Origin of the sequence: Roseobacter insulae, from assembly GCF_019375555.1 — a bacterium.
Taxonomy (GTDB): Bacteria; Pseudomonadota; Alphaproteobacteria; order Rhodobacterales; family Rhodobacteraceae; genus Roseobacter; species Roseobacter insulae.
On record NZ_JAHXDN010000001.1, the window covers coordinates 857,883 to 1,088,568 of the forward strand.

The window sequence follows — 230,686 nt, forward strand, 5'->3', positions numbered from 1 at the left end:
CGCAATCAAATCGTGTCCCTTCGGTTTCAGACCGCAGGCCTGATCATCACCACGGAAGGCAGGTCGCTGGAACGTGGCGGTGTCGGAGACCGGGTTCGGATCATGAATCTGACATCCCGCGCCACTCTGTTTGGCCACATACAGCCCGATGGATCCGTGCAAGTTCAAAGGTAGGAATCTCTTATGAAAATCCGTAATTGCGCCATTGGTGCCGGTCTTGTGGTTGTAGCAGCCTGCGGTCGGATGGACCATCTTGGCAAGCCGCCGTCCTTTACGTCGCCAACAACGACCACTGAACACAACGCGATGATGGCACCGGGATTGCCGTTGCGTGCAGATGCGAAGGGGCCGACGGAACGGGCCTCCCTGTGGTCGGGCGCTCGTCAGTCGCTGTTGGGCGATCGCCGTGCCATTCAACAGGGCGATATTCTGACCGTGGTCATCGAAATTGATGAGGAGGCGGAGATATCGAACGCGACGGATCGGTCCCGATCCGGGTCTGAAAGTCTGGGTATCCCGGGATTGTTCGGTTTGCCGCAGCGCATTGATGAACGTCTTCCCGAGGGGGCGTCGACGTCTGAGGCCGTCTCCATCAATTCCAGCAGCAGTTCGTCAGGCGATGGATCTGTCAAACGCAACGAAAAGCTGACACTGCGGATCGCGGCGACAATCGTCGATGTTCTGCCCAATGGGGTTTTGTCCATTGCTGGCAGTCAGGAGTTGAGGGTCAACTTTGAAATGCGGGAATTGCTCGTGACAGGTTATGTGCGCCCCGAGGATATCTCGCGCCAAAACGAAATCACGTATGACAAGATTGCAACCGCCCGGGTTTCCTATGGCGGCAGGGGTCAGATTTCGGATGTCCAGCAGCCGAGAATTGGTCAGCAAGTCCTCGACAGCGTTCTGCCATTCTAGGAGCAAAATCACATGAAAAAGCTTCTCCCGATTATTATGCTCCTGGTTGGCTCAGGTGCCGGTGTTGGTGCGGGCATCTTCCTGCGACCGCCGCCAGTTGAACAAGAAGTCAGCCATGAAGAGCCGGCCGAAGCTGATCACAAGGAAGCAAAAGACGCGACCAAAAAGAATGATAAAGCGCATGGTGATGAGCATGCGGGCGATGAACCGGCAGACGGAATGGAATATATCCGTCTGCCCAACCAATTTGTCGTTCCGCTGGTTGCACAAGAGCGCGTGTCCGCCCTGGTCGTGATGTCCCTCAGCGTCGAGGTGGTGCAGGGGTACGGGGAAGATGTTCTGGACAAGGAGCCGAAGCTGAGAGATGAGATTCTGCGCGTGCTGTTCGATCATGCCAGTGTCGGCGGCTTTAATGGCGAATTTACCAACACCAGCAACCTCGATGCGGTGCGGCGCAATCTCCGCAAAGTCGCCCAGAACGTGATGGGTGAGGATATCGTAAACGATGTGCTCATATTCGAGATTGCACGCCAGGACTACTAACAGCCCTGGCACAACCGGTGGAAAAACCGGTTGGTCATTGACCCTTGGCGATCAGGCTGGATGAGCGTGATGAAGCCGCTGGTCAAGCACCGGTAGGTTGGCGTCGAAGAAGCATCCCCCGCTTCATACAAGGTTGCATGGTTGGGGGTGCCTAGCGGATTACCGACAGGGCGATGGCTTGCGCCAACTGAGCAGTTTGCCTTTGTCGGCGTTGCTCCTTGTCAGATTTTGCCATGAGCTCTTCCGTTGCCAGGACTTTGCCATAGGCTTGCTGAACCTGTCGTACGTGCTGTTCTTTCTCGGCCAGCACAAGCGCCAGCTGCATGTTGAGTGATGTCCTCGCTTTTCCCAGCCATGCCTTCCAAATGACATCCCCTCCAATCGCGCGCATATCCGAGGCTGTTTCACTCTCTGACGCACGTCCTTGAGCTTCCAGTTTTTGTAAATCGTTCCGAAGCGCAGCTTCTCTGGAGAGCAAGGATTGAAAGGCTTGTTGCCGGACCTGGTACTTCGCTTCAACCAACCCATGCAAGAGTTTCAGGTCATCGTGTTTCAAAATGGTCGCGCCTTTGCTTTCCTGCGCATCGCTTCCGCAAACCTGATCGCGGCTGCAACTGCGCGGTAATGATCCGGGGCAATCTGGTCTCCGATCTCGGTTGTGGCATGAAGGGCGCGCGCTGTTGGTGGATCGCTGTGAATTGGAACTGCGTTCTCCGTCGCGATCTCCCTTATCCGCATTGCGATCTCATCGACGCCCTTGGCGACACATATGGGAGCTTGCCCGGGTTTTCTTTCCCATTTCAGTGCAACCGCATAATGCGTCGGGTTTACAATAATCACATCCGCTGTTGGTACATCGGCCATCATTTGAGCACCTGCAATGGCATGGGCACGCTGACGCCGCTCCTGCTTCATGTGCGGATCGCCTTCACTGTTCTTGGTTTCGTCCATGATTTCTTTGCGGGTCATCATGTTTTTACGAAGATGCTCGAAGTGCTGCCAGATTGCATCGATAACCCCGATAATGCCGGATACGATGACAACCACCAACAGAAACGAAAGGCAGATTTCAGCAAGAAGAACGACGACGATCCGAGGGTTGGTCTGCAACACGGCAACCATCTCTTCCAGGCGCGCATTGATAAAAAGAGCAAGACAGGCTGAGTAGATGAGCAACTTGGCGAAACTGATCGAGAACTGGAAAAGCCCGGTTCGTCCGAACTTGTTTTTGGCGTTTGCGATGATGGAGATTTTCGAAAGTTTCGGAGCGACTTTGGTCGGCGCAAAAACAATTCCCTTGAGTGCGATAAGGCAAAGCAGAACCGCAAGCGCGGGCAGAACAAAGATCGGGAACAGGGATGTTACCACGCTGCGCAGCAAACCCTGTGTTGGCGCACTGGCAGACCCGTTGAAAAAGAGGGGAGCGAGTTGGGCAGACTGATCGATCAACACCATCATCGACGTGCCCACCCCGATCAGCCCACCGCTGCCGGCGGCAACAAATGCCAGCAGCAAACCGGCATAGGCCGCAGCTGTCAGAACCTCTGTCGAGCGCGCGATCTCACCTTTTTTGCGCGCCTCGAGGAGTTTTTGAGGCGTGGCATCATATGTCTTGTCACTTTGATCTGATGTGTCGCTCATCGGGTGGGCCCAAACGGATTTTGCAAAAACCCATCCATCGCATCCAGCCAAACGGACAGAATCAAGGGGGATGCCATGAGGAGCAGGAACAATCCACCGGCTGTGATCACGGGTGCACCCACAAATGCGACCATCAACTGCGGCATGGCTTTATTTATTGCACCCAGCGCCACATTGTAGAGAACTGACAAAATGACAAATGGCGCTGCCAATGTGAATGCAAGCGTGAATGCCCGTCCGACCTGTGCCACGCCCCATTCGGACAGAACTGACCCGTCGGTGAACCGGCCAATGGGCAAAAATTCGTAGGACAAGATAATCATTTCTGCGGCTTTGACGTGTAACCCTGTCATGACCGCCAGGGCCAGACCGCCGACGATCAGAACGTAGCCCATCGCGGGCATGGGATCGACCCCGGCGCCTCCGAAAACCTGCGAGAGCGATGTCGAGTGTGCGGCAATCGTGCCCGCGGTCTGAAGGGCAAGGACGAACAGGCGGATCCCGATCCCCAATGCAAGCCCCGCAAGAATTTCGGTGAGAGACAGCAGTACGAGATCACCAAGATCCTCAGGCGCTTGGACTGTTGCCACGGCGGGTGCCACGGCGACTGTAAACGCCATGGCTACCACCAGTTTTATCCGGGCGGGCACGGATTGCTCGCCAAATGCAGGTAGCAGGGAGGCCAATGCCGCGACGCGCAAGAACACCGCGAAACCGTGCCAGATCGCTTCGTTCAAAAAAGGCAACAGTTGCGCGATGGCTGTCATGCCGCGACAACCCCTACAAGCGCAGGCCGCGCATCCAGCCCGATCTCCTCAAAAGACAAAACAGGGTTGGAAATACCCTTGGCGCGCATGACCGTACGCAAGAACCGACGTCGGCGGGTGTTCGTCACGATTGCGGCGTTGATCCCGTTTTGGCTGGCGGATTGCAGCTTTTCGGAGACGTTTTCTGCCAGTTGATTGAACAGGTCGGGTGGTAGCGCGATGTCGAGGCCACGATCCGCCTCGATCTGATAGGTGTTGAAAGTGTCCTCCCATTCCGGGGCCAATTGAACCAGCGGCAGCGTGCCGTCTTCGCGCTTCAATTCTGCAATGAGTTGGAACCCCAATCGTTGCCGAACATGTTCGCAGATTGCTTCAGGCTGTGCATTTTGCACACGCGCTTCGGCCGTGGCTTCCAGAATTAGTGGCAAGTTCCTGATGGAAACCTGCTCGTCCAACAACAATCGCAAGACAGCGTGCAACACATCAATTGGCACCTTGTCGGGTATCATCTCGTCCAGCAGTTTTCTATTCGCCTCGGCGCGTGTTGGATCGGAGATATTTGTCATTTCCGAGAGCAATCGACGCAGCGATTTCAGCGACAGCAACCTGCTGAAGTTGCGCTTCACCGTTTCCAACAGATGGGTTGCGAGGATTTCGGCTGGCGTGACGAGCGTCAACCCATCCAACGCAGCTTTTTCGTGATCGCGATTGTTGATCCACCGGGCGGGAGCCCCGTACACCGGTTCGGTCGTGTCTGTCCCGTTCGGAGCCGATGTTGACCCCTCCGGAATCAGCGCGAGAATTTGATCCGGGTTCAGCTGCGCGCGCGCTTGTTCAACACCCTGAATGCGCAAGACATAGGTTCCGACTTCAAGGGCAGGGTTATCCGTCAGGCGGATTTCCGGAAGGATCAGGCCGAATACGGAAGCAACATGCGTGCGCATGTTGGAAATCCGCGCATCCAGCCCTGTGCCCGGATCCAGTACCATATTCACCAAATCCGGAGCGAATTCGACATGGATGTCGTCGAGTTCGAGGATATCCCCCAGGGGTTTGTCTTTGGGCAGTTGTTCCTCCGCTGTGTCAGCGTCCGGTGTCTGCTGTGTCGATCGGGCCTGACGGTGCAGCCAATATGCAGCGGTACCCAGGCATGCACCTCCGAAGATAAAGGGCGCAAAAGGCAGGCCGGGGAACAGTGCGAACAGAACCATCAAAACTGCAACCGTTGCGATTGCCGACGGGTGTTTGCCAAGCTGGCTGAAAACCGCCAGATCGGTGGCCCCTTGTGCTCCGCCACGTGCGAGCAGCAGGGCCGAGGCAATTGAAATCACAACGGCCGGAATTTGCGATACCAAGCCGTCTCCAACCGTCAAAATAGCATATGTTTCAAAGGCCTGGCCTATGGGCATTCCATGAACGGCAATACCCATGACCAAACCGGCCACAAGATTCAACAGAGTGATGAGCAGACCCGCAACCGCATCGCCTTTCACGAATTTCGAGGCACCGTCAAGCGATCCGAAAAAAGTTGTTTCCTGCTGTTCTCGCTCACGTCTCTCGCGCGCTTCGGCATGGGTTATCGCACCGGCGGACATGTCGCTGTCAATTGCAAGCTGTTTGCCTGGCATTCCATCCAACGCGAACCGCGCGCCAACTTCCGCCATCCGGGTCGCGCCTTTCGTGATCACCATGAAGTTCACGATCAGGAGAACGCAAAATACAACGAGGCCGAGGAAGACACTTCCGCCCATCACAAACTGAGCAAACCCTTCAATGACATCGCCTGCAGCATCCGTGCCGGTATGACCCTGTCCGATAATCAACTTGGTGGACGACACGTTCAGTGAGAGCCGCAACATCAGTGAGGCCAGCAAAATTGTCGGAAACGCAGAGAAGTCCAAAGGCCTTTCAATGAATAACGTGACCGTGAATATAAGGATTGCCAGTGCGAAAGATGCAGCCAGGCCGACATCCAAGACCCAGGCTGGCATAGGCAAAATCATCATGACGATCACCGCCATCAATGCGACGGCGAGCAGTATCGTAGGGTTAAAGAGAGCCTTGGCGGAAAGATTTTGCACGTTCAGTTTTTCCCTGTGTTTTGTATCAGGCTGGCGACACCCGAATTGGCGCTCAGAGGAACTAACGATCCTGGAAGCGGTCGCGCGCCGGAGTTCTGCAAAAGCGGAAACCGATTTTGCTTCCGGCGTGACCAGTTGATTGCGCGCCGCTGCAGATCGGGAACTGACATACTCGCGAAGATTTCATTAAACCGTTTTTGATAACGCGTCGCATGCTCCGGAGTTCTCGAGTGGAAGGCACCGACGGCAGCGGTCCAATTGCCTTTTTCCTTATACAAGTCTGAAAGAAATTGAGCCGCGTATTGTGCGTTGTTAAACGGGTCGAACATCTCGGCAACCGAACCAAATGCATTGCCATGCCAGCGGTAGTTCAACTGAAAACAGCCGACATCGATGTTGTTTTTGCCTGTGGACAGATGATCACGAACATATCTTTCCGCATCCTGCCTCGTGTCCGGCCAAAGCCCTTTTCCCGCAACATTAATTGCCCATGGCCAAGGGCTTAGGCGCCCTCGCTGCGATCGCCCGGTTTCTGTTCGGGTCACCGCTTTCAGTACTGCGAGCGGAACACCTGTTTCCTGAGCCGCTGAATATGCCGCCCTGTCACACAAGTTGCTGGTTGCTGCGTAGCCGTGACTCGCCAACGCCAACAAGAACGTCAGTAGGAGGTGCAGCCGAAACCGTACCGTTATTTGCGGTCTAATTGTGAGCATTCTGCATCCTTGACGACTGCTTTTTGCAGCTGCCTCAAGGTACGCAACCAAGGTTTATTTTTGGTAACTTCTGGCAGTACCCAAAGCGGGAAAGAGATCACTGTTCCGCGAGAGAAACCGGGAGGCTCTGCAAAAGGTTTGTCAGAACACCTCTTGCCGCAGCGCTTTGCTCCAACGCAGATTCAGAGCGAGATAGCATGCCGGCCTCAGTGGGTATTTGAGAGACTTCGGAAGAAGCCAACGAACTGACATCCTGCAACTGCGGTGCAAACCTGCGCGTCAGCTCTACCCAATCGTCAGACAGCCACGCGGACTGTGCGGCCATCTGGGGAAGATTCGCAGACTGGAACAACAGCGATGCGGCCTGGTTTTGACCAAGAGCCAAAAGTGCTGCTGCACGGGTCTTGTCCGCCGTTTCACCTTCAACGCCATTAAGGGTTGTGATCGCCTCATCAGGGCGCATCAGGTCCATCTGAATTTGTGAAAGAAGTATCTTGAATGCGTCGCCCCGATACGTCCTCGGCGTTGCTTTGAGAGTGGTTTCAGCATTGTCGGCAAAACCGAGATTTCGTAACCTCGCCGCCGTGGCGAGGAGCGTTTCTGGTTCCAAACTTTGTGCCTCGGCTGGAAACTCCGAAAAGAACAATTCCAAAAACTGAATCTCATCTGCTGATTTAACCAGCTCATAAAAAACACGCGAATAGAGCTCTGAAAGCCGATCAGGATCACCTTGCAGATCGGACTTGTCGATTGCGGTAAACGCCTTGACGAACTGCTTTGACTTCGCGGATGCAATGATATGAGCACGAGCTAATTCTCGCCCCAACTCGCCATCACGGTTCTCAAATGCAAAGGACTCGATCAAAAGCGCAATGTCGGCCGAAATGTCGGTATCGTCTTCCAGTGCATTCTCAACCAACTCGATGAGAGCACCGGGCGTTTCCCTTGTATTTCCCTGAATGACTTCATCAAGCAGCTCGTCGGCGGCGGAGCTATTGCCACGTTCATTTTCAATTTTTGCCCTCGCAAGGCCGGTACTTCCCCTTGGTTCGTAGCCGCCTAATTCTATGGTCCGCAACGCCATGGTGGCCGCTTCCAAATTCCCACTTTCGATAAGCCGGTCACTCACGATCGGAGCCAAGAATTCGCGAAGATGCATCGGCAGTGCCGCAAGCGCACGCAGAGCAGCTTTTTCATTGACCTGTTGTTCTTCCGGTAACTGATTCGCTGCCAGTATTCCCCAGAGCGCCAGATCCGAGTCGCAATCAGAGTACCGGTGAACAAAACGCGGGTTCCTCGCATGTTCATATTCCATGATGTCCGCTAAATCCATTAGCCCTGGATTTTCCTGCATCAGGACATCCGACAATCGCAAAATCTGCTTCGCTTCAACGCCAAATCCGAAAAAAAGATATAGTTGCGCAAGATCCTTTGCCTCGCGCGGTTCCAAACGCCCAAGTTCATCATACAAGGCAGCTCTCTTCTTCGCAATTTGGTGAACGAATGGTTCCTCAGTGCCCCACTCCATGACGTCAAATTCACTTGGGTCAGCACAGAGTGCGCCTGATGTCATAAGGTCAATCGGGTCGGCCGAATTAGGTGTATCGCGGCTATTGGTAACCCTTATGTTGCCGGAATTGGGCATCAACGCCTCTGTCGCTTCCGTTGATGAATCGAACACATCGGCCAGTTGTGCAGGTACATTGATGTCGGCAACTTCACCGATACTTGGCGTCGCCGCTTGTAGAATTCCACGCGAGGCGGCATCACTTATCCCTCGCAAAAGCCTGTCTCGTGTTTCCTCCACAAGTGCCGCTTGTTGTTCGGAAATCGCTTGATCATCTGCCGTGTCGGCAATTTCGATGTCCGTTTTTGCCTGGTCGTCGGATTCAGTCTGTTGAGGCGTCGCGACGGGCGGGGACCAAAGCAAGTCGCCGTAGTTAAAGCGTGATCGTGGCGCATCCTGCAGGACTATCGGCTTTTCCGTAAGCGCCTGCGGCGGCAGCGGGGGGCCGTCCTGGATATCGACAACCAGATACTCTCCCTGCTCCAAAAAGGTTTTGACCGCGCAATCACAAGTCAGTTCGAGATCAATGCGGGACGCAGATGACAAAATGTCACTTAAATATGTATCTGAAATAATGGAGAATGTTTGACTGGTATCAAATCCGTCAGAGTGACCGGAAAAAATGATTGACTGTCGTCCGACATCGCTTTCGGCGCGCCACTCCACGTCGGGAGGCAATTGCATGACCAACCTGGTGAAACCATCGTGATCACCCGACCTCACAACAATTGGCTCGGCCCATGCTATTGATGCAGTGCTCAGCCAGGCGCACACCAGTAATTTTTTCATGCAGCACCTTGCTTGACGGACTTCAGAGCTTCCTCCAACTCAGAGAAACTTGGCCGACAGTGCGACGGGGTGTTCTGGCGCCCGACTTCGATGCAGATATTGGTGGCATGGGCATGGAGGTTTGCCACGAGCACCTCTCGGATCAACTGGTAGAAGTGACCGTCTTCTTCGGTCACCATTTTCACCTTTGCCGCGAAGGGGCCAACCAGCCCATATGCCAGAAAGACGCCCAGAAAGGTTCCTACCAAGGCACCACCAATCAATTTGCCCAGAACTTCCGGAGGCTGATCTATTGAAGCCATTGTTTTGATGATGCCCAAGACCGCGGCAACAATGCCAAGCGCCGGCAGACCATCGGCAACTGTTTGAAGGGCGTGGCTGGAGTGCATGGCGTGATGCATATTGGCTTCCATCCGCTTCTCAAGCACTTCTTCAACCTGATGGGGATCGTCGTAATTCATTGAAGCTGACCGCATCGTGTCACAAATCAACGCGATGGCCTCGCTGTCCTTCAGAATCTTGGGATACTTGGAAAAAATCGCCGATTCCTCAGGAGCTTCAATGTGCTCTTCGATCGCAACCGGGTTTTGACGCGCAAGCCGGATCAGTTCGAAGAGCAGGCAAAGCAAGTCTCGGTAGTCGGAATGGGCCCACTTCGGACCTTTAAACACCCGTCCCATGTCCCGGGCAGTTTGCTTGATGGCGGACATATCGTTGCTGATGAGAAAAGCACCAATCGCGGCGCCGCCGATCATTGTCAGTTCGAACGGCAGTGCTTTGAAAATGATCCCCATCTTGCCCCCGGCGGCCAGGTAGCCGCCGAATACCATGACAAAAATGGTAATAATGCCAATGATTCCGATCATGTCGTTCCCCGATCCAGATTACAAATGCACCATTGCAAAAGGAGGTTAAGAAAGCCTCATCGGCGGCTACCCTTTTGGAACATCGGCGTTGCGACCGGCGAGAATCACGCTGATCGAGTAGGCGACCTGGGGCGATAATCCCGCCATGATGCCTGCAGCGGCATTAGGTCTCATCCGGCCCAGAAAACCCGCAGCAAATGCCGGCTCCATTTCCTCGAAAAGAGGAGCCGCATCTTTCGGCTTCATGTTTTCATAAACGGAGGTCAGGCGCGTCAGATCGTCTTCCGCAGCTGTATTGGCCAAGGCCAGCATGCTTCTCAGGGATTCCTCAGCATCCTGCAAGACCGTCAGGCGGCGCTCGATTTGTTCGTCGGCGACCGACAGGGCTTTCATTCTCATGTCGATCTGTTGCTCACGTTCTTTCAGGCGTTTCTCGCGCTCCTGAAAGGCAACCAGCATCTGTGACATTTCCGCCTTGTCCACTTCGGGCGCTGTCTTTGTCTCTGTCGTGGTCTCCGGCGTTTCCTGTGCAGCCGCCAACGGGTTTTCGGTGGCAAAGGCCTGCCCCGTGCCGGACCCGACGCGCACCGCTGCAGATGCCATTAAGAGACCGGCTATCAACAGGATGGACCCTCTGCCATGTCGACCGTTGAACAAGGATCCAATCATCACTGGTGTGCCTCCGCGCCGCGGTGCCGAACGAACATCGGCTCACTGGGAGCCTGGGCGGCCTGCGGCTCGGAGCGGACAGCCTGCCTGTTGCTTTGGGGGACTTCGGGAATGTCATGCAGAGATGCCATTTGCAGCTCTAGCTTGCGCGACATTTCTTCGGCGCGCTGCGTAAGCTCTGTGAGCGTCTGCGCCGAATTCGCGGCGGTTGCCTGAGCGGATGACAGCGTTTTTGTCAAATCATCCACCTGCGCGGACAAGACTGCGACGGCACCTCCAACGCCCTTTTCGAGGTCATTGAAGCGGTTGAGACGCCGGCCCAGAACGAAGCAGTAAACTCCCGCGCCCACGGCGCCAGCTGTGAGCAATATGTCGGCAATAAGGTCCATTTCACCCTCCTTAATTCAGCACAAATTCCATGATGAGAAGATCGTTGACGCGGTCCGGTCCGGCGACGGCCTGTACACGGCGCAGCATCTGCGCGCGTAGACGGGTCAGGGATGACGGGTTCTCGATATCGCTTAGTTCGAGAGCGCGCAGGTAGCTGTTCAGAACATCGACCACGCGCGGCATTATCAACTCGACATCGTCAACATATTTCTTGGTGACTTCGAGCTCCGCGCGAAACCGGAGATGCTTCTGAACACTCCTGCTCGGCAGGGAAATTGTGATCGGTTCAATGGAGACGAACGCCACTTTCGGCAGCGCTTCCGGCGTCTCTTCCTCAACCGGCTCCGCGGCCGATTCGTTGTTTAAAATCAGGCCGGACCAGGTCGCATAGAATCCCCCTCCGCCGCCTGCCAGAAGCAGAACGAGCCCAATAATCAAAGGCATTTTCGATGATTTTTTGTCAGTTGACGGTTCAACGGTCGCTGCGTCTGCCATGTTATTCCCGCTTCCAGTTACGAAAAACGTTATAGACGCGATTGCACTAACCGATTGTTAAGCCAGATCGTTCATTGCTGTTGTCACCGCCGAACAGAACGTTTGGCTTGACGGAGGCGATTGTGCAGCAAGTACTGAATGCTTGGACGGGGATGAATATACGCCGTCAGATTATTGTTGTCGTAGCGACCGGCGCGATGTTCTTCGCGATTTTGGCGATGTCCAGAATGGCGTCTGCTCCCACAATGACACTCCTTTATGCGGGCTTGGAAAATGGCGCCGCAGGAGATGTCGTTCGGGCGCTGGAACAACGTGGTGCCGTATTCGAGGTGCGCGGTGGCTCCATATTCGTCGACGCCAAACAGCGTGATCAACTTCGAATGACCTTAGCCAGTGAAGGATTGCCGGCCAATTCGAATAGCGGCTACGAATTGTTGGATACGCTGTCAGGTTTTGGCACCACGTCGCAGATGTTTGATGCCGCGTATTGGCGCGCCAAGGAAGGCGAGCTTGCGCGCACCGTAGTCTCAAGCCCGCATATCGCGATGGCACGCGTGCACATCGCCAGCACGGGGTCCAATCCTTTTCAACGAGGCGTGACCCCCAAGGCATCAGTCGCCGTAACTCCAACCGGCGCCGCGATAACGCCCCAGCAGGCTAAAGCGATCCGCTTCCTGGTTTCTTCGGCGGTGGCGGGGCTGGCCGCTGAGGATGTCGCGGTGATTGACGCCAACGGAACGCTGATCGGCGCGACCGATGAAGCCGTGCCTGCCAATGGTGGAGACGACAAGGCGCAACTGTTGCGCGACAAAGTACAGCGGCTTCTGGAGGCGCGCGTCGGGTTCGGCAACGCCATCGTCGAGGTCAGCGTTGATACCGTGACAGAAAGTGAAGCGATCCGTGAAAGGATTTTTGACCCTGAGAGCCGTGTCGCGATCAGCACCGACACGGAGGAGCGTAACAACACGTCGAATGAGGCTGGTGGCGGCAACGTAACGGTCGCGTCCAACCTGCCGGATGAAGAAGGTGCCGGCGGTGAGAATTCGTCTTCCCAAAACAGCGAATCGCGTGAACGTGTGAACTACGAAGTATCTGAAACTGAACGTGAAATCGTGCGCAATCCGGGTGCCATCAAGCGGTTGACGGTCGCGGTTCTGGTGAACGAAGCAACAACCACGGCGGAAGATGGCGCGCAGACATTTGCGCCGCGTGATGAGGCTGAACTGAATGCGCTGAAGGATCTGGTTGCATCTGCCGTTGGCTTTGACGAAACCCGCGGCGACATCATTACGATCAAATCTATGGCGCTGCAGAACGTGCCCCCTGTTGGGACTGCGGCCGGGACCTCGCTTATCGATGGTCTCAATGTCGATCTGATGTCGGCGATTCAAATGGCGGTACTGGCGATGGTGACGCTTATTTTGGGTCTGTTTGTCGTACGGCCTCTTTTGATGAAACCAGCAGAGCTGCCAAATAACGATGTTCCCGCGCTCCCCGTAGGTGCCGACCCGCAAATGGAGGAGGCCGGTCTGACGGGCGAAGTGACTTCCGACGACTTCGATTTGCCAGAGCTCCCTATCATTTCGGGCTTTGGCGGCGGCGAGGGTGGGGAACTTCCCGACTTGCCGATGGCTGGCGGCGTTTCGGAAGATCCGGTTGATCGCCTGCGCAACATGATTGGCGAACGACAAGAAGAAACTGTCGAAATCCTGCGCAGTTGGCTGGAAGATAAAGAGGAGAGCGTCTGATGTCCCTGTCGCACAGATACCGAAATTTTGGCGGTGCCAAAGCCGACCCCGACGTACCCGGAGACGTCAGCGCAGATGGTTTGGAAGATGAAAAACTTGCAGCATTTGAAAAAGGCTACCAGGCCGGGTGGGATGACGCCGTCAAGGCGCAGGCGGATACAACAGCTAAAATCAGCGCTGATCTGGGACAAAACCTTCAGGACATGGCGTTTACCTACCATGAAGCGTTGTCAAAACTGACTGTCTCCATCGAGCCGATAATGGCCGAGATCGTCGAAAAGCTGCTGCCGGAGTTCGTCAAGAAGGCTCTGGGCGCTCATATCGTTGAACAAATCTGTCAGATGATCAAAGACAACGCGGAACAGCCTGTTGAAATCGTTGTCGCACCCGCAAACGTCGAAACAGTTCAAGAGCTCGCACAGGGAAAGATTTCATCGCCCTTCGAGATCGTTGCGGAGGCTTCGTTAGGGGATGGCCAGGCATTTGTCCGGATCGGTTCCGCAGAGCGGAGTGTTGATATTGATACAGTCATTGCCGGAATTTCCGAGGCGATGACCGCATTTTTCCACGAGGCCGATCAGGAGAATGAAAATGGATGAAACGAACGCTTCGAGAAGCCCGGCAATGGATCCTGCCAATCCCTTCACATCTGTTCCAATCGAAGTCAGTGTCTGTGTCGGCAAGGCGCGCCCCCTGATCAGAGAGTTGGTTTCGCTGGGAGAAAATGCTGTCCTTGCGCTCGACAAATCGGTGGACGATCCCGTGGAGCTTTATGTTGGTGACCGGTTGATCGCGCGCGGTATGCTCGAAGAACAAGAGGGCGAGCAACACGGCCAACTGGTTGTCAGGTTGACCGAAGTTGTCGATCTGCAGGCCGGCTTGTAATTAATTGTTTCCTTTTCGCATTCCTATTGGGGTCGCTCTGGCGCTCTTCGTACTTTTGCCGATGGGGGCAAATGCGCAGGAGTTATCGATTTCTCTTGGTGACGATGGATCGATAAGTGCGCGTACGATCCAACTGTTCGCTCTGATAACAGTGCTGAGCCTTGCGCCCGGTCTCGCGATCATGGTGACCTGCTTCCCGTTTATTGTGACCGTTCTCTCTATTCTCAGGCAGGCGATTGGGCTTCAGCAATCTCCTCCAAACATGTTGATTGTGAGCCTCGCACTTTTCCTGACATACTTCGTGATGGAGCCCGTTTTCACTGCGGCCTGGACCAACGGGATCGTTCCTCTGAACAATGAGGAAATCGACATAGAAGCAGCGTTTGTGCGTGTCCTTGAGCCGTTCAGAGTGTTCATGGCAGGCCGCTTGGACCCGGAAACCTTCTTTGCAATGGCCGAGCTTCGGCCCGATACGGTCAACGCGTCCCCAACACCAGATGCGCCTCTTTCCGTGCTGGTACCAAGTTTCCTCCTGTCGGAGATATCGAGAGCGTTCCAGATCGGATTCCTGATATTTCTGCCGTTCCTGATCATAGATCTGGTCGTCGCCGCGGTGCTCATGTCGATGGGCATGATGATGGTACCTCCGGTCATCGTGTCTCTGCCGTTTAAATTGGCATTTTTCGTAATCGCCGATGGCTGGAGCCTGATCGCAGGAAGCTTGGTGCGTAGCTATTTTTGAGGAGAAATGCGATACAGTTAAAGACAGTATTTGCTCCTTAACCAACTCACTGGAAAGAAACCACGCTTCCTTTGCAGACCAGCGTTGCGTGCTTGTGAACGAGCTTAAACAGCCGACAATGATGTAGGAGACTGCCAAGATCGCAGGAGCAGGATTGAACGCAGTCACACTTTGGGGGTCTTATCATGTTTGGAAAACAGCTTGAGGCTGCTCTGATTTGCCTCGCTGAACAAGGCTGCAAAGTGCCACATGGGGCAGTCGCAATCATCGAGCTACGCTAAATATCCGGTTTGACGTGTTTGATCCCTGCCGCGTAGAAGTCTGATTATTCGATTGAAGACAGACTACCTTATGGCCATTTCCCCCTTCTCGAATTTGTCTTGTCGCAACTCTTTCATATGCACTGGCTCTTGCAATCGTCTCGCTTCGTACTTTTCTGATCACACTTGATCTGACGCACATTGGGGGCGGCCGTATAGTCGGCAATGTGTCGAAGTTTGGCCTGCTTCCCGTTGCGGGACTTGACTGGAAGGCCGTTGGCAAGACGCCCTTTGGGTGCGGTTTTTCAACGTTCCGGTGTTATCGTGTCCAAGAGGAATGACGCCGTGGTCTGCACAACTTTGAACCCTGGAATGACTTAATTCTTGTGGGTTTTCTAAATGATGACAGTAGTGATCATTGCAGCGCGCTGATGGAGAAGGAGTGTTGCACAGTTAATGGAGCCTTGCGCCGGTCATGTTGTGATTATCTTCGTAGTCATTGCGTCGTTATCGCCCGATCCCGGTAGTTACAATTTGACATCGCTTGGACCGGCTACAACTTGGGTCAGGTTCTTCCGATCGCGAAAAGTGCAATATCCGGCGCCGGCACGGTCAAATCGAAGCATCCAACCGTCATAAGGTCCGAATTGCAAACGACTGCCTATTCTATGTTCACGTTGTTGCGGACATTGTTGGTGACCTTGAGGATCAACTTGGTGGTTGGACAACTACAGCAAACGGTGAAGGTCGAATCCGGAGCCTTGACAACGATTTCAAAGGTTCAACTATTGAAGTTATCAAGTGGCAAGATTTGGTCAATGACGCGTGGATGCGTAATGAAGCAACTCTTCGTGCAGCGGGCTTATCGCGGACGAAACCGCTGCGAAGAGGAAGAAAATGACAAAACCCGACTCTTTCGAATTGGGGAAGTGCATTTTTTGCAAGAAAACTGCTGGGCCGCTTCGCAGTGTTGAGCACATCGGTCCTGAGTCCATGGGCAACATTTCTGGTCGGCGCGTCCTCCCCAAGGGCGCTGTTTGTGATCCCTGTAACAACTACTTTGCAACCAAAGTCGAAGGAGCTGAATTAATTCACAATTCCTTCCAAAATCTTCGTGCGAAATACATGGTGCCGACTAGTGTCAGGATACATTGATTTTCGCTTCGCTGCGTGATTCACGGCTCCCAAAACGGAGCAGTGACATGAGCGACCTTTATTGGCTAACCGACGAGCAGATGGCGAAGCTCGCCCCCTTCTTCCCGAAGTCGCACGGCAAGCCTCGGGTTGATGACAAACGGGTGTTGAGCGGGATTATCTTCATCAATCGCAATGGGTTGTGCTGGCGAGATGCCCCTACGGAATACGGGCCACACAAGACGCTCTACAGCCGGTGGAAGCGTTGGAGCGAGAAAGGTGTCTTCGCTCGGATATTGGCTGGCCTGGCTGCCGAGCACGGCGAACGGAAGACGGTCATGATTGACGCGACCTATCTCAAGGCACACCGCACCGCGACCAGTATGGCCGCGAAAAAGGGGGCGTGGCCGCCTGATCGGTAGAACTAAGGGCGGCATGAATACCAAGTTGCCTGCTATCTGTGATAGCCAAGGTCGCCTGCTCAACCTGTTCGTTACCGCCGGGCAGGTTAGCGACTACATCGGAGCTCGGGCTCTGCTCAGCAGCATACCAAATGTGGGCTGGCTGCTAGGTGATCGCGGTTATGACGCTGACTGGTTCCGAGATGCGTTGAAAGACAAAGGGATACCCGCCTGCATCCCCGGCCGAATGCAGCGCAAGACACCGGTCAAGTACGACAAGCGCAGATCAAAAGGCGCAACAGGATCGAGATCATGTTCGGTCGGCTCAAGGATTAGAGGCGCGTGGCAACACGCTATGATCGCTGCCCCAAGGTCTTCCTGTCCGCAATCGCCCTCGCAGCAACCGTCATACACTGGTTATGAATCCTGACCCTAGCGGACAATGAACTCGGCGTGTAGCGCACCAGCTGCTTTGATGCTTTTCAAGATGTCGATCATGTCGCGCGGTGAGACTCCCAAAGCGTTGAGCCCGGCAATGACCTCCGACAACGATGTTCCGCTAGGAATTTCAGCCAGTCCGATGCCCGGTTCTTCTTCGATCTCCGCATTCGTTCTCGGGACAACGACCGTTTCTCCGTCAGCAAAGGGATTGGGTTGCACCGCGATGGGGGCTTCCTGAATTCTGAGTGTCAGATTGCCCTGGGATACCGCGACACGAGAAATGCGAACGTCTTCGCCCATGACGATGGTCCCGGATCTTTGGTCGACCACTACGCGCGCCTTACGCTCCGGTTGCACAGCGATATTTTCGATTCTACCCAAGGCATGTGCAACAGACGCCATTCGTGTCTGAGGAATATCCAAGCTTACAGTGCCCGAATCGAGCATAAAGGCAACCTGGCGTCCAAAATCAGCGTTTATTGCCTGCTCAATGCGTGCCGCGGTTGTGAAATCCGCGTCTCGCAGGGCCAATCTCAAATTTGTCAGTGTTGACAGATCGAATTCGATCTCTCTTTCGACCCGCGCGCCAGAAGGGATCACACCCGCTGTTGGTACGCCCTGGGTTACGTTCGCACCATCGCCTTCGGCCACCGCCCCGCCAGCAATAATCGTGCCTTGTGCGACTGCATAAATCTGGCCATCAGCTGCGTTGAGCGGCGTCATAATCAACGTCCCGCCCAAAAGACTGTTTGCATCGCCAATCGCCGACACCGTAACGTCAATTTGCCCCCCTCCACGCGCAAACGGTGGCAACGCTGCGGTTACAAGGACGGCGGCGACGTTTTTGGGCCTGAACTGTTCTCCGGCCACATTCACGCCGAGGCGCTCCAAAATGTTTGACATGATCTCTTCGGTGAAAGGTGCGTTTCTCAGGCCATCGCCGGTGCCGTTTAGTCCAACGACGAGTCCATAACCGACCAAATCGTTACCGCGGACCCCATCAAATTCCACCAGATCCTTGATCCGAACGGGGCCGGCAAAGCTGGACGATGCAATCGAAATAATCGCCAGGAATACTGTCAGAAGGATTTTCATAGGAAATTCACCAAGGATAATTGCGAGCTGCGAACGGTTACGGAGTAGAGGCTTTGCAAATGAAATTGCACACTTTCCAACTCGGTCGCTGTTTCGAAGGGATCCGTTGCCAGCAAGGCGTTTCTCGCAAATTCAAGGCTCGTCTCCTCGGCCTGATTTCGCGCTGAAATCATTTCAATCCGCTCTTCCGTGAAGCCGATGTTCGCGCGCAGGCTCGTCAGTTGATCCTGGTTCGACTGAAGCCCTATGCCCGTCAGCCCGAAAAGCTCGGACTGTTGGGTGACAGACAAACCCAGCGAAGGATCATCCGCCAGGGCGGCGACGGTAGTATGCAACAGTGTTTCCTTGAGGGCGGCGTCATTTGCACGCACGTCCAATGTCACCCGTTCCGTTTCTGACAGAGCAAATGGCGCGAGCGCTGTCGCAGAGCCTGAATACGTCAGCGTATCAAATCCGGCGGGGTCCGCGAACCAAGTTTCGGCTGCAGTCATGATGTCCTCGGGTGTCGTTTGCCCGGCGACCACAGCCAAGACCTGCGCGATAAGCACATCGGCATCAGGAAGAGGGACGTCGTCCGTAGCGGTTCCTGCAAAGAGGCTGCGGCCGGCAATGTCACCATTGAGCGAGCTGATCATGCCCTGAAGTTGAGTGCGGGCGTTGTCGGAAGGGTTCCCGGCGACCACGCCGATTGGCCCCCCACTCGCAAGCAGAAGATCAAGACCCAAAGCGCCCCCAAATTCCTGCACCCGTTCGAGCGCTTTCTGCATCGCACCTGTATAGTAGGCAGCCTCGGAGTTGGCGACGGAGTATCCATCCAGAACTTCCAGAGATCTTTCCAGATCGGTCAGGTAATTGTGGTTGCCATCGAGAACTTGTCGAACATCCGACACCTTCCCGCTGGAAAGTTCATCTGTCAGTCGTGACAAATCCTGTCGCAGGGCCACGCTGCGGCGTTGAAGCATGAAGGATTGTGCCAGATCGCCCAGTGAAATCGAAGTCATACCTTAAAGCCTCAAAATAGTTTGCATCATTTCGTCAGCAGCTTGGATCATTCTGGCGTTTGCTGCATATGTCTGTTCGACAAGCAACAGCCGCTGCAGTTCCTGGTCCGTGTCGACCCCTTCGGCGAGCACCAGCTGCGTCAGTTCATTGAATTGTGTCGAGGTGAAGCTCAGGCTCTGGTCGGCCTGAGCTCTGTCTGCCCCGAGCTGAGATGTGAGCGTTGCAGCAAGGTTGATGGCTGAGAATGCGCCGGCCCCGAAATTGCCGGAGGCTGGAACTCTCTTGGTCGTCAGCGTTGCTGACAGAGCCTGGATCAAGCGCGAGTCGCCAACATCACCCTGAACCACAGCATTGACACCATCCCTGATGCGCCACGCTTCGCCCCCCTGCCGTTCATCGACCGCGGCGTTTATGGACAGCCTTGCGGAAATGCCGACCTCGTTCAGCGGATCGAATGCTGCACCGGCGTCGGTGAAAATCCCGGCATCACCCACGGCCAGTGTTGTATCCACCGCAGGGTCCTGAAACCGTTCGATCAAATCGCGTGTGAGCGCGTCAAGCTGTGTCTGCGCGTCTGTGCCCAGCTCGTCGCGAATTTCGAATTGCGCCCCCAGTGACCCCCCGCCCAACGCGCCGCGTGCGCTGTCCGTCCTGACGCTGAAGCCGTTGACGGTCAGCCCAGACAGCTGACCGCCCGCGAGGCTCATGTAGGGTGTGACTTGGTTGACCGGCGTGAACTCGATTTCGGCAATACCGCCATCGAGTAGAATGACTCCGCCCGTGGAGTAGAGCGCAATTTGGCCATTGTCGCGCGGCACTTGCCGCACCGGAACGATAGCGCTGATATCATCGACAAGCGCTTGGCGGTTGTCCTGCAAGGCAGAAGTGTCGCCTCCCAACGCCAGGGTTTTGGTGATCTGCTGGTTCAGTTCTTTGACGCCACCAAGTGCCGATGTCAGACGATCGACCTGAATGCCAATGTTTCGATCGGCTTCGCTGCGCGCCTGTTGAACACCATCAGAAGCGGACGCGATCAGAGTTGCGAGATCGCGGGCTGCGTTGACAACGCTTTCCAACCTTTCCGGAGCATCCGGTCGGCTGGTTGCGGTCACCAGACTGCTTTCGAAATCGGCCAGGCGCGCCGAAAGAGAGTTCGCATCATCCGGCGTGCCGAGCATGTCTTCATACCTGGTCAAAAAACCTGCCCGGTCTGTCGCGTTGGTAAAAGCAGCCTCAGCGAGCCCGCGATCAACCAGCAGCGCAGGGTCTACATTTCGCACAATGCCATCGATGCTTACGCCGCCGATCTGGGAGGATGAAAGCGCCACGGATCGCACCCCATATCCGGGCGTCATCGCATTTGCGATGTTCGCGGAAATCGTTTCCGAACTGCGCCCCGCTGCGCGCAGTCCGGTCATGGCGTTGGATAATGCCCCGGAAATTGTCATGTCAGGCCCTCGTTACTTGCGATTGAAACTTACCGTTTGATGTTGGTGGTTTCCTGCAGCATCTCATCAACGGTCTGAATGACTTTCGCATTTGATGAATACGCGCGCTGGGTTTTGATCATGTCGGTCAACTCACCGGCCACGTCTGTCTTGGATTCCTCGCGGGCAAATGAAACGATGTCACCGGTCGGGCCGTCGCCGGCATCCCAGAGGAAAAACGCACCACTGTCACGAGACGGTAAATATGTTTGACTGTCAAAGGTTTGCAATCCGTTTGGATTAGCGACGTTGACCAGTGGAATCTGGTACACGGTACGAATTTCCCCTGTGTCGAACGTGGCGCGCACGAAACCGTTTGCGTCAACGTCCAAACCCACAAAGTTGCCAATCGCGGAGCCATCCTTGGTCACCGAGATCGGTGCGAAATTATAGGACAGCTGCGACAGGCCTTCGGTATCGCCGATGGTGCCGATGTCGACGGCAATCGGGCCCGCGGCCACGGTCACGTTAATGATACCGGTTGCAGGATCGTATGCCGGGCTGGCGCCGACCGGCGCCGTTGTCGCGATGGGCGTTACGGTTGCCAGCGTTCCGCCTGCGGTGCGCGCGTCTGTAAACGTCACGGTGTAACGTCCGATCTGATCCCCGCCTTGCGCCGAATCCGTCATCGTCATCGTCCATTCATTTGTCGCCGGGTCACCCGCCGTCGCGGGTGCCGTGGGCTCGAACGTGATGCTGATGTTTTGTGAAGTGCCAAGGTTATCAAAGTATTCGACAGACAATTGTTCTGTCAGAGCGGCGGCACCGAATTCGGTCTCTGTTGCCGGCAGGTTCACGCCAAGGCTCATCGACAATGTCGGGTTACCCGCCAGCTGGCTGGTATTGATCCGAACCGGTTCCAGCCCGTCGGCCGTGTCTCGCGGATAGTTTGGAATCGTGCCATCTGCCGCAGCAGGCCACCCCATGAGCACGAGACCGGACTGGGAGGTCAGATACCCTTCGTCATCTGTCCGGAAAGATCCCGTTGTGGACAGGAACATCGGTGCATCGGTGCCAGCTGTCTGTACCTGGGCTGCTTGCGCCACGGGAAGCATTCCGGCGCCGCGCACAGCAAGGTCGGTCGGATTCGATGTCCCAAGCAGCGTGCCGCGTTCGTCAATCAATCGTTGTGTATTCGCTCTCACGCCGCCCGCGGCATAGGAACCGCCGCCAGACGACAGAACCATGGATTCGAAATCCGTTACCACGCGCTTGTAGCCGAAGGTCGAAGAGTTGGCGATGTTATCCGAGATGGACGCCAGTCGCTGAGCATTTGATTGCAATCCTGCGACGCCGGCATTGAGCGAAGATGAAATTGACATGGGCACGCCTTTCTGAAGTGATAATCCATTCACCATCCAGATAGACACCCGGGCTTAACACCGCGCTAACAGATAAAATGCGCCCTATTTATGCCGCAATTCACCTAAGCAAGACAATTTCCACTCTGTTGTTGCGGGTCGCCATCGGATTGCGATGCACCAGTTCACGATCAGCGTGGCCGGTCACGCGCTTCATTCGCCCCGTATCGAGGCCGCCGTTCTGCAGCATCAGGCGCGTTCGCGTCGCGCGTTCGGCGGACAGATCCCACACCAGGTTACGGGCCAAGACCACCGGATTTGCGCGTACATGGCCGCCAATGGCGACATCGTTGGTGACTGTTTTGCTCACATCAGCGACCAGATCGACCAGCGACTCCATCAAGGGCGTCGGCGTATCTGTGTCTTCTTCGAAGAGAGGCAGACCATCGAGCGCGAAGAGTTCGATCACCAGTCCTTCATCTGTAATGCGCGTGACGATATGTTTGAGAAGGTTCTTCATCGCGGTCGTTTCACCACCACGCCCCAGAAGATCATCAATCGCTTCCTTCAGCTCTTCTGCGGTTTGATCCAATTCGCCGCTATCAGACGCAGTGCCGGATTCGCCGCGCGACTGTTCCTTGCGAGCGGCATGTTTGGTTGTCGCGCCCAGCCCGTTCTGCGGCAATGTTTCTTCCGAGAAGATACTGTCACCGCCAAAGGATCCGTCACCGCCGCCAGAGACCCGGTTGATCGGTATGGTCGGCGAAAAGTAATCGGCCAACCCCTTTCGTTGTTGCTCGGTCGTTGCATTCAACAGCCACATCATCATGAAAAAGGCCATCATCGCCGTCACGAAGTCCGCATATGCGACCTTCCAGGCACCACCATGGTGCCCGCTGACAATGACCTTTTTCCTTTTGATGATGACTGGTGCCAGATTGCTCTGCGCGCCCATATCTCCACCACTCTCATATTCACCCGGAGCCAGTGATATCCCGAAAGGTCTTTCCACGAGCTTAACGCAGGGCGGGATTGTTCGCTTGCAGGAGAGCGAAAGATGCGCGCAGATGCGTAGACACAAACACAAGAGCGCCCGGATGCCGGTTACAGACAGCACATATTCATGGATCAGGCTGGTTCTGACGCTGGCAATCGCGATGATCGCGAATGTCGGTATGTGGGCGATCATTGTCATCATGCCAGCCGTGGAAGCCGAGTTCGGCGCTGGCCGGGCAGAGGCATCCATGCCCTACACCCTGACGATGATTGGCTTTGCCTTGGGTAACTTCGTCATTGGCAAGGCGGTGGACCGTTTCGGCGTGACCGTATCGCTTGTCGCGGCGGCCACCGGTATCGCGCTCGGCTTCGGGCTGGCCACGCTGAGCCAGTCCATCGCCATGCTCTCCGTTGCGCAGCTTCTTGTCGGTTTCTCATCAGCCGTGGGATTTGGCCCGCTGATTGCCGATATTTCACATTGGTTTTTGCGACGCAGGGGCATTGCCGTGGCGCTGGTCGCCAGCGGCAACTACCTGTCGGGTGCGATCTGGCCAATGGTGCTGGCGGATATGCTGGAAGCGACCGGCTGGCGCAGCGTCTACCTGTTCATGGCGGGGGTCACGCTTGTCGGTGTCATCCCCCTATCCATGGCGCTGCGCCGACGCATACCGGCCGAAGCACAGATCGCGGCCCAGTCTCAATCGCTGCAGAATGCGCGTTCGTCCGGATTATCGCCGCGTGCGCTGCAATATCTGCTTGGTCTCGCAGGAATTGGATGTTGTGTGGCGATGTCAATGCCACAGGTGCATATCGTGTCCTATTGCGTGGATCTTGGCTACGGGCCTGCGGTCGGCGCGGAGATGCTGGCGCTGATGTTGCTGGGCGGCGTAGGATCGCGCATCGTGTCCGGTCTGGTGGCCGACAAGCTTGGCGGGGTCAAAACACTCCTGATCGGGTCGGCGCTGCAATGTCTGGCGCTGTTTCTCTACCTGCCATCGGGCGGTCTGGTTTCCCTTTATATTGTCAGTCTGATCTTTGGTCTCAGCCAGGGTGGCATTGTGCCCAGCTACGCGTTGATCGTGCGGGAGTATATGCCTGCGAAGGAAGCAGGTGCACGGGTGGGTTTCGTCATGATGGCTACGATCCTAGGCATGGCGCTGGGAGGGTGGATGTCCGGATGGATCTACGATGTCAGCGGGTCGTATCAACTGGCCTTCATCAACGGGATTCTGTGGAACGGGTTGAACATCGCGATCATGCTGTGGCTGCTGTCACGCAGCAGGCCCCGTTCCCCCGTAACGGTGCCGGCCTGATCTCAGGAAGCGCCGCGCGCCCTGGCCAGTGTGATCTGCTTCTGCCGTTCCCGGAACCTGTTCTTGTCAGCCTCGGTTGTCTCATGCACGCAGCGATGGCAACTGACACCCGCCTCGTATTCCGGTCGTTTGACATCTTCCGGCAGAATTGGCCGCCTGCATCCGTGGCACAGCGAATGCGGGCCTTCACGCAGCCCGTGCTCGACACTGACGCGATTGTCAAAGACAAAACACGCCCCGTTCCACCTGGTCTCCTCTTCGGGCACCTCTTCGAGATACTTCAGAATACCACCCTTAAGGTGATAAACGTCCTCAACGCCCTGTCCCAGAAGATAATTTGTGGACTTTTCGCAGCGGATTCCACCGGTGCAGAACATCGCGATCCGCTTGTTGTGAAAACGTTCCTTATTCGATTCCCACCAAGCGGGGAACTCGCCGAAGCTTTCGGTTTGCGGGTCGATCGCCCCGTCAAAGGTGCCAATGGCCACTTCGTAGTCATTGCGGGTGTCGATCACCGCTACGTCCGGTGCTGAGATCAGCTCATTCCAGTCCTGCGGTTCAATGTAGTGGCCGACGCGCGCCCGCGGATCGACATCCGGCTGCCCCATTGTCACGATCTCGCGCTTGATCCGAACCTTCATCTTGCCAAACGGCGGATGGTCACTGGTCGCTTCCTTCCACTCCAGATCCGCACAGCCGGGCAGGGCGCGCAAATGGGCGATCACTGCGTCAATGCCGCTCCGGGAACCGGCGATTGTCCCGTTTATGCCCTCGAATGCGAGCAGCAAGGTGCCCTGAACCCCTGTCTCTGCGCACAGCGCCTTCAGAGCGGGCCTCAGCGCTTCGGGATCATCGAAGCGTGTAAAGTGATAGAGTGCTGCGATTATATACATGGGCGCTCAGATAAGACGCCCGGACGGGACAGGCAAGAGCAGAGGCAAGCTGCGCAGAAACCGGCGCGCATGATCCGGCCATTGACGCTGCGGACGCGGCCCCTTACCCAAATGAGGAACAAAGGAGTGGACGCCATGACCCAGGCCCTGATCGTGATTGATGTGCAAAAGGATTTTTGCCCTGGCGGAGCACTTGCCGTGCCGGAGGGCGATGCCGTGGTGGGGTCGATCAACGCGTTGATGGCCGAGGCGGATGCCGTGGTTCTGACGCAGGACTGGCACCCCGCGGGTCATTCGTCATTTGCCTCCTCGCATGACGAAAAATCTCCCTATGACCTGATCGACATGCCCTATGGTCCGCAGGTCCTGTGGCCGGACCATTGTATTCAGGGCAGTCTTGGCGCGCAGTTTCACCCGGACCTGCATGCCGACCGGGCAGATCTGATCATCCGCAAAGGCTATAACCCAGCGATAGACAGCTATTCCGCCTTTTTTGAGAATGATCATACCACGCCGACCGGGCTCGAAGGATACCTGCGCACCCGCGATATTGACACATTGCTCATGGTCGGGCTGGCGCTTGATTTCTGTGTGCACTTCTCGGCCGTGGATGCCGCCAGGCTCGGGTTCAACGTCACCGTGCCGGAGAATATGTGCCGGGCGATTGATCTTGATGGATCGCTTGCGTCAGCGCGCGCGGCCATGCAGGCCGCTGGCGTGGTGCTGGAGGCGTCTCATGGTTGATATCGCCACCCGCGTCTGGAACCACAAGTGGAAGATTGACCCGATTGTCAGGTCGTTGATCGACACTGATTTCTACAAGCTGCTGATGTGTCAGTCGGTGTTTCGGAACAAGCGCGGAACGCGGGTGACCTTCAGCCTGATCAACCGGTCCAAACATGTGCCGCTGGCCAAGCTGATCGACGAGGGCGAATTGCGCGAGCAACTGGACCACATCCGATCTTTGTCGTTGTCCCGGGGCGAAAGCACATGGCTGCGCGGGAACACCTTTTACGGAAAACGCCAGATGTTCCGCCCCGATTTCATGGAGTGGTTCGAAAACTTGCGGTTGCCGCCTTACCATCTGGAACGCAAAGGCGATCAATACGAGCTGACCTTCGAGGGGAACTGGCCCGAGGTAATGTTGTGGGAAATTCCTGCGCTGGCTGTTCTGATGGAATTGCGTGGCCGTTCTGTACTGAACCGTATGGGAAAGTTCGAACTGCAAGTGCTTTATGCGCGCGCGATGACCCGCGTCTGGGAAAAGATTGAGAACATGCGGGATATCCCGAATCTGTCGATTGCCGACTTCGGGACCCGCCGCCGTCACAGTTACCTGTGGCAGGACTGGTGCGTTCAGGCCATGCGGGAGGGGCTGGGCGGTGCTTTCACGGGGACGTCGAATTGCAAGATCGCCATGACGCGTGAGCTCGAAGCGATCGGCACCAACGCGCATGAGTTGCCCATGGTTTATGCCGCCCTTGCCAAAACGGATGCTGAACTTGCGCAGGCGCCCTACGATGTCCTTTCCGACTGGCACGAAGAACACGAGGGCAATCTGCGCATCATTCTGCCCGACACATTCGGGACCAAGGGGTTCCTGGACAATGCGCCGGATTGGCTTGCGGGGTGGACAGGCATCCGGGTGGACAGCGGCGACCCCGTGATTGCCGCAGAGACGGCAATTGACTGGTGGAAAGCCCGCGGCGAAGACCCAAGCACCAAGCGCATCATTTTCAGCGATGGTTTGGACGTTGAAAAAATTCGCGCGCTGCACAGTCGGTTTGCCAGCCAGGTGAATGTGTCTTTTGGCTGGGGGACATTGCTGACCAATGACTTCAGAAAGCTTGTACCGGATGACAAGCTCGCCCCGTTTTCACTCGTCTGCAAGGCCGTCAAAGCCAACGGGGTGCCAACTGTGAAACTATCGGACAACCCCAATAAGGCGATGGGGCCGGCGGATGAAATCGCACGTTACAAACGCGTTTTTGGCGTTGGCGAGCAAGTCGCGCAGGAAGTGATCGTCTGATCACAGCGCAATTATTCCATTGCTTTCATCAGGATAAGAGATGCCACACGACAGCCACACCACCCACGATGCTGCGGAAGACACGCGCAACAAAGACATCAAAATTTACATCAACGGTGACCTCGTGCACCGCGATGATGCGAAGGTATCTGTCTATGACAGCGGCTTCCTGCTGGGTGACGGTATGTGGGAAGGGATGCGCCTCTATAACGGCACATGGGCATTTTTTGATGAACATATGGACCGTTTTTTCGCCTCCTGCAAAACGGTCTCTCTGGATGTGGGGCTGGACCGGGCGGGTGTGCTCGATGCGCTGACGCGGACCGCCAAGGCCAACGGAATGACACATGATGTGCACTGCCGGCTGATGCTCACCCGGGGCGTTAAGGTCAAACCGTTTCAACATCCCTCGCTCAGCCGGTCTGGTCCGACGCTGGTGATCATCATGGAGCATTCCAAACCGGTGAACAGTCTGCAGTCCGAAGGCATTCGTCTGGCATGCGTGCCGCAGGTCCGTGGGTTGCCGACATCGCAGGATCCGAAGCTGAACAGCCACTCCAAGCTGAATTGTGTTATCGCCTGTCTGCAGGCGGAACAGGCCGGTGCCGACGAAGCCCTCATGCTGGACCCGCATGGTTTCGTGAACACGACAAATGCGTGCAACTTCTTTGTCGTTCGCAAGGGCGAGGTTTGGACATCGACGGGCGACTATTGCATGAATGGCGTCACCCGCCAGAAGGTTATCGACGTCTGCCGTCAAGACGGCATTCCTGTGTTTGAACAAAACTTTTCGCTCTACGAGGCTTACGGCGCGGATGAGGCGTTTTTAACCGGTACATTCGGGGCGCAAACACCTGTTGCCAGTATCGATGGTAAAGCAATCGGGAGCGGCGCGCGCCCGGTTACGGCGCGTATTCAGCAGCTCTACAAAGCGCTTGTGGCGGCGAATACAGACCGGAAGTGATTTCAATACGCAAACGTATGGGTCAGTAGCCGCGTTCAGGGTCAACAACGTTCCTGAGGTCTTCCCCCATTTTCCACCGTGTCACATTCTCACAAAACAAGGCCATTGACGCGGCATCCCAGGCGTCAAAGACACTGGAGCAATGCGGTGAAACAAGGGTGTTTGGCAGATCCCAATAGGGGCTGTCGGCGGGCAGCGGCTCGGTCTCGAAAACATCCAGCGCGGCACCCTTCAGTATGCCATCATTCATGGCTGCGCAGATAGCCGCAGCATTCACCACACCACCACGAGAGACGTCGACCAACACCGCTCCGGGTTTTATCGCGTCAAAAACGGCCCTGCCGAACAGATTGCGCGTACTGTCCAGCAACGGGGCGCTGACAACGATGAAATCAGCCTGTCCGCACAGCGCAACCAGATCGCCTGCCCCATGCACGGCGTCCACGTCCGTCATGGGGGCTGGGCGCGCCCGTGTGCCTATGACCGTCATGCCGAAGGCTTTCGCTCTTTTTGCGACGGCCCGGCCTGTGTGCCCAAGACCCGCAATCAGAACGGTCTTCCCAAACAGTGGCGTCATGCGCCTTGCAGACCAGACCCGGCGCATTTTGTCTTCCTGAAGTCCGGGGATACCCAACGAAAAGTGCAGGAAAGATCCAAAGACGTATTCCGCCATCATTTCAGCTGCAACACCAGCCGCATTGGTAACGGTTGTTTGCGCAGTATCCCACTTTCCAAGGTGATCGACGCCGGAGCCGCCCACGGCAATCCACGCCGGGCCGTGCGGTCCGAGCAGGGCTTTCGCTGGAAACGTTGCCGTGCCGTCGAAACGAATACTGTAGACAGCGTCGGGTTGTGCGACTTCCAGCAGGGCAGGCAGGTCGGTATACGTAGAACAGGCCGTCACATCGATGTCCGGGTGTGCCTTTGAAAGCTGTTCAATCAGGGCCTCCGGGTTTTGCGCATGGACGATGATTTTCACGGGCATTCCTTCCGGTTGGCAACAGAGTCTTCAAGGGCGGCGCTCAGGTCGGAGCCGAAGAGCCGCCCCAAAGCTGCATGCGCAGTCGGAAGTTTAAGATAACGCAAGGCTTGAAACAGCATTGCCTGATTGGAGGTGATAACGGGTTTGCCGGTGTCGGCCTCCAGAGCGCTGATGACTTCAACCGCCCGCATGTCAGTGCAGGACAAAACAATCGCGTCAGCCGCGGCGCTGTCGGCCTGTTTGCCCAGATCGAATACCTGCCGGGGCGTCATACTGCCCTGTCCCACGTTGTCGAGCGTCTCGCCGACATCCGCACGAGAGACCGTCTCGATGCCGAAGCAGTGAAGGAAGGCAATCGCCTGATCATTCAATACGCTTACGTATGGTGATGCAAATGCGATACGCGTCGCGCCCATATGAGTGAGGGCATGCACCAATGCTCCGGCGGCGGTCACCGTGTAGGCGCCCCCGTGCTGCCAGATCCGGGTGGCGAGATCGCGGTCGAACTCCGGCCCATGGGCGAGTGTCGCCGAAGTGCAGCCATAGATCATCACATCGGGTTGAACCCCTGCCAGCAGACGAATGGGCTCTTCCATGTCTGCTGCGCCCAAGGCGGCCATTTGATGCGCATCTGGTATTTCATGGGCATCGTATCCGCCCAATCGGGCAAAATGGACAGACACCCTCGGGGGACACATCATGGCCATATCCGGTTCCAGATTGGTGTTGGTGAAAGGCACGAAGACCCCAATGCGCGCTTGTGTTCTGGCATCTGAGTTCATCATGGGAGCCCTTGATTGCTTTGGGATGCCAGGACCCGGATAACGGATTTCATGTGAGTCTCCTGCGAAATTGTCAGGCGAAGACAGTTTGGCAGACCGTAGCCGCCCATGCCGCGCGCCACAAACCCGTGTCGGCGCAGCGCGGCATCCGCAGCCGTCGCATCAGCTTCCGACTTGAATGGGATCAGAACGAAATTCGTGTCGCTGGCGGGTGGCTCAAGGCCGAGATCTTTCAGAGACAGGCTGAAGGCGAGACGGATTTCTTTTGTCAGGCGCGTCGTGTGACGCATATAGGTGTGATCCGCTACTGCGGCGGTGGCAGCGGCCTGGCTGACAGAGCTCACGTTGTTTGGGGTCAGTATCTTTCGAAGCTGTGTGGCGACGTCAGGCGGAAAGTAGCCCCACCCGACCCGCATGCTGGCCAGTCCATAGGCTTTCGAGAGTGTCCGCAGAACGACCGTATCGCCGCGGTCGACCAGATTAAATGCTGACTGGTCTGTCCCGTCGGCGAATTCGCCATAGGCTTCATCGATGATCAGAAGGGTGCCATCGGCAAGGTCATTACGCAGGGCAATGAGATCGCTTGTAGGTATGCGTGTACCGGTGGGATTGCCCGGGTTGGCAATGAAAACAAGGCGGGTCTGTGCGGTCGACGTCGCCAGCAAACTGTCGATACTGACTTTGAAGCCATTTTCCTTGGCGGCAACAAGCCGCGACCCGACTCGCTCTGACGCCGTTCGGAAAAACGCATAACTGTACTCCGAAGCGAGCGCGATGTTTCGGTCATCCAAATAACATTGCGCCAAGGCCGCGATCAGCTCCATAGACCCGGCGCCGCACAATATGTTTTCCGCCTTAAGGCCATGGCGCCCGGCCAGCTCTGTCCTCAGATCAGACCAGTCCGGGTCAGGATACAACTGACCATACGCAAGCGCATTTTTTGCTGCTGCAATAGCCTGCGGCGACGGCGGACGGAGGCTTTCATTCTGAGCCAGGGAGATCATGTCTTGATCACTTGCGGCCGGCAGGCTGGCCAATGCATAAGGTGCCATTCCGGTGATATGTTGCAATGGGGGGATCATTCGGGTGGCTCCTCCGGGTCATGCTTGTGCAGCCGCGCCCTTGCGGCAGTAATGACACCATCCTCAAGATCTCTCATGACATGCTGGCGCAGCCGCCTTGCCGGTTCTCCGAAACCGCCGCCACCCGGTGTTTGGAAGATGAGCGTTTCACCGGCCGGAATCAGCACCTCCCCTTTTCCAGGAAGCGCCTTTCCGGATGTCTTGAAGGAAACCCGCCCGGTCGCCCCGTTGCCACCGCCCGCGCGCCCTTTCGCCGCGTGCACAAGACGTTCGACGGACAGGAAAAGCATCATGTCCTCATCATGCGCCGCGCGCAGTTCGATGTGTTGGCCCAACCCGCCCCGGAACATTCCAGACCCGCCGCTGTCGGGACGGAGCATGCGCCTGCCAATGATGACGGGTGCCGCCGCCTCGGTGGTTTCAACCTGGCTGCCCCAGACGCCGCTGGGATAGGCCGTGGCGGACAGGCCGTCCTTGGTCGGGCGGGCACCGGTGCCACCATTGTAGACAAGCTCAAGTGCAAACTTATTGCCGCCGGACAGCGCGGCGGAAGGGGCGTTTCGCAAGGGCAGGTCATACATGCAAGATGCGCCTTCTGCCGGAACCTTCTGTGGCAGCACCTTTGCAAGACATCCCAGCACAAGGTCAGGTGTCATCTGGCCCAGCGTGTGGCGCATGGCAACAGGTGCGGGCGGTTGGGCATTCAGGATGCACCCTTTCGGTGCAACGACGCGAAAGGGTTCGAGTGATCCGGCGTTGTTCGGAATGTCCGGGCCAATAACACACCGCAGGGCAAACACCGAATAGGCCGTCGCGTAGTTCAGCGGCACGTTGATACCCTTGGCCGAACACCCGTTCGTTCCCTCAAAATCCAGCGTGATACCCTCAGGGTCTACCGTCAGGGCGGCGCTAAGAGTGATAGGGCGCTCGTACCCGTCGACAACCATCGTGTTTCGGTAAGTACCCGCTGGAAGCTCTGCGATGGCGGCCAGCGTGCCAGCACGGGACGTATCGATAATGTAATCGGCAAGCGTGTCCAAATCGGTCAAGCCGAACTCGCGCATCATCTGGACGAGGCGTTGGGCACCCGTTTCGCAGGATGAAATCAGGGCGTAGATGTCTCCCTCATTTGCGATGGGTTCGCGTGAGTTGGCCTTGACGATGGACATCAGCAGCGCATTCACCTCGCCGCGATCGACAAGTTTGCATGGCGGGATCAGCAGTCCCTCGTCGAAGATGTCCGATCCCTCCGGCCCCATACCGAGTCCGCCAAGATCAACGAGATGCGACGTGCAGGCGGTAAAACCAACTACACGTCCGTCCAGGATTGCCGGCATCATCAACAGAAAGTCGTTGAGATGGCCCGAGGCAATCCAGGGATCATTGGTCATGAAAATGTCGCCGGCGCGCATTTCGGCGGCATCGAACCTGTTGCACAGCGTTTTCACCGCTTCCGCCATCGTGTTGATATGGCCGGGGGTCCCGGTGACGGCCTGTGCCAGCATGCGCCCCTCCAGATCAAAAATGCCGGCCGAAATATCACCGCATTCGCGGACGATCGGGCTGAAGGCGGCGCGTATCAGGGCCTGACCCTGTTCTTCGACGACAGCCAACAGCCGGTTCCACATCACCTGAAGCCGCGTGATTGACGTTCTGCTCATTCTGCGCCTCCGGCGGATGATTTGGTCAGGAGAAGATTGCCAAAAGAATCCACGCTGGCGGTAAAATCAGCACTGACGAGCGTGGTCGTTTGTGCCTCCACGATGAGCGCAGGTCCGGTGACCTGATCACCTGTGCGAAGTTCCGTGCGATCTATGATTTCCGCATCGACCCTTTTGCCGGACAAGTCACAGGTGATCTGCCGTCTGGTGCGGTGCGGTCTCGCCGGTGGGTGGCGGTGGATCGCCGCCGGGGTCCGGGGCCGCGTGGTGAAGATGCTGATACCCCAGTTCAGAACTTCGATTGTCATGCCCGGCACAGCCCGCGAAAACTGCCGGGCATAGCTGGTTTCGAATGCCCGGGTCAGGTCGGCGATATCCTCTGAGGCAAAGGTACGATCCGGCAAGGGGATCTCGATTTCATGGCCCTGACCCCGGTATCGCATGAAGGCGGTGCGCCGGCGATCAAGCCGCTGATCCGGCGCGCCCCGCCGCACAAGTGGTTCTGCATCCGCAATCATCTTGTTGAAAAGCGCATTGACGCCCTCGAAATCAAACTCCGACAGCGTGGTGTGGTGACTGCGAACCAGTTCGAAGCTCACCGGGGCAAAGAGGAAGCCAACGGCTGACCCGACCCCGGGGTCAGGCGGGATCAGAATGCGGGTCACACCCGCGCGGCGTGCGACACGCGTCGCGTGGAGCGGGCCATTGCCCCCAAAGGCAATCATGGTTCGGTGGCTCAAATCCTTGCCGGATTCCACCGCGTGCATCCGGCCTGCACTCGCCATGCTTTCATCAACAATCTCGCTGATACCGACCGCCGCCTCACCCGCGTTCAGTTTCAGGCGTTCGCCGATGGTCTCGTGCAATGCCACATCTGAGGCGTCAGTATCCAGCGTCAGTTTCCCTTCGGCAAATCCTGATGGGTCCAGGTACCCGAGGGCCAAATCTGCGTCTGTCACCGTGGCAGCTGTTCCGCCCTTGCCAAAGGCAGCGGGGCCGGGTTCGCTGCCTGCGCTTTGGGGGCCGACCTGAAGGCGGCCCAATCGATCGACCGTGGCAATGGACCCGCCCCCGGCACCGATCTCGATCATCTCCAACACAGGGATCCGAACGGGCATTCCGCTCCCCTTTATGAACCGTGCCGCCCGTGAAACCTCGAACCTTCGCGCAGTTTGCGGCCTGAAATCGTCGATCAGGCACAGCTTGGCGGTCGTGCCGCCCATGTCGAAGGACAGCACGCTGCGCAGATTGGATTTCCGGGCCGTGTTTGCCGCCAGAATAGCGCCGCCCGCAGGGCCGGATTCCACCAGCCGTATGGGGAATTTCCGAGCCGTTTCCAATGTCGTCATTCCACCGCTTGCCGTTATCATCAGGATCGGACAGATCAGCCCCTCAGCTTCAAAATATAATTGAAAATCAGTGAGGTAACGAGACATCAGCGGCTGGATATAGGCATTCGCAACGGTTGTGCAAAGCCTGTCAAACTCCCGGGCTTCGGGGCTGACATCACTGGACAGGGACACCACCATATCGGGCAGCCGGGCATGGATCATGTCGCGCAACCGGCGTTCATGGCTTGGGTTTGCGTAGGCATGCAGCAGGCAAATTGCCACGGCTTCCGTTCGGCTGTCTTCCAGCGCGTCAATCGCCGCCTGAACGGAACAATCGTCCAGCGGGATCAAGATGTCGCCCGACACGGATACCCGCTCTACCACGGTAAAGGACCGCGAGCGAGGCACGATCAGATCGGGCTTGTCGATGTTTATGTCGTACTGGCTGTAACGCCGCTCGTAACCGATTTCGAGGATGTCCCGAAACCCCTCGGTCGTGATCGTCGAGACCAGCGCCCCGTTTCTTTCAATCAGCGCGTTTGTGGCCAGTGTTGTCCCGTGCACGAAGCCTGTCAGATCACCAAAGGCAAGCTTCACCGCCTTGAGAACGGTTTGCGCCCCCTCCGCTGCGCCTAAGGTTGGATTTTTTGGCGTCGTGGCCGTTTTGGTTGACCCGAGGATCGTGCCGTTGGCATCCGCCAGGACCGTATCCGTGAAGGTGCCGCCGATATCGATGGCAAGACGCAACCCTGTTGTGGCGTTCATTTCTGAAATGGCTCATGTGTCGTGAGGGGAAAAGGCATGCCAAATGGCACGCGCGGGAGGCGGTCGGTCAAATTGCTGTTAAACGACCAGATCGCATCCCGTGGCGCGGCGACTGCAAGTGCTGAGTTTCAGAGTGGCAGGCATGCATGAATCCATTCGGGCGACGCCACACCCTCCGCCGGATTTTATCTTCTGTCAATTGAAAGAACTGCGCGCGTTTGCCCGTCGCTGCGGCGCTCTCGGCGGATCAGTTCATCCGGTGATGGCTTTTAACCGGATTGCCGACGAAATTGCCCGCCTCAACCGGCCGCCGAACGGCGTGTTTGCGTGGATATACGTTTTCCGCGCCCCGGGGAACCAACAGGTGTAGCGTATCCTGACGTCGACGAATGCCAATGCCTGATTTCTTGGCAACCTTGTAAAGGTTCACCAGCACGGTGGATTTGGACCAGCCCGTTTCTGCGACGATCTGGTCAACCGTTGACCCCTGACCCAGGGCATCAATCAGATAGGCCGCCACGGTGCCCTCCTCGGGTAGTGTCACGTCGGATTTGTGGCGCGCTGGCCTGACCAGAACCCGGTCCGCGTTACGATGAGACAGGGCGGCAATGCGGCCGGATCGAGCGAGTTCAAGTGTCATGTTGGATACCCTTCTTTGAAATCGTTAAAACAATGGCGTGGCGCGGTTCACGGCGTGACAGGTCGATTAGCGTGTTTTCCGCGAGGTACATCTGCTTTCTCTTCAACACGGCCCGTTTCCCGGGCGACCTTCTGCTGGACCTCCTTGCCGAAACCGTGGCGCCAACTGTGTCCAAGTTATGCCACATTTTTGCTCGATTTCAAAAACTTGTGGTCACCGTCGCCGCAGCGGAAACACTCGGCTGATTAGCTGCGGATTGAGGCTCAAAACAAACTTGCAGAGTGCGGTGGGTCGCCCCGTGAGATATCGTCAAGATATTGTAAATAAAAGAATAAAAATCTACTATTAACCGGCGCGGAAATTATTCTATCTTGGATAGAAAGTGTCAGGTATTTGACGAATCACGTGTTGTTTCCATAGGAGAACGCAGCGCTTAACGGGTGCCCGACCCAGGTCAAATTATGTCCGAAATGTGACGGCTTCACAGCCTTTCAGGCCGTGCCTCGATATCGTTCAGGACGGTGAGCAGTTCTTCGATCCAGCTGTCTTTGATACGCGTCGCGAATTGTGACAATGGCCGGTAAAGCGGTGTGAGGATGGCATATTCGTATCTGATGGGCGTTTGCAGGGGGATGAACCTGATCTTGCCTTTGCCGATGTCGAGTTCCTGCTCGGTCACAACTGTAAGCGGGTCCACAATTGAACAACAGTGTCCGGAGCTGATGAACGGCATCAGCGGTAAAAAGAACTGGCTGGCATTGACGACGTTCAGCGCTGCCCCCGCACGCTCGAATTCCAGCGCAAGCTTGCGCGACAAGGGGAGATTGCCGTGCAGGGTGCCCATCGGTTCATCGTGCAGGTCGCGGAGAGACACCACAGATTTTCGGGCCAGGGGATGATCGCGGTGAATGGCGCAGAAGCACGCCGCGCTGATGATTTCGGCGTGATACTGCGGTGCTTTCCCCACCGGGTCGTCAAAGTCTGCAAACCCGAAGTCAATGCTCTGCGTGCTGGCCAGTTCACGGATCTGCGGTGAACTGCGTGATGAAAAAGTAATTCTGAAGTTGCCATTTCCGGCGATGGTGTTGCTGATGAAGCGGGGAAAAATGAAGGCGGAAGGACCCGGCATTGCTGCAAGGTTCAAATGGCCCGACTGCGCGTTTCTCAGGCTTTTCATCGTGCCGGAGACGGTGGACATTCTATCAAGAATTTCAGTTGCTTCCGCCATCAGGTAACGCGCCTCGGGCACCGGGATCAAACGACGCCCACGGCGCTCGAAAAGCTGAATGTCGAGGCTCTTTTCAAGGTTCTTGATGGCAAGACTGATGGCCGGTTGTGTCCGCCCGAGCTTTTTGGCGGTTTGAGAGATGGAGCCGGATTCCATGACTTCGCGAAATACGTTGAGCTGGGTAAAGTTCATGCTCAAAGCATAAGTAATACTTTCTATAAGTGAAATATATTAAATTTGTTTTTATGCAATTTCTACCTAGGCTGAGGGCAATGACAAATCGGGAAAACCGATTCGCAGAATTATCAACCGGGAGAACATCATGACATTTACAAAAACCCTCGCGGGTATTGCTTTGGCGGGCGCACTGGCGTTTCCAGCCGCTGCACAGGACCCAACCTTTTTCCGTATCGGGACCGGCGGCGCTGGCGGCACTTACTTTCCCATTGGTGGGACGATCGCCAACGGTATTTCCGCGCCTCCCGGATCCCGGGCTTGCGACGAGGGCGGCCAGTGTGGCGTGCCGGGCCTGATCGCAATTGCACAATCCACCACGGCATCGGTTTTTAACAATGCCGCCGTTCAGAACGGAGAGCTGGAAGCAGGCCTCGCGGCGGCCGACGTGACGCGGTCAATGTATCTGGGCGAAGGCAAATTCGAAGGCAAACCGCACCCCAAGCTGCGCATCGTGGCTAACCTTTTCCCCGAGGACTTGCATCTTGTGATGCCGCAGGGTTCAACGATCAGCAGTCTTGGCGATCTGGCAGGCAAGCGCGTGGGCATTGCGCAGGCGGGCTCGGGCACGCAGGTCGCTGTTCTGCAGATGCTTGAGGCATGGGGTGTGACCCGCGACAACATGGACGAGGCGGAGCTGAACAACAGCCAATCCGCCGAACGTCTGGCCGACGGGCAGATCGATGCCTACTTCTATGCCGCGGGATGGCCAGTAGCCGCCATGGTGCAGCTTGCGTCGACAAAGGGCATGAGCCTGCATTCCTTCAGCGAGGAGGATCTGGCCAAGATCAACGAGATTATTCCGGCCTATATTCCGTCGAAAATCCCGGGAGGGGTGTACGAGGGTGTCGATGCCGATGTGTTCACCCCGGCAGTGTCGGCGATGCTGGTCGTGTCGTCTGACCTGAGTGAAGAACTTGTCTACGGGCTGACCAAGGCCCTGTGGAACGACAACACGCGCAAGCTGCTCGACAACGGGCACGCAAAGGGCAAGCAGATCACGCCGGACACAGCGCTTGACGGTGTTGCTGCCCTTGGTGTTCCGCTGCACCCGGGCGCGGAGAAGTTTTACAAAGAAGCTGGCCTTCTGAAGTAACCACCTGACCCTTCCTGGTCAAAAAAGCAGTTGGTGCCCCTGAACCGGGGGCACCGCGTTCTCTGTGTGCAAGCAGCTCAAAGGGCATCGACATGACGGACCACTCCCAGACTGACGATCATGTATTGTCCGACGAAGAACTTGCCGCAATCGAAGAGAAATATGACGAGGGTTCCGCCACCCGTCCCGTCGGGCCGACCACCGGCCATATCCTGCGCGCCGTATCTCTGATCTTTGCGCTTTATCATTTCATCACGGCGGGATTCGGTCTGCCTGCCGATCACTGGCATATGGGGTGGCACCTCGCCGGCCTGTTCATTCTGACCTATGCGCTGTTCCCGATCATCGGTGCACGCAGTCTATATGCGCGAAAGATCAGCGCTTTTCGCATTGGGAACATCCCGATCTATGATATCGTTTTCATGGCGCTCGGCGTTGCCTCAGCCCTCTATGTCGGTCTCGCGTGGCGCGGTATCCCCGGGTTGGGGATCGAGGAACAGACGTTCCGCATGGGTAATCCAAACAGCTACGACGTCTTTTTCGGCGTGGTGATTATTCTGCTCGTGCTCGACATTGCCCGCCGGACTCTGGGGTGGGTCCTGCCACTGATCATTTGTGTGTTCATTTCCTATGCGTTGCTGGGACCCTATTTCCCCGGGCTTTTGAAGCACCCCGGGGTCAATTTCAAAACCTTCGTCTCGTCGATGTATTTCCCGCAGGAAGGCATTTTCGGTGTCACGCTCTGGGTGGTCTCGACAATCGTTTTTCACTTCGTGCTTTTCGGAGTGATCGCGCAGCGAACGGGATTGGGGCAGCTCTTTATCGACAATGCGACCATTCTGGCGGGTCGTTACACGGGCGGACCGGCAAAGGTCTCCGTTGTGTCCTCGGCCTTTTTCGGCACAATTTCAGGGTCTTCCGTGGCCAACACCGTATCTACCGGGGCGCTGACCATCCCGAACATGAAGCGCTTGGGCTATCCCGGGCATTTTGCCGGCGGGGTCGAGGCGGCGTCGTCGGCGGGGGGCCAGATCACACCGCCGATCATGGGAGCCGCCGCCTTCATCATGGCCGAATTCCTTGAATTGCCCTATACCACGATCGTGATCGCCGCGATTTTTCCGGCGCTGTTGCATTACGTGGGTGTCTTCACCGTCGTGCACCTGATGGCGCGCAAGCTGGATCTGAAAGGGCTGACCAGGGAGCAACTGCCGCAATTCGTGGCGGTCTGGCGCGAAGGCTGGGCCAATATCGTGCCGCTGATCGGCCTGCTGGTTGTGCTCTTCTCTGGCTACACCCCCTTCATGTCTGCTTTCTGTGGCATCTCTTTGGCCGTGGTGGCGGGGATGTCCCGCTTCACGGAGCCACCAACCCTTGTCTACGCCGCCGCTTTCATTGCATTCGTGCTCTGGAAATTCTCGGACGGCGGGTTCGACCTGACGATGACGGCAATCCTCTGTACCAGCGCGGCTGTCGCAACCTTCAACCCGCAAACGCGCATCCGGATTCCGGAAATGGCCGCTTCAATGGAGCTTGGGGTGAAATATGCGCTGGCCGTCGGGGCCGCATCGGCGGCCGTCGGGATCGTGGTCGGGGTCATCAACACCACGGGCATCGGATTTCGCATCGGTTTCATGGTCACGCAGGGCGCAGGCAACCTGGCGTCAGACCTTTATGGCGTCATGTCTCTGGGCGGATTGGTGGAGCTGTTCACGGTACAGGACTTGCAACTCTTCATCTCGCTCGTATTCATCGCGATTGCCTGCATTCTGATGGGGGCCGGTATCCCAACGACAGCGCTCTACATCATGTTGGTCTCCGTGGCTCAGCCGGCACTGGCGCAACTTGGTGTGCCGCCCATCGCCAGCCACATGTTCGTGCTGTACTATGGTGTTGTGTCAGAGATCACGCCGCCGGTCTGCACCTCTGCCTATGCAGCGGCGGCCATCGCCAACTCCAATCCGTTCCGCACCGGGCTCTCGGCATTCTCACTCGGTCTGGGCAAGGTCGTGGCGCCGATGGCCTTCGTCTACGCTCCGGTATTGCTCTTTGTGTCCTCCACCGGGTTCGATCTTTGGGAATTCACATACACGGCGACGTCCTGCATTGCGGGGGTGGTGGCGCTTTCAGCCTCGGTAGTCGGCTACTGGCTGACACCAATGGGCCGCGTTTCGCGTGTCCTGATGGCCATTGCAGGATTGGTCTTTGTCGCGCCGTCACTCTTTGCTGATCTGATCGCCTTGCTGATCGCGGCACCGGTGGTCGTCGCGCAGGTCATCGCGCGGCGCGCTGCGACAACACCGGCCTGACACCATGGGTACGCCCGTTACAATCATCGGTGCCGGGATTGTCGGTATCTGTTGCGCCTTGTCTTTGCAGGCGCGTGGCATGCAGGTGCGCCTGATAGATCGCGGAGCACCGGGCCAGGAGACATCTTTCGGCAATGCTGGTGTCGTGTCCCCGTGGTCGATCATCCCGCAAGCGGTCCCGGGCATCTGGAAGAGCATCCCCGGCATGTTGTTTGATCCGTCGGGCCCTCTGTCAGTGCGCGCGGGCATCTGGCCCAAGCTGGTTCCCTGGGGTTTGCGGTTCCTCGCCAGTTCCGGCGAACGCACAACGCGGCGTACGGCAGATGCAATGGAGATTCTATGCAACCCATCGATACGCCTGTTTCGGCACCATCTCGAAGGGACCGGGCATGAAGACTTGCTGACCGACAGCTGTTACGTGCACGCATTTCGCAATGCCGCCAAGGCCAGCCTGTCCGATCTGGGGTATGTCATCCGGCAGGAAAAAGGCGCCGATCTGGAACTGGTCGGGTCAGACGCCCTGCACAGAATGGAACCGGCGCTGTCGCGTGATTTTCAGGCCGCCATCGTGATCAAGGGGCAGGCGCGGGCGCGGGCCCCCGGACGCATGGCGCAGGTGTTGGCGGAAAAGGTCATCGCGCAGGGGGGGGAGTTCGTACAGGCGAACATCACGGCGCTGGAACGCACCGAAGAACCTGGTTGGGTCTTGCGCACCTCCGGGGTGGATATCAGTGCCCAGAAAATCGTTCTGGCTGCGGGCGTCTGGAGCGCGGATTTGCTGATGTCAGCGGGCATCTCTGTCCCGCTTCTCGCGGAGCGAGGCTACCATGTGGAATTTCCGCACGCCGCGATTGAACTCAGGAATTCAGTCATGGACGTGGATGCGAAGGTCGTGGCCAGCAGCATGGAAGATGGCGTCCGGGTTGCGGGGACGTCGGAATTCGCGGCGATTGATGCGCCGCCCAACCCGCGCAAAAAGAAGTTGCTGACCCGTCAAGCCCGCGCGATGTTTCCCGGGTTGGATGGCGCAGGGGCGCGGTTCTGGATGGGCCGCCGCCCGTCCTTTCCCGACAGCCTCCCGGCACTGGGAGAAATCCGTCAGGCCCAAGGTCTCTTCGCAGCTTTCGGGCATTCCCACTATGGCCTGATGATGGCACCAAAAACCGGGGAGCTGGTTGCCGATATCATCGTCGGCACCAAACCAAACCTGGACCTCAGCGCGCTTGATCCGCAGCGCTTCTGATCCACCGGAAAGACAGGAAAACGTGATGATGACATATGCCGGCGGCCAGAACATCTGTGGTGCAACTATTGGTGTTCTGTGCCTGGAAAGCTACTTTCCGAAACCACCCGGCCACATCAAGAACCCCTCAGCTCTGCCCTTCCCGGTGCTTTATGAGATGATCGACGGCGTGAACGTGCCCGATCTGTTGCAGAACCCCTCGCGGGACATGCTGGAACCCTTTCTGGCAGGTGCGAGACGACTTGAACGTGAAGGCGTGCGCGCCATTACGGGAAGCTGTGGATTTTTAGCGCTGTTTCAGAAAGAGCTGAGCGCCGCGGTCGATGTGCCGGTGTTCTCGTCCAGTCTTGTGCAGGTGCCGCTGGCCTTTCAATTGGCCGGTGGGGTCGCCCCCGTTGGTATCCTGACGGCCGATGCAAGCGCGCTGACAGACAGGCATATGGCAGCCGTGGGTGCAGGCGGCGTGCCGGTGGTGGTTGAGGGGTTGGAGAACACGCAGGAATTCGCCGCCGTCATTTTGCGAAACGAGCGGCATTGCCTTGATCTGGAGAAGGTCGAACACGAGGTTTTGCATGCTGTCCGAGCGTTGCAAAAGCGATCGCCGGACCTCAGGTCGCTGGTGCTGGAATGCACAGACTTGCCGCCCTACGCGGAGCGTATTCAGAAAGAGCTGAAGATGCCGGTTTTCGATCTCACGACGCTGGCGACAATGGTACACAGCGTTGTCGCCCGGCAAGGCTACAGGGGCATCATGCCGTGGTAGGCGCGCCCGAAGGCGGGCAGCGCGGCCCTGCGGAAGACGCAAAAACGCGCCACGCATGGTGTCGTGGCGCGTTTAGGGTGAGTGCCGGTCGGGATTAACCGGGTTGGAAACAGAAGGCCAAGGGATAGGCCACGCGGCGCGTGGATGATCCAAAGGTGTTGTTGGGCGCGTTGAACGAGCCAACGACCGTGCGGTCCCATGCCGTTACTTCTACAGCATAGCCACATTCGATCGGGGGTTGCCCGCCGGTTGCGGCGATGTGGGCCTGCGTGATGTTGAACTCCGACAGCAGCACGTTCGTCGCATTCCCCGGAACCGTGCCTCCAAGGCTGATCTCTGCCCGGTCAGATCCGTTGTTGTCGAACACCGCATCCAGAGGCTGCACAACGCCACCGCCATCGCGGTCCGTCGGGGCGATGGTCTGCCATCCAACGACATTGCCACCTGTCCAGCGCAGGGTGTACCGCCAGAAATGCTGATCGCGCGCCCGCCCCAGAAGATCGAGGATCACATCGCTTGATCCCGCTGTAACGTCACAGTCGCTGACAACGGCGTCTGATCCCGAAGCGACACCAAGCGTCATCGACACATCACCCGTCAGGGGCATGTCCTTGCTCGCGGGCAATGCGTAATTGTTGTTGTCGATGCGCACGGTTTTCGGCGCTGAGACCGAGAAGGGCACGGCGCTGCCGACCTCGCGCATGACAAGCCGGAACCGGACAGTAACCGGCGGGTCGCCCGCTTCCACACCCGTCGCAAGAGCACTTGAGTTCCAGACGGCGAGGCTTGCGTCTTCGCCGCATTCATCGAAACGGCGGTAGTCCGCAAGATTGAACCAGCCATTGCTGTCGGGCTGGTAAAGCTGGCGGGGGTTGCTGACCGAGGGGACGCAGTCAATGATCGCGCTTGGGTTTCCGTCAAGCTGCCTGCGCCAGTTGGTCGGCACAGCCAGAGTGTTCGGATCGCCAAGTGCCGGAAAACCAGCGCCATCATCAAGCTCCACGCGGAATTCGTACTGCGGCAGGATCGGGCATTCCAGCCATGTTGGCATGGCGCCCTGAATACGAAGCGACCCGCCAAACGGGCGGTCACTCAGGCCCGACGTGTGCGCCAGACCACCGGCGATGTTTGTGATGTCGATGTTGCTGATGCGGGTAATCGAGGGGGCGCCGCAGGCAATCTCGCCCGCTGTCTGATGCAGGGCGTCAAGGCCGAGATCGAAGCTTGCGGGTAACAGAGACTTCAACAGGACCTCGTTGCGAAACCGCAAGGTCGGGCCCGGCTGAAGCGCATCGCCATCCGTGTAGATACCGTCGGCCCGCATGTCGATTTCGGTCGACATCAACTCCGATGGTCCTCCGGTCTGCGGGTCCACGCCGAAGGTATAGGCATCCAGTCCGAAATCGACGCCTTTCGACGGGATACCTGCGGGTAATGACGGCAGCAGCGTCTGATTGGATCTGAAAATCGCACCGGTTGACACGGACAGAAGATCACCGTCGATAAATCGCGGGCTCTTTACCGAGGGGGCCGTGCCTTCGGTCGAAAACAAGATATCCAGCTCGAATGCGCTCAGCAGTTCCAGAATGATCTGGGGTTGCTGTTCAAGTTCACGACGGCTGACGCCGCCAAGCTTTTCGATGAATTCGCGCCATCCTTCTGGTCGTCCCAGCAGGCTGACCGCATCCAGACCGATATCGTGACGCAAATCAAACCGCTGTGTCAGCGCGGAATTGGGAATGACGAGCCCGGTTGTGAAGATCAGATCGCCCGCTTTGAACTGATCGTTGGGATCGTCAAGCTCTGTCGAAAAGGCAAGGATTTCACGTTCACGATCTAAGGCGGCGACGGCATCAAGCCCAAAATCCACCTCGGGTATGTCGAAGCGCTGCAGCAACTCCCGGTTTCGACGGCAGATCGTCGTTGTGCTGCCATTGAAAGCCAGCAGGTCACCATCTGAAACGATGGGGTTGCCATCGGGGCCTTCGGCCTGTTGCATCGTGAAATCTTCGGACGTTGACAGCAGCAGGCCTTCGCAGCCAGCCCCCTGCGCGTGGGCCTGTGTGACGTTGGTGAAAGAAAGCGAAAGGCATAGCAGTATCGGTGGCGCAAAACGCCTTGAAAAAATATTCATAACTAAAACTCCGAACAATAATAACTTTGTAGAAAAGTGGTCCTTTTCTATCACAGATTGAACTTTTTTTCAATGTTGTGTCGGACTGAATTGCGGGGTGACCGGTAGCGAAGCCGCCGGGCCTGCCCGTATCTCCGCGATGCAAGCTTGCGGGCAGGAACGATGCAATCGGAGCCTTCGAAGTGGCATCCGGCAGCATAATGGCTTTTCAGGGCGCCGCCGGTGTTGATATCGCCTGTATCGCCTGAACCTCGGACAGTCTTTGAGGGTGCAGTGTTCCCGGGTCAAAATACAGCAGCCTATCGAGATTACTGGAGAGCCGGCCAAGCTCTCCTCGCTCCCTCAGCAGCTCGGCGGGCGTGGATGTGGCGCGCGTGAATGCCACTCCGGGGTCTTCGCCGACCTCTTCGATCAGGACAGATATCGCCCGGGCCATATCCAGATCCGCACCTGCGAGAGTACCATCCGCCAATGTCAGCCGATGCGCGTTTCGAAACACATCCCGGCCGTTGAGCGTGAAGCTTTCGATATCTGATCCGGCGGTCGCCATTGCATCCGTTACCAGAAATATCCGATCAGAAGGCGATTTCGCTGCGAGGGCGTTTCGCATCGTCGCGGGGTGTACGTGGATGCCATCTGCAATCAGCCCCGCATAGACGTCATCGCGCGCCAGAGCCGCACCGACCAGCCCCGGTTCGCGGTTCCCCATCTGGCTCATGGCATTGAAGAGATGCGTGACACATGACGCTCCTGCGTCGAAGGCAGCCATGCATGTGTCGTGATCGGCATCCGTGTGGCCAAGCGAAACGATCACCCCGGCGTCTGTCAGGGTTGTTATCTGGGACAAGCTTGTGCTTTCCGGGGCTACCGTCACCATCACGTTCGGAAGCCTGTCGCCCGCGTGCAACAGCAGCCGCAGGTCGTCTTCCTCCATGGGGCGGATCAGGTCGGGGTCATGCGCGCCCTTGCGCGTAACGGACAGATGCGGGCCTTCGAGGTGGATGCCTGCGATGCCGTCAACCCGCTGCGCGATCGCCTGTTCTACCGCGGTGATGGCCGCGCGGGTCCGATCAGGCGTATCGGTGATCAGGGTCGGCAATATGGCCACTGTTCCCTTACCGGTGTGCGCGCGGGCAATTGTTGCCAGTGTATCGACGGACTGATTGTCATTGAACATGATGCCACCGCCGCCATTGACCTGCAGATCGACAAACCCGGGTACGATCACGCCGCCGTCAAACTTGTGAATGTCGCAGTCCGGCGGCAGTTCGTGATGCAGAGGCAGAGCGACCTGCCCATCCTGCAGCACCGCCAGCGCGCGGTTTTCATGAAGCGTATGTCCGTCATGAATCTGGGCGCCAGCGTAGGCTTTCACGATCTTCGTCATACCGTTTCGGTGACCTTCTTGAGGTGGCGCGGTGCATCGGGGTTGATCCCCCGCGCAGCAGCCACGCGTTCAACCATCGCGTAAAAGCTGGTGATCATGGAAATCGGATCGGTCAGCGGGTGATCTGTCCGCACGGTCTCCAGTGACCGGGCCTGGGTGACATGCGCGGTGGTGGCAAAAACACTTGCGCCCTTGCGGGCCAGTTCATCAGCGACGCCGGCAAGGGCGGATTCAGCCTCATCCTGCGCGGCAAGCGCGATCACCGGAAAGCCTCCGTCCACGATAGACACCGGGCCGTGCAGAACTTCTGCGGACGAGTAGGATTCAGCGTGTAGCTGGCAGGTTTCCTTGAACTTGAGCGCGGCCTCGCTGGATACCGCATAGGCGGGGCCGCGGCCCAGGCAAAAGACCGAGTTTCGGTCACCAAGCGCGCTCCGCGCCTCTGGCCAGTCGAGTTGCACCGCTTTTTCCAGTTTCGCGGGAAGGTCATGGATGGCCGCGCGCAGCTTCATGTCTTCGGCCCACTCCGACAACAGCCAAATCCCGGCCACGGCGGAGTTCACGAAGGTCTTGGTGGCAGCGACACTCAGTTCCGGACCTGCATGCAGGTTCAATGCGTGATCGGACACCTCGGCAAGCGGGCTGTCAGGATGATTGGTCAGCGCGATGGACAGCGCGCCTCCGGCCCGTGCCATGCGCGCCATCTCCACGATGTCGGGGCTTTTGCCGGATTGGGAAACCGACAGGCACGCGCTGCCTTCAAGGTTCAGCTGCCGCTTGTAAATCGACGCGATCGAGGGCCCGATGGAGGAAATGGGTGTCCCTGTCAGCAGCTCGGATGCGTATTTGAGGTATGTCGCCACGTGATCGGACGATCCGCGTGCCACGCTGATCATATATCCCGGGTTCTGGTGGCGCAGGGCGTTGGCTGCCCGCGCAATATCATCTGCCCCGTTCCGTAATAATCGCTCAACCGCAACAGGGATTTCGAGCACTTCCCGACGCATTTGGGTTTCGGGTTTTGACATGTGGCAGGCCTATTCTTTCGCAAGGCGAAGCTCGGCTACAAAGTTGTAGGCATCTCCGCGATAGATGGATTGGGTGAATTCGACGACGCGCCCGTCCGCCAGGTAGGAGGTGCGCTCGATCCGCAGGCCTGCCTCTCCGGGTGTCACGTCAAGCAGGTCGGCATTCTCCTCGGCAAGGTTAACGGCAGAGATCTTTTGCAGCGCGCGAACCGGTCGCAGACCCGCGTCCTCCAGCACTTCGTAGAGCGACGTTTCGACCAGCAGCGGGTTGGGCAGCATATCCGTCGACAGCGATGCCCGCTCGATGGCCATGGGTTTGTCATCGGCTGTTCTGAGGCGCGCAATGCGCGAGACAGAAGCATCCGGCGACAGAGCAAGCGCCAGAACTTCGTCCGGCGATGGCATGAAGACGCCACGCTCCAACCAGATGCTGGACGATGCCATTCCGCGTCTGGACATATCCTCGCTGAACGAGGTCAATCGCGACAGTGACTGTTCGATCCTAGGGGTGTCTGACGCCACAAACGAACCCGATCCCTGCTTTTGCACGATGACTCCGTCTTCTGCCAGGGCCTGGATCGCTTTGCGTACCGTGACGCGCGACAGGTTCGTGATGGCAGCGAGTTCGCGCTCCGGAGGCAGTGAGCTGCCGGCTTTCAGAATGCCCAGATCAACGCCTTCGCTCAGCCGTTGGCGCAGTTGCAGATAGCGTGGCCCTCCATCGCTTTGCAGCCAGCCATTCGGCGACAAAAAGTCGGGAATACTCACAGCACCCCCTCCCGCGTTTCCGAGGCGGCCTTCTGTGCCAGTTGGAAAGCGCCGTCCAGCGCCGTGCCGCGCGATGATACCCGGCCGGTAAGGTGTTCTGTTGGTAGAAATGTCTCGTAATACGGTCCAACGCCTCCGGCCAGACACAGCGTATCTCCAGGCTGAAACTTTAAGGCGTCAAGGTAGCGCACAAAATGCTCGGCCCCGCGTTTCATGACCGACATCCCCCATGCATCGCCGGTAAGGGCGGCGGAGATGATTTCCGGTGCGAAGGTTCCGTAATCACCGGGCTTGGCGGTCATGCTGAAGGACACGATTGCGTTTGGATCGCCGCCGAATTTCGCAAAGAGCGATCTGGTCAGATCAGTGTGATCCGCGATCTTGTCGTGGCACAGCAAAACACGCTCCAGTGACGCGTGCGCCAACCACGCGCCAGACCCCTTGTCAGCGAGGTGAAAGCCCCACCCACCCACAAAGCTGACGTCGCCCGCGACGCAGGAGGCCGCGATCGTCCCCGTACCTACAGAGAGCAAAAACCCGTCGTGGCAACCCAGCGCGCCCCGGACCGCCGTGGGGCGATCATCTGTCACGATGCATTTCTTGAAGGGCAGGGCCGCAGCGATACGGGCGGAATCCGCGGGTGTCATCACGCCGGCAAGACCCACATGCGCCACCGCCTCTGTCAGAAGGTGTTCGGGAACGCTTGCCTGCGCCGCAGCATTCCGGGTTGCGGATATGACGCTGGCGATTGCCCGCTCAGGATCTGTTGCCGCATTTGCCCGCCCGCCATCTGCCTTTGCGATAATTCCGTCCGACAGCGTTCCAACTGCGACCCGGCACCCCGTGCCGCCGCCATCAACACCAATCAGAAAAGTGGAAGCCGAATGAGACATATAATACCTTTATAATACCTTTTTGCAAAAAGAAAGACCTTTTCGGCGATATATATGCGAATTGGTTCTTACGCCTAGCTATTTCTGGAGGAAAGATAATAATGGTAGACAAAAGGTATTTAAAAGGTATTAGATTGAAGAGGGGAGATTCGTATGCCATCGCCGACAACAGAGAGCCTGCCGAACCATGAAGCCGTGGATACGCTGCCAGCACCGGGTGCGGCGTCTTTCATGCTTGATAGCCAACTGGCGGCATTGGCCTCTGTTCGCGATGCGATATCAGATATCGTGAGAGCGGCGGAGGTCATGGCCGACGCGATCCGCTCCGGCAACAGATTGATTTATGCAGCGGCCGGCAGCTCCGGTTTGATGGCCTTGGCGGATGCTTGCGAAATTCCCGGAACCTTTGGCGTGCCGTCCCGGGCCATCCGCATTCACATGGCCGGAGGTATCCCGTCTGATGGTCACATGCCGGGCGCCACGGAAGACGATGAGGACAGCGCGCTGCGCGTTGCAGGTGATGTTCAGACGGGCGATGCCGTCATTCTGCTGAGTGCAAGCGGGACGACGCCTTACGCACTGGCCGTCGCACGGTCAGCGCGCGCAAAAGGTGGCACCGTGATCGGGATCGCAAACAACCCCGGATCAAAGCTGCTGGACATGGCGGACATCTCAATTTGCCTTGCCACGCCGGCGGAGGTGATCGCGGGATCAACCCGGCTTGGGGCCGGAACTGCGCAAAAAGCGGCGCTTAACATGGTGTCATCACTGATGGGGATCATGCTGGGTCACGTTCACGACGGCCAGATGGTCAATGTCGTGGCGGACAATGCGAAACTGGTTAAGCGTGCGGCAGGGATGGTTGCGCGCATTTCAAACGTCAGCGGCGCCGATGCGGAGGGTGCGTTGCACCACACCCGAGGCGATATCAAGGCGGCCATACTGGTCGCCAGGGGCTGCACGCCGGAGGCAGCCAAGGAGCTTTTGAAAACTCATGACGGGCAGTTGAAACGCTGCCTGCAGAGCCTGACAACCACGTAAAACCAAATAATCAAGAAAGGGAGAATATCATGAATAATTCCAAGCTGATCGGCGCCATGCTGGCGACAACGATGCTCGCAAGCACCGCGGCGGCACAGGATGTAACGCTGACGATTGAAAGTTGGCGAAATGATGACCTGACAATCTGGCAGGACAAGATCATTCCGGCTTTCGAAGCTGAACACCCCGGCATCAAGCTGAATTTCACACCGTCGGCACCCGCCGAATACAATGCTGTTCTGAACTCCAAACTCGACGCGGGATCTGCTGGTGACATCATCACCTGCCGCCCGTTTGACGCATCGCTGGCGCTTTTCGAGGCCGGTCATCTGGCGGATATCACCGACCTTGAAGGCATGGCCAACTTTTCGGCCGTGGCGAAATCGGGTTGGAGCACGGATGACGCATCGGTTCAGTACTGTGTGCCGATGGCCTCGGTGATCCACGGTTTCATCTACAACAAAGATGCCTTTGAGGAACTGGGGATCGAGGAGCCGAAGACCGAAGCCGAGTTTTTCGCGGCGCTGGACAAGATCAAGGAAGACGGCAGCTATATTCCGATGGCCATGGGCACCAATGACCAGTGGGAAGCCGCGACGATGGGGTATAACAACATCGGCCCGAATTATTGGAAGGGTGAAGAAGGCCGGCTGGCGTTGCTGGCCGGAGATCAGAAGCTGACCGACGAGGCGTGGGTTGCGCCCTATCGTCAACTGGCGAAATGGGGCGCATATCTTGGTGACGGATATGAGGCGCAGACCTATCCTGACAGTCAGAACATCTTTACCCTTGGGCGGGCTGCCATTTATCCGACCGGGTCGTGGGAGATTTCGGGTTTCAACGGTCTGGCGGACTTTGAGATGGGCGCGTTCTATCCGCCCGTGCAGAACGCTGGTGACACCTGCTACATCTCCGATCACACGGACATCGGGATCGGGATGAACGCCAACACACCAAATCCTGACGCCGCAAAGACCTTCCTCAACTGGGTCGGGTCGTCAGAGTTCGCGACGATCTTTGCAAATGCCCTGCCGGGGTTCTTTCCCCTGTCTTCTGCGCCGGTCGAACTGGAAGACCCGCTGGCGCAGGAATTCATCTCCTGGCGCGGCGAATGTGAAAGCACTATCCGGTCAACCTACCAGGTCCTGTCGCGCGGCACGCCCAACCTCGAAAACGATACGTGGAACGCTTCGGTGGCCGTGATCAAGGGTGAAGAGACCCCCGAAGATGCTGGCAAACGCCTGCAAGAAGGTCTTTCCAGTTGGTACGAGCCGCAGCAGTAAGCGTTGCTGAGATAACACTGTCCGCCCCGGAGGCTCACCTCCCTTGCTTCCGGGGCAGTCAACAGGTTCCCCCTCCAGACGTCTGATCCGGCAGCGGGTGCAAACTCCCGACCACCAGATCTCACGAAGCCGCACTTTCACAGGTTTCACCGGCCCCCTTCCACACAGCGCAAAACGGCAGGAAGATCCCATGTCCGATCCTCATTCCAAACCGAAAATCAGATGGCATATCATTGTCTTCTTGGCGCCAGCGGTGCTCGTCTACACGGCGGTGATGATCTATCCATTGTTCAACACACTGCGGCTCTCGCTGTTTTCTGAGGTTGAACAGACCCGTGTTTTCGTTGGCTTGCAGAACTTTCGCACGCTCTTTGGCGATGCCGTTTGGTCCGCTCAATTCTGGAACGCCCTGGCCAATAACTTCTGGTTTTTTCTGATCCATATGCTGGTGCAAAACCCGATCGGCATTGCTCTGGCAGCAATCCTCAGCCATCCCAAGCTGCGCTTTGCCAGCTTCTACCGCTCGGCTATTTTCATCCCGACGATCCTCAGTTTCGTGATCGTGGGATTTGCATGGAAGCTCATCCTGTCGCCCATCTGGGGCATTGCTCCCGGCATGCTGGACGCGGTGGGGCTTAAATCGCTCTATGCTCCGTGGCTGGGCAAGGAAGCCTACGCCCTGACCACGCTCTCGCTGGTTTCCGTGTGGCAGTTTGTCGGTATCCCGATGATGCTGATCTATGCTGCTCTCCTGTCCATCCCCGATGAAATACTGGAAGCGGCTGAGGTCGAGGGTATCACCGGTTTTTCCGCTTTCTGGAAGATCAAGCTGCCGCTTATTCTGCCCTCCATCGGCATCATCTCTATCCTGACATTTGTGGCCAACTTCAACGCCTTTGACCTGATTTACGCCGCCCAGGGGGCGCTGGCCGGCCCGGATTTTTCAACGGATATTCTGGGGACCTTCATGTACAGGACGTTCTTTGGCTTCCAGCTGCAACTGGGCGACCCGCATATGGGCTCAACGATTGCCTCCGTGATGTTCGCGATCATCCTGATCGGTGTGTGTCTCTACCTTTTCGGCATCCAAAGCCGCATGCGCCGCTACCAGTTCTGAAGGAGAAAGCTCATGTCCGTTGCCCGTCAGAACAATTTCAATACCTATGCCGCCCATGGCGCACTGATCCTTTACACATTGATCGCGCTTTTTCCGGTGTTCGTCATCGTCATCAACAGCTTCAAGACCCGCAAGGCGATCTTTCGAGAGCCGCTGGCACTGCCAAACAGCGACAGCTTTTCGTTGATCGGCTACGAGACGGTGCTGAAACAGGGGGATTTCTTCCTCTACTTCCAGAATTCCATGATCGTCACCGTTGGGTCGCTGTTTTTCATCCTGCTTTTCGGGGCGATGGCGGCCTTTGCGCTGGCCGAGTACCGGTTCAGGGGCAACCTGATCATGGGGTTGTACCTGGCGCTGGGTATCATGATCCCGATCCGCATCGGGACGGTGGCAATTCTTGAAATGATGGTGCAGACCGGGCTGGTCAACACGCTGTGGGCACTGATCCTTGTTTACACCGCCCAAGGATTGCCGCTTGCCGTCTTCATCCTCTCCGAATTCATGCGCCAAGTCAGTGATGATCTGAAAAACGCGGGCCGCATAGACGGATTGTCCGAATACCGCATCTTCTTCCGCCTTGTGTTACCGCTGGTGCGCCCGGCGATGGCCACGGTCGCGGTGTTCAACATGATCCCGATCTGGAACGATCTGTGGTTCCCGCTCATCCTTGCACCGGCCGAAGAGGTCAAGACGCTGACGCTCGGCAGCCAGGTGTTCATCGGGCAGTTCGTCACCGACTGGAACGCGGTGCTGTCGGCGCTGTCGCTGGCGATATTGCCGGTCATGGCACTTTACGTCGTCTTTTCGCGGCAATTGATCCGCGGCATAACCTCGGGAGCCGTCAAATGAGAGTTGTTGTTGCAGGCTTAGGCAACATGGGCAAAAGCCACGCGCTGGCCTATCACGCACATCCGGATGCCAAGATCGTTGGTCTGGTGAACAGGTCATATGTCTCGTTGCCCGACGAACTCGCGCGGTACCCGCAATACGCCAGCTTTCAGGAAGGCCTGGCGCTGGCCCCCGATCTGGTGTGCATCGCGACCTACTCCGACAGCCACGCCGACTATGCGATTGCAGCGATGGAGGCCGGCGCGGATGTTTTCATCGAAAAGCCTCTGGCGACGACGGTTGCGGACGCGCAGCGCGTGGTCGCCACGGCCAGGCGTCTGAACCGGCGACTCGTCGTCGGCTATATTCTGCGCCATCACCCCAGCTGGCAGCGCCTGATTGCCGAAGCGCGCGCGCTTGGGGGGCCATATGTGTTCCGCATGAACCTGAACCAGCAATCGGACGGATCAACATGGGAAACGCATAAGGCATTGATGCAAACCACCTCGCCATTGGTCGATTGCGGCGTGCACTATGTGGATGTCATGTGCCAGATCACCGATGCCAAACCTATACGCGTCAGCGGTATGGGCTTGCGATTGTCCGACGAAATTGCGCCTGACATGTACAATTATGGACAATTGCAGGTGTGGTTCGCGGACGGCTCCGTTGGCTGGTACGAGGCCGGATGGGGCCCGATGATGTCCGAAACCGCGTTTTTTGTGAAAGACGTGGTGTCCCCGAACGGTGCCGTGTCGATTGTAGACGGCAATAAGGGCGCGTCTGATGATGTTGATGGACATACCAAAGTGGGGGCGTTGCTGGTGCATCGCCCGGCGGGGGACGACATTATCGAGCTGCCCGACGAGCCGGGCCACCAGGCGCTGTGCGATGCGGAACAGGCCTTCATGCTCGACGCCATCAAAACCAAAACCGACCTCACGCGCCATATGAATGACGCTGTGCAATCGCTGCGCATCTGCATCGCCGCCGACGAAAGCATCCGCGCCGGAACACCTATCGACCTGGGAGACCTGAAATGACCGCCCTGACATTGACCCATATTCATAAATCCTTCGGCGAGGTCGAGGTTTTGAAAGACATCAACCTGACCGTGGAAGACGGGGAGTTCGTGGTGTTCGTGGGGCCGTCGGGTTGCGGAAAATCGACCCTGTTGCGCGTTATTGCTGGTCTGGAAGACGCGACCAGCGGCACCGTCAATATCGGCGGCGATGTGGTCAACAACGTGCCGCCGGCCAGGCGCGGTATAGCGATGGTGTTCCAGTCCTACGCGCTCTACCCGCATCTGAGCGTCCGTGGCAACATGGCGCTGGGGTTGAAACAGGAAAAGCAGCCCAAATCCGTGATCGACGAGCGGGTGGAAAAAGCCGTGCAGATGCTGGATCTGTCTGCCTATGTGGATCGGCGCCCGTCTGATCTGTCCGGCGGGCAACGCCAGCGCGTGGCCATCGGGCGTGCGATTGTGCGCGACCCGAAACTGTTCCTCTTTGATGAACCTCTGTCCAATCTGGATGCCGCACTTCGCATGAACACGCGCATTGAGATCGCCGAGTTGCACCGCACCCTCAGCGCGTCGATGATTTACGTCACGCACGACCAGACCGAGGCAATGACGCTGGCCGACAAGATTGTTGTCTTGCGGGATGGGCAGGTCGAACAGGTTGGCAGCCCCATGGAGCTTTACAACAATCCCGCCAACCAGTTCGTGGCTGGATTTCTGGGCTCACCCTCGATGAACTTCCTTAAAAAAGCACCGCTTGCAATGCCGCCGAATGGTGCCTTGGGCATTCGGCCTGAGCATCTGCGCCTCGTGCCGAACGGCCGCATCAGGGGAACCGTGACACATGTGGAAAGGCTGGGCGGTGACACGAACCTGTTGGTGTCAACCGACCAGCAGGAAGCCGTGACCGTGCGGCTCTTTGGTCAGGACAGCACAGGGGTGGGGGAGGCTGTGGAACTGGATTTCGACGACCACATCGCCTTTGCGTTTGACGACAAGATGCAAAGAGCCGCGGTGTAAGGATATTCATCCGACGCCGCGCAAAACATGCTTCTGGTCTGCATGTCTGGGGCTGCCACTCATGTGCTATAACGGCGAAGGTGCTTTGCATCTGGCACCGCTATGACGTTTGCGCGCACTCTTTCGAGGCTGGATCGGGCAGCAGGGAGGAGTTCACGACGTGCCTTGCATGGGGCGCACCATGCTACCAGTCACAGACATTCGTAAACACCGAGGTCCCGCAGCCAAAACTGGACCCGCCAGCCTGCGCACCCGCGATCCGATCGTTGCGACTATGGCGCGCTACGTTGCATCCCGCGCTTCTGTCTGCGGTACCACGGCCTGCCGGTACAGATGCCACGTCGCATGACCCAGTAACGGCAGAACGAAAATCAGCCCGACAAACAGCGTGAGAACACCTAGCGCGAGCAACGAGACGACGATCGCACCCCATGCCGCCACGGTCTTTGGGTTGCGTTTGGCGATGTTGACAGAAGTGACCACGGCGACGGGCACCCCCACACTCCGGTCCACCAAAAGCGGAAAGGACACAAGGCTGACTGCCAACACCACGGCGGCGAAAACGAAGCCTACTGCACCGCCGGCAATGATCATCACCCAACCCGAGGACGTTGTGAACACGTCCCGCAGGAAGGAGAGGGAAGAGGCGGGGGCGTCAGGGCCTAGCGTCAGGCCGTAGATGAAATGCGCGCAGATCATCCAGGCCAGAAAGACTGCGGCGAGAAACCCGCCCAGAGCGAGGATGGGAAATATGGACGGCGACGTCATAACCCGAAAGCCGTCGCCCCAGCCCGCCTTTGCGCCCTGTTCCCGGCGGCGGCTCATTTCGTAGAGGCCAACGGCGGCTACCGGACCCAGCAAGGCAAAGCCCGAGATCAGCGGGAAGAGCAGATACAGCACCTCGTTGTTCAGCGCGAACCACGTCAGCAAAATGCCGACGACCGGGTAAATCAGAACGATGAAAATGACATCCGTGCGCAATGCGAGAAAGTCATCGCGCCCCTTGCCGAGCGCCAGCTTGAGGCTGTCAAAATCGATGTCCCGAATTTGGACCTGCCCATCATCAGCACCGCCCAGTTCATGAACGCCGGAACTGATCCCCTGCGCGCCGCCGCCAAACACCTTTGCGACCCAGGATAAGGGGTTACCAATTGTCTGAACCATCACTTTCTCCCTCGCCCGCGACCGAGCATAGATATGGGTTGAAGTCAGTTCTAATGATGTCGAGTTGAAGTAGTGTATCACGAATTTACAGACTTGTCGCGAGACAGCCAGAGCGGACATGAAAAGCGCCGCAAAACCTGCTGTGGGCTTTGGTCTGGTGTCGGTCTTGTGGCCACCCGACCCTGATTGTTGGCCGGAAGCAACTGAGCCGCCTGCAACCGGGTCAACTCTGTGTTACATGTGTCCGGAGGACCTGTGAGGGCGGCTTCGGTGCGATATATCGAAGACTGATGAGTAAGGAGTACATCTGATGTTGGTGAGAAGTTCTGCAATCGCGGTCGCCTTTGTTTTGAGCGCATGCGCGACCATAAGCGACGAGACCAGTGTTCCTGCGGTTTTGGAAGGCGGGCTGAACGATGGCGAGAAATACGAAATCAGAACACGCACTCTGCACGGGGCCAACGGGACCTATGCGCAGACGCGCGTTGTCTACAAGGGGTTCGCCAGAACATGCATTCTCGATAGTCCAAACGACTGTGAATCAAAGGCCCGGAACCTGATCGACGAGTACGATGAGTTGATCTTCTGATCTGCTGCATCCCACTCGTCGCTGCGATTGGAAGACCGTCGCGCCCAGAGAGAAATCTGGGGGCAGCACAGTGACACATGGTCGGAACGGGAACGGAGCTGTTCTGCCAGTCTTTGCCGAGGCATTGCTGGGCGGCTTTGAATTGCAGAAGCACGACGGAACGTAGATCACGTGGGGATCCGGTCTAACGACTGCGTGGCAGTTGTCTGACTCCAGGGGATGTTTTTGGAGTATGTGGTGCCCAGGAGAGGACTCGAACCTCCACACCCTTGCGAGTACTAGCACCTGAAGCTAGCGCGTCTACCATTCCGCCACCTGGGCAGGTGTCGTGAAGCCTGCGTTTAAGCGCAAGTTTGGGAGGTGTCAAACGGAAATTCGCATCGTTGCTGACGATGTGAAGCTGACAAGAAAATACCGCTGAAACCACCCGTCAAGGCAGGCCGGACGTCGTGACCGATCCCGGATGCGCACGAGGCCTGCGGTATTTGCGCCTTGTTTCAAAGTCGGCGCAGAGGTACATCCTGAATGAAGGCGTCAAATGGGGCATCGCATGTCTAAACTGGTTACAATCTACGGGGGCTCGGGTTTTGTCGGGCGGTACATCACACGGCGTATGGCCAAGGCCGGATGGCGCGTGCGCGTCGCGGTGCGTCGCCCGAACGAAGCGATCTTTGTGAAGCCCTACGGTGTTGTTGGGCAGGTGGAGCCGGTTTTCTGCAATATCCGTGATGATGCCTCCGTGCGGGCCGTCATGGCGGGGGCTGACGCTGTCGTGAACTGTGTGGGTATCCTGGCTGAGAGCGGCAAAAATCAGTACGATGCGGTGCAGGCGGAAGGTCCCGAACGCATCGCGCGGATCGCGGCAGAACAAGGCGTGGCGCAGATGGTTCATGTATCCGCGATTGGCGCGGATGAAGGCTCTGAAAGTGACTATGCGCGGACAAAGGCTGAAGGCGAGGCTGGCGTGCAAGCGCATATGCCCGGTGCTGTCATTCTGCGGCCCTCTATTGTTTTTGGCGCGGAAGATCAGTTCTTTAACCGCTTTGCGTCCATGACGCGCCTAGGCCCGGTACTGCCGGTTGTCGGTGCGGAGACCAGGTTCCAACCGGTCTATGTGGATGATGTCGCCAAAGCGGCGGAGCTTGCACTGACAGGCTCTGCCCCGGCGGGTGTCTACGAATTGGGGGGTCCCGAGGTCGATAGCTTTCGCGGTCTGATGCACCGCATGCTGGGGGTCATTCATCGGCGCAGGCTTGTTGTCAACGTCCCCTTCTTTGCTGCACGGATCATGGGTTTTTCCTTTGATATGCTGCAGGCGGTAACATTCGGGCTTTTCTCGAACACGTTGATCACGCGCGACCAGGTGCGCAATCTGGCCAGTGACAATGTCGTGGCGGAGGATGCAAAAGGCTTTGCCGATCTGGGGATCACGCCGGTGACAATGGGGTCCGTATTGCCGGATTACCTGTGGCGTTTCCGCCCATCGGGCCAGTATGACGCCATCAAGGAATCGGCAAAAAACCTGCGCACCTAGGCATAGGCGTAGATGAGCAGGACAACGCCCAGCACCAGCCGGTAGATCACGTAGGGCGTAAAACTGACGCTGCGCAGCAGGCGCATCATCAAGGACAGCGCAAGCAGGGCGGCGACAAAGGCAAAGGCCGCCGCGATCATCCCGTCGCGCGCAACCGCCCAATCCGCCTCCCTGATCACATCCAGACCCAGCAACGCGCCCGACGCGAGGATCGTTGGGATCGACATCAACATGGAAAGCTTTGCGGCGCCTTCACGGTTGTATCCCAGGCGCCGGGCGGCTGTTATGGTGATGCCGGAGCGCGAGGTGCCCGGAATAAGCGCCAGCATTTGGGCAAGGCCCATGCCGATGGCATCTTTCAGTGTCCATTCGGCAGAGGTTTTGGCAGTTCCGCCTGTCTTATCGGCCCAGTAAAGCACGATGCCGAAGATCAGCATGCTCCAACCGATCACCGCAACAGAGCGCATGGCGGCATCCAGCCCGGTAAGCTTGATGGCAAAGCCCGCTATGACCACCGGGATCGTCGCGACGGCAAGGCAGAGGGCCAGAAACGCGCCTTGGGTGTCAACGCGTCCGCGGATCAGGCGGGTCACGCCGACCAAGGCGATTTTCACATCAGTCCAGAAATACAGGACGACGGCCAGAAGCGTGCCCACATGCACCGCGACATCAATGGCGAGTCCCTGATCGTCCGCGCCGGTCAACGCGGGCAGCAAAACAAGATGCCCGGACGAGCTGACGGGCAGGAATTCCGTCAGACCCTGGATCGCGGCAACAACGAAAAGCTGAAAGAGAGTCATCCGGTATATCCGATCGCGCATATTTGGGGAGTGGTATAAGGTCAGGAAATTAAATGAAAAGAGTCAAAATAAGACCGGTTCGGACTTACTTTCTTGGCGAAATGCTGCGTGTCAACCGCCATGCGGAAAATTTAATGTATATAAGTCAGTATTGCTGACTTTATTTATCTTTCCACTTCGCGTATGCGTGCGGTTCGGAACAGTACCCGGAGGAGTTAAGCGATGGCTGGGCAATCCATGTTGAAATTTGTGACCGTGGAGCGGGACATGCCCGAGAAGCGGTCTGCCGAGGTACGCCGTGAGGATTTCAACGAGATTTACGCGGAGTACGCTGCGGCCAAGGCGCAGGAGCAATCCAGCCGGTGCAGCCAGTGCGGCGTGCCCTACTGCCAGAGCCATTGCCCTTTGCACAACAATATCCCCGACTGGCTGCGGCTGACCGCCGAAGGGCGCCTGCAGGAGGCCTACGAAGTCAGCCAGGCCACCAACACTTTCCCCGAGATCTGCGGCCGGATCTGCCCGCAGGACCGTCTGTGTGAAGGCAATTGCGTGATCGAGCAATCCGGCCACGGGACGGTCACCATCGGCGCCGTTGAAAAATACATCACCGATACGGCGTGGGAAAAGGGCTGGGTGCTGCCCATTGTACCTGCGCAGGAACGCGCGGAATCGGTCGGGATTATCGGTGCCGGCCCCGGCGGTCTGGCGGCGGCGGATGTCTTGCGCCGGGCCGGGGTGCAGGTGACGGTCTATGACCGGTACGACCGCGCGGGCGGCTTGCTCACCTACGGCATTCCGGGTTTCAAGCTGGAAAAGGACGTGGTCATGCGCCGCAACGAACAGCTTGAAAAAGGCGGCGTGACCTTCGTGCTGAACACAAACGTGGGCGAGGACATCAGCTTTGCCGATCTGCGCGCGAAACATGATGCGATCATCATTGCCACCGGGGTCTATAAAACAAGGGAAATCGAAGCGCCGGGCGTCGGTGCGCAGGGATTGGTGCGGGCGATTGATTTCCTGACGGCAAGCAACCGCAAGAGCTTTGGCGACGCGGTGCCAGCGTTCGATTCCGGTGAACTGGACGCCAAGGGCAAACGTGTGGTGGTCATCGGCGGCGGCGACACGGCGATGGACTGCGTGCGGACCTCTGTCCGGCAGGGTGCGACAAGCGTCAAATGCCTGTACCGCCGCGACCGGGCGAACATGCCGGGGTCGCAGCGCGAAGTACAAAACGCCGAGGAAGAAGGCGTGATTTTTGAGTGGTTGTCCGCGCCCAAAGGCTTTGCCGGCGATCCGGTCACCGGCGTGATGGTGCAGAAAATGCGCCTTGGTGCCCCCGATGCGACCGGCCGTCAGGCCCCGGAAGTGATCGAGGGCGCCGATTATGTCGAAGACGCGGACCTCGTGATCATGGCGCTGGGGTTCGAGCCTGAGGCGCTGCCGACACTGTGGGATCAGCCGGACCTGCCGGTCACGCGCTGGGGCACGATCAAGGCGGCATTCACCACAGGTGCAACCGATCTGGAGGGGGTCTATGCTGTCGGGGACATCGTGCGCGGCGCGTCACTGGTGGTCTGGGCCATTCGGGACGGACGGGACTGCGCCGGAGCGATTCTGGACCGGTTCAACGCCGCCACCGCGGTCGCCGCGGAGTAATCACACCCAGTACACCACCTGTGCACAGCTTGTGCACCGCATTGGAACACGCCCCCGGATTGAAAGGACAGCATCATTGACCCATGCCGCTCGACATACAGGTTGGCAACGATCTGCCGCGCTGGCGCTGGGCGTGCTTTTGTCCGCGCCGATGGCGCTAGCACAGGACAAGATCCGGGTGCCCGATGCCTGCACGGCGGTGGCAACGGTGCATAAGAACAGCTGCGTGACCACCTCGGTCATGCAATGTGCGGGCAGCACGTGGCAGGCGCTGACCTATCGGCGCGGCAAGCCGCAGGGCACCACGCATTACGACCGCGACTGGGCCTTCGTGAAATGGGAGACACATGACGCCAACAGCCTGACGATGGAACATGTGCCCGGCTCGGGCATCAGCATGAACATCCGTGACCTGATGGATATCGGGTACCACGATGCCTCGGGTGATTTTTTGATGACGACGAACATCATCGACGGGCAGCGCTATGTCCTGAGCGGGCGCACCGAACATACCGGTGGCACGGTGATGGTGGGCGACGAGGAATTCCTCGTCTTCACCGCCGAGCGCCTGTTCGAGCGCGACGCCGGGGCCGGCGGGCTGGCCTTTACCCTCGACATCCTGGTGTCTCTGAGCCGCGAGCTTGTGATCGAAGGCAGGTGGTCGCGGCGGGTGATGGATGGCGATGAAGAGGTTTTTGACTACACCCCGGTAGCGGTCCACGAACGTGGGGACCCGGGTTTCCTGTCCACGATGTCGGAGTATGGCTGTGAGTGATGCACCCCGCACGATCGAAGGCCGCTGCCTGTGTGGCGCGGTGACGTTGACGGTTCAGACCGAAAACCCGCGGCTGCGCGCGTGCCATTGCGACATGTGCCGCCAGCACACGTCGGGCATGTTCATTTCGGTGGATACGCTGCCCGGCACGCTGGAGGTGAGCGGCCCTGCGCAGAGCTTTGCCTCATCGGAATGGGCGGAGCGGGGGTTCTGCGGCACCTGCGGGTCGACCCTGTGGTACGGTACGGTGCATGACGGGATGCGTCACCCGGCGGCGGGGCTGTTCGAGGGCGCAGCTCTTGGCGAGATGACGCTGGAGTTTTTCGCCGACCAGTGCCCGCAGGGGTACGGGCTGACGGGTGATCACCGCAAGCTGAGCACCGAGGAAACCATCGCGATGTTTACCGAGGGGGATGAATGATGGACGAGGCGGCAAGGGAAGCGGTGATCGCACCGCACAGACGCAGCGGCCAGCTGTCGGGCCGGTGCCTTTGTGGCGCGGTCAGGATCGAGATTGACGGCAATTACGTCGCGGCTGTTGGTGCCTGTCACTGCGTGATGTGCCAGCGCTGGAGCGGGATGCTCTTCGGCTCCTTCGTGGCCGAGACCAAGGCGGTCACGGTTACGGGTCCGGTCAGGAATTATGCGTCCTCGTCCTTCTCGGAGCGGGGCTTTTGCGAGACCTGCGGCAGTTCGGTATGGCTCAGATCCACCGACCCGGATGAGCCGGAGATCGAGCTTTTGCCGGGGCTTTTCAAGGAGGCGGCGGATTTCGTGCTGCTGTCGGAAATCTACACCGACCTTGCGCCGAGCTATGCGTGCCTCAGGGGCGATCATCGCCGCAAGACACGGGCCGAAGTGCAGGCGAAACACCCATTCGTTGAAGGAGACAACTGATGACCATCTATGACGACACCTGGGTGGCGCGCGAAGAAGCGAAACGGGCTTATATGGCCGAAAACGGGCTTTACGACACCGCCGAGGAGCATGCCTCCTGCGGGGTCGGGCTGGTGGTGTCCATCGACGGCAAGAAAAGCCGCGGCGTGGTGGAAAACGGCATCAAGGCGCTGAAGGCGATCTGGCACCGGGGCGCGGTGGATGCGGATGGCAAGACCGGCGACGGTGCGGGCATTCACGTGCAGATCCCGGTGGATTTCTTTTACGATCAGGTGAAGCGCACCGGGCATGACCCGCGCAAGAAGGAGATGATCGCCGTGGGGCAGGTGTTCCTGCCGCGCACGGATTTCGGCGCGCAGGAGACCTGCCGGACCATCGTGGAAACCGAAGTGCTGCGCATGGGATACTATATTTACGGCTGGCGGCATGTGCCGGTGGATATCTCCTGTCTGGGTGAGAAGGCCAATGCGACGCGGCCGGAGATCGAGCAGATCCTGATTTCCAACGCGAAGGGGGTGGATGAGGACACCTTCGAGCGGGAGCTCTACGTGATCCGCCGCCGCATCGAGAAGGCGGCGCTGGCGGCACAGGTGCCGACGCTTTACATCGCGTCGATGTCCTGCCGGTCGATCATCTACAAGGGGATGATGCTGGCCGAGCAGGTGGCGGAGTTCTACCCCGACCTGATGGACGAACGGTTCGAGAGCGCCTTTGCGATCTACCACCAGCGCTATTCGACCAATACCTTCCCGCAGTGGTGGCTGGCACAGCCGTTCCGGATGCTCGCGCATAACGGTGAGATCAATACGCTCAAGGGCAACCTCAACTGGATGAAAAGCCACGAGATCCGCATGGCCTCAAGTGCTTTTGGCGACATGGCCGAAGACATCAAGCCCATTGTCGCCGCCGGCTCGTCGGACAGTGCAGCCCTTGACGCGGTGTTCGAAGTGCTGGTGCGCGCGGGGCGCAACGCGCCGATGGCGAAAACCATGCTGGTGCCGGAGTCGTGGTCGAAACAGGCCATTGAGCTGCCGCAGGCGTGGCGAGACATGTATTCCTACTGCAACTCCGTGATGGAGCCCTGGGACGGACCCGCCGCGCTCGCCATGACTGACGGGCGCTGGGTCTGCGCTGGCCTTGACCGTAACGGGCTGCGCCCGATGCGCTACGTGGTGACGAAAGAGGGCATGCTGATCGCCGGCTCTGAGGCCGGCATGGTGCCGCTGGACGAAGCGAGTGTCGTTGAAAAGGGCGCGCTTGGGCCGGGGCAGTTGCTGGCCGTCGATATGAAGGAGGGCGGGCTGTTTCATGACAAGAAGATCAAGAACAAGCTCGCGGCGTCGCAGCCCTTCGGCGATTGGGTCGGCAAGATAAACGACCTCGAAGAAGCGCTGGACCACGTCACGGAAAAGCCGATTTTTACTGGCGCGGAACTGCGTCGCAGGCAGGTTGCGGCAGGCTATACCGTTGAAGAGCTTGAACAAATCCTGGCGCCCATGGCGGAAGACGCCAAGGAAACACTGGCCTCGATGGGCGACGACACCCCGTCGGCGGTGCTGAGCGTGCAATACCGGCCGCTGAGTCACTTCTTCCGGCAGAATTTCTCTCAGGTGACAAATCCGCCCATCGACAGCCTGCGCGAATACCGCGTCATGAGCCTGAAAACCCGGTTCGGCAACCTCAAGAACGTGCTGGATGAGGACAGCAGCCAGACCGAGATCCTGACGCTGGACAGCCCCTTCATGGGGAATGCACAATTCGAGGAACTGACCAAGCATTTCAACGCCGAACTGGTCACGATTGACTGTACCTTCACCCCGGGCACCGAAAACCTGAGCGTTGGGCTGGAACGCATTCGCGCCGAGGCCGAGGATGCCGTGCGGTCCGGCGCGGGGCATATCGTGCTGACGGATCAGATGTCGGACGCGGATAAGGTCGCGATGCCGATGATTCTCGCAACCTCTGCCGTGCACAGCCATCTGGTACGCAAGGGGCTGCGCACCTTCACCTCGATCAACGTCCGCTCCGCCGAGTGTATCGACCCGCATTACTTTGCCGTGCTGATCGGGGCGGGGGCGACCATCGTCAACGCCTATCTGGCCGAGGATTCGCTGGCCGACCGCATCGAGCGTGGCCTGCTGGACATGAGCCTGACGCAGGCGATTGACCGCTACCGGGTCGCGATTGATCAGGGGCTGCTGAAGATCATGGCGAAGATGGGGATCTCGGTGATTTCGTCGTATCGCGGCGGGCTGAACTTTGAGGCGGTGGGGCTGAGCCGTGCCATGTGCGCGGAGTATTTCCCCGGCATGACGAGCCGCATTTCCGGTATCGGCGTGATCGGCATTCAGCGCAAGGCCGAAGAGGTGCACGCTAGGGCATGGGGTTCGGCACCATCCGTCCTGCCCATCGGTGGCTTTTACAAGGCGCGCCAGTCCGGCGAAACCCACGCCTGGGAAGCAACCTCGATGCATATGATGCAGATGGCCTGCAACCGTGCGTCCTACGAGATGTGGAAGCAGTATTCGGCGAAGATGCAGAGCAACCCGCCGATCCACCTGCGCGATCTGCTGGACATCAAACCGCTGGGCAAGCCGGTGCCGATCGAAGAGGTGGAAAGTATCACCTCGATCCGCAAACGGTTTGTCACACCGGGCATGTCGCTGGGGGCGCTGTCACCCGAGGCGCATAAGACACTGAACGTGGCGATGAACCGGATCGGGGCGAAATCCGATTCAGGCGAGGGCGGCGAGGATCCGGCGCATTTTGTCCCGGAACCGAACGGCGACAACCCCTCGGCCAAGATCAAGCAGGTGGCCTCCGGGCGTTTTGGCGTGACGGCGGAATACCTCAACCAGTGCGAGGAACTGGAGATCAAGGTGGCGCAGGGGGCGAAACCCGGCGAGGGTGGGCAGTTGCCGGGCATGAAGGTCACCGACCTCATTGCGCGGTTGCGCCATTCGACCAAGGGGGTGACGCTGATCTCGCCGCCGCCGCACCATGATATCTATTCCATCGAGGACCTTGCGCAGCTGATCTATGATCTGAAACAGATCAACCCGCGCTGCAAGGTGACGGTGAAGCTGGTGGCATCCTCGGGCGTTGGCACGATTGCCGCGGGGGTGGCCAAGGCCAAGGCGGATATCATCCTGATCTCCGGACACAATGGCGGCACGGGGGCGAGCCCTGCCACCTCGATCAAATATGCGGGCCTGCCGTGGGAAATGGGCCTGACCGAGGCGCATCAGGTACTGAGCATGAACAACCTGCGTGAGCGGGTCACGCTGCGTACCGATGGCGGGCTGCGCACGGGCCGCGATATCGTCATGGCGGCGATGCTGGGGGCCGAGGAATACGGCATCGGGACAGCTGCGCTGATCGCGATGGGCTGTATCATGGTGCGCCAGTGCCAGTCCAACACCTGCCCCGTCGGCGTTTGCACGCAGGATGAATCGCTGCGTGAGAAATTCACCGGCACGGCGGATAAGGTCGTCAATCTGATCACCTTCTACGCGACCGAAGTGCGCGAAATCCTTGCGCGGATCGGGGCGCGCAGCCTGGATGACGTGATTGGCCGGGCCGATCTGCTGGCGCAGGTCAGCCGCGGGTCTGCGCATCTGGATGATCTGGATCTCAACCCGCTGCTGATCACCGTGGATGGCGCGGCGGATATTGTCTACGACCGGGCCAAGCCGCGTAATTCGGTGCCGGACACATTGGACGCGGAGATCGTCCGCGATGCGGCGCGCTTCCTTGAGGATGGCGAGAAGATGCAGCTCAGCTACGCGGTGCAGAACACGCACCGGACCGTCGGGACGCGGACGTCCAGCCATATCGTCAAGCAGTTCGGCATGCGCAACACCCTGCAGCCGGACCATTTGACGGTGAAGCTTGCGGGTTCTGCCGGCCAGTCGCTGGGCGCTTTCGCGGCACCGGGGCTGAAGCTGGAGGTCTCGGGTGATGCCAACGACTATGTGGGCAAGGGCCTGTCGGGTGGCATGATCGTGGTGCGCCCGCCGATGGCATCCCCCATCGAGGCCAGCAAGAACACCATCATCGGCAACACGGTGCTTTACGGGGCAACCGGCGGGTACCTCTATGCTGCGGGGCGTGCGGGGGAACGCTTTGCGGTGCGCAATTCCGGCGCGAAGGTGGTCATCGAGGGTTGCGGCTCCAACGGATGCGAGTACATGACCGGCGGCGTTGCGGTGATCCTGGGCGAAATCGGGGCCAATTTCGGCGCGGGCATGACGGGCGGCATGGCGTATCTGTATGATCCCGGCGGCCAGGCCCCGGCGTTGATGAACATGGAGACGCTGGTGACCTGCCCGGTGACCGTGGATCACTGGCTGGGCGATCTTGAGGAACTGCTTGAGGCGCATCTGAGCGAGACGGGCAGCCGTCGCGCCTCGGATATTCTGCAGCATTGGGACACCGAAAAGCAGCATTTCCTGCAGGTCTGCCCCAAGGAGATGCTGGTGCATCTGCCCGCGCCGCTGAGTATCGAGGAAACGGCGATGCCGGCAGAATGATGCCATTGCCGGGCTGGCAAGGCCCGGCAATGCCTGCCCAACGAGGTTCACAAGCCCCGGCCGGACGCCTATAGCTGGGGCATGGCGAAGCGCAGCAGGAAAAAGACCACAAGGTCCCGGAAATCCACGGCGAAAAATAACCCCTTGCGGCGGATGCTGCGGTATCTGTCGCGCGGCCTCGGGATCATCGTTGTCGGGGTCGTTGCGCTGATTGCGCTGGGGGCGGTCGTGAACCCGATCACGACGCCCTACATGTTTTCGGAATCCCGCCGGTTGGGCGGGGTGGCGCAGGATTGGGTGCCCCTGCCCGACATCGCACCGGTGATGGCGCGCGCCGCCGTGGCGGCGGAGGATGCGAATTTCTGCCAGCACTGGGGGTTTGATCTGCCCGCCATCAAGAATGCCATCGCGGAGGGGGGGCACCGGGGGGCCTCGACGATCAGCCAGCAAACGGTCAAGAACGTCTACCTGTGGCATGGCCGGACGTATACGCGCAAGGCGATGGAGGCGGTGCTGACGCCGCTTCTGGAAGCGATCTGGACGAAACGGCGCATTGTCGAGGTATATCTGAACGTCGCGGAATTCGACGAGGGTGTTTTTGGCGTGAAAGCCGCCGCACATCACTATTTCGGTGTCACGCCTGCGCAGCTGTCAGAGCAGCAAGCCGCGCAACTGGCCGCCATTCTGCCAGACCCGAAAGGGCGCTCCGCCAGTAAACCGTCGGGCTTTGTGCAGAAAAGAGCGCAAGCCATCCGGTCGGGGGCAGCAACAATCAGCAAAGACGGGCGGTCACGCTGTTTCGAGAGTTGAATCCATGCGCCGTTACGGGCATTGAAGGCAGACTACGCAAACATCCGGATACCCTCATGGCGCGCCTGTTTCATGTTCCCCTGTCTCCCTTTTGCCGCAAGGTGCGCCTGAGCCTTGCGGAAAAGAAGATCGAGGTGGAACTGGTGGAAGAGCGCTACTGGGAAGCGGATGCGGATTTTCTGCGGCGCAACCCGGCGGCCAAGGTGCCGGTGCTGCGCCTCGACGGGGTCATGATGGCCGAGAGCGGCGCGATCTGCGAATATATCGAAGAGACGCGACCGGACCCGGCGCTGATGCCGAAAGACCCGATTGCGCGGCAGGAAGTACGCCGTCTGGTCAGTTGGTTCGACGACAAGTTCCATCACGAGGTGACGTCGAAACTGCTGTATGAACGGGTGAACAAGAAGGTCATGGGGCGGGGATATCCCGACAGTTCAAACGTGAAGGCCGGGGCCAAGGCGATCAAGTACCATCTCGATTACATGACCTGGCTGCTTGATCACCGGCGCTGGCTGGCCGGGGACGTGATGACCCTGGCGGATTTCGCCGCCGCCGCCCATCTGAGCGCGCTGGACTACATCTCGGACGTGGATTGGAACCGCTCGGAGGTGGTGAAGGACTGGTATGCCAAGATCAAATCACGTCCTGCCTTCCGGTCGATCCTGGCGGACCAGGTATCGGGGTTTCCGCCGCCCAAGCATTACAATGACCTGGATTTCTGATCCCGCATCGCCGGGGGCTGCCTGCCCCCGGACCCCCGGGGATATTTCCGAACCAGAGAAATCATGCGCGGATTGAAGCAGCGGCTTGTCGCGGAGGCGGATGCGGTTGGGTTTATTGCCTGCCGAATATGCCGCCCCGATGCGCTGCCGGAATTGCCCGCCCGGCTGGCGGCGTTTCTGGGGGCGGGATACCATGGGCAGATGGGCTGGATGGCGGAGCGCGTGGCCTGGCGGGGCAATCCTGCGGCGCTCTGGCCGGAGGCGAAATCCGTCATCATGCTGGCGGAGAGCTACACGCCCGCGCATGACCCGCTGGAGATCCTGCGGCATCCTGAGCTTGGCGCGATTTCCGTTTATGCACAGGGGCGTGATTATCATGATGTGGTCAAAAAGCGACTGAAGCGGTTGGCGCGCTGGTTGCTGGAGCAGGCCGAGGGACCCGCGCAGGTGAAAGTGTTCGTGGACACCGCACCCGTGCCCGAAAAAGCGCTGGCGGCGGCGGCCGGGCTTGGCTGGCAGGGAAAGCATACCAACCTGCTCAGCCGGGAGTGGGGGAACTGGGCGTTTCTGGGGGCGATTTTCACGACGCTGGACCTGGCCCCGGATGAGGCGGAAAGCGACCACTGCGGATCCTGTCGCGCCTGTCTGGACATCTGCCCGACCGATGCCTTCCCGGCACCGTATCAACTGGATGCGCGGCGATGCATTTCCTATCTCACGATCGAGCACAAGGGCTCTGTACCCGAAGCGTTGCGTCGTCTGATGGGCAACCGGATCTACGGGTGTGACGATTGTCTGGCGGTCTGCCCCTGGAACAAGTTTGCGGTCCGGGCCCGGGACAATCGCCTGGCGGCGCGCCCGGAGCTGACGGCACCGGACCTGAGCACCCTCGCGCAACTGGATGACGCTGCCTTTCGTGCGCTGTTCTCGGGCTCTGCGATCAAGCGCATCGGACGTGACAGGTTCGTGCGCAATGTACTTTACGCGATCGGAAATTCCGGACAGCCCGCGCTGTCTTCGGTCGCGTCGGAGCTGACGGCAGACCCGGACCCGGCTGTTGCCGAGGCGGCGCGCTGGGCGCTTGCGCAATGCGACCCCAGGCGGCGCTAACAGGCTGGAATCGGATTAAAAACCGGCTACACCCGCCTGGGAGAAACGGGAGAACGCGCAATGGCTTTTCTTTTGGGTGTCGACACGGGAGGCACATATACGGACGCCGTGGTGATCCGGGACGAAGAAGAGGTTGTGGCCTCCGCCAAGTCGCTGACAACCCGGTCTGACCTGGCAATTGGCATCGGCAATGCGGTCTCCGCGGTTCTGGCGGCATCCGGTATCGCGCCGGCCGATATCGCCATGGCCGCCTTGTCGACCACATTGGCCACAAACGCCCTTGTCGAGGGGCAGGGCGAGCGGATTGGGCTGATCTACGTCGGGTTTGGAGACGCGGATATCGCCGCGCATGGGCTGGCGGACGCGCTGAACGGTGACCCTTATCTGGTGTGCGCCGGGGGGCATGATCATGCGGGTGCGCAGGCCCGGCCATTGGACGAGGCCGCGATCCGGGCCTTTCTGGCGGCCCAGAAGGATGCGGTGAGCGGGTTTGCCGTGGCCGCCCGGTTTGCCACGCGCAATCCGGAACATGAGACGCGCGTTGCAGCGCTGGTCGCGGATATGACCGGCTGCCCGGTGTCGTCGTCGCATCAGCTTTCAGCGCGGCTGAACGGGCCGAAACGTGCGGTGACCGCTGTGCTGAATGCCCGCCTCATCGGGATGATCGACCGCCTGATCAGCCGGGCGGAAACGCGGCTGAGTGAGCTTGGGGTGGGCGCACCGTTGATGGTGGTGCGGGGCGACGGGGCGCTTATCTCTGCCGATCAGGCGCGCGCGCGGCCCATTGAAACGATCCTGAGCGGCCCGGCGGCCTCCATCGTCGGGGCGCGCTGGCTGACGGGGGCCGACCGGGCGGTGGTCAGCGATATCGGCGGGACGACGACGGATGTAGCGCTGTTGCAAGACGGCAAACCGGCCATTGATCCTGCCGGCGCTCAGGTGGGTCCCTATAGGACGATGGTCGAAGCGGTGAAAATGCGCACGACCGGTCTTGGGGGCGACAGCGAAGTGCGCGTGATCAGCGAAGGCCTGCAGGGGGGCGTTGAGCTTGGTCCGCGGCGTCTTGTCCCGGTGTCCCTGATGGCCGTGGACGCGCCGGATGTCGTGCATGCGGCGCTGGATACGCACCTGCGCAACAGCGTTGCGGGGGACATGGATGCGAGGTTCGTGCGCAGGGTGCCGGGGCAGGCCGACCAGGGGCTGGGACCGCGTGATGCCCAGATGCTGGAACGCATCGGGTCTGGTGCCAGGCCCTTGGGGGAGGTGCTGCGGGCACGGATCGATACCGGGGCGCTGCGGCGTCTCGTGGATCGTGGGCTGGTGCAGCTGTCGGGTGTGACACCATCGGACGCGAGCCATGTCTTGGGAAATGTCGCGGCCTGGGATGCCGCGGCGGCGGAGAAAGCGCTGCGGCTTACGGCGCGCAAGCGGACGGGGTCGGGCGGCGCTCTGGCGGAAACGGCGCAGCAGATGGCCCGGATCATCGTCGACCGGCTGACCTACCAGACCGCGCTGGCGCTGTTGGAGGCGGCCATCGCGGAGGAGGACGAGGCCTTTGGGGGGTCGCCCCGGGATCTGGCGCGGCACGAATTAATACAGCGCGGGCTGGCAAACCATCGCGGGATCTTGCGCATTGATGCCGGGCTGAACGTGCCGGTTGTCGGGCTCGGGGCATCGGCCGCGAGCTATTATCCCGCGGTTGGAGACGCTGTTGGAACCGAAATGATCCTGCCCGTCCACGGCGATGTGGCCAATGCGATTGGCGCCGTGGTCGGGCGTATCACGATGCGGCGCAGCGGCTCGGTGACGTCTCCGGGCGAGGGCGCATACCGCGTCCATCTGGACACCGGGCCGCTCGATTTTGCCGATAAGAACGACGCGCTGCGCAGGTTGCAGCAGTTTTTATCCGCGCGGGCAGAGGAGGAAGCACTGGCTGCCGGCGCGGCGGATATCCAGATCACCGTCACGACGGACGAGCGGCGCGCCACGGTGGAGGCCCGTGACGTGTTCATCGAAGCCGTCCTGACGGTCGAGGCCACGGGCCGGCCGCGCGTGGCCTCAGGCTAGGCCCGCAATTTCTGGGACGCCAGACGCGCGGCAGGCTCGATGCGGCTCAGCGAGCCGTCCTCGCCGATTTTGAAGGACGCGGTGATCTGGCCCAGGGCCGCGACTTCGTTCGCGAGCAGCTGGGTGGCAGCATTGGTTTCTTCGAACATGGCGGCATTTTTCTGAGTGACGTCATCAAGGTTGCTGATCGCCGATGTGATCTCGTCCAGCCCGCCCGATTGCTCCGATGCGGCTGCGGCGATGTTGCCAACCATATTGGCCACATCGGCCACGAAGGTCTCGATTTCCGAGAGGGATTCACCTGTTTTCGACACCAGCCCGACGCCTTGCTGCACCTGTTCTGCCGAGGTTGAAATGAGCTTGGCGATCTGGGTGGCCGCTTCCGAGGAGCGTTGCGCCAGCGCGCGCACTTCGGAGGCCACGACGGCAAAGCCGCGCCCCGCTTCGCCCGCGCGCGCCGCCTCGACGCCTGCGTTCAGGGCCAACAAGTTGGTTTGAAACGCAATATCGTCGATGACCTCGGTGATCTTGGAAATTTCCGACGAGCTGCTGGAGATTGCATCCATCGCCTCGCGGGCGTCACTCATCACACCCGACCCGGCGGAGGCCCGGGCCTTCGTCTTCTCCACCACACCGCGCGTGTTTTCCGCGATCTCGGCGGTCGATTTGACGGAGGCGGCCATCTCGGTGATGGCGGCGGCTGACTGTTCCAGCGCCGCGGCCTGGCTTTCGGTCCGGCTGGAGAGCTCGTTGGAGGCGTCGGAAATCTCCGTCGTGCCCGCGCTGATCCTTTGAGTGCTTTGCAGGACGGATTCAATCGTTTCCTTCAGCTTTGTCTGGGTGTCGTTGAAATCCATTTTCAGCGCCATGAAATCTTCGGAGAAATGATCTGTGATCTGCTCACTGAGATCGCCGCGCGCCATCCGGTTCATCGCACTCTTCAGCACGCCTATGGCGCGCCGCCGCTCGGTCACATCCTGCGCGTATTTGACAACCTTGTATGGCTTGCCATCCGGTCCGAGAACCGGATTGTAGGACCCAACCAGCCAGATGGTCGAGCCGTCCTTGCGGCGGCGTTCGACTTCGCCGGAGATGATTTCGCCGGCGGCCAGCCGTTCCCAATGTGTCGCATACTCCTCGCTGCCGGCGTCCGTATCTTTCATGAAAATCCGGTGATGTTTGCCTTTGATCTCTTCCAGACTGTAACCCACTGCATCCAGGAACAGCTGATTTGCGGTTAGGATTTCGCCGGTAAGTTTGAATTCGATACAGGCCTGTACCTGGCTGATTGCGTCAACCTGCTCGTTGGAACGCCGACGCCCCGAAACGTCGGTGGCGAATTCCACCACACCCGTCTGTGTCCCGTTACCATCGCGGATCGGCGCATAGCTGCATTGCAGCCATTTCTGGGTGCCGTCCTTCGTGAAACGCTCATAACGACCGGACTGGAATTGCCCACCGGCAACGGAGGACCAGAAATCCTTGTAATCGTCAGATTTCTCATAAAGGGGGTTGAGCAGCTTTCGATGGGTCTGGTTCATCAGCTCCTGTTCGGAATAGCCCAGCATGTTCAGGAACTTCTCATTCACCTCGACAATTGTGCCGTCAAGACCATAGACGACCTTGCCCTGTGCCCGCGAGATCGCATCCAACTGGCTTAACAGATGCGCGGTTTTGGAAGAGGACGCCTGAACGCTTGCGGTAATGTCATGCGCGATCTTCATGACCTTGGTCAGCTGGCCCTGCCCGTCGGTGATCGGCAAATAGGTGGCGGACAGCCAGATATCATCCCCATCCCTCGTGACGCAATGCACTGTTTCGGAATGCGCTTGCCCGGGCTGCACACTGACGATACGCTTTGATGTGCCGCTGCGCGCCGGATCACCCTCGGCCAGAAACATCGTGTGCGGCTTGCCGATGATTTCCTCTTTCCCGTACCCGGTCACCTTGCAGAACATCGGGTTTGCATCCAGCACGATACCGTCGGGATCAAACCATGCAATCGCATGGCTACCGCCCAATGCCTCAAGGAGAATTCCGGTTTCTTCAGCGGCTTTCGCCTTGCGTTTCCTACCACCAAAAAAGGACTTCATCGGGCTCTCCTGTTTATCACCACTTGGTGTTAATCAGAGACCCTTAAGAACAGATTTACCCATACCGGATTCCCGCCCGCTTTCGGGGCGGGCGGGAGCCAGCGGTTATTCGGCGGCCTGAACGTCCTTGTCACGCCGTGGCAGCACCCAATCGGCCCGTGGGAAATGGCAGGTATAGCCATTCGGGATGCGCTCCAGATAGTCCTGGTGTTCAGGCTCGGCTTCCCAGAACGCGCTGGCGGGCTCGACGTCGGTGACCACCTTGCCGGGCCAGAGACCCGATGCCTCGACATCCGCAATCGTGTCGCGGGCGACCTGATGCTGATCTTCATCCACGTAGTAGATCGCGGATCGGTAGCTCAGCCCCACGTCGTTGCCCTGACGGTTGAGAGTGGTCGGGTCATGGATCTGGAAAAACAGCTCCAGCAACTGGCGATAGCTGATCTGTGCCGGGTCAAAGATGACCTCGATCCCCTCGGCATGGGTGCCATGGTTGCGATAGGTCGCATGCGGAACATCGCCGCCGGTGTAGCCCACGCGGGTGGCGATCACGCCGGGTTTCTTGCGGATCAGGTCCTGCATGCCCCAGAAACACCCCCCCGCCAGTACTGCGCGCTGATGGCTCATGCCACGTCCTCCACCTGATCGAGATATGCGCCGTATCCCTCGGCTTCCATGTCGTTGCGATGCACGAACCGCAAGGAGGCGGAATTGATGCAATAGCGTAACCCGCCCCGATCGCGCGGGCCGTCGGGGAACACGTGACCGAGATGGCTGTCGCCGTGAGCGGAACGGACTTCGGTGCGGATCATCCCCAGGGAAGCATCCCGCAGCTCGGTCACATGCGCAGGCTCGATCGGCTTGGTAAAGCTGGGCCAGCCGCACCCGGAATCGTATTTATCCGCGGAGGCGAAGAGCGGCTCTCCGGACACGATATCGACATAGATCCCCGGCTCCTTGTTCCCAAGCAGCGCGCCGGTGCCGGGCCGTTCTGTGCCGTTCTGCTGGGTGACGCGGAATTGCTCCAGCGACAGTTTGGAGATCGCCTCTTCGGACTTCTCGTATTTGGGCATGATCCACTCCTTTTGACCTTTCCATATTAAATGGGACAAAGCCCGGCGAATGAAAGGGGAAACTATTCTGACGCCGTTCACGTGTCTTTGAGCACAATCGCCCTAAATCGAAGAAGAGGCCATAAGGAGAGAGCTGTGAAAACCCTGATCGCATTGATCTTCAGCCTGGTGAGCGCGCAGGCGGCGCTCGCTGGCATTTCCGCCCATACGTTTGCCTCCATTGACGGGGGCACGCTGAACACGGGCGATTGGGCCGGCCAGCCCGTGCTGGTGGTGAATACCGCCTCGCAATGCGGGTTTACCGGCCAGTACGACGGTTTGCAGGCGCTTTACGATACCTACCGGGATCGGGGTCTGGTTGTCCTGGCGGTGCCGTCGGATGACTTCAACCAGGAACTGGCGAGCGCGGCGGAGGTCAAGGAATTCTGCGACTTGAATTTTGCGCTTGATCTGCCGATGACGGATATCACGCCGGTAAAGGGCGCCAGGGCGCATCCCTTCTACCGGGAGGTCGCTGCGGAGACCGGTTTCACGCCGCGCTGGAACTTCAACAAGGTGCTGATCGCCCCTGACGGAGACGTGGTGGAGACATGGGGCGCCGCGACGAAACCGCAGTCCGCCAAGGTGACCCGGGCGATTGAACGTTTGCTGAAATAGCCGGTATGGCGCTAGGCTCCCGGCAAATGGGAGCATGGCGATGCGCGAAGAAAAACCCGACCTTGACACTGCCTATGCGCTTGAGACGCCCGATGACAATCGCGCGCTTTACGCAGGCTGGGCAGAGACCTATGACGCTACCTTTGCGCAGGAGATGGATTTTCTCATGCCCGGGCATGTGGCACGCCTGTTTGACGGACATGGCGGCGACGGCCCGGTGCTGGACGCAGGCGCGGGGACCGGGCTGGTGGCCGGAGAAATCCTGCGCAGGCGGGCATGTGACATAGACGCCTTCGATCTGTCTGCCGAGATGCTGGCGGTGGCGCGCTCCAAGGGGTTTTACCGGCGGACTATCGAAGGGGATCTGACGGCACCGCTCCCCTTTGCCACCGGCAGCTACAATGCCGTCGTGAGTTCAGGCACCTTCACGCATGGTCATGTCGGGCCGGAAGCGCTGGATGAGCTGTTGCGTGTCGCGGCACCTTGCGCCCTGTTTGTTCTGACCATCAAAACGGAGCACTATGACACGCGCGGGTTTGCCGGGAAGTTCGCGGCCCTGTCACCGGCCATTACCGGGTTCGAAACTGTTCAGTTGCCAATTTACGGCCCCGGTGCCACGGGTGATCACAAGGATGATCAGGGGGTGATCGCGGTCTTTCGAAAGGCGTGATCCCTAGACGCCGCCGCGCCATACGAGCTTGCTGTTGCCCCCTTCAAGCCCGGGGCTGATGCCATAGGCTGTGCGGTAACTCTTGGAGAAATGCGATAACGATTTGAAACCGCAGGCCACGCAGACATCGGTGACCGAGAAGTCGGTTTGCCGCAGCAGATCCCGCGCCTTTTCCAGCCGCAGCCGAAGGTAGTGCCGCTTGGGCGACAGGCCCACGTATTTTGCAAAGAGCCGTTCGAGCTGCCGCGTCGACAGGCCGACGATCTGCGAGATTTCATCGGGCGTCAGCGGGTCCTCGATGTTGTTTTGCATGATCTGCATCGCCGTGGCGAGCTTGGAATTGCGCACCTGCGCGCGCGCCTGCAGCACCGTGCGCTGGGCATGGTCGGGCATCCGCGGGTCGGTATAGACCATCTGATCCGCCACCCATGTCGCCAGGGTGGCCCCGTAGTCTGATTTGATCCGCTCCAGCATCATATCCATCGAAGCGGCACCGCCGGCAGTGGTAAATACCCGCCCGTCGATGGCAAAAATCGCGTCATCCATGATCACATCGGGCAGGACCTCTGTCAGCGCGGCGCGATACTCCCAATGCGTGGTGACGCGCTTGCCGGTGATCAGCCCGGCAAGCGCCAGCACGTATGTGCCCGACGACAGGGCTCCGAAATCCATGCCACGGCGGACTTCGCGCCGCAGCCAGTTTATCAGCTTCCGGCTGACCATGTTGCCGACATCCTCGCCCGCGCAAACCACGATCGTCTCATCGCGCGCCAGTTCCGTCAGCGGGCCGTCCACGGCCGTTGTAACACCATTGTAGGCGGGCACCGGCGCGCCTGTCTCACTCAGCAACCGCCACCGGTAATAGCTTTTGCCCGAGGGGTTGCGGTTGGCAAGGCTCAGGGCTTCGAGCGCGCAGGCAAAGCCCAGCTGCGAATAACCGGGGATCAATACGAAGGCGTATAGTTTGGGCGCGTCTGGCGGAGTCATCTGGTGGTCTGCCGGGTCTGGTCAGGGGTGGCTGACCCTGAGCCTAGCCATAAATACTTGCCGCTGGATAGCAGAAACTAGCTTTTCGACTGGCGCGACAGCTGGACGGCCAGAATGCCAAGGGTGATGATCGCCACGCCGAGCACATCCTGCCCCCCGAGGGCTTCGCCCAGCAGCAGCGCCGCGACCGCCACGCCCAAAAAGGGATTGAGGAAATGAAACGTCGCCGCCCGTGTCGCGCCGATGCGGTTAACCAGCCAGAACCACACGAAGGTTGCGGCCAGCCCCGGCACAAGCGTGGTATATAGAAAGGCCAGCGCCAGCGGCCAGCTGGGCGACACGCGCGGGGTTTCAAAAAGCGCGGTGGCGAGGGCCAGTGCCGCGCAACCGACCAGCATCTGCAGCCCGACGATCATCAGGAAGTTGCCGCCGGATGTTGCCCCGCGCACCGACAGCGTGGCAATCGTGAGCGCGACGACTCCGATCCCGCAGAGCATGAGGCCAAAGAGATCAACCCCGCCGGTGATCCGCGATCCCATGATCAGGGCGACGCCGATCACGCCCGCAACCAATCCGGCGGTGGTCAGCGGTTTCAGGCGTTCGCCCAGAAACGCCCATCCAGCAAGCGCCACCAGCAGCGGCATCGTCGAGGCGATGATCGCGGCGACCGAGGCCTGAATGGTCTGCATCGCCACGAAATTGAGCCCGAGATAGACGGCATTCTGCAAGATGCCGAACACGATGGTGGCGCGCCATTGTGCAGGAGTCAGGTGCCACGACTGGCCCAAAGCGCGCGCGATCGCAACGCCCAGCAGGCCAGAGCAGAGATAGCGCAGGGTCAGCGCCGCCAGGGGCGAGGCATCTGCCACGATGATGCGCGCCGAGGTGAAGGCCGAGGACCACATCATGGCGAAGGCGAGCCCAGCGAGGATTGCGCGGATGTCCATGGGAGCCTTTCTGACCGGTCGTGCCGCGCGACCATTTCTCAATTCGCGGCCAAGGGCAAGGTGTCGGTGCGGGCTTTGTCCTCTGCGCCGGAGACGGGCGATGGACAATCCTGTCGAGCTGTCTAAACTTCCCGCATAGGTTTAACTTACGGAGACACGTCATGTCCGAAAAGATGCTCGACGACACCAGCAAGGCCCCGGAGAAGACCGGTGACGGGCGCATTGAAGCGCTGTTTTTCAAAAGCCGTAACGTGATCATCACGGGAGAGATCACCGACAAGCTGGCCCATAGCACGGTAACGCATATGCTGGCGCTGGCCGAAGAAAGCGACGATCCGATCAACCTTTATATCTCCTCGCCCGGCGGACATGTCGAAAGCGGGGATATGGTGCATGATGTCACCAAGTTCATCCGACCCAAGGTGCGCACGATCGGATCGGGGTGGGTGGCGAGCGCCGGTGCCCTGATCTTTGTCGGCGCGGCGGCGGAGAACCGTTATTGCCTGCCAAACACGCGCTTTTTGCTGCATGAACCGCGCGGCGGGATCGGCGGGCAGGCCACCGACATGATGATCCAGGCCGAGCAGATCCGGATCATGCGTGCGCGGTTCCACAAGCTGTTTGCGGAGGCGACCGGCCAGACCCCGGAAAAGATCGCCGAGGATACCGGGCGCGATTTCTGGCTGACAACGCAGGAAGCCATCGACTACGGGCTGGTGGGCCGGGTGATCTCGTCCATTGACCAGCTGGGGTAGGTCTCGCGCGCCGATCCCGCCCCGCAAGAAAAAAGGGCCGCCCGAAGGCGACCCTTTGAAGTCTGACGCAAGCGGCGGTTAGCCGTTCACGCTGTCCTTGAGCGCTTTGGCGATGGTCATCTTGACCACCTTGTCCGCGTCTTTTTTGAATTGCTCACCGGTGGCAGGGTTGCGCACCATGCGCTCGGGGCGTTCACGGCAGTAGATCTTGCCAACGCCGGGCAGGGTGACAGCGCCGCCGCCGGAAACTTCCCGCGTGATCAGGTTGCAGACGGCTTCGAGCGCAGCACCTGCGGATTTCTTGTCCGTATCCATTTCGTCGGCCAGTGCCGCGACGAGCTGGGTCTTTGTCATTGGTTTTGCCATGTTCTTGTTCTCCTTCGCTGCCCGAACAGTTGGGCCTCATTTCCGAAATCTACCCGGATGTTGTGTATGAACACAACGATTAGTAGAGGTTTGCAAGGAAAAACATGCAAAATTAACCTATTTTCTTGGGTTTTGACGCCTCAGAGGAAGGCAGTCTCCTCAAAGGAACGCAATTTCCGACTGTGGATACGTTCCAGCGGCATCGTGCGCAAGCGCTCCATCGCGTGAATTCCGATCATCAGATGCCGTGCCACTTGCGTTTTATAGAAGTCAGAGGCCATGCCGGGCAGCTTCAATTCGCCATGCAGCGGCTTGTCGGACACACACAGCAGCGTGCCGTAGGGGACCCGGAACCGGTAGCCGTTTGCGGCGATCGTGGCGCTTTCCATATCAAGGGCGACGGCGCGCGACTGGCTGAGCCGCTGCACCGGGCCGGACTGGTCGCGCAGTTCCCAGTTGCGGTTGTCGATGGTGGCCACCGTGCCCGTCCGCATGATGCGCTTGAGCTCGTAGCCTTCCAGCGCGGTGACCTGCGCCACCGCCTGTTCCAGCGCGATCTGGATTTCCGCCAGCGCCGGGATCGGCACCCAGACCGGCAGATCGTCGTCGAGCACGTGATCCTCGCGCAAGTACGCGTGGGCCAGCACGAAATCTCCCAGGGCCTGTGAGTTGCGCAGACCGGCGCAGTGTCCGACCATCAGCCACGCGTGCGGGCGCAAAACGGCGATGTGATCGGTCGCGGTCTTGGCGTTCGACGGCCCGACGCCGATGTTCACCAGCGTGATGCCCGAGCCATCCTCGCGCTTCAGGTGATAGGTGGGCATCTGCGGTGTCTTCACCGCGTCGGGCAGCGGCGCGTCCCCGGACGTGATGGTGGCATTGTCGGTGGACACGAAGGCGGTGTAGCCGGACGCGGGGTTATCCAGCTGCTCGCGGGCGTAGGCTTCGAACTCGGAGACATAGAACTGGTAGTTGGTAAAGAGCACGTGGTTCTGAAAATGTCCCGCATCGGTGGCGGTGTAATGCGAGAGGCGCGCCAGCGAATAATCGACCCGTTGCGCCGTGAAGGGGGCCAGCGGGCCGACATCATCCGGGGAGACATAGGTGCCATTCACGATGTCATCATTCGTTGTCGACAGGTCGGGCACGTCGAAAAAGTCGCGCAGGGTGAATTCGGCAGCCCCTTCCTGCGGCACGGTGATGCTGGCGTCATTGGCCACCGCGAAATGCACCGGCATCGGGGTCGCGGAGGCGCCAATGCTGACCGGCTGGTCGTGATTCTCGATCAGCAGGGCAATCTGCTGGGTCAGGTAGCTGCGGAACAGATCGGGCCGCGTGATGGTGGCTCGGAAACTGCCGGGGGCCGATACATGGCCATAGCTGAGGCGGGTATCGACCTGTGCAAAGGTGGAGGTTTTAAACAGCACCTCGGGGTAGAATGCGCGCACGCGGGACGCCGGCGCGCCATCCTGCATGGCAGTGATGAAGTGCTTGCACAGGAATTCTGTGGCTTGGGCATAAAGCTGTTCCAGCCTTGCAACGGCGGCCTTCGCGTCGTGGAATTCTTCGGTTGCGGGGACGTCCGGCGTCTGGATATTTGTCATGAAAGAGGCTCAATTACTGGAATGAAGTCAAAGCTGCGCACATCCACCAATCCAAGGTCGGAGATGCGTAGCTCGGGGATCACCACGAGGGCGAGCAGCGAATGCTGCATGTAAGCGTTGTTGAGGGTGCAGCCGCAGTCCCGCATGGCCTGCATCATCCTGTCCGCCTTGGCAGCGACGCGCGCGGCGGGGCTGTCCGACATCAGGCCCGCAATGGGCAATTCGACCAGGGCAAGTTCGGCCCCATCCTTGAAGATCACGATGCCGCCGCCGACGTCGCCAAGACGGTTGGCGGCCATCGCCATATGTTCTGCATCCGTGCCGACCACGATCATGTGGTGACTGTCGTGTGCCACGGTGGAAGCCATCGCCATGGGACCTTCGTAGCCAAAGCCGGAGACAAAGGCGTTTGTTACCGAGCCGGTGGCGCGGTGACGTTCGACAAGGGCAATCTGGCAGACTTCTCCAGTGGGCTGCACCCGGCCTTCCGTCACCGGCAGTTCGAATTGCAGCGCCTTTGTGGGCGCCTGATTTTCAACGACGCCAATGACGTTTGCACGTACCGCGTTGGCCCCTTTGGGGGCGGGAATGGCAAAGTCTTCCGCGGTCAGGGTTTTGCCCATGTGCACGGTTTGCCGGGCCTTGGCCGGCCAGTTGTAATGCGGGCAATCCACGAGGCAGGTGCCGTTTTCGGCCACGATCCGCCCCCGCGCGATGACCGTTTCAATCGGAAGCGATTTGAGATCGGATGTGAGGACAACATCCGCGCGCCTGCCCGGTGTCAGTGAGCCGATCTCGCGCTCCAGCCCGAAATGCGTGGCGGTGTTGATCGTGGCCATCTGCAGGGCCACGACAGGGTCGCAACCACAGTCGATCGCTTGGCGCACCACGCGGTTCATATGGCCGTCGTTGACCAGCGTGCCGGAGTGGCAGTCATCGGTGCACAGGATCATATTGCGCGGATCGAGACCTTTTTCCGTGATCGCGGTGATTTGGGTTTCTACGTCGTACCACGCCGACCCCAACCGGATCATTGACCGCATCCCCTGACGCATCCGGGCGATGGCATCGGCCTCGCAGGTGCCTTCGTGATCATCCGCCGGCCCCCCTGCGACATAGCCAGCGAAGGCCGGGCCAAGATCCGGGGAGGCATAGTGCCCGCCTACGGTTTTACCGGCGCGCTGCGTTGCGGCCATCTCGGCCAGCATCTTGGGGTCGGCAGTCGACACGCCGGGGAAATTCATCATCTCGCCCAGCCCGATGATCCCGGGCCAGCCCATTGCCTCGGCCACGTCTTCCGCCGTGATCTCGAAACCCGTTGTCTCCATCCCCGGGGCCGACGGCGCGCAGGAGGGCATTTGCGTGAAGATGTTGACCGGCTGCATCAGGGCCTCGTCATGCATCATGCGCACACCTTCCAGCCCCAGCACATTGGCGATTTCATGTGGGTCGGTGAACATCGAGGTGGTGCCATGGGGAATGACCGCGCGGGCAAACTCTGCCGGGGTCAGCATCCCCGATTCGATATGCATGTGGCCGTCACAGAGGCCCGGGATCATGTAGCGGCCCTCGGCCTCGATGATCTGCGTGTCCGGTCCGGTGCAGTGGCGTGCATCCGTCACAACACAGGCAATCCGACCCGCAACAATGGCGATGTCATGGCCATCCAGAACTTCCCGGGTATGGACATTGACCCATTTGCCGCCTTTGATCACGGTGTCGGCCGCGCCGCGCCCGGTGGCGACGGCGATCAGGTCAGCTGCGGAATCGGGCCATGAGGGAAAAGATGCATGCGTCATGTCCCTAGGTGCCACGGGTTTTGGGGATGTTCAAGCGGGGAGGACGCGTGATGGACTACGAAAAAGTGTCGGCAGAGGATTTCGGCAAGTCCTTGCGCGGGATCGGACTGAACCTGCTGGTGCGTGATGTCCGCGCGACAAGCGCCTTTCTGGAGGTCTTGTTTGATATGGGTATCCACCGGTTAAGTGATGATTTCGCGATTGTGACCTACGGCGACGAGGTCTTTCAACTGCACGGCGACGGGACATATCACGCGAACCCCCTGCTGAGCATCCTGCCGGAAAACCCGCCCCGTGGCGCCGGTATCGAGGTCCGGCTTTACGACACCGACCCCGATGCCGCCGTCGCCAGGGCGGACTCGCTTGGCGCAATGATCCTGCAACCCCCGACTGACAAACCCCATGGCCTGCGCGAAGCCTATATCCTGTGCGACGACGGCTACGCTTGGGTTCCCAGCCGACCATTGTAGAAAGCCTTCAGTTCCGACTTGAACCATTGGGTGAAGGCTTCGGCAGCGGGCATGGTCTGGGCGCGCGGCGACCGGATCAGGTAGTAGGCTTCCTGCATTGGCGCACGGTGGGCAAAAGGCGCGATGAGGTGTCCGGCCTCGATCAGGCCGCGCGTGATCGCGTCATGCCCCAGCGCCATGCCGCCGCCGGTCAGCGCCACCGACAGGGCGATTGAATACGTCGTGGCGTAGGTCACAATCGGGTCGGGCCACGGCAGGGCCTGCTCCTCCGCCCAGACGGCCCAGGTGCCCATCATGTTGGAGCAATCATAAAGCGGCTGCCGGGCCAGGGTCTCCAGCGTGACGGGATAGCCGGGCGCGCAGACGGGATAGTAGTGATCGGTCGCCAGAAGCTCTGCATGCACCTGGTCGGAGGGGCGCAGTGAATAGCGGATTTCAACATCCGCGCCCTCCGCCATGTCACGGGCTTCCCAAAGCTCGGTCGAGATATTGATCTGGACCTCGGGATGCGCGCGCCGGAACCGGGGCAGGCGCGGGGCGAGCCACTGGATCGCGAAGGTGAGATTGCACTGCACCTGCAGGACATCCCCTTCGTTCCGGGTCAGCGCCCGCGTACCATGCGCCAACGTACGGAACGCATCGCGCACGACGGGCAGGTAGCTGATGCCGGTCTGGGTCAGCTCCAGCGCCCGCGGGCGTCGGTGAAAAAGCGGGCGCCCCAGGAAGGCTTCGAGAGACTTGATCTGCTGGCTCACCGCGCTCTGAGTCATGTTCAGATCACGGGCAGCCCCCGTGAAGCTCAGGTTTCGGGCCGACGCTTCGAAGGCGCGCAACCAGTTCAGAGGCGGCAAGTCAGCCATTATAACCAATGCATAAGTTGAACTTATGGACGGCTTACGTTTTTTTCGTTGGTCAAGCAAGACAGTTGGGTGTTGTCATATCCCCGATCATTGGAGGAGTGCCGGATGCCCGTGACTGATTTGCGCCCGAATATGGAGAACTGGCAGGACCGTGTGGACCTTGCCGCCGCCTTTCGCTGGACGGTGCGGCTGAACATGCATGAAGCCGTTGCCAACCATTTCAGCCTTGCGATCAACGAGGACGGAACGAGGTTTCTGATGAACCCCAACCAGATGCATTTTTCGCGCATCAAGGCGTCCGACCTGATTGTTGTCGATGCCAATGATCCCAAGGCGCTGGAGGGCCCGGATGCGCCCGACCCCACGGCCTGGGGATTGCACGGCGGATTGCACCGCCATTGCGCCCATGCACGCTGTGCGATGCATGTACATTCGCCCTACGCCACGGCCTTGGCAGCGCTGGCGGACAGCCGTCTGCCGCCCGTGGACCAGAACGCCTGCACCTTCTTCAATCGCTATGTGATTGACGAGAACTACGGCGGTCTTGCCTTCGAGGAAGAGGGGGAGCGTTGCGCGCAATTGTTCGATGACCCGAAAAAGAAGGTCATGATCATGGGGAACCACGGGATCATGATCATCGGTGATACCGTCGCGGATACGTTCAACCGTCTCTACTATTTCGAGCGGGCCTGCATGACCTACATCATGGCGTTGCAGACCGGTCAGCCGCTGCGTGTCTTGCCGGACGAGGTGGCGGAAAAAACCGCGCGGGAACTGGAAGAATATCCCGAACAGGATGCCCGTCATCTGGCGGAGCTCAAGGCCGTTCTGGACGCGGAGGGATCGACCTATGCCCAGTGATGCCGAAGCGCGCGAGGCGGGCCGCTGGAATTTCCGCCCGCAGGTTCCGCTGGCGCAGAATCCGCTGTTTCAATGGCCGCCGAAGCCACGCGCCATCTTTCGCTGGTACGCGGCCTTTTGGCTGGAAATATCGACCACCACCTTATGTTTTGTCATTGCCGTGGCGGCTTATTTTCTGATCCTGCCGGAACTGGCGGAGATGCAGGTGCTGGGCTGGGGATGGGTTGCAAAGGTCTGGCTTGCCAATCTGGTGCCGCAGGTGATTTGCGCCGGCACGCTGCACTACTGGTTGATCATGCGCAAGGGCCAGGGCACCCAGACGAAATACGACCCGCGCGATCAGGCGCGCGATAACGGCACCTTTACCTTCGGCAATCAGGTCCACGACAACATGTTCTGGCATATCGCCAGCGGTATCACGCTCTGGACCGCCGCGCAGGTGGGGGTGTTCTGGGCAATGGCCAACGGCTATGCGCCCACGCTGCTCTTTCCCGGCAACCCGGTCTGGTTCGTTGCGTTTTTCGTGCTGATCCCGATCTGGTCGAGCTTTCATTTTTACTGGATTCACCGCGCGCTGCACTGGCCGCCGCTTTATAATGTGGCGCATGCCCTGCATCACCGGAACGTCAATGTGGGGCCGTGGTCGGGTATCTCGATGCATCCGGTCGAGCATGTGCTTTTTTACACGAATTTCCTCATTCACCTCGTGGTGCCGAGCCACCCGCTGCATGTGCTCTTCCATGGTTACGTGCAGTCGACACACCCGGTGTTTTCGCATTCCGGGTTCGAAGAGATCATCGTGGGCGACAAGCGGCAGGCCAAGGCCGGGGTGTTTTTCCACCAACTGCACCACCGCTATTTCGAATGCAACTACGGCACGGTCGAGATGCCGTGGGACCGCTGGTTCGGCAGCTACCATGACGGTTCGGCCACGGCCACGGATGAAACGCGTGCGCGCAAGAAGCAGATGTATACATGAACTACGGGTTGAGTGACGAACATCACATGATCGCGGACACGGTCCGCGCCTTCGTGGAAAAGGAGATCTATCCGCATGAAGAGCTGGTCGAGCGCACCGGGGAGGTGCCACAGGAGATTGCACAGGAGATAAAGCGCAAGACACTGGCGTTGGGGTTTTACGCGTGTAACTTTCCTGAAAGCGTTGGTTGCGCCGGGCTGAACCATCTGGAATTCGCGCTGGTGGAACGGGAACTGGGGCGCGGCTCGATGGCGCTCAACCACTTCTTTGGCCGCCCGCAAAACATCCTGATGGCCTGCGAAGGGGATCAGGTGGAGCGCTACCTGATGCCCGCCGTGCGGGGCGAGCGGATGGACGCGCTGGCGATGACCGAACCGGGTGCGGGTTCAGACGTGCGGGGCATGAAATGTGCGGCCCATCGCGAGGGTGGCGATTGGGTGGTCAATGGCACCAAGCATTTCATCTCCGGTGCCGAACACGCGGATTTCATCATTGTCTTCATCGCAACGGGCGAGGACCAGACCGATAAGGGCCCCAAGAAACGCATCACCGCCTTTCTGGTTGATCGTGGCACGCCGGGGTTCACCATCCGGGACGGTTACAAATCCGTCAGCCACCGGGGGTACAAGAACATGATCCTCGATTTCGACGATTGCCGCTTGCCGGATGCGCAGGTGCTGGGCGAGGTCGATGGCGGCTTCGAGGTGATGAACACCTGGCTTTATGCCACGCGGATCACCGTCGCCACCATGTCCGTGGGACGCGCGCGCCGGGTCTTTAACTATGCGCTGACCTATGCTGCCGAGCGGGAACAGTTTGGCCAGAAGATCGGCAAGTTTCAGGGCGTGAGTTTCCAACTGGCCAACATGATCACGGAAATCGACGCGGCGGACCTGCTGACGCTGGCAAGTGCGGACCGGCTGGACAAGGGGTTGCCCGCGAACCGCGAGATTGCCAGTGCCAAGCTCTATGCCTCCGAAATGCTGGCGCGGGTGACCGATGCGGCGATCCAGATACATGGCGGCATGGGCCTGATGGATGACTATCCGCTGGAGCGGTTCTGGCGCGACGCGCGGGTGGAACGTATCTGGGACGGCACCAGCGAGATACAACGTCACATCATCAGCCGCGACCTTTTGCGCGCTCTGGGCGCCTGAACCGACCATGGGCAAAGACCTGTCGCGCCTGTTTCAGCCACGGTCAGTCGCTGTGATCGGCGGCGGCGCGTGGTGCCGGCAGGTGATCCGGCAGGCGCATAAAATGGGCTTTGCCGGGCGCATCCATCTGGTGCATCCGCGCGGCATCAGCATCGATGGCGTGCCAGCGGTCGCCGACCCGGACGATCTGCCCGACGTCCCTGATGCCGCGTTTATCGGGGTGAACCGCACCGCCACGGTTGACACCGTGCGCCGGCTGTCGGCCATGGGGGCAGGCGGCGCTGTGTGTTTTGCATCCGGGTTCTCCGAGGCATCGTCCGAAGATCCGGGCGCGCGCGATCTGCAGGCGACGCTTGTTGCTGCCGCCGGTGCGATGCCGATCCTCGGGCCCAATTGCTATGGTTTCATCAATGCGATGGATGCCGCGCTTCTGTGGCCTGATCAACACGGGTGCAACCGGGTGTCGGGGGGTGTCGCGATCCTCACGCAAAGCTCCAACATCGCGATCAACCTGACCATGCAGTTGCGCGGCTTGCCCATCGCTTTCATCGCGGCCTGCGGGAACATGGCCCAGACCAGCCAGGCCGAAATCGCAATGGCGCTGCTGGAGGATCCGCGCATTACCGTGATCGGCCTGCATGTCGAAGGGTTCGGCGATACTGCCGGGTGGCACGCGCTGGCGCTCAGGGCGTATGAAAAAGGCGTCCCTCTGGTGGCGCTGAAAGTGGGTGCATCGGATCAGGCGCAGCGCGCGACGGTATCTCATACGGCCTCGCTGGCGGGGAGCGATGCCGGGGCCGACGCGCTGATGCAAAGGTTGGGTATTGCGCGGCTGCACGACCTGCCGAGCTTTCTGGAAACGCTGAAACTGCTGCATTGTAACGGCCCGCTGGAGATGCCAGCCCTGTCCTGCATCAGCTGTTCGGGGGGCGAGGCCAGTTTGGCGGCGGATACTGCGCGAGGGATGGGCGTGCATTTCCCCCCGCTGGAAGAGGCGCAGAAAACGGCATTGTCCGGGGCGTTGGGTCCTCGGGTCGCCCTGTCCAACCCGCTGGATTATCACACCTATATCTGGGGCGACGTTGCCAAGATGACCGCCGCCTGGATGCCGATGGCGGCATCTCACATCGGTCTGCTGATTCTGGTCGTCGATTACCCCCATACCGATGCCGGTGACTGGTCAGCGGCGACGGAGGCCGCCATTGCCGTGCGTCACATCGCCGGTCGGCCCGTCGCCGTGGTTGCCACTCTGCCGGAGCTCATGCCGCCGGAGGTCAGCGCCGCGCTTATGGCCGCCGGGGTCACGCCGATTTGCGGGCTGCGGGAAGCGATGCTGGCTGCCGAGTCGGCAGCCGCTCTGCAACCGCCACAACCCGTGCCACCGCTTGCACCCGGTACTGACCGTGCCGCCGCGCTGCTCAGCGAAGCGGCGGCCAAGGCGCTGTTGCGGGACCACGGTGTCGATATTCCGCGACATGTGGTTGTCGCCGACACGGGCCAGTTCTCCCGCGCGGATGACCTGAGCGCCCCGCTGGTTCTGAAGGGGCAGGGCCTTGCGCATAAGTCAGAGGCGGATGCGGTGCATCTGAACCTGTCACACACCGATCTGGCACAAGCCGCGCAACGCATCGACGCAAAGAGCTTTCTGGTCGAAGAGATGGTGCAGAGCGCGGTTGCGGAGCTGCTGCTTGGCGTGGCCCGTGACCCGGCCCATGGTTTCGTGCTGACCCTGGGGACGGGCGGCGTGCTAACGGAGCTCTGGCAGGACAGCACGTCGCTGCTTCTGCCGGTCACCGGGGCGGATGTACGCGCGGCGCTGACCCGGTTGAAAACCTACCCGCTGCTGACAGGGTACCGTGGCAAACCCGCCGCGAGCATCGACGCGATTGTCGAGGCAACCATGGCGCTGCAGGCATGTGTCATTGCACATCATGACCGGATCGCGGAAGCTGAGATCAACCCGCTGATGTGCACGCCAACCGGGGCCATAGCAGCAGATGCGCTGATACTGATTGCCGCGGATGATAAACCGTAAGGAGAGCCAGATGGACCCGATCAAAACCACCCGGAAGGGCGCTGTTCTGCAGGTCACGCTCGACAGGCCCAAGGCCAATGCCATCGACCTGCAGACCTCGCGGATCATGGGCGATGTGTTTGCGGGGTTTCGCGACGATCCGGACTTGCGCGTTGCCATCGTGACAGGCGGCGGCGACAAGTTTTTTTGCCCCGGCTGGGATTTGAAGGCGGCCGCGGATGGCGATGCGGTCGATGGCGACTACGGTGTCGGTGGTTTTGGTGGGTTGCAGGAGTTGCGGGCGATGAACAAGCCGGTGATTGCCGCCGTCAACGGGATCGCCTGCGGCGGGGGGCTGGAACTGGCGTTGAGTGCGGACATGATCCTTGCGGCGGAACATGCAACATTTGCCTTGCCTGAAATCCGGTCGGGCACTGTCGCGGATGCGGCATCGGTCAAGCTGCCCAAGCGGATCCCCTACCACGTCGCGATGGAGCTCTTGCTGACCGGGCGCTGGTTCGATGCGAAAGAGGCCAAAGGATGGGGGCTGGTCAATGAAATTTTGCCGTCAGCAGAGTTGATGGAACGCGCCTGGGCCTTGGCGGAACTGCTGGCCTCCGGCCCGCCGCTTGTCTACGCGGCGATCAAGGAAATCGTGCGCGACGCCGAGGATGCCAAGTTTCAGGACAGCATGAACCGGATCACCAAGCGCCAGCTGGAAACGGTGGATCGGCTTTACGCCTCCGAAGATCAGCTGGAGGGCGCGCGCGCCTTTGCCGAGAAACGTGATCCGGTGTGGAAGGGCCGATAGCCCCCAACCGGGTGCGGGCCTTGCGTCCGCGCGCTTGTCCGTCCACCTTGGTGTCATGACGCAGACACTCCTTTCCATTGGTCACGGTTTCAGCGCCCGGGCGCTGGCCAAGCGCCTGCTGCCGCAGGGCTGGCGCGTGATCGGCACCACCCGCAGTGAAGACAAGGCCGCGGAGATCGTGGCCACGGGGGTCGAGCCGCTGATCTGGCCGGGGTCCGATTTGGGGCCGGCGCTTGCGCAGGCCGATGCGCTGCTCGTATCGGCTGGGCCGGACGCAGACGGTGACCCGACGCTGCGCGTACTGCGCGATCACATTGCGGCTGCGGCGCCGCATCTTGGCTGGGTCGGGTATCTGTCCACCACCGGCGTTTACGGCGATCACCAGGGCGGTTGGGTGGACGAGGCATCCCCCCTTGCCCCGTCAACCAGGCGCGGTCAGGCGCGGGTCGCGGCGGAGGCTGAATGGCAGGCAATCGCAGGGCTGAAACTGCATATTTTTCGGCTCGCCGGCATCTACGGGCCGGGGCGTGGACCTTTTGCCAAGGTGCGCAAGGGCACCGCACGCCGGATCATAAAGAAGGGGCAGGTCTTTTCGCGCATTCACGTCGACGACATCGCGCAGGTGCTGGAAGCGTCGATTGCGCAACCGAACCCCGGCGCGGTCTACAACCTGTGCGATGACGACCCCGCACCGCCGCAGGATGTGATTGCCTATGCCGCTGAACTGTTGGGGCTGCCACTGCCGCCCGCCGTGGATTTCGAGACCGCCGAGATGACGCCGATGGCGCGCAGTTTCTACGCCGAAAGCAAGAAAGTACGAAACGATCGGATCAAGAAAGAGCTGGGTATCGTGCTGAAATACCCCGATTACAGAGCGGGATTGCAGGCCATGAAGGACGCGGCTGAGCCATAACAACCGCAGCTTGCGGCGCGTTGGAAGGGAATAGGTGCCGGTGCTCCCGCAGGATATCGCCCCAACCCCGAGCAGATCTGGTGTGCCGGTAAGGGCCACGTGATTTGCGCTGTGGGGCCGCCAGCAAACTGTGATATAGCCGGAGCGTCTGATTGGCCGGAGAATGGGCGGTGATACGCGATTACGTTTCTGTAAACCGGGACATCTGGGATGCCGATGCCGTCAATTGGGTGACCGTCGGCGAACGCCTCTGGCGCGCCGAGACCCCCGAATGGGGCAACTGGGGCAACTCCGAGGCGTCCTTGAAATTGCTCCCGACGGATATGACGGGCCAGGATGCCATCGAACTTGGATGCGGGACAGCATATGTCTCCGGCTGGATGGCGCGGCGCGGCGCGCGCGTTACCGCAATCGATGTCTCACCCGGTCAGTTGGAAACCGCACGCCGACTGGCGGTGCACAACGGGGCGGACATCACCTTCATTGAAGGAAATGCCGAGGAAATCGGCTTGCCCGATGCGTCGTTCGACTTCGCGATTTCCGAATACGGTGCGGCAATCTGGTGCCCGCCGGACATGTGGTTGCGCGAAGCATGGCGCTTGCTGCGTCCGGGAGGGCGGCTGGTATTTCTTGGGAACCATCCCATGGCGCTCGTGTGTTCACCCGCCGACGGTTCACCCTGCGACATGACCCTGCATCGGCCCTATCTTGGCATGTGGGGCGCGGATTGGACCAAGGTCGAAGTCGAACCAAGCGGCGTGTGCTTCAACCTCACGATTTCCGCCTGGATGGCGTTATTTGCCGACATCGGATTTACCGTCAGCAGGTATCAGGAGATCTTCGCGCCGGATGGGGCGACCGGAGTACGGGGTGCAGTTCCGGCGGCATGGGCCCAGAGATACCCGGTCGAGCAAGTCTGGCATCTGGACAAGCATCAATGACTGCTTTGCCCGGAGACTGAGCTTTTCCGCCCCCTCTCACCTCCGCTTCAGAGCGCTGCATGGGCATTCTGTCACGCCCGTGCCTCGCCGATCTGGGCGACCCCGAGCACGCCGAGAACCTTGCTTTCGATATCGGCGGCATTCATCCCGGCCACGGCATACATATCCGCCGGGCTGGCCTGATCGATGAAGATGTCCGGCAACACCATGGAGCGATACTTCAGACCGCTGTCGAACACACCTTCTTCTGCCAGTAACTGCGCGACGTGGCTGCCGAACCCGCCTACCGCCCCTTCCTCGATGGTGATCAGCGCTTCGTGATCCGCCGCCAGAGTCAGGATCATATCTCGGTCAAGCGGCTTGGCGAAACGTGCATCGGCCACCGTTGGCGTGATGCCCCTTGCCGAGAGCGCCTCGGCCGCCTTTGCCACCTCGGCAAGCCGGGTCCCAAAGGACAGGATCGCAACCCGTGCCCCTTTCGAGATGATCCGCCCCTTGCCGATCTCCAGAGGCGTGCCACGCTCGGGCATCTCCACGCCCTGGCCTTCGCCACGCGGAAAGCGGAAGGCGATGGGCCCCTCATCATGGGCAGCGGCGGTGGCGACCATGTGTTTAAGCTCGGCCTCGTCGGCGGCGGCCATCACGACGAAACCCGGCAGATTGGCAAGATAGGCGATGTCAAAGGCCCCGGCATGGGTCGCCCCATCGGCGCCTACAAGGCCCGCGCGGTCGATTGCGAAGCGCACGGGCAAGCGTTGAATGGCCACGTCATGCACCACCTGATCGTAACCGCGTTGCAAAAAGGTCGAATAGAGCGCGCAGAAGGGCTTCATGCCGCCCGCCGCAAGCCCGGCTGAGAAGGTGACGCCATGCTGTTCCGCAATGCCCACGTCAAAACAGCGGCTGGGGTAGCGCTCGGCAAAGAGGTTGAGCCCGGTGCCATCGGGCATCGCCGCCGTGATGGCGCAGATCTTGTCGTCTTCGGCGGCTTCCTGCAGCAGGCTGTCTGCAAAGACGCGGGTGTAGCTCGGGGCGTTGGAGGGGGCTTTCTTCTGCTCTCCGGTGATGACATCGAACTTGGCGGTCGCGTGGCCCTTGTCGCGCGCGGTTTCGGCCGGTTCGTAGCCCTTGCCCTTTTTCGTCAGAACGTGGATCAGGATCGGACCCGTTGCGCGTGCCTTGACCGTGCGCAGCACCGGCAGAAGCTGGTCCATGTCGTGGCCGTCAATCGGCCCCAGGTAGGAAAAGCCCAGCTGTTCGAAGAGGGTTCCGCCAACCGCCATGCCCTTGAGGATATCCTTGGCGCGCTTGGCCCCTTCGCGGAACGGTTCCGGCAGCAGGCTGACCGCGCCTTTCGCGGCGGCCTTGAAATCCTGAAACGGTTCCTCGGCATAAAGGCGGCTGAGGTAAGTCGACATCGCGCCCACCGGCGGGGCAATGGACATGTCGTTATCATTCAGGATGACGATGAGGCGCTTTTTCAGATGGCCCGCATTGTTCATCGCCTCGTATGCCATGCCTGCGCTCATCGAACCATCGCCGATCACCGCAACGGCGTCGCCCAGACCTTCGGGCACCACACCGCCGAGATCACGCGCCACCGCGAACCCCAGCGCAGCGGAGATGGAGGTGGAGCTATGCGCCGCGCCAAACGGATCGTAGGGCGATTCGCTGCGTTTGGTGAAGCCGCTCAACCCGTCCTTCATGCGCAGGGTGCGAATGCGGTCCCGACGTTCCGTCAGGATCTTGTGCGGATAGCACTGGTGACCCACGTCCCAGATGATCTTGTCGCGCGGTGTATCGAATACCGCATGCAGGGCGACGGTCAGTTCCACCACGCCCAGACCCGCGCCAAGATGCCCACCCGTCACGGAAACGGCAGAGACCGTTTCGGACCGCAGTTCATGCGCCAATTGGGTCAGCTGACGGTCGGACAGTTGCTTCATATCGGCAGGCCGGTGGATGGTATCCAGCAAGGGCGTGTCAGGTCTGTCTGATGTCATGTTCGATCTCTCAATGCGCGCGGGTCACAACGAAGCGCGCAGCTTCTTTTAAGGTGTCGGCGCGGTTTCCGTAACCCCCCAGGCTGTCGCAGGCTTCCTCGACCAGATCGGCGGCGCGCGCCCGGGCGGCCTCCAGCCCCAGCAGGGATACGAAGGTGGCTTTGCCGGCATCCGCATCCTTGCCGACAGCTTTGCCCACGGTCGCACTGTCGCCCGTCACGTCAAGCACGTCATCCGCGATCTGAAAGGCCAGCCCCAATGCGCGGGCATAGGTTTGCAGCGCGGTGGTGTCGGCGCCGGCCATACAGGCACCTGCGGTTGCCGACCATTCGATCAGCGCCCCGGTCTTGCCCCGCTGCAGGGCGGTGATTTGATCAAGGGTCAGCGGGTTTTGCGTGGTCTCGGCCGCGATATCCAGCGCTTGCCCCAGCACCATGCCCTGCACCCCGCCGGCGCGGGCCAGCCGGAGGGCAAGATCGGCGCGCACGCGCGCGTCCGGGCTGGTCTCTTCATGGCTGACCAGTTCAAAGGCGAGTGTCTGAAGCGCATCGCCTGCAAGGACGGCTGTGGCCTCGTCCCATTTCCTGTGCACGGTTGGCAGGCCGCGTCGCAGGTCGTCATCGTCCATGCAGGGCAAATCGTCATGAACCAGTGAATAGGCATGCAGCGCCTCGATGGCGGCTGCGGGCCAGATCGCGCGGCTGGCCTCAACCGCGTGCAGCCGCGCGCTTTCCAATACCAGAAATCCACGCAGTCGTTTGCCGCCATGGGTCGCATGGGCCATGGCCCGAACGACCGGCACGTCATCCAAAGCGCCAAGCACCAGATCAAGGTGATGTTGAATGGCCCGAGCGCAGGCGCTCAGACGGTCGGCAAACATGGTCAGAGCCCTTCGACCGGCTTTGTGCCCGTTGGAGAGCCGTCACCGTCAAGCGTGATCGCGGCGACTTTTTCCTCCGCTTCCTTCAGCTTGGTCTCGCAGCGGGCTTTCAAAGCGGCGCCCCGTTCGTAAAGCGCAATGCTTTCGTCCAGCGCCACGTCACCGCGTTCCAGCTGGCCCAGCACTTTTTCAAGCTCCGCCATGGCCTGCTCGAAACTCATGTCATCTACGGGGGTGTCCGTCATCGCGCCGATATCCTGTCTTAAAAACGTGCCCGGACCTTAGCGCTCTTGGGCCCGCGTTGCCAGAGCGCCCGATTGTCAGGGGGAGGTGAATGTGCCGGTCTATTCCGGGGCCAGCATGTACCCGGCCCCCCGCACGGTTTGCAGGTAACGGGGCTGTTTGGGGTCTTCCTCGATCTTGCGGCGCAGGCGGGTGATCTGAACATCGACAGCGCGCTCCTGCGCCTGCCCGCGATCACGCCCCAGCTCTTCGACCAGCTTGGCCCGGCTGATGGGTTCATTGCAGCTGGCCGAGAATATCTTCATCAACTGCATCTCGGTCGCGGTGAGGCGCACGAGGTCTTCGCCTTGCCACATCTCGCCGCGTTCCATGTCATAGCGAATGGTCCCCAGCGTCAGCACCTTGGGAGCGGTCTGGTCGATCGGCGCTTCGGGCATGCGGCGCAGGATCGCATTGATGCGCAGCAACAGCTCCTTGGGTTCAAACGGTTTCGCCAGATAATCGTCAGCGCCGGCCTCCAGCCCTTCGATCCGATTACCGGTTTCACCCTTTGCCGTCAGAAGAAGGATGGGCACGGCCCGTGTCTCGCGCAGCGATTTGGTCAGGGCCAGACCGTCTTCGCCGGGCATCATGACATCAAGGACGATCAGATCGAAATCCAGACCTGACAGGATGCGGCGGGCATGTGCTGCGTCACGCGCAGCCGTGACCAGAAACCCATTCCGCATCAGGAACTTCTGCAGCAATGTGCGAATGCGCTCATCATCATCTACAATCAGCAGATGGGCGTCAAAGTCATTCATGTGCCGCTGTCCCTAAGCCGCGTGTACGCAAAGCGCATATCCCCGTCCATCATCGCCTCCAACACCGTGCGAAACCCTGCGACCGCTTCTGGTCCGGCATCTCGGAACGCCATCCGCATCCGCGCCCGCTGGGCGTTTGACAATTTCTGTTCCAAGGCCTGACCCTCTTCCGTCAGGAACAGATGCCTTTCGCGTTTATCCACTTTACCGACTTTGCTTTCAACCAGACCATCCTCTATCAGGGTGCGCAAGACACGGTTGAGCGATTGCTTCGTGACGCCGAGGATGTTGAGAAGGTTGTTGACGGTCGTGCCGGGGGCTCGATTGATGAAGTGGACGGCCCGGTGATGTGCCCGGCCGTAGGCCAGATCCGACAGGATGCGGTCCGGATCGGCTGTGAACCCGCGGTAGGCAAAAAACATCGCCTCGATCCCCTGCCGCAATTGTTCATCGGTCAAAAACAGAAGGTTTTCACCGCTTTGGGCTGATGCTGTCCGCCCGTCTGCCATGGCCCCGCCTCAAAATACCATCATTCAACTGTGATCAGTATATGTCAGTGTTGTTGACATTCCAAGGGCGAAGGGCTATCGAATCGCATCTTTTGCGCAACTTTATGTCCGTATCGGACGTATCCAGCGCAATAATTGAAAAGTTTACTGCGAACCCGGGAAGGAAAGACGATGGCAGGCGCTTACAATGATCGCGATGGCAAGATCTGGATGAATGGCCAAACGGTCGAATGGCGCGAGGCCAACGTCCATATTCTGACCCACGCAATGCACTACGCCTCTTCGGTCTTCGAGGGCGAGCGGGCGTATAACGGCAAGATTTTCAAAAGCCGCGAACACTCCGAACGGTTGATCCGGTCGGCGCAGATGATCGACTTTGAGATCCCCTACACCGTGGACGAGATCGAGGCGGCGAAGGTCGAGGTGCTGGCGGCCAGCGGCCTGCAGGACGCATATGTCCGTGCGATTGCCTGGCGTGGCGCGGGCGAGGATATGGGGGTCGCCTCCGCGCGAAACCCGGTGCATCTGGCGATTGCGGCCTGGGAATGGGGGGCATATTACGGCGATGCAAAGATGAAGGGCGCGAAGCTCGACATCTCCAAGTGGAAGCGCCCGAGCCCGGAGACCATCCCGAGCCATGCCAAGGCGGCAGGTCTCTACATGATCTGCACGATGTCGAAACATGCGGCAGAGGCCAAGGGCTGCTCTGACGCGATGATGTTCGACTACCGCGGCTACGTGGCCGAGGCCACCGGTGCAAACATCTTCTTCGTCAAGGACGGTGAGGTGCACACGCCCGACCCGGATTGCTTTCTCAACGGGATCACCCGTCAGACCGTGGTGGGCATGTTGAAAGACCGGCAGGTCAAGGTCCACGAGCGCCACATCATGCCGGAAGAACTGGAAGGGTTCGAGCAGTGCTGGCTGACCGGCACAGCGGCGGAAGTCACACCAGTGGGCCAGATCGGCGACTATAACTTTGACGTCGGCAGCCTGACCCGCGAGATCGCGGAAAGCTATGAAAAGCTTGTGCGCAGCTGACGCTGTCCGGGACAGGCGGGATCTCCTGCCTGTCACAAAAGCTTCCATTTCTCGTTACACGGGTGTGAGCGTGGCGTTACAGTTTGCGTGTCTCCTGCTGCGGTAGCCAACCGCAACATGGAGAATCCCACCCGTGACACGTCTTATCCGCCCGACCCGCCGCGCCGTTCTTGCAGGCTCGACCGCCTTTGCCGCCAGCCTTGCCATGCCGGGCCTTAGCCGAGCCGCCGACCGCCCGGTCTTTACGCATGGGGTGCAGTCGGGCGATGTGGACACCACGTCCGGCATGATCTGGACGCGCGTGGACCGTCCCGCGCGTATCAGCATGGAGGTCTCCACCACCGAGAGTTTCGCGAACGCGCGCAAACTGGCGTCGATGGACGCGCTGCCCGCCAGCGACCTGACGCTGAAGCGTCTTGTCGATGGCCTGCCCTCCGACCAGGATATCTTTTACCGCTTCGTGGCCGCCGACCTGTCGGACATCAACGCGGTGTCGGAGCCGATCATCGGCCAGTTTCGAACAGCGCCAACGGCCCGGCGCGATATCCGCTTTGCATGGTCCGGCGACACTGCGGGTCAGGGCTGGGGCATCGATGACGAGGGTATGGCGACCTATGCAACGATGGCGACGCACCGCCCCGATTTCTTCATCCATTCCGGAGATACGGTCTATGCGGACGGACCGATGGAGGACGAGGTCGCTCTGAAAGACGGCACCATCTGGAAAAACGCGGTGCTGCCTGATGAAAAACGCAAAGTCGCCGAAACGCTCAATGAGTTCCGTGGCCAGTGGAAATACAACATGCTCGACGAGAATGTGCGCGCCCTGAACGCGGCGGTGCCCTGCTTCATGCAGTGGGACGACCACGAGGTTGTAAACAACTGGTCATCCTCGCGCAGCCTGATGGATGATGAGCGCTATTCCGAAAAATCCGTACATGTGCTGCAGGCGCGCGCCACCCGTGCGTTTCACGAAATGACACCACTGCGCATCACGCCCTCCGAGCCCTCGCGGGTCTACCGCAAGATCAACTATGGTCCGATGCTGGATGTCTTCTTCCTCGACATGCGCAGCTACCGGGGGCCGAATTCCGAAAACATGCAGGAGACGCTGACAGATGCCTCCCGCATTCTCGGCATGGAACAGGTGGAATGGCTGAAGCGCGCGCTGACCCAGTCGCGGGCCACGTGGAAAGTGATCGCAAGCGACATGCCAATCGGGCTGGTTGTCGGCGGCGGGCAGGAGGCGGTCAGCAACGGCGACGATGGCGCGGCAAGGGGGCGTGAGCTGGAGATTGCGGAGCTGCTGCGGTTCATCAAGACCGCCCGCATCGACAACACGGTGTGGTTTACGGCAGACGTGCATTACACGGCCGCCCATTTCTACGACCCGGAGAAGGCACAGTTCCAGGATTTCGACCCGTTCTGGGAGTTCGTCTCCGGCCCGTTGCATGCGGGCACCTTTGGTCCGAACCCGCTGGATGCAACGTTTGGCCCGGAGGTCAGATACGTCAAGGCACCCAGCAAGGAGCAGGGCATCAATCTGCCGCCGTCGATGGGTCTTCAGTTCTTTGGCCTGGTGGATATCGACGGGCAGACCGAGCAGATGACCGTGCGTCTGATGGACCGTGCAGATACAGAGCTTTACGCGGTGACGCTGGATCCGAAAGGGGCAAGCATCTAACCAGTTACGGTGCGGGTCTGACCTGTCCCGAACATGCCGCTCGTTCCCGGGCGGCATGTTGCATTTGAGGCTCTGCCGTCATTTCTGAGTGATCTTGCTCACAGATTGACCTTTGGGAACCTGCTAAAAGCCCCTATCCTCGGGTTGGGTAGGGAGAGTGTGTCAATGGAACGGTTGGGGCTGTTTTTTGTTAAGAGGCCGTCATTTCTCATCGTCATGGTTGTGGTTGCCCTGATCGGGCTGCCGATTGCCATATGGCTCGATCTGAAAAACCTGTCGGATGAAAACCTCAAGCGGCAGGCAGGCAGTCTCAACGGTGTGATCAGCAGTGTCAGGTCGTATTACGCGACGAATGTGGTTGGCCGTGTTGTCAGCACGGATGAAAAAACACAGGCGCTGCACAACTATCTCGACGTGACGGGCGCCATCCCGATCCCCGCCACCCTGTCGCTGGAACTGGGTGCGGCGATTGGCGCCGCCGAAGGCGACGTCGATTACCGCTTTGTATCCGATTACACCTTCAAGAACAGACCACCTCATGCGCTGGATGCGTTTGAGCAGGCGGCGCTGGACACGTTTCGTGACAGCCCCAATCCGCCTGCGAACATCATTCAGTCGACCGGCAACATCTGGGACCGGAAAATCACGCTGGCCACGCCTGTGGTCATGTCCGGATCATGTGTGAACTGCCACAACTCGCATCTTGAAAGCCCCAAGAAGGATTGGGAAGTCGGTGACGTGCGCGCCTTGCAGACCGTGACGGTGCGCCAACCCGTGGCGCTCAACATCTGGTCCTTCAAGTGGCTGCTTTTGTACTTCGGCGTGGCTGGCACCATCGGACTGCTTTTCGCGGCCATACAATTCCGGTTGGCAGGGCGTTTCAGCAAGATGAATGCGGAACTTGCGGCGAACAACGAATTCCTCGCCGGCATTTCCATGAAGATCTCGAAATACCTGTCCCCGCAGGTCTACCGCTCGATTTTTTCGGGCGAAAAGGACAGCACGATCTCGACCGAGCGCAAGAAGCTGACGGTCTTCTTTTCCGACATCAAGGATTTCACGGCAACGACCGAACGCATGCAGCCCGAGGAACTGACCGACCTGTTGAACGAGTATTTTACCGAGATGTCGGCCATTGCCGAGGCGCATGGCGCCACGATCGACAAGTTCATCGGAGATGCGATTGTCGCATTTTTCGGTGATCCGGAAACGAAGGGCACGGCAGAAGACGCCCGCGCCTGTGTGCGGATGGCGCTTGCGATGCAGCAGCGTCTGGCAGACCTCGGAACCGTGTGGCAGCTCAAGGGGCTGGAGCATCCGTTCAAGGCCCGCATGGGCATCAATACCGGTTATTGCAATGTGGGTAATTTCGGCTCCGATGCGCGGATGGATTACACGATCATTGGCGCTGAGGCGAACCTTGCCGCGCGGCTGGAGAGCATCGCCGAGCCGGGCGGTATCGTCCTGAGCTACGAGACCTATGCACATGTGCGCGACATCGTCGAGGCGACCGCGTCAGAGCCCGTGCATTTCAAGGGCATTGCGCGAGAGATTGTCCCCTACCATGTCAAAAGCCTTGCCGAAGCGTCGCCGGTTACCGCGATTCAAGGTGTTGATGACAACGGCAGGCTGACGCTCGATCTTGGCGCGCTCGATCCCGGTACACGTGAAAAGGTCCGTGATGCGATCCGCGATGCATTGCAGCAGGGCAGCCCGGCGATGGAACGCTAGCCGCAGCCTGCGTGTTAGAAATCCATGCCGCGCTGCGCCTTGATACCCGCTTTGTAGGGGTGCTTTACTTCGGTCATCTCGGTGACCAGATCCGCGAATTCCATCAATTCCGGTTTTGCATTGCGGCCCGTGAGGATGACCCCGGTGCGTTTGTGACGACCTTTCAGGCCTTCGATGACCTTTGAGATGTCGAGGTAATCATAGCGCAGGGCAATGTTGATCTCGTCCAGAACGACAAGGTCAAAGTCGCCGCTTTCCATCATTTCCACTGCTTTTTCAAAGGCCGCCTCCGCCGCCGCGATGTCGCGGTCCTTGTCCTGCGTGTCCCAGGTAAAGCCTTCGCCCATCGTGTGCCATGTGACGTCGCCCAGCTTGTCAAAGAACCGGCGCTCGCCCGTGATCCATTTCCCCTTGATGAACTGCACCACGCCGACGGTCTGTTTCCACCCCAGCGCGCGCACGACAACACCGAAGGCGCTGGAGGATTTGCCCTTGCCGTTGCCGGTATGAACCAGAACCAGACCTTTTTCCGGATCCTTGGCCTCTGCCACCTTGGCGCGGTGCTTGGCCTGAACCTTTTTCATCTCTTCCTTGTGGGTCTCTGCGTCGCTCATTGTTTCGTCCTGCGATTAAGGGGCACCTGAGGGTGGCATATTGGGCTTTGATTTGCTGCGGTCCAGCCCCAATTGGCGTTCCCGCCAAATGATCAGCACTCCGCCCGCGATGACAAGGCTTGCGCCAATGACAATCGGACCCGTGGGGACCTCGTCGAAGGCCACGTAGCCAATGATGCTGGCAAAGATCATGGAGGCATAGTCGAAAGGAGCCAGCATGGACGCGCCGCCGAAGCGGTAAGAAGAGGTCACCATGATCTGCGCGACCCCACCCACCAGGCCGGCGGTGATCAGCCACATCACAATGGCGGTGTCGGGCCGGACCCAGACAAACGAAGGATGGTCGACCACCCAGCTGATTGGCGCTGACAAAAGCGCAATGCAGGTTGCGGTGGCAGAGAAGTAAAAGACGATTGCTGCCGTGTGGTCGGTTTTCACCAGCCGACGAACCTGGATCTGCACCATGGCGCGCAGGATCGAGGCGATCAGTACCATCACCGCCCCCAGCGTTGCGGCTTGCGATATGTCATCGGCGCCGACACTCAGGCGCGGGGCCATTACGATCATTACGCCGATCAGACCGAGGGCGACGGCTGACAGTCGGAAGATGCGAACCCTCTCTCCCAGGAACAGCGCGGCGAAAAGGACGGTGAACATCGGCGAGGCGTAGCCGATCGCGGTGACTTCCGGCAACGGCAACAAACCAAGGCCGGCGAAGGTCAGCCCCATGGCCGTGGTGCCGAAAACGCCGCGCCAGACGTGTCCCATGAGGTTTGACGGGATCAGCCCCTGGCGCAACTGCCCCCGCTGCCAGAGCCACAACAGGATGACCGGCATCGCGCAGAGCGAGCGGAAGAAAACCGCTTCGCCCGGTGGTACCTTGCCCGAGACATGCTTGATGATCGCGGCCATCACCATGAACAGAAAGACCGCGCAGAGCTTCAGAGCAATTGCGCGGCCCGGTCGGTGTTGGGTCAGGTCTTGGGCCATGGGCACCTCTTGCGCCCGCGGAAAGGAAAGATCAAGCGCGCAAGGGATGTCGCGCCTGATCTTCCGTTACTCTCAGTTCAGGGCTGCGACGCCAAGCGGAACCGAGAATTTCAGACACCAGATGTAGACTTCGTTGTAGTCATCGATGTTTACCGATGCCGGTACGGTGTAGACCTGTTTGCCGTTGAGGTTCTTCAGTTCGCCAAGGTCGGCTTCCGGTGCATAGCTGCCGTCCTTGCCGAAGGCCACGCGCGGGTCAGGCGCACCATCGAGAGAAAAGTTTTCGTCCAGCGTGACGGTTGCTGTGCCATCGGCGTTCTTTACGATTGTTACGCCACCGGTGGTGATGTGGTTGCTTTTCCCGATGAAGCTGCCGGATGTCCCGGCGGTTGCGCCGAAAGTGGCAAGGACTGTCAGGCCAAGGGCAAGGAAGGCATTGAGAAGGATTTTCATTGTATCTGTCTTTCTGATTTCAGGCGGTTGCGTCGAGTGATGCCGTAAAACTACTGTTTGGAACCAAGTAGTACAATACACGTCTGCGTGAGTTGTGTAACAATCGGTCCCGAACTATGTTGGAGCCATCACGAGGAGATGAAAATGGCGCGGCCCCGAGAGTTCGATACAGAAGTGGCGATCAAGAAGGCCACGAATGTCTTTTGGGAGAAAGGCTATCAGGAGGCCTCCCTGCCGGATCTTCTCGATGGAATGGGTTTGACACGCGGCAGCCTCTACAAGGCCTTCAAGGATAAGAAGAACCTCTTTCTGCTGGTGCTGGCGCATTACGAGGAAGAGGCAGTCGGCGCGGCGAAGTCTCGGTTGTCGGACACGTCCGTGCCCGATGGGCGCGACAGAATCCTGAGCTTGTTCGGGGCTCTTTCTGCCGCAGTTGCCGCAGGGGATACGCGTGGCTGTCTGCTGTGTTCGGCGGCCGCGGGGTTTGAAATGTCCGACCCTGATATCGCCGCCGCCGTCAACAAGGGCATGGCCGGTATCCGCGACGGTTTGGAGACGGCCCTGAGAGCATCGCCAACGCATGCCACCTTGCCCCAGGATGACCGCCGCGTGCTGGCAAACACGCTGCTGACGCAATACATCGGACTGCGGGTATTGGCGCGGTCCCGCATGCCGCTGGGCATCGTCGAGCAGAGCATCGACGGTGTCGCCCATCTACTCGGTATGCACAGCCCCTAGCTGATGTGACCCCGGTTCTCGCCGACCTGGCCGCGATGCAGAAGCATGTGATCCAGCAGGACGCAGGCCATCATCGCCTCGCCTACCGGTACGGCGCGAATGCCGACGCACGGATCATGACGCCCCTTTGTGATGATCTCGGTGTCTTCGCCTGACTTGGTGATCGTGCGGCGTGTGGTCAGAATGCTGGAGGTCGGTTTGACCGCAAAGCGGACCACGATGTCCTGCCCGGTGCTGATGCCGCCCAATATGCCGCCCGCGTGGTTGGAAGAATACTCCGGCCCGTCCGGTCCCATGGTAATTTCATCGGCGTTCAACTCACCGGTCAGCATGGCCGCGGACATGCCCTCGCCGATCTCCACGCCCTTGACCGCATTGATACTCATCATCGCGGCCGCCAGATCGGTGTCCAGTTTTCCGTAGACAGGCGCGCCCAGACCGGCGGGCACGCCGCGTGCAACCACCTCGATGATCGCGCCGACGGAGCTGCCGGACTTGCGCAACCCGTCGAGATAGCCGGCCCAGTCTTCCGCGGCCTTCGCGTCCGGAACCCAGAAGGGGTTTGCGTCGATCTGCTCCCACTCGAAATGGGCGCGGTCGATCTGATGCGGGCCCATCTGGGTCATGTAGCCCTTGATCTCGACACCCGGTGCCATGGTCTGAATGGCCGCGCGGGCCAGACCACCAGCTGCAACCCGCGCCGCGGTTTCGCGGGCACTCGACCTGCCACCGCCGCGATAGTCACGGATACCGTACTTCTGATAGTAGGTGATGTCGGCATGGCCCGGGCGGAACTTGTCCTTGATGTCACCGTAATCTTTCGAACGCTGATCGGTGTTTTCGATCAGCAACTGGACCGGTGTGCCCGTTGTCACACCCTCGAATGTACCGGAAAGGATTTTCACCTCATCCGCTTCGCGGCGCTGCGTGGTGTATTTGTTCTGGCCGGGTTTGCGTTTATCCATCCATTGCTGGATCATCGCTTCGTCAATCGCAACACCAGGCGGGCAGCCGTCTACGGTCGCCCCAAGGGCGGGTCCGTGGCTCTCCCCCCAGGTCGTGACGCGGAAAAGATGGCCAAAGCTGTTCATCGACATCGCACAAGCTCCTTTGTTCCCGGTGCTTAGCGGTGCATGCCTGTCGCCTCAAGAGCTTATCGCTTGCCAATCCTGCAACGCCGCATTACGTCTGAGGCTACCTCGGGGGGCCTTTCCGGCTGAGATGCGAACAATCGCGGACCCGTAGAACCTGAACCGGTTAAGACCGGCGGAGGGAAGGTGAGCTGATCATCCTCTCATCCGTTCGTCGCATTTGAAAGGACTGATCATGCGAAGAACTCTACTTGCTACCAGCCTGCTATTGGCCACTCAGGCCGGGGCCGACACCCCGGTGCTGACCGTATACGCGGGCGACTATTTCACGTCCGAATGGGGCCCGGGCCCGAAAATCGAAGCGGGTTTCGAAGAGACCTGCGGCTGCGATCTGCAATTTGCCACGGGCGATCTGCTGCCGCGCCTGTTGTTGGAGGGTCAGCGCACCAAAGCCGATGTCGTGATCGGGCTGACATCCGACGTCACTGCCAAGGCCCGCGCAACCGGCCTTTTTGCGCCGCACGGACAGGACAACAGCGAGCTGACGCTACCGATTGAGTGGACCGATGACACTTTTCTGCCCTTCAACTACGGGCACACGGCATTCATCTACAACGAGACTACCATGGACGCGCCACCCGCCAGCTTTGACGCGCTGCTGGCGATGCCCGACGATGTGAAACTGGTCATTCAGGACCCCCGCACGTCGATCTCGGGTCTGGCGCTGGTGCTCTGGGTGGAGGCCGTTTATGGCGAGAAGGCCTCGGAGGTCTGGCAGAAGCTGGCGCCTAAAATCCTGACGGTGACGAAGGACTGGTCCGCAAGCTACGGCATGTTCACCGATGGTGAGGTTGATATGGTGCTGAGCTACACGACCTCGCCTGCCTACCACATGTTCGCCGAGGAAGATTTCACCAAGAAAGCCGCGATCTTCCCGGAAGGTCATTACTTCATGGTCGAAACCGTCGGTAAAATTGCCAAGACTGAAGAACCGGAACTGGCGGATGCATTCATGGCTTACGTGCTCAGCCAGGATTTCCAGCAGATGATCCCGACCGCCAACTGGTCGCTGCCATCCGCGCTGCCGAAAGATCAGTGGCCTGATGGCTGGGATGAACTCGCGCTGCCGGAGAAGGTGCTTTTCTATTCCGAGGAAGAGGCCGCGGCACTGCAGGCGCAAGCGATCGAGACATGGCGCAGCGCGCTCAGCCAATAGTTGGAAAAACGGGGATGGTCGCCGGCGGCTTTGTCGTCGCGGCGGTCCTGCTGGCCTTTCTGGGCATCGGGCTGCGCGCCGAGGTCGGACGCGGTATCGGGCCAGCCGAATGGGCCGCGATTCGCTTTACCGTGTTGCAGGCCGCGCTTTCAGCGATCCTTTCCGTTGCCTGCGCCATCCCTCTGGCGCGGGCACTGGCGCGCCGCCGGTTTTTCGGGCGTGGTTTTCTGATCACACTTCTGGGCGCGCCTTTCATCCTGCCGGTGATCGTTGCGGTTCTGGGGTTGCTGACGGTCTTTGGACGGTCCGGCTGGGTCAACGCGCTCTTGCAGGTCGCAGGCCTGCCGACGCTGTCGATCTACGGGCTGCACGGCGTTGTTCTGGCGCATGTTTTCTTCAACCTGCCGCTGGCCACGCGCCTGTTGCTGCAAGGCTGGCAGAGCATTCCGGCAGAGCGTTTCCGGCTCGCCGCGCAACTGAACCTGCCGCCGAAAATGGTGCGTCGCACGTTGGAAACCCCTTTGCTTTTGCAGGTCGTGCCCGGTGCCGCCGCGCTGGTTTTCGTAATTTGTCTCACCAGTTTCGCGGTGGCGCTGACCCTCGGGGGTGGCCCGCGGGCGACAACCATCGAGTTGGCGATCTATCAGGCGTTCCGGTTTGACTTCGACTTGGCGCGGGCAGCGTTGTTGTCATTCATTCAACTGGTTCTGGCCGGTGGTGCTGCCCTGGTCGCGCTTTGGATCATCCCGAATTTCTCTCTCAGCGCCGGTCTTGATCGTGAGATGCGCCGGTGGGACGCACAACCCGGCCTGCAATCGATGATGGACGCGGGCGTCATTTTTCTTGGCAGTGCCTTCCTGCTGGTGCCGCTGGGCGCAATCGTGCTGGCTGGTGTCCCGGGTTTGGCGCTGATGCCCCTGAGTGTTTGGAAAACAGCCGGCAATTCCCTGGGTGTCGCGGTTTTGAGTGTCGCGGTGCTGTTGTCCATCGCCTTGCCCATGGCCGGGTGGATCAGTACGCGCCGGGCAGGTGGAGCCGAGGCGATTGGCCTTATCGGTCTTTCAGCCTCGCCCCTGATGATCGGCACCGGTTGGTTCATTCTGATCAATCCGGTCACGGACCCTGTCCCCTTGGCCTTGCTGGTGACGGCCCTGATCAATGCCCTGATGGCGCTGCCTTTTGCCCTGCGCATCCTCGTTCCGCCGACGCGCGAGGTTCTGACGACCTATGACCGGTTGTCACGTTCGCTGGGGTTGCAGGGCTGGTCCGCGTGGCGCTGGCTTGTCCTGCCACGCCTGCGTGCGCAGATCGGGTTTACTGCCGGTTTGACCGGAGCGTTGTCAGTTGGTGATCTGGGGGTCATCGCGCTGTTTGCCGATCCTGATCGCGCGACGCTGCCTTTGCAGATGTATCGCCTGATGGGCGCTTACCGCACAGAAGCAGCCGCCGGTGCCGCGCTGCTTCTGCTCGCCATGGCGCTCGCCCTCTTCTGGATTTGTGACAAGGGAGGCCGCTGGCGTGCTGAGGCTTGAAAAGATCACCATTGCGCAGGGCGACTTCTTGCTGAAAGCTGATTTTCGGGTCACGCCCGGCCGGAAAACAGCGGTTATCGGACCATCCGGCGCGGGGAAATCCACGTTGTTGGGGGCGATCGGGGGCTTTCTGCCACTTGCAGGTGGCAAGCTCTGGTATCGGGACGCCGAGATCACCGAGGCCAAACCGGGTCAGCGACCCATTGCCATGCTCTTCCAGGACAACAACCTGTTCCCGCATCTCAGCATCGCCCGCAACATCGGCCTGGGCATCCGGCCCGATCTGAAGCTCTCGCCGGAGGATCACGCACGCGTGGCAAAAGCGCTGGAGCGCGTCGGATTGCACGGGATGGGCGACCGGAAGCCGGGGGAATTATCCGGGGGTCAGCAAAGCCGCGCGGCCTTGGCCCGCGTTCTTGTACAGGATCGGCCGGTGATCCTGCTTGATGAACCCTTTGCCGCGCTGGGTCCGGCGTTGCGCCACGAAATGCTTGATCTGGTGCATGACCTGAGCGACGAAGCCAATGCGACATTGTTGATGGTGACGCATGACCCGCAGGACGTGCGGCGCATCGCAGATGACGTGATATTCGTCGAAGGCGGGCGCGCGGCGGCCCCGCAACCGGCGGCGGCCCTTTTGGAGAACCCGCCGCCGGCATTACAGGCTTATCTGGGTTAGGCCGCTTTCGCCTGCAAGCCTTCCCGCGCCTTGAGAATACCGAGCGCTGCGGCAGCCGCCTCTTGTCCCTTGGTGATGAAATGCGCCCGGTAGATGGTGTTGTGATGGTCGGTGTCCTGGTAATGATGTGGTGTCAGGGAGACCGAAAGCACCGGGATGCCGGTCTCCAGACCTGCACGCATTAACCCGTCTACGACAGATTGCGCCACGAAATCATGGCGGTAGATGCCGCCATCCACAACAAAGGCTGCGCAGACAACCGCGTGGTATCTTCCGCAAGCTGCCAGATCACGGGCCATCAAAGGCATCTCGAAGGCCCCGGGCACGTCAAAGACATCCACCTGACTGACAGGGATCGTCTGCGTAAACCCCTCGAACGCGCGGTCCACGATATCGGCGTGCCACTGCGCTTTGACGAAGGCGAAACGGGTGTGTGTCATAATGATCTCCTTGTGCTCAGACACGTCCACCCAAGGCGATCACGATTGCGCACGGGGCTTGCCCCGCGTGCATCCGCATTCTCTTTCATCCGGACTATGACCGTCGGCTCTGGCATTTCACCAGATCTGCTGGACACCTCGCATGAGGCCGCTCGCGGGCTCGCAGATCAAGCGCCTGCATACCGCCGGTGGGGAATTACACCCCGCCCTGAGAATGGCCACAGCTTGCCAAGGCGCATCAAAGCCTGCAAGAGGAAAGTCACCCCGTTCCGAAAGCAAAACGATGCATCCAAATCCGGCTTTTCACACCCAGGACGACAACACCAACCTTGAGTACGCAAGAGAGCGTGCCTTTGGCGTTCTGGCCGTCAGCGGCGCAGAAGCGCCTTGGTTGTCCCACATTCCGTTTCTCCTGGATGCGGATGGAAAGACCTTGTGGTTACACCTGCTGCGATCCAATCCGATCGCGCGGGCCCTGAAGGCGGGGCCTTTGTCCGCGCGCGTCGCCGTCTCCGGCCCGGACAGCTACGTGTCGCCAGACTGGTACGGCATCATCGATCAGGTGCCGACCTGGAATTATGTCGCCGTGCATCTGACCGGCACGCTGGAACTGCGCCCGCAGGATGAATTGCACGGGTTGCTGGACAGGCAGTCAGCGTTTTTCGAGGACCGGCTGCTGCCCAAGACACCCTGGGCCCCGTCGAAGATGTCCGCAGGTGTGATGGACAGGATGATGCGGGCGATTGTGCCGTGCCGCATGACTGTCACGGCAGTTGATGGGACCTGGAAATTGAACCAGAACAAGCCTTCGGATGTGCGACTGAAGGCGGCCGATCACGTCGAAGCTTATGGTCAGGGTACTGATCTCAAAGTCCTCGCAGCCCTGATGCGCGGGGCTGATAGACACGACGAATAGCTCTGCTAGGGTCGCGGCAGATCATGAAAGGACATTCCCATGAAACTGTTTCATTCTCCCGCCTCTCCTTTCGTTCGTAAAGTCGTTGTATTGCTGCATGAACTCGACAGGGCAGCCGATGTTGAGCTTGTGGGTGTCACCTCGACCGCCTTTGCAACGGATGAAGGGCTTGCCGCCAGCAATCCGCTGGCAAAGATACCTGCGCTTGTGCGCGACAATGGGACCACCCTTTACGACAGCCGGGTGATAACGGCGTATCTGAACGATCTCTTCGGGGGGAATATGTATCCCTCCGGGACGTCTCGGTGGGAAACGCTGACATTGGAAGCGACGGGTGACGGCATCATGGATTGCGCTGTTTCCATGGCCTATGAGGCCCGCCTGCGCCCTGAGGAAATGCAATATGGCGACTGGATCGAAGCGCAGTGGGCGAAGGTGTCGCGGGCGATTTCCGTTCTGAATGCCCGCTGGATCAGCCATTTGTCCGGGCCGATGGATATCGGCCATATTTCGGTCGCTTGCGCGTTATCCTACGTGGAGTTTCGACACGGGGCGCGCAACTGGCGCGCGGGCAATGAGGCATTGGCCAATTGGCACGCAGGGTTCGATTCGCGCGCCTCGATGCAGGCAACGATACCGCCGGCTGGCTAAAAACTGGCAGCGATTAACGATTTCGACGCAGGATACGCGTAGAAATCGCAAATTCTGGGCATGCCTGCGACGGTTTGCGCGCGTTTGATCACTGGACTGCGCGTCAGCACAGCGCTACATACCCGCATGAGTAAGGCTGCGGTTTTCGCGGCCAATATGTCTTTTGGCCGCCCGCCGGCCCCGGAAATGGAGTACACCCGTGTCCCACGCAGAAGATCACGAAGGCACCCGGAGGGATTTCCTTTACTACGCGACTGCCGGTGCTGGCGCTGTCACCGCTGGTGCGGCCGTCTGGCCCCTGGTCCACCAGATGAACCCCTCCGCAGATGTGCGCGCGCTGGCGTCGATCCGCGTGGATGTGAGTGATGTCGAACCGGGCACGCAGCTGACCGTCAAATGGCTTGGCAAACCCGTTTTCGTCCGTCGCCGCACGGAAGAGGAAATATCTGCCGCACGCGAAGTCGACCTGAGCGAACTTCCTGACCAGGGCGCGGAGAACAACAACCTGAGTGCCGACGCCGATGCTTCCGACGAAAACCGCGCCCTTGACGAGACCGGTGAGTGGCTGGTGATGGTCGGGGTCTGTACGCACCTCGGTTGCGTGCCGCTGGGCGATGCGGGCGATTTCGGCGGCTGGTTCTGCCCCTGCCACGGCTCGCACTACGACACCTCCGGGCGTATCCGCAAGGGTCCGGCACCGACCAACCTGCTGGTGCCGGTCGCAGAATTCGTGGATGAAACCACGATCAAACTGGGTTAAGGGAGACATCTGATGGCTGGAATTCCTCACGACCACTACGAACCGAAGTCAAACGGCGAGAAGTGGCTGGCCTCGCGCCTGCCCATCGTGGGCTTGCTTTACGACACATTGATGATCCCGACCCCGAAGAACCTCAACTGGATGTGGATCTGGGGCATTGTGCTGACCTTCTGCCTGGTGCTGCAAATCGTCACCGGGATCGTGCTGGTGATGCATTACACACCGCATGTCGATATGGCATTCTCTTCGGTTGAGCACATCATGCGCAACGTGAACGGCGGGTACATGCTGCGGTACATGCATCAGAACGGCGCGTCGCTCTTCTTTATCGCGGTTTATGCCCACATCTTCCGGGGCCTCTATTACGGGTCTTACAAAGCCCCGCGCGAGATCACCTGGATCATCGGGATGCTCATTTACCTGATGATGATGGGCACCGCCTTTATGGGCTACGTGTTGCCCTGGGGTCAGATGTCCTTCTGGGGTGCGACCGTGATCACCGGCCTCTTCGGCGCGATCCCCTTCGTGGGTGAGGCGCTGCAAACGTGGCTGCTGGGCGGACCTGCGGTGGACAACGCCACGCTGAACCGCTTCTTCTCCCTGCACTATCTGCTGCCCTTCGTGATTGCGGGGCTGGTGATTGTGCACATCTGGGCCTTCCACACCACGGGCAACAACAACCCCACGGGTGTCGAAGTACGCCGCACATCGAAGGAAGAAGCAGAGAAAGATACACTGCCATTCTGGCCCTACTTCGTGATCAAAGACCTGTTTGCGCTGGCGGTGATCCTCGCGGTCTTCTTCGCCATCGTGGGCTTCATGCCGAACTACCTCGGACACCCCGATAACTACATCGAGGCGAACCCGCTGGCGACACCTGCGCACATTGTGCCGGAGTGGTACTTCCTGCCGTTCTACGCGATCCTGCGGGCGTTCACCGGCGAGGTCTGGGTGGTGCAGATCGCCTCTTTCTTCACCGGTGGCATCATCGACGCGAAGTTCTTCGGCGTTCTGGCCATGTTCGGCGCGATTGCCGTCATGGCGCTGGCGCCCTGGCTGGACACATCCTCGGTGCGTTCCGGTCGGTACCGCCCGATGTTCAAGTGGTGGTTCGCTTTGCTTGTCATCGATTTCTTTGCCCTGATGTGGCTGGGTGCGATGCCTGCGGAAGAGCCGTACGCGACCTTCTCGCTCATCGCTTCGGCTTACTGGTTTGCGTATTTCCTTGTCATCCTGCCGCTGCTGGGCGTGATGGAAAAACCACTCGCCCGTCCGGACACTATCGAGGAAGACTTCGCGGCGCATTACCCGAAGTCCTCTGACGCCACGCCAGCAGAATAAAGGAACACAAGATCATGTTCAGAACTCTTACTCTTAGTGCTGTGGCGGCTTTCGGGTTTGCCACGGCCGGTCTGGCGGCAGGCGCTGAAGGACATATCGAAGATTTCGATTTCTCCTTCGAAGGTCCCTTTGGCACCTATGACCAGAATCAGCTGCAACGCGGCCTTCAGGTCTACACGGAGGTCTGCGCGGCCTGTCACGGTCTGAAATTCGTGCCCATCCGGTCGCTGGCAGAAGAAGGCGGGCCAAACATGCCCGAAGATCAGGTGCGCGCCTACGCGGAAAACTTCGAAGTTTTCGACCCGGAACTCGATGATTTCCGTCCTGCAAAAACCTCGGACCACTTCCCCGAGTCGGGCCTTGAAAATGCGCCGGACCTTAGCCTGATGGCCAAGGCACGCGCCGGTTTTCACGGTCCGTATGGCCTTGGCATCAACCAGTTCTTCAAGGGGATTGGCGGACCTGAGTACATCGCCTCGCTTCTGACCGGTTACACCGGCGAAGAAAAAGAACAGGCTGGCGTCACCTTCTATGAGAACACGGCCTTCCCCGGCGGCTGGATTTCAATGGCGCCGCCGATCTACGGTGAGGATGTCGAATATGCAGACGGGCACGAAAATGACCTGCACCACATTGCAGAAGACGTATCGGCCTTTCTGATGTGGACGGCAGAGCCGAAGATGATGGCGCGCAAGCAGGCTGGTTTTGTCGGGGTGTTGTTCCTTACGCTTCTGTCGGTATTGCTCTACCTCACAAACAAGCGCATCTGGGCGCCGGTGAAGGGCAAGAAAACCTCGTAACGCCAACTGGACTGTGACGACAAAAAAACCCCCCGTGCAGATGTTGCGCGGGGGGTTTTCCGTCTGCACCTTCGCGAGGAAGGCTAATGACAGACCCTGGGGAGAGTCAGAATCGGGGGGTCTGAGGGTTCACAGTTAGTCGGCAGCTAAAAGCGTCTTTGGCCGTGATCTCGTCCCTGTCCCTTACCGTAGAAACGTTCTTCCGTTACCACCTTATGCGCCTTGAAATCCAAGGCTGATACTCGTTACCGGTCACCACTAATAAGTTAACAATACGTTGACGGGGAATCGGTGTATGTGATCTTGATCACATTGTTCGAAATTCTTTTCAGCTTCGCGCTGCCCGGTACGGTGCAGACCGTTCCCAAATTAAACTGAGACACAACAGTTCCAACCCGGATTGTAAGTTGAGCAGCCACGCGAAAATGCCTCAGATCAGAAACGCTGACGCGTTTTGTCGACCATGGATTGCGCGACACGAAACTCGCGATCGGTTTCAACCAGCCAGGCGATCATCGCCTTGACGGGAGAGGGCTTGGTTGGTGCTTTTGCAGCCTCGGCGGGTGTCTTGTTAAGACGTTCCATTTTCAAATATCCCTTTTTGTGCCTTTCCCGGAAATTGCCGGGGATGTTGGGTCAGGGCCGAAAGCCTCTGAATGCACCCAACATGGCGCAAAAACGAATCAACGTCTGTGAAACCGGTCACACGCGATGGTTAAATCTGATGCAAATCCGCCATGACCTGCAAAGCCTCGCGGTCCAGCACCTGAACACCGCCGCGCGTCGCCTCGATCACGCCCGCGCGTCTCCACAGTGAAAGGGTTTTGGAGACGGCTTCGCGGGTGGCGCCAACAAATTCAGCCAGTTCAGACTGAGACAAGGTCAGCATCGACAGATGATCTGAGCCGTCGACCGTGAGATAAAGTATCTTGCGCGCCAGCCGTGCGGGCATCGGCAGGAAGACCTGTTCGTTCAACTGGCTGCTCATCCAGCGCATACGTTCCCCTGCCAGCTGGATCATATCAATGCCCAGGTCAGGCGCTTCGCGTATGGCGCGCAACATGTCCGCATTCTTTACACCGCGCAGGCGGGTTTTTTCCAAGGCGGTCACCGTCGCAGTACGCGTGCCGGGATCGAACAGCGCAATCTCGCCGAACAGGGCACCCGGGCGCATGACGTCCAGAGACAGCTTGCGCCCCTCGCGCGACAACACGCTGAATTCAAGAGAGCCGGAGACGATTGCGTAGAGCGTATCACCGATGTCGCCCTGTTCGAACAGGACCTCACCTTCATCGAGCTCAACTTCGGTCGCGACGGAGGCCAGAAGATCTGAAAGATTTTTGGATGCGTGGGCAAGAAACCCGGTATTCGGTAGCGTCACAGTATCCATGGTTAACCTTCCCCAATTTCAGTCCCCGCCCCCCAAGACGGCCAAGCGTAACGTGCGTCACGCGTAGTTTCAATCGCAACGGGTGTCACCGTTAATACCCGCTGCGGTCTGCTTTGTCGGAGAACAACGGATCGATCAACAACCGGGTCAGCGATGAAAGCCGCCAACGCGGCCTTCGAAGGTTGCACCAAACCCGGCCAGCGCCGATTGCACATCATCATTTGCCGGTCCGTAGACCGTGAAGCGAACCGGCGTGAATGTTGTAAGAAACCGGTCTGCGAAATTAGCGCCGAAATTGGCCAGATGGGTCATTGCGGCGTCACTGTCCACATAGCATTCCAGCACCGTGCATCGCGTCCTGTCCGGTGTGACGTAGTATTCATACGTCAGGGCACCCGGTTCCGTTTTCAGGGTGGCTGCAACCATTTCGTCCACCAGCGGCTGCACCGCATCCCCTTGGCCGTCCTGGACGTTCATCTCCAGGACCCATTCAATGTGATCGTTCAAGCTACCTCTCCCACAAGGTAGGTCCAGAGTAGCGATCAAGTCAGTCAGTTGTCACGGCTTTTCTAGTTTGACGGGCGGGCGGGGCGCGGGATTATGCCAATAACGACGTGCCGTCGTGTCCCTTGATCGTCAGGTCGACGATGCTGCCCTCCCGCTGCGGGGTGCTGAGCTGAACCTCACAAAACTGCTCAGTCCGGCCCATTGTCGGGCTTTCCATCAGCACCCGGTGATGCCGCCCGACTTGCGCTTGCAAATGGGTGCGCACACGCTCAGCACCGGCCTTCCGCAGGCATGCCGCCCGTGCCTTGATGGCGTGCCCGTCGACTGCCGGCATCCGCGCGGCGGGCGTACCGGGCCGCGGCGAATAGGGAAACACATGCAGCCAGGTCAGATGACAGTCTTCCACCAGGGCCAGCGAGTTGTTGAACATCTCTTCCGTCTCAGTCGGGAAACCGGCGATGATATCCGCGCCGAAAGTCATGTCCTGCCGCAGCTTGCGCGCGTCTTCCGCGAACCGGATCGCGTCATCCCGAAGATGCCGCCGTTTCATCCGTTTCAGGATCAGATCGTCCCCGTGCTGAAGCGACAGATGCAGATGCGGCATCAAACGGGGTTCGGTTGCAATTGCCGTCATCAGGTTTTCGTCGACCTCGATGCTGTCGATGGAGCTTATGCGCAGTCGCGGCAGATCCGGGACCAGACGCAGGATTCGCATCACGAGGTCACCCAGTTTGGGGTTCGCAGGCAAATCCGCGCCCCAGCTGGTCAGGTCGACACCTGTCAGCACAACTTCGTTGAAGCCCTTATCGACCAGCCTCTTTATCTGATCCACGACCATGCCCGCGGGAACCGAGCGCGAGTTACCCCGGCCATAGGGGATAATGCAGAAGGTGCATCGGTGGTCGCAGCCGTTCTGGACCTGGACATAGGCGCGACTGCGGGTGCCGAAACCGTCGATCAGATGGCCGGCCGTTTCCGTCACGGACATGATATCGTCGACCTGAACCGCCTCGGTGTGTCCGACAAAGTCGGCGGCGAGTCCGTGCCACGTGGTGCCCTGCATCTTTTCGGTGTTGCCGATCACGGCATCCACCTCGTCCATCCTCGCAAAGGTTTCCGGCTCGGTTTGCGCCGCACATCCGGTCACGATCAACCGTGCCTCGGGATGCGCGCGGCGCAGCTTTCGAATGTCTTGGCGCGCCTTGCGGACGGCCTCTGCCGTGACCGCGCAGGTGTTGACCACCACGGCGTTTTCCAGCCCGGCCTGTTGTGCCAGCTCTTTCATTGCTTCGGTTTCATAGGCATTCAGACGGCAGCCCATTGTGGAAAATACCGGGGCTTTCATGTCAGGCTTTCCAGAAACGAGGGGGTGAGTGTGCCGCTGAAGACATGGGTTGTAGGGCCGGTCATCCAGACACCGTCCTCGCGCCAGTCGACAAAGATCGTGCCGCCGTCCAGTTCAATTTGCACCTTGCGACCGGTCAGCCCGCGTCTTGCGGCGGCAACGCCTGTTGCGCAACTGGATGAGCCGGAGGCGAGCGTTATACCCACGCCGCGTTCCCACACGCGCATCCGGATGTGGTCCGGGCCGATGATATGCGCGACCTGAACGTTGGTGCGTTCGGGGAACAATGGGTGGTGTTCATGTTCGGCCCCGAAAGCGGCAAGATCGACGGACCCCACATCGTCCACGAAGAAGGTGCAATGTGGATTGCCCAGGCCGGTCGCAACGGGGGATCCTTCAATCGGCAGGGCCAGCGTGTCCATGTCCGAGGCCAGCGGTACGTCGGACCAGCCCAGCTGCGGATGCCCCATATTGACCGCCGTAAGCCCGTCACCTGCATCGCAGGCCGTCAGGACACCCCGGTCGGTGGTAAGCGTCAGCGTCTCCTGCCCGGTTTCCTGCATCACATGCCGCGCAACACAGCGTGTCGCATTTCCGCAGGCTGCAGAAAGGGACCCGTCCGTGTTGTAGAATGTCAGATGCAGGCCGTGGTCTTTGCTGGTCATCACGGCCAGCTGGTCAAACCCTACACCGCGATGTCTGTCACCGAGAGCCCGGGCCAGGGCAGGGGTTATATCGATTCCCTGCACGCGCGCGTCCAGCACGACAAAGTCGTTTCCCAGCCCGTGCATCTTCATGAAGGGCAAACCGTTATGATTATCGCTGCGCATTTCGGCCATATAAGCCGATGCGGCAAAACTATCCAGTATGTCCTTGCGAAAACACCGAATAAGGGCTTGACCCTCCCCCGGCACCTTTCTAAGTACACCGCCTAGTGGGGCCGTTAGCTCAGTTGGTAGAGCAGCTGACTTTTAATCAGCGGGTCGCAGGTTCGAATCCTGCACGGCTCACCACTTCTTCCCATAGTGTCTTCTCAGCTGCTTCTGGCAGCGCTCTATTTCACGCAGCCCGGCCAGCTTCTGGAGACGGCACGGAAGGGCAAGACGGCACAACTGCTGATCGGCCTCAACGAAGCAACCAGCCCGCAGGCGCTGTGCCAGCTGCATGAGGTGCCGGGCGTTACGATCCGGTACCAGACCAGCCGGTTCCATGCAAAAATTTCATCTTCGATCAGGCCGCCTTGCTGGGATCGTCAAACCTGACGGATGGCGGCCTGCGCGCCAATCGCGAGGCGGTTGTCCGGCTCGACCGCGACGATAATACCGACGCTGTCGACGATATCCGCGCACTCTTCGTCGAGCTTGGGGATGCCGGGCAGGTCCTGACCCGAAAAAAACTGATGCCTTCGAGAAAATTTACGATGAACTGAAGCGCCGTACGCCTGATCCTGAAAAAGAGATCGAGGCAGCGCCGGGACAGGCCCAGCCGCCCAACGTCAATGTCAAAAGCCACGAGAAGTCCAGCGAGCGCATCTTCCTCGAAACCTTACGACAAGAAGTCTATGGACAGTGCCGCCCTGCCTTCAGCGAGGTGACGGCGTCCTCGACGAACATGGATTTCGCCGCACGGATCTCGCGAATGTCGGTACCGAGAACGAAACCAATCGCTTTCTGAACTATGTCAGACTGACCCATATGATCGGCGACGAGGCATGTCAGACTGACCCGCTGCGTAGCATCTAAGACCGCCGCCAGGAGATCATCCTCTACGCGCAAGAGTGGGTTGATGCTGCGAACCGCAAGGTGCCCGAAGACCACGCCGCCTGGATCGAGACGGTGAAACGAACATTCGGCACACGCAAGGTCACCGAAGCGGCCAGCAAGGAGGACACTACCGACGGCCTGATATCACTGCACGCCTTCACAGAATAGCTGCGTTTCGTAAAGGGCGGCCTGAAAGACCTTCCCGCTGAATTCTGGAAGGCGAACAACGATGATGTCAACCGCGTCAAATCCACATTGACCTACCTACTGCACGGCCCTGGCGATTTCATCCAACGCTTCCACGATGTACTCCATGACCGGTCGATCAAGCTGACGCGCTTCGCCTATTTCTGCGCTCTCGAACTCCATGGCACCGTCAAACCCGACGAATACCCGCCGATGAACGGACGCATGGCCAAGGCGCTGCGTTTCCTCGACTTCGACGTGAAAGGTGAATAGATGCAGCCGGCCGGCACAATTGTCGGCGACATCACACGGCGCACAACGATCTACACGGTCTTCCCGCGCCATCGCTTCTTTGAACTCTTTGACGAGAAGAAGAACGCCATGGTCTGGCCGACCGTGTGGGAAGATCCGTTCGAGAACTTCATCCTGAGATCACCCGTCCGCACTGCCGCTGGTGAGACCGGAGGTTCTCATTCCACAAGGATGTCTACTGCCAGTGCTGGACGCGGAAGACGAGAGCGGATGCGATGTGGCGCATCTAGTCGCCGGACACGGAAACAATAAGCGTCAGAACAACGGTTGGCAGACTGATCGCCAGCCTTCTCGCCGCCAACAAGGGTGTAACCAACGAGAGATGCTTCATTGGCAAGGTTGACTGTGGGGGATAAACTGCTGAGTTACAGCGTGAATCATGGCTATTTTGTGCGTCGAGGCAATGATTGCCAACACACTGCTCCGTTCGACCAGACATTTGACAGAGCCTGACAACACGAATTCAGCAAGTCGCATTGGTCTTAGGACGGGCTTGGACCGGTCAAACTTGGTGTTCTGTGCGGCAGGCGTAATTGACCAATGTCCGCTCTGAGCCCAAAGTACCGAATGCTGCGAGCATTATGAACGTCAGCTTCCTAACATCTCGAAAAGACTGACCGGGTTCAACTCGGAGTGTTGGCATTCCTCACGGAGCCGAGCGCTCTGACGAGTAGCAGGCTGGATTTGTGCGCGGAGTAAGACTGCTCGCGCGTGGAAGCCTCTTCACCGTATCGCACTGCAGCCGAGCATTGAATATCAGATAGGAGGCTGTCCAAATCCAATCCCATGATGGAACCTGCCAGCGCTTCGTGGAGCTCTTTCAGGTTATGAGTCCGTGGAATGGGCGATACATCACCGATCACCTCAATCAACCCCTTCATGAACTTCTCAGCAAGTTGGAGTGATGCCCATCTGGCCTGCCCATGGTTCGGGTTCTGGCTAGTCATGTGCATTGCAGCAGTCATCCAATCGCTCTGTGCTTCTGGGAAGAAGTGGCTGGATTTGGAAAATCGGTCGAATGTCTGTCGAACGTCCATTCCTACCATGAACATACCATAGACCTCGGCGAGATCATTGTCGCTGAAGTGATTTAGTCGCGCGGCGGTTATGCCCGACAACTGCTTACAGGCGTTCAATCTCGGAGCACCAACAACTGCGTCGTCATCATCAGAAATGTCTCGTTCAACTACTGGCGTGAAAAACCCATAGACGATTGGCAGCTTGAGTTCCCATAGATCACCATCAGCCTGCACCGCGACCTTTGCATTGGCAGACGGATCGAGTTTGATACCGTCTCCATAGACTTGCTCATACCAATCGTGAATTCTTTCTGCGTACTTCCAACTACTAATCAGATGGTCAGGGACGCCAGGCTGAGGCTTCGTGAACAACATCGACATATTGAAACGCTGTCCGAACTTGATAATCGCATTCATTGGACGACCTAGCGGAGGCACGCCTGCCGCTTTCAATTCTTCGTCGATTTCGCGGATGACTGGGGTGATGTCTTTTGGAATGTGTGACATGAAAGCCCTTTGGTTTTCGCCCAGTACTTCTGGCACCCCGCGTCAGTTGGTCGACGCTCAGTTTTGAGAAGTATCCAAGTCTACCGGAACACAAAAGCAGTCATTCGAGAAGACGCAGCAAGAGCTCACTTCGTCACGCACTGCCGTCTCGATGTTCTTTGCGGCTAAGGTCGGAGAGGAGCCCAGATTTGACGAATGCTGCGATATGCCTGAATGTCTGATGCTTAAGCATCCTGTTGGATCTGTTGACTAAGAGCGAGTAGTCTCCAGCGAGCAGATTGGAAAGGGACCGGTTTGTGATCGACATCATTGACCGAGCTACGCTTTGCGCCTGGCTCGAGGGACGCAACGAAGCCGATGAATTGATAGTTGCTTCTCGAATCGCATGCAGGAAACTGCCACGGCTAGTAAGTGCTGTCGTCGGAGATCCAAGCGTGAAGACACGGCAGAAAGTGGTTCTGCCTGTCTTTCGTTGTATTGCCGCCGTGGTCACAAGTGCAGTTCAAAGCGATTTTCACGCTGAGATTCGGCCTCACCTACCGAGTATCGCCAACGCGGCAAACGAAGCCTATCAGACTTGCGCAGCCATTGATGCAGCAAACACTGATCATCAGACAGCTTTCAGCGTGGGCGCTGCGGACACAGCAACTGCCGCATTTGAAGCGGCAAAGGTGGCGATTGGCTCCTTCGGATCCGCACATTATGCAGCCGCAGCAGATATCGAAGAGTTTTGGAGAGCAATTCGACATGATGCTCGATTGATTGAACAAGGCGAACAAGCTTTCCAGTTCGGCGGGCGCTGTCTTTGGCCTGACCCGATAGGACTTCATGGAACTCCAGACGAACTACTTACAAAATGGTTTCAGCTTCGAGACTATCTCTCCCAAGTGAACGACGATTGGCAAGTTTGGATTGGTTGGTACCAAGACCGCCTCGACGGGAAACCGATCAACAAGTTGCAAGAACTTAAGAAAATCCTCCTTCCAAGTAACACCACCGCACAGGGAACCATCAAGTTAGATACAAAGAATTCCGGAGATGTTCACGTTGGTCGCGCTCCTGGCCACAGTGACGGCCCCGCGACAGCCTGCGCGGGAGGTCTTTCGAACATCTCTGATTTCGAGGGAGAAACAGATGTTCGAAAGCGCGCTGGATTTCAAGCTGCGCAAGCAATCAAAAACAATCCAGTAACCATAGGATTTCAGCTGTCCGATCTTCTTGGGCGGGTCTCACAGGAGATCGCCCTACGAAAGGAAGAAAGACGAAATGATCCATACGCAGTTCGGAACATTGCACTTCTAGAGAACATCGAAATCTCTCTCAATGAGCTTTCATCCGCGACCTTTGAACTAGCAACAGAGGAAGCCCCAAGATCTTCTGAAGCGGTAAAAAAACGCGCTTGGACAGTTCGTGATCAGCTTGAAGAGTACTCAGGGTGGATTGCAGGTGATGAAAACGCCAGAGCCATTGCGAACGGGGTTCTGTTTAGTGGGATGGCTGGTGTGCTGATACAGGTCGTGGGGATGTCAGCGCTTCCCGTGACCGTGTTCGCCGTAACTGCGATGGCCGGTGAGAAGTTCAACAACAAGATTGCGGATTTAATCAAGCGGATGAAAGGGGGTTGAATTTGGGCATTTATTTTCGACGGTAACAGAATTTGATGCGTGAAAAACCCGTCCTACACGTACAGGTTGGGCTGGCAACGTCATTGATACGTTGAGCGGCTAAGGACTGCAAAGAGCCCATCTTGCCGGGTACTGCACGTCCCACCAAGATCCGCTCATTCAGGGTGGCCAATAACGTGAAAAATCCAAAGACGGTTGCCGTAAACTTCCAGATCACGTTTGATACCGTTCGCCCGAAAATGAAAACTGCCCCATTGCGTGATTGAACATTGCAAACCAGCCAGGTGTCAAAAGAGCGATTAGTTCGCAAAAATGCCGGACTGATCGATCAACTCCCATTCGTCAGCTCACCTTGGCGCTTCAAGTACTGCCCTATGGTGTTGTGTATCCCGTCAGCACCGCCCGCCAGCACCAACGTCGTGATCAGGATGTCCAGAGCGGAGAACCAAACCTGTTGCGTTTCATTTTTTATCGCAGACGAAAACTCACCCACCACGAACTGTCCGAGTATGCGAAAGCCAATCACCGCCGCAAAGGCGCTTATTACCACGCTCGCGAGTGTCGCAGTGAAGGCTTTCTTTTCTTTCAAAGGTTTCAGTTCCTTCACCGCTTCTGAAACCCTTTGCTGATGCAACTCAACAGCAGAAACAAACGCGGCTTCAGCTTCTTTCTCGCCCGCGCCACTGGACCGCGCTGCCAGCACCGCCTTGGCAGCGTTTTCCTTTACGATACGCGCAGCCGTGACTTCGTCGGTCAAATCGGCCTCTTGTGACCCATGATTCGCACTCACTACGACCTCAACCGCTCGCTCAATAAAAAGCGCCACAAAGATGATGGTGAGGAACTTCTGACCAATGTCTGTCACGCCAAGAGCTGTGAGGTTGACGTTCTCAAAGCCGATACCAAAGGAAATCCAGGCAGCAGCGACAGCGACGCCGGCAATGATCACTGAGGGCAAGTAATTCATCAATTCTGTCCAATTATGTGCGAGTTACGACGTAGTTTGCTCTTTGCTACCATCAGAGATGTATGATGGGTTCGAGGTTTGTGTTTTTTCTGTGGCTTTGAGCCGGTTCTCCTAAGATGCCGGTGCTGTATTTATATCGTAAGCAGTCGTTCGCGCAGCCACAGCGAAGGTCGGAGTTGCCCCGCGCCCTGGGCGTCTGATGCCGTCAGTGAATTTCCAGTTTGGGCTGGTAGCACCCTCACTGGTGCATCGCGCGGCCAAGATCGGCGAAGAGCCCAGACCAGACTTATTGATTTTGTGCTGCATGCGCTTGCAGCGTGAATGTTGCTGCAACAGAATAAACCCCCATGCCGCTGTGCTGCGAGAAAACCAGTCGTTCAAGCGGCTACGGGCCGAAATTTGCGAGTTTGCAGCAATAATGCGTGCTACAAGTGCATCTTCAGATTTATCTTGTTTCATTGTGTCATCCATTGTTCTGAATTTGGTAAAACATGAAATTTTGTTCCGAGGTCAGCCCCGAGAACTCAAGATCATCGAGAGTTTGCGCCGCTAGTTGATAACTGGCATCAAGAAGGCCACGAACTCAGATTCAACGGTTCCATCCGCAGCTTCGACGCGACGGGGATACACTTTTTCCTTGACTGTGTTGCCCTGATTTCCTCCGAGCAATTTGACGTGGGTGTCTGAGTAATCCACGACAAACCCAACATGACCCCGGCCCGTCGTCCAGTCTGCATCCATAAAGGGCGCGTATCTGCGAACCGCTATGCAAAACTTCCGCGGTTCATTGAGCTTGATGAACTGATTTCTCTTATTCCAGAAAAAAGACCGAGCACCGGGATGGTTCGTTCCCACGTAACCGCTTGTTTCCAAACAGTAGTTCACAAATACGGCACACCAATCTGTTTCGTCGCCATTCTCGGGATCAAACCACGACGCGCCAACCTCAAAGTAGTTCAGAATACGTGGATTGCTTTGAGGTCCAGCGATCTCGCTGCGGGCCTCCGGGTCTAGGGCCGCTTCGCGTTGCGCTACCTCGATCCAGTCTGATGCCGCGCCAATAGCTGCGCTCACACCTGTTCCGTTTCCCGCAACCAGCGGGGTTGCGTCCGAAAAACCGCTTGAGGGTAAATGCGGGCGCTGTTCCCCTTGCGTCCAGCCTTCCATCAACTCTATGGCCGACGTAATCTTACGTATATATGCGATCTTGAGGTCATCAAGGACAGCGTCACGACTTAGACCAGTTTGCGTAACGACAAAGGACACGTAGGCGCCCGTGTCGTTCTCGGATGACGGCGCGTAGCGACTGATGGCCGCTTCCAACGTCAAAGGCCCGTAACTGCGTCCACGCAGCAGGACCTCGATTGCTTTTTGCCCTGTCGTCTTGTCCGGGAAGATCGCAAAGCTTCCATCATTGCCAATGGCGCCATTATTGCTTGAAAAATCGCCCTTTCGGATGTTGCCAGGGTTGAAATTGCGCCAGGAGCGAGAGCCGCCGACGCGCAAAAACTCGCGCCCTGCATCGTCCACAAGAAGAATGGTCTTGGTCGCCGTTTTGTGGGCCGCAACAAAAGCGGACGGCCCACCCGGAGGCGCTGGGTTCGGCGTGTCCATGATCGCAACCGGGGGCGAGGTAAGCGTAGTCTCGACAATGTCACTGTTTAAGTCAGTGCTGTCGCTCTCCGAAGTATAAGGAAAAACGCAAGACACGGAATACGTGCCATTGGGGTCTTTTTGTGCGCTGAATATACCGTTTGCAACAGTACAGAAATTCCTGTGTCCGTCGACCTGATCCTCTAAGACGCCGTGTACAACGACTTCCGTCATAACCTTCTCCTCCCTAGAGTTTCTTGAGCGTGATGAATTGCGCATTCAAAGCGGCGTTTTTGCCGTCAGACACGGCTTGGTATACACGAGGTAAATCCGCCCCCTCACTTTCGAAGGTGCCACCGAAACGCTGGAGGAAATTGAGATATTCCAGCGCTTTGGCGTTAGTCGTAGCTGGTTCAGAGATGAACCAATCGCGAATTTTGGCGCTGTTTTGCTGGTCAGACCGCGCTGCTGGCGCGGCGACTCCCGAGCGTTCAAAGATCGCCTGGACCGCCTCGTTGTTGCCACCGGCTGAAACGGCGGCCTTGCCGGAGGCAAAGCTCGTCTCAATGGTGACTTTGGCTAGCAAGGGGTTGTTGTTTGAATCGGGTGTGCGTTTGAGGTTGAAGGAAGAAAGCATGTTCACCGCCTCACTCCCTTCTGGATTGCGGGGCGGCACATAACCCACAACGCGTCTTTGCAGACCGGTGTTGACTTCAAGGGGCTGGCCTTGCGGCGCATCGGTGCGGATCGCAATATTCAGGCCCGTGCGTTCGCCGTAAACGAGAGTGTCTGAACAGGCACTGATCAGCAGTGTCGCGACGAAGCCTGTCGTGAGATATGAACGCATCATTCGTTCTCCTTGGCGAGTTGGTCACAACTGGTGGCCGAGCGGATACGAGCCGGATCATTGGCTATCTGATCAGCTGCTTTGCCAGTGGCGGTGAAGTCCCTGTATTCCGCAAGGTAAATCCCATCAGCCACGAGCCGTGTGCAGTGCACGAGGGCCATAGCCTCGGTCTCTTGTTCGTTGCCTTCAACGGGCACGTTGGTCGGAATAATCGTCACAAAGTCGCGGTCATAGCCAAACAGCAATTGGCCCTGCTGACGCGCCTGATTGACCTTGGCATTTAGGCCGACCACACTCTCGTGGGCGACATAAAGGTTTTGTGGCGTGCAGTTGCACAGGAAAAGTGCCGCCAGCGCGGCGGGTACAGTCTTCATGATGCGTTCTTCCTCTGGTTTTGGAGCTGGCAATTCGATTGGTCGGAAAGGCTGATCTCGATTGACGCGCGTTCGGGTGAGGCGGGGTCAAATCGCACAGCACTTGCCCCGTTCGGAGCGCCGGTTGCCGCAAGCAATACTTCGCGGCGCCCGAGCGTCAGCCCGAATTCTAGACTCGAGGCGACAAGCTGGAGGCCAGCTGTCTCTTGGTAGTGCAATCGCGGCGCTAGCCGACCACAGGATTTGATGTGAAGATGCAGGGCTTCGACCCGGCCGAAAGACAAACCAGCCATCGGGCCGCGTGTCTCAATACGCAGCCCGTTGGCCACGATATGACGCGTGCGCGTCTCATAAGTTTCGCGGGTGTTGACATTGACGAAGCCAAAATCATTGAACGAGCATCCCTGCAAGACTAGCAGGCCTAGGCAACAGGCCACGCTCCTGCTGCACGTATCAATAGCCAGCATGATTTTCTGAAATTTGCGACGTGTCGGTGCAAAGATCATAACGTAGTCACTGTTCCCAAAGGGCTCGCGGCTGCACGAACCAGTCGATCAACAATCCAAAACTCAGCGTGAATTTTGCGGGAACGGCGCGTGAAGATGGCGTGAAATCGCACTCGATGTTGCAAGAAAAAGCGATAATGAGGACCCGCGCACCAAGCATAGCCCTGCGATTTCAGGAAAGGCCCGCTGCGCGCAGCATATCTGCCATTGAGGTAGTCGGCGCATGCTTGCCGGGCTTAAACTCCTGAGGATTCAGTGCGGAGATTCTTGCGGTCTTCGATCACTGCCTCATGCGCCCTCGGTGCGAGCGTTCCTGCGTCAATCTGGAGCTCACTCTAATCGCGATCGGTCCCGGCGGTAGTATCGTGATCGATAAATTGTCCCAGATAAATCAGGATCGACGGTCGCTAGCTGTTATCAACTGGTTGTGTGGTTGTGCGACCATGGCTGTACCAAACGCATCAAGAGCCGCCAGAAACTCTAGGTCGTCCGGCTGGGCCGGGGGCATCCGGCACGCAATAGGTCAACGGGGCGCGCTGAAGTTTCGAGCCGTCCGGGTTGTGAACATCGCTGACGAGTGCGGCACCATGAGAACGTTGGCAAGACATGTGAATCTCCAAAGGTTAAGTTGAGACTACCGTCACATTTGTGGTGTGCAGAGCGCGTTAAACTCGTGCGAAAGTGCCGTAGATCGTATGTTAAGACTGAGTCCAGCTGGCGGCAATTACGCGACAGCGGCGCCTGGCGTTTGTGCGATGCGCGTAGATTTTAGCTGTCAGGGATGTTGCGCCGAGCACTGGCCCGTTCGCCTAGGCGCGAAATCCGCTTCGTTCCATCTGCTCAGCGACGCCGCCACCCTCTGCCGTCAATCGAGTATCGCGTCCGCGTAGCCAATTGATCTTGTTCTGATTGTGATCGGACTCAGTGTTGATGACCAAGGCGCCAAGGTTGAGTGAGCTTACGGTATCAGACCCGCCAAATGCTAAACTGTTGACCAAGGCTTGTGTCAGCGCATTGACGACCTGCGGAACCGCCACACTCGTGCCGTTCAATGCCACTTTCACCGCCGATCTGCTGCCTGCAGCCAGAACACCACCTAACACGCGCGAGCGGTCGCTGATTGCTGCCATGTCCGGCGATCGGACACTGTCCGACCCTGCTGAAGAATAGCTGGCACAAGAGGCATCCCGCCACCGATACCCAGCAACCACAATCATGCTTTCGGCGGTTGCGATGCCGTTGAGGGTGCCATAGCCGGTCACGCGCCCGCTCTTAGCAAACCAGTTTACATACTCGGAAATTTCGTTGTCGATCTTTTGCGCGCGGGACTCTTGGTGGTTCAGAAGCCGCGAAGGTTGGCCGGGTCTGCGATAGCCATAGGGTGGCTCATCTCGTTGAATCCATGCACAAATATCATCATTGGTCCGCAATGTTGCCGAGACCCGAATTTTCCAAACACCAGCAGGTGCAAATGGCGGTTCAAGCCGCGGGACATAGGTGGGCGCAATGGCCAGCAGGAGCCTGATTTTGCCAACTCTGTTTCGTTGCGCATCCAGTTCGACATCCGCTGCGGCCCAGGCAACACCTTTCTTGCTGTCGCTGTCAACCAGTTCCAGATACCCGCCTTTCTCTTGGATTAATGCTGCTGCGCCGAAGCGCGCGTTCGGCGGGACCAGTTCGATCGTTCGATCTAGGGCTGTTCCCGGCAGCCAGATCTCCAAAAAGTTGGGCGATTGATCCTGTGCGGGGAGCATCCAATCAAGTTCCAGCTGATGCTGCCCATTATGATCTGCAATCAGAGCAGCATGCCCATCCGCGCGGAACCTGTTTCCCGCTGGAAGGACCACATGCACCGGGTTGACCGAATCATTCGAGTCGCCCGCATCTGTGATTTCGGCAAAGCATTTTTCGACCGGATGCGAGCCAAGACGGCTGCCTGCACCCAGCCCATAGCTGAAATTCACTACAAGTGGGACGCTACCCTGACCAAGCGCACGTGCAATTTCGCGAGCGCGGGCTTCGATGTAGCGTATGGCGGCTTTTACAAAGAGATGTAGGATAGACCCCGACGCCTCAAGGATCACACGGCGCGGCAGTTGAACGGAAATGATCCGTCGGTCTTGCCCGTCCTCGTCTTCGGGCTCGTAACCGCATGCAAGATCCATAACATGCGTGCCGTGGCTAATCCGCTTAGTCAGCCCAATCGTTTCGTTTTGGGCGAAATCTGCGAGCTCAAGCTCTTTCAAAACCGCATCTTCGCTGTCTGAGCTTTTCAGGACGTGCTCAATTTCAGCATTCGACCATTCGCGCCCAAACGGTACGGTCGGCGCAGCCGGGTCTTTGGGCTTGCCATCCATCACCCACGCATAATCAACGCGAGACGTCTTGTTGGCCCCCTGAAATCTATGATGTGCGAAATTGGTCGCATCATCGACTACGGCAACGATGACAAGCTGCTTATCCTGCTGAGGCTTGGCTAGGCCGGGGCTGGGCGCTGCTGCCAAATGGTCGTAGTTTTGCGGAACACTTTCGGGCCTGAGCGGCGCACGATGCCACGGCTCGGGTGGGATCAAAGAGCCATCTGTATCCGGATCCCAAGGCTGCACGGAAGTGATCCGAATTCCGTCCAGGGCCGCTGCGGGATCACCCGATTTTGTCGCGGCCACGTTGCTCGTGTCTTTAATCCAGAATGGCTGCTGATTCACTGGCTCGCCAGGATAGCCAGCCTCGAAGCGCTGGCCGAATTTCTCGTACCAAATGACGTACGGACTTTCGAATGTCCGCTCAGAAATCTCCGGTCGATGCTCCCACTCAAACTGTGTCATAGCGCGCCCTCACATGTCCGCCGCGCGCCGATCTGGCCATTCCGCCTTGGCCTTTTCCCATAGCCAAGTTAGCGGCAGGCACTCGGTTGCGGTTACGACATTCACTTTGGCCCCAAGCTCAACAATTCTACGGCCCGCAGCATCTAAGGATTGTCTCTGCCCTTTGTCGAACAGCGTCCTCATTCGAAAATCCTCATTGCCGACGACTGTGCCATCGAAATGTGCGGTGCTGATAAAATTGCTGGTTGTCTCAGTATAGGGGCCAGCAGCGCCTGGCCCAAGTCCACGCCCACGCGCCACGAAATACTCGCCCAGCCCCAGACCAAGCATGGCTCCAGCAATGGAGTCGGCCGGGAAGTGCACACCTGCAATCGTCCGGTTGATCGAGATTCGTTCGGCCTGATGCATGAGTTGGTCTTGTATTCCAAACTCGATGTCACGATCATCGATCAGCAGGGACATAACGCGTGCGACCGTGAAGGCTTCCGTGGCATGGCCGCTCGGCAAAGTGCCATGACCCGGCATGGGGATCATGGGTTGGATCTGGCTTGAGAACATGTCTGGACGCTTGCAGGCCAACGCGTGTTTGACCCGCTGCGCGATACCGGTTGCAAATAGCTGTGCCGTTGCCATCAGTTCGAGCGAATATTTGGTGCGCGATGGGTGCAGCCCCAATATCACGCCAAAGAAATGCTCTGGATAGCCAGTTTGTGACAGGATTTCTGCAGAGCGGTCCATGCGCAATTCGGCATATGTGTTGACGTAGTCCAACTGCTCCTTGAAGTCTTCGATCCTTGGGCGCCGGAAGCTGAACAGCGGCTCGGACTCGTAAGTTGTCTTGCCTTCGGTCAAAATGCCCGCGCCAAGATGGGACACTTGGAAGTCGATGCCGTCTTTAGGCGCAGTTTCAAAAACCATACCAGCCAGCAAATCTGACTGGATGACATAGCCGCGCGCCCAAACTGGCCATTCGGACATGTTGCCAGCCTCTCCTGCCGTGTAGGCGGACACGTTGCGGTTGGGCCCGGCCCACCGCCCCATGATTCCGTCGCGGGCCGTTGTGACGGCGTACGATTCACCGGGTGTAAAACCCCGCCCGCCGACCCCGCCCCCGGCCCCGGTCGCGCCGGTTGCTCCAGTAGCGCCCGTGGCACCAGTTGCGCCCGTGGCACCAGTTGCACCGGTGGCGCCTGTTGAAAACGGCATGACATCTCCCCTTCGTGCCAATCAAGATTTACGAATTCCGGCTTCCTCCAGGGCTTTTGCCCATCGCTTACCGGTATCAAATTGTGCGGCAGGATGCGTGCTGAGATAGCCACTAATGGTCAGGTTCGGCTCGCGTCGGGCCAACTCTCTTGCGGAGGCTTTCGCCTCTTCCATGCGCCCCAGACCATGCAGGGCGATGGTGCGAGTGCGTAGTGTAGAATTGTGCATGGGGTTGCGCTGGTAGGACCGCTCCGCCAGCGCAAGTGCTTCAACATAGCGCATCGCCGACAGTTCAGCCGTGGCTGACAGTGTGTCGAATAGATATGCCCCCGGATCCAGAGGGGACAGGATGCGCGACTGTCGCGTTTGAGCGACTGCCGGCTCATACGCACCCTGGATCGCATGCGATACGCCGGAAAATAGGCATCCATAGGCGTTGTTCGGATCAAGATCGAGCGCATGTTCGAACCGCTGCCGTGCGACATCGAAATTCTTCAGCACATTGCTTTCCAGAATCCCGTCCACAGAAAGCGAGAACGCGCAAGTCGGGTTCAATTCCAGCGCCCTCGCCGTGCAATCCTTGGCCCGCGTTGCGTCCAAACTGGCATTGTCGTGCCATCCCTGCGACAGACAAAGCACGTACCACAACCCAAGCCAGCTATGCACAACCGAGTTGCGCGGCGCCCGGCGGAGCAGCTCTTCTAAATACTTGCGTGATCTGGCACTGCTTGCGATGTCCTGCTTATGTAGAAGATACACAGCGGACATGAACAGATCATGGGAGTTGGTATCCGGGAGCGGCGTCGCGCTTGCCAAATCAAGCGAGGTGCGCAGCACTGATTTCGACACTGCGAGCGCGATTTCGGCGGCAACCGTAGATTCGCTTGCAAAGAATGCGTTCAGATCTCCCTTGAATTCGGAAGACCAGACAAAGTCACCCGTTGCCATTTCGATCAAGTCGACCGTCACGCGAAAGCTGTTCGCCTTGCACACAAGCGCACCCGAAACGACGTAGTCCACATTCAAAGCGTTCTTCAGAGTGTCCAAGTCCACATGTCGTGCGTTGATGCTGCGGCAGGAAAAATGCGATTTGATATTGGCGAAATGCGATTTCGAAAGTGTGCGCGCGACTTCTTCGGCCAGCATATCCCCGAGCAATCCGTGCTCGTTGCCTTTGTGAAGAGACAGAAAAGGCAACACGCCAAGCGCAGGAATAACTCGATCGACGGGGCGTGTGGCTACAGGTGGCAATGACGTAGGTGGTGCCAAGGTCTGGGCGAATACCGGGTTTTTGCGTTGATCGCGGAGCCAATCCTCGAACTCCGTCAGTCCGGTTAGATCGAGCCCTTCCAGAAAAAGGCCATCTGTTGGCAATCCGATCACCTCGACATGCTCAAGGTTGAGCTTGACGCAACTGCGATCACTGTCATCCAGCACATATGCGCAGGCCGGACCTAATGCGCCGCGTAGGCTGGATATGCACTGCCGAAGCGAGCTGTTGCCGCGTTCTTCATCGTAGGCAAGCGGCCAAAGCATTGAGCGCAAAAATGTGCGCGAGCGGCGGCCATCTGGCGCCTTAATCAATAGAGCAATCATTGCGCGCAATTTCTGGTTTTTGATGACCAGCCGTTTATTTTCAACCAACCAGGCATCAAAAGCGCCATAAAGGCGAACTGAGAATTTATAATCTGCCATCTATCTTCCTCAGCACGTAGCAACCGAGGGAACCTGTGGTGCCGTGAGGTATCGACGTTGCAGCGCAGGTCTTGAAAATGGTATTAGGCGTTGGATATTTGAGTCGTGGCATAAGTCTGTCGTGCAGTTATTGAATCTGGCTTTGAAGGTCTGTATGAAGTCCCCCATTGGCACACATCCTTCCCTAAATTACGTGCAAAGCTCCCCCAGGACCAAACCGGTCCGCATGCAAATTGTTAAGCGAGAAAAATAGATCTGTGAAGGAGCTTAACGTTTTATTCACGCTGATTTCACACGGCAGTCCTTCTGTTTTCAACGCATTTCCAGCACTCTGGGTGTAGCTGTTCGGAGGAAATGAAATGTCGGATATAGACGATACACGCCTCGCAACTGCCCGGCGAAAACTGAAAGGTCTACGGGACCTTAGCGACTTTTGCACAGAGTGGGACGCCCTGAGGTATCTCGTTTCCGAACAAGAACTACGCAATTCCAATTTGCCAAAAGAGGCATGTGAAGTTGTTCTCTTGATGACGCAGTTCACGGATAAGGCCGTGTTGCTACCAAAGTCTCATTCATCCATTTCGGATACTGAGTGCTAGGATCAGGACCCATTGATTTCCGCTTAGGAGCGTGATTCACGGTTCGAACGTCGAGCGGTGAACATGTCTGACCTATTCTGGCTGGTAGACGCGCAGATAGAGCGTCTTAATTCCTACTTCTCGAAGTCGCACGGCAAGCCGCGCGTTGATGACAGGCGCGTCCTTAGTGGGATTATCTTCATCAATCGCAATGATTTGCGGTGGGGCGATGCGTGGTTCTGCGACCCGCAAGCGCCGTACCAAAAGGCACGGTCGAGAACACGAACAACAGGCTGCGGAAGTACCTGCCCCGCTCAACCGAACCGCTGGCGCTGACAAATCGATATTTGAGGTCGATTTGCCACCGCCTCAATTCCACGCCGCGCAAATGCTTGGGCTATCACACCCCTGCTGAGATCTTCGAAGCCAAGCTGATGGAAATCCAGAACCGTCTGGAACAAACGACATATCAAGAACTGCACTTCACCGTGAGTTCACATATGCGGGATCAATGAAGTAGGGCGGCGCAGAAAACTGGTGCGAGCTGGAGATCCGCGTTGTAGCTCCACAACCGAACAGCGTAGAAAGTGTTTGGAGAAGCACGTCAGTAGGTCTATTAGTTTTTGGTAGCCGCAAATTGTATAATGTCTACATTTTTGAACGGGGCTGAGATGCGTAGGTGGAGATACGTCATTCTATTCGTGGCGATCAGTGTAGTTGCGTATGTCGTCTATACCTCGTTTCGTCCACCTTTAGGTATGGAGCCGCTCGGCGGCAATGAAGAGACAATCGCAAATATCGGCCTTTGGACCGCAGTAATCAGTGCTGTCGGGGCGTTCTTTAGCCTTCTAAAAGACGTTATCGGCCTATTCAACAAATCCGAGGACTAGCGATCCGCCTGACCGCACTCATCCTCTGCGCACTGTTGCAGCTTATGGCTACGTCGGCACCGGCCCAGCAGGCAGCGGACGTGCACAGAAATATCGACACCTCTCTGACTTGGTGGGACCGTGTCAACAACGAATATAAATGGCTACGAAACAGCCTAGGCAACAGGTACAGATTCGAACGTTCTATCGGCGTGGTTATCGCGATCGGCGATTATACCGGTGATTTCAAGCCCTTGTCTTCGCCCGCCAAGGACGCTGTGCGCATGCGTGATTTCCTTTTGAATGAGGCTGGTTTTGACGAAGTCCACGTCTTAATCGATGAAGACGCTAGTAGCGAGAATATACGGCATTTGATGGAAGATATCATCCCTGATCGCGTTACCGAGGATGATAGGCTGCTCCTTTATTGGTCTGGTCATGGAGGTTCTGGAAAGGATTCCAGAGACTACCCTTATGGCTTTCTTGCATTGCAAGACGCTTCGAAGGATGGAAAGCAGGGCTCGATTTATATGGATGAGGTGCGGCGATGGCTTAGGCGGATCGACGCGCGGCATGTCTTGTTCCTAATTGACGCATGCTACAGCGCGCGCGCGCTTCAAATGATGTCGAGCGGGGAAGATCCAGTTTGGGAGCAAATGGCTGCACCGGCGGAGCATATGCTGACATCGAGCGGCGGCCAGGATGTGTCCTACGGCTATACAGATGGATCCGGTGGTTTGTTTACCACAGCTTTTTTGCAAGCTGCTCGCGGTTCGGCCGACGCAAACAAGGACGGGCTGACAACGATCACCGAGATCGCCAGCTATCTGGAGCCGCAGCTCAGCAAAATGACACATTTGGGTTTCACTCAATCCCCGCAATTTGGCGCTATTGGCCTGGATACTGGTCGTTTCTTTTTCCTCAGCGGCCACAGCCCACCGGACAGTCAAGCTCCATCAGAGCCGAAACCAATCGAATCCTCAGGGTTTGACGCTTGCACCGCCGCAAACGCAGATTACGAGATCTTCGTCCGCGGCGCTCAGGATTGTTTGGAAGTGGAAATCTTCCTCGAAAACCACAAGGAGTCCAGCGATTGCACAGCGGTAAAAGCCGCCGAAAGACGCAAAGAGAGCTTGTGTGAATTCGCGGCTGCTGCGCCGCCTCGCGATCCTTGTTCCTCAGTGGTCCCGCCGGAAGGCATGCGCTGCTCTGTTGATCCGCAGGGCCGCGCGGTGTTCCAAGATATCGTCAGCGTGCCGCTCGCGACAATAAATACCGATCCCGTGACGCTTCGGGTTCAGACACATTACTCACCTGAAACCTCAAGCGGCAGGGCCGTTGCCCAATTTGCTGATGCGGTGAGCAGCAGGAGCGGAGGCAAAGTTAGTTTTGAAGTATTCTATTCCTCATCCGTCGTCAGATCGGTCGATACCTTCGATGCGGCAGCTACGGGCATCCTCGATTGCGATATGACCGGTGGCGGTTATCAAACCGGAAAAGACCCGGCTTTTTGGCTAGTAGGTGACATCTACGGAGGGTACGAAACGCCAGAGCAACAGATCAAATGGTTGAATTTCGGCGATGCCGAGGAAATAGTGCAAGAGCTCTACTCGAAGTATGGTATGCACTTCGTTGGCTGGTGGATTGCGGGCCCAGAGTCCCTAACAGCGTCGACGCCGATCAGGGGTCTAGAGGACGTCAAAGGGCTGAAGATCCGCACGCCTCCCGGCGTACTGTCTAGAGCTTGGCAACGGCTGGGCGCGAGCCCTATCGTCATGGATTTCACCGAGATATTCACCGCGCTTGAGACTGGCATTCTGGACGGTGCTGATGCCTCAAATCTTGTAAATAACGTTGGCTTGGGGCTCTACGACATCTCACGCCACACCGCCTATCCGGGCTTCCATTCCATGCCGTCGGATCATCTGGCCTGCAACAAAGACATGTGGGATGGACTTCCAGTGGTGGTTCAGAATCTGATTGGAGAAGAGCTTCGGGCGATGGCAGCGGATTTGGCCGCCAGTACGCGGATCGAAAACGATGAAGCGGCGAGAGAAGTACGCGATCAAGGCGTAAGCATCTACGTCTGGTCGCGGCAGGACCGCATGACTTTTCGCCAGGCCGCGCTCGACGAATTCGAGGCGACGCTTGTGTCAAACAGTCTTGGCCAAAGATTACTGAGAAGTCATCGGCAGTACATGGGTCAGATCGGTTTACTGAATTAGCGCCCGTTTTTTTTGTGTGTCAGAGGCCCCTTCAAAATACACCTTAAACACGAACCCTCAATCAATTGAACATAATGAACCCCATGGTTGTGCGGAGTGCGTTGTTCGGCTGACCAACAGCAGCCATTGGAGCAAAGTGCAGCGAATTCACGCTTTGTCCCGCACATCCGCCCTTGCCGTTTAAGTCAGGTGCCGCGCGCGGGCGCCGCGTTCGATGGCGGCGGCGTGCAGGCGGTCGAGGTTCAGCTCGTAGCGGATTTCCTCCAGCAGGCGCAGTTCCGCCTCGTCAAGTGTCCCGTCCGCCGCCGCGACATCGCAGGCCAGCGCGTAGGCCGTCTCGAAAAGCCGTTCGGGCAGGCTCTCGCGGATCAGGCCGAAAAGGGCATCAAGCCCGTCCTCCTGCTCGAAGAGGTCGAAAACTGTCTGGCTGATCGTGCCAAGCCGGTCTTCGTCATATCCGGCGAAGATCGGCAGCATCTGCACCGCAGACTGTATCTTAACGAGTTCGGCGGTGCGGATGTCCTCATCGGACGCGGAAACGGCGATCATGAGGGCGACAAGGCTGTCTTGCGCGGAAAGCGCGTGGGCGGGATCATCAGGCACAGGCTTGGTCTTTCACTGGGTTCAATTGGGCCAGATTATTGACGCCAATGCTGCAACGCAATAGGGACGGGCGAAACCGGCGCACGGGGCGCCTGGTAAAACGCTCAGGTGAGACATGTCCGAGATACGCGACGCCGCAATGACCAGCAAAGCATGGCCTTTCGAAGAAGCGCGCCGTATCCTCAAACGCTACGAGATGGCACCGCCCGAAAAGGGCCACGTCCTGTTCGAGACCGGCTACGGCCCGTCGGGCCTGCCCCATATCGGCACCTTCGGGGAAGTGCTGCGGACAACGATGGTGCGTCGCGCGTTCGAGCAGATTTCGGATATTCCCACGCGGCTGATCTGTTTTTCCGACGATCTGGATGGCATGCGCAAGGTGCCCGGCAATGTGCCGCAGCCGGAAATGCTGGCCGAGCATATGCACAAGCCGCTGACCTCGGTGCCGGATCCGTTTGGCACACATGAAAGCTTTGGCCACCACAATAACGCCATGCTGCGCCGCTTCCTCGATACCTTCGGGTTCGACTACGAATTCTACTCGGCCCGCGAATTCTACCAAAGCGGCCAGTTCGACGACATCCTGCGCCGCGCGGTCGAACGGTATGATGACGTGATGAAGGTCATGCTGAAATCGCTGCGTGAAGAGCGCCGCCAGACCTATTCGATCTTCCTGCCGATCCATCCGGAGACAGGCCGCGTGCTGTACGTGCCGATGAAGGAGGTGAATGCCAGGGATCACACGGTAAAATTCGATGATGAGACGGGGCGCGAATGGACCCTGCCGGTCACCGGTGGCAATGTCAAACTGCAGTGGAAACCCGATTTCGGTGCCCGCTGGGCGGCGCTTGACGTCGATTTTGAAATGTACGGCAAGGAACACGCGACAAACACCGCGATCTACGACCGCATCTGCGAGATCCTCGGTGGCAGGAAGCCCGAGCACTTCAGCTACGAGCTGTTTCTGGACGAAAACGGGCAGAAAATTTCCAAGTCTTCCGGGAATGGTATTTCGATCGACCAATGGCTGACCTACGCCAGCACCGAAAGCCTGTCGTATTTCATGTACCAGAAACCGAAAACGGCGAAGCGGATGTATTTCGACGTGATCCCGAAGGCGGTCGACGAGTACCATCAGCAGCTGCGCGCCTATGAGACGCAGGATGTAGTTCAACGACTAAACAATCCCGTGTGGCATATCCATTCCGGCGATGTGCCAAAGTCTAACATGCTGGTGCCCTTCTCCATGCTGCTCAATCTGGCGAGCGTGTCCGCAGCTCAGGACAAATCGCATCTTTGGGGGTTCATTCAGCGCTACGCTCCTGAAACCAATGCGGAAAATAATCCGGACATGGATGCCGCGGCGGGCTTTGCGGTGCGCTATTACAATGATTTCGTGAAACCCAAGAAAACCTATCGCCGCGCGACCGGCCCCGAGCGGGACGCGCTCACCGACCTGCGGGATCAGCTCAAGGCGTACAACGGTCCGGTGGATGACGAGGCGTTGCAATCCATCGTATATGCCTGCGGCCGTGATCGTTTCGACCCGCTGCGCGGCTGGTTCACAGCACTCTACGAAGTATTGCTTGGCGCCAGCCAGGGCCCGCGTTTCGGCGGCTTCATTGCGCTTTACGGGATCAATGAGACCGTGGCGCTGATTGATCAGGCACTTGCGGGCGAGCTGGCGTCCGCGGGCTGACCCTCTTGCCGGATGGCGCGCGTGACTTACCCTATCTTCAGGCAATAGGGAGGCGCGCCATGCGCAACATGATTTTTGCACTTCTGGTCTGGCTTGGCCTCGGCGGCATGGTTCAGGCACAGCAAGCCGATATTCAGGCGACCATCGACAGCCAGTTCCAGGCTTTCAAGGCCGATGATTTCGAAACGGCCTTCGGATTTGCCAGCCCGACACTGCAACGCTTGTTCCAAACGCCGGAAAATTTTCGCAGCATGGTCACCCAAGGCTACCCGATGGTCTGGCGGCCGGGCGCGGTGCGCTATCTGGAACTGCGTGAACAGGGGGCGGCCTTCTGGCAGCGTGTGATGATCACCGACCAGCAGGGGCGCGTTCATATTCTCGATTACCGCATGCTCGAAACCGACGCCGGCTGGCGCATCAACGGGGTACAGATCCTCGACAGCTCCGATTTCAGCGCCTGACGGCACCGGCCCGGAACGGTGGCCCGGAACGGTGGGGTGAGCCCGTCTTAACTCTTCGCGCCTAGACCTGTGGCCTTCAACGGCTTGGCGAAGGGACATGTGAAACATGAACAAGGTGGTCACGGACGGCGTACAGTTGATGCCGATTGCCTTTGCGTCTGCGCTGGATGCCTATTCCAGCGAGGATGGCACGCCCGGCTCGGACAGCTATTCAGACGGCGATGGCACCGCGTCTATCGTGGTGGATGCCGATTTCGGCAGCTGTCTCGAAGTCATAAAAAAGCAGGGCACCCAGCGTATCCGGTACATGGGTGAGACGCCCCTGCTCCCCGGGTGTTACCTGCGCATTACCGCCCGCGTGAAAGCTCTGCGCGGGCCGCTGCCTGCCGTGCGTATCGCCGGGTTTGCAGGCGGCGCGGGTGGCGCAGCTGTTGGTGGTGTCGTGACAACCGGCACCGCGATCAGCCTCCCGGCGCATGATGCGGTCGTCGAGGTCTCGGCCATTGTCGGCGCGGGTGCCCGGCCCGGCGTGGACATGGTATGGGGTCCGGCGGCGCTTTACGGTCATTTCGGTCTGGATCTGACGGGGGCGAGTGGTGGTGTTATCCGCGTGGACGACCTGATCATCGAAGATGTGACATCCGCCTTTCTGCGCGACATTCTGGCGACGGTCGACGTGCGCGACTACGGCGCAGTGGGCGATGGGGTCACCGATGACAGCGCCGCCTTCAGGGCCGCAGATGCGGCGGCGCGGGGCCGACAGCTGCTTGTCAGCCGGGGCACGTACCATCTGGCCGGGGATATTGCGCTCGACGCGGATGTGCGGTTCGAAGGCACGGTCACGATGCCTGCAGATGCCGTGCTCTTGTTACGCCGGAACTTCAACCTGTCCTCCTACAGCGACGCCCTTGGCGACCATGAAACCGGCTTTATCAAGGGGGTTCAGGCCTTGTTGACGGCCTCTGACCCGCGCAGCTTCGATCTGTGCGGCCAGACTGTCGGGCTGACCCGACCCTTCGCGCCAGGCGATCCTGTGGGCGAAGGCCAACTGTCACCCGGGCGCCGCATCATCCGGAACGGGCGGCTGGAAGCGCGTGGCCACACAGCCTGGCACACCCGGACCGTCAGCATGCAGGCAAGGGTGTCGGCAACCGACCCGCAGACCCTCGCAGACGTCCCCGATCTTGTGGACATACCCCTTGGTGCGCTGGTTACGGGCCCGGGTGTTGCGCCAGAAACCTACGTTCGGGCCAGGAACCCGGCCAATTGCGAACTCACCCTCACTGCGCCGGTGGCGCCGACGACCGGATCGGCGGATTTCACCTTTAGCCGCTTTCAGTATATTCTGGATTTCAGCCGCCTGCGGCAGGTGACCGGTCTGGTCCTTCAGGATGTTGACCTGATGTGCCGGGGTGTCGCCAGCGGCATCATGCTGGCCCCCGCCGGTCACGCCTTCCAGGTGCGGGACTGCCATTTTATGGATCCACGCGACCGGGGTGTCACCTCTATCGGGGAGGGCTGCCACCAGATGCTGCTGGATCACTGTCAGATTGTCTCGGGCAGTGAGGCCGAGGTTATCGGGCTCAACACCAATGCCGGAGGGGTGCGGATTTGCAACTGCTTTGCCTCCGGCGTGCAGCGGTTCGGAGTTCTGGGCGGGGCGAATACTGTCCTGATGGGTAACCAGACCGCGCAGCCGGGCAATCCGCAGGACCTGTGGGTTTTCCGGCCGTCAGATACCTCCGGCACGCCGTGAAAGGCCGCGCGCCCGGGTACATGGCACAGGCAACGTGACACCCTGCCGGGTCAGAAATCCCGCCAGATGCCGAGCTTGAACTCGGTGTCGCCACCGCCATTGACCGGCACTTCCATCCCGATCTGCAGCGTGTATTTCCCCTTGCCCGGAAGGATGAGAACGGATGGCGCGAACTTGGTGAAAATGTCGGCGTTCTGGTGGGTCATGAAAACCTGCACCATGCCTTTCCAGTGGTCGTTGAACCCCAACCCGATCGTGCCATCCAGCTTGATGCGGGTTTCCAGCGTCGATCCGGGGATGTTGATACTGCTGTCCACCACGGCCCAGCCATAGCGCTCGCCGATCTTGATGCCACGACCCCATGACAGCCCGGCCTCGACCGCCGGGGCGATCACGGTGTTCTGCGATCGCGCGCCCAGCCCGGCATGCCACGCCCATTTGTGGGTCGCGTCCGGCGCGCTCAGCGGAAAGCGCAGAAAGACGATGCCGGAGCCGGATTGCTGCAGTGTCCGGTCAATGCCATAGAAGATGTCAGCGCCGATGGTGAGGTTGTCGCGCAGCCCGTACTCCAGATAGGCGCTGCCCGCCGTGTCTTTTTCGCGGGTGACATTGAAAGAGCCCGCGGCGAACCCCTTGCCTTTCTCACGCAGCCACGGACCGGCCAGTGCCATCTGCACGCCCGCCAAAAGCAAAATTGTGGCCAGCGCAATTACCCGCGTCATAGCAGCTCTCCCGCGCTGCATCATGGTTAACGAAAGTTAACAATTGGTTACACGCCGGCGGGCAACGCGCACCGACGGAACGCGGCAACGGGCTCCGCGGCACCCTTGAGAGAGACCGAAACAGCGCGATCTCCCAAGAGCGCGGTTGCGGTGCCGTTGAACTGCAAGCCGTCGAGCACATTGCCGAAGCCGGTATCCGTGACGGTCACCGCCCTGTCGTCGTCGCTCAGCCGGTGGCGGTCGGTGGACAGGGTCCTGCCTGCGGGGCCGGTAAAGCGCAGCCCGAATACATCGGCCTCGGGCCATCTGGTGGGGAGGGTGAGGGTGATCGAATAGAGCGGGCGGGTGGGGTCGAATGTCAGCACAACCTCGACACTCGCCTCGGCATGGGTGAGGCGACAGGGAAAGCCCGGCGTGAATTCCCAGGCCTGGGAAGGGGTCGCACCGCAGAGAAAAGCAAGGATCATACGCATGGCGTTCAAAGATAGCGTGCCCAGTCGGAATGGCGAGCGGGCCGGCGGCATCGGCAGAATTCCGACAGATCATCGCCTCATGATACAGATCGACGCAGCACCCGGTGAAAACCGGTCGGCGCGCACCTATATCACGGAAACAATCAATCTATGAGGAGAAAAACACATGCAATGCCCCGTCGATGGAACCACCTTGGTGATTACAGACCGCAGCGGGGTCGAGATTGATTATTGCCCGCAATGCCGGGGCGTCTGGCTGGACCGGGGCGAGTTGGACAAGATCATTGACCGCAGCGCCGGAGCGGCCCCTCCGCCACCGCCGCAACAGCACGGCCATGACGACCGCGGGGGCTACAAGAAGAAAAAGCGCGGCAGTTTCCTCGAAGATATCTTCGATTTCTAGGCGATCCGGCTCATCAGGATCATCGACAGCAGCGCGCAGGTGATCCCGGCGTATTCCCTGAACATCAGCGCCTCGCCAAAGTAGACCGCACCCAGAACGGCGAGCGCGATAAGCGTCAGCATGGAGTAGGCGACACCGGCCTGCGCCAGCGTGACGTGCTGCATCGCGTAGAACCATAAAATTGCTGAGAACCCGTAGAGCACGATGCCCAGCATGACGTGTGCGGAGGTGACGGGCAGGCCGCTGTCGGCCGCCCATTTGATGGCGAAATCGCCGATGATGACAATGATGGCGGTGAAAAAGGCAAAGAAATAGCCAAAAGCAAATTGGGTCATTGGAAATACACTCTCAATCAATACACAAACTCTGAAATGCCGGGAGTGTAGCACAAAACCCGCTTCGGCGCATCATTGCGTGAATTTCGATGTCGTCTCGCGCCACTGAGATAAGCCGTGCTCCGCACGGCAGCGCCCGACCCTCCCCCCAGGGAGGGCGCTTCTCGCCCTCCTAGGGTCGGGCGCACCGTGAAGCTTTGATGCCCGCGAAAGAAGCCTCGTCAAATTGAAGCCGTCCTGATGCTGGCCGGGATATGAATGTAAAGACAGGGTTGATTTTCAAACGTTGCCGCGAAATAGTACCACGTATTTAGACAACGATTTTTGCTTTGGATACTTCAACGGAAATATTTCAAATAATTGCGGCTGCCGTAGCTGTGGTAGCAGTTGCAGTTTCTTTGCTTGGAGCATTTCGCTCCGGAGCAATAAAATCGCTGCGATTTGGCTCAATAGCAATAGAAGGCGCGATAACGCCGGAAGAGATTTCTAGGATAGAAACTGATCTAGAGTCATCTAAGCCTTTTGAAACAAAAGCTTTGTCAAGCTATTACAATCAAGCCTTGCAGCGAGCCAATGTCAGTTTTTGGTTTAGTCTAGTTTTCGCATCGGTTGGGTTCGGTGTAATTGTTTTCGCCTTTGCATCGCATTCATCTAGCGATTTGACTGCGACAGTTGTGAAAGTAGTTAGTGGTGTCATAATTGATGCCGTTTCTGTTTTATTCTTTGCGCAGTCAACCTCTTCGCAGAAGTCGATGAGTGAGTTCTTTGAGAAGCTCAGGCATGACCGGCTTAATGCCGAAGCTAGAGAAATGATTTGCGAAATTGAAGATGTATCGAAGCGAGATGAGGTGCGTACCCAACTTATCCTGAAGTACTCGGGTATAGACGTTGGCCAATAGGAGTCACCGCCCCCGCTTGCGCTTCACCCCGCCGCGCATCCCGCCGCGGCCCATGGTGCTGCGACCGGAGGCTTTCTGGGCATCTCCCACGGCTTTCTCCACCGCATATTGCCGCGCCATGGGGTCATCCGCGATCGCCAGATCAACCGCCTCCAACCGTTTGACCTCGTCGCGCAGGCGCGCAGCCTCTTCGAATTCGAGGTTCTCGGCGGCCTTGCGCATGTCGCTGCGCAGCCCGTCCAGCACCGCCTGCAGGTTGCCCCCGGCCAGCGGGTTGTCGATCTTGGCTGTGACCCGGCTCTGGTCGGTATCGCCCTTGTAGAGCCCGGCGAGAATATCCTCGACGTTCTTCTTCACCGTCGCGGGGGTGATGCCGTGCTCCGCGTTATAGGCGATCTGCTTGGCGCGGCGGCGGTTGGTCTCGGCCAGCGCGCGCTCCATCGAGCCGGTGATGCGGTCGGCGTACATGATCACCCGGCCGTCGGCGTTGCGTGCCGCGCGCCCGATGGTCTGGATCAGCGACGTCTCTGACCGCAGGAAGCCTTCTTTATCCGCGTCGAGGATCGCCACCAGCCCGCACTCGGGGATATCGAGACCTTCGCGCAGCAGGTTGATGCCGATGAGCACGTCGAAGGCACCCAGCCGCAGATCGCGCAGGATTTCGATGCGTTCGATGGTGTCGATGTCCGAATGCATGTAACGCACGCGGATGCCCTGTTCGTGCATGTATTCGGTCAGGTCCTCGGCCATGCGTTTGGTCAGCGTGGTGACCAGCGTGCGGTAACCGTCGGCGGCCACGCGGCGCACCTCGTCGAGCAGATCATCCACCTGCATCTCCACGGGGCGGATCTCCACCTCCGGGTCCAGCAGGCCGGTAGGGCGGATCACCTGTTCGGTGAAGACGCCGCCCGTCTGTTCAATCTCCCACGCGGCGGGCGTGGCGGAGACGAAAACCGATTGCGGGCGCATTGCGTCCCATTCCTCGAACTTGAGGGGGCGGTTGTCCATGCAGGACGGCAGGCGGAAGCCGTGCTCGGCCAGCGTGAACTTGCGCCGGTAGTCGCCCTTGTACATGCCGCCGATCTGCGGCACCGAGACGTGGGACTCGTCGGCGAAAACGATGGCGTGATCAGGGATGAACTCAAACAGCGTGGGCGGCGGCTCGCCCGGTGCGCGGCCGGTCAGATAGCGCGAGTAGTTCTCGATCCCGTTGCAGACGCCCGTCGCTTCCAGCATCTCCAGGTCGAAGTTGGTGCGCTGCTCCAGCCGCTGCGCTTCGAGCAGTTTGCCTTCGCTCACCAGCTGGTCGAGCCGGATCTTCAGCTCCTTCTTGATACCGATGATCGCCTGCTGCATCGTTGGCTTCGGTGTCACGTAGTGGCTGTTGGCATATACGCGGATTTGCTCGAATGTGTCGGTTTTCTCCCCGGTCAGCGGGTCGAATTCGGTGATGGATTCCAGTTCTTCGCCGAAAAAAGACAACTTCCAGGCGCGATCTTCTAGGTGGGCGGGAAAGATTTCCAGCGAATCTCCCCTGACGCGAAACGATCCCCGCTGGAAGGCCTGATCGTTGCGGCGGTATTGCTGCGCCACCAGATCGGCCATCACCTGCCGCTGATCGTACGTGTTGCCGACCTTCAGATCCTGCGTCATCGCGCCGTAGGTTTCCACCGAGCCGATGCCGTAGATGCAGGAGACCGAGGCGACGATGATCACATCATCGCGTTCCAGCAAGGCCCGGGTGGCGGAGTGGCGCATCCGGTCGATCTGTTCGTTGATCTGGGATTCTTTCTCGATATAGGTGTCCGACCGCGCGACATATGCCTCGGGCTGGTAGTAATCGTAGTAGCTGACGAAGTATTCTACGGCGTTCTCCGGGAAGAACCCCTTGAACTCGCCATAAAGCTGCGCGGCCAGCGTCTTGTTGGGCGCAAGGATGATCGCCGGGCGTTGTGTCTCTTCGATGACCTTGGCCATGGTGAAGGTCTTGCCGGTCCCCGTGGCCCCCAGCAGAACCTGATCGCGTTCGCCCGATGTGACGCCGTCTGTCAGTTCCCGGATCGCGGTGGGCTGGTCTCCCGCGGGTTCGAACTCCGTGACCAGAACGAATTGCTTGCCGCCTTCCAGTTTGGGACGGGCGCGGACATCCGGCGCGGGATTGGACAAAACGGGGGCGATGTCTGAAGAATCAGTCTGGGCGTAGGGCATGGGTTATCCTTGGAGAGTGCTTCCAAGGTGTCATGTTTTCCGCCGGGTTCAAGGGGCAGCGGAGGCCTGCTGCCAAAAAATGACAGGAGTGCGCGATCATCGCCCGCCCCTAATCCGGTGGCGGGACAGCCCCGGACCACCGTTTGACCCGCTGTGCGCTCAGGCGTGCCGGCGCCTGCGCCGTGCCAGCCCCAGCGCGCCAAGTGCCGACATCAGCAGAACCGCCCCTGCAGGCAGCGGCACCACGGCGAGCGCGGCTGTCGCTGTCAGCGTACTGTCATCCACGCCTATTCTGCCAAGCAGGGCATTGTCGACGCAGACGCCCTGGCTCACACTGCCGCTGGCAAACCCGACGGTGTCGCACCTCAGCCCGCCGGTCGATGTGAACCAGGTCTGGCCCTCGACCCCGCCGGAAAAGCCACCGGTCACAAACTGGCCGGTGCTCGTGTCGAAGTTCAGGTTGAACGTGCCCGCATGGGACCCCGCGCCATCCGTGAGGTAATTGCGCGCGCCCAGCGAAACACCGTCGCGCAGGACGGTGATGGTCAGGTTGTCGATGTCACTGGCGGTGATCACCCCGGTGCCCAGCAGCGCGTCGGAAAACGACAGGGAGCCGGTCAGCGCATAGCCGCCCGATCCGGTCCAATCAATATCATAGGTCGCGGCGGATGCGACCGTGGCAAAGGTGGTCATCCCGGCCAAGATGGCGGCGCATGTCGTCAGTCGCTTCATTCCCAAAATCTCCCAATTACAGGTTACTCAACCATAAGTTGCTTATGATTCCCTCATGAATAGAAAGACGGAGGTTCTCACAATCATACAGGGAATTATCGAAATCGGCGGGAGAGTGGCGGCAGCTTGCCTGCAGCGCGCAGTGACTAAGCGGGAATGCGCTAAATATGTGCACAACAATAAGAAATACGCCGCGGAAAAGAGGTCTTGCCCGCAGCGCATCAATTGCCGATAACCAATCATGTTTCTTACCTTATCGAGTTGACCGGAGAGTCTCATGCGCGCACGCATTTACCAGCCCGCGAAAACCGCCATGTCCTCGGGCATGGCAAAAACCCAATCCTGGGTGCTGGAATTCGCACCCGCCTCGGCGCGCGAAGTCGACCCGCTCATGGGCTGGACGTCATCGGACGACATGCAGTCGCAGGTCAGGTTGCGGTTCGAGACGAAGGAGGCCGCTGTCGAATACGCAGCGGAGAACGGCATCAATGCCGACGTGCAGGAACCCAAGAAGCGCAAACCGAATATCCGGCCGGGTGGCTATGGTGAGAATTTTGCAACCGGCCGCCGCGGTGCCTGGACGCACTGATGGCCTTTGACGTCGCGCGGGCGCTCGTGTCCGACCGCGCGATGCTGAACGCGCTGATCGACGCGGCGCGCGACATGGGGGTGCAGCGCCTTTTCCTTGAAACCGGATCCGGCCCCGAACACCACGCCGCACGCAAGCTCTATCAGAGCGCGGGCTTCACGATCTGTGCGCCCTTCGGGGACTACACCGTTGATCCGCTCAGCGTGTTCATGTCCCGCCCAGTCTGATCCGGCGGGGCGTGCCCCGTGTCGGGCGTGGCCATTACAACGTTGACAAACTTCAGGCAGCGCGCGACATACATCCCGCGTGCCCACGTAATTCAACTGGATAGAATATCCGACTTCTAATCGGGCTGTTGGGGGTTCGAGTCCTCCCGTGGGCGCCACTCTTTCTTTCCGACACGGCGCGACATTTTCAGGTCGCAGACATCGGCCGCTGCATACTCGCGGGCTGTCCCGACCCGGTGGCGCATTTTGCAGCCCAAGGCTTCGGTTAAATTCACGGCACCGGGGCACAAGATCGCCCCGGGGACCTGCCGAAACCGGCGCCCCGGGAATTTAACGTTGCAATTGCACCGGAACTTTTCGACTGTCGGACTAGAAAACCCCGTGCGCCGTGATCAACGGACAAGGTATTGGGACAAGCTGGAACATGAAGATTCATTTCACATCACTCCTCGTGGCGGGCGTGCTCGCCTTTGCATCCCCCCTGAGCGCGCAGCAAGGCCCGCCACCGGTCACCGTGGCCAACCCGGTGGTGAAGACCATTGTCGAGGATGACGAGTTCGTCGGCCGTTTCGAGGCGCGGGCCGACGTGATTATCCGGTCGCGCGTGTCGGGGTATCTGCAGGACGTGCAATTCACCGATGGCAGCCTCGTGGAGGCCGGGCAACTGCTGTTCACGATTGATCAGCGCCAGTTCCAGACAGCGCTCCGGCAGGCGCAATCGCAGATCGACATCGCCGAGGCCACCTATGATTTTGCGTCCGAACAGCTGGAGCGCGCGCAATCGCTGATCAGCAACGGCAACATCGCCCAGAGTGTTCTGGACGAGCGGCGCGAGGGCTACCTGTCGGCGCAGGGCGCGCTGGAGCAGGCGCGGGCGGCGCTGGAACTCGCACAGCTGGACCTGGAGTATTCCGAAATCCGCGCGCCCATGGCCGGGCGTATCGACCAGTCGCAGGTTGATCCGGGCAATCTTGTGCTGGCGAATGACACGATGCTGACGTCGATTGTCTCCTCCGATCCGATCTATTTCTACTTCGATATCGACGAGCGGTACTTCCTTGCCTATGCCCGCGACGCGCGGGCGCGCGGCGCCTCGCTGCAGGAAGGCGGCGGCGGGCTTGAGGTCCGGGTGTCGCTGTCAGACGAGTCCATACCGCCGCAGAACGGGGTGCTGGATTTCTCCGAGAACCGCATAGATCAGGCAACCGGCACCATGCGTGTCCGGGCGATTCTGGACAATCCGGACGAATTGCTGACACCGGGTCTCTTTGGCCGGGTGAACGTGCCCGGGTCGCTGCCCTACGATGGGGTGCTGATCCCGGATTCGGCGCTGGTGGCGGATCAGAACCGCCGCCTCGTGATGTCGGTTGATGGCGCGGGCAACGTGATCCCGCTGGAAGTGCGACCGGGGCCGAGGATTGACGGATACCGGGTTATTCGCGAAGGGCTGGACGGGTCCGAAACCATCGTGATCGAAGGGGTTGTGCGCGCCCGGCCCGGCAGTGTCGTGACGCCGGAGAAGGTCGATCTGCCGCTGATCGCGGAAAACTGAGATGGGTCGGTTTTTTGTCGACCGGCCGGTCTTTGCCATTGTCATCTCGATCCTGCTGACCATTGTCGCTCTGATTTCCTACTCCCAGCTGCCGGTGGAGCAGTATCCGCAGATCGCGCCACCGTCGATCGTCGTGCGCGCTAACTACCCCGGTGCGGATGCCGCCACGGTGGCGGCAACGGTCGCCACCCCGCTGGAACAGGAAATCAACGGTGTCGAGGACATGTTGTACATTTCCTCCTATTCCACGGCGGACGGCTCGATGAGCCTGTCGATCACCTTCGAGTTGGGAACGGACCTCGATGCCGCACAGGTGCTGGTGCAGAACCGCGTTGCCATTGCCGAGCCGCGTTTGCCGCAGGAGGTGCGCAACCTCGGTGTGACCACCACCAAATCCTCGCCCGACCTGATGATGGTCGTACACATGCTCTCGCCCGATGAAAGCTTCGACCAGCTCTACGTGTCCAACTACGCGCGGTCGCGGGTGCGTGACCAGCTGGTCCGGCTGGACGGTGTCGGTGATCTGATCATCTTCGGGGAGCGGGAGTTCTCCGCAAGGGTCTGGCTGGATCCGGACAGGCTCGCCTCGCTCGGGCTGACAGCAGGCGATGTGGTGGATGCGCTGCGCGAACAGAACGTGCAGGTGTCCGGCGGCTCCCTCGGCGCGCCGCCGAACAACGGTCAAAGCGCCTTCCAGGTCGCGGTCACGACCCAGGGGCGCCTGCAGACGCCCCGCGAATTCGGCCGGGTGATCGTGAAAGCCTCCGACGAGGGGCGCGTGGTGCGGGTGCGGGATGTGGCGCGGGTGGAAATCGGCGCGCGGTCCTACGTCACCAACTCCTATCTCAACAACAAACCGGCGGTAGCGCTTGGCGTGTTCCAGCGCCCCGGGTCGAACGCCCTTGCCTCGGCTGATGAAATCATCGCCACGATGGAAGAGCTGTCGGAGGATTTTCCCGCGGGCCTCGAATACCAGGTTGTCTATAATCCCACCGAATTCATCGAATCCTCGGTCAACGCCGTTTACGAAACCCTGTTCGAGGCGATCTTACTTGTCGTCATCGTGATCATTGTCTTCCTGCAAAGCTGGCGGTCCGCCGTCATTCCGCTGCTGGCCATCCCGGTGTCGCTGATCGGCACCTTCGCGGTCATGCTGGCGCTGGGATACACGCTCAACCTGCTCACGCTGTTCGGCCTGATCCTGGCCATTGGCATCGTGGTGGACGACGCGATTGTCGTGGTCGAAAACGTCGAACGCAACATCGAAGACGGGATGGACCCGCGCAAGGCCTCGCGGCGCACCATGGACGAGGTGCAGAGCGCGATCATCGGGACCTCGCTGGTGCTCATTGCCGTCTTTGTGCCGGCGGCGCTGGTACCGGGCATCACCGGGCAGTTCTACAAGCAGTTCGCCGTCACGATCTCGGTGGCGACGGTGATCTCGACGGTCAATTCGCTCAGCCTCTCGCCCGCCATGGCCGCCGTGATGCTGAAGCCGAAATCCGACGCCCCCGGCAGGAACCCCATCGCAATCGTGACAGGCCCGTTTGCGCGCGGGTTCAACCGGGGCTTCGACGCCCTGACCCGCGGATATACCCGGGCAGTGACCTTCCTTGTCGGATCGACCGCCACGATTGCCGTCGCCTTCGTGGTGTTCTTCGGCCTTCTGGGGGCCACCTACTGGATCAGCCAGAAAGTCCCGACCGGCTTCATCCCCGACGCGGACCAGGGCTATGCCATCGTCGTCGTGCAATTGCCCGACGGGGCCTCGCTGGAACGCACGGACGAGGTGATCCGGCAGGCAACGGAGGTCGCCCTGGGCACGCCCGGCGTGACAAATGCGGTGGCTTTCGCCGGGTTCTCCGGGGCGACGTTCACCAATGCCTCCAACCAGGGCGTGATCTTCACCACCTTCGAAAGCTTCGAGGCGCGGGGGAAATCCGGGCTTGATGCCGGGGCCATCGTCGGCCAGCTCTTCGGGCGCATGCAGTCCCTGCGCGAGGCTTTCATCATCGCCATCGCACCGCCCGCCGTGCGCGGTGTCGGCAACGGCGGCGGCTTCAAGCTGCAACTGAAGGAAAACGAAAGCGCCGACATGTCGCGCGTGCTGGGCACCGCCTATGCGATCATGGGGGCCTCGCAGCAATCCGACAAGGTGCAGGGGGTTTTCACCACTTTCTCTGCCGGATCGCCACAGGTGTTCCTCGAAATCGACCGGGTGCGCGCGCAGATGCTGAACGTGCCCATCGGCTCGATCTTTGAAACCCTCGCGATCAACCTCGGCTCGTCCTACGTCAACGACTTCAACGCCTTCGGGCGGCTTTTCCAGGTCCGTGCGCAGGCAGACGAACAGTTCCGCCTCGAAGAAAAGGACATCTCGGCGCTGCGGGTGCGCTCGGTCACCGGGGCGCTGGTACCGTTGGGCACGCTTGTCTCGGTGGTGGAAACCGCGGGTCCGGCGCTGGTGCAGCGCTACAACCAGCAGGTCTCGGTGCCGGTGCAGGGTTCTGCCGCGCCGGGCGTGTCCACCGGGGATGCGCTGATCGCGATGGAAGAGCTTGCCGCCTCGCTGATGCCGCCGGGGCTTGATTTCGAATGGACGGAACTGGCCCTGCAGGAACGCGAACAGGGCAATACGGCGGCCTATATCTTTGCCTTCTCGATCCTCTTTGCCTTCCTGTTCCTTGCCGCGCTTTACGAAAGCTGGGCATTGCCGGTGGCGATCATCCTGATCGTGCCGCTGTCGGTTTTGGGCGCGCTTGCCGGTGTGATGTACCGCGCGATGGACAATAACATCCTGACGCAGGTGGGGTTGATCGTCCTCGTCGGGCTCGCCGCCAAGAACGCCATCATGATCGTGGAATTTGCCAAGCAGGCGCAGGAGGAGCGCGGGCTCGGCCCGGTCGACGCGGCAATCGAGGCCAGCCGGTTGCGATTGCGCCCGATCCTGATGACCGCCTTTGCCTTCATCCTCGGGGTGATCCCGCTGATGATTGCGACGGGTCCGGGGGCCGAGATGCGGCAGGCTCTGGGCACAGCCGTTTTCTTCGGGATGTCAGGCGTCACCTTTCTGGGTCTGTTCTTCACGCCGGTGTTCTATGTCGCGATCAGGCGGATGTTTCCGCTGAAACGCAAACCGCAGGCGGCGTAGGCATCACGGCTCCGCGCAGGCCTGCGCGGGTCACAGGCCCCGGCACACGGTTTCGGCGGTTTCGGCAAAGTTTTTCCACGCTTCCCAGAACCGCGCATTGCCCGGTGCATCCGACTGCCGGACGTCCTGCAACAGGCCGGGATCGCTGAAATACACGACGCTGCGCTTTTGTTGCTGTTGCGTGAGGGTGCGGTCGGCAACCGCCTGAATGCAGCCGCATCGGGCCCGCGTGGCGTTTGGCCGGTCGTGAACCAGGCAGGCGGTGCCGATGGGTCCGGAGGCAAAGCTTACCGGTATCGCCTGCGGGTCGCTGATGCCGGTATCGGCGGAGCGGCGGTCGGGTGCGGTGCCGCCACAGGCCAGCAGAAGAAGCAATCCGCCGGCCGCTGCACCTAACCTCACCATCACAGTCACCCCTTGCTCAACCTCACACCCCGGATTTATGTCTCAGGAACGGGCGGGTTTCAATGACGCAAGTATCCCCGCGCCCGGGACCGGGCGCGGGAGAAGGCAGGCCGTGACGCGTCAGAACTTCCAGCGCGCACCCAGCGCCATGACGTCGATGTCTTCAAGATTGGTGCCTGTCGAGTCAAAGGAAAGCGTCCGGTAGGTCGCGTAGATCTCAACGTTATGCCGGTCGAGACGCTGCACGATGCCGAGCCCGACGGAAGAGCTTTCCGACCCGGTGATGGCGAAATCATTGCCCTCGTACAGGTCCAGCGACACCGCCGTCGATCCGGCCGGGAACCAGTCCTGAATGTAGCCCAGCTTGACGTAGATAAAGTCGTCGTCGCCTTCCTGCTGGCGTCCTGTGGAAATGGCGGCGTTCAGACCGGTGGGCTCGTGCAGCATCGCAAGGGACCCGATGGCCAGTTCTTCGTCGCTGTCGATCCAGGAATAGCCCAGACGGGCATCCATCTTGATATCGCCAAAGTCCCGCGCGTACTTCAGGCCAAGATCGTAGAATTCGCGGTCGTCACCTTCACGCAGGACTTCCTCGCCCGCCGAGACACTGACGCCGAAGCCGCTGAAATCGGGGCTGTCGTAGCGCACGCGGAAGCGCCGTGCGCCGTCGAAGTTGCTGAAGGCATCGCCGATGTCCACCGCAGAGGGCGCGCCGCCCTGGGGCCGGAAGGCGATGTTGCCCGCCAGATCGCCGATCGCGGAATAGGCGATCACGGAGGTGCCGGAGAAATCTGCCTCCGAAAATCCGTCCGTTGCAGTGCTGCCCTGACCGAAGGAAAAGGCACCGATGCCGGGTGTGGTGTAGACCACTTCGACCTTGCGCAACTCCGTCCGCCGCCAGTCGAAGTCCAGCCCGGTGTCGTCAAGGGTCACCGAACTTGACCCCCTCAGGCCCAGGGCCGTCTCGAAATGGAACTTCAGCTTGCCTCCATTGGCCAGACCGCTCTCCCAGATTGCCCCGACGCGGGTATTGGAATTGTCGTTGTCGGTGATGAAGGACTCGCTCTGCGTGCCGTCATCCACGCTCCACAGGCCAAAGTTGAGCTGACCATAGAAATTGAAAGTCGAGTCCTGCGCGGCAGCCGTGTGCGGCAGGGCAAGCAGAACGCTGCTGGCGGCAGGGATGGCGAGGCGGGAGAGGGGGAGTTGTCTCATGAAAAGACCCTTTGTTGAGCTGATAAGGCTCATCCGAGCTATGCATTCCGCGATCACTTGCGACTGCACAAAACTGCACATGCCTTGTCAATTAATGCGCCCACTGTGGCCTCATACGTGTAGTGGTACAACCGTTGATTGAAAGGCCGTCGGCAGGCCCTGCCGGTGTTCCGCAGGATGTCCCGCCGCCCCGGGGACGGTCACGCGGCAGTGGCGATCAGCAGCCGGGCCTCGTGTTTGCGCAGGGTTGCATAGGCGGGGGGCCGGCCGATGAGCTCCGGGAAATCCCGCGTCACTTGCGCGCGCGCCATCGGCAGCAACGCATCCAGCGCCATGGCCCCCAGCGAGAAACTCTCGCTCCACATCCCCGCGCTGCGCAGAACCGCGTGATCCTCCAGCAGCAGGTGATGGTAGCCGATGGGCCCGCGCGTCACCCGCGTCACCCCCGTCAGACCCACAAGATGCCCCGCCGGAACCAGCACCTCGTCCTGCCCGAACAGCATCTCCGCCTGCCAGCCGGTGACCAGCAGCTTGTGCTGTTGCGAGACCAGCACGTCCGCGGTGTTGCCCATCGTTCCCGCCGCAATGTGAACCGGGGCGAAACTGGCCTGCCCCTGCACCGCCCGCCTGCCGGCCCACAGCACCCTCTGGGCACCGTGATCGCGGGTTACCACGGCCATGCCCGGGATCACCCGCTCCACCGGCATCGGCCCGTCGCAGGTGTCGATCACCGTGCCGGTGGCAAAACACACGGGCGTTGCATATTCGGTCTGCTGAAACGTCGGCCCTTCGAACGCGCTGGTCACCGTCAGCGGCACCCCGACCGGCGGGAACCCTCCCGGCCCGCCGATAAAGGCAAGCCCCTCTACCGTCGCGTAGGCCGGGCTGGAATTGTTCACGTTGAACCCGACAACCGTCCAGCTGTTGACCCCGTCGGTCAGCACCAGACCGTATTCCGCTTCGACCGCGGCGTTATCGGCAAAGGGGGTGCCATCGATGGTCTGCGCGCCGTTCAGCCGCTGGCTGCCATCGTTATCGCGGAAATCGAGGTCGTCGTCTTCGATGGACACCGGTTGCCACGCGCCGGAATTCAGCGTGATGGTCAGCCCGTCGAGATGCGAGCCGTCGCCCTGGCTCACCCCGTCCAGCTGCTCGCCGCCGCTGATGGTCAGGGCGCTTTCGCCCAGCACATATATGTCGTAAATCGCCAATCGGCATACCCGTTATCAAGACCTGCTGGCGCGAAGTGCCTTATAACTCTGGCCAAAATGCGTTTTTGCTGGGTTTGCGAGGGGCATTTTCGGGCCAAATCGCCTCAGTTTCTACCGGTGGTGGAGGCCGGGCACCCGCGCACCCCCGGCAGGCGGTGCGCTGCCGGATACCGGACCGCCGGGCAGGGGGCCCGCGATGTTCTAGGCGGTACGTCGCTTTCCATGCCGCGACCGGGCTGAAAACGCGGCCCCAAGCCCGAGCAGCGACAGCCCCAGCGCCCATCCTGCCGGTAGCGGTACGGGGGCAAGGCGGGTGGTGCCGCGGATCTCTCCGTCGGGCCCGGTCTCCACGAAGGAGAAGGCGCCATTGACGGCGATCTTGCTGTCCAGGGCCGGTGACACGCTGATCGACACGAAGGGTTGCAGCGGCAGGTCGCTTTCCGCAACCGGCGTCGCAAAGAACACCTCAAGCGACCCCGTCCCATCGGTCGCGAAACCGGTGGCGGGGCCGGAGAGGACCACGTTGTCGAATATGACCTCTCCCGGGGCCACGGCGAAGTTGGGGCTCAGCGCCACCGAGTCCAACCCGCCGATATCGTCAAGCGAGGTCGCCTGCGGGATCAGGAACCAGAAGTGGGTTCCCGCGATGCCGAAGCCCTGAATGATCGCCGCGCCCAGCGCGGCCGGGCTGCAAAAAACGAGACTGCATGAGAGTAACAAAGTGCTTAGTTTCATGGGACACTCCTGACTGGTTGGACCCCGCTCGAAACCTGATTTTTGTGCCCCAACCATACAATTTTTGCGTGATTCTGTCGAGGGACTGCGGAGAGTACCAGCTGCCAGCAGGCGGTACCTTGGTGCGCGCCATCAATTCGCCGCGTTTTGTGCGATGCACCGCGTCCGACCCGAGGGGGGTGAGGCCCGTCTCGGAAACTGTCCGGGAGACAGTTTCAGGGCCGAACGGGCGGCGCCGCGGGAGAGGTGCTTTGAAGCTGGCGCTGTCTTTCGCGCGGAGTACTGCGCCCGGACCGAGGGGTGGAAGCGAAGCGCCCGCATCAAGCCGCAGGCGAGCTTTCAGCACAACAGGGGCGGTTCGGGCGCTGCCCAATCGCAGATTGGGCATTTGGCAAGCGCACCGTGATGGCCTCACTCCCCTGAGCCTGACCACCATCTGGAAAGTCGATTGACAACGCTCGCTAACCATTTCAATCGCCCATCGCCTTTTTTGGTTCTGTCCATCCATGCGAAGATCGTTGTGGTCCAATTAGTTACCCGTGCGCGCACAGATCGCGGTGGTTTGGGATTGCTCAATATGATTTCAATGTCGCTCTGGTAGATTTCTTGCGCTTCGCTGTTCAGTTCAGGCCCGAGCTCATTTGGCAGCTTGGCCATTTCCTGGCGATCTGAGGCGGTCGGGTAGGCATTGGTTCTCAAGGCGGCGAGCCTCCCGATCCGCGCCTTGATCAAAGCGTTTTCATCACTCAATTCTTCAATCGCGGTATATAGGGTGTTCTTCAAAACCATCAGTGACGCATCTTCGGGGTAGAGATCACCAATGTTTCTATCCAGCGCCATACAGGCATCCCAACAGGTTGTGGCGAAAAGCGTTGGTTCCGGATTGTCGGTCAGCAAAATGGGTTGCAAATGGACGGCCTCGTAACTCGTTTCGGAGAACCCGTTTGTTTGTCCTGTTGCAAGTGCTGATCCAAGAGCATTGCGCACGCGATGCATCACAAAGGTCAGGGTACCGCTCTGAACGTCGAGCGGGTGTTCTGGCACAAAAACGCCTGCCTTGTCGTCATACACAAGGCGACGGCTCGTTTCTGTGCGCCAGTTGAGGCGGATCTCCTTGATCCGGCGCGCGACCGTCGCTGGCCCGGCGTCCCATTCTGCGTCGGCGACTTCCATTGCAATCCGGTGGACCAAATCCCACGGCATTGGGTCGCCCAATAGAATGCGCTCATACCATTCGATCCAGAACGACCAATCCGCTGCATCAGCGTCAAACTGAGCTTTCAATTTCTCCCAATACTCTGCCATCTCAGCGGGTTGTGACTGGTCCATCCACAGTGGTACCCACGCGAGGGGCGCATAGCTGTCCTTTTGAGAAAACAAATACACAACGCGGTCGTTCTGACCCCCCGCGCAATAATCAACTCGACCCAACGCTTCAGCTGCGGCTAATGCGAGGCTATCTTTTGCCCCAGCGCGCACAAAGCAGTTTACAACATCTGAGACTGCAGCCATCGCTCCGGGTGCTCGTCCGCTAATAGGCCCACCGAGCTGGTTATAGAGTCTGCTCGTTGCCATTGAAACGGCATCTTTGTACACTGCGCTTTCTTCTTGCTTGCTTATGATTGCAACTGAGCAGATCAGAGCTACTCGACATGCGGCAAAACTCGCGCCCATTTCGGTTGCGATTGGCCAATGTCCGACAGCTGGAAAAATGCGAAGCGCTGCCCGACAAGCGATCCAAGCAATTGTTCGGTTGTCTAGTGTCTCGAGCCAAGGTTGGGTGACTCTACCCTTCGCTGTCTCCACTCGCTTAACCACCTTGACCAACCCCGAAAACCCCACCATATCCCATCACCATGACACCGCTATCCCATATCCGCAATTTCTCCATCGTCGCGCATATCGACCACGGGAAATCCACGCTCGCCGACCGGCTCATTCAGTCCACCAATACCGTGGCCGACCGGGATATGAAGGAGCAGATGCTCGACAGCATGGACATCGAGCGCGAGCGCGGCATCACCATCAAGGCGCAGACCGTCCGTATCAACTACACCGCGCAGAACGGCGAGGAGTACGTGCTCAACCTGATCGACACGCCGGGCCACGTCGATTTCGCTTATGAGGTCTCCCGTTCGATGCGCGCGGTCGAAGGCTCGCTGCTGGTCGTGGACAGCACGCAAGGGGTCGAGGCGCAGACGCTGGCCAATGTCTACCACGCCATCGACGCCGACCATGAAATCGTGCCGGTGCTGAACAAGATCGACTTGCCCGCCTCCGATTGCGACCGCGTCGCCGAGCAGATCGAGGATGTCATCGGCATTGATGCCTCCGGCGCCATCCGCGTCTCCGCCAAGACCGGGCAGGGCATCACTGAGACGCTGGAAAGCATCGTCCAGAACCTGCCCGCCCCCAAGGGCACCCGTGACGCGCCGCTCAAGGCGATGCTGGTGGACAGCTGGTACGACAGCTACCTCGGCGTCATCGTCCTGGTCCGCATCATGGACGGGGTGCTGAAAAAGGGCGACCGCATCCGCATGCTGTCGAACAACTCCACCCACCACGTGGACCGCATCGGCGTTTTCCGCCCCGCCATGACCGTGATTGATGAGCTCGGCCCCGGCGAGATCGGCTTTCTGACCGCCTCCATCAAACAGGTCCGCGACACCCGCGTCGGCGACACCATCACGCATGAGAAAAAGGGCACCGAGGACGCGCTGCCGGGCTTCAAACCCTCCCAGCCTGTGGTCTTCTGCGGCCTCTTCCCCGTGGATTCCGCCGAATTCGAAGACCTGCGCGACGCCATCGAGAAACTCGCCCTCAACGACGCCTCCTTTTCCTATGAAATGGAAACCTCCGCCGCCCTCGGCTTCGGCTTCCGCTGCGGTTTCCTGGGCCTGCTGCACCTTGAGGTCATCCGCGACCGGATCGAGCGCGAATATGACATCGAGCTCATCACCACCGCGCCCTCCGTCATCTACCACATCCACATGCGTGACGGCACAATGCACGAACTGCACAACCCCGCCGACATGCCCGACCTCACCCTCGTCGACCATCTGGAGGAGCCGCGCATCAAGGCCACCATCCTGGTGCCCGACGACTACCTCGGCGATGTGCTGAAACTCTGTCAGGACCGCCGCGGCATCCAGCTCGACCTCACCTACGCCGGCTCCCGCGCCATGGTGGTCTACGATCTGCCGCTGAACGAAGTCGTTTTCGATTTCTACGACCGGCTCAAGAGCGTGACAAAGGGCTATGCCTCTTTCGACTACGCGATGATCGGCTACCGGCAGGACAATCTGGTGAAAATGCAGGTCCTCGTGAACGACGAACCCGTCGATGCGCTCTCCACGATGGTGCACCGCGACCGGGCCGAGGCACGCGGCCGCGCCATGGTCGAAAAGCTCAAAGACCTGATCCCGCGCCACATGTTCAAGATCCCCATTCAGGCGGCCATTGGCGGCAAGGTGATCGCCCGAGAAACCCTCTCCGCGATGCGCAAGGACGTGACCGCCAAGTGTTATGGCGGGGATGCGACGCGCAAGCGCAAGCTGCTGGACAAGCAGAAGGCAGGCAAGAAGAAGATGCGGCAGTTTGGCAAGGTGGATATCCCGCAGGAAGCTTTTATTTCCGCCTTAAAAATGGACGGCTGAAAGCCACCATTTTTACGGCGAGTGCGGAAAAGGCGCTTTTGCGCAGCAAAAGCTGCCGACCGGCACCCGGTACAGTTGGAGCGCTGATGGCCGGCGGGAGGCAGCGTATTGCGCAGCAATGCGCGTTCCCGGACAGTGCATTTAGAGCACCAAGCGTCCGATTATCCGGAAAACCACTGCAAACGTCTCTCCTACAGAACTGAGGGCAGCGACCGGCCGCGGGCGAAAGCGAAGCGCCCGCCCGGGGGTGCGGTCGGGCGCTGCCCCTGCGGGGCTGGGGGTGGTGGAAAGTGGGGAGGGCGGCCACTAAGCTTGCTCGGTAATTTCTCTAAGTTTCCGCTTAGTGCTGTGGGACTTTGGCAAGTGGTTTGATGTTTTGATGGGCTCAAGAAGAAGTAGAGATGTAGATAGCCAAATGCGCGGATTCGCGGCAGCACTGCAAGAGCTGGTAAAAAGTAATGAAGCGAATGCAAAGAGACTTCAGGCGCTTGAACTTGAAAAACAGCACGACCAACTGATCGATATTCAATCAAAACTTTTTGACAAAGTAGCCACGTACAACAACGTCGTCGTAACACTGGGATATGCGGGTTTTTTTGCCATTTGGAACTACGTATCCACTGACTTGGGGGTTGCGGACACAAGACTGGTGGCCATAATGCTGGGTTGCTCGCTGTTTTTGTTTGTCGGCTGGGTCGTCGTCGGCAGTTTTCAGGCCAGTCAACTGAATATTGGAATTGCCAAGGTCTTAAATGACCCTTCTCTGACGCCGTTCGAGAGACAGGAAAAATTGGAAGCAGTTCAATTGAACAAATCAAAATCTCAGTTGCGATATTTTGCTGTCTGGTATTGGGTATTCTACTGTTCAGCCGGACTAGGCTTTTTTGCAGGTGGATACCTGCTATTACTCTTGCTTTTGCGGATCGTTGGGATCGAATTCGGAATACAAAGTTTTCTAGACTCGCTGAAACGTTGACAATGCTTTGTCATGCAAATCCTTCAGATTTGCAGCGCCCGAACCGCCCCCACGGGGCGGGCGCTTCGCTTTTTCCGCCCCTCGGTCCGGGCGCGGTGCTTAGCACATAAGACACCGCCAGCTTCAAAAGCGCCTCTCCCCCGGGGCTCCGCCCGTTGTCACCTCAATTGATCCCCCGGATCAATTGCCGCGCTGCGCGCGGACCGGTGCCAACCCCACCACGGGGCGGGCGCTTCGCTTTTCCCCGCCCCTCGGTCCGGGCGCGGTGCTTAGATTATAACGCACCAGTAGCAGTCAAAGGCTCCCGGCGTCGTGCTTGCGCACGCCGCGCTCGTCGCTTCAAACAGTCCCCGGACTGTTTGATCCGGATACGCCAGACCACTCCCCGACCCTCGGTTCGGGTCAGCCTGCGCGTAGCGCGGGCGTCACCGACAGAGCGTTGGCAAAGCCAATGCGGAGTCGGCGCGGCGCTCCGCACAGAAGATACCGCCAGCTTCACTAGCGCCTGACACGGGGCTCCGCCCGTTCGACCCTGAGCCTGTCCCCCGGACGGTTTCCAGGACGGGTCTCACCCCCGGCCCGATCCTCGCGGATCGTGCGTTCGGCATTGCAAATGATCTCTCGGATCATGCCTTGCCCGCCGCCCAAGCAGCGCGCGCTGCCCGCACCCTCTCTTTACAAACCCGTCGAAATCCGGCGATCACCGCCGATCTGTGACCAGATGTCATACAGCCTGTGCACAGGCAGTGCACACATGTCATACCGCCCAAATCATCGACTATGCCCCGAAATCCCGGCACCGGGGCACAGTCTCTCTCCGGGGCCCCATGGCCCCGCCAAACCCATTGCGCGTCCGCTCCGTTCACCTTTCGCAGGGATTTAGCGCGCCATGTCGCCACGCGTTCCGCGTGTATTTCCCGCGCAGATACCAACCGTGTAACCCGCCCGGGAACAACGGATTTTTCCGCTTATCCCCAACTTACTCACAGGAAAAACCCCAATAAATTCAGTATCTTATCCACAAGAAATTTCGTCAAATCGTCATTTTTCTGTTGCGCGACTCACATGATTCACCCCAATCTCTTCTAACCGCAACGGAGTTCTCTGAACGAAGGAGTGGACGCAAAGGCCCCTCAGGGTGGCAGGCGAGATGGGATAGGCTCCTCGGGGTCAGGCCTAAATCGTTTAAAACCAAGAGGATACAGGTCGAATCGTGTGGACCCGAAAGGGTCGTGACGGGGGCTGGTATAGGCTGGATCAGATCTTACCGTGTGGGTCCGCAAGGACCGTGACGGACGGTCGGTGACAGTAGGGTTGGCGCGGGGGACAGTCGGTTTTCGGATCGTCCGTCTCGGCTGGGAGTGGCAACGTTCCCAAGCAAGCTGGGCCAAAAAATCGCCCTCTGGGGGGATGATGAGGTTCAAGAAGGCGTCAGGATGTGCCGCAAGGCACGGTTGGGACCTCGGTCCAAACCCCTGGCGCCTTTCGCTTTTTTCGATTTTCCTAATCCTTCGCCGGCTTTGACCCATGTCAATGCAGCAGCCGTCAGCGCATGCCACTCTCCGTGCGAATGATGACAGGAGAGCGGCCATGGATCTCGCAACACAGCAGCAAACCCTACTTGAGCGCCGTGCGGAACTGGTGGGCCATCTGACCGAGGTCGAGCAACAGCTGGACGAAACCCCGACCAAGGACATGGAGGATTTCTCCACCGAGCGGCAGGGCGACGAAGTGCTGGAAGCTCTGGGCCAGGCGGAACTGAACGAGGTCAGGCGGATCGACGCTGCCCTGAGCCGGATCGAGCAGGGAACCTATGGCGAATGCCTCGACTGTGGCGAGATGATTTCCGATGCCCGGCTGAGTGTTCTGCCGGACACGGCCCTGTGCAAAACCTGCGCTGCCAAAAACGCCTAAGGAGGATGTCATGATCCGTATCGCTGCAATTCTCTACGCGATTGTCGCAACCACGATGGCCGGGGCGGGGGTGATCGCTGTCCTGAGTGCCGGCTACACCGCTCTGGTGCCGATCCTGGTTGCCGCGGGCTGCGGGGCCGTTCTGGCTGCCCCTGTGTCCCTGCTCTTAGCGCGTAAAATCGTCGGCTAAGCGGAGTTTGCGCTACAACTCACGTGCCGGTGGATCGGAAGGTTTGCGGCGGTCTGTCGCAAGACCATGGTGGCAGGGGCGCGATGATCAGAGAGCGTTCGGTCAAACGAACGCAGCTTCGCGTTGGCCGTGGCACGGCTGCGTATTGTGTTTCCAGAGGCGAAAAACCCGGCCCATGTCGAAGGCCGGGTGTGGGTCAGCGGGTTTCCACGCCAACCGATCTCGTCAACAAGCGTTAAGCGATCAGATCGCTTGATCCAGCGCTTCGCCAGCGTTTTGCACATCGCGGCCGACGCCTTTGGTGGTCTCACAAGCGGCGAGTGCCAGAATGGCGGTAAGAGCAAAAGCAAGTCTGATCATTGGGGTGTCCTTTGTTGGATTGTAATCGCACGGTGAATATACCGCATTCGCGCTTCAGTTCACGTGAAAAAAGAGGCGGTGCGCGCCCCGCCCCTGATACTGGTTACCTTACGGCGCTCTGGTCGCAGGGCTTCCGTCCGGTGCGCCGAAGTTGTCAACGGACTTTCCTGCGCCATTTCTTTTGTGACAGGCGGTCAGGGCAGACATTACCGGGGTAAAAGATGCCAGACACAAAACAATGCTCCCTTTCCGATTGCCCGGGGGAAACGTCTGGCACCGCAAAAGGTTCCTGCAAACAGGGGGGCATCTGAATGCCTTGCCACGGCATCGGCGGTTGCGCGCCTAAGCCCGCTTGTTACTGCGCGCGGTAGAAAAGATAGCGTTCGGGATCAATCGTTTCCGGGCCGCAAATCTGGGTGAAACCGGTGAGCGGTTGCTGGCTGACCACCAAGCCGCCGGGCATCATCAAGGGGGCGATCAGAGGTGACAGCCGCGCTCCTTCCGCGACGTCCAGCTCCTTTACACCGAAACCGAAATCATAATGGGCAAGCGCCATTTTCGCGCCGCGCCGGGCCAGTTGCTTCAGCATGTCGTCAGCTTCTCCCAGCAGGAAGTTTTCCGTGGGCGGCACGCATGAGGGATGAGGTTGCAAGACCCGGTCAATCACCCAGATCCGGCGATCCGGCAACTGCTGCCTCAGGTGGTCATAGGTCCGGCCGTTCCCAAGACCCAGTTCAAGCACATCGCCATGAATGTCGGCGATGTAGTCAGACGCCCAATTGAGGCCGTCGATCTGGGCGGACAGTCTGCGGCGCATGGATTCCAGACGGCTCATTGGCTCTCCTCGATCACGGTTTGAAGGGATGTTTCGCGCGCCCCGCCCGCAAGCAATTCGCTGAGAAACGCGCGCGTGAAATCCCAGATCTCCGGGGTGTGCACGAGATGATGCGTCAGATACCCGAAGGGCTCTGCCGGATCTGAGGCACCTAATCGTCGGGCCTCCAGGTGCCTCGCGGCCTCTGCGATGATTGCATCTGGTGCCACCAGCCCGCGTGTTCCGCGCCAATCGATCGGGTCAATATGTGTATTGACCGTGATGAGACCCGGGACAGCCTCTGCGGAGTTGCGCGGCGTGAAGGTCGAAACCGCCTTGTATCCGACGTCTGACAGGGGTTGAAAATACATCGCGTTCAACCGGTTCCAGGGCGCGACAAAGACCGGGACAAAACGCTTACCAAACATCTGGCGCATTTGCGAAAACCCGCGTTCCAGATCAAAGGTCGCATCGGCGCGGCCGTGCCCGAACTCTGCCTTCTTCTCGCCCGCCGGGGCGCGGTTCTCGTGGGTCCATCCATGCGCGACAGGGATGACATTGGGCAGGGTCGTGACGGCCGCCGCGAGTGTGGGGGTCGCGCGCGCGGGAATGACAGCCAGATGAGTTGAGACGCCGAGATCGCCAGATAGTTGCGCAAGCTGGTCGAGCTGCGGTGTGGCCGCGATGGCATCATCATCGCGCCACCAGATGGGCAGTTCGATATTCGCCGCGCGCAGCCTTGCCAGCTCCTGTCGCAAAGGTCTCCAATCCGGGATCATGCGCGTCGCTCACGGAGAGTTTCGACAATTCTCACGGTTTCACGGGCACCATCGAACTTTGCCGTTTGGGTCGGCCTTTCAGGGGCATTCATGACCTCCTTTAGCGCGCGCAACAAAGTGTCCTTGCTCAAATCCGACGTCGGAAGTAACGCAACGCCAGGCAGTCGGGCAAGAGCCTTGGCCCGCAAGGATTGTTCTACCTCCCCTCCCGCGTCGAACGGGACAAACACCGCCGCGGTTCCCGCCTGCAGGATATCCAGCGCGGTGTTGTAACCGCACATTGAAACTGATGCCCTGGCATGGTGCAGCATTTGTCGGAAATCCGGTCGTGCGGTCTCCGCGATGACGTTGTCAGGGGCGCGTGATCGAAGACGGGCAACCCGTTTGGCAGCGTCCTGTCCGCCCACAAGAATACGCCATCTCCACGATGGCTGCGCCGCCGCCGCGCCCACGGCCTCATCGAACAGATGATCACCGACATCGCCGCCCCCGGCGCTGACGAGGATCTCTCCCTTTCCGGCTTCCTTGGGGTGTCCGCCCGCGGCCCCAGGGGCCACGAACCCGGTGTAATACAACTCGTTGGCCAAAGCGGGAGAGACCGGCCAGCTGGCCTCCAGGGGCATGATCTGCGCATCGGAATGCACGAGCACGGCATCGTAGTGGGTGCGAATGATATCCTCCGTCGCCGCAGCTTTCGCAGGCTTGGAGGGCGGGGCCAGGATATCGCGGACAGAGGCGCAAACCACCGGCCGCACGGGCAGGCGCCGCGCTGAAGTGAGCAGATGCACAAACTCATCACGCAGGATACGTCGCCCGAAGGGAAAGAGTTCTGTTACGATCGCATCGGGGGCCAGTTCAACGAGGGTCCTTTCCAGCACGTGCCGGCGTTTGTACATGTAAGTGTCCGTGGTCGGGGTGCCGCTGTCATCCAGTAGCCGTGTGAAATTCACCCCGTCTGATCGCAGGGGCGGAAGATGTACGAGGTTGACCCCCGTCGCATCCAGGTGCGGAGCGTGCAGGCCGCCGGACACAACCGTGCACCCATGGCCTGCTGCGGTGAACGCACGGGCCAGCGTCAGGGCGCGCGCGAGGTGACCGGTCCCGAGAAGATGCGTGACAACGATCATGGTTTTCATGTTGCGCGCACCTTCAGCCGTACCGGCGTGTCCAGTGCGGTCCACTTCGGGCCGTCGATCTCGATCACGAACAACCGGTGCCGTTTGACCCTGAACGCGGCAGGCCCTTCGAAATTCCATCCTGTGGCATGGGCCAGCAGAACGCGCATCACGCCGATATGGCAAACCGCGACTGCATCCCCGGTCAGGTTCTGCGCCCATGGTACGAGGCGCCGCCGCAGGACATCGGGGCTTTCGCCGTTCGGCGGCATGTAGGACCAGCCCCAGTCTTCAATGTCCTTGAACCCGCTGGCGGGATCCGATCGCAGGTCAATGCCGCGCAGGCCTTCCCAGTCGCCCCAGTCCATCTCAATCAGCGCGTCATCGACCACCGGCTCGCGTCCGGCGATCAGCTGTGCGGTGTGTTTTGCACGCATCAGTGGGCTGGCCCAGAGTTGCGCCTTGTCCCACGGTGATGGGAGCGCATAGGTTGTCAGTTGCGCCTCTGCATCCGGGTCAAGAGGCATGTCCGTGCGCCCCTGAATGCGGCCCTGCCTGTTCCATGACGTGTGACCATGGCGAAGAAGCCCGAGACGGATCATGTCAAAAGCTCCGCGATCGCGGTGCGGAGCGTAGAGCTCGCGGTCGGCATAAGATGAAGCTGGGCGACATGATCACGAGCGGTTCGACCGCGCGCGAGGCGCATGCCCGGGTCGCCAAGCAGGGCGTCTATCTCAGTTGCAAGCGCCGTGGCACCCTGTTCGGGCGTTGGGTACTTCCCCGGAGCCAGCACATCGCGGACACCTGGGCGGTCTTGCGCAACGACCGGCAGCGCCGCGGCCTGCGCCTCAAGATAGGTCATGCCAAAGGCTTCGTTGACGCCGGGCCAGAACAGCAGGCTGGCCCTGGAATAGGCACACTGCATCGCATCCTGATCCAGTGAGCCGCGCAAATCGACACGGTCGCCAAATTTATGCATCATGGAGGCCACCGCATCCAGCGCCGGCCCGTCGCCCGCGATGACGAGGTTCCAGTCCGGTGTCTTCAGATGGCTGAGCGCATCCGCGATCAGCTCGTAGGAGGCAAACTTGTCCCCGTGCCGCAGCATCCCGACGCTGAGCATCGGTCCGTCGCCAAGGCTGGCCTGCGGCAATTCCGAGCGCGCCAGAAACGGACGCAACTGCCGGATTTTTTGACCGGGAGGGGCGTAGGCAAGCAGCGATTCAGCATCTCTTTCCGTCAGATGAAAGATCACGTCTGCCGCATCGCTGGCGGCCTCCGCCGCATGGGCAAACTGCGCCCAGGGACCCTGCAACCGCTTACGGGCGCGGGTGGCCTCTATCTGCACATAGGGAATGTTCAGCGCGGCAGAGACTTTTGGACCAACCAGATCGGGTGCCTTGTAGTAACTGTGATACGTCAGCCAGAGCTGCCAGTCGGCATAGCGGCCTGCGCTGATCAACCGGGAGATCTCAGCCTCTGCCAGCGCCAGCAGGCGCGATTGCACCTCGGCCGAGCCGGCCTTGTCGCGGGTCTGCAATGTCGACACGACGCTCGCGGGCATGCCGCCATAGTCCAGCGCTTTAAGCACCGCGCGCGCCATGGTTCTGTCACCGGATGGCACAGGATGAGATGGCGGCTTCATCGGGGCATAGAACGCAATCATCGTCACGCCCCGGAGTCCAGCATGTGCCGGAGGCGTTTTGCAAGATGGTCGATTCCGGGCGCCATCTGAAAGTCCGACATCAGCCGATCATAAGCCGCGTCCGCCAGTTTGGCGCCTCTTGTCGGATCTGCGGCCATCCCTTGAATTTCGGCGGCAATACTCTCCGGCGCATCATCGGTCAGGATGCCATGAGTGCCGCTGTCAATGAATTCGGGGATCGCGGAAACAGGTGTGGACAGAATTGGCAGTTTCTGGCTTGCCGCCTCCATCAGAACATTGGGCAGACCGTCACGATCGCCGTCCTCTGCCACTCTGCTGGGCAGGACAAAAAGGTCGGCAGCGCGCATGGCATCTATCACTTCGGGCTGGTCGCACGCGCCGCGCCATGTGATCCTGTCAGCGACGCCCAGGTGTTCGGCCAACGCTTGCATTTCGCCCTTCAGCGCTCCGCCGCCGATATGTGTCCAGTGCCAGTCCAGCTCGTCCGGCAGAAGTGCAAGGGCCGCGATCAGCCGGTCGAATCCCTTCTTTTCCACCAGCCGCCCTACCGACATCAGGGCTATGGGATCGCCTGCCTGCCGCGCTGTGCGGTCAGGGGGCGCGGGAAATCGGTTCAGATCCAGCCCGTGATACACCAGATCGACGCGATCCTCGCGATCTGCGAGCGATTGCAGGTATTTTGCGCCCAGACCGGTGCAGGTCGCACCGAACGCCGCGCCGAAGCTCTTGGCTGCAAGCTTCTCGCGCAACTCCCATTCAGGGGAGGTCCAGATGTCTTTGGCATGCGCGGAGAATGACCAGGGAATGCCGCGCAGTATGGCGGCATATCGCGCAACGGATGACGGTGTGTGCAGGAAATGAGCGTAAAGTCCAAGCGTTTCGGCGGGCAATTCGCGTGACAGCACGCAGGCCTGACCGAACCGCCGCAACCGGTTGGGAGTCCGTTCGCGCGCGTAGTCAGCGCGGATTGCACGCCATGCGGCAGCGAATCCAGGACGTGTAATCGCCGCAATGACACCGCGGAGCACGCGCAGTGGCTCGTCCTTCAGATATTCCGGGAGATAACGGACCGGCGCATTGAGCCGGTCATGAAGCGGATGTGTTTTTGTGTCTGTCGGGTGCCGCAGGGACCAGATGTCAAAGTCGATTCCGACCTCCTCAAGGGCTACAAGCTCCTGGGCAATGAATGTCTCTGAGAGACGCGGCCACCCTTTCACGACCACGCCAAGGCGCGCAGCGGTTGGCGTCATTGCTCCGCCATCAACGCCGCTGCCCGGGCGACGACGATGTCGAGCCCATCCAAAAGCCCGTCAGCACCCGCCTGAGAGGGTTTTTGTTGTGTCGGCAATGCACGGATAAAGTCGATCATCGTGTGCGGGTTCATACCATCCCGTGTCTCGTCGAGCATCCTCACCAGGCCGAGATCTTCCGCCCGCGAGGCGCGGATCCACTGTTCCAGCCGGGGTACCGTGCGCGGAACGATGACGGCGCGCTTGTCGAATGACAGAACTTCGCAGAACGTGTTGTACCCCCCCATGCAGATGACGCCCTCCGCCCCAGCAAAAAGGGCCTCGATGCGCGAATCGAACCCCACTGCCGTGACGCGTCCGTTCAAACGGGCGACGCGGGCATCGAATGCGTCCCGCACCTCACCGGACAGAAACGGCCCGTAAACGAGAACGGCATGCGGCGCCAGCGACGGATCGGCCTCGTAGGCTTCCAGAACAAGGCTGACCATCGCCTGACCATCACCGCCGCCCCCGGGGGTAATCAGCACGTATGGTATATCCGGCGTGTCGGCGGCATCGGTGACCTCCCGCCGCAGATAGCCTGTCCACCGAATGCGCGCCCGTGTGGCTTCGGACAATGGCAGGCCTTGCGTCGGGTCGTAGACGGAGCGGGGGCCATAGACCCAGATTTCATCGTAAAACCGCTCCGTCGCGTCGACCGCGCCTTTGCGCGCCCACTCCGCCGCGAGGGCCTTCGGTTCGTCCAGCACGTCTCTCAATCCCAGAACGCAGCGGGCGCTGTCTTTCTTCGACAGCCACTCCAGTGTTTGCAGCAGCTCGCCGCGAAACCCCGTCGGTTCCTTGTCGACAACAAATAGATCAGGTTCATATTGCTCGATGGCAGTCTGGATCAGGCCGGAGCGCAGGGAGGTCGTCTCATCGATATCCAGACCAAGCGTCTGGCTGACATACGACCCGTCCGGCAGTTTCGTCACCCCGGGCAGGCGCACGTGGTCCACCCTTTCAGGAAAGGTGAAACGCCCGGCGACAGGCGACCCGGTCAGGATGATTGCCGAGGCGCTGGGATCAGAGGCCGTGAGCGCGGACGCCAGCGCCCGTGATCTGCGAAGATGGCCCAGACCGAAGGTGTCATGGCTGTAAAACATTACGCGCGGAGAGCGTTCGGAGCCCTCTGCCTGAGGAGTTCGCATCATTTGATCCTTCGCACCTGTTCGATCAAACACATTCATGACAACACGCTCATCCGCCTATCTGACTCGGTGCGATAAACCTGCGAGGGATTGCTGTGCAATACGTAAGGCCCTGCGAGCGGCGGCAAATTCAGGCACATCGGCCAGTCCTTGTGTCTGTTCTACAGGGTTGTACCCATCGGTTACTCCCTCTTTGGCATAAAAGTTAATCGGGTGCAAAACACGACTGATCGCCGGAGTTTCAACTGATGTGCAATTGCAATGGTGCCGACTGTCCCATACCGTCGCCTGCAAGAGTAAATTCTGCGGATTGTCTTATCATGCGCGCTTTCTGGTTTGTTTTCATAGTTCTAACTGCGGTTGTATTTGCGTCGGTTGCACCGTCGTCCGGCAAGGCGCAGGGGCTTGGCTCGCTTGTCGGGCTGGGCGCCTCTGACAGCAGCGAGGACAGTGACCAGATATCCGAAATCATGCGCCAGGCATCGGAAAACGGGGTCGGCGTGGTCGTCATTGACCAGAGCGGCCGGATACTCACCTCCCCGGTTGCCGCAGATCCGCAAGCTCACGAAACAGCCGAAGGTTCAGGCCTGATGAAGGCGCAGGATGCCATCGTCAATTTCCGGGCGGTTCTGATCGAGCGCATTCTGGATCTGCCAAATGCCTTCAACGAGGTTCTCTACATCCTCAGGGCGACCAGCCCCGATGGCACGATCTGGGCCTATGTCAAAGCGCTGCTGGTTTCGCTCCTGCTGTTCGGGGTCGGCATGGTGTTCGAGGCGCAGGTCTACGGCAAACGCATCGTCAAGAATTTCGTGGTTTCGCGGATCAAGCAAAACCCGGAAGGCTATGCCGAGAAAATGCCGTTTCTGGTGTTCCGGTTTTTCATGGGCGTGATCGGGATCATCGTCTCCATGGTGGTGGCCTATATTCTCGGGGCACTGATCTTTGGCCCCCTGGAAGACAAGGCGATGCAATTCACCGTCAGCGTGATTAATACGGCGTATTTCATGAGCCGCCTCGTTGCAAACCTCTGGCGAATGGTGCTTTCACCCTACTTGGATCAATACAGGATACCCGTGCTCGACACGCGTGACGCGCGGCGGCTGCACAATTGGCTGTGGGTCCTTGGTACTGTCGATATCACCGCCATTCTGTTCGGGATATGGATCGGCGAGTTGGGTCTGAACTACGACGTCTACGCCTTCCTGTCATCGCTGATGTCCGCCTTCGTGGTGATGCTGAACATCCTGATGGTTCTGGTCAACAGACGGGCGATTTCGACTGCCATGCGTCAGGGCAAGGCAGTCAACGAGCTCAGCTGGGCCGTCAAGATCCTGACAGCGGTCTGGGCACCGCTGGTCATTGGCTACGTGATCTTCGCATGGCTGGAGCTGACCTATGACCTGGTACTGGGGAACCCATCGTCGATTCCGCTGATCGCCGGAGCCTATGCCATCCTGATGTCTATCATTGTTGTCTACGGTGTCATCAATTTCCTGATCGAACGCAGCTTTCAAAGAGCGCGGGCGCTGCGCGAGGTGAATGAGGTCAGTGCGGAAGACGACGAGGCGGAGGCCACGTCCGACGCCGAACAGGAGGCCATCGCCGCCGCGCAGTTTGCGAGGCGTCACCCCCTGGGCACCTTCGAGGCGCTGGCGCGGCGGGTTGCCGGCATTCTGGCGTTCGTGGCCGGTGTCTACGCGTTCTTCTATATATGGGACAACAATTCGGCGCAGATGGTGGAGAGTTTTGCAGCCCAGTTGCTCGATATCATGGTCATCATCTTCATCGGTTACATTGTCTATCACGTGTTCCGCATCTGGATTGACAACAAGATCCTGGAAGAACAGGGAGACGTGACGGAAGGTGAACTGGGCGATGAAGGTGGCGGCTCCAGCGCCAGCCGTCTCGCGACCTTGTTGCCCTTGTTCCGCAATTTCATCCTGATCGTGGTGCTGGTGACGATCAGCCTGATCATCCTGCTCGAATTGGGTGTCAATGTGGGGCCGCTCTTTGCCGGCGCGGGTGTCGTGGGGGTCGCGGTCGGCTTTGGCTCGCAGGCGCTGGTGCGGGATATCTTCTCAGGCGGGTTTTTCCTGTTCGATGATGCGTTTCGCAAGGGTGAGTACCTCGACATCGGCGGGGTTAAGGGCACCGTGGAAAAGATTTCCGTCAGATCCTTCCAGCTGCGCCATCATCTTGGTGCGCTGCACACCATTCCCTTTGGTGAAATCCAGGTCATGACCAACTACTCCCGCGACTGGGTGATCATGAAACTGCCCTTGCGCGTGACCTATGACACGGACGTCGAACATGTGCGCAAGCTGATCAAGACGCTGGGAGTGGAGTTGCTGGATGATCCGGTGATCGGTGACAACTTCATTCAGCCATTAAAGTCGCAGGGCGTGATCGAAATGCAGGATTCCGCGATGATCATCCGCGTCAAGTTTATGACCAAGCCCGGTGATCAGTGGTTGGTCCGTAAAAAAGTCTACGAGGAAATCCGGGCGCTGTTCGAGCGCGAAGGCGTCAAGTTTGCCCATAAGGAGGTAACCGTGCGCCTCGCCGACGGCAAGGTGGAGGATTTGTCAGAAGAGGACAGGAAGTCGGTCACCGCCGCAGCGCAAGCGCAGATCGAGGAGGAATTGCTCGATGACGACGATGGCGGAGATGATCGGTAGGGACAATCGAAACGGAGTGAATACATCCGGCACTGAAGCAGTAAAATCTCGTTTGGTAAATCAAGTGTCGCTTTGAGCCCAAACTGCGTGATGTTGCGCCTCGTATGAATGTCAGGTCTTGACCAGCTGCCCAGACGTCACATGGTTTACGTAAAACTCGTACTCGTGCAAAGATTGACGCATGTTGGAGTTCGACGAGAAAACGACCAAATTACTTGAGATCGCCTATAAGGGCGGTGATGTAAGCCTTCGAAGAAGAAAAGCTTTTGACGCCTTACATCTGTCCGAGGGAGACTTCGTCGTAGATATCGGCTGTGGAAATGGGCTTCTCACGGAAGAGATCGCGCGAGCTGTTGGCTCCTCAGGGCAGGTCATTGGAATCGACCCCAGCGATGATATGCGGACTGCGGCTTCCCTTCGCTGTTCGGCCTTCCAAACCACTGAGATCGTAAACGGCTCGGCTGATGCGCTCCCTCTGAAAGACGGTGAAGTCGATAAAGTTGTCGCAGTTCAGGTTCTTGAGTACCTTCCAGATATTCCAACAGCAATTGCCCAAGTGCATCGCGTTCTGACAACAGGTGGACGGTTCGTTGCCGTTGATACTGGCTGCAAAACACTCGATTGGTTTTCAGAGGATGAAGATCGTATGCGGCGAGTTCAGGAGGCATGGGATCATCACTATGTCGAACCGCGGGTTGCGGCGCTTTGGCCGCGTCTTGTTCGAAATGCTGGGTTTGTTGCCGTCGAGGTAAAGCCCTTTACATTCGCTGACGTCACTCTTCGTCCAGACGGAGTAGCGTTCATGCTGTTGCACCTGATGTCTAGTTACGCTTCGGAGAACGGACATATGAGCTCCAAGGAAACAAAAGCCTGGTTCGACGAACAGATTGATCTTGCGCAGCAGGGACGTTTCTTTTTCTCGCTGACATACTACCAGATGAGCGCAATCAAGGCCTAGCGGCGATAGTCGAGAGCGGTCTTTTACGCTACCGCAACGAAAGCTCACTTCGTCCGCAAACCGGATCTTACCGCCTGAGCGGAGGCTCAGAGAAACGAAGGATCAGCTCTTGTATGGGTCAAGCGAGGCGCGCAGGCCGTCGCCCAGGAAATTAAATGCGAGCACCACGAAAATGATGGGCAGCATCGGGATCGCGGTCCACGGGTAGATTTCGATGGAGGCGAGGTTTTGCGCGTCGTTGAGCATGACCCCCCAACTGACTGCCGGCGCGCGCAGGCCAAGGCCGAGGAAGCTGAGCGCCGTCTCGCCGAGGATCATCGCGGGGATCGACAGTGTCGCCGAGGCGATGAGGTGTGACATGAAATTGGGCAGCAGATGGCGCCGGATCACCCGGCCCGGTTTCGCGCCCATCATTTCCGCCGCCCGCACGTATTCCTCTTCTCTGAGCGACAGGAATTTCGATCGTACGGCGCGGGCCAGTCCGGGCCAGTCGAGAATACCCAATATGATCGAGATAATGAAAAAGACCGCGACAGGCCCCCAGTTGGACGGTACTGCCGCGGATAGGGCCAGCCAGAGCGGCAGTTCCGGCAATGAGCGCAATATCTCGATCACCCGGTTGATCAGCCAATCTGTCTTGCCACCGAAATACCCGGCAATTGAGCCAAAGAAGATGCCAAGGCCAAAGGATACCGTGATTCCGATCAAACCGACGGTCAGTGACAGCTGTGCGCCGTAGAGGATGCGACTGAACACATCACGCCCCAACCTGTCGGAACCCCACAAAAAGATCGTCGCGCCTTCCGGAGCGCAGAAAAGATGTGTGTCTGACCGGATGAAGCCAAAGAGGTTGTAGGTCTCTCCTTCGCAGAAAAACTGCAGCGGCATGGGCCGAGTTTCATCCGTTTCGTAGGTCCAGCGATAATTGACAAGATCCGCAGTTGCGGTCGTCGGGTAGACAAATGGCCCGATGAACTCCCCTTCGTGCCAGAAATTCACCGACTGCGGCGGAGAGTAGAGATAATCGGCGCTGCGCTGGTTCGGCGTGTAGGGAGCGATAAAGCCTGCAACCGGCAGCATCAAATAACTGAACAGCAGGAAAATGCCGGAAATCAGCCCGAGCTTGTGCCTTTTGAACTTTCGCCAGATCAGGATCCAAGTGGAAGCATCCATATCCGACCGTTCTGGCGCGCTGAGATCGGTGGTATCCGAATATGGCGCGTCGTCGACGTAGCGACCGTCCGGTAACTGGGTCATGAGCCGCGCGCTCCGTACCGGATGCGCGGGTCGAGCAGAACCAGCAGCAAGTCAGAAATCATCGTGCCGATCAGGGTCAGCAGCGCAACGAACATCAGAATAAACCCGGCGAGGAACTGATCCTGGGATTTCAACGCAGTCAGCAAGGAGGGACCAATGGTTTGCAGGCCCAGCACGACCGAAACCAGAACCGACCCCGATACCATTGCCGGCAGCAGGTTGCCGATGTCGGCGACAAACGGATTGAACGCCATGCGCAACGGGTATTTCGCCAGCAGCTTGGAGGGCGCAAGCCCCTTTGCCTTGGCTGTCTCAACATAGGGTTTCGACAACTCATCCAGCATATTGGCGCGCAGACGTTGCATCATCGCGGCGGCACCGGATGTCCCGATCACGAATGTCGGAACAATAAGATGCACCAGAATGGACTTCACCTTGTCAAACGACATCGGTTCTCCCTCGAACTCGGGAGACATCAGCCCGCCGATAGGCAGGTCGAAATACTTGTTGCCATAGTAGAACAGCATCAGTGCAAGCAGGAAGTTGGGGGTGGCCAGTCCCAGATAGCCCACGAAAGCAGCGGTGTAGTCAATCCATGTCTCTGATTTTGCGGCGGCGATCACCCCCAGCGGCAGCGCCACCAGATAGACGAACAGAACGGCCGCCAGGTTCACGAGAACCGTCAGCCAGAGGGCGTCGCCAACGATTTCAGACACGGGACGGTCAAATTCGAAGGACCAGCCGAAATTGCCCTGAATGAGCCCGTACCACCCCTGCGGTCCCGGCGCCATACCGACCCAGATCAGGTATTGCTCCCAGATCGGACGGTCCAGCGCGTACTCTGTTCTGAGGAATTCGGCCTTCGCCACACCCTCTGCCTGACCCGTGGCGCGCAGCTCGGCGATCTGGTTGCTCAGATAGTCGCCCGGCGGCAGGTTGATGATCACGAAGATCATGATCGACACCACCCACAGCGTGATCAGCATGGTGATAAACCGGTAAACTGCGTATTTGAGAAACATCATTGGGTGAGCTGCTGGAACGGTTCGTCGTAATAGAACTCATCGACACGGTGAATGCCGAAATGCGCTCCGGGATCCCAAGCCCACTTTGCCTCTTCCGGGACATTGCGCAGCTTGTTGGAGACGACAACAGGCTGCGGTGCTTCGGACAGAATACCAATGCCAAACTGCTGGTCGGCGTGAATGGCCAGCATCTCGCGCCATATCTCTGCGCGTTCTTCACTGTCGGTTGTATGATCCCAGTCCCAGCTGAGCTGCATCAGGCGTTGCGCCGCTGGCATGTCGGGGGGTTCACCCAGTTCGCCGCCGGTCTGGTAATACTGGCCCCACTTCGGCCAGGCAAAAAACTCCTGATGCGTAGGTGCGAGGTACTCGGGCGGCGTGTAGGGTTGTGGCAGGCCGTTGTCCCAGCCGTACCAGATCGCCGCCATGGAGAGACCGGAATACACCCGGTTGCGCAGGATATCGCGGTCAAGCGGGCGCATGATCAGTTTGATCCCGATCTCGCGCCATGTGTCGGTCACGATGGCGAGCGCGTTCTCCACTTCCTGTCGCTCCCCGGCAGTTTCGATGACGAATTCCATGGGCCGCCCGTCGGGCAATTTACGAATGCCTGCGGGCGTCCGCTCCGTCAGTCCCATTTCATTCAGCAACGCATTGGCCTTTGCGGGGTAGTAAATCGACCACTTGAAGAGGTTGGCAGGATCAAAAAACGGGCTCCGTGCAAGCGCCGTCATGCCGCCTTCCTTGGCCAGCCCGAAATACAGCGCCCGGTTGATCATCCGCCGATCGATCGCAAGGCTCAGGGCTCGGCGAAAACGTGCATCTCTGATGATCTCTCGCCAGACCGGGTCGGCGAAGTTCAGGTTTGGGTAGATCGCAATCTGGTTGGCCGCGCCGTTTGCCCACAGCAGGGTTCTGTACCCGGCGCCATCGGTTTCGCCTTTCTTGAGGATCGAGATATCCGGGAAATCGAGCCCGCGCGCCTGAAGATCGACCTCGCCGGCATTGGCCTTTGCCGCGATCAACCCGCCGCCGACAATCGTCATCTCGACCACATCAATGTAGGGCAACTGAACGCCGTTCGCATCGATGCGATGGTAGTACGGGTTGCGCACAAAGAGATGCCGGCTGGACTTGCTGCCGGAGGCATTCAACCACGGCTGCAGTGTCGGCAGGTCCGGGTTGTCGAATTTGTACATGTTGTCACGGTCGTTATGTAACGCAGCCCATGCCCGGACACGGGCCTTCTTGATCTTTTTCTTCAGGTCCTTGGCGTCGGCAAACTCGGCATGAAACTGTTTGAGGTAATGCGCGGGGCGGTAGATGAAAAAAGGGCTGGCCTGTGCCAGAAGCTGTAAAAACTGGGGGTTCGGCGTGGGCCATTCGATGATGACCGTGTGATTGTCGGGAAAGGACACATCCGCCAGAACGCCATCAACGATCATGTTTTGCGGCGGGCCGGAGGGGCTGAGTTCGTTGTTCAGCGCCACGTGTTTCCAATAGTATTCAAAGTCTTTCGACGTGAAGGGGTGGCCGTCCGACCACCGGTGCCCACGTCGCAGATGAAGCGTGAACTTGCGGCCTTCATGGACCTCGATATCACGCAGAATATCGGGGTAGAGTTCGTAGTTCTGATCATATCCGACCAGTCGCGCATATCCGTAGACCACCATCTGGCGCACATCCTTGGAGCGCGACACCAGGGTTCTGAGCGTACCGCCCTGCTCGCCAAAACTACGGCCCTTTGCCTCCAGGTCGACGACAAGCGGATCGTCGGGCAGACGTTGTTCAATCGGTGGCAGGGCGCGGCTTGTGACTTCCATCTGCCAGAACGAGCTTTCGGACAGCGTTGGTGTATCGGCTTGCGCCGTGATGGTCAGTGCCACGCATGCGAGTATGGTCAAGCAGAGTTTAAACATGACAACGCACCTTGTGTCCGGGCTCAAGTTCCTTCAGGGCAGGGGCGGCGACGCCTTCGAAGCGGAATTGCTCAGGCCAGCTTGATGGCAGACCGGCCCCCTTGGCCACAAGCCCCAGATCAATCGGACGGTTCACGTCGGGCTCCGGCTGGGCGGCGATCAGTGCGCGGGTGTAGGGATGGCGCGGGTTGTAGAACAGCGTGTCGGGCGGCGCCTGCTCTACCACAACCCCCTGTCGCATCACGGCGACCTCATCGGCAATGCGTGCAACCACCGCCAGATCGTGACTGATGAACAGATAACTCAGACCAGCCCGGTCCCGGATATCTTCGAGGAGCGTCAAAATCTGCTCTTGCACCGAAACATCCAGCGCCGACGTGGGTTCATCGCACACCAGCAGAACCGGATCCAGTGTCAGCGCGCGCGCGATCGACAGACGCTGGCGCTGGCCGCCCGAAAAAGCATGTGGGAAGCGGCCCAGCATGGATGCGTCAAGCCCGACCCAGCGCAGCATCTCGGCGGCTTTTTCCTTCCGGTCGGCCTTGGTGCCCAGATTGTGTATTTCCATCGGTTCGGTCAGCGCCTGCTGGACGCGCATGCGTGGCGAGAGCGACGAGTACGGGTCCTGAAAAACCATCTGCGCCTGACGTTGGAACGCAACCCGTTCGGATGCAGACATCGCATTGATGCATACCGGTTTAGCACCGGGGCTGGGGCGGAAGAGCACTTCACTGCCGCTGTCGGGTATCTCCGCTCCCAGCGCGATGCGGGCGCATGTCGTTTTGCCCGAGCCGCTTTCGCCGACCACGGCCAGCGTCTTGCCGCGCTGGAGCGGAAGATCCACTTCATGACAGGCCGTTATGGTCACCGGCTTGCTCCAGCCGCCCGCGCGCATCGTGTAGGTCTTTGTCACATTGCGCAGATCGAGGATAAGGTCGTCATGACTGCCTTCGCGGGCGGGGGCGGCGACTTCCGGGATCATCGGCGCCGCGGCGAAGAGCTTCTTGGTATAACCATGTGCCGGCGCACCCAGAACGGCGGCTGCCGGACCGCGCTCCATCACCCGGCCCTTGTTCATCACAAGAACGGATTCGGCCATATTGGCAACAACGCCAAGGTCATGTGTCACCAGGATGACGGACATGCCCGTTTCTTTCTGCAAATCCTTGATCAGGCCCAACACCTGCGCCTGCGTGGTTACATCCAGGGCCGTTGTCGGTTCGTCCGCGATAAGCAGGTCGGGTTTGGCAACCATTGCCATGGCGATCATCGCCCGCTGCCGCATGCCGCCCGACATCTCGAACGGGTAGGCCTTCCAGACACGGGACGGATCAGGAAACCCTACGCGTTCGAATGTATCCAGAACGATCTTCTTGCATTCGGACGCACGCATGTCCCGGTGCAGGCGCAGAACCTCGGAGACCTGGTCCCCCAACCGGTGTAGGGGTGACAGGGATCGCATTGGCTCCTGAAAAATCATCGAAATCTGGTCACCTCGGATGGAGCGCATGACACGCTCGCTGCGGTCCATCAAATTGATGACCTTGCCGTTGCAGTTGAAGTCGATGGTACCGCCGTGAATCCGGGCCGCCTCTGGCAAAATGCGCAGAACGGCGCGGCAGGTGATCGTTTTGCCGGACCCGCTTTCACCGACCAGCGCAAGGGTTTCACCCGGCATGACCTGAAAACTGACATCCCGCACCACGGGGTCGCCTGACCCAAAGCCAATGCTCAGATCTTGCACATCAAGCAACGGGGTCATCACGCTACAGTCACTTCCTTGCTACTCTTCCGTCCCAAAAAGTTGCATGTTTATACTGACAGTCAACGCGATTTCGCTGCCCACGTCCAGCGCACAGATACGTGAAGGACTTTGTGCTATCATTTTTGAAACAAAAGGCGCATGTGGGCGGGATAGTATTTACGAAGGTAGCCGCATGAGCCGTCTGGATCTTTTCATCAATCGAATGGTGTCTCAGCGGGCCTGCCTGAACCACGCCGCCAAACTCACGCAAGGCATGGCCGGCCCGGTTTTTGAGCTGGGGTTGGGGAACGGGCGCACCTATCACCACATGTGCGAGATCATGCCCGACCGTGACATCTACGTGTTTGAGAGGGCCGTCGCGTCGCACCCCGACAGTACCCCGCCGGATGATCGGGTGTTTCTCGGCGATGTGTTCGAGACACTTCCCCGGGCGTATGAGCGTTTTGGCGCGACGGCGAGCTTGATCCATGCGGACCTCGGCGGCCACAACGCCGAAAAGAACGATGTTTTCGCGCGTGAAATCTCCCCTTTGATCGCGCCGTTGATGGCAGAGGGTGGTCTGATGGTTTCCAGCGACAGGATGTATTTCGATGATCTGAGAGAGATCGCCTTGCCGGATGATGCCATTCCGGGACGGTGTTTTATCTACAAGCGCTGAGGCTGACCTTTTCGGAACGGCTGGATCGCGGTGCATTTGCGCCGCGATTTTTTGTTGCACGTATGGCGAGTGCCCTCTATCAAAGTCGAATATAGTGAAATAAAGTTTCACATTGCGAAATAAGTTTTGGGAGGAACTGAGATGATGACCCTGAAAAGCGCAGTTGTCGGGGCTGCACTGCTGGCCAGCGGCGCCATGGTCCAAGCGGAAACCAACCTGATCCATGGCGAGGCCGGACCCAACCGCGGGGCGCGCGCCGCGGCACTTCAGTGGTTTGCCGATCAGGTTACTGCGCGGTCAGAGGGCGACATCCAGCTCGACATCCAGTGGGGCGGTGCGCTTTTCAAGGCCAATGCGGCAATGCAATCCATCGGGGATGGTGTCGCCGATATGGGATCGGTCATTGCCGTATATTATCCGCAGGAAATGGCCGCCTACGGGATCGCGGATCTGCCTCTGGACAACCCTGACGCCTGGGTGGGCATGCGCGCGACAGATGCGCTGATGCGCAACTCGGCAGCAATTGCCGCGAACCTGAGGGAGAAAAACCTTGTCTACATAGGTACCTGGACAACCAGCCAGGTCAATATTGGCTGCAAGGGTGCCGCGATCCGTAAAGCCGAGGACATCGATAACCTGAAGGTGCGTGGCGTGGGGGCTTATGGCAAGGTGTTTGGAGAATTGGGCGCCAACATGGTGCGCATGTCGATCTATGACGCCTATCAGGGGCTCGACACCGGTCTGATCGATTGCAGCCAGGGATACAGCTATGCAGTTGCGGCGCTGAAGCAGGCCGAGGTCATGGACAGCTACACCCTGCTCAACTGGGGACAGGTTGGCGGTGTCGGCATGTTCATGAATGCCGATGTCTTTGACGGGCTTTCACAAGAGCAGCAGGCGCTGCTGAACGAGGTGGGCAGCGATATGGCAGATGAATTCGGGCGCATCATTACGGCCGCCAATGAAAGCGCAATTGTGGCGATGCAGGAGGCAGGGGTCGAGGTGATCGAGCTTGCCCCGGAGGAACGCGCCAAGCTGGTTGAAAAGGGTGGCAAATTCCTGGCCGACTGGGTGAGCATTGCGGATGCCACCGGCCTGCCGGGTCAGGAATTGCTTGAGGAATACCAGGTGCTGATCGCCCGGTACTCCGCTGAGCGCGATCAGAAAGGCTATCCTTGGGAGAGGGAAAGCAACTGATCCGGAGCTTGATGCCGAAAATGCAGTCAAAACTGGAACAGGTGCTGTTGGCATTGGGCGCAATTGCGGTGCTCCTGCTCGGTGGGGTGATCACGGCGAACGTGATCGCGCGCGCCGCTTTTGGTTCAGCCGTGCCTGACAGCGTGACCATTGTTCGCGAATTGATGGTCGCCGCGATCCTGTTGCCTCTGGCGGCGACAACAGCGGCGCGGGCACATGTTTGTGTGGATTTCATCTCGGATCGTTTTGGCGCGCGGCTGAGGTCATGGTTGATCGTTCTGGGCTCCCTCATGGGTATGATTGCCCTCGCGGCTCTGATCTGGGCAGGCGCGCGTGACCTGGGCAAAGTCTGGACGTCCGGCAGCTTCTTTTACGGCGATCTGAATTTGCCGAAATGGCCGGGAAGGCTGATCTTTGTGATCGGCATCGGTGCCTGCTGGTTGCGGCTTGCCGAACTGGCCTGGCGGGATACCGGCGTCATTCTGCGCGGCGGCGCGGTGTCCGATCGGCAGGACCATTCGCTGACCGGTGGCGGGGTCGACTGATGGATCCCGCAACAGTTGGTCTTATTGCCTTTGCGGCGGTGCTGGTGCTGCTCGCGCTGCGGGTGCCCATCGCCTTTGCCCTGGCCGCCGTCGCGACACTTGCCACGTCTTTCATCTTCGCCTTCCGGACGGGCACGTTCATGCCCGAAAGGGCCATTCGTGCCACCACCTCGATGGTGTTTTCCAACTCGTTTGACCTCATTCATTCCTATGACCTTTCGATGATCCCGCTGTTTGTCGCCCTGGGACACATCGCCTATCGCGCGGGGATTACGACGCGCATCTATGACGCCGCCAAAGTGTGGCTGACACGGGTGCCGGGCGGTGTCGCGATGGCCAGCGTGATGGGGTGCGGTGGTTTCTCCGCGATTACCGGCAGTTCAATTGCCTGCGCATCGACGATGGGGCGGATTTGCACACCCGAGATGCTGCGCATGGGGTACGATCCACGTCTGGCCACGGCCAGCGTCGCCGCCGGCGGCACGTTGGGATCGTTGATCCCACCGTCGGTGTTGTTCATCATCTACGGAATTTTCACCGAGACGTCGATCTCGGCGCTGTTTCTGGCGGGCGTGCTGCCGGGGCTGCTGACACTTCTTGGGTTCCTCGTCGTCATCGGTGTCTGGGTCTGGCGTGTACCCGGCATCGCGCCTGCAACGGATCGTCGGTATTCCACCCCAGAGCGGATGCGGGCGGCGCTGGGGGCCTGGCCGGCGGTATTGCTATTTCTGGTCATCATCGGGGGCATCTACGGCGGCATCTTCACGGCCACCGAAGCTGCAGCCGTCTGCGTCAGCGCCGCCATTCTGATCGGTTTTGCGCAACGCCGGCTGGATTTCGCGGGTCTGTGGATCTCCGTCAAGGAGACCTGCGTGCAGACGGCCGCCATCTTCTTCATCGCGGCCGGTGCCAAGATTTTCGTTGCCTTCATTGCCCTGACCGGTGTTGCGCCGATGATTGTTGAAACCGTGACGCAGGCGGATCTGTCGGTCTTTGTGCTCATGCTCGCCATCGCGCTGATCTACTTGCTGTTGGGCATGTTTCTGGACCCGATCGGCATCATGGTGCTGACCCTGCCGCTGATGATTCCGCTGGTGGAAAGCTACGGTCTAAACCTCATCTGGTTCGGCGTCGTGGTGATCAAACTGCTGGAGATCGGCCTGATCACGCCCCCTGTTGGTCTGAATGTCTTCGTGATTGCCAACGTGGTTGGCAAGGAGGCCCCGATAGACAAAATTTTTGCGGGTATTGCCCGGTTCCTGACCGTCGATATCATTGTTCTGATCCTGATCATGAGCTTTCCGGCGATTTCACTTCTCATTCCCATGGCCGCAAGATGAACAAACCTGACACAGATCGGAAATTCGCCAATACTCTGGCACGCGGCCTGAGCGTGTTGAGTGCGTTCCGGGCCAGTGACGACGGGTTGAGCCATGCGCAGATCGCCGAACGGACAGGTCTGCCTAAGCCCACCATTTCCCGCCTGACCTACACTCTGTGCGAATTGGGTTTTCTCACGCACGCAAGCCGTAACGAGAAGTTCCGTCTGGGTCCGGCGGCCATTGCGCTGGGGTCCGTGGCCACCCTCTCCGCCTCTTTCTTTGATCTGATTGCCGAACCCATGCAGCAATTGGCCAATCAAACGGGAACGCTCGGCCTGATCGCCGTGCGCGACACGGACAGGATGATGCTGGTCAAGACGTGGCGGCCGGAAGGCACCGCGGCCATCTGGCTGGAACCGGGCCACCGCATTCCGCTCTTTGGCTCGTCATCGGGGCAGGCGACGTTGGCGGTGCTGGCGGATGACAAGTTCGAGGCGCTCGCACCGGATGCGGACTTGCGGGCCTTTCGTCAGGACGGGTATGCCCAGCTTCTTGCCCAGGGTTTTACCATCGCGCCGCGCCCGACGCGCTATGCCCGCACCGTGAACGCGGTTAGTGTGCCGTATTTCGCCCTGGAATTCGGGGCCCCGGTCAGCATCTCCTGTGGCGCCCTGCCCGAAATGCTGACGGATGAACGTATGTTGCAAGAAGTGGGTCCTGCACTGCGCGACGTCGTGCGCGATCTGGAACACCGCACCGGCCATGCACCGGCCTTGGCGCGGCGCGGCTGAGCAAAGTGAGAAGAGAACAGATGACAGATAAAATTGCATATGAGCGCCACGGCGATGTAGCCGTACTGCGTATCCAGAACCCACCGGTGAATGCCCTGAGCCACGAGGTGCGCAGCGGCCTGATGGCCGGAATGGATCATGCGGAGGCCGACGCCGGTGTCAAAGCGGTGCTGCTGGTGGGTGACGGTCGCGCCTTCATTGCGGGGGCGGACATCAAGGAATTCGGCAAGACTCCAAAGGAGCCGCACCTGCCGGATGTCTGCAACCGGATCGAGGCATCTCCGCTCATCGTGGTCGCCTCCATGCATGGTGTCAGCCTCGGCGGCGGGCTGGAGGTCGCCCTTTCTGCGCATTACCGCACTGCCCAGCCGGACGCCCGCTTTGGCTTGCCGGAGGTGCACCTGGGGTTGATCCCGGGCGCCGGCGGTACCCAAAGGTTGCCGCGGGTCACCGGCGTGGAAGCGGCGATTGACATGATCACCTCCGGGCGTCACGTCAAGGCACCCGAAGCGCTGGACATGGGCGTAATCGACAGCATTGCCGAGGGTGACCCGCAGACGGTTGGTCTTGCCCACGCCGAGGCTCTCTTGGCGGAAGGTGCGACCCGTCGCCCGGTAAGCGAAATGCCCGCGCCCCCGCCCATCGACTGGGATGCGAGCTATGAGGCGGTTCTGAAGAAGGGTCGCGGTCAGATAGCGCCGGCACAGGCGGTCCGCGCGGTGCAGGCCAGTGTTGAGCTGCCCTTTTCCGAAGGGCTGAAAGCGGAACGCCAGATGTTCTGGGATCTGATGAAGACGGATCAGCGACAGGGAATGATCCACGCATTTTTCTCCGAGCGCGCGGTCAGCAACCTGCCGGAGCTCAAGGGCATCGAGCCGCGCGAACTTGCGGCGATCGGGGTCATCGGCGGTGGCACAATGGGCGCGGGAATTGCCACGGCGGCGCTGCTGTCGGGTTTGGCCGTCACGCTGATCGAAATGAGCGATGCGGCGGCAGAAGCCGCCAAGGCCCGGATTGCCGGGAACCTTGCGGGTGCGCTCAAACGTGGCAAGCTCTCACAGGAACAGCACGACAACATCTTGAATAGCGCACTGTCGTTGGCAACGGATTACGCGGCGCTGAAGGATTCCGATCTGGTGATTGAGGCGGTTTTCGAGGACATGGATGTCAAGAAATCGGTTTTCGGTGATCTAGACGCCATTTGCAAACCGGGCACCGTCCTGGCCACCAATACCTCGTATCTGGATGTCAATGAAATCGCCGCCAGCACATCACGTCCCGGCGATGTGATCGGGCTGCATTTCTTTTCTCCGGCGCATGTGATGAAACTGCTCGAAGTCGTGGTCGCTGACCAGACGGGACCCGATGTGGTGGCGACCGGCTTTGCATTGGGCAAACGGCTGGGAAAAATCTCGGTGCGTGCCGGTGTCTGTGACGGGTTCATCGGCAACCGCATTCTCAGCACCTACCGCACAGCCGCCGATCACATGATCCTGGACGGCGCATCCCCCTACCAGATCGACAAGGTGCTGACCGATTTCGGCTTTGCCATGGGGCCCTATGCGGTGGCCGATCTCGCCGGGCTTGATATCGGCTGGGCGATGCGAAAACGGCTGGCACCAACCCGGGATCCCCGCGAACGGGTGGGGCGATACCCTGATAAGCTCTGCGAAGCGGGTCACTTCGGGCAGAAAACAGGCAAAGGCTTCTACGTTTACGAAAAAGGTCAGCGCGGCGGTACACCCAATCCGGAGGTGACGGCGCTGATCGAGGCGGAGCGCAAGGAGCGCAACATCACGCCGCGCGCCTTTTCCGATGTCGAAATCGTGCGGCGCTACATGGCGGCCATGGTAAACGAGGCGGCGAAAGTCGTTGGCGAAGGGATCGCGCGACGGCCCCTTGACGTCGATATGGTCCTGCTCTTTGGGTACGGGTTCCCCAGATACCGGGGCGGGCCTTTGAAATGGGCCGATCTGGTTGGGCTGCCGGATCTTCTGGCCGATATCGAGCGCTATGCCGAGGAAGATGATTACTTTTGGCGGCCTGCGCCCCTGCTGCGGGAACTGGTGGCCGATGGCCGCTGCTTTGATGATCTGAACAAGGACGCCTGATATATGAAACAAGCAGTGATCGTTTCCGCCGCGCGGACTGGCCTCGCGAAATCGTTCCGCGGCTCCTTCAACCAGACCCATGGTGCGACCATGGGAGGGCATGTGGTCGCCTCGGCGGTAGACCGCGCGGGTATTGCGCGTGACCAGATTGAAGACTGCATAGTCGGATGCGGGTTCCCGGAAGGCGCAACTGGCCAGAACATTGGTCGCCAGATTGCTTTGCGCGCAGGCCTGCCCGTGACAACCGCCGGCATGACGGTGAACCGCTATTGCTCGTCCGGTCTGCAGACAATCGCGATGGCGGCAAACGCCATTGTAGCCGATGGTGCAGGACCCATGGTGGCCGGGGGCGTGGAGAGCATATCGCTGGTTCAGCCCAAGACCCAACCGACACCGGAGACCTGGCTCGCAGAACATAAGCCCGATGTCTACATCACCATGATCGAGACCGCTGATATTGTCGCGGCCCGCTACGGCGTGACCCGCGAGGCGCAGGATGAATACGGGTTGCGCAGCCAGCAACGGATCGCGGCGGCGCAGGAAGGCGGTCTTTTCGAGGATGAGATCGTACCAATGAAGGCCACCATGGCGGTGCAGGACAAGCAGACGAAGGAGGTCTCGCAGCACGCGGTCACGGTTGACCGGGATGAGTGCAACCGACCCGGCACAACCCTTGCCGGCCTGGCAGCGCTCGACCCCGTGCGCGACGGCGGCTTTGTGACCGCGGGAAACGCCAGCCAGCTCTCCGACGGTGCTGCCGCGGTTGTCCTGATCGAGGCTGACGAGGCTGAGCGACGGGGGCTTGAACCCATGGGGGCTTTCAAGGGCTTTGCCGTGGCCGGGTGCGAACCGGACGAGATGGGAATTGGTCCGGTTTTCGCGGTCCCGCGCCTGCTGGAGCGTCACGGCCTGAGCATCGGCGATATCGACCTTTGGGAGTTGAACGAAGCCTTCGCCAGCCAAGCGCTTTACTGCCGTGACAGGCTGGGCATCGATCCCGAAAAATTCAACGTCAATGGCGGCTCTATCGCGATTGGTCATCCCTTTGGCATGACAGGCGCGCGGATGACCGGGCACCTGCTGCGCGAAGGCAGACGACGCGGGGCAAAGCTGGGCGTTGTGAGCATGTGCATCGGGGGTGGCATGGGGGCCGCTGGTCTGTTCGAAATTTATTCGTGAGAGCGAGATATGGATCTGAGCTATAGCGACGAGGAAATTGCATTCCGACGGGAGGTACGCGCGTTTCTGCAGGACAAACTGCCGCCGGAACTGTCCGGGAAGGTGCGGGCCGGCAAGGAGTTGGCCAAGGCGGATTACGAGGGCTGGCATGCGATTTTGAACGCAAAAGGCTGGCTGGCTCCGAATTGGCCCAAGGCCTTCGGCGGGGCGGAGTGGAATGCCGTCCAGCGCCATATCTTCGAGGATGAATGCGCCCTCGCCTATGCGCCGCGTATCGTGCCGTTCGGGTTGTCGATGCTTGGCCCGGTGCTGCAGAAATTCGGCTCAAAGGCACAACAGGACCACTGGTTGCCACGTATTCTCAACGGCGAGGATTGGTGGTGTCAGGGGTATTCCGAACCCGGTGCAGGGTCTGACCTTGCTTCGTTGAAATGCGCGGCTGTGCGGCAGGGCGATCACTATATCGTCAATGGTCAAAAAACCTGGACGACACTGGGTCAGCACGCCAACATGATTTTCTGTCTGGTGCGCACCGACAAAGACGCCAAGCAGCAGGAGGGTATTTCATTCCTGCTGATCGACATGGAGACACCCGGCATCGAAGTCCGCCCCATCGTGTTGCTGGATGGCAGCGCCGAGGTCAATGAAGTCTGGTTCACCGATGTACGCGTGCCGGTCGCGAACCTTGTCGGCGAGGAAAACAAGGGCTGGACCTATGCCAAGTACCTGCTGACGCATGAGCGTACGAACATCGCTGGCGTCGGCTTTTCTCAGGCCGGGTTGGCGGCGGTTAAGCGGATTGCCAAATCCGAAATATCGGGGGGCAGACCGCTGATTGAAAATCCGCATTTCGCAGCCAGGATCGCTCAGGTCGAAATAGACCTGATGGCCATGTCCACGACCAATCTGCGCATTGTCTCCAAGGCGGCGGCGGGGCAAGCCCCCGGCGTGGAAAGTTCCATGCTCAAGGTGAAAGGCACGATCATTCGCCAGCAGATCAACGATCTCGCACGGAGGGCGGCGGGCGTGTACGCGATGCCGTTCGCATCGGAGGCCGTGGAGGGTACCAATGCGCCTCTGCCCGATCCGCTGGCCGCAGGACCGGTTGCGAAACAGTATTTCAACAATCGAAAACTCTCGATCTTTGGCGGCTCAAACGAAATCCAGCGACAGATCATCGCCAAAACCACCCTTGGAGGCGCGAAATGAATTTCGACCTGACCGATGAACGGCAGATGCTTCAGGATACGCTGCGGCGGTTCCTGACGGACCGCTACACAACGCAGGTGCGAAATGACATTCTGAGCATTGAGGCCGGACAGTCGGTTGAGATATGGACAGAGCTGGCGGAACTCGGAGTGGTTGGCGCGCTGTTCACCGAAGACTGTGGCGGCTTTGGCGGTCTGGGCTTCGACCTTGCTGTCGTCTTCGAGGAACTGGGACGCGCAGGTGTGGTCGAACCGTTTCTGGATAATGCCGTGCTGGCCGGCGGGCTGGTGGCTGCATTGGGCGACGAAACGCAGCGGGCGCAACTGGATGAGGTCATCCAGGGGCGTCTGCAAATGGCCCTTGCCCATGGCGAGCCGACCACCCGTTACGACCTGAGCCGCGTCAACACGACCGCGGTTGAGAAAGAGGAAAGCATCGTTTTGAACGGACGCAAGGCGGTGGTGGTCAATGCGGAAGCTGCGGATGTTCTGGTCATCTCCGCGCGCGAGGCGGGCGCGGTCGATGATGAGGCCGGGATATCCCTGTTTCTGATACCCCGAGATGCGCAGGGGCTGACGGTAGAAGGCTATGCACTATTGGCTGGCGGACGGGCGGCGGAAATCGTTCTGGAGGATGTCACAATCCCGGCCTCTGCACGGCTTGGCGTTTCAGGTGAGGCCTTTGCCGCAATCGAAGACCGGATCGCTGCTGCGAATGTTGCCATATGCGCCGAAACGCTGGGCGCGATGGAAACGGCGACCCGACTGACGCAGGAATACCTGATGACACGCAAGCAATTCGGCCGTCCGATCGGCAGTTTTCAGGCGCTGGCGCATCGTATGTCGGATCTGCTGATCGAGATGGAACAGGCGCGCTCTGCCGTGATCAATGCAGCCGGGCATCTGGAAAGCGACCGGGTGATCCGCGAACGCCACGTGTCTGCGGCAAAGAATCTGATCGGTCGCGCGGGTCGGCTGGTGGCCGAAGACAGCATTCAAATGCATGGCGGGATCGCCATGACGCAGGAATACGAGCTTGCGCATATCGCCAAGCGCATCGTGATGGCCGAGCACAGGTTCGGCGACTGCGATCATCATCTGGAGCGGTTCATTGCCCTCTCCGCAGCCTGAATTCCCGATCAGCGGTGCGCAGGGGTTGATCGGCTACGAGGTGGCGCTTGACCGGCAGGCCGGACGCGCAGAGGTGATCCTTGACATCATGCCGCATCATCTGAACCGGAATGAAAGCCTGCACGGCGGTATTCTGGCGATGATGCTCGACAGTGCGGCAGGCTTTGCCGCCTCGCTCAGCTTTGGCGGCGATCCGCTGGCGCGGGTTGTTACGGTGTCGCTTACCACGCAATTCGTTGCGGCGGTGCAGGCCGGGCGGGTTGTGGCGACCGGCAACGTGGCTGGCGGAGGGCGCAGGATCACCTATGCGGATGCGGAAATGCGGGACGCTGCGGGCACGCTGATTGCCAAGGCGTCCGGAGTGTTCAAAAGGGTGTCGTGATGGCGAGGATAGAAGACATGGGTGATCGTGTGGTCATCTGGAACGGCAATGCGACACGGCGCGGTGCGCTGACCCCGGAACTCTACGGCTGTATTGATAAGGCGATGCAGCTTGCGGCGGAACCGCGTGTGCGCGCCGTCATCCTGACGTCAGACGGTAGTTTCTTCTGCGCGGGCGGCGACCTCAACGTATTGATCGAACGTCGTAAGCTGTCAGAACCGGAACGCCGGGAAAAGGTGGATGGTCTGCATGATCTGGTCAGGGCGATGCGGTCCTGCCCGGTACCGCTGATCGCCGGCATTGAAGGGGGTGCCGCCGGAGCGGGCCTCTCGCTGGCGCTGGCCTGTGACCTGATCGTTGCCGCGCAGGGGGCGGTGTTTACCGCGGCCTATGTCAAGGCGGGGTTGGTGCCCGATGCCGGGTTGACGGCGTCGCTGGCGCGATGCCTGCCACGGCCTCTGGCGATGGAAATGTGTCTGCTGGCGCGCCCTGTCACCGCAGAGCGGATGGCCGGGTTGGGCGTGGTGAACGAGCTTGCGGCGCCCGGTGCGTCATTTGCCGCGGCGATGGCGCTGGCCGATAGGCTTGCGCGTGGCCCGCGGGATGCTCAGCGGGTGATCCGCGCGCTTGTCGCGGCGGCATATGAAACGCCTCTGTCCGCGCAGCTGGACGCGGAACGGGACGCCATCGCGCATGCGGCGGGCGGGCCAGAAGCCGCCGAGGGGATCGCGGCATTTCTGGAAAAACGCACACCGGAGTATGGCAGATGATCTGGAATACCGAACTGACCCGACGTCTCGGTATCAGACGCCCGATTGTCGCAGGTGGCCTGCAGTGGCTTGCCGATGCGCGCTATGTGACGGCGGCTGCACAGGCTGGGATCATGGGGTTCATTACCGCCGCGAGCTTTCCCGATCACGCCGATCTGCGGGCTGAGATTACCCGCGCCCGCGCCGCCTGTGGCGATCTGCCTTTTGGTGTCAACGTCTCCATGTTGCCCAAGCTGGTGCCCGGGGATCAGACAGAGGATGTCTTCCGGCTGATCGCGGATGAAGGGGTGCGCGTGGTCGAAACCTCCGGGCGCAACCCCGAGCCCTATATCCCGCTCCTGAAAGATCTCGGATTGATGGTGCTGCACAAGGTGCCCGCAGTCCGTTACGCGGTCAAAGCGCAATCGGTTGGGGTTGATATGGTGTCCATCGTCGGGGCGGAGTGCGGCGGTCATCCGGGCATGGACATGATCGGATCATTCGTGAACGGCGCCATGGCGGGTGAGGCTCTGGATATCCCCTTCCTGATCGGGGGCGGGGTCGGACATGGCAGTCAGTTGATCGCGGCGCTGGGGATGGGTGCAGCGGGCGTCGTTATGGGAACGCGCCTTTTGGTGTCGGAAGAACTCGGCGCGCACGAAGACTACAAGAAAGCACTGGTTGCCGCCACGGAGCGTGATACGGCGCTGACCATGAGTTCGCTGCGCAACACGGTGCGCACGCTGGCAAATGACACCACGGCGGAAGTCTTGCGGATGGAAGCGGACACCCCCGATATCACCATTCGGGACCTCATGCCTCTGGTGTCCGGCAGGATTGGCCGCAAGGCCTACGAGACAGGCGACGTCAGTCGCGGCCTGCTTTCGGCAGGGCATGCGCTGGGACTGACGGATCGCATCGAACCCATGGCCGATATCATCGCCCGGATCGAGGCGCAGGCCGCCACCGCGCAACAACGCATCGTCGGAACTCTGCAAATGTCCGAGGCCGCCGAATGACCACCCGGGTGGAGAGCTTTCTGAACGACCAATGCGCGCAGCGCCCTGACGGGTTTGCCATGTCGGACGGAACGGGCGTGGAATGGACATGGCGGGACTTGCACGAGGCCAGTGACGCGGCCGCCGATTGCCTGTCCGGCCACGGTGTTCAGCCCGGAGACCGCGTTGTCATCCTGTGCGAAAACTGCACCGCTGCCGTCGCATTTCTGTTTGGTGCATGGCGTGTTGGTGCCATCGCGGTTCCGGTGAATGCACGGCAATCCGCATCCGAACTGGCGCGCATTCTGGATCACGCCGCCCCATCGGTCACGGTTCTGACCACCGCCGTCTCCCCCGATGCCATCGCACATGCGGACCGATTGGGGGCAACGGCAACTACCGGGAAATACGGAACCGTACATCTCGCCAAGACGCATGCGTCAAACCCGGAGGATGACATTCGCATTGCCGTGCTGCTTTACACCACCGGCACAACCGGCGTTCCGAAGGGCGTAATGCTCAGCCACGAGAATTTGCGGTTTGGCGGCATGGCGTCGGCCCATCTGCGGGAGATGACATGCAAAGATGTGATTTACGGCGTCCTGCCGATCACGCATGTTTTTGGACTGGCCTCAATCGTGACTGCCGCCTCCTACACAGGCGCTGCCATCCGGTTTGAAGCGCGGTTTTCTGCGGCAAAGCTTTATGCGGCGCTGGGTCGGGGCGTCACGCTTTTGTCGGCCGTGCCGCAAATGCACGCACTCCTGATGCAATACACGGCCGAGCAAGGGTTTGCGCGATTGGGATCAAAGGACCTTCGCTACGTGTCGTCGGGGGCCGCCCCGCTGGATCCTGCGTGGAAGCGCAAGGCCGAGGCTTTTTACGGTGTGCCGCTGCAAAACGGCTATGGCATGACCGAAACCACCGCGGGCGTCTCGATCACCAAAAATCCGCTCGGATCGCCGGATATCTCGGTGGGGCCACCCTTGCCCGGCGTGGAGGTGCGCATCGATGAGAGCGTTCCGGGCGGCGGCCACGGTATGGGCGAAGTTCTGACGCGGGGGCCCCATGTGATGCTGGGGTACTTTCGCAATCCGTCTGAGACGGAAAGGGCGCTCGATGCGGGGGGTTGGATGCATACCGGTGACCTGGGGAAGTTTGATGATACGGGCCATCTGCATATTCTTGGCCGGTCAAAAGAGCTGATCATCCACGGCGGTTTCAATGTCTATCCGCCCGAAGTCGAGGCGGCGATCAATGAGCATCCGCAGGTTGTTCAGTCGGCGGTGGTCGGTCGTATGAAGGCTGGTGACGAAGAGGTGCTGGCCTTTGTTCAGGTGTCGGAAAACTGCGATCTGACGGCTGATGATCTGGCGGCATTTCTGCGCGACCGTCTGACGGGATATAAGCGCCCCGCTGTCATCGTAATCGGCACGCAGCTGCCCGCAGCACCGACCGGCAAGATACTCAAGCACAAACTCTTGGACGCCTTTGCCGCTCAATTGTCGTAGTGCGACAATGGCGCGCGCAGGTGCGACGCCGTCAGGGATCAGACGTAAGTACCATTCGCAGCCTGCCGGATTGCCCGGATGTTATCACCATAGGGTGCCGGATCACTGACCGACCCGCCCCGAAAAACGGCCGATCCGGCCACGAGAACATCCGCGCCAGCTTGCGCCACCGATGGTGCGGTCTTTGGATCGACACCGCCATCGATCTCGATATGAATGGGGCGATCCCCGATCATAGCGCGCAAGGCTTTGATCTTGCTTGTCATATCGATGAACTTCTGGCCGCCGAAACCTGGGTTGACCGTCATCACGCAAATCAGATCGATGCTCTCCATCAGTTCTGAAACCGCCTCGGCCGGTGTTCCGGGGTTAAGCGCAACCCCCGCTTTCGCGCCCGCGGCGCGAATGGCCTGCAAGGTGCGATGGATGTGCGGTCCTGCTTCAACATGCGCCGTAATCACATCTGCCCCGGCCTGCGCGAAGGCATCAATGTAGGGATCCACCGGCGCAATCATCAGATGCACGTCCATCACCCCCTTGATATGGGGGCGGATCGCCGCGCAGGTCGCCGGACCAAAGGTGATGTTCGGCACGAAGTGACCATCCATCACGTCCACATGCACCCAGTCGGCCCCCTGCGCCTCGATCGCTTCGCATTCCGCACCGAAGTTGGCGAAATCCGCGGCCAGGATGGAGGGGGCAATTTTAATGGATCGGTCGAAGGACATGCGGTGTGCCTCTGGTCAGGGTCAGGTTCCCTCGGGCTATAGCGCCGCACCTTGGCCCAAAGCAAGCGCAGAGCAGGCTGGCGTTCGGATCTTTGCGGGATCTGGAACGGGTTTTGGCCGGTGCGGTCATCCTGTTCGTGCTGGTCAGAACGTCTGTGCCGCTGGCAGATCTAAGGTGCCGGTGTCACCAGTGCTGCCAATTCGGCAAAACGCGTGCCCGGTTCCAGCAGTTTCTCCCGCATTGCCCAGATGCTGGCGGCGCGATCATGTCCCAGCGTTGGCCCGGCGAAGTTGTGGAACTTGCGTGCGACCTCTTCCTCGGAAAGTGGCGCATCGAGCCCCCCGCGTGCATGGGTATCGCCTGACTCAAATCGGCGCCCGTCTTTGCAGAGAACCGTCACATCCGCCGTGCGATACATGGGAAAACGCGCGTTGTGGCGCGCTTCTACGCGAACGGAAATGCGCGGTATCAATCGCGCGACCTCGACGTCCGTCAGGCCGGTGCCCGCGATATGTTCAGGCCCCACATGCCCGTAGCGCCACAGCGTCGCCATGGCAAAGTGAAGCGAGTATTGCGCCTGCCCGGTGGTGGTGGGCATATCCGCGTAAAGGGCGGCACTTTCGGTGAAAGTCCCGATGCGGAGGGTGTCAATGTCACCATGCGCAAGGTTGTTTTGGCGCATGAGGGCGTCCAGAGCATCCAGCGGCGCATGAGCCCAGCGGCAAATCGGATAGGGCTTGATGTAGTTTTCATCGATTGTCCAACGCGCGCCGAGATCCTGCCAGAACGGCGCCGCCTCGGCAGCTTCCACGGTAATCGCCGGCGCGCCCTCGAACCCGCGCAAAGCGAGCAAGGCCGCCATTGATCCGGTCAGCGCACCCATGCCGGAGCCGTCGTGCAACATCGTCGGATGCGCGATTTCACGCATCATCTGGCTGCGCGGGCCGTGGTATTCTGCAATGCCCAGGGCCTCGCGCAGCTGCGCCTTGCTGGCCCCGCGCAATCGGCACCCAAGGGCCGCAACAGCCAGCGCATTCCACGCACCCGATGTGTGATAATCCGAGACTGTCGCATGCAGCGCAAGCCCCGCGCGCGCGCCCACTTCGTAGGCGATCACCAGAGCGTCGAGAGCGTCGCATGCCGCGAGGTCCGGCATCTTGGCCGAAAAAGCCAGAAGGGCGGGCACCACGGCACAGCCGATGTGCCCCTTGACCGGGTTGAACCCATCGTGGCCGTCCAGATTGTCGATCTGAGTTGCTGCGGCAAATGCTGCGCCGGGCACGGCGGCGAAACGCCCGTCAAACAGCAGGGGAGCCGCGAGATCGGGGGAGCCCGCCGCGTGAAAATCCACGGCAAAGTCGCGGGCGATCCTTGATGGCCGCAATGCTGTTGCACCGGCCCCGACGCCAAGCGTGTCGATCAGCAGGAGGGCCGCCCTGCGGCGGGCAGTTTCCGGCACGTCGGGGGCGGATACGAACCGGTACACGGTGTCGAACTGGGCGGTCATGGGTATCCTTTCGGTAAGGTCCTGCCTCAGCAAGCCTGCGAATTCACCCGCTGGCATGTCTGTCTGCGACATGATTTCCGGAATGAATTTGCACAAGTATAAGTGATCGCCCGGCGCTGGCCCTGACGTGGTTTCCATGAAAAGACCAGTGCAGACCCTTAAAGCCGGAGACCGATATGCTTGTGCCACGTCAGAAAGTACCCGACCTTGTCCTGCCATTGCTTGATGGCGAAACCTTCGATCTGTCACGCGACGATGCAAAGACGGGGACTGTTGTGTGCTTTTACCGCGGGTTGCATTGCCCTATCTGTGCGAGCTACCTGACCGAGTTCGAGAAGCGCACGGCGGATTTTGCCGAACGCGGTGTGACGACAATTGCCGTGAGTTCAGACGGTGAGGAACGCACACGCGCCATGGCGGAGAAAATCGACGCCAAGGCGTTGAGGTTCGGGTATGATCTGTCTCTCGGAAAAGCCCGGGAGTGGGGTCTTTATGTGTCAACCTCGCGCGGGAAAACCTCTATTGGCATTGAAGAGCCGGCGCTGTTTTCCGAACCGGGGCTTTTCATGATCACGCCCCAGCAAACGCTTTACTACGGATCGGTGCAGACAATGCCCTTTGTGCGCCCGCATTTTTCCGAGTTGGTGGGGGCCTTGGATTTTGCGATCAAAAACGACTATCCCGCGCGCGGCGAGTACACCGGCGCTGTCTGAAAAATGCGCGGCTGCGCCGCACGCCATGTCCCGGATAAATCCCGCTGGGATTTTTCCGGTGCGGGTGCCCTTTGCGGGACGTCGGTGCTTCGTACCACTCGCTAACGCCGGCTCGCAAGCTCCTCGAGCATCTGGTCGCGCATGATGAATTTCTGCGGCTTGCCCGTGACCGTCATCGGTAGTTCTTTTCTGAAAGAGACATGTGCGGGCACTTTGTAATGCGCGATATTGTCCCTACAGAACTGCCTGATGTCTTCAGAAGACACGGTCGCACCATCGCGTCGTACGATCCACGCGCAGACGATCTCCCCCAATGTGTCATCTGGGATGCCAAAAACCTGCGCTTGCGCCACCCCCGGATGGGTATAGAGGAACTCTTCGATCTCGCGGGGGTAGATGTTTTCGCCACCGCGCAGGATCATGTCCTTGACCCGTCCGGTGATCGTGCAGTACCCGTTGACGTCCAGCGTGGCCAGATCGCCGGTATGCATCCAGCCGTCGGCATCGATGCTTTGTGCCGTTTGCTCCTCTTCGCCCCAGTAGCCCTTCATGACCGAATATCCATGCGTCAGCAATTCACCCTGTGTTCCGACGGGCACAGTCTTGCCGCTGTCATCCACGATCCTGACCTCGACATGGGGATGAATGCGCCCAACTGAGGCAACGCGTTGTTCCAGCGGATCATCGACGTTGCTTTGAAATGACACCGGCGACGTTTCGGTCATACCGTAGGCGATGGTCACGTTATGCATGTTCATCCGGGCCTGAACTTGCCGCATCACTTCGATCGGGCAGGGAGCGCCGGCCATGATCCCGGTGCGCAGGTGGGACAGGTCGTATGTGTCGAACTTCGGCAGGGCCAGTTCATTGACGAACATCGTGGGCACGCCGAAGAGCGCCGTGCAGTGCTCTGCCGACACGGCCGCGAGTGTGTCGTGCGGGTCGAAACCCTCTCCGGGCACGACGATGGTGGCGCCCTTGGTCACGCAGCCGAGGGTGCCCATGACCATCCCGAAGCAGTGGTAAAAGGGAACCGGTATGCACAATCGGTCATTTTCCGTGAATTCCATCGCATCGGTCACGAACCGCGCATTGTTCACGATGTTGTGGTGGGTCAGGCTGGCACCTTTCGGGCTTCCGGTAGTGCCCGAGGTGAACTGAATATTGATGACATCTTGAGGGTCCAGCGCTTTGCCAAGCGCATTCAGATCGGCCCGTGGTGCGGCCCGACATATCGTATCGAAGCTCAACATGCCGGGCGCGATATCACCCCCAAGAACGACAATACTGCGCAAGTGTGGCAGGCGGTCTGCGTGCAGATCGCCGGGTGTGGCGGTTGCCAGCTCCGGTGCCAGTTCGGTCAGCATCGCCGTGTAGTCGGATGACTTGAAACGCCGTGCGGTGATCAGCGCGCTGCATCCGACCTTGTTTAGGGCAAATTCGAGTTCAGCGCGTCGGTACGCGGGGTTGATGCAGACCAGGATCGCCCCGATGCGGGCCGTCGCAAACTGTGTCAACAGCCATTCGGCCCGATTGGGGGACCAGATGCCCACGCGGTCGCCCTTGCCAATCCCGAGGTTCAGGAGCCCCTGGGCCAGCCGGTCGACTTCGCGCAGGAGGTCCGAGTATGTCCATCTGATGTTCTGAGCGCGAAAGACTGCGGCGGGATGATCTGGCAGGCGCTCGCAGGTGTGTCGCAGCAGGTCGGACACCGTGATATTCCATAGCGGCTGGGACGTCTCGCCAATCACATGGGACAGGCCGTTGCGCGGGCTGCGGTCGTGGTCGGTCATGTCACGGCTCCTGATGAGAAAGTTGCCCGCAGTATCCCGGTTTCGCCGGTCGCAGGCAATGTGTCTGGGTCCGCCAGATCAGGTGAATTTCCGGAAGAGCTTGGTTTGATCGAACATATCCTCCAGCGTTTGCATCCTGTTCTTTGTGTCTTCCCAGTTCAGGTCCTGCACCGCTGCGATCATCGTTTCGATGAGCAGCAAGGTTGTGGCTGCGGAATCCCATGCAGACGGCACGACAATCCGGCTGGAGAAGGAAATGTCTGCCAGGCGATGCACGGGAGAGCGCCACTGATCGGTAAAAAGAATGATCCTGGCACCGCGCTGGTGGGCCATCTCCGCAAGCTTCAGTGTATTGCTCTCATACCGCCGCACATCGAAGATCACGAAGGTGTCGCCGGGTTTCACATCGAGCAGGTAATGCGGCCATGCGTTTGACGTGGACTGGATGTGGGTAACATCCGGCCGGATCATCTGCATGTGCAAGAAAAGATATTCCGCCATCGTGTGCGTGATGCGGCCACCGACGATGTGCAGCCGGGCAGAGGTGTCGGCCAGTTGCGCGCATGCCGCATCGAAATCGCCGGTATCGATCTGACCCAGCGAATGACGGATGTTGTCGATCACCGCCTCGGTAAAGCGGTTGAGCATGTGACCGGAGGGCGCGCCTTCGGCCCAGGTATCGTGCTTGGCGATCGGATTCTTGACCTTTGCCTTCAGCTCTTCGCGCAGTTCTGCCTGAAATTCCGGATATCCTTTGAAGCCAAGTTTCTGCACCATGCGCGCCACGGTCGGTGTTGAAACCTCGGCGTCATTTGCAAGGGTCGAGATCGGACCAAGGCCGGAGGCCGGGTAGTTTTCGAGGATCGAATGTGCCAGCTGCCGCTCCGCGCGCGTCAGGGTTTCAAGCCGGTCCTGAATACGGTCTGCGATGGTCAGATTTGCGTCACCCACGATGTACTGCCTTTGTTTTGACGGATTTTGTTACAGAAAGAATGTATCTGAAAAAATTCTTTCATTATTGTGTTGACAGAATCCCGATCCGGCAAGAAGTTTGTGCCGAACGAGGGGTAAATTGACGTCAAAAAGTCAGATAAACGCTGTGGTTGAACCTGCGATCGTGACCCGCGCGGATGCGGGCTCGGGTATCGTATTGGTCTGCGAGCACGCATCGAACCACTTTCCCGATGTCTACGATGGCCTGGGGTTGAGCGAAGAGGTGCGCAACAGCCATGCCGCATGGGATCCTGGTGCGCTCGGCGTCGCGGAGCGTCTTTCCGAAAAGCTCGACGCCCCGCTGATCGCGGGGGCCGTGTCGCGGTTGATCTATGACTGTAACCGCCCGCCAGATGCACCGGGTGCGATGCTTACACGCAGCGAAGCCTATGATATCCCCGGTAATATTGGATTGAGCGCTGATGAGAAGGCGGCCCGGGTTGCGCAGATCTATGACCCTTTTCACGCAACGGTGTCGGCGGTGCTCGACAAGGCGAAGGCCCGTGTGATGATCACCGTGCATAGCTTCACGCGGGTGTATCTGGGCCAATCCCGCGCTGTTGAAATTGGTGTGTTACACGATAGTGACGCCCGTTTGGCGGATGCCATGCTGAAGACCGCAGGTGATCACATCGCGCTGGTGACCCAACGCAATGCGCCATACGGACCCGGCGATGGCGTGATGCACACGCTCAAGAAACACGGCATCAGTCGCGGCATCCCGCATGTGATGCTTGAGGTGCGAAACGATCTGATCGAGACCCCGGAAGCCCGCGAGGGGATGGCGACACAGCTGGCTGCATGGCTTCACCATGCGCTCTCGCAACTCGGCGCGGAGCACGCGCGCATATGACCGGGTTGGCTGCTCGATATGTCCGTGTCGTTGACGCGGTGAATTACCGGATCGGTCGGATCATGATGTACGGCATTTTCGTGATGATGGGCATTCTGCTCTGGTCATCGATCTCGAAAACCTTCTTCCTGCCCTCGCTGTGGACACTGGAGATCGCGCAGTTCGCAATGGTGGCATATTACATCATGGGCGGGCCCTATGCCGTGCAGCTTGGCGCTAATGTGCGGATGGACCTGTTTTACGGCAATTGGACGCCGCGCAAGAAAGCGTGGTTCGATGCGTTCACCGTGCTGCTGCTGATCTTCTACCTTGGTGTTCTGCTCTATGGCGGGTTGGCCTCCACGGCTTATTCACTGGGCTATTGGGGGCAGGAGCCGCTGGCCTATTTCGCAGGGCTGGCGACCGGCACCGAAGAGATCGGGCGGCTGGAACGATCGAGCACCGCATGGCGGCCTTACATCTGGCCCGTCAAAACCATCATGGTGGCGGGGTTTTTCCTGATGCTGCTGCAGGCGATTTCCGAGTTGATCAAGGACATTGCGACGATCCGGGAGGTCGACCTGAATGTCCTATGAAATGATCGCGATCCTGATGTTCGCGTCGATGATGCTGATGTTGATGACGGGGCAAAGGGTGTTCGGGGCCATTGGAGGCGTCGCAGCGGTTGCAGCGATCCTGCTGTGGACACCGGGTGGTGTGAACATCCCGTTTTCATCCGCGATGAAGCTGATGAAATGGTATCCGCTGCTGACCCTGCCGATGTTCATTTTCATGGGCTACGTGTTGTCGGAGAGTAAAATCGCCGATGACCTCTACCGCATGTTCCACGTCTGGATGGGGCCGGTCTCGGGCGGGCTGGCGATCGGGACCATCGGGCTGATGGTGCTGGTCTCGGCGATGAACGGGCTGAGCGTTGCGGGCATGGCCATCGGCGCGACCATCGCGCTGCCGGAACTGCTGCGGCGCGGCTATGACAAACGCATGGTGACCGGAGTCATTCAGGCGGGATCGTCCCTGGGCATTCTTGTGCCACCCTCGGTGGTGCTGGTGCTCTACGCGATGATCGCGCGACAACCGGTGGGGCAGCTCTGGCTGGCAGGTGTGCTGCCCGGTCTGATGATGGCGGCCGCTTTCATCCTCTATATCTATCTGCGGTGCAAGGCGAACCCGGCTCTGGGGCCGGTACTGCCACCAGAAGAGCGCACCGTGCCGATGCGTGAAAAGCTTCGGCTTTTGCGCGCGGGCCTGCTGCCCGTGGTGATCTTTCTGACGATGATGGTGCCCTTCGTGAACGGATGGACGTCGCTGGTGGAAAGCTCCGCAATCGGCGCGATCACGGCGTTTCTCGCAGCGGTGCTCAAAGGACGGATGAACCGCGAGGTGTTCGAAGTCTCCGTGCGGCAGACACTGGCCATTTCCTGCATGTTCATGTGGATCATCCTCGCGGCCCTTGGATTTGGCGCGGTCTTCGACGGGTTGGGCGCGGTGAATGCCATCGATGACCTCTTTACCGAGAAGCTCGGGCTTGACCCCTGGCTCATCCTGATCCTGATGCAGCTCAGCTTTCTGCTGATGGGTACGTTTCTGGATGATACCGCGATGCTGGTGATCGTGGCACCACTTTATGTGCCGCTGGTCAAGGTGCTGGGGTTTGATCTGATCTGGTACGGCGTGCTTTACACCATCACGACCCAGATCGCCTATATGACGCCACCCTTCGGCTATAACCTCTTCCTGATGCGCGCGATGGCGCCGCCTGAAATAACCCTTCGCGACATTTATGGTTCGATCCTGCCATTTGTGGCGGTCATGCTGGTGTGTCTTGCTTTGATTATGGCCTTCCCGCAGATCGCGCTGTGGCTGCCCAATTACGTTTACGGAAAATAACCAAGACCCCGGACGACGGGGCGTCACTTTCAACAAGGAGAACCACCATGACAACACGACGTAAGTTTCTCACCACCGCCGCCGCGGGTGCTGCGGCGGCACCGCTGGCGGCCCCGGCGCTGGCGCAATCCACGATCAAGTGGCGGATGCAGACCTATGCGGGTCCGGCGCTGGCAGAGCATGTGATCAAACCCGCGATTGACAGCTTCAACAAGATTGCGGGCGACCGGATGCAGATCGAGCTGTTCTTCGCCGACCAACTGGTGCCCACGGGGGAGCTGTTCCGTGCGATGCAGAACGGCACCATCGACGCGGTGCAATCGGATGATGACTCCATGGCCTCGCCCACAGAGGTCACCGTGTTCGGCGGCTATTTCCCCTTCGCCTCGCGCTATTCGCTGGATGTGCCGGTACTTTTCAACCAATACGGTCTGAATGAGATCTGGGACGAAGAGTATTCCGCCGTTGGCGTGAAACACATCAGCGCCGGTGCCTGGGACCCGTGTCACTTTGCCACGAAAGATCCGATCAACAGCCTTGAAGATCTCAAGGGCAAACGCGTCTTTACCTTCCCCACCGCGGGTCGGTTCCTGACGCAATTCGGTGTCGTCCCGGTTACGCTGCCATGGGAAGACATTGAAGTCGCCGTTCAAACCGGCGAGCTTGACGGGATCGCATGGTCGGGCATTACCGAAGACTACACCGTGGGCTGGGCCGACGTGACCAACTACTTCCTCACCAACAATATCTCCGGGGCATGGGCGGGGTCGTTCTTTGCCAATATGGAAAGCTACAATGCGCTGCCGCCAGACCTGCAGGAATTGCTGAGGGTTTGCATGGATCAGTCGCATTATTATCGCCAGTGGTGGTACTGGGGCGGCGAGGCCAACCTGCGGGTCAATGGCACCAAGATGCAGCTGACCTCGATTCCGGATGCCGAATGGCAGCAGGTCGAAGACGCCGCGCTGAAGTTCTGGGACGAGATCGCGGCGGAAAGCGAGACCAAGGCGAAGGTGGTCGAGATCTTCAAGCAGTACAACGCTGATATGGTGAAGGCTGGACGCCCTTACCGTTACAGCTAATCTGACCGTCGGGGGCGGTCGTCACAGTCGCCCCCGACCCTTACCAAAATGGATACTTCCGATGCGCGGCACCCTGAGCTTTGATCACCTGAAATCCCAAGTGTCAGACGGTACGATCGACACTGTGCTGGTCTGTGCCGTGGACATGCAGGGCCGTCTGATGGGCAAGCGGTTCCACGCGGCGAACTTCGTCGATCATTCCCATGCGGAGACGCATTGCTGCAACTATCTGCTGGCCACGGATCTTGAGATGGCCACACCGGATGGCTATGCCAGCACGTCGTGGCAATCGGGGTATGGCGATTATGTGATGCGGCCCGATCTGACCACGATCCGACCGGTCCCGTGGCTTGAGGGCACAGCAATGGTGCTGTGTGATCTGCTGGACCATCATACGCATGAACCGGTACGACATTCGCCACGTGCCGTGCTGAAAAAGCAAATCGCAAGGCTGGACGACCTGGGGTTCACCGCGATGATGGCCACCGAGCTTGAATTCTTTCTCTTTGAGAAAAGCTTTGACGACATTCGCAAAAGCGGGTTCCGCGACCTCGCGCCGATCAGTGGTTACAACGAAGATTATCACATCCTGCAGACCACTAAGGAAGAAGCCATCATGCGCCCCTTGCGCAACCATCTCTATGCCGCCGGCATTCCGGTAGAGAATTCGAAGGGCGAGGCGGAAACCGGTCAGGAAGAGCTGAATATTCGCTATTCCGAAGCGCTGGCCTGCGCGGATCACCACACATTTGCAAAACATGCGGTCAAGGAAATTGCCTGGCAAAACGGCCGCGCCGCAAGCTTCATGCCAAAATGGAACGCCGCCAAGGTTGGCAGTTCCAGCCATGTGCACCAATCCCTTTGGGAGGATGGCAAACCGCTGTTCTATCAGGAAGGTGCCGATTTGGGCATGTCCGATCTGATGAAACACTACATGGCCGGTCTGATCGCATTCGCGCCCGACTACGTGGCGTTTCTTGCACCTTACGTGAACAGCTATAAACGCTTCGCAAAGGGCACATTTGCACCGACGAAAACCGTCTGGTCGGTGGACAATCGCACAGCCGGGTTCCGTCTGTGCGGTGACGGGACCAAGGGCGTGCGGGTCGAATGCCGGATCGGTGGCTCGGATCTCAACCCATATCTGGCGCAGGCCGCTATGCTCGCCGCGGGGATCAAGGGGATCGAAGACAAGATGGCGCTTGCACCGCCGACGACGGGTGACGTCTACGAAGATGATAAGGCGGCCGACATTCCACAGACGCTGCGAGCGGCCACCGAGACACTGCGACATTCCATGATGCTACGCCAGGCGATGGGCGACGACGTCATCGATCACTATACCCGCGCCGCGGAGTGGGAGCAGGAAGAATTTGACCGCGCTGTGACCGACTGGGAAATCGCGCGCAGCTTTGAGAGGGCCTGAGCCATGACCATCACCTGTCTGTCTCCGATCGACGGCTCGGTTTATGCAACCCGGGCCACATTGAATGAATTCGAAGCGGCCGAGGCGGTTGCCAAGGCCAGGGCCGCGCAGGCGGCATGGGCCGCGCGCCCCCTGGCGGAACGGGTTGACCTGGTGCTGGCGGGCGTGGCCAACGTGGGCGCGATGAATGACGAGATCGTTCCGGAACTGGCGTGGCAGATGGGCAGGCCTGTTCGCTATGGCGGCGAATTCGGCGGGTTCAATGAACGCAGCCAGTACATGGCGGATATTGCAGGCGACGCACTTGCAGAGATCGCGCTGGAAGACAGTACCGAGTTCAAACGCGTGATCAAGCGTGTGCCGCACGGGGTGGTTCTGGTCGTTGCGCCGTGGAACTATCCTTATATGACGGCGATCAACACCGTTGCGCCAGCATTGATCGCAGGCAACACGGTCCTGTTGAAACATGCCAGCCAGACACCGTTGGTCGGTGAACGTATGGCGCGGGCATTCCATGCTGCAGGTGTGCCGCAGGACGTGTTTCAGAACGTGTTCCTGACCCATCAGGCGACCTCTGCCCTGATTGCCGACCGGGCCTTCGGATTTGTCAATTTTACCGGCTCGGTTGCCGGTGGTCGGGCCATGGAAGCCGCCGCCCAGGGCACGTTCACCGGGCTGGGGCTGGAACTGGGCGGCAAGGATCCCGGCTATGTGATGGAGGATGCTGACCTTGATGCCGCCGTCGATACGTTGATCGATGGTGCGATGTTCAACTCCGGCCAGTGCTGCTGCGGCATCGAGCGGATCTATGTTGCCGAGAGCCTGTTCGACGCCTTTGTGCAAAAGGCCGTGACCGTTGTTGAAGGATACAAGTTGGGCAATCCGCTGGACCCCGACACAACCCTTGGGCCCATGGCGCAGGCGCGTTTTGCAGATACTGTGCGCAGTCAGACCGCGGAGGCGGTTGCGGCGGGGGCAAAAGCACTGATCGATCCCGCGCTTTTCCCACAAGACGGCGGTGCCTACCTGATGCCTCAAATTCTGGTGGATGTGGATCACTCCATGCGGGTCATGCGCGAAGAAAGCTTCGGGCCCGTGGTTGGCATCATGCCCGTCAAGGATGATACGGAGGCGATCCGACTGATGAATGACAGCGACTACGGGCTGACTGCATCGCTCTGGACGCAGGATGCCGCGCGGGCTGAATCCATCGGGGATGCCATCGAGACCGGCACCGTTTTCATGAACCGCGCAGATTACCTCGACCCGGGCTTGTGCTGGACCGGGTGCAAGGATACGGGACGCGGCGGCGGGCTGTCCGTCATCGGTTATCACAACCTGACACGCCCTAAATCATACCATCTCAAGAAGGCTTGACCCGATGTCACTCACAGCAAACTGGTCCTATCCGACGGCAATGCGGTTCGGTGCCGGACGCATCTCGGAAATCGCTGACGCCTGCCACGCGGCAGGCATCACCAGACCATTGTTGGTCACCGATAAAGGTCTGGCCGACCTGCCGATCACACAGAACACGCTGGACCTGCTGACCTCTGCCGGGCTGGGCCGCGCGATGTTTTGTGACGTCGATCCGAACCCGACAGAGAAGAACGCCGAAGAGGGCGTGCGCGCCTATCGCAAAGGCGGGCATGACGGCGTGGTGGCCTTCGGCGGTGGCTCTGGCCTCGATTTGGGCAAGGTTATCGCGTTCATGGCGGGGCAGACCCGGCCCTTATGGGATTTCGAGGACATCGACGACTGGTGGACACGGGCCGATGCCGCGGCCATCGCGCCCATCGTTGCTGTGCCCACCACCGCTGGCACCGGGTCCGAAGTGGGGCGCGCCAGCGTCATCACCAATTCCGAGACCCACGAGAAGAAGATCATTTTCCACCCGAAGATTCTGCCCGCCGTCGTGATCTGCGACCCCGAACTGACCGTCGGCATGCCACCGGCAATCACCGCGGGCACGGGAATGGATGCTTTTGCCCACTGCCTTGAGGCCTATTGCTCTCCGCACTACCACCCGATGAGCCAGGGTATCGCGTTGGAGGGGATGCGACTGGTGAAAGACAACCTGTTGCTGGCCTACCAGGACGGCACCAACCTGACCGCCCGCGCACACATGATGTCTGCGGCGGCCATGGGGGCCACGGCTTTTCAGAAGGGGCTTGGGGCTATCCACGCGTTATCACATCCCATCGGTGCGGTGCATCATACCCATCACGGGACGACGAATGCGGTTGTGATGCAGCAGGTGTTGATGTTCAACCGGCCCAAAATTCGCAAGCATCTGGCGCGCGCGGCGAATTACCTGAGTGTCTCTGGCGGATTCGACGGCTTTTATGAATTTGTCGGCGGGTTGAACGGCAAGCTGGGTATTCCCAAGAACCTTACGGAACTGGGCGTTAAAGATCCGAACATCGAGGCTCTGGTCGCCTCGGCGCTTCAGGATCCGAGCTGTGGTGGTAACCCGGTGAAAATGACCGTGAAGAATACAACCGAGCTGTTGGAAAGCTGCCTCTGACGACCGGGCCGACCTAGCTGTACCAGATGGCCCGGCGCAGAAGGTTCAGCCCGAGGAAGACAAAGAGTATCAGGATCGCGTTGCGGAAGGCTGCCGCCGAGAGCCGGTTCCGCAACACTTCGCCCGCGCTGAAACCCGCAATCGCAGGGATGAGCATGATCGCAGAGGCCCCGGCAAGCGGCCCGGTCAGGAATCCGAGCTGGGCATAGGCTATGCATAGCGGCAGGCTGCCGACAAAGATCAGATAGCCGGTGGCACGCACGAATTCGTCCTTGTCTACCCTTTTGGTTGCCAGATACATCGCCAGCGGCGCACCCCAGCCTGCGGTCATGCCACCCACCACGCCGGCCAAGAGTCCAAAGCCGATCTGTGCCTTGCGATCATGGTGCTCAGGCAAGGGCGGCACCAAACCACGCCAGCTGACGGCGACAAAGACGAGGATGACGACCCCCAGGACCGCAAGCAGCGCGCGGTCTCCGGTGTTCTGGGTGACAAAGGTTGTCGCGGCGACCCCGACCAGCAAGACGCCGGCAAACATCGCGTACCGGCGGGCGGTGCGTCTCAGGTGCCCGGCCCGAAAGACCTGCCAGGCGTTGGAACCGATCATCGGAAACAACACCAGGGCAATCGCCGTGCGGGGGTCGAAGAACAGCGTCATCAATGCAATTGCGGCTGTGGGCAAGCCAATTCCGGCAACGCCCTTGATCGCCCCCGAGATCAGAAAAGCGATGGCTGCCACAAGCAGGAGTGTCGTGAATTCCAAACTAAACCATCCCGTTCCGGTCGCGCGGCGCACGAGCGCAGTTCGACTGAAACTTCGGCAAGTGTCAATTGGACGCGGCTGGCGGGTGTCTATCGGGTTGCAGTTGAAGCACCCGGATCACTGTGCAAAACTCTGCTGAACACGACTTTTTCGGGAGCTTCTGATGTCTGCTTTGAAAACCACTGCCGCCGAGATGGTTGCCGATGCCCGTGCGAGGATCGAAGAGATCGAGACGGCGGATTTGATTGCGATGGTTGACGATCCTGACGTGGTGATCGTGGACATTCGGGATGTGCGGGAGAGGGAGCGCAGCGGGTTTATTCCCGGCAGTTTTCACGCGCCACGCGGTATGATCGAGTTCTGGGTTGATCCCCAAAGCCCTTACTTCAAGGACATATTTGCGCAGGACAAGAAGTTCGTGTTCCACTGTGCGTCGGGCTGGCGCTCCGCTCTGACGACCGCCACCTTGCAGGATATGGGGTTCAAGGCGGCTCATCTCAAAGAGGGGTTTTCCAGTTGGGAAAAGCACGGTGGCCCGGTCGCTTACCCCGAGCCCAAAAAGTAGGCTCCCATGCCGGTGGGGGGACACCCGGATCTTCGACGTTTTGCCGTCGTACGGCCCGCTTCCATGATAGCAAGTGCCTGGACTGAATATCGATCAGAGGGCAAAAGGGCCGCGCAAATCGTCGCATGACGGTATGCTTTTTGCAAATCCCGCCTATCTGAGCCTCAAGCGCCGGACACGCGTTCGGAGCGGGTTTTGAGGGCCTCACAATGGACACATTACTTCTGTCGCGCATTCAGTTTGGTGCGAATATTTCGTTCCATATTCTGTTCCCGACGATCACCATCGCGTTGGGATGGGTGCTGCTGTTCTTCAAGTTGCGGTTCAACGCGACGGGTGAACAGAAATGGATGGACGCCTATATGTTCTGGGTGAAGGTCTTCGCGCTTTCCTTCGCGATGGGCGTGGTGTCCGGCATCACGATGTCCTTCCAGTTCGGCACCAACTGGCCCGGTTTCATGGAAACCGTCGGGAATGTCGCCGGACCGCTGCTGGCCTACGAAGTAATCACCGCGTTCTTCCTTGAGGCGGTATTTCTGGGGATCATGCTGTTCGGCGCCTCACGCGTAAAGCCATGGGTGCACACGCTGGCGACTTTCCTTGTGGCATTCGGAACCACGATGTCTGCCTTCTGGATCATCGTTTTGAATTCGTGGATGCACACTCCGCAGGGCTACGAATTGCGTGACGGGGTTGTTTTTGCCACCGACTGGTGGGCGATCGTTTTCAACCCGTCCATGCCGTACCGCTTTATCCATATGCTTCTGGCCTCCGGTTTGACGGTGACATTCCTGATCGCCGGGGTGTCCGCGCTGAGGCTGCTCTGGGGGGATCGCGCCGAAAACGTGAAATCCACCTTTCGGTTTGGTGTCATTACCGCGGCAGCGCTCATCCCGCTTCAAATTCTGGCAGGCGATTTTCACGGCCTGAATACGCTTGAGCATCAGCCTGCCAAAGTGGCGGCGATGGAGGGAAACTGGGAAACGGGCCCGAATGTGCCGTTACTGCTCTTTGCGATTCCGGATCAGGCGCAGCGCGAAAACCACTTTGAAATCAGCATTCCCAACGGCGCCTCCCTGATCCTGACCCATAAGCCGGATGGCGTGGTGCCCGGTCTTAACGATTTCGTTGCCGAGGACGGCACGCTGCTGCATCCACGTGTCGCGCCCGTATTCTTCAGTTTCAGGGTGATGGTGGGCACCGGTATGGCGATGTTGCTGCTGTCCTGGGCGGGGGTCTACTACCTTCGCAGGTATGGTGCCGGCGACATGCCGCGGCTTCCGCTCTATGCCTTTACCGCGATGAGTTTCAGCGGGTGGATCGCGACACTGGCGGGATGGTACACAACCGAAATCGGTCGCCAGCCGTGGCTGGTACAGGGTCTTCTGACCACGAAGCAGGCGGTGAGCGACGTACCCTCCGGCATGGTCCTGAGCACGCTGATCGGGTACCTCGTCGTCTACGCGGTGCTGATCGTTGCCTATATCGCCGTGATCACCTATCTGGCCCGAAAAGCGACCCGCGGTGAACTGGCGACGACACGCAATTATGCCCGCAGCGGCGAGGCCGAAGTTGCGGCACTTCATCCGGGAGAATAGCGATGGAAATCTTCGGCGATCCGGCAGTCTGGCTGCCGTGGACTTTCGCAGCGCTGATGGGGCTCTCCATCCTGATCTACGTGATCCTTGATGGGTTCGACCTTGGTGTCGGGCTCTTGATGCCCCTGGCCGACGCCCGCGAAAAGGATCGACTGGTCGCGTCTATCGGCCCTTTCTGGGACGCGAACGAGACATGGCTTGTACTGGCGATCGGTCTGTTGCTCGTGGCCTTCCCGACAGCACATGGCGTCATTCTGACGTCGCTCTACATGCCGGTTTTCATCATGCTGATCGGGCTGATCCTGCGCGGCGTCTCCTTCGAGTTTCGCGCCAAGGCGCCTCTCGCCCAGAAATCAAAGTGGAATGCCGCTTTTTTTGCCGGGTCGCTCATGGCTTCCATGAGCCAGGGTTTCATGCTTGGCATGTACATCATGGGGCTGACGTGGACGTGGAGCCATATCGCCTTTGCCCTGCTGACAGCCGTTTTTCTGACCGTTGGATACAGCTTCATTGGTGCGGCATGGCTTATCGGCAAGACCGACGGAGTTTTGCAGGCGCGCGCAGTTGGCTGGGCAAAAGGTGGCATCTGGGGCCTGATTCTGGGGATCGTGGCGATTTCGCTGGCAACCCCTTTCGTAAGCGAGCGCATCTTCGCGAAGTGGTTCAGCTTTCCGCAATTCTTCTACCTGTCACCGCTGCCGGTGTTGTCGGGCATTCTGGTCGGGTACATATGGTGGCAAATCCGGCGCTTGCCGCAAGAACACGACCGGCGCGCATGGGGGCCGTTTTCAGCGGCGATGGCGCTTTTTGCGCTGGCGTTTGGCGGGATGGCCTATTCCTTCTACCCCTATGTCGTCCCGGAAAAAATAACGATCTACGAAGCAGCCTCCGCGCCGGAAAGCCTGTTCATCATCCTGATCGGAACGCTTTTTGTCCTGCCGGCGATCTTGGGGTACAGCTGCCTTGCGTATTATATCTTCCGCGGCAAGGCGACAGATCTGCGCTACGACTAGGGCGCCGTGATGCACGCCCGTCAGGTCAGGGCGCCTTGCAACCGCTCTTCACCGAAAAAGGCCGCCAGACGGGTCCACTGCGGGGTGTCAGGGCGAAGCCCAAGGTAGGTGATCGCGTTGTCGTGAAATACCGAACGAATATCCAGCCCGACGGACCGGGTGACGTTTTCTATGCGCCCGATGTAGTTGGGGTGGGTCGGCTCGCGCGCCAGCATCGACCAGTCGGTGCCGAACATCAGGCGGTCCGGCAGGGTGGGATATTGCCGGATCAGCGTGCGCAGCCTGCGCCGGATTCGTGATGTTTCTGACGCGGGGCCGTCATATGCCGCAACCCAGTAGCCAAGATCGGAATAAAGACCATCGTTGCTGGCCACCAGTTGCGCTGTGAGCTCTTCCCAATCCGTCGGACCTCCGTTGCACGTGTCGTCTGCGCCGGTTTCGTCGAAACGTCCGAAATGCGCCAGATTAACACGCAGGTCCGGATATGCCGTCAACACTGGCTCCCAGAGGGCGGGCGAGGCATTGAGTGCAGTGCAAACGCCCGCGGCATTGGAATTGGTGGCGTGGGATTTTATCGGGACATCATGCCGTGAACACCACGTGTACAAAGCATCAAGCTCGCGGTTGATGTCAGCGCCCCGTACCTTCTTTCCGGGTTTCTCGCCAAAAATCCCGGTGTCGTCATTGTCCGTCGGTTTGTAGCCGAGCGGCGGGTAAAGTTTGACACCGGCGAACCCGCGCCGGAAAACAGCCCGTTCCAGAAGCGCAAGCGGGTTGCGGCCCCGGGCGCGTTCCAGCGCGGCGCGGATCGGGCAGAACTGCAGAAAATTCAGGACCAGCATATCATCATTCCGGCGGGCGATTTCCGACATGACCTCAACCTGATCAGCCATGGGCGAGATCTGGTCATTGGCCCGAAACCAAAGCTCGAAATCCAGTACCGACGGCGACACCACCGCGACGTTGCCGCCGGCTTTGTAGAGCGTAACGTATTCATCCAGGATCCGGCTGCGCGGGCGTGTAAGCAGCCCAGCCCAGCGGACCGTCTGAAAGATGCGCGAATTGCGCAGGTAGGTGTTCTGGCCGGCGCGGCGTTCATAGATCCGCTGCGCCGTGGCGAAATCCGCAGGAGCGCCGATGGACGGCGCGAGATCGGGTTGCTGGCCGTCAGGTCCGCCGAGCAATTCCAGCAGCTCCTGGTCAGGGTCGCTGCCGTCCAGCGAAGGTGCTGCGTCCCGGTTTGCAAGATCGGCGCGGAATTTGGCAAGCGCACGGGCCACCGCGGCGGCGTCACCGGCATCGGACCGGCCGGTCACTGTGGGCGCGAAATCCCCCTCAGGTGCCGTGCGCAGAAAACTCAATTCGGTCTCCGCATCGGGCGTGGCTTCTCTGAGGATGAAGACGAGCAGGCGCAACAGCGCCCCAAGAAGGCCGGGCGGTTCGATATCCGAATGCGGATCGCGCAGGAACACCTGATCCAGATAGCCCAGAACGGGTATGTCCGTGCCGTTGAAGATATGCCCGTGAATATCGATGACCGGAAAATCGAAATCCGTGGGAAGGAGCGGTCTGAAGACCGAGCATCCGCCCAGCCCGGTCGCCGCGCCCATTGCGGCGTCCCGAAGAAAAGTGCGGCGATTATACATGTGTCAAATCCCTGAACTTCGCACTGGCTGACGACAGTCGCACCCACAGGACAAGCGATGCGCAGCGCGCGCTAAAATTGAACAAATAGAATCCACGTAACGCCAAGGTCGCATTTTTTGGGATTTTTTGGTAAGGTTTTTAAACGCCAATCCGCGGGCGGACCATTTGGGGTCGAGGTGGATCGTACGCGGCGCAGGCCGCCTGGCGCAGGTTGATGTGCGATGGTGATTGGCCGGAAAGCGGCATTTTGGCCTCGCGAGCGTTCGTCAGCGCCCGCTTTTATTGGAACGACATTTTAGGAGGGGTATTGATGAAACGATTTTCGAAAAACGGAATTGGGATACGGATGCTGGCCGCGGTGGCTTTGTCGGTGATCGCAATCGGCAGCATGCTGCACGCGCATGGCAGCGACGAGCAGGAGCAGGGCGTCGCCCCCGAGATTGCCAATTCTGCGCTGGCCCGGGTTGGTGGGCTGACGGAGTATTTCGACTCAACGGTCGATATGGATGCGGATATGGCGCCACCGTTTGTAGGAGAGATCATTCCGATCGCGGACATGGTCAGTAACGGGGACACCAGCACGTTGTACGATGTGATCCTGCAGCCCGGACACTACGGGCGTACCAGCGGGTCAACCGGCGGCGGCGGGGCGCTCATCTCTGAACAAAAGCTGGCGGCAGGTATCGTGGAACGGCTGGCCAGCCGTCTGAAGGAATTGGGCCATTCGGTCGCCGTGATCCCGGCGGACGGTTTTGCGCGCCCGCTGAAAGGCTATGTCTTCCTGTCGATCCACGCCGACGGCAGCAGCTCGCCCTGCGCATCGGCCCCGAGCCTCGGATATGACGACGGGAGCGACTTGCTGGGCATGCACCTTGTGGCATATGGTCTGGGCACCTCGCTGGGCTATACCTACAATGAGTTCATGAACGACAATTTCACCGCCAACCTGTCGTCTTACTACGTTTACAAGCACATCAAGTCGCGCATCTTCGAAGGGGTTCTGGAAGTTGGCGAACTGTCCTGCCCGGAGGAAGAACAACTGCTGATCGACCGTAAGGACATTATCGCCGACAATCTCGCATATGCGCTGGATGCTGCGGTCACGATCGGGAAACTGGCTGGTCGGTGACGGTTGGGCCAAGCGCGGGTGCCCGGATAATCCGAACCGGTCTGTCGTTTCCCCGTCGCTTTTGGTGAGCGGTCGTGCAGGGCGTCGGTATGCACCAGTATGACATACGCATGGCCACTCTGGCAGATGCTGGGCCACTGGCCGCGTGTATTGATCAAGCTTATGCGCATTATGAAGAGACCATACCTGACCTGCCGGATGTATCTGCAGGGATTGAGGAGGACATCTCTCGAAACTCGGTTTGGGTTGCGACAAAGTCCGGCCTGGTCGTTGGCGGGGCCATCGTGATCGTGCAGAATCCCGACGCTGTCCTGACAAACATCGCTGTGGCGCCTGTCGCGCGGGGTACGGGGCTGGGCCGTGCTCTGATGGCCCGCGTCGAAGATGACTGCCGCAGGCTTGGTGTGCACAGGCTGACACTCAGTACGCATGTGCTGATGCCCCGGAACATCGCGCTCTATCAGCACCTGGGATGGCAGGAAAGCGGTCGAGACGGCAACAAGGTCCGGATGGAAAAACGGCTTGTTTCGCACTAAGCCTGCGCAGACCAGGTGCCGGGCGCGTCGCAGTCTAGCCGGGCCACAGGATCCGGAAACTCCGTCACATGTCTTGGAAATAAAAATTTGAAGCCAGCGTGATGCGGTGCTTAGGTGATCGCAACACGCAGGCAGGTAAAGCGCATGACTTCTTCTTCGATACGCCTTGGCGTTGATATTGGCGGAACCTTCACAGACGTCGTTCTTGAGACAGATGGCAACGCATTTTCAACCAAGGTGCTGACCACCTACAGCGCCCCTGAGATCGCAATTATCGACGGCATGCATCAGGTGTGTGCGAAGGCCGGAGTGCACCCGTCCGACATTGGTCAGATCATCCATGGTACCACGCTCGCGACAAATGCGCTTATCGAACGGCGCGGGGCGAAAACGGCGCTGATCACCACGCAGGGCTTTCGGGACGTCATCGAGATGCGCACCGAAAGCCGGTTTGAACAATATGACCTGAACCTCAATTTGCCCGAGCCGCTGCTGCCGCGCCAGAGGCGCTACACCGTGGCGGAACGCGTTGATGCAAGGGGGGACGTGCTGATCGCGATTGACCGGGCGCAGGTGGAAAAAGTGGTGGAGCAGATTGCCGGGGCGGGTTTTGAAAGTGTCGCTATTGGCCTGATACACTCCTACCTCAATGATGCGCACGAAAGGCTGGTGGCGGAGGTTGTCGCCGAAAAGATGCCCGGCGCGATGATATCCTTGTCGGCCGAAGTGTCACCACAGATGCGCGAATATGAGCGTTTCAACACGGTTGTCGCGAATGCCTATATCAAACCCTTGATGAAGTCTTATCTCGGGCGGCTCGAAGGTCGGCTGCGGGACGAAGGTATCACCTGCAGGATCTTCCTGATGCATTCTGGCGGGGGCATCATGTCGCTTGAAAATGCCGCCGAGTTTCCCGTGCGGCTGGTCGAATCTGGTCCGGCGGGCGGGGCGGTCTTTGCGGCTCATATCGCGGCACGGTACGGGCTGAACAAGGTGCTGTCCTTCGACATGGGAGGCACCACCGCAAAGATCTGCCTGATCAAGAACCAGACGCCCAAAACAAGCCGTGTTTTCGAGGTTGCCCGGACCTACAGGTTCAAGAAGGGATCGGGGATGCCGATCTCGATCCCGGTGATCGACATGGTCGAAATCGGCGCAGGCGGCGGTTCCCTGGCGCATGTCGATGCGCTGCGTCAGATCCGCGTCGGGCCGGAAAGCGCCGGGTCCGAACCGGGGCCGGCCTGTTACGGCCGGGGCGGTGACAAGCCGGCGGTCACGGATGCAGACCTTGTACTTTGCAGACTGGATCCGGATAATTTTGCCGGCGGATCGATCCCGCTGCATCCAGCCAGGTCTAAAGCAGCCCTTGCGGCGGTAGTGGGCGACGTGCTCGACATGGATGCCACGACCGCCGCCTTCGGTCTTGCGGAGGTGGTCGACGAAAACATGGCCAATGCCGCGCGCGTTCACGCGGTGGAAAACGGCGAGGATCTCAGCGAATACACGATGATCGCCTTTGGCGGCGCGGCCCCGCTGCACGCGGGACGATTATGTGAAAAGCTGGGCGTGGACCGTCTGCTGGTGCCCCCCGGTGCCGGGGTCGGATCAGCCATCGGCTTTTTGCGTGCACCGATCAGCTTTGAGGCCAATCGGTCCGTGTATATGAAGCTGTCGGATTTCGATGGCGACAAAATCAAATCCCTGTTGGTCGAGTTGCAGTCCGAGGCGGTAGGGTTTGTCCGCAGTTGCGACGCGACAGCTGACATCCTGTCACAGTTCAAAGTGTACATGCGCTATACCGGGCAGGGTTGGGAGATACCCGTGGTACTTGGGGAAAACGACGCGCGGGCACCGGATGCTACGAGGTTCGAACGTCTGTTTGAAGAGAATTACACCCGGCTCTTTGGCCGGACCGTGCAGGGGCTTGATGTCGAAATCACGGTGTGGTCGGTCAACGCAACCACCCCGGCAGAGAAAGCCGCCGCTGTCGCAACGGCCAAGACCGCGGGCGCTGCGCCTGTTGCGGCGCAGAGACAGATGTTCGATCCGGCCAAATCCGACTACCTGGACACTTGCGTTGTACGACGCGATGCGATGGAGACCGGGGCCAATATTGCTGGCCCGGCTGCGATCACAGAAGACGAGACAACCATCATCGTGCCGTCCAGCCGCACCGCGATACGGCAACCCGACGGTTGCATCGACGTCATTCGGAAAGGTTAGCGCGATGGGACAAGAGCATTCGAATGTCGCCTATCAGGTCATGTGGAACCGCCTGATCTCTGTGGTTGAAGAGCAGGCGCAGGCGCTTGTGCGCACCGCATTCTCAACCTCGGTGCGAGAGGCCGGGGATCTTTCGGCGGGCGTGTACGATACCCATGGTCAGATGCTGGCGCAGGCGGTCACGGGCACGCCCGGTCACGTGAATGCTATGGCTGATGCGGTTGCGCATTTTATTCGGCGCATCGGTCGGCAGAACATTTTCGAAGGTGATATCTATATCACCAACGACCCATGGGAAGGGACAGGTCACCTGCACGATATCACGATGGTGACACCTTCGTTTCACAACGGTTTGCTGGTCGGATTTTTCGCCTGTACGGCTCATATTGTCGATATCGGCGGGCGCGGATTTGGCGCGGATGCAGCGAGCGTGTACGAAGAAGGACTGTACATCCCGATCATGAAATTCGCTGCGGGGGGCGATGTTGATCAGACACTTGTTCAGATCATCCGTGGCAATGTCCGCGCGCCCGATCAACTGATCGGAGATATCTATGCGCTGGCCACCTGCAACGAGATCGGGCATCGCCGTCTGATCGATATGATGCGAGAATTCGGACTGGATGATCTGGACGGCATCGCGGGCTTCATCCTGGAAAACTCGCGTCGCGCAACGCTGGAGCGGATCGCGGCCTTGCCGCCCGGAGAAGCCTGCGGCGAAATGACCGTGGACGGTTTCGACACGCCGATTACGCTCCGGGTCAGACTGACAATTGAAAAAGACCGTATTCTTTCGGATTTTTCAGGTACGTCCGGGGTGGATAAAAAGGGCATCAACTGCCCGCTTGTCTATACGAAAGCCTATGCGTGTTACGGCTTGAAATGTGCGGTTGCGCCTGAAATTCCCAACAATGCCGCCTCGCTGGCGCCTTTTGAAGTCTCGGCAGAAGCAAACTCCATCGTGCATGCGCTGCACCCGGCACCGGTCGCATTGCGCCACATTGTCGGGCACTTCGTACCCGATGCCGTTTACAATGCGCTCGACAAACTCCTGCCGGGCGTTGTGCCCGCCGAGGGGGCAGGATGCCTGTGCAACTTTCAGGTCAGTCTGCGCCCACGGACCGACGCCCCCGCACCCGTCGATGCGGTGCGGTCCGAAGTGCTCACCTTCAATTCCGGGGGATCCGGGGCAAGGCCCGAGCATGATGGGCTGAACGCGACGGCGTTCCCCTCCGGGGTGATGACAATGCCGATCGAGGCGACGGAGCACGCAGGCCCGGTCATCATCTGGCGCAAGGAACTGCGTCCGGATTCAGGCGGCGCGGGACGGCAGCGGGGCGGTCTGGGGCAATACATGGAGGTTGGGGCGCGTGACGGGCATGAGTTCGATTTTCAGGCCATGTTTGACCGGGTCGATCACCCGGCGCGTGGACGGCGCGGCGGCGCGCCGGGCGCGCCGACGACAATTGCACAGGACAACGGTACCTCGATGCGCGGCAAGGGAAAACAATTCGTGGCGCATGGGCGCAAGGTCGTCTTGGCTTTTCCCGGCGGTGCCGGTTACGGCGATCCCGCCGGGCGCGACAAAGCGCTGGTCAAGCGTGATCTTGCCCGCGGGTACATCTCGGCCCGGGTTGCGGCATCGGAGTACGGACTGAGTGATGACGACATCGCTGCGGTGCAACGCACGCTCCGCCTGGGAGAAGATATCTGATGTGCTGACAGGCGTGGCGTCAGCTAAAAGGGAAATGAACATGACAGATGAGAAAGTTGCACTGATCACGGCGGGCGGCAGTGGTATGGGCGCAGACTGCGCGCGCGCGCTTGCCGCGGATGGCTTCAAGGTGGGCATCCTGTCGTCTTCGGGAAAAGGCGAGGCATTGGCCAATGAACTCGGCGGCGTGGGCATCACCGGGACCAATCAATCGACGGAAGACCTGCAAAAACTCGTCGACGCCGCGATGTCCCGTTGGGGCCGCATCGACGTTCTGGTGAATTCGGCAGGGCACGGGCCGCGCGCGCCTGTGCTGGAGCTGACGGATGACGACTGGCACACCGGAATGGATGTCTACTTCCTCAATGTCGTTCGCCCCACTCGTCTGGTCACGCCGATCATGCAAACGCAAGGGGGCGGCGCGATCATCAATATCTCTACCTTTGCAGCTTTCGAGCCGAACCCCGTCTTCCCGACGTCCGGCGTGATGCGCGCCGGTCTTGCAGCCTTCTCCAAGCTTTTTGCCGATACATATGCATCCGAAAACATCCGTATGAACAACGTTCTGCCGGGATTCATCGACAGCCTTCAGGAAAAGGAAGAGTTTCGGGCCATGGTGCCGATGGGTCGTTACGGAACTCGCTGACCGAGATCGCTTCGGTTGTGGCCTTTCTTGCGTCAGAGGGTGGTGGTTATATCACCGGGCAGAACATCCGGGTGGATGGCGGCATTACACGGTCGGTCTGAGGGCGGCTATCGCCTGCCCGCCGTCGCGCAGCCGCAGTCATGCACCTTCGACGATGAGGAAATCGGCGTCCGCGTTTGCAGCCCGTATCTTTCGGGCCGCCTGATACTCTGGCGAGTGGTAGCAGTTTAGCGCCGTGTCATAGTCCCTGAATTCGACGACGACATTGCGGTCGCGTGCAACACCTTCAAGCGCCAGATAGCGACCGCCCCGCACCAGAAAGCGCGCTCCGAACTTCTCGAACGCCGGTCGTGCAGCGTTGAGGTAGGCCGGGTATTTCTCTGCGTTTTTTACCGAGACACGTACAACCCAATATCCTTTGGACATGGCAAAACTCCCTGATTCTAAGCTGTTTTGGAGGAGAAAGAGCCGCAGCGCGACGGATGCTGCGCCGCGCCGGCCTGCATCTGCGTGGCAATGAGGCCAAAGGCGTCTGCCCATGCGGATTTCACCCGTGGCGTCCACGCTTCGCCAAGCCCTTGTTCCAAGGTCCAAAGCAGGGCCGTGCCGACGCTGTCGTAGTGATGGGCCTCAACACCATATCCGGCATGGCGACGCCCGAGGCTCTCGACGTCCCGCAGGATGCTGTCCGGTGCATGGAGGTTGGAAATGACCGCGGCGAGGGTCTGCAGTAGCTTGCCCTTTTGCTGTGACATATCCGTTGCCGCAAACATGCTTCGGGTGCCTGGATCGATGGCAAAAAGGCGGTTGTAAAACAGATCGGCGGCCGTGTCGGCAATGGGGACCACCTGTTGCCACGTTTCCTGAACCAAGGCGATATTCTCACGTTCCATGCTATGCTCCTGACTGAATAACCGAACGAAGACGCGCGCTTTTGCGCATGATGTTCTCAATAGCGCTTTCCTTTGGTCATAAAAAATGAATAATTAAGATATTTTTGATCTCAAAAAGTGATGTATGGACCTGCAGGAACTGAGAATCTTTGCCACGGTGGTTCAGGAAGGTGGCATTACAAAAGCTGCCAAGCGTCTGAACCGTGTGCAGTCAAATGTCACCACGCGCGTACGTCAGCTGGAGGATCGCCTGCAAACGGAACTCTTCCACCGACGCGGCAAGCGGCTGATTTTAACGCCTGCGGGGCAGACGCTTCTGGAATATGCCGAGCGGTTGCTAGCCCTCGCCAGCGAGGCAGAGGCGGCAGTGCAGCATGACACGCCTCGGGGAGTTTTCCGATTGGGTGCAATGGAAAGCACGGCAGCCGTAAGACTGCCGGAACCCTTGTCCGTTTACGCGAAAAAACACCCCGACGTGGTGCTGGAGTTGAAAACGGGTAACCCGACCCAATTGTCGAAAGCGCTGATGGCGGGCGAGATTGATGCCGCGCTTGTTGCCGAACCGGTGGCAGAAGCGCGGTTTGACTGGATCGTCGCCTTTGACGAAGAGCCGGTGATCGTGACAGGGCAAGACCACCCGCCGATCAGCGATAGCGGAGACCTGCCAAGAACGGTCATCGTGTTCGAACACGGCTGCCCGCATCGCCGCAGGCTTGAGGAATGGTATGCGGAGCGTCGGGACCTGCCGCAAAGAACGGTTGAACTGGGTTCTTATCACGCGATGCTGGGCTGCGTTCTGGCGGGCATGGGTGCGGCACTTGTCCCGCGCAGTGTCATTTCGAGCTTTCCGGAAGCACACCGTCTGAGGATACATCGCCTGCCCAAACATCAGCAAAGACTGCGCACGTTGCTGATCTGGCAAAAGGGCGCCTGCCCACCGAAAGTCGCGGCATTGCGGCGTATCTTACAGGGTGGCGACCGCCCGAATACCGACCAGGATCCAGCGAATGGCCCGTCGCACAAATAATTTTCGAATAAATTCGACCCCTCGCGCGTTTTCTAGATGTTGACTGAGCCATTCACCAGAAACCGGGAGGTAATATTTCATGAAATTTCTTGCTACCGTCGCCACTGCAACCTTGTTTGTGGCAACCGCGGCGTTTGCCGGCGGGCATGCCAACTGGGCGTCCGTCGATGGCGAGTCGAGCGTTGCCTTCGGATCCATCAAGAATGACACGGCCGGGGAGGTGCATCATTTCAGCGCCGTCAAAGGGTCGGTCAGCGAAGCCGGAGAACTGGCAATCATGATCGACGTGTCCTCCGTGGAGACCAACATCGACATCCGCAACGAGCGGATGACCGAGCATGTGTTTCAGGGTGGGAGTGCGACGGCCGTCTTAAGCGGTGAAATCGACATGGAAGAACTGACCGCACTGGAGGTCGGGGCAACCCGGTTGATGGACATTGAAGGTACATTGACTTTCGGCGGGCTCGAAACGGATGTCGAAGCGAAAATGCTCGTGGCCCGGCTTGGTGAGGATCGCGTGCTGGTCACAACGGCCGATTTCATCATGCTGTCGACCGAAGATCTTGGCATTGACGCGGGGATCGATGCGCTGATGGAGCTTGCCAGCCTGTCCGGCATCACTCGGGTGACCCCGGTCTCTGTGCGCATGGTTTTTGAAAAGTAACATGGTAACAAGTGCTTTCCCGCATCGTGCCCGATGTGCGATGCGGGACAGTGATTTCGACGCTCCGATCGGAGCAAAGCGTGCGGGAATGCCATTCGACAGTGTCGTGCTACAATCAGGTCTGCCCCGGGGCGGGGAAGTGCTGGCCAGAAAGACCCTATGCCAGGCACCACGATGGCAGTCGCGAATTGCAAAGGGCCGGTCAGATCGACGGTGTGATTGCCTATCTGGCTGCAACAGGTGAAAGACGCGCCATGCAGGCGGCGGCTACGACTGAGGGGATGTTTTGACATTTTGGCGCAACGATCAGGCTCAGGATGCTGTTCGGAATGGGATTCCGGACATCTTGCCGCGTATTTGGCGCTACAGTCTGACACTGACGGGCACAGCTGACCGCGCCGATGATCTGGCGCAGGGCGCCATTCTCAAAGCGCTGGAGAAGGCAGAGCAGTTCGAGGTTGGCACCCGGCTGGACAGATGGATGTTCCGCATCGCTCACAATCTGTGGGTAAGTGACATGCGCAAGAACGCGGTACGTGCTGGCGGCGGTCTGGTGGCAATAGAAGAGACCGATATCATCAGCCCCGATGCCGGACCGGAAGCCGCTGCCATGCACCGGGAGGTTCTGATGGCGGTGCTGCATTTGCCGGAGGCACAGAGGGTGACCGTGGTTCTGGTCTACGTCGAGGGATATTCGTATCGCGACGCGGCAATGATACTGGACATTCCGCTGGGTACCGTGATGAGCCGTCTGGCTACCGCCCGGGCAACTTTGGGCCAGAAATTCCGCGAAGAAGGAAGGGCGCGTGATGCAAGATAGATATTTCACCGATGAAGAGCTTGTCGCCTTTCTGGATGGCGAAAATGACCTTGCCCCCGTGGAAGAGATTGCCCGGGCCGCGGCATCGAACGCAGCTCTTGTCCGGCGTATTGACGCGTTGAAAATTGACGAGGACGCAATTGCCTCCAGCTTTGATCTTTTGAGGGTTTCATCTCGTCCAATGCCGGTTCTGCCCGACACGCCACACCGACAACCGCGCTTTCAGATCGCGGGTATGGCCTTGGCGGCAAGTGTCGCTTTGGTGGTCGGGTTGGCGGCTGGCGCGTTTTATGGCAGCGCGCGTCACCCCGGTTGGGCGGAATACGTGGCCTCGTATCAGGCGCTCTATTCCAACAGCACATTGGCGCATGTCAATCAGGATCAGACCGCCAAACAGTCGGAGCTTGACCGGGTGGCAGCGGCCATCGGTAAGACGGTCGCGGTTGATGCGCTGCAGTCTTTTCCAGAGATGGAATACAAGCGCGCTCAGGTGCTGAGCTTCAAGGGCCGTGCCCTGATCCAACTGGCCTTCCTGACCAGAACGGGGGATCCGGTCGCCCTGTGTATCATCAGAACAGAGGGTGACGCCACCGAAGGACCGGTGATGAGCGACATGGAGGGTATGAGCGCCGCGCGGTGGACGCGGGGCGGATTTGAGTATCTGTTGATCGGGGGAAGCGATGACTCCCTCATCCGGCGTGTCGCTGACACGTTTTCGTCACGGGACATCTGATCTGGCGGCTTGCTCGCCGGCTCTGCCATCACTGCCACAGTAGTGCCGTTATTGCGGACGTGTTGTTTGCCCGGGCACGAATTCGATGGGAAGAACCGTACATGTGTCGGTTTTTGCACCGTTGATCCGCGCCAGCAGATTGCGTGCGCCGACAATGCCCATGAGCTTGCGCAGCGTGCGCACTGTTGTCAGTTCCATCGGCAGCACGCTTGCCAGATCCAATTCGTTGAACCCGATGATCCCGATGTCGTCCGGCACAGAGAGGCCCTTCGCCTGGCAACTCATCATCCCGCCGAATGCCATGTGGTCATTGAGGTAGCAGATGAGGTCGGGGACATCGCCGCTCAAGAGTTCCGAGGTGCCCTGAAAACCCGTGGCGAAGTTGTTGTCAGATGCGATGCGCGACGACAGAACGGGCGCAGATTTAAGACGTGCAAACACCTCGCGGACACCTTCCAGGCGGGCGTCTGCGCGGGTGTCATGGCCGCGTGCCGTGCTGACAAAAGCAGGACGCGCATACCCCAGCGCGACAGCATGTTCGCCGATCATCTGCCCTGCCTTGAAGTGGTCGATGCCCACGCAAATGTCGATTGGATCCTCGCTCTGGTCCCAGATTTCCAGCACTGGAATGGGCGCAGCCCGCAACAGGTCTTGTGTCTCCGGAGTGTGATCGGTGCCCGTCAGAATAATGCCCGCTGGTTGCCATGATAAAAGGCGCCGCACCCAGTTAAGCTCGGCTTCGGGGCTGTATTCGGTGGTATCAATCACGCTGGAGTAGCCCGCGGAATCGAAAGTCTTGCGCATGCCGTTGAGGATGTCGGCAAAGACTTCACCGGCAAAAGTCGGTAGCGAAATGCCAATGAGGTTTGAGTTCGCAACGGCAAGGGAGCGGGCGTTGCTGTTCGGCACATACTTCATTTCCCGCGCCAGCCGGAGGATTTCCGCACGCTTTTTCTCGGACACGCCTTCGACGCCGCGGATCGCCCGGGACACGCTCATGATGCTGACATTCGCCCGTGCCGCCACGTCCTCGATCTTGGTGGGTTTGCTGTCCTTGACCATAGCGCGCGCGCTGCTCCCCGTGGAAATACTATTTTATATCAAAATATTAAGTGTCAGATAACGTTAACGCTAACGTTGTTTATTGCTTTTTCACTTCGCGAAAGCCAGTCCTTTGTGCACTTTTGAAACCTAGGCGAGAGCATCGCAGTCGTGGTGCAGGTGGGGGATCACGTGCCGAAAATTATTTTTGATCAAGTGTCCAAGAGCTATGGATCGGTGGAGGTCCTGCCGCCGTTTGACCTGACCTTCGATGATGGGGAATTCACCGTTCTGGTCGGGCCTTCAGGGTGCGGCAAGTCAACGACGCTGCGCATGCTCGCCGGGTTGGAAACGCTGACCGGCGGCGAGATCTACTTTGATGACAAACCGATCAGCAAGCTGGACCCCAAGGAGCGGGACCTTGCGATGGTGTTCCAGGATTATGCGCTCTACCCGCACATGAACATCGCCAAGAACATGTCCTTTGCGTTGCGTCTTGCCCGGGTCTCCAAATCCGAGATCGAGGAGAAGGTTCAGCGCGTCGCAAAGATGCTGAACATAGCGCATCTGCTGGATCGCAAACCTGCAGAATTGTCCGGCGGGCAGCGCCAGCGGGTGGCTATGGGTCGTGCTCTGGTGCGGGATGCAGGCACGTTTCTGTTCGATGAACCGCTGTCAAATCTTGATGCGAAGCTGCGCGGCAAGATGCGCGCGGAACTGGCAGAGATGCGCGATACGATCGACAAGAACATGGTCTACGTGACCCATGATCAGGTCGAAGCCATGACATTGGGAGACCGGATTGTCGTGATGAGCGATGGGTTCATTCAGCAACAGGGCACCCCGGAGGAGTTATTCAAACGCCCGGTCAACAAGTTCGTGGCCGGCTTTATCGGATCGCCCACGATGAACTTCCTTGACGGGGAACTTGCGCAGGAGGGTGACGCGATGTGGGTACGCGGCGATGGGTATGCCTTGCCGCTTGATGCGGAAATGGGTGCCCGCCTGAAATCTGCCGCCGCAAAGGACGTGACGCTCGGCCTGCGGCCATCCAGTTTCACCTCCGAAGGCACCGAAGGCGCGCCGATCGAGCTGCGTGTGATCGTCTCTGAATATCTGGGCGCGCAGTCGGTGTTGGTCACCCGCTGTGGCGCGGCCGATGTTCTGGTGGAGACGCAAAGTGCAGCGCCGATCAGATCCGGTATCGTTCAGACCTTTGGCGTGCTGACGGGCGAAATCATGATCTTCGACAAATCAACAGGGCTCAGGCTCTGACACAAGCCGAATGTGGCATTAGGGAGGAACCAAGAATGCTATCACTCAAATCAATTCTGACAGGAACGGCGGTATCCGTCTCCATGGCGGGGGTCGCGGTTGCGGACGGTCATGGCGGACCGTATGCGCCATACGACGGGACGACGTTGGTGATCAACGTGCCAGCGCACCCACATTATAACGCGATGATGAAGATCCTGCCTGAATTCACCAAGGAAACCGGGATCGAGGTCGAGGTCGACCAGTTGCAATATCTCAAGATGCGCGAAAAGCAGACACTGGAGTTGACCAAATCCAGGGGCGACTATGACATGATCGCTTATGTCGTCTTTTCCAAGGCCGATTACGTTTTCGCGGACCAGCTTGAAAACCTCGCGCGGTTCTTCATGGACCCGAAACTTGCCGACCCGTCTTATGATGCCGAGGACCTGATAGACGGCTATGTCGCCAACATTGGTATCGCAGGCGGGTTCAAGGGGTATCTTCCGGGGGCAACCGGGTCGTTGTTCGGCATTCCCTATGGGTCGGAAACATCCGTGCTGGCCTACCGCAAGGATATCTTCGAAAAACACGGCATCGATGTGCCGCAAAACTATGACCAGCTTTTGGACGCAGCCTGCAAAATACCCGAAGTGGAACCGGGCATGGGCGGAATGGCATCGCGTGCGGCGTCGGGTCATCAGGCCTCCCACGCATTCCTGCTGCACCTCGCGCCTCTGGGCGGTCGGGTCTTTGACGACAGTTGGGAGCCGATCATCAATAACGAGGCCGGTGTTGCTGCGGCTAACGCGCTGAAGACCATCGTGGATTGCGGCCCCGAGGGATCCCAGACATTTGGCCCCGCCGAAGCTGCGGCAGCCTTCAGTCAGGGGCAGGCGGCGATGTTCATGGATTCCATCGCCTTCGCCGCGGGCTTTGAAGATCCCAGCAAGTCGAAAGTGGCCGGTAAGGTTGGTTATGCGCTGCATCCCGAAGGCGTGCGCCGTGGATCGCAAACCGGCGGGTTTGGCATCGCGATCCCCAAGAATGCTCAAAACAAGGAAGCCGCTTTCCTGCTGATGCAGTGGCTGACGTCCAAGAGAGGCGACCTTCTGGTGGCGATGGCAGGGGGCAACCCGTCACGGTTCTCGACCTATCAGGATCCGGGGCTGAACGAGAAATACCCCTATTCCGCGACCTTTGGTGAAGCGCTGAAATACGCCGATCCGGACTGGCGCCCGATCATCCCGACATGGGGCAAGATCAACGCGGATATCGGCACAACGATGAGCCAGGTGCTGACCGAAGGGCTCGACCCTCAGGAAGCGCTCAACGGTGTGGCCGAGCGCGCGCGCGCCATCATGGACGAGGCTGGGTACTACACCTGGCAGTAGACCTCTCCCAGCGGGGTCGGGCGGCACCTTGCTGCCCGGCCCACCCCCTGCTTCCTTGGACATCAGATCATGCAAAGCGCCAATGTAAACAGAGCAACGCCCTACTTGTTTCTGGCCCCCGCGGCGCTGGTGATGGCGGTCGCTCTGCTCTACCCGATCGGGTATATGATCTACGCCAGCTTTCTGGACTGGAATCCGAGCCAGCGCATTGGCGAAGCGGAATTCGTGGGGCTTCGCAACTATATCAACCTGCTGGGTGACGCCGCCTTTCGCGAAAGCTTTTACGTAACGCTGAAGTTTGCCACCGTGGTGGTCAGCCTCGAAATGGTTCTCGGGGTCGGGCTGGCGCTGCTGCTTGACCGAAATATTCGCGGCATGTCGGTGCTGCGGACGCTGTTCATCCTGCCGATGATGATCGCACCCATCGTGGTCGGGCTGATGTGGCGCTACATGTACCACCCTTCCGTCGGCGTCTTTAACCGCACACTGAAATCCCTGGGCCTCGACCCGATCCCCTGGCTGTCTGACGGGAACTGGGCCTTTGCATCCGTCGTCATCGCCGACATCTGGCAGTGGACGCCCTTCATTTTCATCCTGTCGCTTGCCGCGTTGCAGTCGCTGCCGCAATCCGCGATGGAAGCGGCCCGGATTGATGGCGCCACCGGGTGGCAACAGGTCATCTACATCAAGCTTCCCCTGATGATGCCCGTCTTGATCGTGACGCTGCTCTTGCGCCTGATCGACGCTTTCAAGGTCCTCGAAGTGATCCTCGTGCTGACAAACGGCGGGCCCGGCCTGTCTACCGAGATCCTGTCCTTGCGCATTTCCCGCACCGCGTCGGAGTTCCGGGAGTTGGGCGAGGCGGCGGCGATGTCGAACTACCTGCTTATCCTGCTGGTGATCCTCACCTTCGCGATGTTCGCCTATAACAAGGCAACCGAGGCGCGCACTGCCCGGTTGCGAAAAGCGGCCGAGGAGGACGTGTGATGGCGGACAAGTCATACGACAAACAGAACCCGGCCTATTACGCGTTGCTTGTCGCTTTGGTGGTGATGGCCGTGGGGCCGATCGCGATGATGCTGATGACCTCGCTCAAGCTGAATGTCGACATCATGTCAGATACCTCTTCGCTGCTGTTCATGCCGACCTTGCGCAACTACGAGACCGCCCTGTGTGACTTCTTGTGGTACGAGGCGCCGCATATCGACTACTGCGACAAAACCTTCGGGCGCGCCCTGATCAACTCGCTGACGATCTCGCTGATCTCCACGGTGCTGACACTTGTGATCGGCTGTATGGCGGCCTACGCCCTCGTCCGCTTCCGGTTCATGGGGCGCGACACGGTGTCTTTATCGACACTTGCGATGCGCATGGTGCCGCCTGCGGTGCTGCTGGTGCCGGTGTTTGGCATCTGGACCTTCCAGTTCCAGATCGACGGGACGCGCGCGGGGATCATTCTGGTTTACGTGGCGATGAACCTGCCTTTCGTGATCTGGATTTTGCAAAGCTTTATCGTGCAGGTTCCGATCCAGTTGGAAGAGGCGGCCCGGATGGACGGCGCTGGCCCGTTTCAGGTCTTCTTTCTTGTCGTCCTGCCCCTGATCAAACCGGGGCTGGCCGCCGCCGCCATCTTTACGTTTCGGGTGGCCTGGAACGAATTCCTGCTGGCCAACGCGCTTGCCGACCGCAACTCACGCACAGTGCCTGTGACAATCGTGAATTCCATCACCGAGTTCGATATCGACTGGGGCGTCATCATGGCCACCGGCATGCTGCTGGCCATTCCGCCGATCATCTTCACATTCGTGGCGTCTCGCCAGATCATCACCGGCATGACCGCAGGCGCGGTAAAGGGTTGATGATGGAGTGGCTATCGGCCCCGATGGACGCAGCCCGAATGCACGAGGTGGGCTGGCATCTGAGCTGGCATGCCCGTCTCATGGTCGCCGCCTGGGGGGTGCTGGTGCCGTTGGGCATCTTCATTGCGCGCTATTTCAAAATTATGCCCGGCCAGCAATGGCCCGACAAACTGGACAGCCACTTCTGGTGGAACACGCACCGCATCTGCCAGTATTCGGCCTGTCTGCTCATGGGCGTTGGCCTCTGGCTTGTCCTGACGGCACCCGCTTTCGTATCGCTGCCGGGGCCTCACGCCCTGCTGGGTTGGACAGCGCTGTCGCTGGCCGCCGTGCAGATTGTGGGCGGCATCCTGCGCGGCACCAAGGGCGGGCCAACGGAACCTTCCGCCGACGGCTCCCTGCATGGTGACCATTTTGACATGTCGACGCGTCGGCTGGTTTTTGAATACGTCCACAAGACCATCGGCTACGCCGCCCTGTTGCTGTCGGTGCTGACCATTCTGTCTGGCTTGTGGCAGGCGAATGCGCCGAACTGGATGTGGGTTTGTTTAGCCGTCTGGTGGGCAGGGCTGGTGGTTGCATCGGCTGCATTGCAACGGCGTGGCATGGCGGTGGACACGTATCAGGCCATATGGGGCCCTGATCCGTCGCTGCCGGGGAACCAGCGCAAACCCATCGGTTTGGGGGTCGAACGCCCTTCGGTCGAAACCCTGCCGCAACCAAACGACTGACCCGCAATAGATCCGGGCCTGAGACAGCGTCTTGCGGCCCGGCAGGTCGGCACGCAAAAGAAGCTAAAATCCCACCGCCATACCATCTTTTCGGGGATCGGACCCGGCCACGTACCCTCTGCCTGGAAGGCGGTGGATCAATTGCGCCCCGCCAAAGCCAAAGGCATTGTCGGGCGCTTCCAGAGAAACCTGATGGCCCATGGCACGCAGCGCCTCCAGAACATCTCGAGGCATCGTGGTCTCGCAGGCAACCCCCAGCCCCTCCGTCACTCGCCACCGCGGGGCGTCAACCGCCATTTGCGGGTCCTGGTCGAACAGCTGTGTTCTCAGCACCATTTGCACATGCCCCTGCGCCTGCATCGGGCCGCCCATCACACCAAAGCTCATCACCGGACCGGCAGACCCCATCAGGAAGCCGGGAATGATCGTGTGGAAAGGCCTTTTCCGCGGGCCGACCCTGTTTTGGCTCAGGGGGTTCAGGGAAAAACCGGCGCCACGGTTTTGCAGGGACACACCTGTGCCGGGCACGACAACACCCGACCCGAAGCCCGCGTAGTTCGACTGGATGAAAGAGACCATCATGCCGGAGGCATCTGCGGCAGTCAGATAGACTGTCCCGCCCTGACGGGGTGCGCCCACGCCGAAATCCGTTGCGCGTGCGGTGTCGATTTCCTTGGCCCGAGCCGCCAGATACCCATCGTCAAGCAGGTCGGCAACCGTGATGTTCCGCATATGATCAAGATCGGCAACGTAGTGTTCGGCATCGCGCAGCGCCAGTTTCATGGCCTCGATTTGCAGGTGAAACGCTTGCGGATCATCCGCCCCAAGATCGCGGATATTGGTGTGGGACAGAATGCCCAACCCCATCAATGCCGCGATCCCCTGACCGTTGGGCGGGATTTCATGCAGGGTCACGTCATCAAATCCCTTGGAGATTGTTCCGCACCAGTCTGCCTGATGTGTCGCCAGATCTTCCAGAGAAAGCGCGGCGTTGTGCTTCTGGGCGAATGCGACGATTGCTTCAGCAATCTCGCCTTCATAGAAGGCCTTACCGCGGGTTTCTGCAATGCGCTGTAGAGTTGTTGCATGACCCGGGCTCGAAAAGTACTCGCCCGCTACCGGAGCTCGGCCCTCGGGCATGAATGTCCCGGCGAACCCCGGTTGCTTTGCCAATTGCGCGGCGCCGCGCTGCCAGAGCGCTGCAATGACCGGCGAGACGGCAAAGCCGTTTTCCGCGTAGCCGATTGCCGGCTCAAACAGGCTCTCGAATGGCAGGCGCCCGAACTTCTCTGACAGGCTCACCCAGGCTGACACGGCGCCGGGCACTGTCACGCTTTCCCATCCGTGAAACGGCATCTTCTGCAGCCCGTCGAACCGGTCGGGTGACCAGCCTGCCGGAGATCGCCCGGATGCATTCAGCCCGTGCAATTCGCCGCCGTCCCAGAGGATCGCGAAGGCGTCTGAACCGATACCGTTACCCGTGGGTTCGACAACCGTCAGGGTGATGGCGGCAGCGAGGGCGGCATCAATCGCGTTGCCGCCGCGCGAAAGCATCGACAGGCCCGCCTGTGCAGCGAGCGGATGCGAGGTTGCCACCATGTTGTCCGCAGATACGGCGGACCGGCGAGAAGGGTAGGGGTGATGTGATCTGAGGTGCATGCGCCAGGCTCTCGTGTCAGATGCCGATCCGTCGGGGTCAGCGGGAACACGGCCTTACTAAAGCACTGCGCGACCCAAGGCGATGGGCAAATAAGAGCACGAATGCCGCCGGTTCGCATGTGCATCGCTTGCCACAAGAGAAAGATCGCAAAGGGGACATGCCGATCATGCCCCCTTTTTGAAATGGATCAGCCGCAGGGGTCTGCATCCAGCCGTTGCTGGTTACCCGACTTTATACCCCCAAAGACTTGTCTGAGTGGCACTGAAGTATCCGTCAAATCCGCGCAGATGCCCCTGCAGTTCCAGCGTGTCACCGGCGCTGAGCATCACCATGGTCTGCACGTTCAGGACGGTCTGATCAGACACATGTGGCCCGGTAATTTCGCCGACAGATCCCGAGACGACTTCAACTCCGTTGCGCACCAGTCGGGCACCGATCCGCGCCTGATCGGACGCATTCTGTTTGAAGGTAAGGGATGCCCCGAAAACGTAGCTGCCGGGTGCCGGCGCGACGAAGTGATTATTCGCCGAATCAAAGGCATTCTGGTCGTTAAATTCCGTCAGGTTGATGGCAATTTTCGTCCATGTATCCGCTGGCAGGTAATTGTCGAAGTTGGTGACCCCCTTGAACCGGGGCAGATTTGGCTGATCAACGACCCCCGTGGCAGCATCGACAATCAAGCCGTCGTGGAACGCCAGGCCATCCGCCGAGGTCGCAAGGCGCAGGTTGTCACTGCCGAACAGGCCAAACAGCGCGCGCGTGGCAAAATCCTGCTGGAATATGAAACCGGCATCGTCCGCGCTGGTTTCCTTGTTCACCGTCGATATCAGGCTGCCGTCACCGCCATCGGCTTGGTAAAGCGCGGTCCAGAGCGCCGCGTTCAGCTTGGCCGAGAAGGGCGTCGCCGGCAGCGAGATCATACCCAGTCCGAAAGCTTCGATTTCCTGGAGTTCCGCACTGTCGAGGTCAATCCAGTCCGTGCCATCGTGCACGATGAGTGTTTCGCGGTTCAGCACATAAGCGCGCCAGCCGCCCTTGGGCGCAAAGAACTGCCACAGGCCATTTTCAAACAGCGCAACGTCACCATCGTGTCCAAGCCAGGCATCGGTACCATTATCACCCACGATGTAGCGCTCGCCCTCTGTCGGAGATACCGGCGGCGTTGGCTGATCGTCCGCCAGCACGCTCAGTTGCGTCAGCACATCCAAAATGCGCAATGCCTCGTTGTGAGTGACGTGCTTCTGAGCCTGGTTTGGCTGGATGAACGGCAAAGACAGGCTGCTAGAAGTATCGGCCATTGGTTTCCCCATGAGACTAGTTGTGATCGGCGCCAAGGTGCGGCATTCGTGTTTCTGGCCTGTTAACCTGTCGTGCGTAGCAGTAAGATTCTGAAAATATGTGATTTTGCTGGACAGTGCCGAATTATTGCCGCAGGCGCATGCGCGGCTTTAGCGCAGTGGGAATTAGTGTTAACCTTTTGCTCACCTGCCGGTGGCTGGACACGGCAAGAAGCCCGGAGCGATTTTGTATCCGGCGTGAAAAACCATTTTAGAAGAGTATGTGGACATGTTTTTTGTAAAACGATTTGCAAGCGCCCTGTTGTTGGCCGCATTTTTACCCGTATCCCAACCTGCCGAGGCGCAGGTGCCGCCGAATTGCGAGGTGAGCACGGCCGCCGATCCCGACAGGGAGGTGCTGGTCTGCGCCTTTGGCCTCGTGATCGAAATGGAAGCGGCCGCACAGATGGGTTTCACAGGTGC

General features: G+C 59.3%; 212 protein-coding genes, 3 tRNA genes, 4 pseudogenes and 2 riboswitches (2 of these 221 only partly in view). Of the genes and pseudogenes, 120 read left to right on the forward strand and 99 right to left on the reverse strand.

The annotated features are described in order from the left end of the window. The 3 genes in view from flgA to KX928_RS04180 are tightly spaced (at most 12 nt apart) and all read left to right on the forward strand, a layout consistent with a single transcriptional unit that may run on beyond the window. On the forward strand, positions 1-174 hold the 3' portion of the coding sequence (flgA, locus tag KX928_RS04170) for a flagellar basal body P-ring formation chaperone FlgA (RefSeq protein ID WP_257883507.1). 219 nt of this gene lie to the left of the window's left edge; 174 of the gene's 393 nt are visible here — the last part of the coding sequence; the start codon falls outside the window, past its left edge; its stop codon occupies positions 172-174. 9 nt (positions 175-183) lie between these two features. Next, positions 184-915 carry a flagellar basal body L-ring protein FlgH gene (flgH, locus tag KX928_RS04175; RefSeq protein WP_219499332.1) on the forward strand — a complete coding sequence of 244 codons (732 nt, stop codon included), beginning with the start codon at positions 184-186 and terminating at the stop codon, positions 913-915. 12 nt (positions 916-927) lie between these two features. Continuing rightward, positions 928-1,458: a flagellar basal body-associated FliL family protein gene (locus KX928_RS04180; protein ID WP_219499335.1), complete on the forward strand. Its 531-nt coding sequence runs from the start codon at positions 928-930 to the stop codon at positions 1,456-1,458. Between the two features lie 151 nt (positions 1,459-1,609). Here KX928_RS04180 and KX928_RS04185 read toward each other — a convergent pair whose 3' ends face one another. From KX928_RS04185 to KX928_RS04230, 10 genes are all read right to left on the reverse strand, one after another. Beyond that, positions 1,610-2,014: a hypothetical protein gene (locus KX928_RS04185; protein WP_219499339.1), complete on the reverse strand. Its 405-nt coding sequence runs from the start codon at positions 2,012-2,014 to the stop codon at positions 1,610-1,612. Beyond that, positions 2,011-3,099 carry a flagellar type III secretion system protein FlhB gene (flhB, locus tag KX928_RS04190; RefSeq protein WP_219499340.1) on the reverse strand — a complete coding sequence of 363 codons (1,089 nt, stop codon included), beginning with the start codon at positions 3,097-3,099 and terminating at the stop codon, positions 2,011-2,013. Before flhB ends, KX928_RS04185 begins: the two co-directional genes overlap by 4 nt. Then, positions 3,096-3,866 (reverse strand): flagellar biosynthetic protein FliR, encoded by a 771-nt coding sequence (locus tag KX928_RS04195; RefSeq protein ID WP_219499342.1) that lies wholly within the window; start codon positions 3,864-3,866, stop codon positions 3,096-3,098. The genes flhB and KX928_RS04195 overlap by 4 nt, the downstream gene beginning before the upstream one ends. Continuing rightward, positions 3,863-5,887 carry a flagellar biosynthesis protein FlhA gene (gene flhA, locus KX928_RS04200; protein ID WP_257883590.1) on the reverse strand — a complete coding sequence of 675 codons (2,025 nt, stop codon included), beginning with the start codon at positions 5,885-5,887 and terminating at the stop codon, positions 3,863-3,865. Before flhA ends, KX928_RS04195 begins: the two co-directional genes overlap by 4 nt. A gap of 62 nt (positions 5,888-5,949) precedes the next feature. Then, positions 5,950-6,660 carry a transglycosylase SLT domain-containing protein gene (locus KX928_RS04205; RefSeq protein ID WP_219499347.1) on the reverse strand — a complete coding sequence of 237 codons (711 nt, stop codon included), beginning with the start codon at positions 6,658-6,660 and terminating at the stop codon, positions 5,950-5,952. Between the two features lie 97 nt (positions 6,661-6,757). Further along, positions 6,758-9,016, reverse strand: coding sequence for a hypothetical protein (locus tag KX928_RS04210; protein ID WP_219499349.1), 2,259 nt, complete (start codon positions 9,014-9,016; stop codon positions 6,758-6,760). After that, positions 9,013-9,882 (reverse strand): flagellar motor stator protein MotA, encoded by an 870-nt coding sequence (gene motA / locus KX928_RS04215; protein WP_219499351.1) that lies wholly within the window; start codon positions 9,880-9,882, stop codon positions 9,013-9,015. The genes KX928_RS04210 and motA overlap by 4 nt, the downstream gene beginning before the upstream one ends. 66 nt (positions 9,883-9,948) lie before the next feature. After that, a complete protein-coding gene (locus KX928_RS04220) occupies positions 9,949-10,365 on the reverse strand; it encodes a MotE family protein (protein WP_257883508.1) in 417 nt (138 codons plus the stop codon). Between the two features lie 185 nt (positions 10,366-10,550). After that, positions 10,551-10,940, reverse strand: coding sequence for a DUF1664 domain-containing protein (locus KX928_RS04225; RefSeq protein ID WP_219499353.1), 390 nt, complete (start codon positions 10,938-10,940; stop codon positions 10,551-10,553). Positions 10,941-10,950: 10 nt separating this feature from the next. Next, positions 10,951-11,436 carry a flagellar basal body-associated FliL family protein gene (locus KX928_RS04230; RefSeq protein ID WP_219499355.1) on the reverse strand — a complete coding sequence of 162 codons (486 nt, stop codon included), beginning with the start codon at positions 11,434-11,436 and terminating at the stop codon, positions 10,951-10,953. Positions 11,437-11,558: 122 nt separating this feature from the next. On the opposite strand from KX928_RS04230, the gene fliF reads away from it, so the two are divergent. The 6 genes and pseudogenes from fliF (at position 11,559) to KX928_RS04260 (ending at position 17,029) form a co-directional block, all read left to right on the forward strand. Beyond that, positions 11,559-13,184, forward strand: coding sequence for a flagellar basal-body MS-ring/collar protein FliF (fliF, locus tag KX928_RS04235; RefSeq protein ID WP_219499357.1), 1,626 nt, complete (start codon positions 11,559-11,561; stop codon positions 13,182-13,184). Positions 13,185-13,264: 80 nt separating this feature from the next. After that, complete coding sequence (locus tag KX928_RS04240) at positions 13,265-13,783, forward strand: FliH/SctL family protein (RefSeq protein ID WP_257883510.1); 519 nt, start codon at positions 13,265-13,267, stop codon at positions 13,781-13,783. Continuing rightward, positions 13,776-14,069, forward strand: a complete 294-nt coding sequence (locus tag KX928_RS04245; protein WP_219499361.1) for a FliM/FliN family flagellar motor switch protein — start codon at positions 13,776-13,778, stop codon at positions 14,067-14,069. The genes KX928_RS04240 and KX928_RS04245 overlap by 8 nt, the downstream gene beginning before the upstream one ends. 61 nt (positions 14,070-14,130) lie before the next feature. Continuing rightward, positions 14,131-14,811, forward strand: coding sequence for a flagellar type III secretion system pore protein FliP (fliP, locus tag KX928_RS04250; RefSeq protein ID WP_219500099.1), 681 nt, complete (start codon positions 14,131-14,133; stop codon positions 14,809-14,811). 1,157 nt (positions 14,812-15,968) lie between these two features. Then, the gene (locus tag KX928_RS24315; RefSeq protein ID WP_219499363.1) at positions 15,969-16,226 is read left to right on the forward strand and encodes an HNH endonuclease; all 258 of its coding nucleotides are present in this window, start codon (positions 15,969-15,971) and stop codon (positions 16,224-16,226) included. A 47-nt stretch (positions 16,227-16,273) separates the two neighbouring features. Then, positions 16,274-17,029: pseudogene (locus tag KX928_RS04260) on the forward strand (IS5 family transposase). Between the two features lie 9 nt (positions 17,030-17,038). Here KX928_RS04260 and KX928_RS04265 read toward each other — a convergent pair. From KX928_RS04265 to KX928_RS04285, 5 genes are all read right to left on the reverse strand, one after another. Next, complete coding sequence (locus tag KX928_RS04265; protein WP_219499365.1) at positions 17,039-18,142, reverse strand: flagellar basal body P-ring protein FlgI; 1,104 nt, start codon at positions 18,140-18,142, stop codon at positions 17,039-17,041. Next, entirely contained in the window at positions 18,139-19,143 is a 1,005-nt protein-coding gene (locus tag KX928_RS04270; RefSeq protein ID WP_219499368.1) for a flagellin family protein, read from the reverse strand. The genes KX928_RS04265 and KX928_RS04270 overlap by 4 nt, the downstream gene beginning before the upstream one ends. 3 nt (positions 19,144-19,146) lie before the next feature. Then, a complete protein-coding gene (gene flgK / locus KX928_RS04275; protein ID WP_219499370.1) occupies positions 19,147-20,592 on the reverse strand; it encodes a flagellar hook-associated protein FlgK in 1,446 nt (481 codons plus the stop codon). A gap of 29 nt (positions 20,593-20,621) precedes the next feature. Beyond that, entirely contained in the window at positions 20,622-21,953 is a 1,332-nt protein-coding gene (locus KX928_RS04280) for a flagellar hook protein FlgE (RefSeq protein ID WP_219499373.1), read from the reverse strand. A 100-nt stretch (positions 21,954-22,053) separates the two neighbouring features. Further along, a complete protein-coding gene (locus tag KX928_RS04285) occupies positions 22,054-22,887 on the reverse strand; it encodes a flagellar motor protein MotB (RefSeq protein WP_219499375.1) in 834 nt (277 codons plus the stop codon). Positions 22,888-22,999: 112 nt separating this feature from the next. On the opposite strand from KX928_RS04285, the gene KX928_RS04290 reads away from it, so the two are divergent. Beyond that, on the forward strand, positions 23,000-24,241 hold the full coding sequence (locus KX928_RS04290; protein WP_257883511.1) for an MFS transporter: 1,242 nt from the start codon (positions 23,000-23,002) through the stop codon (positions 24,239-24,241). 2 nt (positions 24,242-24,243) lie between these two features. On the opposite strand, the gene trhO is transcribed toward KX928_RS04290, so the two are convergent. Then, on the reverse strand, positions 24,244-25,134 hold the full coding sequence (gene trhO / locus KX928_RS04295) for an oxygen-dependent tRNA uridine(34) hydroxylase TrhO (RefSeq protein WP_219499378.1): 891 nt from the start codon (positions 25,132-25,134) through the stop codon (positions 24,244-24,246). Positions 25,135-25,269: 135 nt separating this feature from the next. On the opposite strand from trhO, the gene pncA reads away from it, so the two are divergent. The 3 genes from pncA to KX928_RS04310 are packed head-to-tail and all read left to right on the forward strand — an operon-like array spanning position 25,270 to position 28,127. After that, positions 25,270-25,878, forward strand: coding sequence for a bifunctional nicotinamidase/pyrazinamidase (gene pncA / locus KX928_RS04300; RefSeq protein WP_219499380.1), 609 nt, complete (start codon positions 25,270-25,272; stop codon positions 25,876-25,878). Continuing rightward, positions 25,871-27,163: a nicotinate phosphoribosyltransferase gene (pncB, locus tag KX928_RS04305; protein ID WP_219499382.1), complete on the forward strand. Its 1,293-nt coding sequence runs from the start codon at positions 25,871-25,873 to the stop codon at positions 27,161-27,163. Before pncA ends, pncB begins: the two co-directional genes overlap by 8 nt. A 40-nt stretch (positions 27,164-27,203) precedes the next feature. Beyond that, positions 27,204-28,127 (forward strand): aminotransferase class IV, encoded by a 924-nt coding sequence (locus tag KX928_RS04310; protein WP_219499385.1) that lies wholly within the window; start codon positions 27,204-27,206, stop codon positions 28,125-28,127. 22 nt (positions 28,128-28,149) lie between these two features. Here KX928_RS04310 and KX928_RS04315 read toward each other — a convergent pair whose 3' ends face one another. The 7 genes from KX928_RS04315 to KX928_RS04345 form a co-directional block, all read right to left on the reverse strand. Continuing rightward, positions 28,150-29,106 (reverse strand): D-2-hydroxyacid dehydrogenase, encoded by a 957-nt coding sequence (locus KX928_RS04315; RefSeq protein ID WP_308342160.1) that lies wholly within the window; start codon positions 29,104-29,106, stop codon positions 28,150-28,152. Next, entirely contained in the window at positions 29,103-29,894 is a 792-nt protein-coding gene (locus KX928_RS04320) for a maleate cis-trans isomerase family protein (protein WP_219499390.1), read from the reverse strand. The genes KX928_RS04315 and KX928_RS04320 overlap by 4 nt, the downstream gene beginning before the upstream one ends. Continuing rightward, positions 29,891-30,973, reverse strand: a complete 1,083-nt coding sequence (locus tag KX928_RS04325; RefSeq protein ID WP_219499393.1) for a pyridoxal phosphate-dependent aminotransferase — start codon at positions 30,971-30,973, stop codon at positions 29,891-29,893. Before KX928_RS04325 ends, KX928_RS04320 begins: the two co-directional genes overlap by 4 nt. Then, positions 30,970-32,634, reverse strand: a complete 1,665-nt coding sequence (locus tag KX928_RS04330; protein WP_219499396.1) for a hydantoinase B/oxoprolinase family protein — start codon at positions 32,632-32,634, stop codon at positions 30,970-30,972. The genes KX928_RS04325 and KX928_RS04330 overlap by 4 nt, the downstream gene beginning before the upstream one ends. Beyond that, positions 32,631-34,730, reverse strand: coding sequence for a hydantoinase/oxoprolinase family protein (locus KX928_RS04335; protein ID WP_219499398.1), 2,100 nt, complete (start codon positions 34,728-34,730; stop codon positions 32,631-32,633). The genes KX928_RS04330 and KX928_RS04335 overlap by 4 nt, the downstream gene beginning before the upstream one ends. Before the next feature lie 247 nt (positions 34,731-34,977). After that, entirely contained in the window at positions 34,978-35,370 is a 393-nt protein-coding gene (locus KX928_RS04340; RefSeq protein ID WP_219499399.1) for a hypothetical protein, read from the reverse strand. Positions 35,371-35,851: 481 nt separating this feature from the next. Next, complete coding sequence (locus KX928_RS04345) at positions 35,852-36,790, reverse strand: LysR family transcriptional regulator (RefSeq protein ID WP_219499401.1); 939 nt, start codon at positions 36,788-36,790, stop codon at positions 35,852-35,854. 130 nt (positions 36,791-36,920) lie between these two features. Between KX928_RS04345 and KX928_RS04350 the strand changes: the two genes are divergently transcribed. The 4 genes from KX928_RS04350 (at position 36,921) to KX928_RS04365 (ending at position 42,243) form a co-directional block, all read left to right on the forward strand. Then, positions 36,921-37,928 carry a TAXI family TRAP transporter solute-binding subunit gene (locus tag KX928_RS04350; RefSeq protein WP_219499403.1) on the forward strand — a complete coding sequence of 336 codons (1,008 nt, stop codon included), beginning with the start codon at positions 36,921-36,923 and terminating at the stop codon, positions 37,926-37,928. Positions 37,929-38,020: 92 nt separating this feature from the next. Continuing rightward, positions 38,021-40,237 (forward strand): TRAP transporter permease, encoded by a 2,217-nt coding sequence (locus KX928_RS04355; RefSeq protein WP_219499405.1) that lies wholly within the window; start codon positions 38,021-38,023, stop codon positions 40,235-40,237. A 4-nt stretch (positions 40,238-40,241) separates the two neighbouring features. Beyond that, positions 40,242-41,480, forward strand: a complete 1,239-nt coding sequence (locus tag KX928_RS04360) for an NAD(P)/FAD-dependent oxidoreductase (protein ID WP_219499408.1) — start codon at positions 40,242-40,244, stop codon at positions 41,478-41,480. Positions 41,481-41,505: 25 nt separating this feature from the next. Further along, positions 41,506-42,243: an aspartate/glutamate racemase family protein gene (locus KX928_RS04365; protein ID WP_219499410.1), complete on the forward strand. Its 738-nt coding sequence runs from the start codon at positions 41,506-41,508 to the stop codon at positions 42,241-42,243. Between the two features lie 94 nt (positions 42,244-42,337). On the opposite strand, the gene KX928_RS04370 is transcribed toward KX928_RS04365, so the two are convergent. From KX928_RS04370 to KX928_RS04390, 5 genes are all read right to left on the reverse strand, one after another. Continuing rightward, the gene (locus KX928_RS04370; protein ID WP_219499413.1) at positions 42,338-44,377 is read right to left on the reverse strand and encodes a hypothetical protein; all 2,040 of its coding nucleotides are present in this window, start codon (positions 44,375-44,377) and stop codon (positions 42,338-42,340) included. A 208-nt stretch (positions 44,378-44,585) separates the two neighbouring features. Further along, positions 44,586-45,764, reverse strand: a complete 1,179-nt coding sequence (gene nagA, locus KX928_RS04375; protein WP_219499414.1) for an N-acetylglucosamine-6-phosphate deacetylase — start codon at positions 45,762-45,764, stop codon at positions 44,586-44,588. Continuing rightward, complete coding sequence (locus KX928_RS04380) at positions 45,761-46,792, reverse strand: SIS domain-containing protein (RefSeq protein WP_219499416.1); 1,032 nt, start codon at positions 46,790-46,792, stop codon at positions 45,761-45,763. Before KX928_RS04380 ends, nagA begins: the two co-directional genes overlap by 4 nt. A gap of 9 nt (positions 46,793-46,801) precedes the next feature. Beyond that, the gene (locus KX928_RS04385; RefSeq protein WP_219499418.1) at positions 46,802-47,560 is read right to left on the reverse strand and encodes a GntR family transcriptional regulator; all 759 of its coding nucleotides are present in this window, start codon (positions 47,558-47,560) and stop codon (positions 46,802-46,804) included. Continuing rightward, on the reverse strand, positions 47,557-48,453 hold the full coding sequence (locus tag KX928_RS04390; protein ID WP_219499420.1) for a glucosamine kinase nucleotide-binding domain-containing protein: 897 nt from the start codon (positions 48,451-48,453) through the stop codon (positions 47,557-47,559). Before KX928_RS04390 ends, KX928_RS04385 begins: the two co-directional genes overlap by 4 nt. A 153-nt stretch (positions 48,454-48,606) precedes the next feature. Between KX928_RS04390 and KX928_RS04395 the strand changes: the two genes are divergently transcribed. The 6 genes from KX928_RS04395 (at position 48,607) to KX928_RS04420 (ending at position 54,766) form a co-directional block, all read left to right on the forward strand. Further along, on the forward strand, positions 48,607-49,494 hold the full coding sequence (locus KX928_RS04395) for an N-acetylmuramic acid 6-phosphate etherase (protein WP_219499422.1): 888 nt from the start codon (positions 48,607-48,609) through the stop codon (positions 49,492-49,494). Positions 49,495-49,523: 29 nt separating this feature from the next. Continuing rightward, complete coding sequence (locus KX928_RS04400; RefSeq protein WP_219499424.1) at positions 49,524-50,777, forward strand: ABC transporter substrate-binding protein; 1,254 nt, start codon at positions 49,524-49,526, stop codon at positions 50,775-50,777. A gap of 190 nt (positions 50,778-50,967) precedes the next feature. Further along, positions 50,968-51,894 (forward strand): carbohydrate ABC transporter permease, encoded by a 927-nt coding sequence (locus KX928_RS04405; RefSeq protein WP_219499426.1) that lies wholly within the window; start codon positions 50,968-50,970, stop codon positions 51,892-51,894. 12 nt (positions 51,895-51,906) lie between these two features. Next, positions 51,907-52,746, forward strand: a complete 840-nt coding sequence (locus KX928_RS04410) for a carbohydrate ABC transporter permease (RefSeq protein WP_219499428.1) — start codon at positions 51,907-51,909, stop codon at positions 52,744-52,746. Then, entirely contained in the window at positions 52,743-53,768 is a 1,026-nt protein-coding gene (locus KX928_RS04415) for a Gfo/Idh/MocA family protein (RefSeq protein WP_219499430.1), read from the forward strand. Before KX928_RS04410 ends, KX928_RS04415 begins: the two co-directional genes overlap by 4 nt. After that, positions 53,765-54,766 carry an ABC transporter ATP-binding protein gene (locus KX928_RS04420; RefSeq protein WP_219499432.1) on the forward strand — a complete coding sequence of 334 codons (1,002 nt, stop codon included), beginning with the start codon at positions 53,765-53,767 and terminating at the stop codon, positions 54,764-54,766. The genes KX928_RS04415 and KX928_RS04420 overlap by 4 nt, the downstream gene beginning before the upstream one ends. 282 nt (positions 54,767-55,048) lie before the next feature. Here KX928_RS04420 and KX928_RS04425 read toward each other — a convergent pair whose 3' ends face one another. Continuing rightward, positions 55,049-55,930: a DUF2189 domain-containing protein gene (locus KX928_RS04425; RefSeq protein WP_219499434.1), complete on the reverse strand. Its 882-nt coding sequence runs from the start codon at positions 55,928-55,930 to the stop codon at positions 55,049-55,051. Between the two features lie 310 nt (positions 55,931-56,240). Between KX928_RS04425 and KX928_RS04430 the strand changes: the two genes are divergently transcribed. Next, entirely contained in the window at positions 56,241-56,519 is a 279-nt protein-coding gene (locus tag KX928_RS04430; RefSeq protein WP_219499436.1) for a hypothetical protein, read from the forward strand. Between the two features lie 235 nt (positions 56,520-56,754). Here the strand turns inward: KX928_RS04430 and KX928_RS04435 are convergent. Then, a tRNA-Leu gene (locus KX928_RS04435) sits at positions 56,755-56,840 on the reverse strand. 229 nt (positions 56,841-57,069) lie between these two features. Here KX928_RS04435 and KX928_RS04440 point away from each other — a divergent pair. Beyond that, on the forward strand, positions 57,070-58,053 hold the full coding sequence (locus tag KX928_RS04440; RefSeq protein ID WP_219499439.1) for a complex I NDUFA9 subunit family protein: 984 nt from the start codon (positions 57,070-57,072) through the stop codon (positions 58,051-58,053). On the opposite strand, the gene KX928_RS04445 is transcribed toward KX928_RS04440, so the two are convergent. Next, positions 58,050-58,853, reverse strand: coding sequence for an undecaprenyl-diphosphate phosphatase (locus KX928_RS04445; protein WP_219499440.1), 804 nt, complete (start codon positions 58,851-58,853; stop codon positions 58,050-58,052). The two genes, KX928_RS04440 and KX928_RS04445, sit on opposite strands and share 4 nt — an antisense overlap. Before the next feature lie 222 nt (positions 58,854-59,075). Between KX928_RS04445 and KX928_RS04450 the strand changes: the two genes are divergently transcribed. The 9 genes from KX928_RS04450 to KX928_RS04490 all read left to right on the forward strand — a co-directional run bounded on the left by KX928_RS04450 (position 59,076) and on the right by KX928_RS04490 (position 71,422). After that, a complete protein-coding gene (locus tag KX928_RS04450) occupies positions 59,076-60,509 on the forward strand; it encodes an NAD(P)-dependent oxidoreductase (RefSeq protein ID WP_219499442.1) in 1,434 nt (477 codons plus the stop codon). Between the two features lie 76 nt (positions 60,510-60,585). Continuing rightward, on the forward strand, positions 60,586-61,284 hold the full coding sequence (locus tag KX928_RS04455; RefSeq protein ID WP_219499444.1) for a hypothetical protein: 699 nt from the start codon (positions 60,586-60,588) through the stop codon (positions 61,282-61,284). Beyond that, positions 61,277-61,705 carry a GFA family protein gene (locus KX928_RS04460; RefSeq protein WP_219499445.1) on the forward strand — a complete coding sequence of 143 codons (429 nt, stop codon included), beginning with the start codon at positions 61,277-61,279 and terminating at the stop codon, positions 61,703-61,705. Before KX928_RS04455 ends, KX928_RS04460 begins: the two co-directional genes overlap by 8 nt. Next, a complete protein-coding gene (locus KX928_RS04465) occupies positions 61,702-62,181 on the forward strand; it encodes a GFA family protein (RefSeq protein WP_257883512.1) in 480 nt (159 codons plus the stop codon). The genes KX928_RS04460 and KX928_RS04465 overlap by 4 nt, the downstream gene beginning before the upstream one ends. Beyond that, positions 62,181-66,713, forward strand: coding sequence for a glutamate synthase large subunit (gene gltB / locus KX928_RS04470; RefSeq protein WP_219499447.1), 4,533 nt, complete (start codon positions 62,181-62,183; stop codon positions 66,711-66,713). The genes KX928_RS04465 and gltB overlap by 1 nt, the downstream gene beginning before the upstream one ends. Before the next feature lie 81 nt (positions 66,714-66,794). After that, positions 66,795-67,523, forward strand: coding sequence for a monofunctional biosynthetic peptidoglycan transglycosylase (gene mtgA / locus KX928_RS04475; protein WP_219499450.1), 729 nt, complete (start codon positions 66,795-66,797; stop codon positions 67,521-67,523). A gap of 56 nt (positions 67,524-67,579) precedes the next feature. Continuing rightward, positions 67,580-68,245: an FtsZ-binding protein FzlA gene (fzlA, locus tag KX928_RS04480; protein WP_219499453.1), complete on the forward strand. Its 666-nt coding sequence runs from the start codon at positions 67,580-67,582 to the stop codon at positions 68,243-68,245. Positions 68,246-68,308: 63 nt separating this feature from the next. Continuing rightward, the gene (gene queG / locus KX928_RS04485) at positions 68,309-69,355 is read left to right on the forward strand and encodes a tRNA epoxyqueuosine(34) reductase QueG (protein WP_219499454.1); all 1,047 of its coding nucleotides are present in this window, start codon (positions 68,309-68,311) and stop codon (positions 69,353-69,355) included. Between the two features lie 60 nt (positions 69,356-69,415). After that, positions 69,416-71,422 carry a hydantoinase/oxoprolinase N-terminal domain-containing protein gene (locus tag KX928_RS04490; RefSeq protein WP_219499456.1) on the forward strand — a complete coding sequence of 669 codons (2,007 nt, stop codon included), beginning with the start codon at positions 69,416-69,418 and terminating at the stop codon, positions 71,420-71,422. On the opposite strand, the gene KX928_RS04495 is transcribed toward KX928_RS04490, so the two are convergent. The 3 genes from KX928_RS04495 to msrB all read right to left on the reverse strand — a co-directional run bounded on the left by KX928_RS04495 (position 71,419) and on the right by msrB (position 74,588). Next, positions 71,419-73,515 (reverse strand): methyl-accepting chemotaxis protein, encoded by a 2,097-nt coding sequence (locus KX928_RS04495; RefSeq protein ID WP_219499458.1) that lies wholly within the window; start codon positions 73,513-73,515, stop codon positions 71,419-71,421. The two genes, KX928_RS04490 and KX928_RS04495, sit on opposite strands and share 4 nt — an antisense overlap. Positions 73,516-73,620: 105 nt before the next feature. Further along, positions 73,621-74,142 carry a peptide-methionine (S)-S-oxide reductase MsrA gene (msrA, locus tag KX928_RS04500; protein WP_219499460.1) on the reverse strand — a complete coding sequence of 174 codons (522 nt, stop codon included), beginning with the start codon at positions 74,140-74,142 and terminating at the stop codon, positions 73,621-73,623. After that, positions 74,139-74,588, reverse strand: coding sequence for a peptide-methionine (R)-S-oxide reductase MsrB (gene msrB, locus KX928_RS04505; RefSeq protein ID WP_219499462.1), 450 nt, complete (start codon positions 74,586-74,588; stop codon positions 74,139-74,141). The genes msrA and msrB overlap by 4 nt, the downstream gene beginning before the upstream one ends. 135 nt (positions 74,589-74,723) lie before the next feature. On the opposite strand from msrB, the gene KX928_RS04510 reads away from it, so the two are divergent. Both KX928_RS04510 and KX928_RS04515 read left to right on the forward strand, forming a co-directional pair. Further along, positions 74,724-75,245 (forward strand): glutathione peroxidase, encoded by a 522-nt coding sequence (locus KX928_RS04510; protein ID WP_373274784.1) that lies wholly within the window; start codon positions 74,724-74,726, stop codon positions 75,243-75,245. Positions 75,246-75,285: 40 nt separating this feature from the next. Further along, complete coding sequence (locus KX928_RS04515; protein ID WP_219499465.1) at positions 75,286-75,915, forward strand: class I SAM-dependent DNA methyltransferase; 630 nt, start codon at positions 75,286-75,288, stop codon at positions 75,913-75,915. A 3-nt stretch (positions 75,916-75,918) separates the two neighbouring features. Here the strand turns inward: KX928_RS04515 and KX928_RS04520 are convergent, their stop codons facing one another. After that, positions 75,919-76,902 (reverse strand): GlxA family transcriptional regulator, encoded by a 984-nt coding sequence (locus KX928_RS04520; RefSeq protein WP_219499467.1) that lies wholly within the window; start codon positions 76,900-76,902, stop codon positions 75,919-75,921. Between the two features lie 77 nt (positions 76,903-76,979). Then, a complete protein-coding gene (locus KX928_RS04525) occupies positions 76,980-77,849 on the reverse strand; it encodes a DMT family transporter (protein ID WP_219499469.1) in 870 nt (289 codons plus the stop codon). Between the two features lie 161 nt (positions 77,850-78,010). On the opposite strand from KX928_RS04525, the gene KX928_RS04530 reads away from it, so the two are divergent. Beyond that, complete coding sequence (locus tag KX928_RS04530) at positions 78,011-78,604, forward strand: ATP-dependent Clp protease proteolytic subunit (protein ID WP_219499471.1); 594 nt, start codon at positions 78,011-78,013, stop codon at positions 78,602-78,604. Positions 78,605-78,682: 78 nt separating this feature from the next. Here the strand turns inward: KX928_RS04530 and KX928_RS04535 are convergent, their stop codons facing one another. The 3 genes from KX928_RS04535 to ade form a co-directional block, all read right to left on the reverse strand. Beyond that, positions 78,683-78,970 (reverse strand): HU family DNA-binding protein, encoded by a 288-nt coding sequence (locus tag KX928_RS04535; RefSeq protein ID WP_219499473.1) that lies wholly within the window; start codon positions 78,968-78,970, stop codon positions 78,683-78,685. A gap of 140 nt (positions 78,971-79,110) precedes the next feature. Continuing rightward, a complete protein-coding gene (locus KX928_RS04540) occupies positions 79,111-80,574 on the reverse strand; it encodes an AMP nucleosidase (RefSeq protein ID WP_219499475.1) in 1,464 nt (487 codons plus the stop codon). After that, the gene (gene ade / locus KX928_RS04545; RefSeq protein ID WP_219499477.1) at positions 80,571-82,373 is read right to left on the reverse strand and encodes an adenine deaminase; all 1,803 of its coding nucleotides are present in this window, start codon (positions 82,371-82,373) and stop codon (positions 80,571-80,573) included. The genes KX928_RS04540 and ade overlap by 4 nt, the downstream gene beginning before the upstream one ends. A 50-nt stretch (positions 82,374-82,423) precedes the next feature. On the opposite strand from ade, the gene KX928_RS04550 reads away from it, so the two are divergent. After that, a complete protein-coding gene (locus tag KX928_RS04550; RefSeq protein WP_219499478.1) occupies positions 82,424-82,843 on the forward strand; it encodes a VOC family protein in 420 nt (139 codons plus the stop codon). Here KX928_RS04550 and KX928_RS04555 read toward each other — a convergent pair. After that, entirely contained in the window at positions 82,813-83,703 is an 891-nt protein-coding gene (locus KX928_RS04555) for a LysR substrate-binding domain-containing protein (protein WP_257883513.1), read from the reverse strand. The genes KX928_RS04550 and KX928_RS04555 overlap by 31 nt on opposite strands. A gap of 105 nt (positions 83,704-83,808) precedes the next feature. Here KX928_RS04555 and KX928_RS04560 point away from each other — a divergent pair, with 105 nt between their 5' ends. The 7 genes from KX928_RS04560 to KX928_RS04590 all read left to right on the forward strand — a co-directional run bounded on the left by KX928_RS04560 (position 83,809) and on the right by KX928_RS04590 (position 91,379). Beyond that, positions 83,809-84,564: a class II aldolase and adducin N-terminal domain-containing protein gene (locus KX928_RS04560; RefSeq protein WP_219499479.1), complete on the forward strand. Its 756-nt coding sequence runs from the start codon at positions 83,809-83,811 to the stop codon at positions 84,562-84,564. Continuing rightward, a complete protein-coding gene (locus tag KX928_RS04565; RefSeq protein WP_219499480.1) occupies positions 84,554-85,543 on the forward strand; it encodes a sterol desaturase family protein in 990 nt (329 codons plus the stop codon). Before KX928_RS04560 ends, KX928_RS04565 begins: the two co-directional genes overlap by 11 nt. Beyond that, positions 85,540-86,700, forward strand: coding sequence for an acyl-CoA dehydrogenase family protein (locus KX928_RS04570; RefSeq protein ID WP_219499481.1), 1,161 nt, complete (start codon positions 85,540-85,542; stop codon positions 86,698-86,700). The genes KX928_RS04565 and KX928_RS04570 overlap by 4 nt, the downstream gene beginning before the upstream one ends. Positions 86,701-86,707: 7 nt before the next feature. Then, positions 86,708-88,735, forward strand: coding sequence for an acetate--CoA ligase family protein (locus KX928_RS04575; protein WP_219499483.1), 2,028 nt, complete (start codon positions 86,708-86,710; stop codon positions 88,733-88,735). Between the two features lie 10 nt (positions 88,736-88,745). After that, positions 88,746-89,525, forward strand: a complete 780-nt coding sequence (locus KX928_RS04580; protein ID WP_219499484.1) for a carnitinyl-CoA dehydratase — start codon at positions 88,746-88,748, stop codon at positions 89,523-89,525. 55 nt (positions 89,526-89,580) lie between these two features. Next, the gene (locus KX928_RS04585; RefSeq protein WP_219499486.1) at positions 89,581-90,438 is read left to right on the forward strand and encodes an SDR family oxidoreductase; all 858 of its coding nucleotides are present in this window, start codon (positions 89,581-89,583) and stop codon (positions 90,436-90,438) included. A gap of 170 nt (positions 90,439-90,608) precedes the next feature. Continuing rightward, positions 90,609-91,379: a class I SAM-dependent methyltransferase gene (locus KX928_RS04590; RefSeq protein WP_219499488.1), complete on the forward strand. Its 771-nt coding sequence runs from the start codon at positions 90,609-90,611 to the stop codon at positions 91,377-91,379. 71 nt (positions 91,380-91,450) lie between these two features. Here the strand turns inward: KX928_RS04590 and dxs are convergent, their stop codons facing one another. The 5 genes from dxs to KX928_RS04615 all read right to left on the reverse strand — a co-directional run bounded on the left by dxs (position 91,451) and on the right by KX928_RS04615 (position 95,817). Then, positions 91,451-93,382, reverse strand: a complete 1,932-nt coding sequence (gene dxs, locus KX928_RS04595) for a 1-deoxy-D-xylulose-5-phosphate synthase (protein WP_219499490.1) — start codon at positions 93,380-93,382, stop codon at positions 91,451-91,453. A gap of 10 nt (positions 93,383-93,392) precedes the next feature. Then, positions 93,393-94,262, reverse strand: a complete 870-nt coding sequence (locus KX928_RS04600; RefSeq protein ID WP_219499492.1) for a polyprenyl synthetase family protein — start codon at positions 94,260-94,262, stop codon at positions 93,393-93,395. Positions 94,263-94,264: 2 nt separating this feature from the next. Continuing rightward, the gene (locus tag KX928_RS04605; RefSeq protein ID WP_219499494.1) at positions 94,265-94,507 is read right to left on the reverse strand and encodes an exodeoxyribonuclease VII small subunit; all 243 of its coding nucleotides are present in this window, start codon (positions 94,505-94,507) and stop codon (positions 94,265-94,267) included. A 99-nt stretch (positions 94,508-94,606) separates the two neighbouring features. Then, the gene (locus KX928_RS04610) at positions 94,607-95,308 is read right to left on the reverse strand and encodes a response regulator (RefSeq protein ID WP_219499496.1); all 702 of its coding nucleotides are present in this window, start codon (positions 95,306-95,308) and stop codon (positions 94,607-94,609) included. Further along, positions 95,305-95,817, reverse strand: coding sequence for a MarR family winged helix-turn-helix transcriptional regulator (locus tag KX928_RS04615; protein ID WP_219499498.1), 513 nt, complete (start codon positions 95,815-95,817; stop codon positions 95,305-95,307). The genes KX928_RS04610 and KX928_RS04615 overlap by 4 nt, the downstream gene beginning before the upstream one ends. A gap of 171 nt (positions 95,818-95,988) precedes the next feature. Here KX928_RS04615 and KX928_RS04620 point away from each other — a divergent pair, with 171 nt between their 5' ends. From KX928_RS04620 to KX928_RS04630, 3 genes are all read left to right on the forward strand, one after another. Then, positions 95,989-96,858, forward strand: a complete 870-nt coding sequence (locus KX928_RS04620; protein ID WP_219499499.1) for a branched-chain amino acid aminotransferase — start codon at positions 95,989-95,991, stop codon at positions 96,856-96,858. A gap of 133 nt (positions 96,859-96,991) precedes the next feature. After that, positions 96,992-98,542, forward strand: coding sequence for an alkaline phosphatase D family protein (locus KX928_RS04625; protein WP_219499500.1), 1,551 nt, complete (start codon positions 96,992-96,994; stop codon positions 98,540-98,542). 165 nt (positions 98,543-98,707) lie between these two features. Further along, positions 98,708-100,273, forward strand: a complete 1,566-nt coding sequence (locus KX928_RS04630) for an adenylate/guanylate cyclase domain-containing protein (RefSeq protein WP_219499501.1) — start codon at positions 98,708-98,710, stop codon at positions 100,271-100,273. A 14-nt stretch (positions 100,274-100,287) separates the two neighbouring features. Here KX928_RS04630 and cobO read toward each other — a convergent pair whose 3' ends face one another. The 3 genes from cobO to KX928_RS04645 form a co-directional block, all read right to left on the reverse strand. After that, the gene (gene cobO, locus KX928_RS04635; RefSeq protein WP_219499502.1) at positions 100,288-100,887 is read right to left on the reverse strand and encodes a cob(I)yrinic acid a,c-diamide adenosyltransferase; all 600 of its coding nucleotides are present in this window, start codon (positions 100,885-100,887) and stop codon (positions 100,288-100,290) included. Between the two features lie 15 nt (positions 100,888-100,902). After that, positions 100,903-101,877 (reverse strand): DMT family transporter, encoded by a 975-nt coding sequence (locus KX928_RS04640; protein ID WP_219499503.1) that lies wholly within the window; start codon positions 101,875-101,877, stop codon positions 100,903-100,905. A gap of 72 nt (positions 101,878-101,949) precedes the next feature. Next, complete coding sequence (locus KX928_RS04645; protein ID WP_219499504.1) at positions 101,950-102,330, reverse strand: DM13 domain-containing protein; 381 nt, start codon at positions 102,328-102,330, stop codon at positions 101,950-101,952. Positions 102,331-102,474: 144 nt separating this feature from the next. On the opposite strand from KX928_RS04645, the gene KX928_RS04650 reads away from it, so the two are divergent. Continuing rightward, positions 102,475-103,068: a TetR/AcrR family transcriptional regulator gene (locus tag KX928_RS04650; RefSeq protein ID WP_219499506.1), complete on the forward strand. Its 594-nt coding sequence runs from the start codon at positions 102,475-102,477 to the stop codon at positions 103,066-103,068. On the opposite strand, the gene aroC is transcribed toward KX928_RS04650, so the two are convergent. Continuing rightward, entirely contained in the window at positions 103,065-104,165 is a 1,101-nt protein-coding gene (aroC, locus tag KX928_RS04655; RefSeq protein ID WP_219499507.1) for a chorismate synthase, read from the reverse strand. The genes KX928_RS04650 and aroC overlap by 4 nt on opposite strands. Positions 104,166-104,258: 93 nt before the next feature. Then, positions 104,259-104,360, forward strand: a riboswitch (TPP riboswitch). A 34-nt stretch (positions 104,361-104,394) separates the two neighbouring features. On the opposite strand from aroC, the gene KX928_RS04660 reads away from it, so the two are divergent. Genes KX928_RS04660 through KX928_RS04670 form a run of 3 tightly spaced genes read left to right on the forward strand, consistent with a single transcriptional unit; the run spans position 104,395 to position 107,586 of the window. Continuing rightward, positions 104,395-105,375 carry a thiamine ABC transporter substrate-binding protein gene (locus KX928_RS04660; protein WP_219499510.1) on the forward strand — a complete coding sequence of 327 codons (981 nt, stop codon included), beginning with the start codon at positions 104,395-104,397 and terminating at the stop codon, positions 105,373-105,375. Next, the gene (locus KX928_RS04665) at positions 105,351-106,907 is read left to right on the forward strand and encodes a thiamine/thiamine pyrophosphate ABC transporter permease ThiP (protein WP_219499512.1); all 1,557 of its coding nucleotides are present in this window, start codon (positions 105,351-105,353) and stop codon (positions 106,905-106,907) included. The genes KX928_RS04660 and KX928_RS04665 overlap by 25 nt, the downstream gene beginning before the upstream one ends. Further along, on the forward strand, positions 106,894-107,586 hold the full coding sequence (locus tag KX928_RS04670) for a thiamine ABC transporter ATP-binding protein (protein ID WP_219499514.1): 693 nt from the start codon (positions 106,894-106,896) through the stop codon (positions 107,584-107,586). The genes KX928_RS04665 and KX928_RS04670 overlap by 14 nt, the downstream gene beginning before the upstream one ends. Here the strand turns inward: KX928_RS04670 and KX928_RS04675 are convergent. Then, positions 107,583-108,029, reverse strand: a complete 447-nt coding sequence (locus tag KX928_RS04675; RefSeq protein WP_308342245.1) for a 6,7-dimethyl-8-ribityllumazine synthase — start codon at positions 108,027-108,029, stop codon at positions 107,583-107,585. The genes KX928_RS04670 and KX928_RS04675 overlap by 4 nt on opposite strands. Before the next feature lie 70 nt (positions 108,030-108,099). Further along, positions 108,100-108,246, reverse strand: a riboswitch (FMN riboswitch). Between the two features lie 63 nt (positions 108,247-108,309). Between KX928_RS04675 and KX928_RS04680 the strand changes: the two genes are divergently transcribed. The 5 genes from KX928_RS04680 to KX928_RS04700 all read left to right on the forward strand — a co-directional run bounded on the left by KX928_RS04680 (position 108,310) and on the right by KX928_RS04700 (position 112,494). Further along, positions 108,310-108,942: an FMN-binding negative transcriptional regulator gene (locus tag KX928_RS04680; RefSeq protein ID WP_219499518.1), complete on the forward strand. Its 633-nt coding sequence runs from the start codon at positions 108,310-108,312 to the stop codon at positions 108,940-108,942. 39 nt (positions 108,943-108,981) lie between these two features. After that, positions 108,982-109,593: a glutathione S-transferase gene (locus KX928_RS04685; protein ID WP_219499520.1), complete on the forward strand. Its 612-nt coding sequence runs from the start codon at positions 108,982-108,984 to the stop codon at positions 109,591-109,593. Between the two features lie 199 nt (positions 109,594-109,792). Next, positions 109,793-110,353 carry a ubiquinol-cytochrome c reductase iron-sulfur subunit gene (petA, locus tag KX928_RS04690; protein WP_219499521.1) on the forward strand — a complete coding sequence of 187 codons (561 nt, stop codon included), beginning with the start codon at positions 109,793-109,795 and terminating at the stop codon, positions 110,351-110,353. A 12-nt stretch (positions 110,354-110,365) separates the two neighbouring features. Then, positions 110,366-111,694 carry a cytochrome b gene (gene petB / locus KX928_RS04695; RefSeq protein WP_219499524.1) on the forward strand — a complete coding sequence of 443 codons (1,329 nt, stop codon included), beginning with the start codon at positions 110,366-110,368 and terminating at the stop codon, positions 111,692-111,694. Positions 111,695-111,708: 14 nt separating this feature from the next. Beyond that, positions 111,709-112,494 (forward strand): cytochrome c1, encoded by a 786-nt coding sequence (locus KX928_RS04700; RefSeq protein WP_219499525.1) that lies wholly within the window; start codon positions 111,709-111,711, stop codon positions 112,492-112,494. A gap of 435 nt (positions 112,495-112,929) precedes the next feature. Here the strand turns inward: KX928_RS04700 and KX928_RS04705 are convergent, their stop codons facing one another. From KX928_RS04705 to dapF, 5 genes are all read right to left on the reverse strand, one after another. Beyond that, on the reverse strand, positions 112,930-113,079 hold the full coding sequence (locus KX928_RS04705; RefSeq protein WP_219499527.1) for a hypothetical protein: 150 nt from the start codon (positions 113,077-113,079) through the stop codon (positions 112,930-112,932). A 130-nt stretch (positions 113,080-113,209) separates the two neighbouring features. Next, the gene (locus KX928_RS04710) at positions 113,210-113,884 is read right to left on the reverse strand and encodes a Crp/Fnr family transcriptional regulator (protein ID WP_219499529.1); all 675 of its coding nucleotides are present in this window, start codon (positions 113,882-113,884) and stop codon (positions 113,210-113,212) included. A gap of 147 nt (positions 113,885-114,031) precedes the next feature. Then, a complete protein-coding gene (locus KX928_RS04715) occupies positions 114,032-114,391 on the reverse strand; it encodes a putative quinol monooxygenase (RefSeq protein WP_219499530.1) in 360 nt (119 codons plus the stop codon). A 91-nt stretch (positions 114,392-114,482) separates the two neighbouring features. Next, positions 114,483-115,736: a tRNA (N(6)-L-threonylcarbamoyladenosine(37)-C(2))-methylthiotransferase MtaB gene (mtaB, locus tag KX928_RS04720; RefSeq protein ID WP_219499532.1), complete on the reverse strand. Its 1,254-nt coding sequence runs from the start codon at positions 115,734-115,736 to the stop codon at positions 114,483-114,485. Then, positions 115,733-116,566, reverse strand: coding sequence for a diaminopimelate epimerase (dapF, locus tag KX928_RS04725; RefSeq protein ID WP_219499534.1), 834 nt, complete (start codon positions 116,564-116,566; stop codon positions 115,733-115,735). Before dapF ends, mtaB begins: the two co-directional genes overlap by 4 nt. 107 nt (positions 116,567-116,673) lie before the next feature. Here dapF and KX928_RS04730 point away from each other — a divergent pair. The 3 genes from KX928_RS04730 (at position 116,674) to KX928_RS04740 (ending at position 117,958) form a co-directional block, all read left to right on the forward strand. Then, positions 116,674-116,749 (forward strand) — tRNA-Lys (locus KX928_RS04730). A gap of 227 nt (positions 116,750-116,976) precedes the next feature. Next, the gene (locus KX928_RS04735; RefSeq protein WP_219499536.1) at positions 116,977-117,165 is read left to right on the forward strand and encodes a hypothetical protein; all 189 of its coding nucleotides are present in this window, start codon (positions 116,977-116,979) and stop codon (positions 117,163-117,165) included. Between the two features lie 589 nt (positions 117,166-117,754). Continuing rightward, on the forward strand, positions 117,755-117,958 hold the full coding sequence (locus KX928_RS04740) for a hypothetical protein (RefSeq protein ID WP_219499538.1): 204 nt from the start codon (positions 117,755-117,757) through the stop codon (positions 117,956-117,958). A gap of 662 nt (positions 117,959-118,620) precedes the next feature. On the opposite strand, the gene KX928_RS04745 is transcribed toward KX928_RS04740, so the two are convergent. Next, positions 118,621-119,523, reverse strand: coding sequence for a HEPN domain-containing protein (locus KX928_RS04745; RefSeq protein ID WP_219499540.1), 903 nt, complete (start codon positions 119,521-119,523; stop codon positions 118,621-118,623). A 296-nt stretch (positions 119,524-119,819) separates the two neighbouring features. On the opposite strand from KX928_RS04745, the gene KX928_RS04750 reads away from it, so the two are divergent. Beyond that, a complete protein-coding gene (locus KX928_RS04750; protein WP_219499543.1) occupies positions 119,820-121,148 on the forward strand; it encodes a hypothetical protein in 1,329 nt (442 codons plus the stop codon). 328 nt (positions 121,149-121,476) lie between these two features. Here KX928_RS04750 and KX928_RS04755 read toward each other — a convergent pair whose 3' ends face one another. The 9 genes from KX928_RS04755 to KX928_RS04795 all read right to left on the reverse strand — a co-directional run bounded on the left by KX928_RS04755 (position 121,477) and on the right by KX928_RS04795 (position 131,161). Beyond that, on the reverse strand, positions 121,477-122,115 hold the full coding sequence (locus KX928_RS04755; RefSeq protein ID WP_219499545.1) for a hypothetical protein: 639 nt from the start codon (positions 122,113-122,115) through the stop codon (positions 121,477-121,479). A gap of 111 nt (positions 122,116-122,226) precedes the next feature. Further along, positions 122,227-122,574 carry a hypothetical protein gene (locus KX928_RS04760; protein WP_219499547.1) on the reverse strand — a complete coding sequence of 116 codons (348 nt, stop codon included), beginning with the start codon at positions 122,572-122,574 and terminating at the stop codon, positions 122,227-122,229. Between the two features lie 90 nt (positions 122,575-122,664). Then, the gene (locus KX928_RS04765) at positions 122,665-123,942 is read right to left on the reverse strand and encodes a TIGR02594 family protein (protein ID WP_219499549.1); all 1,278 of its coding nucleotides are present in this window, start codon (positions 123,940-123,942) and stop codon (positions 122,665-122,667) included. Between the two features lie 13 nt (positions 123,943-123,955). Further along, the gene (locus KX928_RS04770) at positions 123,956-124,558 is read right to left on the reverse strand and encodes a hypothetical protein (protein ID WP_219499551.1); all 603 of its coding nucleotides are present in this window, start codon (positions 124,556-124,558) and stop codon (positions 123,956-123,958) included. Continuing rightward, positions 124,555-124,929, reverse strand: coding sequence for a hypothetical protein (locus KX928_RS04775; RefSeq protein ID WP_219499553.1), 375 nt, complete (start codon positions 124,927-124,929; stop codon positions 124,555-124,557). Before KX928_RS04775 ends, KX928_RS04770 begins: the two co-directional genes overlap by 4 nt. Then, positions 124,926-125,435, reverse strand: a complete 510-nt coding sequence (locus KX928_RS04780) for a hypothetical protein (protein ID WP_219499555.1) — start codon at positions 125,433-125,435, stop codon at positions 124,926-124,928. Before KX928_RS04780 ends, KX928_RS04775 begins: the two co-directional genes overlap by 4 nt. Positions 125,436-126,244: 809 nt before the next feature. Then, the gene (locus tag KX928_RS04785; protein ID WP_219499558.1) at positions 126,245-128,260 is read right to left on the reverse strand and encodes a S8/S53 family peptidase; all 2,016 of its coding nucleotides are present in this window, start codon (positions 128,258-128,260) and stop codon (positions 126,245-126,247) included. Positions 128,261-128,269: 9 nt separating this feature from the next. Further along, the gene (locus KX928_RS04790; protein WP_219499560.1) at positions 128,270-129,238 is read right to left on the reverse strand and encodes a phosphatase PAP2 family protein; all 969 of its coding nucleotides are present in this window, start codon (positions 129,236-129,238) and stop codon (positions 128,270-128,272) included. A 249-nt stretch (positions 129,239-129,487) separates the two neighbouring features. Next, positions 129,488-131,161, reverse strand: a complete 1,674-nt coding sequence (locus KX928_RS04795; protein ID WP_219499562.1) for a hypothetical protein — start codon at positions 131,159-131,161, stop codon at positions 129,488-129,490. A gap of 662 nt (positions 131,162-131,823) precedes the next feature. On the opposite strand from KX928_RS04795, the pseudogene KX928_RS04800 reads away from it, so the two are divergent. The 3 genes and pseudogenes from KX928_RS04800 to dctP all read left to right on the forward strand — a co-directional run. Beyond that, positions 131,824-131,973: pseudogene (locus KX928_RS04800) on the forward strand (IS5/IS1182 family transposase); the annotation flags it as partial. Beyond that, a pseudogene (locus KX928_RS04805) lies at positions 131,968-132,254 on the forward strand (transposase); the annotation flags it as partial. The pseudogenes KX928_RS04800 and KX928_RS04805, both read left to right, overlap by 6 nt. A 419-nt stretch (positions 132,255-132,673) precedes the next feature. Further along, the gene (dctP, locus tag KX928_RS04810; protein WP_219499564.1) at positions 132,674-134,833 is read left to right on the forward strand and encodes a TRAP transporter substrate-binding protein DctP; all 2,160 of its coding nucleotides are present in this window, start codon (positions 132,674-132,676) and stop codon (positions 134,831-134,833) included. Positions 134,834-135,013: 180 nt separating this feature from the next. Here the strand turns inward: dctP and KX928_RS04815 are convergent, their stop codons facing one another. Beyond that, the gene (locus KX928_RS04815; protein ID WP_219499566.1) at positions 135,014-135,436 is read right to left on the reverse strand and encodes a tellurite resistance TerB family protein; all 423 of its coding nucleotides are present in this window, start codon (positions 135,434-135,436) and stop codon (positions 135,014-135,016) included. Between the two features lie 115 nt (positions 135,437-135,551). On the opposite strand from KX928_RS04815, the gene KX928_RS04820 reads away from it, so the two are divergent. From KX928_RS04820 to KX928_RS04830, 3 genes are all read left to right on the forward strand, one after another. After that, positions 135,552-137,135 (forward strand): lysine--tRNA ligase, encoded by a 1,584-nt coding sequence (locus tag KX928_RS04820; protein ID WP_219499567.1) that lies wholly within the window; start codon positions 135,552-135,554, stop codon positions 137,133-137,135. Between the two features lie 59 nt (positions 137,136-137,194). After that, on the forward strand, positions 137,195-137,596 hold the full coding sequence (locus KX928_RS04825; RefSeq protein ID WP_219499568.1) for a DUF4864 domain-containing protein: 402 nt from the start codon (positions 137,195-137,197) through the stop codon (positions 137,594-137,596). Between the two features lie 106 nt (positions 137,597-137,702). Then, positions 137,703-139,352 carry a glycosyl hydrolase family 28-related protein gene (locus KX928_RS04830; protein WP_219499569.1) on the forward strand — a complete coding sequence of 550 codons (1,650 nt, stop codon included), beginning with the start codon at positions 137,703-137,705 and terminating at the stop codon, positions 139,350-139,352. 50 nt (positions 139,353-139,402) lie between these two features. Here the strand turns inward: KX928_RS04830 and KX928_RS04835 are convergent, their stop codons facing one another. Next, positions 139,403-140,074: a hypothetical protein gene (locus KX928_RS04835; RefSeq protein ID WP_257883515.1), complete on the reverse strand. Its 672-nt coding sequence runs from the start codon at positions 140,072-140,074 to the stop codon at positions 139,403-139,405. Between the two features lie 47 nt (positions 140,075-140,121). Next, complete coding sequence (locus tag KX928_RS04840; RefSeq protein WP_219499570.1) at positions 140,122-140,547, reverse strand: hypothetical protein; 426 nt, start codon at positions 140,545-140,547, stop codon at positions 140,122-140,124. Here KX928_RS04840 and KX928_RS04845 point away from each other — a divergent pair. Both KX928_RS04845 and KX928_RS04850 read left to right on the forward strand, forming a co-directional pair. Beyond that, a complete protein-coding gene (locus KX928_RS04845; RefSeq protein ID WP_219499571.1) occupies positions 140,546-140,701 on the forward strand; it encodes a hypothetical protein in 156 nt (51 codons plus the stop codon). The two genes, KX928_RS04840 and KX928_RS04845, sit on opposite strands and share 2 nt — an antisense overlap. A 12-nt stretch (positions 140,702-140,713) precedes the next feature. After that, entirely contained in the window at positions 140,714-140,950 is a 237-nt protein-coding gene (locus tag KX928_RS04850; protein ID WP_219499573.1) for a TFIIB-type zinc ribbon-containing protein, read from the forward strand. On the opposite strand, the gene KX928_RS04855 is transcribed toward KX928_RS04850, so the two are convergent. After that, positions 140,947-141,285, reverse strand: a complete 339-nt coding sequence (locus KX928_RS04855; RefSeq protein ID WP_219499575.1) for a hypothetical protein — start codon at positions 141,283-141,285, stop codon at positions 140,947-140,949. The two genes, KX928_RS04850 and KX928_RS04855, sit on opposite strands and share 4 nt — an antisense overlap. A 329-nt stretch (positions 141,286-141,614) precedes the next feature. On the opposite strand from KX928_RS04855, the gene KX928_RS04860 reads away from it, so the two are divergent. Beyond that, a complete protein-coding gene (locus KX928_RS04860; RefSeq protein WP_219499577.1) occupies positions 141,615-142,184 on the forward strand; it encodes a TRADD-N-associated membrane domain-containing protein in 570 nt (189 codons plus the stop codon). A 3-nt stretch (positions 142,185-142,187) separates the two neighbouring features. On the opposite strand, the gene uvrB is transcribed toward KX928_RS04860, so the two are convergent. Together uvrB and KX928_RS04870 are read right to left on the reverse strand one after the other, a co-directional pair. After that, positions 142,188-144,392 carry an excinuclease ABC subunit UvrB gene (gene uvrB, locus KX928_RS04865; RefSeq protein ID WP_219499579.1) on the reverse strand — a complete coding sequence of 735 codons (2,205 nt, stop codon included), beginning with the start codon at positions 144,390-144,392 and terminating at the stop codon, positions 142,188-142,190. Positions 144,393-144,551: 159 nt separating this feature from the next. Next, positions 144,552-145,124, reverse strand: coding sequence for a VPLPA-CTERM sorting domain-containing protein (locus KX928_RS04870; RefSeq protein WP_219499581.1), 573 nt, complete (start codon positions 145,122-145,124; stop codon positions 144,552-144,554). A 277-nt stretch (positions 145,125-145,401) separates the two neighbouring features. On the opposite strand from KX928_RS04870, the gene KX928_RS04875 reads away from it, so the two are divergent. The 5 genes from KX928_RS04875 to KX928_RS04895 all read left to right on the forward strand — a co-directional run bounded on the left by KX928_RS04875 (position 145,402) and on the right by KX928_RS04895 (position 150,643). After that, positions 145,402-145,713 carry an ETC complex I subunit gene (locus tag KX928_RS04875; protein ID WP_219499583.1) on the forward strand — a complete coding sequence of 104 codons (312 nt, stop codon included), beginning with the start codon at positions 145,402-145,404 and terminating at the stop codon, positions 145,711-145,713. Beyond that, positions 145,713-145,940 (forward strand): GNAT family N-acetyltransferase, encoded by a 228-nt coding sequence (locus KX928_RS04880; RefSeq protein WP_219499585.1) that lies wholly within the window; start codon positions 145,713-145,715, stop codon positions 145,938-145,940. The genes KX928_RS04875 and KX928_RS04880 overlap by 1 nt, the downstream gene beginning before the upstream one ends. Before the next feature lie 81 nt (positions 145,941-146,021). After that, a tRNA-Arg gene (locus KX928_RS04885) sits at positions 146,022-146,098 on the forward strand. A gap of 266 nt (positions 146,099-146,364) precedes the next feature. Then, the gene (locus KX928_RS04890) at positions 146,365-147,492 is read left to right on the forward strand and encodes an efflux RND transporter periplasmic adaptor subunit (protein WP_219499586.1); all 1,128 of its coding nucleotides are present in this window, start codon (positions 146,365-146,367) and stop codon (positions 147,490-147,492) included. A 1-nt stretch (position 147,493) separates the two neighbouring features. After that, the gene (locus KX928_RS04895; RefSeq protein WP_219499587.1) at positions 147,494-150,643 is read left to right on the forward strand and encodes an efflux RND transporter permease subunit; all 3,150 of its coding nucleotides are present in this window, start codon (positions 147,494-147,496) and stop codon (positions 150,641-150,643) included. Positions 150,644-150,673: 30 nt separating this feature from the next. Here KX928_RS04895 and KX928_RS04900 read toward each other — a convergent pair whose 3' ends face one another. From KX928_RS04900 to KX928_RS04920, 5 genes are all read right to left on the reverse strand, one after another. Continuing rightward, the gene (locus KX928_RS04900; protein WP_219500109.1) at positions 150,674-151,048 is read right to left on the reverse strand and encodes a hypothetical protein; all 375 of its coding nucleotides are present in this window, start codon (positions 151,046-151,048) and stop codon (positions 150,674-150,676) included. A gap of 120 nt (positions 151,049-151,168) precedes the next feature. Continuing rightward, positions 151,169-152,263 (reverse strand): porin, encoded by a 1,095-nt coding sequence (locus KX928_RS04905; RefSeq protein ID WP_219499588.1) that lies wholly within the window; start codon positions 152,261-152,263, stop codon positions 151,169-151,171. 200 nt (positions 152,264-152,463) lie between these two features. Continuing rightward, complete coding sequence (locus KX928_RS04910; RefSeq protein ID WP_219499589.1) at positions 152,464-153,474, reverse strand: Hint domain-containing protein; 1,011 nt, start codon at positions 153,472-153,474, stop codon at positions 152,464-152,466. Positions 153,475-153,675: 201 nt separating this feature from the next. Continuing rightward, complete coding sequence (locus tag KX928_RS04915) at positions 153,676-154,209, reverse strand: hypothetical protein (protein ID WP_219499590.1); 534 nt, start codon at positions 154,207-154,209, stop codon at positions 153,676-153,678. 411 nt (positions 154,210-154,620) lie between these two features. Continuing rightward, entirely contained in the window at positions 154,621-155,805 is a 1,185-nt protein-coding gene (locus KX928_RS04920) for a hypothetical protein (protein WP_219499591.1), read from the reverse strand. Between the two features lie 260 nt (positions 155,806-156,065). Between KX928_RS04920 and lepA the strand changes: the two genes are divergently transcribed. The 4 genes from lepA to KX928_RS04940 all read left to right on the forward strand — a co-directional run bounded on the left by lepA (position 156,066) and on the right by KX928_RS04940 (position 160,945). Beyond that, positions 156,066-157,865, forward strand: coding sequence for a translation elongation factor 4 (lepA, locus tag KX928_RS04925; protein WP_219499592.1), 1,800 nt, complete (start codon positions 156,066-156,068; stop codon positions 157,863-157,865). Between the two features lie 343 nt (positions 157,866-158,208). Next, positions 158,209-158,841, forward strand: coding sequence for a hypothetical protein (locus KX928_RS04930; RefSeq protein WP_219499593.1), 633 nt, complete (start codon positions 158,209-158,211; stop codon positions 158,839-158,841). A 1,590-nt stretch (positions 158,842-160,431) separates the two neighbouring features. Continuing rightward, a complete protein-coding gene (locus tag KX928_RS04935) occupies positions 160,432-160,755 on the forward strand; it encodes a TraR/DksA family transcriptional regulator (RefSeq protein WP_219499594.1) in 324 nt (107 codons plus the stop codon). A 10-nt stretch (positions 160,756-160,765) separates the two neighbouring features. Then, a complete protein-coding gene (locus KX928_RS04940) occupies positions 160,766-160,945 on the forward strand; it encodes a CTP synthetase (RefSeq protein ID WP_219499595.1) in 180 nt (59 codons plus the stop codon). Between the two features lie 243 nt (positions 160,946-161,188). Here KX928_RS04940 and KX928_RS04945 read toward each other — a convergent pair whose 3' ends face one another. The 8 genes from KX928_RS04945 to KX928_RS04980 all read right to left on the reverse strand — a co-directional run bounded on the left by KX928_RS04945 (position 161,189) and on the right by KX928_RS04980 (position 168,119). Then, positions 161,189-161,305 (reverse strand): entericidin A/B family lipoprotein, encoded by a 117-nt coding sequence (locus KX928_RS04945; protein ID WP_219499596.1) that lies wholly within the window; start codon positions 161,303-161,305, stop codon positions 161,189-161,191. A gap of 355 nt (positions 161,306-161,660) precedes the next feature. After that, entirely contained in the window at positions 161,661-162,140 is a 480-nt protein-coding gene (locus KX928_RS04950; RefSeq protein WP_219499597.1) for a class I SAM-dependent methyltransferase, read from the reverse strand. Continuing rightward, positions 162,137-162,898: a polysaccharide deacetylase family protein gene (locus KX928_RS04955; RefSeq protein WP_219499598.1), complete on the reverse strand. Its 762-nt coding sequence runs from the start codon at positions 162,896-162,898 to the stop codon at positions 162,137-162,139. The genes KX928_RS04950 and KX928_RS04955 overlap by 4 nt, the downstream gene beginning before the upstream one ends. Continuing rightward, positions 162,895-164,034: a glycosyltransferase family protein gene (locus KX928_RS04960; protein WP_219499600.1), complete on the reverse strand. Its 1,140-nt coding sequence runs from the start codon at positions 164,032-164,034 to the stop codon at positions 162,895-162,897. Before KX928_RS04960 ends, KX928_RS04955 begins: the two co-directional genes overlap by 4 nt. After that, positions 164,031-164,615: a histidine phosphatase family protein gene (locus tag KX928_RS04965; protein ID WP_219499602.1), complete on the reverse strand. Its 585-nt coding sequence runs from the start codon at positions 164,613-164,615 to the stop codon at positions 164,031-164,033. The genes KX928_RS04960 and KX928_RS04965 overlap by 4 nt, the downstream gene beginning before the upstream one ends. Next, complete coding sequence (locus tag KX928_RS04970; protein ID WP_257883598.1) at positions 164,612-165,679, reverse strand: glycosyltransferase family 4 protein; 1,068 nt, start codon at positions 165,677-165,679, stop codon at positions 164,612-164,614. The genes KX928_RS04965 and KX928_RS04970 overlap by 4 nt, the downstream gene beginning before the upstream one ends. Positions 165,680-165,681: 2 nt before the next feature. Further along, positions 165,682-166,929, reverse strand: coding sequence for a glycosyltransferase family 4 protein (locus tag KX928_RS04975; protein ID WP_219499604.1), 1,248 nt, complete (start codon positions 166,927-166,929; stop codon positions 165,682-165,684). Beyond that, on the reverse strand, positions 166,926-168,119 hold the full coding sequence (locus KX928_RS04980) for a glycosyltransferase family protein (protein ID WP_257883516.1): 1,194 nt from the start codon (positions 168,117-168,119) through the stop codon (positions 166,926-166,928). Before KX928_RS04980 ends, KX928_RS04975 begins: the two co-directional genes overlap by 4 nt. Before the next feature lie 320 nt (positions 168,120-168,439). Between KX928_RS04980 and KX928_RS04985 the strand changes: the two genes are divergently transcribed. Continuing rightward, positions 168,440-170,800 carry a mechanosensitive ion channel family protein gene (locus KX928_RS04985; RefSeq protein WP_219499607.1) on the forward strand — a complete coding sequence of 787 codons (2,361 nt, stop codon included), beginning with the start codon at positions 168,440-168,442 and terminating at the stop codon, positions 170,798-170,800. Positions 170,801-170,981: 181 nt separating this feature from the next. Next, positions 170,982-171,758: a methyltransferase domain-containing protein gene (locus KX928_RS04990; RefSeq protein ID WP_219499609.1), complete on the forward strand. Its 777-nt coding sequence runs from the start codon at positions 170,982-170,984 to the stop codon at positions 171,756-171,758. Positions 171,759-171,860: 102 nt separating this feature from the next. Here KX928_RS04990 and KX928_RS04995 read toward each other — a convergent pair whose 3' ends face one another. The 4 genes from KX928_RS04995 to KX928_RS05010 are packed head-to-tail and all read right to left on the reverse strand — an operon-like array spanning position 171,861 to position 177,721. Then, positions 171,861-173,015, reverse strand: coding sequence for an ABC transporter permease (locus KX928_RS04995; RefSeq protein WP_219499611.1), 1,155 nt, complete (start codon positions 173,013-173,015; stop codon positions 171,861-171,863). Further along, positions 173,012-174,040 (reverse strand): ABC transporter permease, encoded by a 1,029-nt coding sequence (locus KX928_RS05000; RefSeq protein ID WP_219499612.1) that lies wholly within the window; start codon positions 174,038-174,040, stop codon positions 173,012-173,014. Before KX928_RS05000 ends, KX928_RS04995 begins: the two co-directional genes overlap by 4 nt. After that, on the reverse strand, positions 174,037-175,959 hold the full coding sequence (locus KX928_RS05005) for an ABC transporter substrate-binding protein (RefSeq protein ID WP_219499614.1): 1,923 nt from the start codon (positions 175,957-175,959) through the stop codon (positions 174,037-174,039). Before KX928_RS05005 ends, KX928_RS05000 begins: the two co-directional genes overlap by 4 nt. Continuing rightward, entirely contained in the window at positions 175,952-177,721 is a 1,770-nt protein-coding gene (locus KX928_RS05010; RefSeq protein WP_219499617.1) for an ABC transporter ATP-binding protein, read from the reverse strand. The genes KX928_RS05005 and KX928_RS05010 overlap by 8 nt, the downstream gene beginning before the upstream one ends. Before the next feature lie 175 nt (positions 177,722-177,896). On the opposite strand from KX928_RS05010, the gene KX928_RS05015 reads away from it, so the two are divergent. The 13 genes from KX928_RS05015 (at position 177,897) to KX928_RS05075 (ending at position 191,506) form a co-directional block, all read left to right on the forward strand. Continuing rightward, the gene (locus KX928_RS05015; protein ID WP_219499619.1) at positions 177,897-178,382 is read left to right on the forward strand and encodes a class I SAM-dependent methyltransferase; all 486 of its coding nucleotides are present in this window, start codon (positions 177,897-177,899) and stop codon (positions 178,380-178,382) included. 141 nt (positions 178,383-178,523) lie between these two features. Beyond that, positions 178,524-179,579 (forward strand): C4-dicarboxylate TRAP transporter substrate-binding protein, encoded by a 1,056-nt coding sequence (locus tag KX928_RS05020; RefSeq protein WP_308342187.1) that lies wholly within the window; start codon positions 178,524-178,526, stop codon positions 179,577-179,579. A gap of 20 nt (positions 179,580-179,599) precedes the next feature. Beyond that, the gene (locus KX928_RS05025) at positions 179,600-180,124 is read left to right on the forward strand and encodes a TRAP transporter small permease (protein ID WP_219499621.1); all 525 of its coding nucleotides are present in this window, start codon (positions 179,600-179,602) and stop codon (positions 180,122-180,124) included. After that, positions 180,124-181,464 (forward strand): TRAP transporter large permease, encoded by a 1,341-nt coding sequence (locus tag KX928_RS05030; RefSeq protein WP_219499623.1) that lies wholly within the window; start codon positions 180,124-180,126, stop codon positions 181,462-181,464. The genes KX928_RS05025 and KX928_RS05030 overlap by 1 nt, the downstream gene beginning before the upstream one ends. Continuing rightward, entirely contained in the window at positions 181,461-182,237 is a 777-nt protein-coding gene (locus tag KX928_RS05035; RefSeq protein WP_219499624.1) for an IclR family transcriptional regulator, read from the forward strand. Before KX928_RS05030 ends, KX928_RS05035 begins: the two co-directional genes overlap by 4 nt. 20 nt (positions 182,238-182,257) lie before the next feature. Beyond that, entirely contained in the window at positions 182,258-184,348 is a 2,091-nt protein-coding gene (locus KX928_RS05040) for a 3-hydroxyacyl-CoA dehydrogenase NAD-binding domain-containing protein (RefSeq protein WP_219499626.1), read from the forward strand. 3 nt (positions 184,349-184,351) lie between these two features. Beyond that, positions 184,352-185,527 carry an acetyl-CoA C-acyltransferase gene (locus KX928_RS05045; RefSeq protein WP_219499628.1) on the forward strand — a complete coding sequence of 392 codons (1,176 nt, stop codon included), beginning with the start codon at positions 184,352-184,354 and terminating at the stop codon, positions 185,525-185,527. Between the two features lie 9 nt (positions 185,528-185,536). Beyond that, positions 185,537-186,736, forward strand: a complete 1,200-nt coding sequence (locus KX928_RS05050; protein ID WP_219499630.1) for an acyl-CoA dehydrogenase family protein — start codon at positions 185,537-185,539, stop codon at positions 186,734-186,736. Then, positions 186,733-187,866: an acyl-CoA dehydrogenase family protein gene (locus tag KX928_RS05055; protein WP_219499632.1), complete on the forward strand. Its 1,134-nt coding sequence runs from the start codon at positions 186,733-186,735 to the stop codon at positions 187,864-187,866. Before KX928_RS05050 ends, KX928_RS05055 begins: the two co-directional genes overlap by 4 nt. Next, positions 187,847-188,248, forward strand: coding sequence for a PaaI family thioesterase (locus KX928_RS05060; RefSeq protein ID WP_257883517.1), 402 nt, complete (start codon positions 187,847-187,849; stop codon positions 188,246-188,248). Before KX928_RS05055 ends, KX928_RS05060 begins: the two co-directional genes overlap by 20 nt. Further along, positions 188,245-189,018 carry an oxepin-CoA hydrolase, alternative type gene (locus KX928_RS05065; protein WP_219499634.1) on the forward strand — a complete coding sequence of 258 codons (774 nt, stop codon included), beginning with the start codon at positions 188,245-188,247 and terminating at the stop codon, positions 189,016-189,018. Before KX928_RS05060 ends, KX928_RS05065 begins: the two co-directional genes overlap by 4 nt. Continuing rightward, positions 189,015-190,016 carry an NAD(P)H-dependent flavin oxidoreductase gene (locus KX928_RS05070; RefSeq protein ID WP_219499637.1) on the forward strand — a complete coding sequence of 334 codons (1,002 nt, stop codon included), beginning with the start codon at positions 189,015-189,017 and terminating at the stop codon, positions 190,014-190,016. Before KX928_RS05065 ends, KX928_RS05070 begins: the two co-directional genes overlap by 4 nt. Continuing rightward, positions 190,013-191,506, forward strand: coding sequence for a class I adenylate-forming enzyme family protein (locus KX928_RS05075; RefSeq protein ID WP_219499639.1), 1,494 nt, complete (start codon positions 190,013-190,015; stop codon positions 191,504-191,506). Before KX928_RS05070 ends, KX928_RS05075 begins: the two co-directional genes overlap by 4 nt. Positions 191,507-191,544: 38 nt before the next feature. Here the strand turns inward: KX928_RS05075 and rpe are convergent, their stop codons facing one another. Further along, the gene (gene rpe / locus KX928_RS05080) at positions 191,545-192,234 is read right to left on the reverse strand and encodes a ribulose-phosphate 3-epimerase (RefSeq protein WP_219499641.1); all 690 of its coding nucleotides are present in this window, start codon (positions 192,232-192,234) and stop codon (positions 191,545-191,547) included. A gap of 170 nt (positions 192,235-192,404) precedes the next feature. Beyond that, positions 192,405-193,742, reverse strand: coding sequence for an MmgE/PrpD family protein (locus KX928_RS05085; protein ID WP_219499643.1), 1,338 nt, complete (start codon positions 193,740-193,742; stop codon positions 192,405-192,407). A gap of 176 nt (positions 193,743-193,918) precedes the next feature. On the opposite strand from KX928_RS05085, the gene KX928_RS05090 reads away from it, so the two are divergent. After that, complete coding sequence (locus tag KX928_RS05090) at positions 193,919-194,455, forward strand: peroxiredoxin-like family protein (protein ID WP_219499645.1); 537 nt, start codon at positions 193,919-193,921, stop codon at positions 194,453-194,455. Between the two features lie 101 nt (positions 194,456-194,556). Here KX928_RS05090 and KX928_RS05095 read toward each other — a convergent pair whose 3' ends face one another. Continuing rightward, a complete protein-coding gene (locus KX928_RS05095) occupies positions 194,557-196,248 on the reverse strand; it encodes an AMP-binding protein (RefSeq protein ID WP_219499646.1) in 1,692 nt (563 codons plus the stop codon). A gap of 78 nt (positions 196,249-196,326) precedes the next feature. Then, on the reverse strand, positions 196,327-197,199 hold the full coding sequence (locus KX928_RS05100) for a MurR/RpiR family transcriptional regulator (RefSeq protein WP_219499648.1): 873 nt from the start codon (positions 197,197-197,199) through the stop codon (positions 196,327-196,329). Positions 197,200-197,347: 148 nt separating this feature from the next. Here KX928_RS05100 and KX928_RS05105 point away from each other — a divergent pair, with 148 nt between their 5' ends. From KX928_RS05105 to KX928_RS05135, 7 genes are all read left to right on the forward strand, one after another. Next, on the forward strand, positions 197,348-198,094 hold the full coding sequence (locus KX928_RS05105) for an N-formylglutamate amidohydrolase (RefSeq protein WP_308342190.1): 747 nt from the start codon (positions 197,348-197,350) through the stop codon (positions 198,092-198,094). Then, positions 198,091-198,669, forward strand: a complete 579-nt coding sequence (locus KX928_RS05110) for a TRAP transporter small permease subunit (protein ID WP_219499650.1) — start codon at positions 198,091-198,093, stop codon at positions 198,667-198,669. Before KX928_RS05105 ends, KX928_RS05110 begins: the two co-directional genes overlap by 4 nt. Continuing rightward, positions 198,659-199,981: a TRAP transporter large permease gene (locus KX928_RS05115; RefSeq protein ID WP_219499651.1), complete on the forward strand. Its 1,323-nt coding sequence runs from the start codon at positions 198,659-198,661 to the stop codon at positions 199,979-199,981. Before KX928_RS05110 ends, KX928_RS05115 begins: the two co-directional genes overlap by 11 nt. 47 nt (positions 199,982-200,028) lie before the next feature. Continuing rightward, positions 200,029-201,063 (forward strand): TRAP transporter substrate-binding protein, encoded by a 1,035-nt coding sequence (locus KX928_RS05120; protein WP_219499653.1) that lies wholly within the window; start codon positions 200,029-200,031, stop codon positions 201,061-201,063. A gap of 61 nt (positions 201,064-201,124) precedes the next feature. Then, positions 201,125-202,489 (forward strand): glutamine synthetase family protein, encoded by a 1,365-nt coding sequence (locus tag KX928_RS05125; RefSeq protein ID WP_219499654.1) that lies wholly within the window; start codon positions 201,125-201,127, stop codon positions 202,487-202,489. 3 nt (positions 202,490-202,492) lie between these two features. Then, on the forward strand, positions 202,493-203,866 hold the full coding sequence (locus tag KX928_RS05130; protein WP_219499655.1) for an aldehyde dehydrogenase family protein: 1,374 nt from the start codon (positions 202,493-202,495) through the stop codon (positions 203,864-203,866). 4 nt (positions 203,867-203,870) lie between these two features. Then, a complete protein-coding gene (locus KX928_RS05135) occupies positions 203,871-205,016 on the forward strand; it encodes an iron-containing alcohol dehydrogenase (RefSeq protein WP_219499656.1) in 1,146 nt (381 codons plus the stop codon). Positions 205,017-205,029: 13 nt separating this feature from the next. Here the strand turns inward: KX928_RS05135 and KX928_RS05140 are convergent, their stop codons facing one another. Then, positions 205,030-205,779 (reverse strand): sulfite exporter TauE/SafE family protein, encoded by a 750-nt coding sequence (locus tag KX928_RS05140; protein ID WP_219499657.1) that lies wholly within the window; start codon positions 205,777-205,779, stop codon positions 205,030-205,032. 163 nt (positions 205,780-205,942) lie between these two features. On the opposite strand from KX928_RS05140, the gene KX928_RS05145 reads away from it, so the two are divergent. From KX928_RS05145 to KX928_RS05155, 3 genes are all read left to right on the forward strand, one after another. After that, on the forward strand, positions 205,943-206,344 hold the full coding sequence (locus tag KX928_RS05145; RefSeq protein WP_219499658.1) for a rhodanese-like domain-containing protein: 402 nt from the start codon (positions 205,943-205,945) through the stop codon (positions 206,342-206,344). A gap of 209 nt (positions 206,345-206,553) precedes the next feature. Beyond that, on the forward strand, positions 206,554-207,942 hold the full coding sequence (locus KX928_RS05150; RefSeq protein ID WP_219499659.1) for a cytochrome ubiquinol oxidase subunit I: 1,389 nt from the start codon (positions 206,554-206,556) through the stop codon (positions 207,940-207,942). A 2-nt stretch (positions 207,943-207,944) separates the two neighbouring features. Next, complete coding sequence (locus KX928_RS05155) at positions 207,945-208,955, forward strand: cytochrome d ubiquinol oxidase subunit II (protein ID WP_219499660.1); 1,011 nt, start codon at positions 207,945-207,947, stop codon at positions 208,953-208,955. A gap of 20 nt (positions 208,956-208,975) precedes the next feature. On the opposite strand, the gene KX928_RS05160 is transcribed toward KX928_RS05155, so the two are convergent. Beyond that, positions 208,976-210,601 (reverse strand): amidohydrolase family protein, encoded by a 1,626-nt coding sequence (locus tag KX928_RS05160; protein WP_219499661.1) that lies wholly within the window; start codon positions 210,599-210,601, stop codon positions 208,976-208,978. Between the two features lie 311 nt (positions 210,602-210,912). Between KX928_RS05160 and KX928_RS05165 the strand changes: the two genes are divergently transcribed. The 5 genes and pseudogenes from KX928_RS05165 (at position 210,913) to KX928_RS05185 (ending at position 216,951) form a co-directional block, all read left to right on the forward strand. Next, a complete protein-coding gene (locus KX928_RS05165) occupies positions 210,913-211,731 on the forward strand; it encodes an N-acetylmuramoyl-L-alanine amidase (RefSeq protein WP_219499663.1) in 819 nt (272 codons plus the stop codon). A gap of 110 nt (positions 211,732-211,841) precedes the next feature. Then, positions 211,842-212,267 (forward strand): GNAT family N-acetyltransferase, encoded by a 426-nt coding sequence (locus tag KX928_RS05170; protein ID WP_219499665.1) that lies wholly within the window; start codon positions 211,842-211,844, stop codon positions 212,265-212,267. Positions 212,268-212,411: 144 nt separating this feature from the next. After that, on the forward strand, positions 212,412-214,490 hold the full coding sequence (locus KX928_RS05175; protein WP_219499667.1) for a hydantoinase/oxoprolinase family protein: 2,079 nt from the start codon (positions 212,412-212,414) through the stop codon (positions 214,488-214,490). A 4-nt stretch (positions 214,491-214,494) separates the two neighbouring features. After that, positions 214,495-216,204, forward strand: a complete 1,710-nt coding sequence (locus KX928_RS05180; RefSeq protein WP_219499669.1) for a hydantoinase B/oxoprolinase family protein — start codon at positions 214,495-214,497, stop codon at positions 216,202-216,204. Between the two features lie 40 nt (positions 216,205-216,244). Continuing rightward, a pseudogene (locus KX928_RS05185) lies at positions 216,245-216,951 on the forward strand (SDR family oxidoreductase). 37 nt (positions 216,952-216,988) lie between these two features. Here the strand turns inward: KX928_RS05185 and KX928_RS05190 are convergent. Beyond that, the gene (locus KX928_RS05190) at positions 216,989-217,276 is read right to left on the reverse strand and encodes a DUF1330 domain-containing protein (protein ID WP_219499671.1); all 288 of its coding nucleotides are present in this window, start codon (positions 217,274-217,276) and stop codon (positions 216,989-216,991) included. Positions 217,277-217,293: 17 nt separating this feature from the next. Next, positions 217,294-217,743, reverse strand: a complete 450-nt coding sequence (locus KX928_RS05195) for a globin family protein (RefSeq protein ID WP_219499673.1) — start codon at positions 217,741-217,743, stop codon at positions 217,294-217,296. Positions 217,744-217,867: 124 nt separating this feature from the next. On the opposite strand from KX928_RS05195, the gene KX928_RS05200 reads away from it, so the two are divergent. The 4 genes from KX928_RS05200 to KX928_RS05215 all read left to right on the forward strand — a co-directional run bounded on the left by KX928_RS05200 (position 217,868) and on the right by KX928_RS05215 (position 220,987). Next, positions 217,868-218,770: a LysR family transcriptional regulator gene (locus tag KX928_RS05200; protein WP_219499675.1), complete on the forward strand. Its 903-nt coding sequence runs from the start codon at positions 217,868-217,870 to the stop codon at positions 218,768-218,770. A 79-nt stretch (positions 218,771-218,849) separates the two neighbouring features. After that, positions 218,850-219,434: a YceI family protein gene (locus KX928_RS05205; protein ID WP_219499677.1), complete on the forward strand. Its 585-nt coding sequence runs from the start codon at positions 218,850-218,852 to the stop codon at positions 219,432-219,434. Positions 219,435-219,720: 286 nt separating this feature from the next. After that, complete coding sequence (locus KX928_RS05210) at positions 219,721-220,254, forward strand: RNA polymerase sigma factor (protein ID WP_257883519.1); 534 nt, start codon at positions 219,721-219,723, stop codon at positions 220,252-220,254. Continuing rightward, complete coding sequence (locus KX928_RS05215; protein WP_219499679.1) at positions 220,241-220,987, forward strand: DUF3379 domain-containing protein; 747 nt, start codon at positions 220,241-220,243, stop codon at positions 220,985-220,987. Before KX928_RS05210 ends, KX928_RS05215 begins: the two co-directional genes overlap by 14 nt. Before the next feature lie 48 nt (positions 220,988-221,035). Here the strand turns inward: KX928_RS05215 and KX928_RS05220 are convergent, their stop codons facing one another. Further along, positions 221,036-222,049, reverse strand: coding sequence for a LacI family DNA-binding transcriptional regulator (locus tag KX928_RS05220; protein ID WP_219499681.1), 1,014 nt, complete (start codon positions 222,047-222,049; stop codon positions 221,036-221,038). A 171-nt stretch (positions 222,050-222,220) separates the two neighbouring features. Between KX928_RS05220 and KX928_RS05225 the strand changes: the two genes are divergently transcribed. The 5 genes from KX928_RS05225 (at position 222,221) to KX928_RS05245 (ending at position 227,266) form a co-directional block, all read left to right on the forward strand. Continuing rightward, complete coding sequence (locus tag KX928_RS05225; RefSeq protein WP_219499683.1) at positions 222,221-223,303, forward strand: ABC transporter ATP-binding protein; 1,083 nt, start codon at positions 222,221-222,223, stop codon at positions 223,301-223,303. Positions 223,304-223,338: 35 nt separating this feature from the next. Further along, positions 223,339-224,676, forward strand: coding sequence for an extracellular solute-binding protein (locus KX928_RS05230; RefSeq protein WP_219499685.1), 1,338 nt, complete (start codon positions 223,339-223,341; stop codon positions 224,674-224,676). Positions 224,677-224,745: 69 nt separating this feature from the next. Beyond that, entirely contained in the window at positions 224,746-225,663 is a 918-nt protein-coding gene (locus tag KX928_RS05235; RefSeq protein ID WP_219499687.1) for a carbohydrate ABC transporter permease, read from the forward strand. Continuing rightward, on the forward strand, positions 225,663-226,535 hold the full coding sequence (locus KX928_RS05240; protein WP_219499689.1) for a carbohydrate ABC transporter permease: 873 nt from the start codon (positions 225,663-225,665) through the stop codon (positions 226,533-226,535). Before KX928_RS05235 ends, KX928_RS05240 begins: the two co-directional genes overlap by 1 nt. Then, complete coding sequence (locus tag KX928_RS05245) at positions 226,535-227,266, forward strand: cytochrome b561 domain-containing protein (RefSeq protein ID WP_219499692.1); 732 nt, start codon at positions 226,535-226,537, stop codon at positions 227,264-227,266. The genes KX928_RS05240 and KX928_RS05245 overlap by 1 nt, the downstream gene beginning before the upstream one ends. 63 nt (positions 227,267-227,329) lie before the next feature. Here KX928_RS05245 and KX928_RS05250 read toward each other — a convergent pair whose 3' ends face one another. Together KX928_RS05250 and KX928_RS05255 are read right to left on the reverse strand one after the other, a co-directional pair. Then, complete coding sequence (locus tag KX928_RS05250; protein WP_219499694.1) at positions 227,330-228,925, reverse strand: gamma-glutamyltransferase family protein; 1,596 nt, start codon at positions 228,923-228,925, stop codon at positions 227,330-227,332. Positions 228,926-229,147: 222 nt separating this feature from the next. Further along, positions 229,148-230,224: a DUF2793 domain-containing protein gene (locus KX928_RS05255; RefSeq protein WP_219499695.1), complete on the reverse strand. Its 1,077-nt coding sequence runs from the start codon at positions 230,222-230,224 to the stop codon at positions 229,148-229,150. A gap of 268 nt (positions 230,225-230,492) precedes the next feature. On the opposite strand from KX928_RS05255, the gene KX928_RS05260 reads away from it, so the two are divergent. Continuing rightward, positions 230,493-230,686: the 5' end (the start) of a FecR domain-containing protein gene (locus tag KX928_RS05260; RefSeq protein WP_219499696.1), read on the forward strand. Its footprint extends 328 nt past the window's final position; the window shows 194 of its 522 coding nt (coding positions 1-194); its start codon is at positions 230,493-230,495; its stop codon lies beyond the right edge, outside the window.

Bases quoted from the DNA above. Each gene is read 5' to 3' on its own strand.
- lepA (WP_219499592.1), top strand. From the start codon at position 156,066: ATGACACCGCTATCCCATATCCGCAATTTCTCCATCGTCGCGCATATC.
- KX928_RS04970 (WP_257883598.1), bottom strand. From the start codon at position 165,679: ATGATTGCGTTCTATGCCCCGATGAAGCCGCCATCTCATCCTGTGCCA.
- flhA (WP_257883590.1), bottom strand. From the start codon at position 5,887: ATGGCGGTGATCGTCATGATGATTTTGCCTATGCCAGCCTGGGTCTTG.
- KX928_RS04210 (WP_219499349.1), bottom strand. From the start codon at position 9,016: ATGAAAAAATTACTGGTGTGCGCCTGGCTGAGCACTGCATCAATAGCA.
- KX928_RS04420 (WP_219499432.1), top strand. From the start codon at position 53,765: ATGACCGCCCTGACATTGACCCATATTCATAAATCCTTCGGCGAGGTC.
- KX928_RS04230 (WP_219499355.1), bottom strand. From the start codon at position 11,436: ATGGCAGACGCAGCGACCGTTGAACCGTCAACTGACAAAAAATCATCG.
- fliP (WP_219500099.1), top strand. From the start codon at position 14,131: ATGGGGGCAAATGCGCAGGAGTTATCGATTTCTCTTGGTGACGATGGA.
- KX928_RS05160 (WP_219499661.1), bottom strand. From the start codon at position 210,601: ATGTATAATCGCCGCACTTTTCTTCGGGACGCCGCAATGGGCGCGGCG.
- KX928_RS04645 (WP_219499504.1), bottom strand. From the start codon at position 102,330: ATGAAAATCCTTCTCAATGCCTTCCTTGCCCTTGGCCTGACAGTCCTT.
- KX928_RS04365 (WP_219499410.1), top strand. From the start codon at position 41,506: ATGATGACATATGCCGGCGGCCAGAACATCTGTGGTGCAACTATTGGT.
- KX928_RS04650 (WP_219499506.1), top strand. From the start codon at position 102,475: ATGGCGCGGCCCCGAGAGTTCGATACAGAAGTGGCGATCAAGAAGGCC.
- KX928_RS05145 (WP_219499658.1), top strand. From the start codon at position 205,943: ATGTCTGCTTTGAAAACCACTGCCGCCGAGATGGTTGCCGATGCCCGT.
- dxs (WP_219499490.1), bottom strand. From the start codon at position 93,382: ATGACATCAGACAGACCTGACACGCCCTTGCTGGATACCATCCACCGG.
- KX928_RS04960 (WP_219499600.1), bottom strand. From the start codon at position 164,034: ATGAAAACCATGATCGTTGTCACGCATCTTCTCGGGACCGGTCACCTC.
- KX928_RS05155 (WP_219499660.1), top strand. From the start codon at position 207,945: ATGGAAATCTTCGGCGATCCGGCAGTCTGGCTGCCGTGGACTTTCGCA.
- KX928_RS05130 (WP_219499655.1), top strand. From the start codon at position 202,493: ATGACCATCACCTGTCTGTCTCCGATCGACGGCTCGGTTTATGCAACC.
- KX928_RS05150 (WP_219499659.1), top strand. From the start codon at position 206,554: ATGGACACATTACTTCTGTCGCGCATTCAGTTTGGTGCGAATATTTCG.
- KX928_RS04940 (WP_219499595.1), top strand. From the start codon at position 160,766: ATGATCCGTATCGCTGCAATTCTCTACGCGATTGTCGCAACCACGATG.
- KX928_RS04630 (WP_219499501.1), top strand. From the start codon at position 98,708: ATGGAACGGTTGGGGCTGTTTTTTGTTAAGAGGCCGTCATTTCTCATC.
- KX928_RS04905 (WP_219499588.1), bottom strand. From the start codon at position 152,263: ATGAGACAACTCCCCCTCTCCCGCCTCGCCATCCCTGCCGCCAGCAGC.
- KX928_RS05125 (WP_219499654.1), top strand. From the start codon at position 201,125: ATGCGCGGCACCCTGAGCTTTGATCACCTGAAATCCCAAGTGTCAGAC.
- petB (WP_219499524.1), top strand. From the start codon at position 110,366: ATGGCTGGAATTCCTCACGACCACTACGAACCGAAGTCAAACGGCGAG.
- KX928_RS05230 (WP_219499685.1), top strand. From the start codon at position 223,339: ATGCTATCACTCAAATCAATTCTGACAGGAACGGCGGTATCCGTCTCC.
- KX928_RS04945 (WP_219499596.1), bottom strand. From the start codon at position 161,305: ATGATCAGACTTGCTTTTGCTCTTACCGCCATTCTGGCACTCGCCGCT.
- KX928_RS04570 (WP_219499481.1), top strand. From the start codon at position 85,540: ATGAACTACGGGTTGAGTGACGAACATCACATGATCGCGGACACGGTC.
- KX928_RS05020 (WP_308342187.1), top strand. From the start codon at position 178,524: ATGATGACCCTGAAAAGCGCAGTTGTCGGGGCTGCACTGCTGGCCAGC.
- KX928_RS05015 (WP_219499619.1), top strand. From the start codon at position 177,897: ATGAGCCGTCTGGATCTTTTCATCAATCGAATGGTGTCTCAGCGGGCC.
- ade (WP_219499477.1), bottom strand. From the start codon at position 82,373: ATGACGCATGCATCTTTTCCCTCATGGCCCGATTCCGCAGCTGACCTG.
- KX928_RS04700 (WP_219499525.1), top strand. From the start codon at position 111,709: ATGTTCAGAACTCTTACTCTTAGTGCTGTGGCGGCTTTCGGGTTTGCC.
- KX928_RS05180 (WP_219499669.1), top strand. From the start codon at position 214,495: ATGGGACAAGAGCATTCGAATGTCGCCTATCAGGTCATGTGGAACCGC.
- KX928_RS04615 (WP_219499498.1), bottom strand. From the start codon at position 95,817: ATGGCAGACGGGCGGACAGCATCAGCCCAAAGCGGTGAAAACCTTCTG.
- KX928_RS04335 (WP_219499398.1), bottom strand. From the start codon at position 34,730: ATGAACGCCACAACAGGGTTGCGTCTTGCCATCGATATCGGCGGCACC.
- KX928_RS04465 (WP_257883512.1), top strand. From the start codon at position 61,702: ATGATGGACGAGGCGGCAAGGGAAGCGGTGATCGCACCGCACAGACGC.
- cobO (WP_219499502.1), bottom strand. From the start codon at position 100,887: ATGAGCGACGCAGAGACCCACAAGGAAGAGATGAAAAAGGTTCAGGCC.
- KX928_RS05010 (WP_219499617.1), bottom strand. From the start codon at position 177,721: ATGACCCCGTTGCTTGATGTGCAAGATCTGAGCATTGGCTTTGGGTCA.
- KX928_RS04640 (WP_219499503.1), bottom strand. From the start codon at position 101,877: ATGGCCCAAGACCTGACCCAACACCGACCGGGCCGCGCAATTGCTCTG.
- KX928_RS05070 (WP_219499637.1), top strand. From the start codon at position 189,015: ATGATCTGGAATACCGAACTGACCCGACGTCTCGGTATCAGACGCCCG.
- KX928_RS04320 (WP_219499390.1), bottom strand. From the start codon at position 29,894: ATGATGAACTCAGATGCCAGAACACAAGCGCGCATTGGGGTCTTCGTG.
- KX928_RS05235 (WP_219499687.1), top strand. From the start codon at position 224,746: ATGCAAAGCGCCAATGTAAACAGAGCAACGCCCTACTTGTTTCTGGCC.
- KX928_RS05085 (WP_219499643.1), bottom strand. From the start codon at position 193,742: ATGACCGCCCAGTTCGACACCGTGTACCGGTTCGTATCCGCCCCCGAC.
- KX928_RS04430 (WP_219499436.1), top strand. From the start codon at position 56,241: ATGTTGGTGAGAAGTTCTGCAATCGCGGTCGCCTTTGTTTTGAGCGCA.
- KX928_RS04785 (WP_219499558.1), bottom strand. From the start codon at position 128,260: ATGACACAGTTTGAGTGGGAGCATCGACCGGAGATTTCTGAGCGGACA.
- trhO (WP_219499378.1), bottom strand. From the start codon at position 25,134: ATGTATATAATCGCAGCACTCTATCACTTTACACGCTTCGATGATCCC.
- KX928_RS04660 (WP_219499510.1), top strand. From the start codon at position 104,395: ATGCGAAGAACTCTACTTGCTACCAGCCTGCTATTGGCCACTCAGGCC.
- KX928_RS04985 (WP_219499607.1), top strand. From the start codon at position 168,440: ATGCGCGCTTTCTGGTTTGTTTTCATAGTTCTAACTGCGGTTGTATTT.
- KX928_RS04825 (WP_219499568.1), top strand. From the start codon at position 137,195: ATGCGCAACATGATTTTTGCACTTCTGGTCTGGCTTGGCCTCGGCGGC.
- KX928_RS04355 (WP_219499405.1), top strand. From the start codon at position 38,021: ATGACGGACCACTCCCAGACTGACGATCATGTATTGTCCGACGAAGAA.
- KX928_RS05175 (WP_219499667.1), top strand. From the start codon at position 212,412: ATGACTTCTTCTTCGATACGCCTTGGCGTTGATATTGGCGGAACCTTC.
- flgH (WP_219499332.1), top strand. From the start codon at position 184: ATGAAAATCCGTAATTGCGCCATTGGTGCCGGTCTTGTGGTTGTAGCA.
- KX928_RS04850 (WP_219499573.1), top strand. From the start codon at position 140,714: ATGCAATGCCCCGTCGATGGAACCACCTTGGTGATTACAGACCGCAGC.
- KX928_RS05200 (WP_219499675.1), top strand. From the start codon at position 217,868: ATGGACCTGCAGGAACTGAGAATCTTTGCCACGGTGGTTCAGGAAGGT.
- KX928_RS04280 (WP_219499373.1), bottom strand. From the start codon at position 21,953: ATGTCAATTTCATCTTCGCTCAATGCCGGCGTCGCAGGATTGCAATCA.
- KX928_RS05035 (WP_219499624.1), top strand. From the start codon at position 181,461: ATGAACAAACCTGACACAGATCGGAAATTCGCCAATACTCTGGCACGC.
- KX928_RS24315 (WP_219499363.1), top strand. From the start codon at position 15,969: ATGACAAAACCCGACTCTTTCGAATTGGGGAAGTGCATTTTTTGCAAG.
- KX928_RS04540 (WP_219499475.1), bottom strand. From the start codon at position 80,574: ATGACAAATATCCAGACGCCGGACGTCCCCGCAACCGAAGAATTCCAC.
- KX928_RS04495 (WP_219499458.1), bottom strand. From the start codon at position 73,515: ATGAAGTCCTTTTTTGGTGGTAGGAAACGCAAGGCGAAAGCCGCTGAA.
- KX928_RS04525 (WP_219499469.1), bottom strand. From the start codon at position 77,849: ATGGACATCCGCGCAATCCTCGCTGGGCTCGCCTTCGCCATGATGTGG.
- KX928_RS04345 (WP_219499401.1), bottom strand. From the start codon at position 36,790: ATGAACTTTACCCAGCTCAACGTATTTCGCGAAGTCATGGAATCCGGC.
- KX928_RS04575 (WP_219499483.1), top strand. From the start codon at position 86,708: ATGGGCAAAGACCTGTCGCGCCTGTTTCAGCCACGGTCAGTCGCTGTG.
- KX928_RS05045 (WP_219499628.1), top strand. From the start codon at position 184,352: ATGAAACAAGCAGTGATCGTTTCCGCCGCGCGGACTGGCCTCGCGAAA.
- KX928_RS04705 (WP_219499527.1), bottom strand. From the start codon at position 113,079: ATGGAACGTCTTAACAAGACACCCGCCGAGGCTGCAAAAGCACCAACC.
- KX928_RS04415 (WP_219499430.1), top strand. From the start codon at position 52,743: ATGAGAGTTGTTGTTGCAGGCTTAGGCAACATGGGCAAAAGCCACGCG.
- KX928_RS05055 (WP_219499632.1), top strand. From the start codon at position 186,733: ATGAATTTCGACCTGACCGATGAACGGCAGATGCTTCAGGATACGCTG.
- KX928_RS04840 (WP_219499570.1), bottom strand. From the start codon at position 140,547: ATGCGTATGATCCTTGCTTTTCTCTGCGGTGCGACCCCTTCCCAGGCC.
- KX928_RS04285 (WP_219499375.1), bottom strand. From the start codon at position 22,887: ATGGGCGCGCAGAGCAATCTGGCACCAGTCATCATCAAAAGGAAAAAG.
- KX928_RS05250 (WP_219499694.1), bottom strand. From the start codon at position 228,925: ATGCACCTCAGATCACATCACCCCTACCCTTCTCGCCGGTCCGCCGTA.
- KX928_RS04990 (WP_219499609.1), top strand. From the start codon at position 170,982: ATGTTGGAGTTCGACGAGAAAACGACCAAATTACTTGAGATCGCCTAT.
- KX928_RS04330 (WP_219499396.1), bottom strand. From the start codon at position 32,634: ATGAGCAGAACGTCAATCACGCGGCTTCAGGTGATGTGGAACCGGCTG.
- KX928_RS04180 (WP_219499335.1), top strand. From the start codon at position 928: ATGAAAAAGCTTCTCCCGATTATTATGCTCCTGGTTGGCTCAGGTGCC.
- KX928_RS04915 (WP_219499590.1), bottom strand. From the start codon at position 154,209: ATGAAACTAAGCACTTTGTTACTCTCATGCAGTCTCGTTTTTTGCAGC.
- queG (WP_219499454.1), top strand. From the start codon at position 68,309: ATGCGCGGATTGAAGCAGCGGCTTGTCGCGGAGGCGGATGCGGTTGGG.
- pncA (WP_219499380.1), top strand. From the start codon at position 25,270: ATGACCCAGGCCCTGATCGTGATTGATGTGCAAAAGGATTTTTGCCCT.
- KX928_RS05025 (WP_219499621.1), top strand. From the start codon at position 179,600: ATGCAGTCAAAACTGGAACAGGTGCTGTTGGCATTGGGCGCAATTGCG.
- KX928_RS05090 (WP_219499645.1), top strand. From the start codon at position 193,919: ATGCTTGTGCCACGTCAGAAAGTACCCGACCTTGTCCTGCCATTGCTT.
- msrB (WP_219499462.1), bottom strand. From the start codon at position 74,588: ATGCCCAAATACGAGAAGTCCGAAGAGGCGATCTCCAAACTGTCGCTG.
- KX928_RS04410 (WP_219499428.1), top strand. From the start codon at position 51,907: ATGTCCGTTGCCCGTCAGAACAATTTCAATACCTATGCCGCCCATGGC.
- KX928_RS04225 (WP_219499353.1), bottom strand. From the start codon at position 10,940: ATGGACCTTATTGCCGACATATTGCTCACAGCTGGCGCCGTGGGCGCG.
- KX928_RS04845 (WP_219499571.1), top strand. From the start codon at position 140,546: ATGGCGTTCAAAGATAGCGTGCCCAGTCGGAATGGCGAGCGGGCCGGC.
- KX928_RS05170 (WP_219499665.1), top strand. From the start codon at position 211,842: ATGGCCACTCTGGCAGATGCTGGGCCACTGGCCGCGTGTATTGATCAA.
- KX928_RS04950 (WP_219499597.1), bottom strand. From the start codon at position 162,140: ATGAGCCGTCTGGAATCCATGCGCCGCAGACTGTCCGCCCAGATCGAC.
- KX928_RS05205 (WP_219499677.1), top strand. From the start codon at position 218,850: ATGAAATTTCTTGCTACCGTCGCCACTGCAACCTTGTTTGTGGCAACC.
- KX928_RS05190 (WP_219499671.1), bottom strand. From the start codon at position 217,276: ATGTCCAAAGGATATTGGGTTGTACGTGTCTCGGTAAAAAACGCAGAG.
- rpe (WP_219499641.1), bottom strand. From the start codon at position 192,234: ATGTCCTTCGACCGATCCATTAAAATTGCCCCCTCCATCCTGGCCGCG.
- KX928_RS05030 (WP_219499623.1), top strand. From the start codon at position 180,124: ATGGATCCCGCAACAGTTGGTCTTATTGCCTTTGCGGCGGTGCTGGTG.
- KX928_RS04780 (WP_219499555.1), bottom strand. From the start codon at position 125,435: ATGATCTTTGCACCGACACGTCGCAAATTTCAGAAAATCATGCTGGCT.
- KX928_RS05220 (WP_219499681.1), bottom strand. From the start codon at position 222,049: ATGGTCAAGGACAGCAAACCCACCAAGATCGAGGACGTGGCGGCACGG.
- KX928_RS04760 (WP_219499547.1), bottom strand. From the start codon at position 122,574: ATGAAACAAGATAAATCTGAAGATGCACTTGTAGCACGCATTATTGCT.
- uvrB (WP_219499579.1), bottom strand. From the start codon at position 144,392: ATGCCCTACGCCCAGACTGATTCTTCAGACATCGCCCCCGTTTTGTCC.
- KX928_RS05050 (WP_219499630.1), top strand. From the start codon at position 185,537: ATGGATCTGAGCTATAGCGACGAGGAAATTGCATTCCGACGGGAGGTA.
- KX928_RS04900 (WP_219500109.1), bottom strand. From the start codon at position 151,048: ATGGTGAGGTTAGGTGCAGCGGCCGGCGGATTGCTTCTTCTGCTGGCC.
- msrA (WP_219499460.1), bottom strand. From the start codon at position 74,142: ATGAGCCATCAGCGCGCAGTACTGGCGGGGGGGTGTTTCTGGGGCATG.
- flgK (WP_219499370.1), bottom strand. From the start codon at position 20,592: ATGACAATTTCCGGGGCATTATCCAACGCCATGACCGGACTGCGCGCA.
- KX928_RS05000 (WP_219499612.1), bottom strand. From the start codon at position 174,040: ATGATGTTTCTCAAATACGCAGTTTACCGGTTTATCACCATGCTGATC.
- KX928_RS04835 (WP_257883515.1), bottom strand. From the start codon at position 140,074: ATGACGCGGGTAATTGCGCTGGCCACAATTTTGCTTTTGGCGGGCGTG.
- KX928_RS04880 (WP_219499585.1), top strand. From the start codon at position 145,713: ATGGCCTTTGACGTCGCGCGGGCGCTCGTGTCCGACCGCGCGATGCTG.
- KX928_RS04795 (WP_219499562.1), bottom strand. From the start codon at position 131,161: ATGGCAGATTATAAATTCTCAGTTCGCCTTTATGGCGCTTTTGATGCC.
- KX928_RS05195 (WP_219499673.1), bottom strand. From the start codon at position 217,743: ATGGAACGTGAGAATATCGCCTTGGTTCAGGAAACGTGGCAACAGGTG.
- nagA (WP_219499414.1), bottom strand. From the start codon at position 45,764: ATGACGAAGATCGTGAAAGCCTACGCTGGCGCCCAGATTCATGACGGA.
- KX928_RS05245 (WP_219499692.1), top strand. From the start codon at position 226,535: ATGATGGAGTGGCTATCGGCCCCGATGGACGCAGCCCGAATGCACGAG.
- aroC (WP_219499507.1), bottom strand. From the start codon at position 104,165: ATGTCGATGAACAGCTTTGGCCATCTTTTCCGCGTCACGACCTGGGGG.
- KX928_RS04620 (WP_219499499.1), top strand. From the start codon at position 95,989: ATGGCAGGCGCTTACAATGATCGCGATGGCAAGATCTGGATGAATGGC.
- KX928_RS05110 (WP_219499650.1), top strand. From the start codon at position 198,091: ATGACCGGGTTGGCTGCTCGATATGTCCGTGTCGTTGACGCGGTGAAT.
- KX928_RS04290 (WP_257883511.1), top strand. From the start codon at position 23,000: ATGCGTAGACACAAACACAAGAGCGCCCGGATGCCGGTTACAGACAGC.
- KX928_RS04560 (WP_219499479.1), top strand. From the start codon at position 83,809: ATGCCCGTGACTGATTTGCGCCCGAATATGGAGAACTGGCAGGACCGT.
- mtgA (WP_219499450.1), top strand. From the start codon at position 66,795: ATGGCGAAGCGCAGCAGGAAAAAGACCACAAGGTCCCGGAAATCCACG.
- KX928_RS04585 (WP_219499486.1), top strand. From the start codon at position 89,581: ATGACGCAGACACTCCTTTCCATTGGTCACGGTTTCAGCGCCCGGGCG.
- KX928_RS04565 (WP_219499480.1), top strand. From the start codon at position 84,554: ATGCCCAGTGATGCCGAAGCGCGCGAGGCGGGCCGCTGGAATTTCCGC.
- KX928_RS04710 (WP_219499529.1), bottom strand. From the start codon at position 113,884: ATGGATACTGTGACGCTACCGAATACCGGGTTTCTTGCCCACGCATCC.
- KX928_RS04790 (WP_219499560.1), bottom strand. From the start codon at position 129,238: ATGTCCGAATGGCCAGTTTGGGCGCGCGGCTATGTCATCCAGTCAGAT.
- KX928_RS04600 (WP_219499492.1), bottom strand. From the start codon at position 94,262: ATGTTTGCCGACCGTCTGAGCGCCTGCGCTCGGGCCATTCAACATCAC.
- KX928_RS04770 (WP_219499551.1), bottom strand. From the start codon at position 124,558: ATGATGCGTTCATATCTCACGACAGGCTTCGTCGCGACACTGCTGATC.
- KX928_RS05115 (WP_219499651.1), top strand. From the start codon at position 198,659: ATGTCCTATGAAATGATCGCGATCCTGATGTTCGCGTCGATGATGCTG.
- KX928_RS04245 (WP_219499361.1), top strand. From the start codon at position 13,776: ATGGATGAAACGAACGCTTCGAGAAGCCCGGCAATGGATCCTGCCAAT.
- KX928_RS05095 (WP_219499646.1), bottom strand. From the start codon at position 196,248: ATGACCGACCACGACCGCAGCCCGCGCAACGGCCTGTCCCATGTGATT.
- KX928_RS04445 (WP_219499440.1), bottom strand. From the start codon at position 58,853: ATGACTCTCTTTCAGCTTTTCGTTGTTGCCGCGATCCAGGGTCTGACG.
- KX928_RS04195 (WP_219499342.1), bottom strand. From the start codon at position 3,866: ATGACAGCCATCGCGCAACTGTTGCCTTTTTTGAACGAAGCGATCTGG.
- KX928_RS04870 (WP_219499581.1), bottom strand. From the start codon at position 145,124: ATGAAGCGACTGACGACATGCGCCGCCATCTTGGCCGGGATGACCACC.
- KX928_RS04580 (WP_219499484.1), top strand. From the start codon at position 88,746: ATGGACCCGATCAAAACCACCCGGAAGGGCGCTGTTCTGCAGGTCACG.
- KX928_RS04405 (WP_219499426.1), top strand. From the start codon at position 50,968: ATGTCCGATCCTCATTCCAAACCGAAAATCAGATGGCATATCATTGTC.
- KX928_RS04610 (WP_219499496.1), bottom strand. From the start codon at position 95,308: ATGAATGACTTTGACGCCCATCTGCTGATTGTAGATGATGATGAGCGC.
- KX928_RS04680 (WP_219499518.1), top strand. From the start codon at position 108,310: ATGCATCCAAATCCGGCTTTTCACACCCAGGACGACAACACCAACCTT.
- KX928_RS04490 (WP_219499456.1), top strand. From the start codon at position 69,416: ATGGCTTTTCTTTTGGGTGTCGACACGGGAGGCACATATACGGACGCC.
- KX928_RS04980 (WP_257883516.1), bottom strand. From the start codon at position 168,119: ATGCGAACTCCTCAGGCAGAGGGCTCCGAACGCTCTCCGCGCGTAATG.
- dapF (WP_219499534.1), bottom strand. From the start codon at position 116,566: ATGCGCAGCGATAATCATAACGGTTTGCCCTTCATGAAGATGCACGGG.
- pncB (WP_219499382.1), top strand. From the start codon at position 25,871: ATGGTTGATATCGCCACCCGCGTCTGGAACCACAAGTGGAAGATTGAC.
- KX928_RS04425 (WP_219499434.1), bottom strand. From the start codon at position 55,930: ATGGTTCAGACAATTGGTAACCCCTTATCCTGGGTCGCAAAGGTGTTT.
- motA (WP_219499351.1), bottom strand. From the start codon at position 9,882: ATGATCGGAATCATTGGCATTATTACCATTTTTGTCATGGTATTCGGC.
- KX928_RS04450 (WP_219499442.1), top strand. From the start codon at position 59,076: ATGGCTGGGCAATCCATGTTGAAATTTGTGACCGTGGAGCGGGACATG.
- KX928_RS04395 (WP_219499422.1), top strand. From the start codon at position 48,607: ATGCCATCGCCGACAACAGAGAGCCTGCCGAACCATGAAGCCGTGGAT.
- KX928_RS04380 (WP_219499416.1), bottom strand. From the start codon at position 46,792: ATGTCAAAACCCGAAACCCAAATGCGTCGGGAAGTGCTCGAAATCCCT.
- KX928_RS04745 (WP_219499540.1), bottom strand. From the start codon at position 119,523: ATGTCACACATTCCAAAAGACATCACCCCAGTCATCCGCGAAATCGAC.
- KX928_RS04765 (WP_219499549.1), bottom strand. From the start codon at position 123,942: ATGACGGAAGTCGTTGTACACGGCGTCTTAGAGGATCAGGTCGACGGA.
- KX928_RS05040 (WP_219499626.1), top strand. From the start codon at position 182,258: ATGACAGATAAAATTGCATATGAGCGCCACGGCGATGTAGCCGTACTG.
- KX928_RS04270 (WP_219499368.1), bottom strand. From the start codon at position 19,143: ATGACTTCGATTTCACTGGGCGATCTGGCACAATCCTTCATGCTTCAA.
- KX928_RS04515 (WP_219499465.1), top strand. From the start codon at position 75,286: ATGCGCGAAGAAAAACCCGACCTTGACACTGCCTATGCGCTTGAGACG.
- KX928_RS04755 (WP_219499545.1), bottom strand. From the start codon at position 122,115: ATGAATTACTTGCCCTCAGTGATCATTGCCGGCGTCGCTGTCGCTGCT.
- KX928_RS04440 (WP_219499439.1), top strand. From the start codon at position 57,070: ATGTCTAAACTGGTTACAATCTACGGGGGCTCGGGTTTTGTCGGGCGG.
- KX928_RS05240 (WP_219499689.1), top strand. From the start codon at position 225,663: ATGGCGGACAAGTCATACGACAAACAGAACCCGGCCTATTACGCGTTG.
- KX928_RS04775 (WP_219499553.1), bottom strand. From the start codon at position 124,929: ATGAAGACTGTACCCGCCGCGCTGGCGGCACTTTTCCTGTGCAACTGC.
- KX928_RS04665 (WP_219499512.1), top strand. From the start codon at position 105,351: ATGGCGCAGCGCGCTCAGCCAATAGTTGGAAAAACGGGGATGGTCGCC.
- KX928_RS05120 (WP_219499653.1), top strand. From the start codon at position 200,029: ATGACAACACGACGTAAGTTTCTCACCACCGCCGCCGCGGGTGCTGCG.
- fzlA (WP_219499453.1), top strand. From the start codon at position 67,580: ATGGCGCGCCTGTTTCATGTTCCCCTGTCTCCCTTTTGCCGCAAGGTG.
- KX928_RS04340 (WP_219499399.1), bottom strand. From the start codon at position 35,370: ATGACACTTGAACTCGCTCGATCCGGCCGCATTGCCGCCCTGTCTCAT.
- KX928_RS04530 (WP_219499471.1), top strand. From the start codon at position 78,011: ATGTCCGAAAAGATGCTCGACGACACCAGCAAGGCCCCGGAGAAGACC.
- KX928_RS04995 (WP_219499611.1), bottom strand. From the start codon at position 173,015: ATGACCCAGTTACCGGACGGTCGCTACGTCGACGACGCGCCATATTCG.
- KX928_RS04535 (WP_219499473.1), bottom strand. From the start codon at position 78,970: ATGGCAAAACCAATGACAAAGACCCAGCTCGTCGCGGCACTGGCCGAC.
- KX928_RS04350 (WP_219499403.1), top strand. From the start codon at position 36,921: ATGACATTTACAAAAACCCTCGCGGGTATTGCTTTGGCGGGCGCACTG.
- KX928_RS05255 (WP_219499695.1), bottom strand. From the start codon at position 230,224: ATGGCCGATACTTCTAGCAGCCTGTCTTTGCCGTTCATCCAGCCAAAC.
- KX928_RS04370 (WP_219499413.1), bottom strand. From the start codon at position 44,377: ATGAATATTTTTTCAAGGCGTTTTGCGCCACCGATACTGCTATGCCTT.
- KX928_RS04830 (WP_219499569.1), top strand. From the start codon at position 137,703: ATGAACAAGGTGGTCACGGACGGCGTACAGTTGATGCCGATTGCCTTT.
- flhB (WP_219499340.1), bottom strand. From the start codon at position 3,099: ATGAGCGACACATCAGATCAAAGTGACAAGACATATGATGCCACGCCT.
- KX928_RS04685 (WP_219499520.1), top strand. From the start codon at position 108,982: ATGAAACTGTTTCATTCTCCCGCCTCTCCTTTCGTTCGTAAAGTCGTT.
- KX928_RS04895 (WP_219499587.1), top strand. From the start codon at position 147,494: ATGGGTCGGTTTTTTGTCGACCGGCCGGTCTTTGCCATTGTCATCTCG.
- KX928_RS04520 (WP_219499467.1), bottom strand. From the start codon at position 76,902: ATGACTCCGCCAGACGCGCCCAAACTATACGCCTTCGTATTGATCCCC.
- KX928_RS04820 (WP_219499567.1), top strand. From the start codon at position 135,552: ATGTCCGAGATACGCGACGCCGCAATGACCAGCAAAGCATGGCCTTTC.
- KX928_RS04890 (WP_219499586.1), top strand. From the start codon at position 146,365: ATGAAGATTCATTTCACATCACTCCTCGTGGCGGGCGTGCTCGCCTTT.
- KX928_RS04855 (WP_219499575.1), bottom strand. From the start codon at position 141,285: ATGACCCAATTTGCTTTTGGCTATTTCTTTGCCTTTTTCACCGCCATC.
- KX928_RS04550 (WP_219499478.1), top strand. From the start codon at position 82,424: ATGGACTACGAAAAAGTGTCGGCAGAGGATTTCGGCAAGTCCTTGCGC.
- KX928_RS04955 (WP_219499598.1), bottom strand. From the start codon at position 162,898: ATGATCCCGGATTGGAGACCTTTGCGACAGGAGCTGGCAAGGCTGCGC.
- KX928_RS04975 (WP_219499604.1), bottom strand. From the start codon at position 166,929: ATGACGCCAACCGCTGCGCGCCTTGGCGTGGTCGTGAAAGGGTGGCCG.
- KX928_RS05165 (WP_219499663.1), top strand. From the start codon at position 210,913: ATGAAACGATTTTCGAAAAACGGAATTGGGATACGGATGCTGGCCGCG.
- KX928_RS04400 (WP_219499424.1), top strand. From the start codon at position 49,524: ATGAATAATTCCAAGCTGATCGGCGCCATGCTGGCGACAACGATGCTC.
- KX928_RS04605 (WP_219499494.1), bottom strand. From the start codon at position 94,507: ATGACGGACACCCCCGTAGATGACATGAGTTTCGAGCAGGCCATGGCG.
- KX928_RS04325 (WP_219499393.1), bottom strand. From the start codon at position 30,973: ATGATCCCCCCATTGCAACATATCACCGGAATGGCACCTTATGCATTG.
- KX928_RS04310 (WP_219499385.1), top strand. From the start codon at position 27,204: ATGCCACACGACAGCCACACCACCCACGATGCTGCGGAAGACACGCGC.
- mtaB (WP_219499532.1), bottom strand. From the start codon at position 115,736: ATGAAAGCCCCGGTATTTTCCACAATGGGCTGCCGTCTGAATGCCTAT.
- KX928_RS05075 (WP_219499639.1), top strand. From the start codon at position 190,013: ATGACCACCCGGGTGGAGAGCTTTCTGAACGACCAATGCGCGCAGCGC.
- gltB (WP_219499447.1), top strand. From the start codon at position 62,181: ATGACCATCTATGACGACACCTGGGTGGCGCGCGAAGAAGCGAAACGG.
- dctP (WP_219499564.1), top strand. From the start codon at position 132,674: ATGGCTACGTCGGCACCGGCCCAGCAGGCAGCGGACGTGCACAGAAAT.
- KX928_RS04935 (WP_219499594.1), top strand. From the start codon at position 160,432: ATGGATCTCGCAACACAGCAGCAAACCCTACTTGAGCGCCGTGCGGAA.
- KX928_RS04875 (WP_219499583.1), top strand. From the start codon at position 145,402: ATGCGCGCACGCATTTACCAGCCCGCGAAAACCGCCATGTCCTCGGGC.
- KX928_RS04555 (WP_257883513.1), bottom strand. From the start codon at position 83,703: ATGGCTGACTTGCCGCCTCTGAACTGGTTGCGCGCCTTCGAAGCGTCG.
- KX928_RS04205 (WP_219499347.1), bottom strand. From the start codon at position 6,660: ATGCTCACAATTAGACCGCAAATAACGGTACGGTTTCGGCTGCACCTC.
- KX928_RS04965 (WP_219499602.1), bottom strand. From the start codon at position 164,615: ATGATCCGTCTCGGGCTTCTTCGCCATGGTCACACGTCATGGAACAGG.
- KX928_RS04360 (WP_219499408.1), top strand. From the start codon at position 40,242: ATGGGTACGCCCGTTACAATCATCGGTGCCGGGATTGTCGGTATCTGT.
- KX928_RS04390 (WP_219499420.1), bottom strand. From the start codon at position 48,453: ATGTCTCATTCGGCTTCCACTTTTCTGATTGGTGTTGATGGCGGCGGC.
- KX928_RS04265 (WP_219499365.1), bottom strand. From the start codon at position 18,142: ATGAAAATCCTTCTGACAGTATTCCTGGCGATTATTTCGATTGCATCG.
- KX928_RS05135 (WP_219499656.1), top strand. From the start codon at position 203,871: ATGTCACTCACAGCAAACTGGTCCTATCCGACGGCAATGCGGTTCGGT.
- KX928_RS05005 (WP_219499614.1), bottom strand. From the start codon at position 175,959: ATGTTTAAACTCTGCTTGACCATACTCGCATGCGTGGCACTGACCATC.